Source organism: Pseudomonas sp. LH21 (genome assembly GCF_036549575.1).
In the GTDB taxonomy this organism is placed as follows: Bacteria; Pseudomonadota; Gammaproteobacteria; order Pseudomonadales; family Pseudomonadaceae; genus Aquipseudomonas; species Aquipseudomonas peradeniyensis.
Window position 1 is genome coordinate 222,480 of sequence record NZ_CP144367.1, and the last position, 225,839, is coordinate 448,318.

Consider the following 225,839-nt stretch of genomic DNA (forward strand, 5'->3'; position numbering starts at 1 on the left):
CTGGGTGGCCTTGAATACCCAATCGCCGCGGATCAGCAGCGACAGCATGATCAGGCCGACCAGGATGTCGAAGGGACGCAGGCTGCCGACCGCCCAGATCGACCGCCAGACCAGGTTGTCGGCCAGGGGCGCATTGAGGCTGTGGAACAGCCACTCGTCGAAAGTCAGGCACAGGATCTGGCCAACGGGCCACAACCAGAAACACAGTAATGCGATGGGTAGCAGGGTGCAGGCTGCCAAGGGGCCCCAGGACCACCTTGCTTGGAACAGTGGTCGATTGTCCATAAAATACCTCGATATCCAGCAGGATTTGAGCGTCTCGTTGAGCGCTCTACGACGGACCTTTCGGTCTCCTGTAATTATTTTGTAATCATTTTTAGAAAGCCAGACAACCATGAGCGACTTGCCAGATACCGATTTCACCCAACGCTTCCTGTTCGACGACCGCGACGCCCGCGGCGAGATGGTCGCGCTGGAACGCAGCTACGCCGAGGTGCTGGCCAAGCACGACTATCCGCAGCCGGTGCAGCACCTGCTGGGTGAGCTCATGGCCGCCGCCGCGCTGCTGGTCGGCACCCTGAAGTTCGACGGGTTGCTGGTGCTCCAGGCGCAGTCCTCGGGCCCGGTGCCGCTGCTGGCCATCGAGTACACCAGCGAGCACGACATCCGTGGCCTGGCCCGCTACGAGGCCGAGCAGATCAAGGCGGATGCCAGCCTTGCCGACCTGATGCCGGGCGGTCACCTGGTGCTGACCATCATTCCGGTCAACGGCCAGCGCTACCAGGGCACCGTAGAGCTGGACGGCAAGGACCTGTCGGAGTGCTTCACCAACTACTTCGTCATGTCGCAGCAGGTGAACACCTGCATCTCCCTGGCCGCCGATGGCGCCCGCGCCCGTGGCCTGCTGGTGCAGCAGCTGCCGGCCGAGATCCACAAGGACAGCGAGGAGCGCGAGGAAAGCTGGGCCCACGTCAAGGCCCTGGCCAACACCGTGAAGACCGAGGAACTGCTCGGCCTGGACAACGAAACCGTGTTGCACCGCCTGTACCACGAGGACGCGGTTCGCCTGTTCGATATCCAGCCGCTACGCTTCCGTTGCAGCTGCTCGCGCGAGCGTTCCGGCAACGCCCTGGTCAGCCTCGGCGAGCAGGATGCCAAGGCGCTGGTGGCCGAGTGCGGCGGCCAGGTCGAGATCGATTGCCAGTTCTGCAACGAGCGCTATCTCTTCGATGCAAGCGATGTGGCGCAATTGTTTGCCGGTGGCGGCACCGAGGCGCCGTCAGAAACTCAGCACTGAAACGGTTCACTACAGGATATTCTCCTGTCGAATTGCGCAAAAACGCAGTTCTGACAGGAGGGGCCTACTTTTTTTGGGCGTTTCTGGCATAATCCGGCCACTTTTTTCGCTGTAGTAGTTTTTTCGAGACGACTACAAAACGTTTGGAGCACTCGGCCTCGGGCCGGATGGGGTATCTCATGACGCAAGCCAACAACACCGTGTACACCGACCTGAGCGTCGATGAGCTGGTAAAAGAAGCGCTGTCCCGCGGTGAAGGCGTGCTGGCCGATACTGGCGCGCTGGTGGTGGAAACCGGTCACCGCACTGGCCGTTCGCCAGCTGACCGTTTCATCGTCGAAGAACCGTCCACCCAGGACCAGATTGGCTGGGGCCCGATCAACCGCAAGTTCCCGGCCGACAAGTTCGATGCCCTGTGGGACCGCGTCGAGGCGTTCAACAACGCCCAGGATCACTTCGTTTCCTACGTTCACGTAGGCGCTGCGGCCGAGCACTACCTGCCGGTCAAGATGACCACCCAGACCGCCTGGCAGAACCTGTTCGGTCGTTGCCTGTTCATCAACCCCGAGCAGTACAACCCGGCTGGCCGTGGTGAGTGGCAGATCCTCAACGTCGCCAACTTCGAGTGCGTGCCTGAGCGTGACGGCACCAACTCCGATGGTTGCGTGATCATCAACTTCGCCCAGAAGAAGGTGCTGATCGCCGGCATGCGTTACGCCGGTGAAATGAAGAAAGCCATGTTCTCGGTGCAGAACTTCCTGCTGCCGGCCGCCGACGTGCTGCCGATGCACTGCGCCGCCAACATCGGCGAAGCGGGTGATGTCACCCTGTTCTTCGGCCTGTCCGGCACCGGCAAGACCACCCTGTCGGCCGACGAAAGCCGTTACCTGATCGGTGACGACGAGCACGGCTGGGGTGAGGGCGTGGTCTTCAACATCGAAGGCGGTTGCTATGCCAAGTGCATCGACCTGTCCGAGAAGAACGAGCCGGTCATCTGGAAAGCCATCAAGCACGGCGCGGTGCTGGAAAACGTCGTGATCGACGCCAACAAGCACGCCGACTACGCCGACGTGAGCCTGACCCAGAACAGCCGTGCCGCCTATCCGCTGGCGCACGTCGAGAAGGTCTCGGCAGAGAACCTGGGCGGCGAGCCGAACGCGGTCATCTTCCTGACCTGCGACCTGACCGGCGTACTGCCTCCGGTGTCGATCCTGAACAACGAGCAGGCGGCCTACCACTTCCTGTCCGGCTACACCGCGCTGGTCGGTTCCACCGAAATGGGTTCGGGCGGCGGCATCAAGTCGACCTTCTCCACCTGCTTCGGCGCACCGTTCTTCCCGCGTCCGGCCGGCGTATACGCCGAACTGCTGATCAAGCGTATCAAGGCGTTCGGCTCCAAGGTCTACCTGGTCAACACCGGCTGGACCGGTGGTGGCTACGGCGTTGGCAAGCGCTTCAGCATCCCGACCACCCGTGGCGTGATCGCTGCCATCCAGAGCGGCGCTCTGGTCGGTGCCGAGACCGAGCACCTGGACATCATCAACCTGGACGTGCCGAAGGCTGTTCCGGGCGTCGAGACCGAGCTGCTCAACCCGCGCAACACCTGGGCTGACAAGGCTGCCTACGACGAAGCCGCCAAGGGCCTGGCCACGCTGTTCACCGAGAACTTCAAGAAGTTCGACGTTTCCGACGCCATCAAGGCTGCTGGTCCGCAGCTGTAAGCTGCAGCCGGTTCGGATGAAAAGCCGCCCTTCGGGGCGGCTTTTTCGTTTTTCAGATCAAGGCCATTGTTGCCGTGCATGCAGGATCCGGAGGATTTCGACTTCGTCCTCCTGTACCTGGTAGATCATCACGTAGTTGGGCGTTACCACGATTTCGTGTGTTTCGACGCATCTGCCGGGCTTGTACAGGCGCGGGTTGCGAGCGGCGCGTCTGGCCTTGTCCCTGAAGGCTTCATCCAGCGCCTCTGCCGCTGCCGGGTTGTCTTGTGCAACGACGGTCATGATGCGCAGACGATCGTTGCGAGCCATTGCCGACCAGACAAGGCGCATCAGCGGTTTTTGGCTCTCAGCTCGGCTCGGCGGGCGGCAAAGAACTTCTCGACTTCTTCGTCATCCAGCGTGGGGGATGGATCGCGACGGCTGGCGTCGACCTGTTCGCTGAACCAGGTGTCGTAGGCTGCCGCCTCATGGGCCCTTTTGAGTGCCTGGGCGCGATCCGGCCGCTGGTAGGTGGTGGTCTGTCGCGGATCCCAGATCGAGCTGTCGACCAAGAAATGGTCGATACCCAGATCATGCAGGTAGCTGACCAGTGTCTCGAGCTTCTTGAACAGCCGGACGTTGCCGCTACGCTGTGCGGTGAGTACGTGCTCCTGATCGTCGACATCCACCTGGACCGCCCAGCCTCCGGGTTGCCCAACGATGTGGGTGGCGTTGATTCGACGGCTTTCAGCCAGGCGGCTGAGGTGGGCATGATCCAGTTGCAGGGTCGGCACGGGTGTATGTCTCGGCTTCATGGGACGCGTACCATCTTATGCAATCTACTGTTGATTGCGACTATAGGCGTTCCCAAGTCTATGTGGGAAGCTTCGCTGACATGCAAAGGAAATCAGGTTGTCCTCATGACAGAATCCCCCCAACGCTCCGCCTTCTCCCATTTCCATCCCATCCTCACCCGCCCGCAGGACAACGACCACAACGGTCACCTCGCTGGCGCCACCGTGCATGCCTTCTTCGAAACAGCCATCCAGGCCTTCCTGGTCGAACAGGCCGAACTGGACCTGCGCGACGGTGAGCTGGCCGGCTTCGTCGTCAGCTCGGCGGCGGACTTCTTCGCTTTGCCGGGCTTTCCCGACGTGCTCGAGGTGGGCCTGGGCGTGACGCGCCTGGCGGGCAGCACCGTGGAGTTCCGCCTGGCGCTGTTCCGCCCGGGCGAGGCCGAGGCCTGCGCGGCGGGGAGTGTGGTGCAGGTGTTCATCGAGCGGGCCTCGGGCCGTCCGGTGGTGCTGCCGGAAACGCTGCAGCTGATCCTCGCCGGACTGTCGCTCAATCGTTGAGGCGAATGATCCCCTCGCGCACGGCGAACAGCACCAGGCCGGGCACGTCGTGGATCTGCAGGCGGTGCATGATCTGCGAGCGGTGAGCCTCGACGGTCTTGATGCTCAGGCCCAGGCCGTCGGCGATTGAGCGGGTGGTCTCGCCACGGGCGATCAGGCGCAGGATCTCCAGCTGGCGGTTGGTCAGCGGCGGTGTCTGCACCTGGCTGACGACGCGCTTGCGGCTGTGTTTCAGGGCCTGGCCGATGACCATCGGCAGCACCGCCGACGACAGGTACTGGCCGCCACCGCGCAGGGTCTGCAGGGCCTGCTCCAGTTCGCTGACCGTGGCGTTCTTGAGCAGGAAACCATGGGCACCCAGTTGCAGGCAGCTCATTACATGCTCGAGCTCTGAGCGTGGCGAAAACATCAGCACCCGGCTGGCGGGGGCGCGGATGAACAGCTCCTGCAGGGCCTGCTGGCTGTCCAGCTCGCCGCTCATGTCGAGCACCACGATGTCCGGCTTGAGTTTTTCCGCGAGGCTCACGGCCGTCATGGCATCGCCGGTGTCGCCCACCACGACGAAATCTTTCTTCTGTTCAAGCAGGGCACGCAGGCCGGCGCGGAAGAGCGGCGAGTGATCGGCAAGCAAGATTCGGCAGGGCATGGATAAGGGCCTGTTTCGCAAGGGAAGGGGGGCGGCAGGCCTGCTCGATCCGAAAGCGCACTGCCGCGCGGTTGCGCGATCAGTCCTTGTCTGCCGATGGTCGCGGCAGTGCCTCTTATCATAGGCGTTCGAACACCGACGGCAGTAGTGGACGCAGGGGCAGGCCCAGGGCGTGGACGCTCTCGCTGTGACCGATGATCATCAGGCCACCGGGGCGCAGATGTGCCAGCAGGCGCTGGAGTACCTCGTTCTTGTACCGTGGCGCCAGGTTCGACAACAGGTTGCGCAACAGGATGACGTCAAAGCTGCCGAGCTGTTCGGGCAGGGGCCGGATCAGGTTGAGCGCCTCGAAGCGCACCTGCTCGCGCAGGGCTGCGGTGACCCGCAGCCGGCCAGCCATCTCGTCGACGCCGCACAGGCAGTGGCGGGCCAGCCAGCCTTCGGGGAAGTAGCGTGCCTGGGCGATGTCGTAGATACCGGCAGCGGCGGTCTCCAGCAGTTTTGAGTCGAAGTCGCTTGCCAGCACCTGCCAGCCGGGATGGCGGGCATTTTCGGCGGCGACCATGGCCAGGCTCCAGGCTTCCTCCCCGGTGGCGCAGGCGGCGCTCCACAGGCGTGCGGGGTGGTCGAGGTCGGCCAGCCAGCGGGCCAGGCATTCGAAGTGGCGATGCTCGCGAAAGAAGTAGCTGTCACGGGCGACCAGCAGGCGCAGCAGGTGCTCGTGTTCGTTCACGCCCAGGGGGCTGTCGAGAAAGGCAAGGTAACGCTCGAAATCCGCCAGGCCCAAGGCCTTCAGGCGTTTGTGCAGGCGCGCTGCGACCACGGCGCGGCGGTCGTCGGCCAGTTGCACGCCGGTGGCCTGCACGACCCGCTGGCGAATCGACGCAAAGCTGGCTTCGCCGAGCAGTGGCGGGCGGCGGCCAGGCATCCTTCAGCCTCTCCTGGCCCGGGGCGGACAGATAGGGTAGGTGAAGATCGTGCGCATTCCCTGCGTCCTGTGCTTGATCGAAACAGCGATGATAACTAGTGGCTAGTGGCCTCCATATCGGGGCAGCCCCTAATCCTCTGGCGGGTATGCAAACGAAAAGGCCCTGCCGATGAGGGCAGGGCCTTAGGCCTCAGGCGTAAGCCAGACGATCAGTCATGGCGCCAGTGGCGCTTGTGCTTGCGATGGCCGTAGTGGTGGCCACGGTCGTATAGCGGCGATCGTCGTAGTCGCGACGGTAGCGACGCTCGTGGCGTTCGTCTTCGTCGGCCTTGTTGCCCATGTAGTTGCCCAGTGCACCACCGGCGCCACCACCGGCGGCCGCGCCGATGTAGCTGCCGGTGGTGCCGCCCACGGAGCGACCCACCACGTTGCCGCCCGCGGCGCCCAGCGCGCCACCGATGGCGGCTTCGCCACGCTGGCGCTTGTCGGCACCCAGCGCACCGCCGGCCGCGCCGCCCAAGCCGGCACCGATGGCGCCGCCGGTGCTACCGCCGATGGAGTTGCCCACCACGGAGCCCAGTACCCCACCCAATGCGCCGCCAATGCCGGCTTCGGTGGTGCCGCCTGCCATGGCAACGCCGCTGAGCAGACCAAAAGACAACAACAGAATCGAGGAGTACTTCTTCATCAAGAGAGCCTCAGAGGGATGACGAAGCGGAATTTGAGGCTCGCCGAGGCGCCTGGCAATCGGAATCCGACGAGTAGCACGAGTTGTACACAATTCTCTAAGTTATTGAATTATGTATGAAACTTTCGCGATTTTCGGTTGTCTGAGCTATTTATGACGAAGCCCTGAACCGTTGCGGAACAGGGCTTTTTTGTGGGCAGTTGCTCGGAATCTGCGCTCGCCCCTGTAGGAGCGGCCTTGTGCCGCGAAAGGGCTGCAAAGCAGCCCCAGGATCTTAGCGTGGATGCAGAAATTGCCGGGGCCGCTGCGCGGCCCTTTCCGGCCGGTCCGACGCCTCGGCAAGGCCGCTCCTACAGGGGGGGCGGCACAGGGCTCAGATGATGCGCCCGTCGTCCCGCGCCCGCTCCAGCTTGATGGCGATGAATTTCGACGTCGGCGTATGGCTGCCGTCGCCGATGCTCTCCAGCGGCACCAGCGGGTTCACCTCGGGGTAGTACGCCGCCGCCTGGCCGGCGGGAATGTCGAACGCCAGCAGGGTGAAGCCCTGCACCCGGCGCACATGCTCATCGCCCCACAGCGACACGATGTCGACCTTCTGCCCCGGTTGGAAGCCCAGGCGAACGATGTCGGCTTCGTTGACGAACAGCACGTCGCGCTGGCCGCGCACGCCGCGGTAGCGGTCGTCCATGCCATAGATGGTGGTGTTGTACTGATCGTGCGAACGCATCGACTGCATGATCAGGTCCGGCAACTGGCCGCTGGCGCGCACGCGCTCGTCGAGCAGGCTGTCGGGCAGCAGGTTAGCCTTGAAGTTGGCGCGGCCGCTGGCGGTCTTCCACTGGCGGCTGCCGGCGCTGTTGCCCAGGTAGAAGCCGCCGGGCAGGCGCAGGCGTTCATTGAAGTCGGCAAAGCCGGGGATGGTGTCGGCGATCAGGTCGCGGATGCGGTCGTAGTCGGCCACCAACCAGTGCCAGTCCACCGGTTGCTTGCCCAGGGTGGCGGCGGCGATACCGGCGACCACGGCCGGCTCCGAGCGCATCTGCCGCGACAGCGGCTTGAGCTGGCCGTTGGAGGCGTGGACCATGCTGAACGAGTCCTCCACCGTCACCGCCTGCGGGCCTTCGCCCTGCAGGTCGATATCGGTGCGGCCCAGACACGGCAGGATCAGCGCCTGCTTGCCGTGGACCAGGTGGCTGCGGTTGAGCTTGGTGCTGATGTGCACGGTCAGCTCGCAGTTGCGCAGCGCCTGCGCGGTGCGCTCGGTGTCTGGCGTGGCCTGGGCGAAGTTGCCGCCCAGGCCGATGAACACCTTGGCCCGGCCATCGAGCATGGCGTGGATCGCTTCGACGGTGTTGTGGCCGTTGTGGCGCGGCACCGGGAAGCCGAAGCGCTTTTCGAGGGCGTCGAGCAGGAACACCGGCGGGCGTTCGTTGATGCCCATGGTGCGGTCGCCCTGTACGTTGCTGTGGCCGCGCACCGGGCACAGGCCGGCGCCCGGCACGCCGAGATTGCCGCGCAGCAGCATCAGGTTGACGATTTCCTGGATGGTCGGCACCGAATGGCGGTGCTGGGTGATGCCCATCGCCCAGCACATGATCACCCGCTTGCCCTTGCAGTACATGCGCGCCGACAGTTCGATATCGGCCAGGGTCAGGCCCGACTGCGCCTGGATCTGCTCCCACGAGGTGGCATCGACCACCGCCAGGTACTCGTCCACGCCATGGCCGTGCTCGGCGATGAAGGCGTGGTCGAAGATCGCCGGCTCGCCCTTGGCCTGGGCTTCGTGTTCCCATTGCAGCAGGAACTTGGCCATGCCGCGCAGCAGCGCCATATCGCCGCCCAGAGCCGGTCGGAAGAACGCCGTGTTGGTCGGGCGGTCGGTGTTGGTCAGCATCTCCAGTGGGTTCTGCGGATGCTGGAAACGCTCCAGGCCACGTTCCTTGAGCGGGTTGACGCAGACCACCTGGGCGCCGCGCTTCACCGCGTCACGCAGCGGGTCGAGCATGCGCGGGTGGTTGGTGCCGGGGTTCTGGCCCCAGACGAAGATCGCGTCGGCGTGCTCGAAGTCGTCGTAGGTGACCGTGCCCTTGCCCACGCCGACGCTCTGCCCCAGGGCCACGCCGCTGGCCTCGTGACACATGTTCGAGCAGTCGGGGAAGTTGTTGGTGCCGTAGGCGCGCACGAACAGCTGGTACAGGTAGGCCGCCTCGTTGCTGGCCCGGCCGGAGGTGTAGAACTCTGCCTGGTCAGGGCTGGACAGGTTGTTCAGGTGGCGGGCGATCAGGGCGAAGGCCGCGTCCCAGTCGATCGGCCGGTAACGGTCGGTGACCGGGTCGTAGACCATCGGCTCGGTCAGGCGTCCCTGGTATTCGAGCCAGTAGTCGCTCTGCTCGAGCAGCGCGCTGACGCTGTAGCGGGCGAAGAACGCCGCATCGACGCGACGCTTGGTGGCCTCCCAGTTGACCGCCTTGGCGCCGTTCTCGCAGAACTTGACCATGCCGCTTTCGGGCGAGTCGCCCCAGGCGCAGCCGGGGCAGTCGAAACCGCCGTTCTGGTTGGTCTTGAGCAGGGCGCGGATGTTCTTCAGGGCGTTGTCGCTGCCCACCCAGGCCTTGGCCACGCTGCGCAGCGCCCCCCAACCGCCGGCGGGGCCGGGGTAGGGCTTGTAGCGAGGGGTGGAGGCGGGGGCGTTGTCTGGCAGTTTTTCGTAGGAGGTCACGGCTGTTGCTACTCCGCCGCTGGGCTGAACACCCGCGGTGCGCTGTGTTTGGGCAGATGGATAAGGTTGAGGTTGTGCTTGCGCGCCCATTGCAGGGCCAGGCCCGTGGGCGCGGAGAGGCTGACCAGGGTCTGGATGCCGGCGCGCAGGACTTTCTGGATCAGTTCCAGGCTGCAGCGGCTGGTGACGATGGCCAGGCCGCCTGCGGTGTCGATGCGCTGGCGCAGCAGGGCGCCGATCAGCTTGTCCAGGGCGTTGTGCCGGCCGATATCCTCGCGGCCCAGCAGCAACTGGCCGTCGCGGTCCATGAACAGCGCCGCGTGCACCGCGCCGCAATGCTGGCCGAGGGGCTGGAAGGCATCGATGCGCTGGCGCAGGTCCTTCAGCCAGTGCGCGGGCGGCAAGGGCGCGCCGGGCAGCACGTCCAGCTCGGGCAATGCCTGCTCCAGGGCCTCGACGCCGCACAGGCCGCAGCCGCTGGTGCCGGCCAGCTGGCGGCGCTGGTTCTTCAGGTTCCAGAAGGCACGGCTGGAGATCTCCAGGTCGGCATACAGCGCCGAGCCACTGCCGGAGAGCTTCACGTCGTAGATTTCCTCGGTACCGGCGACGATGCCGCTGCCCACGCTGAAGCCGACGGCGAAGTCTTCCAGGTCGGTCGGGCTGACCAGCATCACCGCCTGGTTCAGGCCGTTGTAGACGATGGCCAGTGCTACTTCCTCGGCCAGCGGCGTGCTGTCGGGGGCCGTGTCGGTGAGCTGGACGTAGTCGTAGGTGTTGCTGGCGGCGGGCAGGGCAAAAGGCGTGGACGCCGCGCAGACCGGTGGCTTGCTGTTCATCGGGGCGAATACCGGCTGGCAGTTTGACCCCACAAGCCTAGGCCCCTGTGCCGATGGCGTCTAATCGCTAGCGTCTATGTCGTGATAGAGCGCGTCGATTGGTCGCAGCGGGGCGGGATGGGTGATCCTGGCCTAGACTCCTGCTTCCATGGATTCACCATCAAAGGAGCGCCACATGAGCCTGTTCAGTTTCGTGAAGGAAGCCGGCGAGAAGTTGATCGACCTGCTGACGCCGGGCAATGCCAATGCCGAGGAACAGTTGAAGAAACACGTCCAGGACGTTGGTCTGGGCAACCCGAACATCTCGGCCACTGTAGAGGGTGACAAGGTCATTCTCAAGGGCGAGGTTGCCAGCCAGGAGGAGAAGGAGAAGATCATCCTGGCCGCCGGCAATATCGCAGGGGTGGCTTCGGTGGATGACCAGATCACCGTCACTGGGCCCATCGCCCAGGCGGCGCGGTTCGTTACGGTCAAGAAGGGCGATACGCTGAGTGCCATCGCCAAGGCCGAGTATGGCGACGCCAACAAGTACAACAAGATCTTCGAGGCGAACAAGCCGATGCTCAAGCATCCGGACAAGATCTATCCGGGGCAGGTGCTGCGTATTCCGGATTAATCTTCATCGTCTGATCCGGCTCTTTCGCGGGTAAACCCGCTCCCACAGGTACTGCACCACATTCAAGGACTGTGCAACTCCTGTGGGAGCGGGTTTACCCGCGAAGAGGCCCTCACAGGCCAACCAGTAACTCCCGGTAATCCTCGACCGCCGCAAACTCCTGGGTATCCCGAGGTTCAGCCCGGCTGTCCGGCTGGCGCACCGCCAGCAGATGCCCCACCCCGAACCGCCGGGCACTGCGCAGAATCGCCAGGGTGTCATCGATGAACAGGCTGCGCGCCGGTTCGAAGCCGATATCCGCCTGCAGCGCGTCCCAGAACTGCGGGCTCTCTTTCGGATACCCATAGTCATGCGAGCTGATCAGCCGTTCGAAGTACGGCGCCAGTTCCACCCGCTCCAGTTTCAGCGACAGCGAATCGCGGTGCGCATTGGTGATCATCACCACCCGCTTGCCCGCCTTGCGCACGGCCGCGAGAAAGGTGTCGGCATCCGGCTTGAGGGCGATGAGGTCGGCAATCTCCTGTTTCAGCTCGCGGATCGGCAGGCGCAGTTCGCGGCTCCAGAAATCCAGGCAGTACCAGTTGAGCGTGCCGGCGTGCTGCTCGAACAGCGGGCGCAGCTCGAGCTCGGCCATGGCCCGGCTCACACCATGCAGCTCGGCGTAGCGCTGGGGCAGGTGGTCCAGCCAGAAGCGGTTGTCGTAATGCAGGTCGAGCAGGGTGCCGTCCATGTCCAGCAGGACGGTATCGATGGCGGACCAGGGAAGAACGGGCATGGGAAATTCTCGATCAGTCGGCTAGCCACGGTATAGTAACCCGTTCACGCCAAGGAGCCGCCCCATGCGCCAGAAACCCACCGTCCTCAGCCGCGAGATCGTCGCCAGCAGCCGCCTGTTCCGGGTCGAAGCCGTGCAGTTGCGCTTTTCCAACGGCACCGAGCGCACCTACGAGCGATTGGTCGGTCGTGGCAACGGTTATGGCGCGGTGATGATCGTGGCCATGCTCGATGCCGAGCACGCGGTGCTGGTCGAGGAGTACTGCGGCGGCACCGATGAGTACGAGCTGTCCTTGCCCAAGGGGCTTATCGAGCCGGGCGAGGACGTGCTGGCTGCCGCCGACCGGGAGCTCAAGGAAGAGGCCGGGTTCGGCGCACGCCAACTGGAGCACCTGACCGAGCTGTCGCTGTCGCCCGGCTACATGAGCCAGAAGATCCAGGTGGTGCTGGCCTCGGACCTGTACGAAGAACGCCTGGAGGGCGACGAGCCCGAGCCGATGCGGGTCGACAAGGTCAACCTGCGTGAGCTTTCGGCGCTGGCCATGCACCCACAGTTCACCGAAGGTCGGGCGCTGGCGGCGTTGTACCTGGCCCGTGACCTGTTGATCCAGCGTGGAGTGCTGAGCGTATGAGCGATCGGCTATTGATGCAGGACGTGGTGGCGCTCGCCCGCTCGGCCGGCGAGGCGATCCTGCCGTTCTGGCGCGCCGATGTGGCGGTGACCAGCAAGGCCGACGATTCACCGGTGACCGCTGCCGACCTGGCGGCTCATCGAGTGATCGCGGATGGGTTGCAGGCGCTGGCACCGCAGATCCCGGTGCTGTCCGAGGAAGACTGCGAGATTCCGCTGGCCACCCGCGCAGGCTGGCAGCGCTGGTGGCTGGTCGATCCGCTGGATGGCACCAAGGAATTCATTGCCGGTAGCGAAGAGTTCACCGTCAATATCGCGCTGGTCGAGAACGGCGAGGTGGTGTTCGGGGTGGTGGCGATGCCGACCAATGGCCGCTGTTATTTCGGCGGGCGCAACCTGGGTGCCTGGCGTGTGGAGCGTGATGGCGGCGCGCAGCCGATCCAGGTACGCAACGCGCCACCGCAGGGGGCGAAGTTTACCGTCGTCGCCAGCCGTCGGCATTCCAGTCCGCAGCAGGAAGCGCTACTGGCTGGCCTGACAAGCGCCGTTGGTGAGCTGGAACTGGCCAATATCGGCAGCTCGTTGAAGTTCTGCCTGCTGGCCGAAGGCAGTGCCGACTGTTATCCGCGGTTGGCGCCGACTTCGCAGTGGGATACGGCGGCTGCCCAGGGCGTGCTGGAAGGGGCCGGGGGCGAGGTGATCGGGCTGGATGGATTGCCGTTCCGGTACCCGGCGCGGGAGTCGTTGCTCAATCCGTTTTTCCTGGCGTTGCCCAAGGCTGCCGGTTGGCGGCAGGCGTTGGTCGAGCTGGCGGGTGCGATCTGAGCTTGAGATAGCCAGGGCTGCTTTGCAGCCCTTTCGCGGCACAAGGCCGCTCCTACAGGGAAACGTGCCCCCTGTAGGAGCGGCCTTGTGCCGCGAAAGGGGCGCGAAGCGCCCCCAGCTTTCAGCGATGCAACACGTACTGCCCGCTGAACCTCACCGCAGGCTGGTCGCTGCCCTCGTTGCTCACCACCGTCTCCAGCGTCAGCCGCGCCCGCCCGCGACGCTGGTACATCGTCAGGAACCGCTCCCAGGTCTTCTCGTCCGGCGCCGGGCACTGTGCCACTGCCGTACCGGTGACCGGCAGCGGGTAGCTGATCTGCCCTTCCTGGATGACGATATGTCCGTCATCGATCCCCAGCTCGCGCAGGCGCAGATGCAGCCAGCCCCAGCCCACCAGCACCGCGCCGCAGTACAGGCTGCCGCCGAACATGGTGCTCTTGTGGTTGACGTTGGGTGCCAGCGGCAGCTTCAGGCGCAGGCAGTGCTGTTGCCAATCGAGGACTTCCATCCCCATCTCGCGGGTCAGCGGAATATCACTGTGCAATACCGATTGCAGGTACTGGCTGTCGGTGCTCATGGACGGTTGTCCTCCTGGTCGTCGTGCCCGCCACCGCCGTCGAAGCTCAGGCCGTGCTTGCGCAGTTTGTCGTGCAGGGTCTTGCGCGGGATGCCGAGGGCCTCGGCGAGGCTGCGCATCGAGTTGTGCGGTTGGCCCAGTTCGGCGGCGATCAACGAGCGCTCGAACTGCTCGACCTGCTCGCTGAGGTTGCCGGTCGGCACGGGCACCTGGATGTCATGGGCCGCCGCAGGCACCTGGCCATCGAGGGCCAGCTCCAGGCCCAGGGCGAAGCGTTCGGCGGCGTTCTGCAGCTCGCGCACGTTGCCCGGCCAGTCGTGGCGCAGGAGCACGGCGCGCTGCGCCGGTTGCAGGCTGTGGGGCGGCAGGCCGTGGCGCTCGCTGGCGGCATCGGCGAAGTGCTGGAACAGCACGAGGATGTCGTCGCCGCGCTCGCGCAACGCGGGGATACGCAGTGGCGCGACGTTCAGGCGGTAGTACAGGTCGGCGCGGAAACGGCCCTGGTCGGCGGCCTGGCGCAGGTCTTCCTTGGTCGCGGCGATGATGCGGATATCCAGCGGGATCAGCTGGTTGCCGCCCAGGCGTTCGACCACCCGCTCCTGCAGCAGGCGCAGCAGCTTGACCTGCACGTCCAGGCTCATGCTTTCGATCTCGTCGAGGAACAACGTGCCGCCGTTGGCGAACTCGAACTTGCCGATCCGGCGTTTCTGCGCCCCGGTGAAGGCCCCGGGCTCGTGGCCGAACAGCTCGCTCTCTACCACAGACTCGGCCAGGGCGCCGGCGTTGATCGCCACGAACGGGCCGTCGCGGCGGCTCGACAAGTCGTGCAGGGCGCGGGCCACCACCTCCTTGCCGGCGCCGGTCTCACCGAGGATCAGTACGTCGGCGCGAGTCCCGGCGAGGGCGCCGATCTGCTCGCGCAGGCGCTGCATGCCCGGCGACTGGCCGACCAGGCGCGTGGCCAACTGCTGGCGGTCGCTCAGGGCCAGGCGCAGGCTGCGGTTATCCAGCACCAAGCGGCGCAGGGCCAGGGCGCGGCGCACGCTGTCGAGCAGGGCATCACTGGCGAAAGGCTTTTCGAGGAAGTCGTAGGCCCCGGCGCGCATGGCCTGCACCGCCAGGGGCACATCACCGTGACCGGTGATCAGCAGCACCGGCAGCTCACTGTCGCGGGCATGCAGTTGTTCCAGCAGTTGCAGACCATCGATGCCGGGCATGCGGATATCGCTGACCACCACCCCCGGCCAGTCTTCCTCGATGCGCCCGGCCAGGCCCTGGGCGTCGGCCAGGGCCACCACCTTGAGCCCGGCCAGGTCCAGGGTCTGGCTCAGGGCCTGGCGCAGGTGCGGGTCGTCGTCGACCAGGAGCACCTGGGCGCGGCTGTCGATCAGTGTCTCGGTCATGCCGAGGTGTCCTCCGAAGATTGCAGGTTGGCGCCGGGCTTGGCCACGCGCAGTTTCAGCGTCAGCAGGGCACCGCCTTCCGGGTGGTTGCCCAGCAGCAGCTCGCCGCCCAGCGCATGCATCAGGCTTTCGCAGATGGCCAGCCCCAGTCCCAGGCCCTGGGTGCGGGTCTTGGTGGTGAAGAACGGCTCCTTGGCGTGCTCCAGGGCCTGGCGGCTGAAGCCGGGGCCATTGTCGCGGATGTACAGGTAGACGCAGTCATCCTGGCGTTCGGCACTCAGCCACAGCCGGCGTGGGTTGGCCTTCTCGGTGAGGGCATCGAGGGCGTTGGCCAGCAGGTTGCCCAGCACCTGGCGCAGGCGGGTCTCGCCAGCCTGTACCCACAGGGTGGCCTCGGGCAGGTCGCGCACCAGCTCCACGGCCATGGCCCGGCGGCGCTTGGCCAGCAGCGCCAGGGCGTCGTCCAGGGCCGGTTGCAGGGCCACGCTTTCCGGGGCGTGTTGGTCGCGGCGGGCGAAGGCACGCAGGTGGGCGATGATCGAGGCCATGCGCCCGGTCAGCTCGCCGATCAGTTTGAGGTTGCCGCGCACGTCCTCGGTGCGCTGATGATCGAGCAGGATCTCGGCGTTCTCGGCGTAGCTGCGGATGGCCGCCAGCGGCTGGTTGAGTTCGTGGCTGATGCTCGCCGACATGGTGCCGAGCACCGACAGCTTGCCGGCCTGGACCAGCTCGTCCTGGGCGCGCACCAGCTCCTGCTGGGCGCTTTCGCGCTCGAGCACGGCGCTCTTGAGCCGGGTGTTGAGGCCTTCGAGGTCGGCGGTGCGCTCGACCACGCGCTTTTCCAGCTCCTGGCGGGCACGGGCCTCGAAGTCGATGCGGTCGATGTAGTGGCGTCGGCGTTGCATCACCAGGCCGGCCAGGAGCATGGTCACCAGCAGCGCGCCGCCGCCGATGGCCATGACCGTCTGCACCGAGCGGTCGACCAGCAGGCGCGGAGCGAGGATGCTCACCTGCCAGCCGGTTTCCTTGATGTCGCGGGTCTGGATCAGCCAGGCGGCCTGGTCGAGGGTCAGCGGCTGCGGCGCCTGGGTCGGGTAGGGCTGGATGGCGACGATGGCCTGGCGCTCGGCCGCGGTCAGCTCGCGGGTGGCGCGGAACCGCCAGTCCGGGCGCGAGGTCAGCACCACCACGCCGTTCTGGTCGGTCAGCAGCAGTTGTTCCGGGGTGCGGCCCCAGAGGGTCTCGGTGTGGTCGAGGTCGACCTTGACCACCAGCACGCCGATCACCTTGTCGCGGTCGTGCACGGCGGCGGCGAAGAAGTAACCGCGCTTGGCCGAGGTGGTGCCCTGGCCGAAGAAGCGCCCCAGGTGGCCTTCCATCGCTTCGATGAAGTAGGGGCGGAACGAGAAGTTGCGGCCGACGAAACTGTCCTGCTTGTCCCAGTTGGAGGCGGCCAGGGTGTTGCCGCTGACATCCATCAGGTACATCACCTCGGCGCCGGTCTGCTGGGTGATGTGCTTGAGCAGGCGGTTGGCGTTGGTCACCGCCTCGAGACGAAACGGGTCGGCCAGCACGCCACGCAGCGCCGGCAGGTCACCGAGGATTTGCGGCAGGGTTTCGTAGCGGTGCAGGGTGCCCAGCAGGTTGGCGACGTAGAGGTCGAGGGTCTGGCGGTTCTGCGAAGCCAGCTCGTCCTGGTAGTAACGCTCGGCCAGGTGCTGCAGCGGCCACAGCAGCGGGGCCAGGCACAGCGCCAGCAGGGCCAGGCTGCGCCAGCGGGGGCGGCGGGGAGGCGTGGGTCTTGGGATCATCGCGATAAGGGCGCCAGTAGGATCTGGCGCAATTATGCGCTACTTGAGGCAGTCGATGAGTGCATCGTGCCAGTGCGGCTGGCTGACCTGCCATTCGCGGGCAAGGCGGGAACAATCCAGGCGTGAGTTGAGCGGTCGTTGCGCTGGCGTCGGGTACTCGCTCGAGGGGATCGGCAGCAGTTCGGCGCAGGGCAGCCCGCGCGCCTTCAGCTGTTCACCGATGGCCTGGGCGAAGCCGAACCAGGAGGTTTCACCCTGGGCGGTCAGGTGGTAGGTGCCCCAGGCGCCGGCCTGACCGTTCTGCCAGCGCTCGATCAATGCACGCGTACTGGCGGCAATTGTGGCTGCCCAGGTCGGGGCGCCGATCTGGTCGTTCACGACGTTACTGAGGACGTTCCTGAAGCAGGCGCTGCATGGTCAACAGGAAGTTGCGTCCATACAGCGAATAGACCCAGCTGGTGCGCAGGATCAGGTGCTCGCCGTCCACAGCCCTGATAGCTTGTTCGCCCGCCAATTTGCTTTTGCCATAAACGCCGAGTGGATGGGTCGTATCATCTTCGTTATAGGGTTCGGACTTGCAGCCGTCGAAGACATAGTCCGTGGAGTAGTGGATCAGCGGCACGCCAAGGCGCGCCGCTTCCTCGGCAAGCACTCGTGGCGCCTCGGCATTGATCGCGAAGGCCAGTTCCGGCTCGCTTTCGGCCTGATCCACTGCGGTATGGGCGGCGGCATTGATGATCAAGTCAGGCGCCAGCTGGCGTAGCGGTTCGCGCAATAGTTCTGGTTGCGCCTGATCGAGCTTGTCTCGGCCGACCAGATGTACTTCGCCTAAACCGGCCAAGGCGCCTTGCAGCGCCTGGGCAACTTGGCCATTGCGGCCGCAGACGAGAATTTTCAGGGGTTTCATGGTGGCAACTCGATTTCAGTCAGGTTAGGTCCTGCCAGGCGTCTGGTGGGCGCAGAAGCATCCTCACCAGGCTCCCGTGGACAAATCAGCTTCTGGTCATCCCGCACTGTTGGCGGTGAAAATCATCATGCTTCGGCGGCCAGAATACTCAAATACTGGCCGTAACCTGTCTTCTTCAGTTCTTCGGCTTTCGCCTTCAGCTTTTCACGGCAGATCCAGCCTTTCTGGAAGGCGATCTCTTCAAGGCAGGCTACTTTCAGCCCCTGGCGGTGTTCGATGGTCTGCACATACTGGGAGGCCTCGAGGAGGCTGTCGTGCGTACCTGTGTCGAGCCAGGCAAAACCTCGACCAAAGCGCTCGACACGCAGGTCGCCTCGTTCCAGATAGACATTGTTGACGTCTGTGATCTCCAGTTCGCCGCGTGGAGAGGGTTTGATGCCCTTGGCAATTTGCACTACATCGTTATCGTAGAAGTAGAGGCCGGTCACGGCATAACTGGATTTGGGCTTGGTGGGCTTTTCTTCGATCGACAGGGCGCGGCCTTCAGCGTCGAACTCGACAACACCAAAGCGCTCCGGATCCTTGACCCAGTAACCGAAAACGGTGGCGCCGGTCGGTTGCTTGACCGCACGCTGCAGTTGTTCGCTGAACCCCTGACCGTGGAAAATGTTGTCGCCGAGGATCAGGCACACCGGGTCTTCGCCGATGAATTCCTCGCCAATCAGGAAAGCCTGGGCCAGACCGTCAGGCGAAGGTTGCTCGGCATAGCTGATGTTGATGCCGAACTGACTGCCGTCACCAAACAACTGACGGTACTGAGGCAGATCATGTGGCGTGGAAATCAGCAGGATATCGCGGATGCCCGCCAACATCAGCACCGAGACCGGGTAGTAGATCATCGGCTTGTCATAGATCGGCAGCAGTTGCTTGGAAACGCCAAGCGTGATGGGGTGTAGGCGAGTACCGGAACCCCCGGCGAGGATGATGCCCTTGGTCATGCGATCAGGTCCTTGGAGTCATTGTTGCCCAGGCGTTCGCGTTGGTAGCTGCCGTCCTGGACATGCTTGCACCATTCGAGGTTATCCAGGTACCACTGAACGGTCTTGCGCAGACCGGTCTCGAAGGTTTCCTCCGGTACCCAGCCAAGTTCGCGTTCGATCTTGCTTGCATCGATCGCATAGCGCTGATCGTGACCAGGCCGGTCCTTGACGAAGGTAATCAGGTCGGCGTAGTGGCCGACGCCCGCGGGGTGTTGTGGCGCCAGCTCTTCAAGCAGGGCGCAGATGCCACGTACCACATCGATGTTCTTTTGCTCATTATGGCCACCGATATTGTAGGTTTCGCCTACCTTGCCTTCGGTAACCACTTTGAAGAGGGCGCGTGCGTGGTCTTCGACGAACAGCCAGTCGCGAACCTGCAAACCGTCACCGTAAACAGGCAACTGCTTGCCCTCGAGGGCATTGAGGATGACCAGCGGGATAAGTTTTTCCGGGAAGTGGAATGGCCCATAGTTGTTCGAGCAGTTGGTCAGCAGCACCGGCAGCCCATAGGTACGGTGCCAGGCGCGTACCAGGTGGTCCGACGCCGCCTTGCTCGCCGAATAGGGCGAACTGGGGGCGTAGGGCGTAGTTTCGGTGAACAGGTCATCGACGCCATGAAGGTCGCCATAGACCTCGTCGGTGGAAATATGGTGGAAGCGGAATGCCTTGCGCTCGTTCTCATCCAGCGTGTTCCAATAACCACGCGCAGCCTCCAGCAGGCTGTAGGTGCCAACGATGTTGGTCTGGATGAAGTCCGACGGACCGTCGATGGATCGGTCTACATGCGACTCGGCCGCCAGGTGCATGATGGCATGCGGTTGGAAACGGGTGAGCACGGCACTGACTGCGGCCTGGTCGACGATGTCGGCCTGGACAAACTCATAGCGTGTGTTGCTGGCAATGCTGGCTAGGGATTCCAGATTACCTGCGTAGGTCAGCTTGTCGAGATTGAGGACTTCATGCTCGGTATTGCTGATGAGGTGACGTACCAGTGCCGAGCCGATGAAACCGGCTCCCCCGGTAATGAGAATACGCATGTCGGATTCCCTTTCCTTCCATTAATGACGGTAGCTTGCGGGGCCATAGCTTGTCGGCTGACAAGGCTGTAGGCAAGTTGAATACGCTGGTTTGCGTATCCCACGCGACGAGGTGCGATTGTACGCTGCCGTCTTGCCAATTTGCCTATCTGATGGCGATATACAGGAAAAATACGAGGTTTCCTGTAATGCCCCTCTCCACCTTGATCCAGCGCTCCAGCCTGCCAGCCCCTCTGCTTGGCGGCGCTCAGGCCCATGCCTTGTTGCGGGCGTATTACGATCTGGAGGGAACTGCGTATGTTTTAGGCAGCCAGCAGGATCTGAATTTTCGCGTCGACAGTGACCAGGGCCGGTTTGTGCTCAAGGTCTGCCATGGCAGTTATGCGGCGATCGAACTGCAGGCGCAGCATGCGGCACTGGCTTTTCTGCACGGGCAAGGCGTGCCGGTGCCCGCGGTGCGTCCTGCGAACACAGGCGAGCCGCTGCTGGAATTGGAGATCGATGGCCAGCCGTTGCGAGCCCGCCTGCTCGACTACATTGACGGGCGGCTGCTGACCCGCCTGGGGCATTTGCCGGCGCGGGTGATGGCCGAGCTCGGCACGCTTTGCGCCGAGGTCGATAAGGCACTGGCCGGTTTCGACCACCCGGGTCTCGAGCGTACCTTGCAGTGGGATCCACGGCACGCCTCGGTGCTGATCGAGCACCTGTTGCCGGTGTTGCAGGATGCCCAGCGTCGCGAGCAGGTGGCACAGGTCGCACGGTTGGCGGCCGCTCGCCTGCAACCGTTGGTCGAGCAGTTGCCGGTCCAGGCCGTGCACCTGGACATCACCGACGACAACGTGGTCTGGGCCCGCGACGATCAGCGGCAGTGGCAGGTGCAGGGCGTCATCGACTTCGGCGACCTGCTGCGCACCTGGCGTATCGCCGACCTGTCGGTGACCTGCGCGGCCCTGCTGCACCACGCCGAGGGCGACCCGTTGCGCATCCTGCCAGCGGTCAGCGCCTATCACGCGGCGAACCCGTTGCAGGAGGTCGAGCTGCGCGCCTTGTGGCCGCTGGTGCTGAATCGCGCCGCAGTGCTGGTGCTCAGCAGCGAGCAGCAGCTGGCGATCGACCCGGGCAACCAGTACACCCGTGACAACATTGCCCATGAATGGGAGATCTTCGACACTGCCTGCTCCGTACCCGCCGCGTTGATGGAGGCGGCGATCCTGCAGGCGGCGGGCCAGGTGCCCGTGATGCCGGACATCAGCGGTTGCGCCGCGTTGCTGCCGAGTCTTGCCGGGCAGCCGGTCGCCCGGGTCGACCTGGGCGTGCTCAGCCCCCTCTGCGAGGCAGGCAACTGGGAGCAGCCGGGCTTCGACCAGCGCTTGCTCGCCGCCCAGCAGGGGCCGGCGTGCAGCCTCCATGGGCAGTACCGTCTGTCGCAAACCCATATCGATCGGCCAGAAGAGCCGGCCACCTGTGCCTTGGGCGTGGAGCTGAACCTGTTGCCAGGCAGCGCGCTGCAAGCCCCCGAGGCTGGTGTCTGGCAGCGCACCGGAGAGGGTCGCGGCTGCCTGCGAACCGCACACTGGAGCCTGTGGCTCGCTGGCCTGGAAGAGACGCCGGCCGATGGCCAGGCGCTGCTCAAGGGTCAGGCGCTGGGGGCGACCTGTGGCTTCCTCAGCGTGCAGCTGTGCCTGGATGCCGATACCCGCCCACCGTTCTTCGCCACCCCGTCCCACGCCGCCGCCTGGCTGGCCCTGTGCCCGTCACCGCGCACCCTGCTGGGCTTTGACTGCGATGCCGATCCGCTGGCCGACCCGCAAGCCCTGCTGGCCCGTCGCGATGCCAGCTTCGCCCGCTCGCAGAAGCATTACTACGCCCAGCCGCCACACATCGAGCGCGGCTGGCGCAACTACCTGATCGACATGCAGGGCCGTTCGTACCTGGACATGCTCAACAACGTCGCGGTACTTGGCCATGGCCATCCACGCATGGTCGCCGAGTCGGCGCGCCAGTGGTCGCTGCTCAACACCAACTCGCGCTTCCACTACGCGGCCATTGCCGAGTTCTCCGAGCGACTGCTGGAGGTAGCCCCGGAAGGCTTCGACCGGGTGTTCCTGGTCAACAGCGGCACCGAGGCCAACGACCTGGCGATCCGCCTGGCCTGGGCCTACAGCGGCGGGCGCGACCTGCTCAGTGTGCTGGAGGCCTACCACGGCTGGTCGGTGGCCACCGACGCGATCTCCACCTCCATCGCCGACAACCCCCAGGCCCTGGAGACCCGCCCGGACTGGGTGCACCCGGTGGAGGCACCGAACACCTTCCGCGGGCGCTACCGGGGCGCCGACAGCGCCGCCGACTACCTGCGCGATGTCGATGCCAAGCTGGCTGACCTCGACGCCCGTGGCCGCCAGCTGGCCGGCATGATCTGCGAGCCGGTGTACGGCAACGCCGGGGGCATCTCGTTGCCGCCGGGCTACCTGCGCGAGGCCTATGCCAAGGTGCGCCAGCGCGGCGGGGTGTGCATCGCCGACGAGGTGCAGGTCGGCTACGGGCGACTGGGCGAGTATTTCTGGGGCTTCGAGGAGCAGGGCGTGGTGCCGGACATCATCACCATGGCCAAGGGCATGGGCAACGGCCAGCCGTTGGGCGCGGTGATCACCCGGCGCGAGATCGCCGAGGCGCTGGAGGCCGAGGGCTATTTCTTCTCCTCGGCCGGGGGCAGCCCGGTCAGTTGCCGCATCGGCATGGCGGTGCTGGATGTGATGCGCGACGAAGGGCTGTGGGACAACGCCCGTGACGTTGGCCGCCACTTCAAGGCGCGCCTGCAGGCGTTGGTCGATAAACATCCGCTAGCCGGCGCCGCCCACGGTTCCGGGTTCTACCTGGGGCTGGAACTGGTGCGCGATCGCCAGACCCTGGAGCCGGCGACCGAGGAGACCATGATCCTGTGCGATCGCCTGCGCGACCTGGGGATCTTCATGCAGCCTACCGGCGACTACCTGAACATCCTCAAGATCAAGCCGCCGATGTGCACCACGCGGGCCAGCGTGGACTACTTTGTCGACAGCGTGGAGCGGATTCTGGGTGAGGGCTTGTAAAATCGATTCTTATCGATTTTCAGTGGCGCCTTATGCAGAAAAGGTCTCGTCGCTTGCTTTAAAAGTCGATATTTATCGGATATAAGTGTTCGTCATAAAGCAGTCGGGACCGCTTTGCGGTCCTTTCGCGACGCAAGGCCGCTCCTACAGGGATAGCGTTCGACCTGTAGGAGCGGCCTTGTGCCGCGAAAGGCGCGCGCAGCGGGCCCCGGACCACCGACAGTTGCCAATTAGAGGTCATCGATGAAAACGCTCAACTCGACCCCCCGCGCCGACGGTTTCCATATGCCCGCCGAGTGGGCCCCGCAAACCCAGGTGTGGATGGTCTGGCCGGAGCGCCCAGACAACTGGCGCCTGGGTGGCAAGCCGGCGCAGGCCGCGCACGTGACCCTGGCCAAGGCCATCGCCCGTTTCGAGCCGGTCACCGTGGCGGTGTCCGCCGGCCAGTACGAGAACGCCCGTCGCCAGCTCGACCTGCCCAACATCCGTGTGGTCGAGATCAGCAACGACGACGCCTGGGTGCGTGATACCGGGCCGACCTTCGTCATCAACGATCACGGCGAGGTGCGTGGCGTGGACTGGGGCTTCAACGCCTGGGGCGGCTTCGACGGTGGCCTGTACGCACCCTGGAACCGCGACGAGGAGCTGGCCGCCAAGGTCATGGAGATGGAGCGCGTGCAGCGCTACCACACCGAAGGCTTCGTGCTCGAGGGCGGCTCGATCCACGTCGACGGCGAAGGCACCCTGATCACCACCGAGGAATGCCTGCTCAACCGCAACCGCAACCCGCACCTGAACCGCGAGCAGATCGAGGAGATCCTGCGCGAGCACCTGGCGGTCGAGACCATCGTCTGGCTGCCGGACGGCCTGTACAACGACGAGACCGATGGCCACGTCGACAACTTCTGCTGTTACGTCAGCCCCGGTGAAGTGTTACTGGCCTGGACCGATGATTCCAATGACCCCAACTACGCGCGCTGCCACGCCGCCTACGAGGTGCTGAAAAACACCCGTGACGCCAAAGGGCGCGAGTTCGTGGTGCACAAGATGCCGATCCCGGGGCCGCTGTATGCCACCCAGGCGGAATGCGACGGCGTCGACCATGTGGTGGGCAGCCAGGAGCGCGACCCTTCTGTGCGCCTGGCCGGTTCCTACGTGAACTTCCTGATCGTCAACGGCGGCATCATCGCCCCGAGCTTCGACGACCCGGCCGATGCGCAGGCCAGAGCGATCCTGGCCAAGGTCTTCCCGGACCACGAAGTAGTGATGATCCCGGGACGTGAGCTGCTGCTTGGTGGTGGCAACATCCACTGCCTGACCCAGCAGCAGCCGGCACCGGTAAAACGTTGATCGGCCAATGAATGAAAAACCCGTCGGATGACGGGTTTTTTTATGTTCGCGATACTCGGTCGGGTGGCATGGCACAGCAATTGTATTGATTTTTCCTCGTACTTCAGACGAATGGACCTACGCCATTCTGTAACGCGTCTGAAGTAACTTAGCCGCTCACTCGGCCCAGGGAGTACGTGAGGAAATGAACGCAGCAAGTGAGTCGGCTTTGCCCGCAACGGCAGCCTGTCACCAATCGCTCAGAATCCTGGCTCAGTGGTTGAAACGTCATGGAGACAATCGGGTCAGGACGACCGATCCACGCCGCCTGCTGGATGGGCGATACCCTCAAGGTCTGATCAGCGAGGAAGAGCTCGAAGCTCTGCTGGCTGTCTGGCATTGACCGGGAAGGAACCCGTCGCAGAAAAAAACGCCACCGCATCCGCGGTGGCGTTTTCGTTTGTGAGGCGTGCAGCAGAAGTACGCATCCCCTGTGTGTAGGAGCGGCCTTGTGCCGCGAAAGGGCCGCAAGGCGGCCCCGGCGATCTTGCATGAACGCTGAAATCCTGGGGCCGCTTCGCAGCCCTTTCGCGACACAAGGCCGCTCCTACAGGGATCGTGTATGGCCTTTGACGATCAGAAGCTGTAGGTCCCGGTCACCACCAGGCTACGCGGATCACCCACCTGGATCTGCGCCGCACTGGTGGCCGAGCTGTAGTAGGTCTTGTCGGTGATGTTGCTCAGCGCCGCGCGTACATCCCAGTCATGGGTGCGGTAGCCCGCCAGCGCGTCCCAGCGGCCATAGCCCGGAAGGATCACGGTGTTCTGGTTATCGGCGTAGCGGTCGCCGACCAGGGTCAGGCCGGTTTCGGCGTACCAGCCCAGCTCCGGTTTCCAGGTGACGAACAGGCTGGCGTTGCGCTTGGCGACATCGTTGATGCGGTTGCCCTGCTGGCCGTTGTTGTCCTTGACGATGGTCGCGTCCTGCAGGCCGATGCCGCCGCGCACATACCAGTTGCCCACCACGTTGCCGGTAGCGGTCAGCTCGATGCCGCGCGAGCGTTGCAGGCCGCTGAGCTGGATCAGCTCGGGGTTGATCGGGTCGCGGGTACGGCGGTTGTAAAGTTCCAGTTCGTAGATCGCGAGGGTGGTGCTCAGACGCTCGTCGAACCACTCGCTCTTGACCCCGATCTCCTTCTGCCGGGTCTGTTCCGGGTCGGTCTGGTTGGTGTTGCCGGCAGCGCCTGGGGTGATGCCGATCAGGCCACCACCGACCGGAGAGTAGGTCTTGCTCCAGGACGCATAGAAGGAGTGGTCCTGCCAAGGCGTGTACACCACGCCGATGCGCGGGCTGAAACTGTTGTCCTTCTGTTTTTCCGAGATGTCGCGCAGCTTGTTGGTGGTGTCCACCTCGAACTGGTCGAAGCGCACGCCGGCCAGCAGCTGCCACTGGTCGTTGAGGCGGATCTGGTCCTGCAGGTAGATACCGGTGCTCTCGACGTCGGTGTGGTTGTTGCTGGACACCCGCATCGTGCCGTTGTGCTGCTGGCTGGCCGTCGAGCCCTGCACGGGTACCGATGGCACGCCGACGCCCTGGTGCAGTAGCGAGTTGCGGCGCTGCTCGCCCATTTCCAGGCCTACCAGCAGGGTGTGCTCGAGACCGAAGGTCTCTACATGGCCTTCCAGTTCGATGGTGTTGTAGAGGTTGCGGGTGCTCAGGTCCTGCTGCCAGCGTTGGCGGTCCACCAATCCCGCGGCGGGGCGGTAGGCGGTCAGGTAGGTGTTGTCGAAGTCGCTCTCCAGGGTGAACAGGCTGAAGGTATGGCGCAGTTGCCACTGGTCGTTCAGCTCGTAGTTCAGGCGCGAGCGCAGCGACTCGGCGCGGTCGTTGATGTAGTCGCGCTGGGTGTCGCCGTAGGTGGTCTTGCGGCTGACGTCGGCCGGGCGCCCGGTGAGCGGGTTGCCGGGGATGCCGCGATCGGGGGTACGGTCGTAGCGGCTGTACTCGTACTGCACCAGCCAGTTCAGCTCGGGGGTGATCTGCCAGCTCATGGACGGGGCGAACAGTTGGCGGTGGTTGCCGTCGATGCCGTCGCGGAAGCTGTTCTTGTCCTCGTTGCCCAGGTTCAGGCGCAGGCTGAGGGTGTCGCTGGGGTCGGCGCTGAGATCGGCGTACAGGCTGCGCAGGTCCTGGCTGCCGCCCTGGGCTTCGACGGTCGAGCGGCGGCCGTGCTCCGGCGCCTTGCTTACCCTGTTGACGATGCCGCCCTGGCTGCCACGGCCATAGAGCACCGCCGCCGGGCCCTTGAGCACCTCGACCCGCTCGATGTTGTGCAGGTCGCGGGTGTACTGGCTGTCGTCGCGGATGCCGTCCAGGTAGAAGTCGTTGCTGGCGTCGAAGCCGCGGATGCGCAGGCTGTCGAAGCGCGTGTCGGCGCCGCTGCTGACGTTGGGGATGCCTTCCAGCGCCTTGCCCAGGTTGCTGCTGCCGTAGTCCAGCACGTTGCGAGTCTTCACCGAATCGATGGCCTGCGGCACATAGCGCGCCGGGGTCGAGGTACGGGTCGCGGTGGTCACGTCCTTGACCCGCGGGTTGTCCTCTTCGCGGGTGCTGTCGGCGGTCACCGAGGTTTCCGGCAGGGTCGTGGTGGCGGCACTGGCCAGGCCGGCGCTGAACAGCAGTGACAGGCCCAGGGTCAGGGGGGAAAGGCGGCAGGGGGCAGGCATCGAAGGCGTCCAAGGAATGGAGTGAGAAATTGGGCGCGAATGGTAATGCTTGCTATTTACTGTTGCATCGACATTTGTAAAGGGTTGTCTTTACATATGTTTCAAAATGTTGCTATCTATTCGGATTGATTTTGAATTGTCTTGATATTCATACAGATGCGCACGGGGATGACCTGTAGGAGCGGGCTTGTCCCGCGATGGCGCCCTGGCTGGACGGTGATGGGGGCATTGCCGACCTTATCGCGGGGCAAGTCGCACCGCCGCTCTCACGCTGCTCAGGGCAATTTCCGACAGGGTATCGAGAGGCCTGCGGGAGCACGGTCGTATGACGGTTTTATGGATTTCGCCCGCTTTCCACAAAAGAGACAAATTTGCGCTGACCCACGGCAGATATGCATGGAAATGCACCAGCACTGACCTAGTTTTTGGTTATATCAACCTGCATTTCACGTTTTTTTGACATGTATAAGCAGGCAGGGCTAGGATTCGGGCTCTACGCCTGCTGGCCATGATCTGGCCATGCGGCTGCAAGGCCCGTTGCAGACCATTGGCGGGCCTTTCGGCTTGGATCCGCATAGCGTCGAACCTACGAAGGGGCGTTGGTTCCTGGCGTTCTAATGCAGAGCGTTTTTGAATACGAAATAAGGAAAACAACATGTTGAAAACCAGGATCAGCCTGGTCGCCCTGGCGATGATCGCCGCGACCCAGGCACAGGCCAATGAGCAGGCCGAAAGCAAGGGCTTCATCGAGGACAGCCACGCCAACGTCCTGCTGCGCAACGCCTTCATCAACCGTGACAAGAAGCACCACACCAACGACCAGTCCCAGTGGGGCCAGGGTGTGATCGCCAACTTCTCCTCCGGTTTCACCCAGGGCACCGTCGGTGTCGGCGTCGACGCCTTCGGTCTGTACGCCCTGCGCCTGGATGGCGGCAAAGGCCGTAACGGCGGTGGCGGTATCGATTTCTTCAAGCGTGAAAACACGGTCAACGAGCGTGAGCGCAGCGATGCTGCCAATGACCTCGCCCGCGCCGGTGCGGCGATCAAATTCCGCGTCTCCAACACCGTGCTCAAGTACGGTGACCAGATGCCGGCCCTGCCGGTCCTGCAGTACGACGATTCGCGCCTGTTGCCAGAAAGCTTCAGCGGTACTTCGATCACCTCCAAAGAGATCAAAGGCCTGGAGCTGAACGCTGGGCGTTTCACCAGCGAAGTGCAAAAGAGCGCCCAAGGTCACGACAGTGGTCGTTTGAAGGCAATCAACGTACTGGGCGGTAGCTACAAGTTCACTGACAACTTCACCGCGTCGCTGTACACCGCCGACAACGAAGACGTGATGAAAAAGCACTACCTGGGCATGAACTACGTTTACCCGATCGCGGCAGACCAGTCCCTGACCTTGGACTTCAATGGCTATAAGTCCAAGCTCGACAAGAAGTTCATCGAAAAATGGGGCATGCGTGAGGGCGATCAGGACAACACTATCTGGAGCCTGGCGGCTACCTATGCGTACGGTCCTCACTCGGTAACCATCGCGCACCAACGCAGTACTGGCGATACCGGCTACAACTACGGCGGTTACCAGCGTGATGGCGGCTTCGGCGATGGTGGTTCGACCATTTACCTGGCCAACTCCTACTGGTCCGACTTCAACGCAGAAGACGAGCGCTCCTGGCAGATCGGCTACGGCCTGGACTTTGGCGCATTCGGCGTCCCTGGCCTGACCTACAAAGTTGCCTACGTGCGTGGTGACAACATCAACACCCACGGCAATGGTGAAGGTAAAGAGCGCGAAATCTTCAACCAGCTGCGTTACGTCGTACAAGAAGGCCCGGCCAAGGATCTCTCGGTCAAACTGCGTAGTTCCTTCCTGCGTACTTCGCGCAACGTCGCCGACTTCTACATGGACGACGGCAACGAAGTCCGCGTATTCGTCGAGTACCCGATCAGCATCTTCTGATCCTGATCCCGCGTCACCCGCAGCCCCGGCCTATGCCGGGGCTGTTTCTTTCCGGCGCACGTTGACCGCCGCCGCCACCTCGATTTCACTCGTCTCCGGCGCGAAGCTGTCGCTGCGTGCCATCCGCCACATCCGCGCATAGAACTCGCTGTCGATCGCGCCGCTGAGCAGCTCGCCCGGCTTGAGGAAGGTGTGCAGCTGGGAAAACAGGCTGATCTCGCTGGCGCTGATACGCCGCGCCAGGTGCTTGGGCTTGAGTTCGCTGGGATGGTCCAGGCCGGCGGCGGCAAGCATCTCGGCCAAGGCATGCAAGGTATTGCGGTGGAAGCTGGCGACCCGCTCGGCCTTCTCCGGCACCACCAGCGCGCGTTGGCGCAGCGGGTCCTGGGTCGCCACCCCGGTGGGGCACTTGTTGGTGTGGCAGCTCTGCGACTGGATGCAGCCGATGGCGAACATGAAGCCCCGCGCCGAGTTCACCCAGTCCGCGCCGATGGCCAGCACGCTGGCGATGTCGAAGGCGCTGACCAGTTTGCCCGCCGCACCGATGCGGATGCGCTCGCGCAGGTTCAGCCCCACCAGGGTGTTGTGCACGAACATCAGGCCCTCGCGCAGCGGCACGCCCATGTTGTCGGAGAACTCCCGGGGCGCCGCGCCAGTGCCGCCTTCCTTGCCGTCGACGACGATGAAGTCCGGGGTGATGCCGGTGGCCAGCATGGCCTTGGCGATGCCCATGAACTCCCACGGATGGCCCAGGCAGAACTTGAAACCCACCGGCTTGCCGCCGGACAGCTCGCGCAGGCGGGCGACGAACTGCAGCAGCTCCCGCGGTGTGCTGAAGGCACTGTGGGCGGCCGGCGAGATGCAGTCCTCGCCTTCGCGCACGCCCCGGGTGGCGGCGATCTCGGCGCTGACCTTGTGCCCCGGCAAAATCCCGCCATGGCCCGGCTTGGCGCCCTGGCTGAGCTTGATCTCGATCATCTTCACTTGTGGCGCGCGGGCCTGTTCGGCGAAGCGATCGGGGTCGAAGTGGCCGTCCTCGGTACGGCAGCCAAAATAGCCGCTGCCGATTTCCCAGATCAGGTCGCCGCCGTGTTCGCGGTGGTAGGGGCTGATGCTGCCCTCGCCGGTATCATGGGCGAAGCGGCCCAGGCGCGCGCCCTTGTTCAGCGCGGCGATGGCGTTGGCGCTGAGGGCGCCGAAGCTCATGGCCGAGATATTGAAGATCGACGCCGAGTACGGCTGGCGGCACTGCGGGCCGCCGATGCGGATGCGGAACGATGCCGGGTCGGGCATCGGCACCGGCAGCATCGAATGGCTGATGAACTCGAAGCCCGGCTTGTAGGCATCGTTCAGGGTGCCGAAGGCTTTCTCGGCGCTCTCGTTCTTGGCCCGGGCGTAGACCAGCGAACGCTGGGCGCGGGAGAACGGCAGCTTGTCGTCGTCGCCCTCGATCAGGTACTGGCGGATCTCCGGGCGGATGGTTTCGATCAGGTAGCGGATGTTGCCCAGGATCGGATAGTTGCGGCGCACGGCGTGGTGGCGTTGGCGCAGGTCGTTGAGGCCGACCAGGCTGAGCAGGGCGCTGATGACGGTGAAGGGCCAGAGCCAGGTGTGCGCAGGCAGGAACGGGACGCTGGTGATCGTGAAGGCCAGGCACAGGAACAGGCAGGCATAGCGGCTGGGGAGCGAGTCTTTCATGGGTCCATCGCAGGCGGGATGACCCGGCCTAGGATAGGCAAAGGCTGCGGGGGGAAAACCTGGGGTTTCGGTAAAAGACTGTTACTCGACGCGGAATTGCCTGGAGAGCACATGGCCAGGTTTGACTGTAGCCAGGGCCCCGGTCTCCAATCAGGTGAACTGGATGAAGAAGAAGCCGGCTTCATCGCCTTGCTTGCCGCGCCGTGCCTGCCTGTCGACATACAGGTAGCCGATACCGTCCGAGAACAATCCCACGTGCTGCCGGCTGGCGGCGGCCACATCACTGTCGAGCAGTTGCATCAGGAACAGGAAGCGCTGGGGTTCGTAGATCGGGTCCTGCAGCCAGCACGGCCTGCCGACGGGCTTGCTCAGGTCGATACCGCTGTCCTCGTCCTCCAGTTCCTGTTCTTCTTCCTCATCGCTGAAGGGTTCGAACTGAATGTAGGCACGGTCCAGCAGTAAGGCCGCGGCGGGCGGGGCGATCGACTGGTCGGCCAGCTCGTGCAGGATGACCCGGGCAAAACGATTGGCGCGCTTTTCGTCGAGCTCGCTCTGCTGATTGACGGTGTAGTGGCGCTGGGTGGACCGGTTGAAGGCGCCGTCTTGCTGACGCGCGGTGATGAACACCGTGATCGCCATGCCGGGTGGAATGAAGGTGACGGGCAGGAAGCGGTCGCTCAATGTCAGCAGCGGGGTCATCGGCTCATCAGTGTCCGGGCTTCGTGGCCATAGCGAGGCATCCTTGAGACGGGCGCCGCCGCCGATCTGGCCCAGACCGTGATCCTGGCCGGAAAGCACGATTTTTTGCGAGGTCATGGTCAATAGCATCCTTTGCGTCTTACGGGTTGTTCCACTTCAGATCGGCGTCTCCAGCGCCAGGACCTTCCAGCTCGCCTTGCGTTTACGCTCGATGAGCGCGGCCAGGGCCTTGGCGGTCGGAGCACCCTTGTCGGTGAACTTCACCGGTGCCAGGGTCAGCAGGGTGACCTTCTCACTTTCGGGAATCCGCTCGCCATCACCATGCTTGTTCCAGGGCTTGTCCACCGCCAACAGCGCATCCACCGCGCAAGGCCAGTGCAGGTCGGCAAACTGTGGATCGTCACGCTGGAACAGCATGCCCTCGGCCACCGGGCCCTGCTCGAAGGTTCTGGCGGCGAGGCGTGCCAGCATTCCTACTGGAAAACACCAGGCGTCTGGCACCGGCAATCCGGCCTGGGGCAGTGCCCAGTCCCCTGGCAGGCAGAGGAGCAACTCGGTCATCGGGGCAACCTGGTACAGGCCGGTGGTGAACAGCAGCTTGTAGTCGGTCTTGCTATCGATCAGGCTGACATGCAGCGTGCTGCGAGGGTCTTCACTGGGAGGGCAGAACGCGGTGGGCAGGACCCACCCAGCGGTATTGTGCACGAAGGTGACAATGGCCTGTCCGGCGCCTTCGGCATCGGCGCCCTCGACATCGTTGATGCTGCGTGCGCCGTGTTCGAGCAGCAGATCGACCGTGCGCTGATGCCCCCATTCGCGCGCAGCGTCCAGTGCGCTGTCATTGGCGCGTCGGTGCAGGCGATTGACCTGTGCGCCTTGTGTCAGCAGCAGTGCAACGACCTCGATGTGGCCCGACTGGGCCGCTGCGTATAGCGGTGGGCAGACGCTGAGTGGCAGGCCGTCGACCCAGGCACCGGCATCGAGCAGGCAAACGCAGGTTTCAAGGTGCCCTTCGCTGGCTGCCAGTTCAAGAGCACTGGCATGACCCTCGTCTACATACGGCTGGTTCGGCGCCAGGCCCAGCTCCAGGAGCAGGCCACAGCTCGCCGCCTGTCCGGCTCGGGCGGCCATGTGCAGCAGCCCCTCCTCGTCGGCCTCGCCATAGCGGGGCAGCACCAGCAGTTCGGGGTATTTCTGTGCGAACGCACGTAGCCGCTCCAGCTTGCCTTCTTCTACATCGTCGTAGAGGCGGTCGAGCTTGGTCTCATGCTTTTCGTAGAGTTGTTGCCAACCGATCATCAAATAGCGGTTCCCCGTCCGAGGGTCTGGTTCAGTTAAGTAAGACCCTTGTCAGCCACACGGAAATATCACTTGCGCGGGAGGGGTATCAAGGCGAACTGGAATGCTTCCGGGCAGTGCTGCTCGAGCCAGTTCTTTGCCCGTTCGCTGACGAAATAGCCGCCGTGCACATCGGCCTTGAAGAAGTCGACGCGCTCATCAGCACGGACTACCTGCAGGTAATGAGAGGGATCGTTGCTCTTCACACTCTCGTCCATGCGCAAGGCGAGCTTGCCAGCGACGTAGGCGCACCAGAACGCCGGCATGCGTGCTGACAGTTGAGGGTCATGGGGGCGTGACTCGATGATCGATTCGGGCTCGCCTTCCAGCTCCAGGTAGACGCTGATGTCCTTGGCTGCGTCCCATTGCTGCCAGTCGAGTTCGACAATATGGGTCTTTTCCAGATGCTCGAAGCGGCTGATACCTTTCAGGCCAGATTTCTCCAACGCCTCCTTTGTCGGCTCGGTCAGTACCAGCAGGCCAGAGCGGATGTAGGCGGGCGGTGTGTAGGGGCCGGTACGCTCGATGCTGTCAATGTCGGTGTCTTCGTCCCAGGCGATCATGCCGTAGGCTAGCACCTCACCCCAATCGCCCCAGGGTGCTTGTGCGTTGCAGACAAAATAGATGTTCATATCAGGCTTCACGGCTCTTGCTGTTCTGGTCGCAACGTCTTTCATAGAGCCATTGCCATGAGGGGGGCGCGCAACAGTTGTATTGCCCATGCGGCGCCCAGCGAGCAGATTGGCCGCCAAGGACTTAAACCTTGAGCAGCTCGGGATAGTCACTGAACCAATAGTCCAGGGCATCCTGATTGAGACCATGCTCACCGCGCCAGAAGTCCATCGGGTAGCTCCAATCTGACGAGCGCGCGCTACGTGGCGCCAGGCCGAGGTTGGTGTAGCGGTACAGCAGGCCTGGATGCTCTGGCGTCTGCAGTATTCCGCAGTGTCCCAGCAGGTCGAGGAACCCCCGGCCCTCTTCTTCGCTCATCTTGATACCGGGTAGTTTACGCAGCAGCTTGAGCAGGTCCTTGGGTTTGGTCACGGCAGGCACGTTACGGATCAGGTCCAGGATCGACACCATCAGCTCCAGGTTGCCCGGCTGTTCTTTCGGCCCGGCGTTATGCTCCTGCAACTGGAACGCGATATTGGAGGGGCTGCCGAAAAGCGCTGCGCCGATCAGAAAACGCACCCTGTTGAGGGCAATGAAGTTGACTTCGCGCTCCTTGAAGAAACTGCAGACCTGACAGTTCAGTTGGTCCTGCGCCGTGAAGGCGTGTTGCGGCAGGTGTGTCGCGCAAGCATAGGCCGACAGGGCGGCGCGCAGGTAGGCCTGGTTGCGCTCGACACCGGTGAGAAAGTTGGCGACCACCTCTTTCTTCACCACGGTCTCTCGCGCCTTGAACAGCCAGGTAAGCACCTGGTCATGGCTCATTCTGCGGGTCTCGGTCGCCAGGCCTGTGGCTACCAGCGCCGAGCTTGGTGGCTCGCTGGGATGCTGCGCCTTGAGGATCTTGCAAAGTTGTTCAGGAGTTGCAGTCATGTTCATTTCCCGCAGGAGCTTTTGTTGGCCTTGGGGGGCAGGGCGCCACGGCTGTCGAGCACGGGCAGTTGCGTGACTTTGCTGACACCGCGTGCCTTCAGGAAGTCGTTGGCGAGCGCTATCCGCTCGAGGCCAGGGTCTTTTTTCGCCTTGGCGTCGGAGATGCCATAGATCTTGTTGCCTCGCACGTTCGGGTTCTTCCTGCCGAGCACTTCTCGCTCGCGGATCCCTGAGTCCTCGATGCCGCGTATAGTGTCGTAGTCGGTACCAATCGGTGTCACGCGGTTGATGCGGTCACCTTCCTTGAAGCGTGGGCCGTCTGCGCCCTTGGTTTCCATATGTCGGCGTACCACGCCTTCGAGCGTATCGTTGTCCGAGGCTCGCCCGTTGTAATACGGGTTGCCTTTCTCGTCTGAAAGGAAATAGCTCCAGTCCAACCCGTGCGGATCTATCCCGCCGACAGGGTTCGGCGCATAGCGGTACAGGTTGATGCCGCCTTCCAGGCCAATAGGGTCGGGCTGAGTGAAGCGGCCGCTCTGTGGGTCATAGTAGCGGAACAGGTTGTAGTGCAAGCCAGTCTCACGGTCCAGGTACTGACCTTGAAAGCGCAGGTTCTGCTGTTCGATGAAGTCCTCAGTCCTCCACTCGCGCAAGGTCATGCCCCAGGCGGAGCATTCGCCCTCCCAAGCCAGCGTGCCGTCACTGTCGGTCAGTTGCTCGGGCAGACCGTTGAGGGCGTTGTGGTAATGGAGCGTGCGTTGATGCGCACCTTGACCGTCGACACGTGCCAGGACTCTATAGCCCGGTTCATGGACATACAAAGTGAGGTGGCCGTTGCAGCGCTCTTGCAGCAATTTGAGACCGTCCCAGCCAAAGTCGGTGCTGCCCAGCAGATTGCCCTGATCGTCTTGCTCGGTCTTGCCGATGCGGCGCCCGAGAGGGTCATAGTGCAATTTGACGATGCGCTCGCGCCCGCCGCGTACAGAGCGCACCTGAACAAGGCGATGATGCTGGTTGTAGCTCATATGCTGTTCGCCATACAGCGTGCTGCGTTTTTCCGACAGGCGTCCGAAACCGTCATAGCGGTAGTGGCGATCTTCCAGTTGGAGCAACTGGTCATGGCGGGCGACTTGCCCAGCACCGGGCACACGGTTTGCCGCAGCGTCATAGAGGTATTGTTCGTTTTGGCCTGGCAACGGTCCCTGGTTGGCAAGCAGGCGATCCGTTGCGTCGTATTGCATCAGCAGCTGATGTTGATGATCGGGTTGCTGGCGCAGGTAGAGCACCAGATTGTCGCGATCATCGAAGTCGAAGCGCTGCTGCCAGGGCGCAGGCAGGTGTTCGTTGTGGTCGGCGCCCCAGCGCAGACGGGCGCTCGGCCGGCCACTGAGGTCATATTGGCTACGGGTAAGCAGCCGTCCCTGGGTTCGCGAGACCTCACGGTGCAGGCGATCGCGCTCGAAATCGCAGATCACCTGCCCGTCGATGTTGATCTGATGGAGGTGTCCCGAGCCATACACCAGGCGGTTCAGTTGGCGGCCATCGGGCAGCCGCGTCTGCAAGCGATTGTCCAGTGCGTCGTAGGTGTGCTCCAGCCTTCCGGCACTGTTGCTTTCGGCAGTGCGGCGTCCGCAGGCATCATGCTCGAACGCGACGCGTTGCACATTCCCCTGACGATCCTCGCTGATCACCTCCATCAACCGGTCCATCGGATCGAGACTGTAGGTAGTGCTGTCATCCTCGGTAAGCAACGCAACCAGCCTGCCGGCGGCGTCACGTCGAAGGCGGTGATGGATCGGCGCCTCTCTGGCGCCCGGCGCCGGAATGAAGTCCATGGCGATGATCTGGCCGAGTCCATCGTACTGGTAGGCCTTGCGACTGCCATCCAGATTTTCATGCTCGGCCAGGCGGTTCGCCTCATCCCAGGTGAAACGATAGGACTCACCGTTGCTGTTGGTCAGTGCCACCAGTCGTGTGCAACGGTCATAGGTAAACAGCGTCGGCCGGCCGAGGTTGTCCCGCTGCTCGATGAGCTGGCCATTCAGGTCATAGCGAAAATGCTCGGCGTTGCCGAGCGGATCGATGAAGCATTCGAGCAGGCCCGAGGCGGTGTACCGGTACTGGACAATGCGCCCATCCGCCAGCTCCTGGCGTATCCGATGTCCCAAGGCATTGTGTTGGAAGTGGCTGGTCTGGCCGAGGGCGTTGGTCAGACTCTGCAAATGGCCACGCCGGTCGTAGCGCAACCGTGTGGCGTAGCCTGAGCAGTCCACCTGCTCGATCAGCAGACCTTGTTCGTTCCAGCGCTGACGTTGGCGCTTGCCCGTGGCGTCGATGGTTTCCAGCGGTAGGCCATGTTCGTCATGGCGGTAGCGCGTCACCTCGCCCAAGGGGTCGGTTTCGCGAATACAGTTGCCGTGCTGGTCGTAGCGATAGGTCCAGGTTGCCCCGGCGGCATTGGTTTCACTGCGAGGCAACGCCCAATGCTCGAGCCACTGGGTCGATTCACTGCGTCCCAACGGATCGATGGTTTCGCACAGGTTGCCGGATTCGTCGTAGCTGAAGCGCCATTCACCGCCTTCAGGATCGGTAGCGGCAAGCAGCTGACGTTCATCGTTCCAGTGGAAGCGCCAGGTTTGGCCCAGCGCGTTGCTCGACTCGATGATCTGGAACTGCGCGTTCCAGCGCCGCACACTGGTGCGTAGCAGCGGGTCGGTGATGCAGGTGATGCCAGCCTCGATATCGTATTCGAAGTGATACTCGTCGCCGGCGTTGGTCCAGTGCCGGATCACCCGCCAGTCGTCCAGTTTCTGCCACTGGTAATGGCAAAGCAGGCCATTGGCTGTTTGATGCCCGACCATGCGCCGACCTTCGTCATACATGAATCGACGCTGCAATTGCCCCAGTGCATCGTGGACCTCGGCCAGATCGCCAGCGGCGTCGTAGCGATAGCTGGCGAGCGTTTCAGTATCGTCATCGACGAACACCCGTTCGATATGGCTGACTCGACGTGGCCAAGCGCCGCTGTAGTGCAGCTTGATCCGCACGCGGTCAAAGGTGTCGCGCAGCCACATCAGGCGCCCGAGATCGTCATAGTCCAGGTGGATGCGGTTGTCGTTGCGATCTCCCAGTTTCGCCAGACGGAGGTGGTTGGCGTCCTGTGGACTGGGTTCGAACAAACGATAGAGGCCGCTGCTGATGTCTTCGATCAGCAGCTCGCCATCAAGGGCGCGTCGCACGCTGATGCCTTCGCCAGCGCTGAAGACGGCGTCGCCGAGGGCGATCATGCCCATGTCGATGACGCGAGCTTGCTCGTCTGTATACAGCAGGCGGTCGTGCTCGACCCTCACAGACACTTCATAGGGGACGCTCCAGCCGGCACCGAACAGACCCTCGCGACGTTCGTCGCGACTGTTGTAGTAGCGCTGCCAGTCCAGTGGGATCATGGCCTGGAGGGTGAAGTCGAGGTCGTGTTCGTCGCTCAGGATCTTCGCGCCAGTAGGCGCGTGTACAGGGTTTGGCGAGCCGACGATGGCCGAAGTCAGGGCGGCGGTCACTTGGCTGCTGGCAAAACTGACCACGCCTCCGACGAGCATGCACCCAAACTTGCTATAAAACTTCCCCCCCCGCCCCCGCAACATCATCAACGCCGTAATCGCCAGGCCGATCCCCGGCGTCTTGCCGCTGCGGATCTCGCGCACCACGATCGGCCCGCCGCCGATGCGCACGTTGTTCGACACCAGTCCGCCATCGACGATCACCGCCTCGCAGGTGCTGCGATCGCCGCTGCGACAGGCCGGGTGGCCGTTGATCAGCACCTTGCTCGAGCCTTCGGCCAGGTACTGCGGCGGCATCGGCGGGTGCTTGGTGCACAGCACCTTGTCGTCGGGGGCTTCCTGGGTGTTGGGCGCGGGGCTGGCGACGGTCGGCCGCCACATCTGCGAGAAGAAGCCCTTGGCCATGTCGAGGAAAGTCTCTTCCTGTTCCTCGGCCTGCGCGTCACCGCCCCCGCCACTGACCGGGGCCGAGGGGGCGGTCACCACGCCAGCCGCGCGCGCGGCGCGCATGCCGTTGGTCCTGGTGTTGGGCGAGCCACTGACGATGGTGGCCTGCACGGTCGGCGGGAACAGGGCGTTGCCGATGCCCTCGCATAATCGACTGAGCCCGGTGTCCGCGCCGGTCTTGGCCATGACCACGCCGACCACCAGGCCCACCACCGCGCCGAGCACGAAGCAGCCCAGGCCGCCAGTGACCACGGTAATGCCCAGTGCCGCGGCCACCGCGGCGGTGGCCAGGGCGCCGATGGCGACGTTGGCGGCCACTTCCAGCACGCCGCCGATGATGTCGGCCATCACCGAGGTGTGCAGCAGCGCGTCGCCCTCGCGGGCAGCCCAGAGTGCGTCGGACATCCGCTACGTCAGCCCAGGTTGTCGAAGGCGAGGGACTGCTTGAGCGCCGCCCAGTGCGTCGCCTCGGCCTCGCCCAGCGGGGTCGGCTTGACGTAGCTCAGGGCGAACATCTTGCGCGTGCCCGGCAGCACCAGCGCCAGCTGGTACTGGTAGACCTTCTCCTGGCCCTTGCTGAACTGGCTGCTCAGCTCGATCGCCTCGATCGGCTGGGCCGCGCCCACCTGGGTGGCGCGGGCCGGCTGGAACTGCAGGTCCTTGACCTGCTGCTGCAGGCGCTGCAGCTGGCCGTCGAAGTTGCTCTGCAGGGTCTCGCCCTCTTCGAGCAGGCTGCGGCTGACGATCAGCGAGGTGCCCAGCGCCTCGAAGCGCAGGATGTTGATGCTGGTGTCGCGTACCTGCGCGTCGGGCAGGGCGAAGCGGAATTCGTTGAGGCGGTAGCTCATGGTTCGGTCTCGTTACTTGCTGGCGGCGGGGAAGAGGGCCTTCACCGCGCCGTCGATGGCCGTTTTCACGCCCTGGTTGTTCGGCGCGGTCTGCGCGCCGCTGCCCACGTTCAGGTCAAGGGTGCCGCCGGTGTTGATCTCGGCGTCGGCGTTGGCGTGGAAGCTGAACTGCTCGCAGCTGATGTTGATCTGCCCGCTGGCGTTGAGCTCGATCACGCTCTTGCCGCAGACCAGGCGCAGGTTCTCGCCGACTTCGATCAGGTAGCTGGTGCTGACGCTGTCGGTCTTGCTGGCGCCGACCAGCAGCATGTCGTCGCGGCGCACGGCGCGGATGCGGTCCTGGCCGATGGTGATGGTCTCGAGCATGCCGACGGTCTGGGTGCGGTTGATGCCCACCGACAGGGTCTCGCTCTGCTCGACCACGGTGTCCATGTTGCGTTCGGCATGCATGTACAGCTGCTCGGCGCCCTTCTTGTCCTCCATGCGGATTTCATTGAAGTTGGCCGGGCTGCCGCCCTTGCTCGAACGGCTCTTCATGCCGCTCTGGGTGGCGCCGCCGGGGAGGTCGTAGGGCACCGTCTGTTCGGCGTTGTACACCCGCCCGGTGATGATCGGCCGGTCGGGGTCGCCTTCGAGGAAGCTGACGATGACTTCCTGGCCGATCCGCGGCACCTGGATCGAGCCCCAGTTCTTGCCCGCCGTGGCTTGCGATACGCGGATCCAGCACGAGCTGTTCTCGTTGGACTGGTCGTGGCGGTCCCAGTGGAAGTGCACCTTGACCCGGCCGTACTGGTCGGTCCAGATCTCCTCGCCGGATGGGCCGACCACCACGGCGGTCTGCGGCCCCTTGACGATCGGCCGTAGGGTGCTGCCCACCGGGCGGTAGCTCTGCTGCGCGTCGATGCAGCTGAGGTTGCTCTCGAACTGCGCCGCGCCGCTGCCGCCACCGCTTTCCAGGCGCTCCTGGTGTACGTAGTAGCGGGCGGCGACGATCAGGTACTCGCGGTTCTGATCCTGGCGGCTGAAGTTGCTCAGGCTGAACAGGTGACCGCTGCCCAGGCCCCGGGCATTGCCGCGCAGCTCGACCCGCTCGTGCAGGCTCTGCAGCGACTCCAGGCGGGTGCGGGCGTAGTGCTCGCCGTCCTGGGTCTGCTCGTAGGCGCCGGGGTAGTCGTACAGCGGGTAGTCGCCGGCCTGGTGCGGGCGCGGCATGGCCGAGCGAACGTCGATGCGCGCGCTGGGGCGCTGGAAGTCATAGTCGTTGAGCTCCAGGGAGCCTGGCTGGACTTCCTGGGCCAGGTGCCAGTCGTTGATATGGTCGCGCTCGCGGTGCTGGCCGTCCGGCGGGTAGTAGGGCACGGTCTCGTAGCCCGGGGCCTTCTGGTGCGCGCCGTAGGCGTCGGCCAGTACCAGCACGTGGCGTTCCTGCTCGTGGCGGAAGAAGTAGTAGATGCCTTCTTCTTCCATCAGGCGGCTGACGAAGTCGAAGCTGGTCTCGCGGTACTGCACGCAGTACTCGCGCTCGCGGTAGTTGCGGCTGAGCAGGTCCTCGAAATCCGAGAAGCCCAGGTCGCGGAACACCTGCTTGATGATCTGCGGCGCGCTCAGGTGCTGGAAGATCCGGCAGTCGCTGGTGCGCGTCAGCAGCCACAGCCACGGGCGCAGGGTGACCCGGTAGGCGGCGAACTGGCCCTGGTCCACCGACTGGCTGCAGCGGGCGACGATGCCGTGGAAATGCCGCGAGCTGCCGACGCTCTGCTGCACGCTCAGGCTCATGGGCTTGCCCAGCAGCTGGTTGAGGTCGATGGCCGGGTCGTCGCTGGTCAGCTGTAGCTCGTAGTCGAACAGGCGGCCGAGCTCCTCGCTGCCGCCCATCTCGGCAAGGATCAGCTTGTCCGGCCCCAGTGGGCTGTTGATCTGCGCCAGGCGCGTGAACTGCTTGAACAGCATGGTCGGTCCTGTCAGTCGGCGGCGCCGAAGTCATAGTGCAGGTCGTTGTCGCGGCGGCTGATGCTGACGCTGGCCAGCGGCTTGCCCTCGAGCAGGCGGGTCAGGAACTCGCGGCTCATGTCCGGCAGCAGGCCATTGGTGAGGATGGCGTCGATCATGCGGCCCCCGCTTTCGGTCTCGGTGCAGCGCGAGACGATCAGCTCGACGACGCCTTCGTCGTAGGCGAAGCCGACCTTGTGGGTGCCTTCCACGCGCTTGCGGATGCGCTCCAGCTGCAGGCGGGTGATGGCCTTGAGCATCGCGTCGCTGAGCGGGTAGTAGGGGATGGTCACCAGGCGGCCGAGCAGCGCCGGCGGGAAGATCTCCAGCAGCGGCTTGCGCAGCGAGGTGGCCACGGCCTCAGGGTCGGGCAGGGCCTGCGGGTCCTTGCAGATGTTGGCGATCAGCTCGGTGCCGGCGTTGGTGGTGAGCAGGATCAGGGTGTTGCGAAAATCGATCTGACGGCCTTCGCCGTCTTCCATCACGCCCTTGTCGAACACCTGGAAGAAGATCTCGTGCACGTCGGGGTGGGCTTTTTCCACCTCGTCCAGCAGCACCACGCTGTACGGGCGACGGCGCACCGCTTCGGTCAGCACGCCGCCCTCGCCGTAGCCGACGTAGCCGGGTGGCGCGCCCTTGAGGGTGGAGACGGTGTGGGCTTCCTGGAACTCGCTCATGTTGATGGTGATCAGGTTCTGCTCGCCGCCGTACATGGCCTCGGCCAGGGCCAGCGCGGTCTCGGTCTTGCCCACCCCGGAGGTGCCGGCGAGCATGAACACGCCGATCGGCTTGTTCGGGTTGTCGAGGCCGGCGCGGGAGGTCTGGATGCGCTTGGCGATCATCTTCAGCGCGTGGTCCTGGCCGATGATGCGCTTGGCCAGGTGGCTGTCGAGGTTGAGCACGGTCTCGATCTCGTTGCGCGCCATGCGGCCCACCGGGATGCCGGTCCAGTCGGCGACCACCGAGGCCACCGCCTGGTAGTCCACGGTCGGCAGGATCAGCGGGCTTTCGCCCTGCAGCAGGCTCAGGCGTTGCTGCAGATCGATGAGTGTTTCACGCAGCTCATGGCTGCCCTGTGCGTCCACTTCCCGGTCGACCACGCCGACCTGCTCGCGCAATTGCGCGCGGGTGGCCAGCAGTTCATCGACCAGGGCCTTCTCTTCGGCCCAACGGTTTTCCAGGTTGGCCAGGCGCTCGCGCTCCTCGGCCAGCAGGCTGTCGGCCTGGATCTGGCGCTGCCCGGTGCTGACGCCGATGGCGGCTTCGCGGGCAATGATCTGCAGTTCCACCTCCAGCGCCTCGATGCGCCGACGGCTGTCGTCCACCTCGGCCGGCACCGCGTGCAGGCTGATGGCGACGCGGGCGCAGGCGGTGTCGAGCAGGCTCACCGACTTGTCCGGCAGCTGGCGCGCCGGGATGTAGCGGTGCGACAGCTTCACGGCGGCTTCCAGCGCTTCGTCGAGGATCTGCACCTGGTGGTGCTTCTCCATGGTCGAGGCCACGCCGCGCATCATCAACAGCGCCTTGGCCTCGCTCGGCTCGTCCACCTGGACCACCTGGAAGCGGCGGGTCAGGGCCGGGTCCTTCTCGATGTGCTTCTTGTACTCGGCCCAGGTGGTCGCGGCGACGGTGCGCAGGCTGCCGCGGGCCAGGGCCGGCTTGAGCAGGTTGGCGGCGTCACCGGTGCCGGCCGCGCCGCCGGCGCCGACCAGGGTGTGGGCTTCGTCGATGAACAGGATGATCGGCTTGGGCGAGGCCTGCACGTCCTCGATCACCTGGCGCAGGCGCTGTTCGAACTCGCCCTTCATGCTGGCGCCGGCCTGCAGCAGGCCGACGTCCAGGCTGCGCAGCTCGACGTCCTTCAGTGCCGGCGGCACGTCGCCGGCGACGATGCGCAGGGCGAAGCCTTCGACCACGGCGGTCTTGCCGACGCCGGCCTCGCCGGTGAGGATCGGGTTGTTCTGGCGGCGACGCATGAGGATGTCGACCAGCTGGCGGATCTCCTCGTCACGGCCGACGATGGGGTCGAGCTTGCCGCTGCGGGCCTGCTCGGTGAGGTCGACGGTGAAGCGCTTGAGCGCCTCCTGCTTGCCCATCGCCGCCGGGGCCACGGCGCCGCTGGCCTCGCCCGGTGCGGCGGCGCTGAAGCCGTCGCTGGCGGCCAGGTTGTTTTCCGGCGAGTCGCCAACGTACTCGTCGAAGCGCTCGCTCAGGGCTTCGATCTTCAGCTTGGCGAACTCGCTGGACAGCCCCAGCAGCGCATTGCGCAGGCTCGGGGTCTTGAGGATGCCGACCAGCAGGTAGCCGGTGCGCACCTGGCTTTCGCCGAACATCAGGCTGCCGTAGACCCAGCCGCGCTCGACGGCCTCTTCTACCTGGGAGGACAGGTCGGTGATCGAGGTCGAGCCCCGTGGCAGGCGGTCCAGGGCGTCGGTCAGGTCGCGGGCCAGGCGTGCCGGCTCGACGTTGAACTGGCGGATGATGCGGTGCAGGTCGCTGTCCTGCAGCTGCAGCAACTGGTGCAGCCAGTGCGCCAGCTCGACATAGGGGTTGCCCCGCAGCTTGCAGAACACCGTGGCGGCCTCGATGGCCTTGTAGGCAACGCTGTTGAGTTTGCCGAACAGCGCGGCGCGGCTGATTTCACCCATGGTCCTGACTCCTTGTGAGGGGTGCGGCGACCGGCTGGTCGGCGTAGTACCGGGCCAGCTTCAGGTCGCGTGCATCGTGCGAAGGGCGGCCGAGCCAGGTGTCGAACCCCAGGCGCTGACCGGCATCGAGTTGCAGCGCGGGCACCTGGCCCTGCGCGAGGATGAGGTTGAGGTCCCAGTCCAGTTCCTGGCCCAGGTACTCGGCGACCCAGGCCGCCAGCTCGACGAACGCCTGTCCGCCGGGGAGCAGGGCGTGGTACTGGTCGAGGGTCAGCGGGCCCAGGCACAGGCGGAACTTGTGCTGGCGGTCCCAGACGTAGCGGCCCAGGCACAGGTCGACGCCCAGGCGGTTGGCGCGCACGCCGAGCTGGCTGCGCTCGGGCAGCTCCAGCCACTGGCCGACGTATTCCTCGAGCCGCACCGACACGCCGAAATAGCTCGACAGGATGCTGCACAGGCCGTCCGGGTAGCGGGTCTGCGCCGCCAGGTGGCCGGACCAGTGCAGCTTGGCGCTGTCGGCCAGCGGCCCCTGGCCTTGCAGTTCCGGCTGGCCGCGACCGCTGAGGGCGGCCAGGCGCGCGGCCCAGTAGTCGTCGCCGGGGCGGTCGTGGCTGACGGTCGGCCGGGCCTCGGCCCAGGCGCGGTAGAACAGGCTCAGCAGGCGGTGGTGGAAGATGTCGAGGAAGCGCTTGCTGGTCGGGTCGGCGTGGTTGCGCTGGCGCTCGCGCATGTACTCGGTCAGGTGCAGCGGCAGCGGACCGTTGGGGCCGCCGAGGCCGAAGAAGAACTGCTCCAGGCGCGCCGGCTGATCGTCGTTGGCCGTGACCGAGGCCAGCGTCGCCGGGGCGAAGCTGCAATCCAGGCGCTGGCCCAGGCGCACCGGCTCGTCGGCCAGGCGCAGCGAATGGCCGAAGCGCGGCAGCTCGGGGTTTTCCGCCTCGAGGCGGCGCAAGGCCTGGAAGAAGTCGTACTCCCAGGGCTGCGCCTGCATGGCCTGTAGCGTGTTCACAGGGTCGGCCTGCGCCCGGGCTTGGCGTTCCAGCGCATGATCTCGCCACGTTCGCTGGTGCGCAGCACGGTTTCGGTGAAGCTGTTGATCGACACGTAGCGGGTCAGGAAACGCTCGAACACCGCGCCCAGGAGGAACACGCCGGTGCCGCGGAAGGCGTTTTCGTCGAACGTCAGGGTGATCTCTAGGCCGCGGCCGAAGACGATCGGCCCGGGCATCGGCAGGCGCCGGGTGCAGGGCTTGCAGCTGACTTCGCGCAGGCCGTCGATCTGCAGTTGCAGGGCACTGTCCTGCTGGTCGCCGTACAGGCGCAGCAGTTCGCGCAGGGCGGCGGCGCCTTGGCCCTGTTCGGCCAGGGACAGGTAGTTCAGCGACAGTTGGCTGATCAGGCGCCAGGCCCGGTTGTCGTGGGCATGGCTGGCCTTCGGTCGACTGGGGCCGGCCAGGCAGCGCACGGCGGACACCGGCGCGCTGTCGGCCAGGCTGAAGTCGCTGCGCCCGTCGCCGACGTTCATGAACAGCGGCAGGTCGCGGTTGCTGCACAGCGCGCTGATGCCCAGCTGGCGCAGGTCGTGGCGGTACGGCGCCTGGTGGCCGTCGACCAGGCTGACGAAGGTCTCGCTGCCCATGTAGCTGGAGCGCGTGCCGTTGCGTCGCTGCTCGCTGGACAGCACCCGTGGCTCGCGACGGACGATGTAGTAGGCCTGGTCGCGGCCGTAGCGTGACGGGTCGCGCACGGCGTAGAACGGCAGGAACGCCTGGTCCGGCCCGGTGCCGTGGCCGCTGACCTGCTGCAATGAGTGGATCTCGAAATCGGTGGGCCGGGTGCGGTCGGCGATCACATGGTGCTCGTGGACCCGGTCGGTCAGGTGGATACGGTCGACACGGCGCGGGAACAGGTTGATCGCCGGGGTGCAGAACGGCACGAACTGCGCGCTGCCCACGCTGCTCTCCAGCGTGGGGTCGAAGCGCTCGAACAGGACCAGCAGCTCCAGCTCCTGGCCGTTGCAACGTTTGACCGCGCGCTCCAGCCCGGCGAAATCGACGAACAGGAAACGCTGCGGCAGGGCGAAGTATTCCTGCAACAGGCGATAGCCCTGGAACGCCTGGGGCACCACCGGCAACGCCGCTTCGCGATCGTCGAAGCCGCACGGCAGCAAGGCCTGCTCGACCGGGATGCGCTCGACCCAGTCGGCCCCCGGCTGGCGCACGAACACCGCGCAGGCGCTGCCCAGCAGTTGCTCGTAAAGGCGGAAGGGTGTTTCGTCGGCGCCATTGAGGTACAGCGGCAGGTGCGTCAGCGGCAGGCTGCTGAAGGGGATTTCCGCGCCGCTGCGCAAGCTCAGGCGCAGGCCGGCGCGGGCCTTCGGTTCGCTGGCGGCCAGGCGCCCGAGCACGGCGCCGGGGTTGCCGAAGTATTCGGCGCGGGCCACCTGCAGCGGCCACAGGGTGACGTCCTGGGTGCTGCGGAATTCGCATGGCGTCTGCGAGTTGCGGCCAAGGTTGGCGCGCAGCACGCTGTCGCGGGGCAGCTGGAAGCCGGCGGCCAGCGAGCCCTCGTCGGGGTCGGTCTGCAGTTGCACCACGGTCATCGACGGGGTCGGCGCCAGGTAGTGCGGGTAGGCGATTTCCAGCAGGTTGTGGGTGAAGGTCGGGTACTCGGCGTCGAGTTTCAGCTGCACCCGCGCGGTGAGGTAGGCGAAGCCTTCCAGCAGGCGCTCGACATAGGGGTCGGCGCATTCGATCCCGGACAGCGTCAGGCGCCCGGCGATCTTCGGGTATTCCTTGGCGAACTCGGCGGCACCCTCGCGGATGTGCTGCAGCTCCTGGTTGTACAGTTCGAGCAGGCGCGGGTTCATGCGCGTCTCCGGCGGTCGGCGGGGGCCACGCGCACGTGTCCGGACTCCAGGTCCACGTCGGTCTGCAGCAGCAGCGGCAGGGCCGCCGGCTGGGCCCACAGGTCGCCTTCGATCTCGAAGCTCAGGGCGTTGGCGTTCATCTCGCCGGGCGCGGCCTGGGCGCGCACCTTCAGGGTATGGGCGAGGATACGCGGCTCGTAGGTGGCGATGGCCTGGTGGATGATGCGCTCGAGCGCGTTGAGGTCGATGTTCGACGCGCTGTTGCCGGCCAGGGCCGGCAGGCCGTAGTTGATCACCGAGGCGCCGGCCGGGGAATTCAGCGTGGCGCCGGTGTCGAGCAGCGAGGTGGTGTTGAGCAGCCAGGCCAGGTCGCGCAGCACCGAGGCCTTGAGCTGCTGCAGGCTGAGCACGCGCTTGTCGGGGGCTTCCTGCGGGTTGCCCGGGTCGTCATCGGTCAGGCGATCCAGCAGCGAGGGCTGCAGGCGGTCGCGGGTGGCGATCTCGGCTACCACTGGAACATCCCTGTGAACATTTTCTGGTCTTCGAAACCGGTGTCGCAGGACGCGCTCGGTGCCGGCGTGGAGGCTTCCAGGCCGGCCGGGGTCAGGCGCACGGCGCGCGAGGTCTTCAGGCATTCGCCCTTGAGCGTCGGGTGTGGCTGTACATGGGTCACCAGCACGATCGGCACACCGTCGAACTGCTCGACCCGGGCCTTGCCGGCGCGATCGGGGCTCAGGCCGCAGGGCCATGGCATGTCCAGCGCCAGGCGCTGTTCGCCACGGTCGAGCACGCACTGGCCGGCGTTCTCGGTCAGCTTCACGGCCTGCCCGCCCAGGTTCGCCTGGTCCAGCAGTTCGGCGTCGGCGCAGGCGCTCAGGGCCTGCAGCAGGGCGCCGGCCAAGGCCACGCGCTTCATGTCAGCTCCCAGAACCAGACCTGTTTCGACTGGTAGTTCTGATCGGAGAAGCCTTTGGTCAGGCCGCGGTTCCACAGGTCGATATGGTCGCCCGTGCGGTTTTCCTGGCTTTGCCCGGTGCGGGCGAAGCAGTCCTTGTAGAAGATGATCCCGGTCTTGGCCTTGAGCTTGTCGCGCTCCTGGGCGCTGCCGCCGATGCGCTGCGGGCGTCCCAGCTGGCGCTCCAGCCAGTTGGCCAGGGATTCGGCGCCACGGGCATGGCCATGGGCGCACTTGGGTTCGGTATAGGTCGATTTGTTGACCTTGAGGCTCATCTCGCCGTTGAGCGCGATGCTCATGCGGATGGCGCACTGGTTGTCCCACGGACCATCGCAGGGCGAGGACACTTTCGGATAGGCATTCCACAGGTTGATGAAAGAAGGCTTGGCCATGATGTTCACCGTGGGCGGGTGAGGCGTGGAGAGGGGCGCCCGCGCCGCCTGGGGCGGCACGGGCGCGGTCGGTCACATCTTGACGTTGGAGCGGATGTTCCAGCCGTACTTGATCGGGCCGCCTTCCTTGGTGCCGTCGGCCTTCTGCGGCTGGTAGTCGACGGTGACCTTGGCGAAGTTCAGGGTCACGTTCTCGGTCAGGCGGTCGTCGCTGCCCGAGCCGCCGGTGCTCAGCGAGCTGACGATCACCTCTTCGAGGTTGATGATCAGGTACTCGACCTGGCTTTCACCGCCGGCCTTGCGCACGGTCAGCTTGACCTTGTCGATGTGCTTGCCGCTGGAGCAGTGGGCCATCAGGTTGGGGCTGGACTTGTCGATGTACTTGGTGATCGACAGGTCCTGGATGTTGACCTTGCCCGAACCGCCGCCACTGCCCATGTGCATGTTGCCGGACTGGGACATGCCCCAGCTCCAGTTGAGCACGTCGATTTCGTCTTTGTGAGCCTTGTCGTGGGACTCGCCCTTGATGTCGCCGATCTTGATGAAAATATCTACAGCCATGATGTCCTCGGGATTTCCAGTCGGTTGGCGGTGCTAGTGGGGCTGCTGTGCAGCCCATCGCGGGACAAGCCCGCTCCTACAGGGTTTGTGCAGCCTTTGTAGGAGCGGGCTTGTCCCGCGATGGGGCGCGCAGCGGCCCCGTTCAGGCTTAGGCCCCTTTGGCCGAAGGCAGCTTCGACACCAGGCGCAGCGACACGGTCAGCCCTTCGAGCTGGTAGTGCGGGCGCAGGTAGAAGCGCGAGTTGTAGTAACCCGGGTTGCCTTCGACTTCCTCGACCACCACTTCGGCGGCCGCCAGTGGGTGCTGGGCCTTGGTAGTCTCGGTGGAGTGCGCCGGGTCGCCGTCGACGTAGTTGAGGATCCAGTCCTGCAGCCAGCGCTGCATCTCGTCCTTTTCCTTGAACGAGCCGATCTTGTCGCGAACGATGCACTTCAGGTAATGGGCGAAGCGGCAGGTGGCGAACAGGTACGGCAGGCGCGCGGCCAGGTTGGCGTTGGCGGTGGCGTCCGGGTCGTCGTACTCGGCCGGCTTCTGCAGCGACTGCGCGCCGATGAAGGCGGCGAAGTCGGTGTTCTTCTTGTGCAGCAGCGGCATGAAGCCGTTCTTGGCCAGCTCCGCCTCGCGGCGATCCGAGATGGCGATCTCGGTCGGGCACTTCATGTCCACGCCACCGTCGTCGGTGGGGAAGGTGTGCGCCGGCAGTCCCTCGACTTCACCGCCGGATTCCACGCCGCGGATGCGCGAGCACCAGCCGTAGTGCTTGAACGAACGGTTGATGTTCACCGCCATGGCGTAGGCGGCGTTGGCCCAGGTGTACTTGCTGCTGTCGGCGCCGTCGGTGTCTTCCTCGAAGGCGAAGGCCTCCACCGGGTCGGTCTTGGCGCCGTAGGGCAGGCGCGCCAAAAAGCGCGGCATGGTCAGGCCGATGTAGCGCGAGTCTTCCGATTCACGCAGCGAGCGCCAGCCGGCGTATTCCGGGGTGGTGAAGATCTTGGTCAGGTCGCGCGGGTTGGACAGCTCCTGCCACGAGCCCATGCCCATCACCGTCGGCGAGGCGGCGGAGATGAACGGCGCGTGCATCGAGGCGCAGACCTTGGACACTTCGCCCAGCAGCTCGACATCGGGTGGCGACTGGTCGAAGTAGTAGTCGCCCACCAGGCAGCCGTAGGGCTCGCCACCGAACTGGCCGTATTCCTCTTCGTAGAGCTTCTTGAAGATCGGGCTCTGGTCCCAGGCGGTGCCCTTGAACTTCTTCAGGGTCTTGTGCAGGTCGTTCTTCGAGATGTTGAGCACGCGGATCTTCAGCTGCTCGTCGCTCTCGGTGTTGTTGACCAGGTAGTGCAGGCCGCGCCAGGCGCTTTCCAGCTTCTGGAAGTCATCGTGGTGGATGATCTGGTTGACCTGGGCGGTGAGCTTGGCGTCGATGGCGGCGATGATCTGCTCGATCGAGCCGATGGCATCGTTGGAGACCAGGCTGGTCTGTGCCAGGGCCTGCTCGGCGAGGGTGCGCACGGCGCTCTCGACGGCTTCCTTGGCCCGCTCGGTCTTGGGCTTGAATTCCTGCAGCAGGAGGCTGGCGAACTCGCTCGGGTCCTGGGTGGCCGCCTGCGGGGCCTGGCTGTCGCGCAACGGATCGTTCATGGTCGGTCTCCTCAGGCCTTCGGCTCGTTGTCGGCAGGTTTCGGCGCGCTGGCCAGGGCCTGGAGCAGGGCCGGGTCCTTGATGGCCTTGAGGATGATGTCCTCGGCGCCGGTCTTGCCGTCCATGTAGGTCAGCAGGTTGGCCAGCTGGGTGCGGGCCTCGAGCAGCTGGTTCAGGGCATCGACCTTGCGCGCCACGGCGGCGGGGCTGAAGTCGTCCATGCTCTCGAAGGTGATGTCCAGGCTCAGGTTGCCTTCACCGGTCAGCTCATTGGGCACGTTGAACGCCACGCGGGGCTTCATGGCCTTCAGGCGCGAGTCGAAGTTGTCGACGTCGATCTCCAGGAACTTGCGGTCGGCCACGGCCGGCAGCGGCTCGGCGGGCTTGCCGGCGAGGTCCGAGAGCACGCCCATGACGAAGGGCAGCTGGACCTTCTTCTCGGCGCCGTACAGCTCGACGTCATATTCGATCTGTACCCGCGGCGCACGGTTGCGCGCGATGAATTTCTGGGAGCTGTCTTTCGCCACGTTGTTCCTCCTGGTCGCCGGTACGGCGGCTCTGCTTGTTGCGGGCGTCGGTGTTTAGGCGGCCGGAACGACGTCAGTCGTGTTCCGGGCCACGCAGGTTCTCGAATTGCGACATGCCATCGGGGATCAGGTCGCGGACGATGGTCGCGAAGTCGGCGTCGACCAGCTTCTTCGCCCGGCGCAGCAGCACCGGCAGCGGGCTGGAGGGCTCGTGGCGGGCGTAGTACTGGAGCACCCGCTCGAGACTCTGCAGCACGTCATCGCGGCTGTTCACCTCGCCGGGGCGCACGGCGACACGTGGCGCGGCGACGGCGACGGGCTGCGGGTCGTCAGGGGCGCCATGCGCCGTCACTTCGTCCATGCTCGCGCTGACCGGCGCCGAGCCTTCCGGGCTGTAGTCGGCCAGCACCTGCTGGACCTGGCGCAGCGGCTGGCGCAGGGCGGACAGGTCGACGCCGCTGGCCGAACCGACCTGGTCGTTGACCCGGCTCTCGATGGTGTCCAGGGCTTCGCGGGCCAGTTGCAGGGCTTGGCGGCATTGCGCGAGCTGCTCGGGGTCGGCGTCGCGCAGGGCGGCGGCCAGTTCCTCGGCGCTCAGCTGCTCGCTGGCGAAGTGCTGCACGCCCGCCGCATGCAGGGCGGCGCGCAGGGTGACCGGGCCAAAGGTGCGCGAACGCACCAGCACGGCGTCGCGCAGCAGGGCGATGTTGGTGTCGCAGGTGAGCCCGGCCAGGGCATTGACCCGCACGGTGGGGTCGTTGTCGTCGGCGGCGTCCAGCTGCGGGTGCAGGTGCAGCCAGTATTCGCCCAGCAGGTCGCGGATCAGCTCGAGGCTCGCGGCCAGGCCCGGCAGGCCGTGCAGGGCCAGGTTGGCCTGGACCAGGAAATGGGTGATGCGCAGGTCCTTGCTGCGTTGCAGCAGGCTGGTGCAGGACTGCTCGATGGCACGCCACTGCGGCGGCTCGGCCGCTTGCACGGCGTCGCCCATCACGCGCTCGGGGCGGCCCTGGGCGTCACGTTCCAGTTGCAGGAAATCGGCATCGTATTCGAGGTCGTCGCCGCACGGAAAGTCTGCGGAAACAGCGGCGAGCAGCTGCGGTGAGTTCACCAGAAATCGATCTCCCTATCGGCCCTTGGTGAGGGCGTCGTTTGCGCCAAGTTGCAAATGTGAAATGGCGCACAAACTTGTCAAAGAATGCGAAGTTGATATCACCGTGATATCACTTTGGCATTCTTAAGTTGCGCATTTATGGTTTATTTCCAAATTGCTGTCAAGGTAAGCTACGCGCCGCGAAGGGTGACTGTGAACCAGTTGGCAGGTATTCGTGTCCATTGGTCAGGTGCCATCAAAGTGCCTTGCCGATAGGGTTTAATACGACCTTTCCGGGAAGCGAATTTCGGTGTGAGGCCCAGTACTTACAAGGGTTTAGCCGGAAAGTGAGGTCGGGCTCGCGAATCCACTCAAATGGATGTGTGAGTGTTTCATATATATGCAAGGAGGCGTGATGGCACTTTGCCTGACCATTACCAGTTATCACAAGATCACCCCTGGGCAATGCCCGGAGAAGTTGCTGGAAAACGGTGCCATCAGCGTAGGTCGTGCGGCGGATAATGACTGGGTACTTCCCGATCCGGAACGCCTTGTTTCTTCGAAACATTGTGTGATCCAGTTCAAGGATGGCCGCTATTACTTGACCGATAACAGCACAAACGGCGTGGAACTGGTACACGCCGGTATTCGCCTGCGTCGCGGTAACAGCGAACCGTTGATGGACGGCGAAGTTATTCGAATCGGCGATTACGAGATCCAGGCACGCATCGATGCCGGCCTGTCGATCCCGGTTGCCGGGCAGCCGCAGGCCCATAGTTTCGAAGCATTGATGGCCAACCAGGCGGCCGCCCAGAGCGCGCCCATCGTCGGCGCGCCGGCCGCATTCCTGCAGGGTGCATCGAGCCACGATACCCTGCCGGACCTGTTCGATTTTCTTGGCCCATCCACTGTGCCTCCGGTCAGCCTGCCGGATCATGTCCCCGCCCAGCAGCATGACTTCCGTCCGCCCACGCCAGTGGCGCCGCCGCCCCCGCCAGTGCAGGCCGCCATACCCGCCGCGCCGGGCATGATCCCCGACGACTGGAACCTGCTCGATGAAACGCCGGTGGTTGCTCCCCAGCCTGCGCCTGTGATCGCGCCGCCCCTGCCAGAGCCGGTAGCGCCGGTGGCACCGGTCGTCACGCCTGCGCCGCCACCTACCGCCGTGTCGGCACCTGCGCCCGACCCGACTGGTGCCGGCGATGCGTTGCTGCAGGCCTTCCTGCGTGGCGCGGGCATCGAGCACCTGCGCATCGACGCGGCCGATGCCGCCGCGCAGATGGAGGCGGTCGGGCGCAGCTACCGCCTGATGGTCGAAGGCCTGATCGATGTGCTGCGCGCGCGCAGCAGCCTGAAGGGCGAGTTCCGCATGCAGCAGACCACCATCGCCCCGGTGCGTAACAACCCGCTGAAGTTCGCCCCCAACGCCGACGAAGCGTTGCTGTTGCTGCTGCGCGAGGGCAATCAGGCGTTCATGGCCCCGGACCAGGCGGTGCGCGACAGTTTCGACGACCTGCGCGCCCACCAGCTGGCGGTGATGGCGGGTGTCGAGGCGGCCATCAAGCACTTGCTCAAACGCTTCGAACCCGCTCGCCTGGAGCAGCGCCTGGCGCCCGCCGCCGGGCTGGCCAAGCTGTTCGGTGGTTCGCGCCAGGCCCACTGCTGGCAGCAGTTCACCGAGCTTTACAGCCAAATTTCCCAGGAAGCCGAAGACAACTTCCAGGACCTGTTCGGCCGCGAGTTCAGCCGCGCCTACGAGGCCCATAGCCAACGCATTCAACGCTCCTGAGGCCAACGCCCGGAGCACAGGAAGAACACAGGACGTCATGAGGACGAGGATGAGTGCAACGAGACTGATCGCAGCCCTGGCCATGGTGCTGCTCAGTGCCTGCAGCAAGGACAGCCCGGTCGAGCCCGCCGTTACCGACGCGGCGCCGGCGGCCACGGGCATCACCCTGTATTTCAGCGCCGCGGCCGGGCTCAACCCCGGCGCCGGCGGCACGCCCGCGCCGGTGCGCGTACGCATCTACGAGTTGAAGAACAGCGCCGCCTTCGCCCGCGCCGACTATTTCGCCCTGGCCGAGCGCGCCCAGGCCACCCTGGCCGCCGACCTGATCGACCAGGACGAAGTCCTGCTCCAGCCCGGCGAGCAACTGCGCCTGGAGCGTCCGCTCGACCCGTCCACGCGCCTGGTCGGCCTGGTGGTCGGCTACCGCGAGGTCGACCAGGCCCAGTGGCGCAGCGTGCTGCCGGTGCCGCCCCGCGACTATCAGATCAGCCTCGATGTGCGCGCCGTGCGCAGCGCCGTGGCCACCCCACAACCTGAGCCTGCCCGCTAGGCAATCGGAGAACCCATGTCCTGGAACAATCGCGTGGTCTGGTCGGAAGGGATGTTCATCACCACCCAGCACTTCCAGCAACACGACCGCTACCTGGAGAACTTCGTCGATGCTCGCAGCCGGCCGCTCCACGCCGCCGCCTGGGGCTTTTCCGAGCTGTTGGTCGACCAAGGCCTGCTGGCCCAGGGCAAGCTGGCGATCCTCAGTGCCCGTGGCCTGCTGCCGGACGGTACTCCGTTCGACATCCCGCGTGACGACCTGCCGCCCGCGCCGCTGGAGATACCCGATGACCTGCGCAACGGCGTGATCTACCTGGGCCTGCCGCTCAAGCGCGCCGGTGCCCGCGATACCGTCGATGACGGTGAAATACCTGATGGTGCGCGCTATGTCAGCCGTATCAGCGAAGTCCGCGACGACAACGCCCCGTTCGAGAACCGGGCCCCACTGGCCCTGGGCAGCCGCGCCCTGCGCCTGCTGCGCGCCGAGGACGGCCTGAGCGACTATGCCGCGTTGGGCGTGGTGCGCATCCGGGAAAAACGCGCCGATCGCGCCCTGGTGCTGGATGACAGCTACATCCCGCCGCTGCTCGACGTGACCGCCAGCAACCTGCTGTCAGGTTTCCGTGGCGAGCTGCTCGGCCTGCTGCACCAGCGCGGCGAGGCCCTGGCCGGGCGCGTGGTGGCCTCGGCCAACGGCGGTGCCTCGGAGATCGCCGATTTCATGCTGCTGCAACTGGTCAACCGCGCCCAGCCGCTGGTCGAGCACCTCAACCAGCTGACGCCGCTGCACCCCGAGCGGCTGTACAGCGAGCTGGTGGCCCTGGCCGGCGAGTTCGCCACCTTCACCCGCGAAGGTCGCCGCCCCGAGGCATATCCGGTGTACCAGCACGACGACCTGGCGGCGACCTTCGCACCAGTGCTGGCCGCCCTGCGCGAGGCCCTGTCGATGCTGATCGACAGCAAGGCCGTGGCCATCCCGCTGGTCGAAAAGGCCTACGGCATTCATGTCGGCATGCTGGCCGACCGCAGCTTGCTCGACAGCGCCAGCTTCGTCCTGGTGGTGCGCGCCGACGTGCCCAGCGAGACCCTGCGCAGCCGTTTCGGCCAGCAGAGCAAGATCGGCGCGGTGGAGCACATCCGCGACCTGGTCAACCTGCAGTTGCCGGGCATCGGCCTGCTGCCGCTGCCGGTGGCGCCACGGCAGATTCCGTTCCATGCCGGCTCCACCTACTTCGAACTCGACCGGGGCAGCGAACACTGGAAGCAGCTGCAGCATTCCGGTGGTTTCGCCTTCTACGTCGCCGGCGAGTTCCCCGGCCTGAACCTGGCCTTCTGGGCCATCCGAGGATAACGCGATGGCGGTCGATCATGTCGCAACCTCGTGGGAGCGGGCTTGCCCCGCGATGCAGGCGACGCGTTGCCTGGCACCGGCTGCGCCGGTGATCGCGAGGCAAGCTCGCTCTTACGCTGAACCTACCCGCTATCCAAGGACCGGAGACTAAGCCGCGATGCAATCGGACGATCCGTTAGCCAATGACCGCACCCAGTTCATGCCGCGCCCCGGTGGCCGAGGCCCGCAGCCGGCCGCGCCGGGGCCTGCGCAGGCGGCGCCGCCACCGCCACTGAACGTGCCGGCCGAACCGCTGGCGCCGGGCCAGGCGGCGGGTTTGAACCCGCTGGAGCAGGCGGCCGGCCCGCTGCTGGCGTTGCTCACCCGCCTGCGCAACACCATCGCCCACCCGGCGCCGGCCAGCCTGCGAGCGCAACTGCTGGCCTACCTGCGCCAGTTCGAGGAGCGCGCCGAGGCCGCCGGGGTCGCGCGCAACGAAGTGCTGCTGGCGCGCTACGCACTGTGCACCGCGCTCGACGAGGCCGTGCTCAGCACGCCGTGGGGCAGCGCCAGCGACTGGGGCAAGCAGAGCCTGCTGATCACCGTGCACAACGAGGCCTGGGGCGGCGAGAAGGTGTTCCAGCTGATGGAGCACTGCCTGCAGAGTCCGCGTGAACGCCTGCACCTGCTGGAGCTGTTGTACCTGTGCACCAGCCTCGGTTTCGAAGGCCGCTACCGGGTGATGAACGGTGGCCGAGCCCAGCTCGAGGCCCTGCGCGAGCGCACCGCCGCGACCATCCGCAGCGCCCGTGGCGATATCGAGCGCGAGCTGTCGCCGCACTGGCGCGGCGTCACCGTGACCCGTGACCGCCTGGCGCAGTTCGTGCCGCCCTGGGTCGGCCTGGCCCTGGCCCTGGCGCTGCTGTTGCTGGTGCTGTTCGGCCTGCGCCTGAAACTGGCCGCCGACGCCGAGCCGGTGTTCCGTGGCATCCATGCCCTGGGCGAGATCCCGGTGCAGGCCATGGACCGCCCGGTGGTGCAGCCAAAGCCGGTGGAACGTCCACGCCTGGCCGGTTTCCTGGCCGAAGACATCAAGGCCGGCCGGGTCGCGGTGGAGGACGCGGTGGACCGCTCGGTGGTGACCATCCGCGGCGACGAGCTGTTCGCCTCGGCCAGCGCCAGCATCAAGGGTGACTTCGAGCCGCTGATGCTGCGCATTGCCGAAGCCGTCGCCAAGGTCAAGGGCAACGTGAAGGTCACCGGCCACAGCGACAACCAGCGCATCGCCACGCTGCGCTTCCCGTCCAACTGGGCGTTGTCCCAGGCCCGTGCCGAGGAGGTGAAGAACCTGCTCGCCGCCCGCACCGGCCAGCCCGGGCGTTTCAGCGCCCAGGGCCTGAGCGACACCGAGCCGCTGGCGTCGAACGACAGCGCGCAGGGCCGGGCGAAGAATCGCCGGGTTGAAATCACCGTTCTGGCGGAGGGCGTCGAGTGAAGGCGTTTTTCAGTTTTGTCATTCGCTGGGTGGTCCCGGTGCTGGGCCTGCTCGCCCTCAGCCTGATCATCTGGTTCCTCGGTCCGCTGCTCGATGCGCTGGTGCCGGTCGCGCCACGTCTGGTGCTGATCGTCCTGCTGTTCGCGGTGTGGATCGCCTACCGCGTATGGCGCATCGTCCAGGCCCGGCGCCAGGCGGCCAAGGTGATGCAAAGCCTGGCCGCCGAGACCGCGCCGGACCCTGCCGGCGTTGCCACCGCCGAAGAGCTGGCGACCCTGCGCCAGCGCATGGACGAGGCCCTGGTGCTGCTGAAGAAGGCGCGCCTGGGCGGTGACGAGCGACGCAACCTGTACGAGCTGCCGTGGTACGTGATCATCGGCCCGCCCGGTTCGGGCAAGACCACCGCGCTGGTCAATTCCGGCCTGCACTTCCCGTTGGCGGCGCAGCTGGGCGAGGGCGCCATTCGTGGCGTGGGCGGCACGCGCAACTGCGACTGGTGGTTCACCGACCAGGCCGTGCTGCTGGACACCGCCGGCCGCTACACCACCCAGGACAGCCATGCCCAGGTGGACAAGGCGGCCTGGCTGGGCTTCCTCGACCTGCTCAAGACCCAGCGTTCGCGCCGGCCCATCGACGGCGCCTTCATCGCCATCAGCCTGTCCGACCTGCTGCTGGGCAGCGACGCCGAGCGCGCCGCCCACGCGGCGGCGATCCGCACCCGCATCCAGGAGCTGTACAGCCAGCTGGGCGTGCGTTTCCCGATCTACCTGATGCTGACCAAGCTCGACCTGGTGCCGGGCTTCATGGAGTTCTTCGACAACCTGAGCAAGGAAGAGCGGGCCCAGGTGTGGGGCATGACCTTCCCCCTGGATGACGGCCAGCACGGCGATGGCCCGCTGGCCCAGTTCGGCAGCGAGTTCGCCTTGCTCGAGCAGCGCCTCAACCAGCGTCTGGTCGAACGCCTGCAGCAGGAACGCGACCCGGCGCGGCGCGACCTGGTCTACGGTTTCGTCCAGCAGTTCGCCGCCTTGCGCGGCAACCTCAAGACCTTCCTTGATGGCATCTTCAAGCCCAACGCCTTCGAAGCGCGCGCCCTGCTGCGCGGCGTGTACTTCACCAGCGGCACCCAGGAAGGCAGCCCCATCGACCGCCTGATCGGCAGCATGGCCCAGAGCATGGGCCTGGACCGTGCCCATTTGGCGCGGCAGAACGGCACCGGGCGCAGCTACTTCATCGAGAAGCTGTTCAGCGCCGTGGCCTTCGCCGAGCGCGGCCTGGTCGGCAGCAACCCCAAGGTCGAGCAGCGGCGCAAGTGGATCGCCCGCGGCGCCCTGGCGCTGAGCGTGGCCCTGGTGCTGGTGGTCGGCACCTTGTGGACCTTGAGCTACCGCGCCAACCAGCAATACATCGCCGAGGTCGACGGCCGCCTCAAGCCGCTGGGCAAGAGCGTGCAGGAGCTGAGCCCGGCCCAGCGCAACGTGGTCGACGTGCTGCCGTTGCTCAACGGCGTGCGCCGCCTGGCCGAGGATCCGCCCGGCTGGGCCGAAGGCCTCGGGCTGTACCAGGGCGACATGCTCGAAGGTGAGTCGGACAGCGTCTACCGCAAGTTGCTGATCGCCATCTTCGCCCCGCGCCTGGTCACCCGCATCGAAGAGCAGCTGTACGCCGGCGGCCCGTCCGACTACCTCTACGAGGGGCTCAAGGCCTACCTGATGCTGGCCGACGGTGAACACTACGACGCCGAGTTCATCAAGGCCTGGGTCACCCTCGACTGGGAGCGCAGCCTGCCCCGCGACCTGGCGCCGGACCTGCGCCAGGCCCTGGAGCAGCACCTGGCGGCGCTGTTCGACAAGCGCCCGCCCAATGCCCGTCTCGACCAGCGCCTGATCGACGACACCCGCCGCCAACTGCAACAGCTGCCGGTGGCCCAGCGTGTCTACGACCGGGTCAAGCGCCAGAAACTGCCGGCCGGGGTCGGCGACTTCCGGGTCAGCGACGCCGCCGGCCGCGACGCTGCGCTGGTGTTCCGCTTCAAGAACGGCAAGCCGCTGAGCGAGCCGCTGCCGGGCATCTTCACCGTCGAGGGCTACCGCAAGGCGTTCCTCGCCGCCAGCCTGGCCCACAGCGAGACCCTGGCCGAGGAGCGCTGGGTGCTGGGCCGCGAGGCCAGCGAGTCGGGCGATGCCAAGCGCCTGGCCGACGATGTGCTGCAGCTGTACTACCAGGACTACATCCGCCATTGGGATGCGCTGCTGGCGGACCTGGACTTCGTGCCGATCACCAGCGTCGGCCAGGCCGCCGATGTGCTGCGGGTGCTGTCCGGGCCGACCTCGCCGATGAAGAAACTGCTGCAGGCGGCCGCCAAGGAGACCAACCTGGCGCAGCCGACCACCCTCGACAAGGTCCAGGCCAAGGCCGAACAGGCCGGTGTCGACCAGCTGCGCCAGCGCCTCGGCGGCCTGCTCGGCGATGCGCCGCTGCCGAGCGACAACCCGGCTGCTCGTGAGGTGGACCCGGTGACCGCGCACTTCGCCGAGCTGGCCGCGCTGGTGGAAACCGGCGAAGGACAGCCTGCGGCCATCGACGGCCTGCTCACCGACCTCAATGCCCTGTACGTGCAGGTCAGCGCCATGGTCGGCGCCAGCGGCGACGCGCTGCTGGGCGAGGCCAAGAACCAGGCCCAGGCCGCCGCGCAGCGTGTCGCCCTGGGCGCCGCGCGCCAGCCCAAGGTGGTGCAGAACCTGGTGGGTTCGGTGCTCGGCTCGACCCACAACATCGTCATGGGCGGCGTGCGCAACCAGCTCAACGCCGCCTGGACCAGCGAGGTGGTGAATGTCTACCGCCAGTCCCTCAGCGGCCGCTACCCGCTGGTGGCCGGCAGCTCGCGGGACGCCACCCTGGAGGACTTCGGCCTGTTCTTCGGCGTCGGCGGGGTGATGGACAACTACTTCCGCAAGTACCTGCAACCCTACGTCAATACCTCGAGCACGCCGTGGAGCTGGCAGCCGGGCGCGGCGCAGAAGCTGGGGATCAACAGCAACGTGCTGTACACCTTCCAGCGCGCGGCGAGCATTCGTGATGCGTTCTTCCGCAACAGCAACGGCGTGCAGCCGGGCGTGCGCTTCGAACTCAAGCCGGTGGCGATGGACGCGACCATCACCCAGTTCCTGCTCGACCTCGATGGCCAGCAGGTCAGCTACGACCACGGTCCGAGCCGGCCGGTGGCGTTGCAGTGGCCGAACCCCAACAGCATCGGCGTGGTGCGCCTGTCGATCTCGCCGCCCTCGGCCACCGGCCGTTCCGGCCTGACCGTGGAAGGCCCCTGGGCCTGGTTCCGCCTGCTCGACCAGTCCGACCTGGTGGCCGGCAGCTCGCCGGAACGCTTCAACCTGCGCCTGCGCGTCGATGGCGCCAGCGTGTCCTACGAGCTGCGTGCCAGCAGCGCTTTCAACCCGTTCCGCAGCCGAGTGCTCAGCGGTTTCAGCCTGCCGGAGCACCTGTGAACGACGTGGGTTTCTACGGAAAACTGGCCAGCCGCGGCGACTTCGTCAGCCGCGGCCTTCCAAACAGCTTCATCCAGCCCTGGGATCAGTGGCTGGCGGCGGGGATGCAGGCCAGCCAGCAGGCGCTGGGCGAGCGTTGGCTCGAGGCCTACCTGGTCAGCCCCTTGTGGCGATTCGCCCTGGCGCCGGGGCTGTGCGGGCCCGAGGCGGTCATCGGCGTGCTGATGCCGAGCATCGACCGGGTCGGGCGGTATTTTCCGCTGACCGTGGCCCAGGTGCTGGAGCCGGGGCAGCCGTTGGCGCCTGTGGTGGCGGGGGCCGAGGAATGGTTCGAGGCGGTCGAGGAGGCATTGCTGGCGACGCTTGAGCCGGGTGCTGCCTTTGAGGATTTCGAGGCTGCTTTGCAGCCTTTTCGCGGCTCGACGCTGCTCCTGCAGGGACCGCGTGTGACGGTGGGTGGGTTGCAGCGGTTGGATGCGACCACGCCGCAGGGGCGCGCACTGGCCTTGGCCGAATGCGCCTGTGAGGGCATGAGCCTGTGGTGGGGCAGGGGTTCCGAACGTATCGCCCCGGGGTTGATGCGCTGCGCGGGCCTGCCGCGCAGCGAGGATTTCGCCGGGTTTCTTTTGGGTAGCGAGGCGCGCAGCGAATGACCGACATGCAGTACACAGCGGCCAGCTACAGCCATGTCGGCATGGTGCGCAAGATCAACGAGGACGCCTGCCTGGAGTTGACCTGGGCAGGCCTGTGGGCAGTGGCCGACGGCATGGGCGGGCATGCGGCGGGCGACTATGTCAGCAGCCTGGCCATGGACAGCCTGCGCAGCCTGCCGATGCTCGACTCGCTCGACGACTTCAGCGGCGAGGTGCGCGACGGCCTGGCCTGGGTCAACGGCATCGTGCGCGAGGAAACCGTGCGCCGTGGCGTGGCGATGATGGGCAGCACCGTGGTGGTGCTGGCGGCGCGTGGCGACCAGGCCATCGGCCTGTGGGCCGGCGATAGTCGCCTGTACCGCCTGCGCGATGGTCGCATCGAGCGCCTCAGCCACGACCACAGCTACGTCCAGGAGCTGCAGGACAGCGGCCTGCTCAACGAGGCCGAGGCGCGGGTGCATCCGCGCGGCAACATCGTCACCCGCGCCATCGGCGTCGAGGATGACCTCGACCTGCAGGCCGTGGCCCTGCAGGTGCGGCCCGGCGACACCTACCTGCTGTGCAGCGATGGCCTTAACAAGACCGCCGAGGACCACGAGATCGCCGAAGTGCTCGGCCACGCCGACCCCTACGAGGTGGTCCGCAGCCTGGTGCACCTGGGGCTGACCCGTGGCGCGCCGGACAACATCACCGCAGTGGTCGTCAAGGTGAACTGAAGACATCATGGACATGCAGATCCCCGGATTCGATATCGATCGCGAGCTTGGCCAAGGCGCCATGGCCAGCGTGTACCTCGCCACCCAGCGTTCCCTGGAACGCAAGGTGGCGCTGAAAATCATGGCGGCGAGCCTGGCCGCCGACCCGACCTTCTGCGAGCGCTTCCTGCGCGAAGGGCGCACCCTGGCGCGGCTGGCGCACCCGAACATCGCCACCATCCACGACATCGGCAATGTCGGCGAGCTGTACTACATGGCCATGGAGTACCTGCCCAGCGGCACCCTCAAGGAGCGCATCGCCGATGGGCTGACGCCCGAGCAGGGCCTCGCCTACGTGCGCCAGATCGCCCAGGCGCTGGGTTATGCCCATGCCCAGGGCCTGGTGCACCGCGACGTCAAGCCGGCCAACATCCTGTTCCGTGCCGACGGCACTGCAGTGCTGTCGGACTTCGGCATCGCCAAGTCGCTGGATGACCGCACCCAGTTCACCCAGGCCGGCTTCGCCGTCGGCACGCCGAGCTACATGAGCCCGGAACAAGCGCGGGGCATGGAGATCGACGGCCGCGCCGACCTGTATGCGCTGGGCGTGGTGCTCTACGAGATCCTGGTCGGCAAGCTGCCGTACAGCGGCACCGATGCGCTGTCCACGGCGCTGGCGCACCTGACCGAGCCGCTGCCGGAACTGCCCATCGAGCACGGCCGCTACCAGGACATCCTGCGTGGCCTGCTGGCCAAGGATCCCAACGAGCGCTTCGCCGACGCGGTGGCGTTGCTGGCCGCGCTGGACCGCCTGACGGTCCAGGCGCCGGTCGAGGACAACGACAGCACATTGGTGCGTCCGCTGCCGATCCCGCCGCCGACCACCCCGCAACCGGTGTCCATCGACATTCCGCAGGCCGTTGCCGCTCCCGTGAGCGAGCCCGCCCGGCGGCCCGAACCCAAGCCCGCTCCCGCCGTGAAGTCCGGATCGAACAAACCGGCCAAGGCCGTGCTGGCGGTGGCGATCGCGGCGGCGCTGGGATTGGGTGGCGCGTTCTTCTGGCTGCTCGGCGGCAGTGACGCGCCCGCGCCAGAAACACCGGTGGCGCAGACGCCCGCCGACAGCGTGGCCCCCGCCGAACCCAAGATCACACCCGTTGCCGCCTCGGACGATGGCCGCCCACTGCTGATGCCCGGCAAGAAGACCCTGTTCCAGCGTGTGCTGACCAAGCCCGACGCCCAGCTGGTGGCCCAGCCCGGCGATGCCTCGGGCGAGAAACTGCCGGCCTTCTCCGTGCTCTACGTCTACCAGCGCAAGGACGTCGGCGGCCAGGCCTGGGTCCAGGTCGGCGCAGCCAGCGACGGCCAGCGCGATGGCTGGCTGCCGGCCGCGCAGACCAGTGACTGGAAACAGAGCCTGGTGCTCAAGTTCACCGAGCGCTCGGGCCGCTCGCCGGTGATGTTCATGCGTCAGGTGGACGATGTGCAGCACTTGCTCGACGACACCGCCCAGGCCCGCGACAGCCTGCTCAAGGCACAGAACCACCCCGACCAGGTACCGCAGGTGATGGCCCTGGAGCCGGCGGCCAGCGCCGTGCCGCAGAACCAGTTCTACCTGATGCCGATCTTCGACTACCGCGAAAGCTTCGACGCCGGCGGCCAGCCGGTGCAACTGCTCAACATCGCCTCCATCGACCCCGGCGCCAGTGCCCGCGACAGCGCGCCCAAGGCAGCCGGCGTGACGGCGGTCGGCGACAACAGCTTCCGCACCGGCATCGTCCTGGTGGTGGACACCTCGGTGTCCATGCAGCCGTATATCGACCGTGTACGCCAGGTGGTCAGCGAGCTTCAGCAGCAACTGGCGGCCCGGGGCGAGCTGGACAGCGTCAGCTTCGGGCTGGTGGGTTTCCGCAACAACGTCAAGCGCACCCCGGGCCTCGAGTACTTGAGCAAGACCCTGGTCAGCCTGGAGGAGGGCCGGGATCCTGCGCGCTTCCTCAAGGCCGCCTCGCAGGTCAGGGCCACCAGCGTTTCCAGCCATTCGTTCAACGAGGATGCCTTCGCCGGGGTGATGCAGGCGGTCGAGGGCATGGACTGGTCCGGCTATGGTGGACGCCTCATCTTGCTGGTCAGCGATGCCGGCGCACTGCGCAAGAATGACCCATTCAGCAGCACCCAGATGAACGAGGCCGAAGTGCGCCAGGCGGCGCTGAGCAAACAGATCAAGATCTACGCCCTGCACCTGCGCACCCCGGCCGGGGTGAAGAACCACGGTGCGGCCGAGAGCCAGTATCGCGTGCTCACCGCCGACAGCAACCCGCAGATCGGTGACCTCTACGTCGGCGTGCCGGGGGGCGAGGTCGGCGCGTTCGGCGAGCGCGTTCGCGAGATCGGCTCGACCTTCGCCGAGCTGGTGCACCAGGTGCGCAACCAGCAACCACAGCCGGTGCCGCTGCTGACCTCGGCCTCGGGGCTGGCGGCCAAGTCCCAGGCCATCGGCTATGCCATGCACATGGACTTCCTCGGCCGCCATGGCGCCAGCCAGGCGCCGCAGCTGGTCAGCGCCTGGACCGCCGACCGCGACCTGACCAACCCGACGCTGCCCACCCTGCAGGTGTGCGTGATGCTCACCAAGCTGCAGCTCAACGACCTGCAGCAGTCGCTCAAGCTGATCGTCGATGCCGCGCGCAAGACCCGCAGCTCGCCGGGCGACTTCTTCAACGAGATTGCCAGCGCCAGCGCCTACATGAGCCGCGACCCCGGCGCCCTGCGCAAGGGCGCCAACCTGGCCCAGGGCGGGGTGCTCGGCGAGTACCTCGATGGCCTGCCGTACCGCAGCAAGTCCCTGAGCATGACCCAGGACCTGTGGCTGTCGCTGTCGGTGGCCGAGCAGGAGGACTTCATCGACGAGCTGGACTCGAAGATCCGCCTGTACGAGACCTTCCACAACGACATGGCCAACTGGGTGCGCTTCGGCAACGCCGAGCCGGGTGACGCCCTGTACCGTGTCCCGCTGTCGACGCTGCCGTGATGATTCGCCTGGACGGGGTGCGCAAGACGCGCGGGCAGGGTGCCCAGCGCTACAGCCTGCAGGTCGACCGGCTGCACCTGGCCGTGGGCGAGCGGGTGGCGCTGGTCGGCCCCAGCGGCTGCGGCAAGAGCACCTTGCTCGACCTGCTGGCGCTGGTGCTGGCGCCGGATGCGGCAGAGGGCTTCGTCCTCGGCGGCGAGGATGTCGCCGGGCTGTGGCACGGCCGGCAGCTTGATCGCCTGGCCAGCTGGCGCAGCCGCCACCTTGGTTACGTGCTGCAGGCGGGTGGGTTGCTGGGTTTTCTCGATGTGCGCGGCAACATCCGTCTGCCGCGCCAGCTGCTGGGGCTCGGCGATGATGGCAGCGTCGAACGCCTGGCCGAAGCGCTGGATGTGCACGACCAGCTGGGCAAGAAACCCGCCGCCTTGTCCCTCGGCCAGCGCCAGCGGGTCAGCTGCGCCCGTGCCCTGGCCCATGCCCCGACGCTGCTGCTGGCCGACGAGCCGACCGCCGCGCTGGATCCGGTCAACGCCGAGCGGGTGATGCAGCTGTTGCTGCGCGAGGCCGAGGCGCGCCAGGTGACTTGCGTGGTCGCCACCCACGACGAAGCCTTGGCCCGCCAGGCCGGGCTGACGGTGCTGCGCATGGCCTGTCGGCGTGAGGCCGACGGCGGCGTCACGGCAACGCTGGAGCGGGCCGCCTGATGCGCCCGCTGCTGATCGCCGGGTTGGCCTGGCAGGACTACCGCAACGATGCGCGGCTGTCGGCGTGCGGCGTGCTGGCGCTGGTGGCGGTGATCGCGCCACTGCTGGTGCTGTTCGGCCTGAAGTTCGGCCTGGTCGGCAGCCTGACCGAGCGCCTGCAGCGTGACCCGGGGGTGCGCGAGATCATTCCCCTGGGCGGTGGACGCTTTCGCGCCGAGTTCATCGAGGAACTGGGGCAACGCCCGGGGGTGGCCTTCGCCATCCCCCGGACCCGGCAGATCGCCGCCACCGCCGAACTGCTGTTGCCCGCCCACGGGCGTGGCCTGACGGTTGAAATGCTGCCGACCGCCAAGGGTGATCCCTTGCTGGCGCAAGTCGTTCCCCCGACGGGGCTGCAGCAGGTGGTGCTGAGCTTTACCGCTGCGGAAAAGCTCGGCGCCAGGGCCGGAGACGAGCTGCAGGCCAGCTTCAGCCGCCGACAGGCCGGGCAGATGCAATGGCGGCAGACGCGCCTGCAGGTCATCAGCGTGTTGCCCCTGGCGGCGTTCGAGCGCGATGGCCTGTTCGCGTCGTTGCAGTTGCTCGAAGCCGTCGAGGATTACCGCGATGGCCGCGCGGTGCCGACACTGGGTTGGCAGGGCGAGGAGCAGGGAAGTGCACAGCAGCGGGTGTACCCGGCATTTCGCCTGTATGCCCGCGAACTGACCGATGTCGAGCCGCTGCGCCAGTTCTTCGCCGAGCGCAAGCTGCTGGTCTCGACCCAGGCCGCACAGATCGCCCAGGTGCAATCGCTCAGCCGCAACCTCGACCTGGTGTTCTGGATCATCGCCAGCCTGGCCGTGGCCGGCGCCGTGGCGGCCATCGCCGCGGGCGCGGTGGCGGCGGTGGAGCGCAAGCAGCGCGAGCTGGCGGTGCTGCGTTTGCTGGGCTTCGGCACCGCTGCGCTGCTGTTGTTCGTGGTGCTCCAGGCGCTCTACAGCGGAATTTTGGCCGCCGTTGTGGCGGGGTTGTTGTACCTGCTGGCCGAGCACGGCCTGAACCGACTTTTCATGCAGGTGCCCGGCGAGTTCGCCAGCCACCTGCTGCCCATGCACTACCTCGTTGCGTTGTGTGCCGTGCTGCTGGCCAGCACCGCCGCCGCCGCCCTGGGCGGCTGGCGGGTGGCGCGCATCGAGGCCTGCCAAGGAATACGTGATGTCTGATCGCCGTCTCGGGGCTGCCGCCCTGATCCTCACCGCGCTGAGCCTGGTGGCCTGTTCCCCGGCCGATGGCGACGACAAGGCCAAGCCGGCCGTGCAGTCCCAGGCCGGGGCCGACAGCAAGTTCGACAACCCCAAGCCGTTGCCAGGCGATGTCAGCCTGCCGCTGCCCTGTGGTGGCGAGCTGGTGCTGCGCAGCGTCTACGTATTGGCCCAGGGCAGCCTCGACGACCGTGAGGTCAACCTCGGCTACCCGTTCAGCGAAGGCGAGGCCGGCTACAAGCAGTCGTTCATCTCCGGCTACCGACGCGACTTCATCAACGGCCAGTTCAGCCTGCAGGACCTGGCGCCGCAGTGGCAGAAGGCCGTCGGCCCTAGCCTGCCGAAGGTCGAGAAAGGCAGCCCGCTCACGCCGATGATGTACTTCATCGGCAAGTACGAAGTGACCGCCCGCCAGTACGCCCAGGTGATGGCCCAGGCGCCGTCGCTGGCCGGCGGCGACGCGGCGCCGGCCTGCGAGGCGAGCAACGACGCGGCGGGCCGCCTGCCCAAGGTCAAGCTGTCGCGCTTCGAGGCCGAACGTTTCGCCGCCGTCTACAGCGCCTGGCTGATGAAGCACCATCGCGACCTGCTGCCGGTCAGTGGCCGTGGCAGCAAGGCCGAGGACGGTGGCACCGGTTTCGTGCGCCTGCCCACCGAAGTCGAGTGGGAATTCGCCGCCCGTGGCGGTTCGGCAGTCAGCCGCCAGGAACTGGAAGGGCGACTGTTCCCGCGCAAGGTCGAAGGCGCCGACAGTGAAGGGCCGCTGGCCGACTTCGCGGTGTTCAACCAGGTCGCCGGCGGCACCGGGCAGGCGGCGCGGCTGATGCCGATCGGCACCAGGCAGCCCAACCCGCTGGGCCTGTTCGACGTGATCGGCAACGCCGCCGAGATGGTCCAGGAGTCGTTCCAGCTGGTCAACGCCGGGCGCCTGCAGGGCGCCTACGGTGGCTTCGTGGTCAAGGGCGGCAACTACCTCGAGGGCGAGGGCACCCTGTTCACCGGCATGCGCCGCGAGTACCCGCTGTTCGGCGCCGACGGCACCGAGCAGCGCAACGAGACCACTGGCTTTCGCGTAGCCATCGGCGCCCTGTCGGCCCCGCGTTCGCGCTACCAGGAACTGTTCGAGCAGTGGCAGAAGGAAGGCCGTCTGGCCGGCCTGACCGACGACATCGACGCCGCCCAGGACCCGACCAAGCGCCTGGACAGCATCATCGCCGCCGCCACCGACCCGCGCCAGCAGGCCGAGCTCGGCCTGGTCAACGAAGAGCTCAAGCGCAACGTCTCGCTGATCGCCCGTCAGCGTGAAGAGGCCGCCGGCAACCTGATCCAGTCCGCCGCCCTGGTGGCCGAGACGGTCAACAACTACAACATCCGCCTGACCAACCTGCAGAACACCCAGGCCAAGGCCGAGGCTTCGGGCGACCAGACCAGCGCGCGCATGTACGGCGCCGCCATCGCCAATGGCCGCGCCGCCCTCGATGGCGCCGTGGCGATCTACATCGACAACCTGTCCAGCGGCACGCGCTACACCGACGCGGTGATCCAGGCGCAGTTCCAGCGGGTCAAGGAAGAACTCAATCGCAAGCCGGTCCTGGGCAACAGCCTGGTGACCCGCGCCACCCTGTTCGTCCGCCACGTCGGGGAGTACCGCCAGAACCGGCGGGCCGATCCGGCGACGATCCTCAAGGAGCTGCTGGCATCGGCCGCCCCGCGACCCTAAGGACAGCTTCGACAGAAAGGACTCCCGGGTGGCACGAAGCCCCCGGATACCGAGAAACCCAAGAAGAGAAACCAGACCATGTTCACCCGCAAACCCCTGATCACTGCATCCCAGGCCCGTACCGCGCTGCTGCTGGCAGCCGGTTTCAGCACCGTGCTGTTGAGCGGTTGCGCCAGCTCGCCCGTGTCCAAGGTCGGCGCCACGACCAAGGTCGAGTACTACCCCAACTGCTACGAGCCGGTGCAGCACCTGCGTTCCACCGACGGTGACATGACCCGCTCGGTCGCCACCGGTGCGCTGCTCGGCGCGGTCGGCGGTGCCCTGACCGGCGCCCTGGTCGACAAGGAAAACCGCGGCCGCAATGCCGCCATCGGCGCCGCCGGTGGCGCCCTGGTCGGTGGCGCGGCCGGTTACTACACCGAGCGCCAGAAGCAGATCAGCGACGACAAGCAGCGCATCGCCTCGTACGCCACTGACATCGACAAGAGCGCCGCCGACCTGGACCGCACCACGGCCTACGCCAAGTCGTCGCAGTCCTGCTACCAGCGCGAGTTCGCCAGCCTGATCCAGAACCGCAAGTCTGGCCGCATCAACGACACCGAGGGGCGCAAGCGCCTGGCCGAGATCGTCGCCGGCCTGCAGGAGTCGAACAACCTGCTGACCACTGTGAACGGGCGTCTGGGTGAAAACCTGAACAACTACACCCAGGCCTACGAGCAGGACCTCAAGCAGGTCGGCGTCGCGCGCACCGACGTGGTCGCCGTGGCCGAGCCGCCGAAAGTGGCGACCACCGGCAAGAAGAAAGATGTGAAGAAGGTCCAGCCGGCCAAGAAGGTGACCAAGGACGTGCCGCCGGAAGCCGTGGCCACCGAGAAGACCCTGCAGAATGCCAACGGCAAGAAAGCCGAGGCCCAGCAGGTGGCCAAGGCCGGTACCGACCAGGTCAACGCCATGTGCCGCAACCCGGACATGGGTGACTGGGCGCCGGTGCCGTGCCCGAACGTGTGATCCCTTAAGGCCGCTCGCCGACCTGTGGGAGCGGGCTTGCCCCGCGAATGCGATGGTGAATCTACCGGCGCAATCGCGGACAAGCCCGCTCTCATGGAACTGCACAACCTTGTTGATTTAGCAGGGGCCTGTGGGGGCGCGCTGGCCGGGTAATCACAGTTGCCCGTGCGATACGGTCGCTCATTGTAATAGGAAACCGATTTGTGACAGACCTGCTCTCCAACTCCCTGGGCAGCACCTCTCAGTTCATGGCGCGTCAGCGCATGCAAGGCCGCATCGACCAGCAGAAGCTGTTCAAGGCCATCGACGCCGACCCAGGCATCGTCGGCGCGGGTGTCGTCTACATCGATGCCGACTACAACGTCATCACGCTGCGCGAGTTCCAGCCGATCTGTAGCATCAAGCCCAAGCGCATCATCCTGCGCGAGGCGCCTCGCTACACCTCGCCCGAGCAGTTCATGAACCAGCTGCAGAGCAACCCGCGTGAAGCCCGGGTGGTCAAGGAGGCGGTTAACACCACTTTGTCCTGTGCAGGCGCGGTGCTGGGCTGGATCGTCATGTTCAGCGGTACCATCGCCGTGCCGTTCTCCGGGGGCGCCAGCCTGGCGCTGACGGTCGCGGGCTATGCCGCGGCAACCGCCAGTACCGCGCAGTGCGGTATCGGCCTGGTGCGAACCGCCTTCGAGGCAACCGACCCTTCGCTCAATGATGCCCTCGATCAGGAGGCGTGGTACCAGGCCGCCACTCCTGTGCTCGATGCAGTGTCGCTGATGGGTGTGGGCGCTTCAGGTCTCACGACGTTGAAGTTCCTCCAGGTGCGCAAGGCCGCGACCGGCAACAGCTGGTATCAGCTGACCCGCTCGCTGAGTCGACAGCAACGCAAGGCGCTGACCAAGGAGCTGCTGCTGATCAAGCATCCGGCCCTGACGGCCAAGCAGTTGAAGCTAAGGCAAAGTGCGGGCGAGCTGGTCAAGCGCTTCACGCCTACGCAGATCAACCATTCCACACAGACGTTGATCAAGGACTCGCTGGGTGGCTTCATTGGCCTGGCCGGCAGCGGTACGGTGCAGGGCATGGCTGTCGGGCTTTACGAGGAAATTTCCGAATGATCCGGCATCCTGAGTTGAAGGGCTTTCTTCAGCGGTACTTCGGCGTGTTCATCGGCGCGTATTTTTCGTCGATCATCGCCGTGGCCTGGACATTCGCATTGGTGTGGAGCACCTACTGCCGACAGTGCTCGAAGGACGGGCTCTTTCCCTGGAGCCTTTCCATCACGCTGGCGGTCTTCATGCTGGGGCATGGCGCGGTGGTCCGGGGACGTGCCTGGGGTGCGTGGCTTGTGGCGGGGCTGTGCGTGGCTAGCATGGTGATCACGCTGACGACCTACGGGCATCGCCCCAACCTGTTCATCTTCACCAGCAGCCTGGTCGCTGGGCTGGTGACATTGCTGTTGCTCAATAGCCGCAGATACCGGGAGATGCGTGTTCGCCTGGTCGAGTATCGGGAGCATCGACGCCAGGGGCGTCGATGAGTCCAGATCCCTCTGCGCGGTTCATGGCCCGCTACTTCCCGGTCTTTGTGCTGGGCATCATCACTTCGATTCTCTCGGTGGCATTGGCGGTGACGCTGTGGGTCGACAGCCACTGGCGCAACCATCCGGGCAATCCGCTCTTCTCTGTGCTGGCCATTGGCGGGCTGGTAGTGCTGTTGTGCCTGGGTCACATCGCGATGATTCGCGGGCTGAGGGCGATGTGGGTGGTATTGCTGGTGCCAGTGGTTGCACTGCTGATGGCGTTGAGCCTGATCGGGAGCGGTTTGAATAGCGGGCTGTTGGTCGCGGCGCTGGTGCTGCCGTTAGTGGCAATGCTGGTGTTCAATAGCCAGCGCCATCGGGAGATGCGGCGGCAACTGGTGGCGCTGCGCAAGGCGCGGGGCTAGCCATCGCGGGGCAAGCCCGCTCCCACGCTGGTGATGCTTACAACGTTGTTTCCTGCGCGGCAGCACAGCCTGACGGGCTGGGCGATCTCCTACAAGGGTGCCCTGCGTTGATCTGTGGGAGCGGGCTGGCCCCGCGATCGGATTACAAGTCCGCCACCAAGGTTTCCAGCTGCTCCTGCCGCTCGGCCTGGCTGACCCGCGCCCCGGCATTGAGCGTGGACCACTGCGGATGCGCCCGTGCCCTGCGCAGTGCCTCGGGCAGCTTGTCCTCGCGCCAGCCCTTGTCGTCCGCAGGGGCCAGGCGAATGCTGTCCTGCGCCGCGTGGCCTCGCCCTTCCAGCGCCGTGATCAACTGCTGCTGACGCAACGCCAGCAGGCGCAGCACGGCGTCATCCACCGTCAATTCACGCTGGCCCTTGAGCTTGCCCATCAGCCGCGAACCGTAGTTGCGCGCGGTCTGCAAGGCGCCGCCGGCGATGGCGCCGGCGAGCGCGGCGGCGCCCAGGGTCAGGCCGCCCACCAGCAGGTCCACGCCCGCGCCCGCTGCGGCACCGGCCGCCACGCCGCTGCCCAGGCGCACACCGAGCAGCTTCAGGGTCTCCGGGTTGAACAGGTCGTCGCCCCAGCGGCCGTCGAGCAGCGGCAGGTCACCGGCATTGGCGTCCTCGCGGCGGAACGCATACAGCTTGAGCAGCGCCTCGACACAGCGCTGTTCGCGCTGGCGCACATCCTGGCGCAGGGCTTCGATGGCCCGCGCCTCGGCGGCAGGCTCCGCCTCGACGCTGCGTCGGCAGGCGGCGCAATCGAGCAGCAGCTCGGCGACCAGGCGCTTGGCGCTGTGGCGGCGGGTCAGGCGCTGGGCCTGCTGGTCGTCGATCAGCCGTTGCAGCGCCGGGCGGGCATCTTCCAGCAGCAGCGCCAGGCTTTCGTAGAGGCGGCGCTCGCCGTCTTCGGGTGGGGCCACGCTGTCGAAACGTACCAGCGCATGCAGGCCCAGGCGCGCCAGGGCCTCGCGCCATTCCGGTTCGCGGTGCTGGCTGCTGGCGACGAAGTTGAGCACCGGTAGCAGTGGCTTGCCGCAACCGGCCAATACCTCCAGTTCGTCGCGGTACTTGGCCAGCACCGGTTCGCGGGCGTCGATCACGTACAGGCCGGCGTTGCTCGCCAGCAGCTGGCGCAGCACTTTGGCTTCCTGTTCGAAACGCTGGCGCGCCTCGCTGCCCTGGAGGAAACGCTCAAGGCGGGCGGGGCCGTCCAGGCGCTCGCCCGGGCGTTCGAGGCGCTCCAGGTAGTCGAGCAGGGCGATGGCGTCTTCCAGGCCAGGGGTGTCGTACAGCTCCAGCAGCGGGTCGCCGTCCACCGACAGGCGTGCGCCTTCCACATGGCGGGTGGTGCTGGGGCGATGCGAGACCTCGCCGAAGCCGACGTCGCGGGTCAGGGTGCGCAGCAGCGAGGTCTTGCCGACGTTGGTGTGGCCGACCACGGCCAGTTTCAGCGGCTCAGTCATGGCCATGCTCCAGCCAGGTCACGGGCGAAGTGTCGGCGTGGGCCAGGCCCAGGCGGTCGAGGGCTTCGTGCCAGTCGCCCAGGCGTGCCGCGTCCAGGGCCTGGCCCGGTTGCGCCTGCAGCAGCCAGATCCGGGTGGCGCCGGCATTGCGCGCCAGCTCGGCGAGCAACGCCAGGCTGCCGCGGTCGGGCGAGCGGCGTGGGTCGCAGGCGATGGCCAGGCGCGCCGGGGGGAAGCGGCTCAGTTGCTCGAGCAGCTTGTTGCGCGATTCGCGGCTGTCGAGCACGCCGGCGTGGGTGACCGACCGGGGCAGGGCGGGTGGCCATGGGCGCTGGTCGTCCAGCTCCAGGCCAACCAGCAAGGCGCCGCTACTGCCGCTCTCCAGCTGGCCGGCTTCGAAGCGCGGCAGGGTGTCGGGGGCTGGATCCTGCACGCCGATGCGTTCGCTGCGCGGCATCAGCGCGTCGCGCAGTTGGGTGTAGCCGGGCAGGTCGAGGTCCAGCGCCAGCCGCTCGCGGCCCTGGCGCCAGCGCCACAGGCACAGCGCGGCCAGCGTCAGGCGCGGCAGCAGGCCGTAGACCAGCACCACCCCGAGCAGCCAGCTGGCCCAGGCCTGGCGGGCCAGGTCGAGTGCCGGCAGGGTGTCGCCGCTGGCGCGGATCATCGCCTCGTCCGGCACGGCGAAACCGAGCAGCGAGGGCAGGGCGCCAAGGGCCTGGGTCAGGGTGATGAAGGGTTCGGCGGCGAGCAGCGTGGTTTCCCAGACGAACCCGTAGCGCCGGGTCGCCAGCAGGGCCAGAAGCATCGCCAAGGCGGCGAGCATCGCCAGCAGCCACAGGCCATGCACCAGCAGGCCGAGCAACCAGCGATTCAGGCGCTGGCGCTGCAGCAGCACCAGCAGCGCCGGGGCCAGTTGCGCGGCCTTGGCGTCGCGGGCCAGGCGCTCGCTCAGCCACAGCCACAGGCGGCCCAGCGTCGCGCCTTGCTCACCGGCGAAGAAGAAGCCCACTGCCCAGCCGAAGAGCAGTATGAGGTTAAGCCCAAGCAAGCTGCCCAGGGCCCAGAATACGTTCACCGGGCGCTGCCCGTCGCCCAGGGCAGCCAGGCCCAGGCCGGCGCCGCTGAGCACGGCCAGGAGCATCAGCGCCAGCAATGCCAGGCGCGCGCCCTGCTTCCAGTGGCGCAGTGCCGTGTCCATGCCGTCGCGTTCGGCCAGCCACAGGGCGCGGGCCTCGATGCGCGTGGCCAGGTCGCCACCTTGCTGGCGGGCGCGACGGTTGGCTTCCTGGTCCTCAAGGGGCCCGGCGTGTTCCTCGCGCAGGCGTACCGCTTCGGTTAGCCAGCGCTTGTCGAGTGGAGTCGGTGCCGTCACAAGCTCTTCCATTGCACAGGTCAGGGCGCAAGCATAACCCACGTGCCCGATGCTATCCTCGCCGGCATGAACACATCACTCCCCCTCAGCCTGATCGCGGCGCTCGCCGAGAACCGTGTGATCGGCATCGACAACTCCATGCCCTGGCACCTGCCGGGGGATTTCAAGTACTTCAAGGCCACCACCTTGGGCAAGCCGATCATCATGGGCCGCAAGACCTGGGATTCGCTGGGCCGACCGCTGCCGGGGCGGTTGAATATCGTCGTCAGCCGTCAGCCGGGCCTGCAACTGGCCGGGGCCGAGGTGTTCGCTTCGCTGGAAGAGGCACTGGTGCGCGCCGAGCAGTGGGCGCGGGAGCAGGGTGTCGGCGAGCTGATGCTGATCGGTGGCGCGCAGCTGTATGGGCAGGCGCTGGACAAAGGGCTGGTGAGCCGGATGTACCTGACCCGAGTGGAGCTGTCGCCCGAGGGTGATGCCTGGTTCCCAGAGTTCGATCGCGGACAGTGGCAACTGAGCGCGAGTGAGCCGCAACCTGCCGAAGGACACGGGCCGGTTTTTCACTTCGAAGTCTGGGACAAGGTCTGAGAACCTGGGGCTGCTACGCAGCCCTTTCGCGGTACAAGGCCGCTCCCACAGGGCCTAGATAAATTAATAAGTTACGGTTTGTTCCATGAGAGCGGCCTTGTGTCGCGAAAGGGGCGCAAAGCACCCCCAGCGATCTATCAGGAATGACTCAACTCAGCATGCTCATCCCCGCTCAGCACCTGCTGATCAGTCTGCTTGAGCAACTGGCTGGTAACCACCCCCGCCATCATCGAACCATTCACGTTCAGCGCCGTACGGCCCATGTCGATCAGCGGCTCCACCGAGATCAGCAAGGCCACCAGCTCCACTGGCAGGCCCATGGCCGGCAGCACGATCAGCGCGGCGAAGGTCGCGCCGCCACCCACGCCGGCCACACCGGCCGAGCTCAGGGTGACGATGGCCACCAGGGTGGCGATCCACAGCGGGTCGAAGGTATTGATGCCCACGGCCGGGGCGACCATCACCGCAAGCATCGCCGGGTACAGCCCGGCGCAGCCGTTCTGGCCGATGGTCGCGCCGAACGAGGCGCTGAAGCTGGCGATCGACTGCGGCACGCCCAGGCGTTGCGTCTGCGCCTCGATGTTCAGCGGAATGCTGGCGGCGCTGGAGCGGCTGGTGAAGGCGAAGGTCAGCACCGGCCACACCTTGCGCAGGAAGCGCAGCGGGCTGACGCCGGTCAGCGCCAGGATCACCCCGTGGACCACGAACATCAGGCCCAGGCCGATGTACGACACCACCACGAAGCTGCCCAGCTTGAGGATATCCTCGAGGTTGGAGCTGGCCACCACCTTGGTCATCAAGGCCAGCACGCCATAAGGGGTGAGTTTCATCACCAGGCGCACCAGGCGCATCACCCAGGCCTGCAGCACGTCGATGGCCGACAGGGCGCGCTCGCCCTTTTCCTTGTCGTCCTTGATCAGCTGCAGCGCGGCCAGGCCCAGGAACACGGCGAAGATCACCACGCTGATGATCGAGGTCGGCTTGGCCCGGGCCAGGTCGCCCACCGGGTTGGTCGGGATGAACGACAACAGCAGCTGCGGGATGTTGAGGTCGGCGACCTTGCCCGCGTAGTCGTTGTGGATCGCCTGCAGGCGGGCGTTTTCCTGGGCACCGGCCACCAGCCCCTCGGCGTTGAGGTCGAACAGGTTGGTCAGGACAATGCCGATCAGCGCGGCGATGGCGGTGGTCAGCAGCAGGGTGCCGATGCTCAGCACACTGATCCGGCCCAGGCTCGAGGCGTTGTGCAGGCGCGCCACGGCGCTGAGGATCGAGGCGAAGATCAGCGGCATGACGATCATCTGCAGCAGGCCGACATAGCCGTTGCCGACCAGGTCGAGCCAGCCGAGGGTGGCCTTGAGCACCGGGTGGCCGGCGCCATAGATCGTGTGCAGGACCAGGCCGAACACCACGCCCAGCACCAGGCCCAGCAGCACTTTCTTGGCCAGGCTCCAGTCGGTGCGGCGGGTTTGCGCCAGGCCCAGCAGCAGGGCCAGGAACGCCAGCAGGTTGAGTGACAGCGGCAGGTTCATTGAAGCTCCAGAAAAAGGCGGAAGAGGCATCGCCTCTGTGAGCGATTACGAACGGAAATGCTAACAGCCTGAAAACAAACGAATTTATACCTAAAAGTAATTTGCATAGTCGTTTATGGAATAACGCCTGGTCGTTTTTGGCAATGAACATGGCGTTTGCGGTTGTCTCGGGGTCGCTCACGCATGCCTGTTTGTCACAATTCAGGTCTAGGGTTGAGCGGCCACGTCTTTTGGAGAACCGCACATGATGTCTGCTCCGAGAATCCTTGCCGGCGGCCTGGCCCTGTTGCTGAGCGCCAGCAGCTGGGCGGCCACCGAGCTCAAGCATTGGCCGGCCGAGGCCGCGCAGAAGCTCGACGCGATGATTGCCGCCAATGCCAACAAGGGTAACTACGCGGTATTCGACATGGACAACACCAGCTACCGCTTCGATCTCGAGGAAGCGCTGCTGCCGTTCATGGAGAACAAGGGCCTGCTGAGCCGCGACAAGCTCGACCCCTCGCTCAAGCTGATCCCGTTCAAGGACACCGCCGAGCACAAGGAGAGCCTGTTCAGCTACTACTACCGTCTGTGCGAACTCGACGACATGGTCTGCTACCCCTGGGTAGCCCAGGTGTTCTCGGGCTTCACCCTCAAGGAACTGAAGCAGCAGGTCGACGAGCTGATGGCCTCGGGCAAGCCGATCCCCAGTACCTATTTCGAGGGGGATCAGGTCAAGACCATCGAGGTGCAACCGCCGAAAGTGTTCACCGGCCAGGCCGAGCTGTACAACAAGCTGATGGAGAACGGCATCGAGGTCTACGTGATTTCCGCGGCCTCCGAAGAGCTGGTGCGCATGGTCGCCTCCGACCCCAAGTACGGCTACAACGTCAAACCGCAGAACGTGATCGGCGTGAGCCTGCTGCTCAAGGACCGCGCGAGTGGCCAGCTGACCACGGCGCGCAAGCAGATCACTGCCGGGCAGTACGATCCCAAGGCCAATGAAGGCCTGGAACTGACCCCGTACCTGTGGACCCCGGCCACCTGGATGGCTGGCAAGCAGGCGGCCATCCTCACTTACATCGATGAGTGGAAGAAACCGGTGCTGGTGGGCGGCGATACCCCGACCAGCGATGGCTACATGCAGTTCCATGGCGTGGATGTGGGCAAGGGCGGCATCCACCTGTGGATCAACCGCAAGGCCAAGTACATGGACCAGCTCAACGGCATGATCGCGAAGAACGCGGCGGCCCAGGCCAGGGAAGGGTTGCCGGTTACCGCAGACAAGAACTGGGTGATCGTGACCCCGGAGCAGATTCAGTAACACGTCGTCATGGCCCTGTCGCGGGGTCTTGCCCCGCGATAGCGACAGACCAGGTCAGTCAGGATTAGGCACAATGCCCACGCCCACCCAGATCATCAGCGACACCTTCGCCCTCTACGAGCGCCATGGTAGTGCCGACTACATCGGCGAAGCCATCACCCAGATCGAGCACATGTCCCAGGCCGCCCAGTTGGCGATGGAGGAGGGCTACGACGATGAAGTGATCCTCGCCGCCTTCTTCCACGACATCGGCCACCTGTGCGAGGGCGAGGACATGGGCGGCTATGGCATCGTCAGCCATGAACGTATCGGTGCCGAGTACCTGCGCCGCTGCGGCTTCAGCGAGCGCCTGGCGCGGCTGGTGCAGTATCACGTCGAGGCCAAGCGCTACCTGACCTTGCGCCAGCCCGGTTACTACGATCGCCTGAGCGAGGCCAGCCGGCGCACGCTGGCGTACCAGGGCGGGGTGATGAGCGACAGCGAAGCCGATGCGTTCGAGGCCGATCCTCTATTCCGGGTGAGTCTGCGCCTGCGGGAATGGGACGAGATGGCGAAGCTGACCGGGGTGCCGGTGATGGACCTGGAGGTACTGAAGAAAAAGGCGCTGGCGGTACTTTGATCGATTCATTATCCCTCATCGCAAGATCCCGCATCACTTCTCCAAGTACTCATGCTGTGCCTCTTACCATACTTCCCTTCCTGGCAGCCCACTCGTCGCAATAGTGGGTATGGTGTTGATAAATGCCGCTTGGTGGTTATACTAACCACCAAGCGGCCGGCCCAAGGAATGGGTTCATGAACAGCCGTGAAATGATTTCAGTGATCGAAGCGGATGGTTGGTACCTGGTGCGTTCGAAAGGCAGCCACCATCACTTCAAGCATCCCGAAAAGCCAGGCCTGGTCACCATCCCGCACCCGAAGAAAGACCTGCTGCCGGCCACTGCGGCCAGCATCCTGCGCCAGGCGCGGATCGGCTATGCCAGCTGACGAGGAGACCCATCACCATGTTGTTCCCCATTGCGATTCTCCCCGGTGACGATCAACACGCCTGGGGTGTGGAAGTCCCTGACATCCCGGGCTGTTTCTCGGCCGGCGAAGACCTCGACAACGCCATCGCCATGGCCCGCGAAGCCATCGAAGGCCACCTCGAACTGCTGGCCCAGGACCAGCAGGAGATTCCCAAGGCCAGCCTGGTCAGCGTGCACGCGGCCAATCCATCTTATGCCGGTTGTACCTGGGCGCTGATCGATATCGACATCACCCGTTACCTGGGCAAGGCCGAGAAGCTCAACATCACACTGCCGGCGTACCTGCTCACCCGCATCGACTCGTACGTGCAGAACCACCCGGAGCACAAGAGTCGCTCGGGTTTCCTGGCCGAGGCGGCGCTCAGGATCCTGCAGGGTGATTGCAAGTGACCAGGCAATCGTGTCCAGCGTGCTGTGGGAGAGGAATCCGTGGAGACTTGTTTGATTTTTGATCATGTCCCGTATACGTTACAAATAATATGAATTGTCTCGTATACGGAACATGACTCCTTCATTAATTATCGAGCGTCTAGGTGAGCAGATCCGCACGCGAAGGCTCAATCGTGGATTGACCCAGCAGGCGCTTGCAACCCTGTCTGGACTGACCAGGCAGAAGGTCATTGCCATGGAAAAGGGAAGCCTGTCAGTGGCCATTGGCGCCTATGCAAGGGCATTGGCTGCGGTCGATTGCGAATTGCAGGTCGTCCCGGCGGTGATGCCGACGCTGGACGAGATCGAGGGAATGTTCGAATGATGCCGTTGAGCGTCATGACCCCTGAGGGTGACAGTGGAACAATACTGAGCAATGCAGGCGACTACCTGTTCCGCTATGCCCCACACGCCGACCCACGTACGGCGATCAGCCTGTTGATGCCGGTACGCGTCGAGGAGTACAGGCATCGGGACCTGCATCCAGTGTTCCAGATGAACCTGCCCGAAGGCTATGTCCTGGAGCAACTGCGCAACCGCCTGGCGAAGGTCGTTCAGGTGGATCCCATGCTTTTGCTGGCGTTGTCCGGTAGCAGCTCGCCCATTGGTCGTGTGCATGTCAGTTCGCCTGCTGTGGATGCGCTGTTGCTGCGGCAGAAGTTCCCGGGCGAGCGATTGGCGGACATCCTTTCATGGGACGGGTCGCAGGACATCTTTGCCGATCTGGTTGATCGCTACATTCTGCGTGCCGGCATATCCGGCGTGCAGCCCAAGGTACTGGTCCCGGAGCAGTTCGACCCTCTGTCCCAGCGCTTCACCTCGAAAACCTCCGAACTGATCATCAAGAGTGGGCGTGACGAGTACCCGGGCCTGGCGATCAACGAATACCTGTGCATGTCGGTCGCGCAGGCTGCAGGTCTGGCGGTGCCACAGTTCTTCTTGTCCGATAACGGCAAATTGTTCGTCATGCGGCGTTTTGACCGTGACGAACAGAACAAGGCCATCGGCTTCGAAGACATGGCTGCCTTGATGGGGCTTGCGGCCGACCAGAAGTACAGCAAGAGCTACGCGGCCATTGCCAAGGCCATTCGCTTGTTTTGTGCCCCCGAGCATCTGCGTCAGTCGCTTCGACAGCTGTTCGAGATGGTCGCGCTCAGTTGTATCGTCGGCAACGGGGATGCCCATCTGAAGAATTTCGGCCTGCTCTACTCCGAGCCGCTTCGACGTGATGCGCGCCTGGCCCCGGCTTACGATATCGTCAACACCACGGCATACATACCCGAGGACGTGCTGGCGCTATCGCTGTGCGGCAACAAATCCTTGTTCGCGTCACGGCAAGGATTGCTGGATTTCGCTCCGCTGTGCGAAGTGAACAACCCTGCCGAGGTCATTCGTAACCAGCTCGAGGCCCTGGAAAAGACGCTGGCCCGAGAGTCTGCGTTGTGCGAACAGGCGCCTCAGGTAGTTGCCGCCATCAAGGCGAGTGCGGCTCCCTTCATTCAGACGTTCGGTTGACCTGGTCTTTGGCTGCGGGCGTCTCCAGGAAATTGTCGAAGCGCTGCCAATCCTCCCCGAACAACTCCACCGGATGCATGGTCCGGTCCGCGCCGTTGCCGCATGCCAGTGCCTTGGCCGGGCAGTACAGGTCGCAGCCCCAGCAGATCCGCTCGGGATGGCTGGGGTTGCTGGGAAATCGCTTGGCCATGTCTCCCTCCATGAAGTGAATGCCTGCGCTCAGGCTATGCCGCGCATGGCCAAGGGGCTTGATCGGGGTCAATGCCGCTAGCTGATCGGCCCGGGCGCCTGCACCTGTTTCATCAGGTCGTCGTTCCAGCGGCCCTCGACCTGTACATGCGCGGCGGCGCCGAGCATCACCGCTTCGATCAGGTTGTGGTTGAGGTAGGTGTACAGCCCGGGCTGGCGGAAGGTGTACAGCGCCGCGCCCGCCGCGCCGCCGGGGATGAACCAGGTTTCCAGGTTGCGTTGCGGCGGGTTGGCGAACTTGCCCGAGGCCCAGACATAGTCGCCGTGGCCGCCGATCAGGTGCGGGCGAGTGTCGCGGTTGGCCTGGGAGTGAACGATCAGCACGGTCTCGCCGACCTTGGCGGTGAGTGCCTGCTTGCCGGTCAGGGCGCCGACGCTGCCGTTGAACACCACGTGGCTGGGTACCAGCCCTTTCATCAGTTGGCTCATGTCGCCGAAGCTGGCCATGGGGTTGGCGTAGCGCTTGTACTTGCCGTCCTTGTCACGGGGGATGTAGTAGTCCTGCTCGCCGATGTACCAGACCTTGTCGTAGCGTAACGGCCGGCCCTCGGGGTCCTTCAGGCCATCGCGGGGCAGGACCATGATCGCGCCGTTCATGCCGCACACCACATGCCAGGGAATCATTGCCCCACCCGGTGCGCAGTGATACACGAACACCCCGGCCCGGTCGGCCTTGAAGCGCAGCTTCACCTGCTCGCCGGGCTTCACGTGGGTCAGCTCGCCGCCGCCGAGGGCGCCGGTGGAGGCATGGAAATCGATGTTGTGCATCATGCTGTTGCTGGCCGGGTTGACCAGCGTGAGTTCCACGTAATCACCCTCGTGCACCACCATCAGCGGGCCGGGAACCGAGCCGTTGAAGGTCATGGCGTGGATGTAGGCGCCGGCGGTGTCGATGGCCAGTTCTTTCTCTTCGATGACCATGCGGAACTCGACGATCCGCGGCTTGCCCTCGACGCGCTGGGTGTGAGCGTGTACATGCGGCGGCGCCACCAGCTCGACACTGACGCGCTGCAGTTTTGCCAGGTCAACCGCCGGGTCCTGGCCCGGCACGGCGGTCGTGGCCTTTGCCAGGCCACTGCCCAGCGCCGAGGCGCCGACGCCCAGCATCACGGTACCGGCCAGCATGCCACGCCGGGTCAGGGACACGCCTTCTTGCTCATTCATGGGACTTCTCCTTAAGTCGACGAAAGCCGTCGGGCACAGGAATAGCCGCTTTGAATGTAGGGTTTATTGAGGGAGAACAAGAAGTGGAGAGGGTGGGCAATGTGTCGCAGGGGCTGAAACGAAAAAGCCCCGACATTCGTCGAGGCTTTTGAGGATGGTGCCGGCACCAGGAATCGAACCCGGGACCTACTGATTACAAGTCCACCCTATCGGCCAGCGTTCATTGATAAAAGCCGTCTATCTGTTGGTTTTCTTGGTTATTCACGGATATTTGGGTCAGGTATCCGGGAGCGAGGTGGACACTTTGTGGACACTCTCAGTAGCTCAACCCTGCACGACCCTTCAATCCTTTGCACAGCGTGCAATGCCCCTGGGCCGCCCGTGGCCCGCACCGTGCCTGTCGTAGCTGCTCATTGCACAGCCCATGCCCTTTGCACTTTTTTCCCAGGCAAAGCGCGTCGGCGGGAGGGGGATAAGTGATTTTTTAGTCCGATTTTTTGTTTCTATGCATTTCGCATAATGCGGCGCAGAGAAGGAGATTTACGTATACTGTATGAATGTACAGTGCCGATTGCAGCCCGTTCTCCATAGGGGACCTTCTTGCAGGCCTGTTGCGTGGTGGCATAAGGCCACCTTTCGAGTGGTTGCGAGATATAAAAATCTCGGCTAGCCGCCATTTTTCTGATAGATTCAAGAAAATCGCCCACTGGAGCGGATGGATTTATGATTATTGATTTTACTTTTGAAAACTTTAGATCTTTTAAAGATCAGACAGTTTTTAGTATGTTTACAGAGCATCCGAAGAATCATCTTACGGATAATATTGGTTTTCCATTAAAAAATAGTATAGGGGTGGCTAAAACCGCCGTTATTTACGGGCCGAATGCGTCCGGCAAATCAAATATTTTCCTGGCGTTAAAGGCTCTTAAATATCTTGTTTGCGAGTCGCATTCGTTTCGAGAAAACAAGAAAATTGGGTGCTATGAGCCATTCCTATTTTCGGATAAAAAGGAAGATCCCGTAAATATGGAGATCGAATTTGCCATACCTGGTGATCATAGGTATGTTTATTCGATTAGTTATGGTGCGAAAGAGATTCTGTCAGAGTCTCTGGATTTCTATCCGGGTAGGGCTAAGGCCAATATATTTGAACGAAGGGTGGGGGATACTTGGAGTGACATCCAGTTTGGTAGTCATTATAAAGGTGGGAACAAAAGAATCCCCTTCTTTGCTAACAACAGCTATCTGTCAAAAGCTGGAAATAGCCCTGCATCTCCCAAAATAATTCGTAGGGTTCATAAGTACTTCCAGGAGCTTATGATTCTTGGGACGGATTTTCAACTTCCAGTAGGTGAGTTTTTCTCACATGATGGCGTATTGAAGCTTACGAGTGATATCCTGCAGAGAGTTGATGTAGGGATTTCAGATGTCACAAGAGAAGAACAAGATCTGTCGGCGTTTGCAGTATTTCCTCCTGACATGCCTTCTAGGGTAAAAGAAGAGCTTATTAGTCTCAATAAGTATAAGTTCTTTGCTCACCACATAGACGAGAACGGTGAGAGTGTGCCGTTTGAGTTGGACGAAGAGTCCGATGGTACGCAAAAGCTATTCAGGATGCTCCCGGTAATCACTACCTCTTTGTTTATGGGGGCCGTATTGATGATTGATGAGTTAGAGAATAGCTTCCATCCGCATGTTGCGGAGCTAATTATAAAGCTGTTTAACGACCCTTTGATCAATACAAAAAATGCTCAGCTTGTATTTTCGACGCATAATGTTGAGTTGATGTCTCCACGTTTGTTTAGACGAGACCAAATATGGTTCACTCAAAAGAACTCCGGAAGCTCAGTTCTGTACTCGCTTGACGAGTTCGATAAAACTACTGTTACACCTAAATCCCCTTATGGGGATTGGTACGCAGATGGTCGTTTTGGTGCCATCCCTCATATAAGATATGAAGAGGTTAGGAACTTCCTTGTGCACTCATTCGACTTAGATCACGGTGAGGTCGATAGCAGTGGTGAGGAAGAATAATCATGCCAAAACCACGCAGCAAGAATAATAAACCCGTTGCGCGTAAAATGCATATTTATTGTGAAGGTAAAAAAACCGAACCAAACTATATTGGCTCATATATAAGTGATCGATTTGGCGGTCGTCTGAGGGACGTTATAGTTGTTGAAAACGCGAAAACTAATACCCCCGTACAATTAGTCAAAGAAGCATTGGCAGGAAAAAAAGGAGGCGGCCACCCTAAGGGGGATAGTTATTGGGTGGTTTTTGACAGGGAATCTAAAGCTAAATATAAGGATAGCCTGCACGACACGGCCTTTGATTTGGCCAAAGCTAATGATATAAATATTGCCCTGACTAATGTTTGTTTTGAGTATTGGTTGTTGCTGCATTTTGTTACTACAAATGCTCCTTATGATTGTTTTGATGATCTCATGGCGCAAAGTGGACTTAGGGCTGAGTTTAAAAAGCTAACCGGCCAGTCTTATGAGAAAGGTGCTGCTAACATTTATTCTGTGATTTCTAGTCGAGTGGATGATGCTAGGCGCCGTGCCTTAAAGATCAATCTTGAAACACTAAAGTCAGCGCCTGCTAACGTAACAAGGCCACATCTTCTGAATCCCTATACTGATATGCCCCGACTTCTTGATGCTATTGATAGCTTCCAGTAGTAATTGACTGTACGGAAATTAATGCTTTTGCGTGAGTCAAAGAGTGAGGTTTACTTGCTTAAGCGAGTTGTCTCACTCTTCAGTAATAGATCTAAGTAGTAACGCAAGGGTGGACGCCATCACGGCCGATTTCTGAAATGTTGACGCATTGTTCGGCCCCGGCGTCGGCCCGTGAACATGCCCAGCCAGCTGGGTGTTCATCTCCTGGACCAGATCCAACAGGTCACACAGTACCTGCAGCACGTTCACTACTTCTGACCCCAGCCAAGTTTTCGGCGCCTGCATGCGCTGACTGACGCCCACAACGCTTTTCCGCAAGCCCTCGATGCGTTCCTGGACATCGCCGCCGACCGTCGTGTTGAGCTTCTGCCCCACCATCAGGTTGAGGTCGCGTCCAGTGGCCTGGTGCAGGTCATCGACAGCGGCCAGACTGGCGGATCCGCCGGACAGCAGCTTGAGCGCGCCCAGGGCCTCAATCTTCTTCACCCCGCCCACCGTCTCGGTCGAGTGATCGTCCACGTTCCTGGTGTGGCTCTGGAACTGCTCGCGGTTGGCCAGCGACTCCACTTCGCGCTCGATCGCCTTGTCCCGGATCTTGCCGTCCGTCTGGCGCAGCCAGTTGCCGTCCGCGTCGACGCGCTGCTGGCAGGCCTCGCTGTGCTGCCAGACCTGATCCCCTTTCGGTACCCGTGGCAGGCTCAGCCCGTGCGGCAGGATCTGCTGGATGAAGGGCTTGTGTGGCAGGCCATAGGCGAACGACACGACCACGGTGGTGCCTTCCTCGGGGAAGCCGAACATCCCGGCCTCCTGGCCGCCCATCGGCGCCGGCAGCGGCAGGCTGGTGAACACCGGCAGCGCCGGATCTGGCTCGCCATCCGGCAGCAGCACCTGGATGTCGACGCCGAAGCGCGGGCGGAAGTCGTCGCACAGCCCGGGCGCCGCCGGCGCATCCGGTACCGCGACCACACGACCGAAGCGAGGCAGGTGATAGCCCCCAGTGATTTCAGGGAATTGGCGCTCTACTGCGCGGCGGATTGCGTCTTCCATCGTATACCCATCTGATTGCCGGCGAGCGCGACATGGGTCACCCGCTCGCCCTGATTGATCGTTGCACCAGGACGCAGCCCGGGCAGGGCTGCAATCGTGGCGCTCTGGTTGCCCTGGTAGTGATCGAACAGCTCGACCGGCAGCTGCAGCGCCGGGCGCACGCCGAAGTAGCTATCGGCCCAGCTGCCTACGAACACCTCGCCGTCGCCCTGCTGCTGCCAGATGAAGTCGGGGATGTTGAACACCTGGGCCAGGCTTTCCATCGCCTGGAAGCCGGCGGCGAGGCTGTAGAAGAACGGCGCCCTGGTGGTGGCGTAGGGCTGATCGGGTACGCGAAAGCGCAGGCCAATTTGCTGGTTCACATGCTCGAGCACGCTGCGCAGGTCCACATGGCGCAGGTTCATGGGCAGCGGCTTGGCCAAAATGGCCGCCAGCTCGCGGCAAAACAGCACCTGCTGCTTCGCATTCGCCGCGGTGCTGCGCTCCACGTAGCCGATGAAGTGACGCTGCAGGGGCTTGTCGTTGTAGCCCAGGTCGAACGTGACCAAGCCCTTCACCGGCGCGCTGGCCTGGACGGTGAACGTCGCCCGCCCCGGGTTGCGCAGTTCAAGCCGCACGTCAGCCTTCACCAGGTCGTAGCCAACGCCGCCGACGGTGAGCACCTGGTGCAGCTTCATGCGCCACTCCCCAGCCAGTCATCCACCTTTTTCAAGGTGGTTTCGAAGCCGCTCAGTCCCGGCTGGCCTCCAGCCTCGTCCGTGCCGGCACTGGCCCCACCGACTGCCGAGCCGGTACCCGACTGCGCCGTGACGCCGTTCTTCGCCCGTCGCGTCTCGACCTTTTCGGGGTTGGACTTCTTCTCCGTCAGGCCGAACTGGACCCGCCAGCAGGCCAGGGTGTCGTCCTCGCGGGCACTCACGCCCTCGGCAAACTGCACCTGGCGCATGCCGAAGGCCTCCGCCGTGCTGTTCACAACGCGGTAGGTCTTGAGCTGGCCGCCGCCCTCCGTGGCCTCGGCGAGGCGCATCAGCGTGCGCAGCCAGGCGCTGTTCACGTAGGGAATCGTCAAGGTGACGGTGAGCGTCTTGGGCTTGAAGCCTTTGTGGGCCGTCTCGGTGTTGCTGGTCTGCCCGGACATGTCCTCTGCCTCGATCCGCAGGTTGCCGGTGACCTTGAGGCTCTTGCCTTCGACGGCCTCGCCGTCCAGGAGCAGCAGCGTCATAAGCCCACCATCTCGCGCACAAAGCTCAGGCCTTTCTCGGAACCGACCAGAAGTACGCCGGCGCACATCACCCATTCATGGCCAGGGGCGTCGCCCTCCAGCAATGTCCGGCGCAGCTCTGCGTTGTTCCCTGGGCCGAGCATGCGAGCGCGAATCGAGTTGTCGGCCTGGCCGCCAGACAGCAGCTGCTTCAGCTCGGTCAAACGCTGGTCTCGGTCACGCTGCTGGGCTGCCTTGCGGCCTGCCAGCGCTGCCAGGTCGGCCATGGGGGCGGTGTCAGCCGCATAACCTTCGAGCACCGCGATCTGACCGCCAAGGGACTGTTGCGCCGCCTTCAGCACCGTGCAGCGCTCCAGTGGCAGCGCAGTCCAACGCGGGAGCGCGGCGGCCTGGGGAATCAGCCACTTCTCGGTTTCGAGCTTGTCCAGGTGCTCCGCGCGGCGCTGGGCGCGCACCAGCTCCGGTATCGGCATCAACCCATTGAATCGGGCCAGGCTGGCGGCGAGCTGGTCGTACCGAGTGCCCAGGAACAGCAGGCATAGCGCATGTTGGCCCTGCAGTGGGCGATCAGCAGCAGTGGTGTCGGTCAGCTTGTTGGCTAAGGCCTGCAGGAGATTCGGTGCTGACAGGAAGCGCTGGTAGCCGCGCCCTTGTCCGATGCCGCTCTGGAACGGCGTGATGGCCAGGCAGGCCGGTGCTTCCTCCAGTTGCTCGGCCAACGCCTGGCGCCCCGTCGCGATAGCGCTTTGCGCTGCAGCGCCAACGGGGCCGGGGTTGGTGGTGGCCATTCCTTCCAAGGCGGCCACCCGTTCACCGGTGCTGGCCAGTTCGCTGCCGGCCAAAGCCTTGGCCGCATCGAGTTGACCCATCCACTGCGTAGCCTCGTCGGGCCAACGCATCGCCACCGCAGACCAGGGCATCACAGATCCACCGCAGCGGTGAAGGTCAACCCGAAGTGCTTCACCGTGGTATGCGCCACGGCATGGGCATTGTCGATACGTTCCTGATCGACCAGCTGGCGAACTTCCTCCTTTGCCGCCAGGCGCTGGGCGCGAATGGCGTAGAGCGCTTCGTGGAACCGGTCAGCCTCGCGCAAGATGTCCTCAGCCGCTTCTTTCGCGGATCGATCACCGATCGCCCAGGCAGCGACCGCCCGAGGAACGGCGTCGTCGGGGAATCCCGCGTCCCTGAAGGTCGCCGCTTCTGTGGCCGTGCGCTCGTACTCGGCGGCCCGCAGCGGATCACCCACGACGGACTGGCGAGCAGCGTCCGCAGCAGCATCGATGTCCGCGCATAGGCGCTGGACATACTTTGCGCGGTAGCCCGTGAAAGCCCTGGCCAGCTGTTCAGCGCTCGGCTCCTTCCCGAAGAGAAGTTCCCCCGGCCCGGCTTCGAAGAGGGTATCCACGGACCAGACGGCCCCGGTTTCATTGGCAGCGTACATTGCAGCTCCTTAGATCTCGTAGCCGCATACATGCATGCGGCCTTCAGGGTTAATGCCGTCTGGGCCGTACCAGAAAATGGTTTGCGCAGTGACCAGCGGCACCTCCCAGTAGCCAGCGGAGGTATACCCCTCAGCGGGCACATCGACCTTCGCCGGGATCACGACCATGCAAGCCCCCATACCGTTTGCATCGCCGGCGATGACCCGCTCGGTCGCGAAAGCCCCTCCTGCGTTGCAGCCGACTACGCCCCGGGCGGTCTTGGCAATGGGCGGCACGATCGCTGCGAGCGACACCGCCGTGTAGTTGGGTGGTGGATAGATACCGGTGAACACCAGCTGGGGCCTCAGGGACACCTTGCGCCCGGTCTGGTGGAACTGGACCAGGTTGCCCGCCGCATCGTTGCGCACGGCGCCGACCAGGGCGCGATAATCCCCTGGGCTAATGCCACTGGGCGCCACGCTACTGGTCGAGAGCATGGCGTGTTTAGTCCCCGCGATCTCGACTACCCACACGTAGTACCAGGTGTTGCCGGCACCCGTTCCGATATCGAGACCGCCCGGGCCGGAAAACATGAGATTTGCCGCGACGTCGACACCGGTCACCAATTTCGGTGTCCCGATCGTGTCCTTCAGCAGCAGTTCGCGGGCAGCGACTTCAACGTAGTTGTTGACCGTCCGCACCGTAAGCTCCTGGTTCAGCTGGGGCGCGGCGATGCTCTGGGGATGAAGGTTCTCGGTGTGGTAGACCCGAGCGCTTCCCCAATACAGATCGCCCTGGTTATCCATGGCCAGTTTTCGAGCCGCCACTTTGGCCCAGTGGAATGCGATCGACGGGGCATGCTCGAAACCGCGTTGGGTGTCCTCCACCAGGTTGGCCTCCCGGATCTCCATCGCACTGTCGTAATAGAAACTGCTTGCCGCCGCCGCAGCCAAAACCGGGTGTTGCTTGCTGGGTATGTCGACTCTCAGCGCGTTGCTGATGCCGTACCCGGCCAACGTGGTGGGTTTGTCGCTGGTGATCTTGTTCCAAGACAGATCCGGGATATCCAAGGCTTCCAACTGCTCGCCGGAGAGCACCAGGCCTTTGTTGCTGACCCGAACCTTGGGATAGGAGCCAGCTGCAACGCCGGTATCCGCCAGGACCAGGTCAATTCGGGCATTGGCGCTTCCGTCAAAGCTTGCGCCGCCGGTGCCGGCACCGGTGATCTCCAGGCGCCGCGCTGTTTCCAGTTGCCTGGCTTTGCCGACGGAGGAAACCCCGGAAATGATCTTGTCGATCGCCTCGGCCGCGACCTGAAAGGCTCGGTACACGGCCTTCGTCGTGGCCAGGATTGCACTGTCGTTGACGTTGGCATCATCACTGATGGCATTCGGTATGTTGGAAAGGTCTACGTCATCCTTTGTCGTCGCCCGGGCACGCAGTTGCGGGTAGTCGCCGGTACGCGAGGCGAAGTGCTTCACCAGGGCCGTGTCGATATTTTCTACGTCTCGCAAATCGCTGATTGTGGTGGCATCGACCACCTGTGCGATCGGTATCCGGTAGTGGGCAATACCGTTGGCATCTACTGAGTCAGCACCTGGGCCGAACACCACTCGCCAGCGTGCGTTCACGGTATTGAGCTCACGTTCCAGGGTGACCTCCAGCGCGACCAGCGTCGGCACTTGGGGAAGCGTCACGGCCTGGACGGCGGGCAGGTGCACGCGAACCCCCTCGATGTACGCCAGCCCGGGTTTGAGCTGATACGCGGCGCCTGCTTTCACCAGCTGCAGGGCAGTCCCAAGGAAGCATGCGCGCCCGTAAATGTCCCGGTTGCTCAAGCGCTCGCGTTCATCAATGTCACGAAGACGGACAGTGAAGTCGTGCTGCCAGGTGCTGGCATCGACGGTGATGCCCGTCAGCGCCTGGGCGCCGTCGAACACCACCAGGAAGTTGCGAGTGATGTTGTTGCCGATCTGCAGCGGTGAATTGTTCCGGCGCTTTTGCTGAAGGGGTACATGCGAAACAGCGAACAGCACGCCCTCGCTGGTTTCCAGCCCCACCCAGTTGAAATCCCAATCACCCACGTCTGACCCGACCTGAAGGCTGTAGACGATCTGGTTGGGATTCACGTAGCCGCGGTTCTCTGGCGCGATCTGCGCGCTGTGCATGATTTGCTCGGCAGGCGGCTTGCCTGCAGCGCGATCGAGCGGCGCGTTTGGGTCGAGCCCGGGAACGTTCGCGAAGATGAAGCGCGACACTTCCATGATCTGTTGTTCGCCCAGCTTTTGGGCAATCAGCCGTTCGCCGGCGAGGGTGATACTGGCCCCCATGGGGATTCTCCTAAAGCAGGGTGGCGACCAGCGTCTGCTGGTCATCGTTGAAATCGAGCAAGGCGCAGCCCAGGTCCAGAGGCGTGATGGTCACGAAGTCATAGCGGCGGCAGGTCCTTCCGTATTGCTGGACCAGGACCCGCAGCAGCTCGGGGTTTTGCGAGAGTTGGGAGTCGGAGAGGCTCAGCAGCACAACGTCCCAATCGCGGTCGGGAAGGCGCTCCTCGATCTCGACATAGCCGACGCCCAAACGGAGCAGGATCCGTTTCAGCCCTGCCGTACTGCCGGCATCCACCGAGTTGACGAAGGCATGCTTCACCCGCAGGCGATATAGGGATTCGGGCTCTCCTTTGAAGCGGGTGATATCCCGCTGCCAGGCGAGCAGGTCCAGGATGGTGAGGTGGCAGGTTTGCGCATCCATCTGCAGGAGCGGCCAGCGCAGCCACTCGGTCACTTTGTTCCACCAGGATTGCGCAGCGTCCTTGAGCTTGGTCAGCTCGGTACCGGCGAGCCAGAACGGCAGTTTCAGCGGCTTCATACCAGGTGGACCTGCAGGCTGCTGATGCGCGGGATGGCCAGCTCAGACACGATGTCTTCGTTGTCGAAACGCAGCGACTCGATATCAGCGAAGGTCTGGTGCAGCTCTTCCCCCAGGCGGCTGAAGGAGAACCGCGACTGCGGGAACGTCAGCGTCGGTTGATAGTCGGTCAGCGTGCTTTCGCGAAAGGCGGCACGAACGAACTGGGCCACCCCCTCGCGCAACGTCTCACGCCGGTGGTCCGTCAGGTTCGCCCTAGGCCACACGGTCAGGCCAATGTCGTGCTGCGTCTCGGGCATGACCATCACCAGCAGGTCGTCACCGTGGCCGTGGTTGCCTCCATCGCGGACATGGCTATTGATTTGCCCCAGGAATGTGTCTGCCGGAACGCCGGCATCGAAAAGGACGTAGGCATTGGCACTACCTGGCCCACGCGGAGCGCCATGCAGGAAGTACACACCATCAGGCCGCACGCCAGGAAAGGCGGCGATCATGGCTCTGTACACGGCATCGGTGTGCCACTGGTTGACGGCGCTGAACTGGTTACGGGTGCGCAGGCGCAATTGGTCGTCGGGCTCGGGATCGGCTCCCGGGAGGCTCATCCAACCGTCGGCATTGACGACCTGGACGATCCCCGGCACCGGTTCGGGCAGGATGGCGTAGTACCCGGGCGCCAGGTTGTAGCCGCTGCCGGCTTCCTGGGCTCGGACTTTTACTGACTGCTGCAGCAGGCCGTCAGGGAATACCGCGTCCTCGATCGTCACCAGTTGGTAGACATGCCCATTGATCGCGGCGGACTGAACCACTACCCCGGCGCGCATCAGCAGCTCGCCGGCGCTGTTCTCACGGGTAAACAGCAGTTGACCCTGGACCTTGGTCGCGCCTTTGCGCTCGACGTTCACCGCCCAGGCCAGGCTGTCCAGCCAGGCGCCGCCGGCGGTCTTGACGAAGAAATTGGGCAGCACGGTGTCGCTGACAAAGCCGATGAGCCACAGCACCGGCTTGGTCACCAACGCCGTCACGACACGCCAGAACGGCGAGTAGGCGCTGGTGTTGCTGAGTTTGCTGCCCTGGGCGGCCACTTCGGCCTCCCAGGCCTTGTGCAGGGCGGCTTCGGTCGTTGGAATGCCGGCGTCGGCCAGCGCCTGGCGGAAGTCTATGTCGCTCACAGGTACACCTCGATGTCACCGAATTTCAGGGTTTTGGCCGTCACCAGGTACACACCTGGGCTGTCCTGCAGGATGCGCGCGGTACCGGGCACCAGGCGCTCGTCGTTCTCCACCAGCAGCTCCAGCTGCAGGATGCAGTCGGCTTGGCGCTGGCGGCTTCGCTCAGCCACCAGCGTCACCAGCAAGCCGCTGTCGCGGATCATGTGAGCGATGTCCTGGGCGATGCTGCCCCGGTCCTCGATCAGCAGGGGCTGGCGGGAGGGGTCCAGCACCAGGTCGTTGTTCTGGATCAGAAGGTCGATGTAATCGCTCATCAGCCCACCGCCATTTCCATCATTTGCTCCAGCTCCAGCGGGTTCATGGCCTTGCCGGTGTGAATCTCCACCTTCTCGACGTGCGTGCGGCGGTCCTGGGCCTGGGTGGTGTTCTGGATCCGCGTCATCAGGCCGCCCTGGGGAACGCTTGCGGGACGGTCAGGCGAGAGGCTGGGCGCGGCCTGGGCCAAGCGCTGGCGAGACTGCTCAGCCTGCGCGATTGGCGCTGTGGCCGCCGGCGAGATGGCTGCAGGCATCGGCATCATCAGGGGGCGCGGCTGCTGCACCTGCTGCAGGGCCTTGGCGTCGGGTAGCGATAGCGAGCTGGCCACCGGGGCGATGCCTACCGGCAGCACCTGGCCAGGCACCTGCGGCACGTCCGGCACTGCCGGCAGATCACCGAAACGGGTCTCGATGTTCACCCCCGGGATCTTATTCAGCAGCTCGATCACCCCGTTGATCGCGTTGCGGAAGATCGCAACGATCCCGTCCCAGGCCGCGCTGGCCATACCGGTCCAGCCGCCCATGGAGTCAAACCAGGCGCTGAGCTGCTGCAGCTGCTCGCTGACCCATTTGAAGGCCGCGCTATCCAGGAGCGCGGCTTTCAGCTCGTCCCAATACGCGACCACCAGTACGACGGCCGCGACCAGGGCGACGATGCCGGCGATGATCAGGCCGACCGGGTTGGCCATCAGCGCGGCATTCACCAGCCAGATCGCGCCCTGCCAGGCGAGCATGGCGACCTTCACGATCCCCATCCAGGCGAACATGGCGATCAAGCGCACCATGAAGACCGTCAGCACGAAAGTGTGCTTGAAGAACATGGCGATGCTCTTCCAGCCGGTCCAGGTGAGGACCTGCCAGACGGCTACCGCGCCGGTCCAGACCATCTTGCTGATGCCGACCACGATAGTCAGGGTGCTGAGCGCGGCGGTGATACCCAGTACAGACAGGGTCGCGATGCCGAGCACGCGGGTGATGTTCGGGAACAGCTTGGTCCAGCGGGTCAGGGTCTTGCCGATGTCGACCAGGCGGGTCATCAGCGGCTGCAGCATCGGGATCAGCACCTGGCCAAACGAGATACGCAGGGCGTTAACCGCCGCGCTCAGCTGTTGCCAGGGATCGACCATCGCCTGGGCCATCTTCTCGGCCTGCTCCAGCCCCCTGACTTTGGCCAGCTGGTCCATGCCGTTCTTAAGCCGACCGGTGTCCTGGGCGAGGGCGCCGATCACCTGCGCGCCTTCACCCCCAAAGGCCTCCATCAGCTTGGCGTTAGCCGCGGCGCCGCGTAGATCCCCGAACTTGCCCTGCAGCTTGGCCAGGATGTCGAGCATCGGCAGGACCTTGCCGTTGGTGTCGGTGAATTTCATCCCGAGCTTATCCGAGGCGTTCTCGATGTTCTCGAAGAACGCCTTGTACCGTCCGCCGGCGTCGCCGCCTTCCATGGTGCTGGACAGACTGCCGATCACCGCCATCTGCTCGGCAATGTCGATGCCGGCGGCCGTGGCGATCGCGCCGGCCTCCTTGAAGCCGTCCTTCATCTGCTCGCCACTGGTGCGGAACAGCTGCACCGCCAGGGCGGTCTGGCCGCCCAGCTTCTCGACCCACTGGCTCTTGCCCATGGCGTCGGCCTGCTGCTTCTGCAGGTTGTACAGCGTGCCGACGTACTCACTCATCACGTCCTGGTCGGACTTGGTGGCCTTGGCCAGCACGCTGCTGGTGTTAGTGAAGGTGGCCAGCTGGGAGCCGGCCAGGCCCTTGATCGCGCCTTCGATCTTGTACGCCGAGGCGACGAAGTCGCGGGCGTTCTCGCCGTAGGCCACGGAGAAATCCAGGGCCTTGGTGTTGAGCGCGTCCAGGGCATCCTCGGCCACGCCGAGCGAGCGCACATCGCCCAGGGCACGGTTCACCTCCAGCGCAGGCTCCAGCGAGGCCTCGATGCCGGTCAGCGAACCCCACAGGCCCGCCACGCCGGTACCGATCTGTTTGATGTTGGCTTCGCTCTTTTCCGCAAGGTCGTTGAAACCTTGGGTCACCTTGGCCAGGGGCGCGGTGACCTTGTCGGTCAGGGCCAGGATGAACTCCAGGCGGCTGGATGCGTTGTTCGCGCTCATGGGGTGGTCAGCTTCCGTTGAATGCTCGGGCGATGCCGTTGGCTATGGCGATTTCCATGCGCCGCCAGTGCTCGTCCTCCAGCCACTTGGCTGTGCCTAGGTTCTCGGGCGTGGGAGCGGCGCCGGGCAGCCAGCGATCGGCCAGGGCCAGCAGCTGGCCCAGGCCGTCCTCAGTCAGTCGTTCGGCGTGGCCGAGCGCTTTTTTACGGTGACCTCAACGGTCGGGGCGTACTCCTCGACCAGGGCGCCGGCGAGCTGCAGGACGGTCATCGGGTTGGCCAGCAGCGGTTTCAGCTGCTCCTTGTGCTCGGGCTTCACGGCGTTGACCAACAGGTTGTTGGCCGGGGCGACCTTGTTGGACGGGGTCAGGGCGTTGATGTACTTGGTCATCAGCGCCGCATCGATGGCGAAGTCCAGGGACAGGTCGCCGACTTCCAGGGTGATCTCGGTGCGTTGGGTCATGGTGCTGCTACTCCGTTGGGGGTGGGGGCGCACAAAGTGCGTTCGCGTTCCTGCAGGCCCAGGATCATTTGCCGACTGAGGACGAGCTGATCCCTGAGGGTGAAATAAGCCGATCGAGCGTCTGCTGTGAGTTCGGCGGTGGCTGCATCAGCCACGCCGGCGCCGCCGGGATGGGCGGGCACTGCGGGGCAGGTGGCGTTGACGAGCAGCCGCTGATCGCCGCGATCAACAGCGCGCTGCAGATCCTGGTTGCGTTGCTGTGCATGGTTCAGTTCCTGGGTGTGTTTGAGGTCAAGAGCGGCGGCTTGGCCCAGGCGCTCGCCGGTGATCCGGGCGGCCTCGCGCAGGCCCTTGGCCTCGTCCTGGGCCAGGTCGCGCTCCGATCGGGCGTTGTCGCGCTGCTGCAGGACCAGGTCGAAGGCGAGCCAGGCCGCCCCGGCGAGCAGGACCAGAGTCAGCAACGGGATCAGGCCGCGCACAGTGCTGCCTCCTCAAGGCGTCGGGCGTGCAGACCTGGTACGAAAACCTTGCGCCCCTTGGCGTCGGTGACATAAGCCCACACGGGACGCCCATCGGCGCCCCAGGCCAGCGCCCGGCAGCCTTCCGCGATGTGGCCGGCGTTGATGAGCCCCACGGCCCGGCTCGCGCAAGTCGAGGGCGTGCCGACGTTGTGCCCGTGACTGGACAGCGCGTCGAAGGTGTTCTGGCTGATCTTGTCGTTGGTCAGGCAATCAGCCAGGCCCAGCTGTCCCTTCTCGACCACCAGCTGCTCCACCTCGGCGCAGCGCTCCGGCGACCAGTAGTCACCGACAATCACGGGGTAAGGGCTGGTATGGCGAGTGATGCCCTTGCACACGGTCGGCAGGCCCCGGGCCAGCTTGTCGGCGTAGGCCACGTTCTGGCCTTCACCTTCCCACTTGCCCAGGAAGGCCATCAGGGTGCTGCTGCCCAGGGCCAGGGTGATTGCGCCGGTGATGATCTTGTTGCGCAGGCTCATCCCTTGGTCCTCCAGTTGCTGAGCATCTGGCGGTACTTGGGGGCCAGCAGAACGATCTGTAGCACCATGTAAAGCGCGGTCAGCATGTACGCGACCGCCGACCAATCGACGGTGCCTGTGGCCCCCGTAGCGGCCACGCCGATGGCGGGCGCCGCCTTGGCCACGGCAATCGCGGTGTCCTGGGCCGCTTGATTCGCGCTCATCGCTGAACCCCTTTCTCGAAAGTGGACTGGCACGGGACGCAACGGGTCTTGCCGCCCAGGGCGCGGCGCGCCTCGGGGATCTCGCCGTCGCAGTCTTCGCAGTGGGTGAGGCTTGGCCCAGTCGCCGCGCCTTTGCCTCGGGCTGCGGTGATCGCCAGGTCACGTTGACGCTGCTCCAAGGCCTGGGCGCGGTCGAACGGGCAGACCATCAGCTCAAGCCCTCGATCTCTTCGGCAGACAGGTACGGCACGCCGTTGATGTGGATAAAGTCCGGGCTGGTGACATCGAACGGCAGCTTGTGCTTGGTCTTCTCGCCGCCCTTGGGGTCGATGTTCAGCAGGCTGGAGATCTTCAGCCGGCAGCCGAAGGCCTCCACGCGGATCTCGTCGGTCGGCGTTTTGGCGTAGAACAGCTGGTCGAAGGTCTCCAGCTGACGGAAGCTGCCGGCCTTGCCGGCGGCCTCGATCAGCAGGTTGAAGTTGGTGGTGTCCACCTCCAGCTCGCCGCTGGCGGATACGTCGCCGGCAACCCAGCCGTCCGGCACGCCCTTGGTCTGTGCCACGGCGCTGTTGTCGGTGATGTCGAGGGTGGCGGTTTCAACGTGAATCTTCAGGTCGCCCACGCTGATGTCGAAGTTCATGCCGCTGATCTTGGCCATGGGTTACTCCTGGTTGTCCTGGGAAAGGTCGAGCGCGATGTTCGCGGTGATGTCCTTGGGGCAGTTGTGGGGGCGGATCTTCAGGAACACCTCGACCTGGTTGCGGCTCTTCCAGGCAATGACCAGGTCGCCGTCCTTGGGTGACTGAATCTCGCCCGGGAACACCTCGCCGGCGAACTTCACGGCCTTGGCCATCTTGCGCAGGGGCGCCATCAGGGCGCTGGTGTTGGCGGCCATGCTCGCGGCGCTGTTGTTCAGGCGGCGGTCACCGATGCGGCGGATCAGCAGCGGGCGGACCTGGCGGGCGGCCTTGTCGGCCAGGCGCAGGTATTCCAGAACCTGGAAGTCACTGGCGGCGGTGTCCAGCATGTTGGCGTCGCCCCAGTACACGCCCTCGTAGTCCGGGTAGGTCTGCGATACGGAGAACCGCGCCTTGTCCAGCTCGCTGCGGATCGCGGACGGCAGGGGCACACCTTCCTTGTCCTGTGGCACGACGCCCAGTCCCTGGACTGCGCCGCTCGCCACGCGCATCGGGCTGTCGGCAATACTCCAGGCGGCATTAGCCAGGCGCCCGGCGAGCACGCCCAGGTCGTTGCCGTGCAGCTGCGGCACCACGACGACGCGCGGGGCGGCAATGCCGGCGGTGATCGCCTTCTGTTCCACCAGGTACTCGGCCCAGGTAGCGGTCGGCAGGATGCCGGCGGATGCGGCCAGGACGAAGGCGCGTCGCCCGTATTTGGCATTGAGCTGGTCGGCGGCGGTATGCATCGCTTCCAGTTCGGCGCCGGCGGTGACCGGCTTGGTGATTACCACGCCCTCGACGGAGAAGCCCTGTTGCTGGGCGTATTCCAGAGCTGAAGACCAATCACCGTCAGCGCCGATCGGCGCAGCCAGGCAGGCCCAGCGGTCCCCACCGTTGGCCCGGGCGGCGATGATCTGGGTTTTCAGGTCGCTGACCGCCACGCCCAGGTCGTTGTCCAGGTCGCTGTCGGTGTTCAACGGCAGCAGCTTGCCGACGTTCTTGCCGGCGGCGCCGATGAAAAGGAAATAGCGCTCGATCTCGGTCACGGCACCCTGGCCGAGGTTGAGATTGTTCACGCTGACTTTGCCGAGTGCCATGTGATGCCTCGTTAGCGGGGTGAGTGAAGGATTTGGTCCAGCACCTGGTTCACCAGGTCGCTGGCTTCTTGAGCGCTCGCGCCCAAAAACTGGCGTTTCGGCAGCTTGATTTCCCAGCTGTCGGCGCCGGTGGTCTCGCCGCGCTCCTCGTCCAGGACGCGAATCAGGACGCCGGCCTGCATGTAGCTGACGTGCTCAAGGATCCAGGCGACGCTGGGGCGGCTCAGGCGCTTCTTGCCAGGCTGGCGGACCTTGAACCCCAGCCGGAGCAGGCGTTTCGCCTGCTTGGCGGTGGACACGGCACCTTCAGGCACGCGGTTCCACCGGCGCATTTGCTGCGCGGTACGTCGCTCCGATGCGCCGTTGTGCTGTTGCCCTGCAACCCAGCGGGTCAGGCCGTTCTTCCAACCCAGCACGGCCTGGTCGGGGGTCAGGCTGGTGACCTGCAGCAGCTTGCCCAGACCGGCCTCCATCTTCTTCTGGCCAGGCTGGGAGCGTTTGCGCGGGGCAAAGGGCGTACCGTCCAGGTTCTCCTGGGAGCGGATCCGCCGGCGGCTCATCGAGCGAGTGCGCTTCGAAACGTTGTTGAGCAGGCGCCGGCGCAGGCGTGGGGGCAGCTCCAGCAGGGCGAGCTGCTTCTGGGCGTCCAACATGCCCCGAATGTCCTGCTGCAGGACCCTACTGGCCATGGCTGGCCACCTCGCCGCGCTCGGCCACCCAGAGGTCGAACGGCACAAACGACCAGGTCCTGCCGAAAGCTTCGATCTCGCCGGCGTCGTCTTCGGCCAGGTACTGCGGTTCGACAAAGTCCAGGACCAGCTCCACGTCGAACAGGTCGTTGTCCAGGTCCAGCGGCTCGACGTTGAACGCCGGCGCCGGCAGTTCGAAGCGGTGGCGGTCGCGGTCGTGTGTCTCCAGCCAGCTGCCCACCAGGGCCATGAGGCGCCCGGGATGGCCGGTGAAGCGCTCGAAGTCGAACACGGCGCGATAGCGCATGTTGCCCATCTGCACGCCGTGTTCGGTTTCGGCCCACACCAGCTGCAGGTCGACCTGCTCGGACCAGGCGTCGAGCTGCTCAGGCGGCACCAGCTCACGTTCGAGCAGGTAGGCGGTCAGCGCCTTCAACTGGTTCACAGCAACGCCGCCGTGATGCGGCTGCGGCCCTGCAGGGCGCGCACAGCACCTTGGCTGTAGGCCAGGTAGGTCTCGGCGCGCTCCGGGGCTTCCTTGCCGGTGTTCTCGGCTACGTCGCGGCGGGTCACCGTGGCGTAGTCAGCCAAGCCGGCGGCCTTGGCACGGCAGTACACGGCACGCTTGTACAGATCGGTCTTCAGCTTGCGCTCTGGCAGCAGCATCGGATCGGCGGTGGCTACGGCGGTCATGCCCAGGCTCTGCCAGCTGGTCATCAGTTTCTGCAGGTCCTGGTTGACCTCGGCCATGGCCACGGTCAGGTGAGTGACCAGCGTTTCGCCCAGGTACTCGCCCGGCAGACGGTAAGCCTTCTGGTACTCAGCCAGGGAGAGGTTCGGCCAGAAACCGTTGTTCTCGATGGTCTGGTCCAAGACCGTGGTGGGTTTGCCTGAAAAGCTCATCGCTGGCCACTCGAAAAGGGCGGGAGACACCGTTGCCACGGGGCGGGCCATAAATGGCCGACACGTTTCACGGGTTCCCGCTGGGGGGGGTAGTCGGTTATTCAGTGCCGCTGGCGGCGGCTTGCTGCTTGTTCAAAGCTTTGCGGGCGTTCTCAATGCGGGTGCCTACGCCGACCTTGGGATAGAGCGCCTGGGCACGTTCCAGATGCTCGATCGCCTTGGTCCACTCCTGGGCCTCCAGTGCACGGATGCCGATCAGCTTGTGGAACTTGGCCGGGATCTGCTCCGTCAGCTCCCACTCGCCATCGACACGCGGCAGCAAGCTGGACAGGTACGGCTCTGGGCTGCGCTTCGCCTGATACTCGCCATAGGCCCACTCGCAGACGGCATCAGCGACAAAGGTCTGGATGTCACGACGCTTGAAGCGCTCGGGCATTTCCTGCCCCTGCTCGATCGCGATGTCTGCCAGCTCCAGGGCGTCCTCGAACTGAGCGGTATCGAACAGCCAGACCATGACCTGGACGAGCACACGGTTTGGAAAGACCAGGCCGGACTCGACGTAGCGCTGGACGTAATCCTGGTACTTGGGCAGCAGCTCGTTGCGCTTGAGGTCCTGGCGAGTGGAAAGGCCCTTGATATCGCTCAGGCGGGCCAGGTCCTCGGCCAGGCCGACCTCCATCAGGGCCAGATGCTTGGCGGCATTCGCCGGACTGCTCAAGGCCTCGCTGGGGGAGTAGGGCAGCGAGGCAGCGGCCAGGCTGCTGGCCAACACCGCTACGCCTTCCTCCAGGACCCGCCGTTTGTGGGCCAGGGCCAGGCTCATCACACAAGCTCCACAGAGCTGGCTTCGAGGCCGGCGAACTTACCCAACTGCTCGATCACGTAACCTTCGTTGCGCCCGTTGTAGTCCTCGGTACGTGAGCGTTTCGGGTTCTCGATCAGGTGGCGCCGCCAGCTGGTGTCCTGGAAGTAGATCGACAGGTTGTCCCAGGAGGTAATGACGATGCCCTTGCTCGGGAAGAACGGGATCAGGAAGGACGGCAGACCGCCATAGGTGGCGATCACCTGGGCATCCTCGATGCGCTCTTTCTCGGTCGGCGTCTGGCCTTGGGCTGCGTACAGGCGGCCCTTGTCGTGGGCCAGCAGATCCGAGCCGACGATGGCCACCAGGTCGCCCTCGTCGCGGAATACCGGGTCGATCATTTGCTTGACGTCATGCACCGCGGAATCGAGGTTTTCGTAGTCGCCGCCTTTGCCCAGGGTGATCTTCTTGGCTGGGTCCGATTTCAGGATCTGCTCGGGGATCTGCTCGCGGGCGATCTGCAGCCAGCCCTTGTTCACGTCCTGGAGCATCGGGAAGTTGGCCAGGTCGGTCTGCTTCGCGGCGCTGAGGCCATGCCAGCCGATCATGATCCGGTCCAAGGCGATACGCTTCTGCACCGCCGCCAGGTAGCGCTGGGCGAAGTCCGGGAACTTGGCCCAGGCGTCGATGGTGGCGAACTTCAGCGCTACGTCAGTCTCGGTGTGGAACAACTCGTAGGTGTTGTTCTTCAGATCGAGCAGGTGGCGCGGCTCGCGGTCGTTCTTGTCAGTGTCGGTGCGGCTGGTAGCCGGGCCGTTCAGGCCCAGTAGTACCTTCTCGCCCTTGATCTCGCTGACCGGCACGACGTTAATACGGCCCAGGAAGTCCACTCGCTCGGTGATCTGGTCGTTCAGCTCTTGGGCATGGGTTGGCTCCACGGCAAAGGTGCGAGCGGCGTCACCAGTGTTGTAGGCCTCGGCCAGATCTTCCTGGAGCTGCAGGTATTGCGCTGCAGCGCGCTGCGACAGGGCGGCCATTAGCGCAGGCCCTTGCCGCGTTTGGTGTTGGCCGGGCCAGTGATGCGCGGTACCTGACGGCGGTTCGATGTCTGGTTGAACATCTGGGTCATGGTTTCCTGCAGTTCATCCATACGGGCGCTCAGCTCCTTGACCTGCTTGTTGCCGCCCTTACCGCCCTTGCGGGTGTACTCGCGGTTTTCGTCGGCTTCATCCACCACGTCCTGGACAGCGGCGCCCACGGCATCGACAGCTTCTTTGTTCTCGCTGTCGTCCACTTCTTCCACGACCGGCTCAAGCACGGCCTGCATGCCGGCCAGCAGGATCACGAATTGGTCATACAGCGCTTTCAGCGCCTTGGCGGTTGCTTCATCCATTGGTTGGTTCTCGTCGGGTGAGGGGGTGTCAGTGGTGGTGATGTCGGCGAAGCGCTTGCACAGGCCGGCCAGGCCGGAAAAGAAGCGGCGCAGCTCGCCCTGTTGCTGGCCGCCTTCGCGCAGCGAATCCAGGGGCACGGCGGCGCAGTAGTAGGAGGTTTTGGCGTAGCGGTGCCCCTTGCGGGCGCCACGGGAGAAATACAGCTCTTGGGTGCCCAGGCTGGCGGGCGAGTCGGTGACGGCCAGACCGGTGAGGTAGAAGCGACCGGTGTTGGCGAAATTCGGCGTGATCTCCACGCTGGTGAACAGTTTTTCGCCCTGGTCGTTCAGGTGCAGCAGCTTGTCGTTGGGCTTGAGCTGCGCTTCCAGGGCCACCTGGCCGGGCTCCAGCTCGGGGTCGTCGCTCTCGGTGATCAGGCGCAGGGCGAACACGGTGCCGTGTGAGCCTGGCCAGCGTTCATGCTCGCTCCAGATCACGGCGGTGTAGGTGGTGAGCTTGTAGGTCTCGGCACAATCGACCAGTTCCTGCACGGTGATCTCGCGGTTGTCGGCGGTGAAGCCGCTGAGCGCGACACGCTTCCAGTAGGAGACGAGAGAACGGGGCATTGTGGGTGGCTCGGTGGTGGTCGATGAGCGCCACGATAGGGAGCCGATCGGCACCGGCCAAACGCTTTGCTTGAGCGAAATTCCTATTTCCACGATCTAGGAATTTCACGCAGTTTTACCCCGCGTTTTCACGGTTTTCGCCGCATAGACTGCGGCCCATGAACTACTCCATCGAAGTCAAAGAGGCCGCGAAACGCCTCTACCTGCGCCGAGCATCGGTGAAGGAAATCCAGGCTCAGCTGAAGCTGCCCAACGTGCGGATCATTTACTACTGGATCCGCCAGGGCGGCTGGGACGACATGCTGACGGATGAAGAGCCGGTGACCGCTGTGAGCCGGCGCATCACCCTCATCCTGGAAAAGCAGGACACGCTGACCAAGGCGGAACTGGACGAGCTGGACCGTCTGACCTCGATTCGCGACAAGTTGCTGAAGCAGTCGAGCCGGCCACCCGCACCGGCGGATGGTGATGCCCCGCGCAAGCGCCAGGAGCGCGACCAGGCGCCGAACCAGGAGCGTCGCGAGCGTGGCAGCAAGAAGCGGGAAAAGGCGCTGAAAAACGACATCAGCCAACTGACCGAAGTGGACTTCTTGGATAAGTTCACATCCAGGATGTTCAACTACCAGCTGGAGCTGTTCGAAGCCAAGAAGAACCCGCTTACGGCGCGGATCCGCAACATCCTCAAGTCGCGGCAGATCGGCCTGACCTACTACTTCGCCGCCGAGGCCTTCATGGACGCGGTGTTGACGGGGGATAACCAGATCTTCCTGTCGGCCAGCCGTGCCCAGTCCGAAGTGTTCCGCAGCTACATCGTGGAGTTCGCCAGCAAGTGGTTCGACATCGAGCTGACCGGCAACCCGATCAAGCTCAGCAAGGACGGCAAGCCCTGGGCCGAACTGCGCTTCCTGTCCACCAACGCCAACACCGCGCAGAGCTATCACGGGCACTTGTACGTGGACGAAATCTTCTGGATTCCGCGCTTCGACAAGATCCAGGGCGTGGCCAGCGGCATGGCCGCTCATGCAAAGTGGCGCCAGACGTACTTCTCGACCCCCAGCGCGGTCACCCATGAGGCCTATCCGTTCTGGACGGGCGAGACCTTCCGTAACAGCAAGCGAGCCAAGAAGGCCGGAGCCTGGCCCAGCGATGCCGAGATCCACGCCGGCACGCTCTGCCCGGATGGGCAATGGCGCAAGGTCATCACCTTGGAAGACGCCATTGCCGGCGGCTGCAATCTGTTCGATATCGATCGGCTGCGGCTGGAGAACGACGAAGAGCGCTTCGAACAGCTGTTCATGTGCAAGTTCATCGACAGCACGCAGTCAGCGTTTGCGCTGGCCGATCTGGAGCGCTGCTACTCCGACCTCGGCCTATGGGAGGACTACAAGCCCCACGAAGACCGACCGTTTGGCGATGCCCCTGTGTGGCTGGGGTACGACCCCAGCCGAACCCGGGACGATGCGACCTGTGTGGTCGTGGCGCCGCCAGCGGAGCAGGGCGGCAAGTTCAGGATCCTGGAGAAGCACAGCTGGCGGGGCCAGTCGTTCACCTACCAGGCCAACCAGGTGAAGTTGCTGACCGAGCGTTTCAACGTCCAGCACATTGGCATCGACACCACCGGCGTGGGCATCGGCGTGTTCGACCTGGTGCACGACTTCTACCCACGGGCCACACAGATCCACTACAGCCTGGAGACCAAAACCACGCTGGTGCTCAAAGCCCAGGACGTGGTTCGTGCGGCGCGGATCGAGTGGGACGCCGGCTGGACCGACATCGCCCAGGCGTTCCTGACCATCAAGCGCGGCACCACCGGCGGCGGGCAGATCACCTTCAGTGCGTCCAGGACGGATGCCACCGGCCACGCCGACATCGCTTGGGCGGTGATGCACGCCCTGCACAACGAACCCCTGAACACCAACCGGCGGCGCCGTAGCCGCTACCTGATGAGCGCAACCCATGCCCAATCGACGCAGAAAAACCCGGCCCACCCAGCAGAACGCGGAACAGCGAACGCGGGTGTTCACGTTCGGCGAGCCGGAGCAGGTGCTTACCGCGAACATGGGCGAGTACCTGGGCGTGTTTCCCACCGACGACGGGCGCCTGTACAAGCCCCCTGTGTCGCGGATTGGCCTGGCCAGGCTGCTGCGTGCCAACGCGCACCACGGCGCCATCCCCAAGTTCAAGCGCAACCTGCTGCTGCGTGAGTTCATCCCCTCGGCGGGCTGTAGCACCCATACCATGGGCTGCGCGGCGATGGACTACATGGTGTTCGGGGAAGCGTTCTTCCTGGTGCACTTCAACTTCGCGGACCACGCCCTGGAGCTGGAGCACCTGCCGGCGCTCAACATGCGGGTAAAGGTGGATGGCGGCTTCACCATGTTGCTACCGCACAGCAAGGAAGAGGAGTTCGACCAGGACGAGGTTATCCACATCAAGGATTACGATGTGGAGCAGAACATTTACGGTGTGCCCGACTACCTGGGCGGCCTGCAGGCGCTGCTGCTCAACGAGGCCGCGACCTTGTTCCGCCGGCGCTACTACAGCAACGGCGCCCACGCGGGTTACATCTTCTACACCAACGATCCCAACCTCTCGGAGGAGGACGAAGAGAACCTGCAGGCGCAGATCAGCGCGAGCAAGGGTGTAGGTAACTTCCGCTCGATGTTCGTCAATATTCCCGGCGGCCAGGAAAATGCGATCAAGATCATTCCAGTGGGTGACTTCCAGGCGCGGGACGAATTGGAAAAGGTGAAGAACATCACCAGGAACGACATCATCGCGGCTTGGCGTATGAACCCCGCGTTGGCGGGAATCATTCCAGAAAACTCCGGGGGATTTGGTGACATCGAGAAGATCGACCGTGTTTACACCAATAATGAAATCAGACCGATCTGTCAGTTGTTCGACCAGGTCAATGAGCTGCTGCGAGAAGATCGCCGTATAAGTTGGCGTGAGCCTGCGCCAGTTGCGCAATGAATCCATGGCCTAAGCGGCAGCGGGCACTTTCCTGTGGCAGAATAGTGCCCAATTTGGAACCGGGGTGGGTTATGCGAGTGTACTGCAGGGAATGTGGCGGAAAGTGCCGGATCTCTTCCAGGAACGATATCTCCAAGGAGTTCGTTTCCCTCTACTGCGACTGCCAGGACTGTGGCCATCGCTTCGTGTCGCATCTGACGTTTTCCCACACGCTGCGGCCGTCAGAGCAGATGATGGACCGCTTGGTATTCGACCGCCTCAGCAGCATGAGCCGGACCCGGCAGCAGGAGATATTTCAGCAACTCGGCGTCAACGATGCACGATAGCGCTTGAATCGAACTTCGATGTCTGTGTACTCCCGCATCAACTCCGACGACAACTGAATCAGGCCAATTCTGCCCCGTGGGGAAAGTTCAGAAACATGCACGTCGGTCAGCAGCGCCAACATGTTTCCGTGGCTTTCAATGTCGTCGGCCAGCTCAGTGAGGCAAGGGGCTGGGTGTGTCATGGCGTAACTCCGTTTGCATGATGGCACATGGCTAATATTTTGTGATCCAAAGTTTCAATTCGTCAAGAGTTTTAAGCGTGTTGAATTTCTCTCGTAAGTGTGGGATTTGGTTTCTTGATGGCGAGCTCAATCAATACTTGTGGATAACTTTGCATGAAATAACAAAAATGAGCGCCGTAGCGCTCATTTTGATATCTAATGGATACCTAATAGATATCTAATAAGTGTCCTTTTGGTATCCCTCTAGTTTGTATTTAAGTGAGTTGATGCGGACAACACCAAATTTCCTGTCCCCTGTGTTGTTCTCGAAGTTGACCACCAGCATGTCAGCCGGCAGCGGAATCATCACGGTGCCGTCGCCAGGGTCGTGATAAAGCCGTTGGGTGGCTTGCATCAGAAAGAAGTCTTCAGGCAGGGCCAGCTGACGCCGCGCCTCGTCAATCTCGATGTCTGTCACCGCGACCAGGTTGCCGTCGATCAGCATCACGCGGCCCCCTTCAACTGCAGCCGCGATTCCAGCTCCTCAATCCTGCGCAGCAAGATGCCGATCATGCGGGCCTGCTCGTCGTTGAGCTGATCCACGACGGCGGAGCGCTTGAGCCGGTGGGTAATTTCGCCGTTCACTGACCGCTCGTTGAGCTGGGCCAGGCCGCTGATTTCCTGGGTGACAACCTCGGGCAAAAACACCGTGATCGCCCCCACCTGGTGCGTTTCGTCATCAGCGTCGATCGACTGCGTCAGGCGAGCGACGATTTCCGAATTCATGCTGCGATGCGCGGCGCTCGCCACTGCGGCGATGCGGCCTCGCAAGCCATCAGGCAGGCGGATCACGAACTTGTCAGCGTTGCGGGAGTTGGTGTGTGTGGTTGTCATCGATGCATGCTCCTTCAAATCAGGTTGGCGCGTGGCGATGTCGCCAGCAGTTGGTGGACCAGGGCGGCGTCCTGGGCGGACAGGTCGCCCTGCAGGCACGCCGTGTGGGTCACGTTCTCCAGCTGGCTCCTGGCTTCCCGCGTCTTCATGACCAGGAAGCCAATGAGGGCGCCGCCGACAATGGCGGTCGCCTGCAGGTGGCGCGGCGTTGTGGTAGCCTTCGAACCGCTGCTGCTTGGGGTGGATGCTTTCAAGGGTGTTTCTCCTTCTCGTAGTGGCTGGTGCCTGGAGTTGCTGCTCCTAGGCACCGTCTATTCCCAACTAGCCCTGCAGGGCTGGATCAAGCTGCGCGCTCTCGCCATAGATGCGCTCGTAGATCTCCTGGCGGTGAACCTCGACCGCCTCTGGCGCGGTTACCCCAATGCGCACCTGGTTGCCCTTGATGCCCAATACCGTGACTTCAATGTCGTCATCGATGCGGATGGTTTCGCCAATACGGCGGGTCAGAATCAGCATTTCGGTTTCCTTCTGAGTGGGTGCTGTTGAACGGAAAGCGCGACAGCGGTGAACACGGGGCGCAGCTCGCTACGCACTTCGAAAACCCCCAGATCCGCGCCGTCCACCTCCAGCAGGTGGACCAGGCTGAGGACGGGGGGCATTGCGTCTTGCCGTTGTCGCCAGAAGTCGCTGGCGGCCAGTTCTGCCAGATCCTCCGGTCGTGCTCTCTCCAGGTAGATCGAGGGCAGCGGCAGTTCGCTCGGGGTGCCGTTGACCAGGTAGCGCACGATCATTCCCCGACGACCTCCGGCGCCCAGCGCTCCATCAGCTGCTGCCAGATCTGGCTACCTCCCTGGATGCGTTCGTGGACCTCCAGGTCCGGGGTGTAGTCCATCATCAGCACCTTTAGGCAATCCTCGAACAGCGGCAGGTCCAGGCCGCGCAGAGCGCTGAGTTCAAAGGGGAAGTCCTCGCCGTTGTAGACCCCCAACAGGAACCGGCCGAGGACGCGGCTCTGGCCGGTGTCGCGCAGGGCGAGGGGTACAAGGCGGTGTAAAGCCTGGGTGCCGGCGGTGACGATTGCGGGCCGACGCTGCTGGTGGGCCTGGGCTTCGGCCATGACGGTGGCCAGGGTGCGGTTGTTGGTTTGCATTGAGTTTCTCCTTGGGTTGCCTTGCGGCGGTTGGGGCGGTTTTCCGCCCAAAAATCCTTTGCGGCGCGTATGCCCCTTCCACGTCTGGAATATCCGGAAGGTGTCCAGACTGTGGGGCCTCAAGCCCGCGTGGTTGCTGGGCTGAAGATTTTTTCTGTCCTTCCACCTTAGGTGGAAGGAGGTGGAAGGTTTACATCGGCCGATAGGCCTGCAGGCCGCGTGGTACCTGGTCTACAGCGGACTCCATGAAAAGCCTTAAAAGTGGAAGGTTGGTGGAAGGAAGTGGAAGGAACGACCGACCAAAACCTTCCAGCGCCTTCCAGTGGTATGGGGTTTGCTGATGCCTCGTAACTCTCTGTATTCATTGGTGTATTCCTATTCCTTCTAGATATTCCAGACGCTCTAAGGGACTACTCATAAATCCCCGAGCCGCCGCACGGCCCCCTCACTCGGAGAGTTCATCCCGCACGGACGGGTCATCCGTTCTTCTTGAAGATCCAGCAGTTCAGGGATCGCTGCTCGATGCGGGAGTGGCATTTCCGCGCCTCAAGGAAGGTGTGGGTACGGCTCTGTTTCAGTCCTTTCTGCAGAAGGACGGTCGGCAGTGCTTCAAGGCCGGCGGCGCGACACGCTGACTGGAAGTGCTGGATGTTGATGGCGATCAGGCCTTTGTCCGAGCTGTGGTTCAGGGTTTCGCGGGTTTCTTGGCGACGGCCGTCAGCGTCCTCAACCGTCACGACCTGTTCGTTGAGGTAGTGGTAGGCCTGCCAGAACTGCGCGGCAGTCTTGTTTTCTGCTGTCCTGGTTTGCTCACGATCCAGGGCGCGGGCTTCCAGATGTTTGGCCAGCGCTTCAACCTCTCGATCGGACCAGCCTGGAAAGAGCGCCTGGGTGGCTTTGGCAGCAGCAAGCACCTGGGCGTGGGTTTGGATGATTCGCGCATGATTCACTCCACCCAGTGCCATGAAGCGGCGTTCGCAATCCGGGTACGCGCCGAAATAGCGCTCCAGCCAGGCGCTCTCCTGACAAAGCACCGCGTGCAGGTAGCCACTCAGTTGGTCGACCGGCATCGCCTTGAGCCGATCGGCCACGACCTTGAGAGCATCGGTGTGGTGGTCGCACGTCATGTGCAGGTAGACAATCCGGGTGATGATCGCGTCGGAGCCTTCCACCATGGTGTTCTGCGAAATGCAGATCGAGCCACGGAAAATCAGGGCATCCGTGTCGCTGTTCCCCGTCTTCACGCCAGTGACACGGAGCTTGGCGTTCTGGTCGAACAGCGACTTAATCTCGTCCCAGTTGTACTGGACGATCACGGTCCGCCCCATTGCGTCGGTGGTTTCTTTGTCCGACTCGAGCAGTACGACAGGCAGGTTGCTGACCGCTGACAGCGATCGCAGCAGGCCGATGGCCGATGCACCCGAACCGCTTGGCTTGATGCCTTCTTCGTTCTTGCGGCCCACCAGCCGCCAGAGGAAGCGCAGCAGCGTGGACTTACCTGCGCCGGCGGCTCCGGTCAGTTCCAAAAAAGCCCAGCCTTGCTGTACTGCGCGGATCTGCTCAGCGAAAAGCGAGCCGGTCCACCAGGCCAGGCTGGCCAGGCCGTTGTGGCCGAACACAGACTTGAAGTCAGCGAACCAGGACGAATCGAACGATTCCCCGCGGTGCATTGGATAGCTACGGGCTGAGGTCTTGAGTCCGTGGCCTTTGATGTCCAGAAAGCCATGTTCGTTGACCTGGATTGCCTTGCCTTTGTAGAAGCCGAAGGTTGGGTAGCAGTAGGCCCCGGTCGCTTCGTCGTAGCCAACGAAGGGCAATGTGCGGACCACGTTAGGGTCGCGCAGCCATTCGCTCTTGAGCATTCCCAGCACCTTTTCACCGCCCTCGAACATGCCTCCTGGCGTTCGCTCCAGGAGTGCCTTCGCGAAGCCGCGTGGCTCGGTGATTGCGCTGGGCGGCAAAGGCTCCTTGCAGTTCAGCCGGCGATTCGGGAATTCGAACTGGAAGAAGTAGCGCTGTTCGCCGCTGATCGCGTCGCGCTCCAGGTACTCGAAGCGCGGCACGCAGTTGGCTACCTGGTTGAGCTTGGTGTGCTTTGAAAACTGCGTGAAGTATCCGGTTGGCTCCTCGCCGGGCTTGCGGGGAATGTCGTCCAGATCCTTCTGCAGCTCAGGCGTGCTCACGCGGGCCGAGAACAGGCACCGTCCGAACTCGACCAGGAAGAAGGAAAGCTGACGCCGGGTATACAGCAGGTAGGCCTTCTTCATCGCCGTGCTGGCACAGAACAACTGGCCTTGGTAGAGCGCTTCCTGGATGAACAGATCATCCAGCTGGCCATCGCGATAAACGTCGTCCCAGTCCCGAGTGCCGGCGAGCGCGACCTGGCAGAATTCCTTCATTTTGACCAAGCGATCCCGGTACTTAGGGATTACGTCATGGCCTGCCGTATCGTCATCCAGGGCAATTACCCAGCGTACGCCCTTGCCCTGGTTTGCCTCGATAATCTGCCAGGGGAAGTTGTTGCAACTGATGGCGGCGATCGCCTTGTATCCAGCGAGCCACAGAGCGATTGCGTGGAAGATGCCCTCCACGACGAAGACCTGGTCGTCCTTCTCGTAGGCCTGGCCTTTGGGCTCCCAGCCTTGGCCCTTGTATTTCATCCCTTTGCGGATGCCTGCCTTGTCGCCTTTGTTGGCGGCTACAGCGGCCGCATCGATGATGCGTTCCCAGTAACCGTCGCACAGCGGGAATCGAACGGTCGCTGCATACGAGCCATCGGCCATCAGGCGCCGCTCTTGGTCGTACCAACCGGAAATCCGAGCGATATCGAAGCCACGACTACGCTGCAGGTAGGCATCGGCGGTCGCGTTGGGGTTCTCTGGCGTCGAGGGGAAGCGGTCGCTCAGGTTCTCGAACAGGTGGCGGTATCGATCACGGGTCTTCTCTTCGTAGCCGCACTGGTTCAGGCGGTTGCACTTGAGCTGGTAGGGCTTGAGCTTGCTGATGTAGACCGTGCGCTCGCCACAACCCGGGCACGCGCCCTTGTTGAAGTACTCCTGGCTCTCATCCTTCGGCTGGAAGCCCAGCTCCGGGTCGTACTGCAGCTCGGGGATCACCTCGTCCAGGTAGATTCGGTCGAACTGCTCGGGGGAGATTCGTGCGCTCATAACAGGCCCTTACCGCTTTCCAACCACACGGACACGCTCGGCCTGGTCTGCAGCTTCCATGGTCATGTGCACCATGTTGATCAGCACTGCAGCCTTAGACCCTTCACGCTTGGGGCGAATGATGTAATTGCCTGATTTGATTTCATTTTCGACCGCGCTTGCGGACTGCCCAGAGCGGCGAGTGAACTCCGCGATGGTCATGTACGGCGTGTCGATCTGGATCTGCATTCTGTTAACCTCTGCATCAGATATTTGGGGATATTTGGGCCAAAAGTACCCATATGGAACCTAGATTAAGTACCCATATGGAACCATGTCAAGAGGGAGATGCAGTTGATGGAGCTCGCGGAGAAGCTGAAGGCGATCAGGATCAAGGAAGGCCTGACACAGTCTGAGCTGTGTGAAGCCACGGGCATCAGCCTGAGCAGCTACAAAAAATACGAGCTGGCATTGCGCATTGAGGTCAGTTCGGTCGCGCTCCTGAAAATCACTAATCACGAGCGTTTCAAGAAGTACACGCTGTGGTTGATGACCGGCGATGAGGCCCCGGCTTGCGGTCAGGTGAGCCCGGTGTGACCTATGTCGATAAAGAAACTGCCATCCGGTGAGTGGCTCCTGGACTGCCGGCCTGAAGGTCGTGATGGGCCGCGTGTCCGTCGCAAGCTGAAGTCCAAGAACGAGGCGATGCATGCCGAACGGCTGCTGATGGGGGATGGTGCTCGAGGCGAGTTCGAGAAGAAGCCCAAGCGCGACGATCGCCGCCTAAGCGACCTGGTGGATCTTTGGTTCAAGCTGCACGGCCAGACGCTTAAGCGAGGAGAAGAACGTCAGCGCGCCCTGCAGGCTATGGCTGAGAGGATGGGTGATCCGCGCGCCACGGACTTCACTGCTTCCAACTTCACCCAGTACCGCGCCGAGCGCCTGGCCGGTGACCATGGGCGAAGCACGCCGGGCAACGGCATGAAGAAGGGACAGAAGGCCAAGCCCGTCAGCGCGAACACGCTGAACCATGAGCTGGCCTACCTGAGTGCTGTGTTCAACGAGCTGGACCGCCTCGGCGAGTGGAAGGGGGAGAACCCGCTGGGCAAGGTCCGGCGCCTGAAGTTCGATGAGCCGGAAATGGCGTACCTGGAGAAGGACCAGATTCAGCCCTTGCTGAATGCCCTGGACAAGATCTCCGCGAGCGCCGGCGTCGTTGCCCGTGTATGCCTGGCCACCGGTGCGCGCTGGTCTGAAGCTGAGGGCCTGACAGCGCGCCAGGTGAAGGATCGCCGCATTCACTACCACCGGACGAAGAGCTCCAAGAGCCGCGCCGTACCGATCAGCAAGGAACTGCAGGAGCTCGTGAAGGCCAGCCTGCCGTTCGGCGATTGCTACAAGAAGTTTGGGGAGGCCGTCGAGGCCGTCAGCCTCGATCTGCCAGATGGGCAGATGACCCACGTACTCCGTCACACCTTTGCCAGCCACTACATGGCCAACGGTGGAGACATACTCACGCTGCAGCGAGTCCTGGGACATTCCTCGTTGGTAATGACAATGCGCTATGCCCATTTCAGTCCTGGACATCTCGCTGAGGTGGTGACGCTCAACCCCCTAACAAGTCTCGAATCCAAGGAAGTAGGTAATGGGTGAAACGTTGGATTGGTTTGTAGTCGTTTGGAACTTGGCGGCACCGGCAACCCCTACCGTGCCAAATAAGGCGACGGACTGGAGTACGGTGGGTGTGGCCCTGATTACCGCCTTTGCAGGTATTGGCGGCACCTATTTGACTGCGGCACGGCAATCCAAGGCTGAGAGCCGGAGCGTCCGGGCAGCAATCATTGCTGAGGTACTGGCTCTGGTCGAATTGTTCCAGCGAAGGTCTTACTTGAAAACGCTAAGAAGCGAAGCAGAGGCCTTGAAAACACCGCGCCCAATCAATTTTAAGGTGACCTGCAAAATAAACCTTCCAGAGCATTACAACCGAATCTATCAAGAAAACGCCAAGCGATTGGGCTCCTTGAGCAGTATTGAAGCTGCGCAGGTGGTCCGCTTCTATCAATTGATTGATAGCTTGCGGTCTGACGTAACGGAGGGAGGTGTCCTGTTTAATGGGACCGTTGATGCCCAACACTTTGAGTCGGCAGCCGAAGTGCTCTCGGCAGCTTTGGAGGTTGGTAACGCTATGACTCTGGACAGGAAATCGTGGTGGCGGGGATAGCGGCAGTGTGGACACATTGTGGACGTTGGAAGTGTACGCAGTGGGCGTTTTTCCATCTCCAGAATGACGAAAGCCCCGCATTGCGGGGCTTCTAAGGTGGTGCCGGCACCAGGAATCGAACCCGGGACCTACTGATTACAAGTCAGTTGCTCTACCATCTGAGCTATACCGGCACAGGGGCGTCATTATAGCGATGGATTTGCCGCTGTAAACCACTTCGTTGCATCCATCGCACATTCCCCTAAGTCACCGCGCACAAAGGAGAAATTTCCTACCAGCCGCGGTGGATCGAGTTGACGCTCGGCTCGGGCTGGCCTGGGTTGAAGAACAGCTTGCCGTTGTCGCAGCCGCGCTTGCGGCAGGTGCCGTCGGCGTTGTGCAGGGGCAGGCCGCGGTCGCCGCCCAGTTGCATGCCGGGCATGTTCCAGTTCAGCGGGGCGGGCTTGCTCGAGGGCATGCTGCTGGCGCAGCCGGTCATGGCCAGGGCGAGGGTCAGCAGGGCGAAAGGCTTGGTGTGTTTCACGATGTTCGAGTCCGTTCCGGGATCAGTCTTTGTTCAGGATGCGCTGGATGGTGCCGCCGCAGGCCATGTAGCAGGAGTCGTAGTCATTGCCGCAACTGTAGCTGCTCCCCGTGTAGGAGGGGTAGCTCGGGTAGTAGCAACTGTGACGCGCTTCCTTCTTGCTCTTGCCGTTCTGACAGTACTGGTAGGCCCTCATTTCGGCCTGGTGCAGCGCACGTTCGCTGTTCTCCTGCAGGCGCGCCATCTGCTGGCAGTGGTTGCGCTGCGTCGAACAACTGTTGATGCAATTCATGCCATGCGCACTGGGCGGTGGCGAGTATCTATAGGTGTAGCTCGGGCCGCAGCCGGCCAGGGCCAAGGCCAGGCAGGCCAGCACGAGGGCGGCCAAACTGTTGTGGAAAAGTGCCATGGGTGTTGCAGTCCTTGATCATTCGTCGCTGAACTCCAGCAGATCGCCGGGCTGGCAGTTCAGGGCGCGACACAGCTTCTCCAGGGTCTCGATCTTGAAACCCTTGATCTTGCCGTTCTTCAGCAGCGACAGGTTCGCTTCCGTGATACCGATGATTTCCGCCAGGTCCTTGGAACGCATCTTGTTCCGGGCCATGACGACGTCGAGGCGGATGATTATCGGCATAGGAAGCAGTCAGACATAACAGTTGTGTTCATCGCTGATGGTCTTGGCGTCACGCATGAGCAGCGAGAAGGCACACAGCAGGATGCCTTTCATGATCTCGTAGACAGCCTGCGATGATACACCGATCGAGAAGCTGAAGCTTCTTTCGCCGGCCGGCAGGTCGATGGCCAGGGCCAGGCCCTGCAAGGTGTAGGTCACCGGCCATAGCAACGGGGTGAAGATGCACAGCAGGCCGACCCACCACAGCAGCTTGATGTTGTCCGAGGTCCAGGTCTGGCCACGGGACAGCCGATGGAAGAACAGGCCGGTCAGGCAGAGGGCGATGACGGAAATCATCGTCGGGATCATGTCCACGGCCAGTACCAGGGCGATGGCCAGGGGAGATGGCATGTAGCCGGGTTCCAGCAGCAGGGGCATCTGGTCGCCATAGGCCTGCAGGTAGCCGTTGAGCATTTCAGGGAAGTCGAAGATGCAGAGCAACGGGATGGCCGCCAACTCGACGATCGCGGTCGTCCAGGCCAGGTAGGCGGCAAATGTGCCGATGGTGCGTAGGCGCGAACGCGCATAGGCCACGGATCTACTGTTCATGGGGTGCCTCCGTACAGTGATGAACGGGGCGGATTATTCTTGAATAATTATCGTAAAACAATAATTAATTTTGTGTTTTGGACGGTGGCGACGCTTTGTCGCAGGAGGATGGAGTAGGAATGGCACCGGCCTTGCTGGTGATCGCGGGGCCAGCCCGCTCCCACGTTGAAGATACCTGCCTACGCTTTAGGGCAGTCGTAGGGTCATCTCCATAGGAACGAGTGTGGGGAATATAATTTACGAAGCTTTCAGCAGGCTTTAAGGGGATAAATCTGGAGGCGCGCAATTTTTCGCGAGAAATATTTAGTCTCAGCCTATCGTTTTGACTTAATCGATCACCTCAGTTAATCTTGTGTTCATTATGTTGAACAGTAAAGCTTTCAAGCTCCTCTCTTCCTCCCGCTTGGTTTCCCGTGAACGTCACTGGACCGGCGACCTCTAGCGCCACCCTCCCTCTACAGCCGTAAACGTCTCTGTCTGGCGCCGAAGCCTGTGCGCTCGGCTGCTGTCGCCCATGGGAGGGCATCATGCGTTCCTGGATCTACCTGATCGTCGCCATCACCTTCGAGGTGATCGGCACGGCGTCGATGAAACTCGCCGCCACCCATTTCCCCGTACTGGGGCATGCCGTCATGTACGTCATGATCTGTCTGTCGTATTTCTTCCTGGCCCTGGCGGTCAAGCGTGTGCCGGTGGGTGTCGCCTACGCGCTGTGGGAAGGGTTCGGTATCGTGCTGATTACTTTGATCAGCGTGCTCTGGCTCGGCGAAAGCCTGGGCTGGACCAAGGCCCTGGGCCTGGCGGTGATGATCGCCGGCATCCTGCTGGTCAAGGCCGGTACCCGGGCCAAGGCCGCCGAGCGTGAAGGGGAGGCGGTGCCATGCTGATGCCATTTGCCTGGCTGGGCCTGGCCATCGTGCTGGAAGTCCTGGCCAACCTGCTGCTCAAGTATTCCGACGGTTTCCGTCGCAAGGGCCTGGGCGTGGCCTCGATCCTCTGCGTGCTGGCGGCGTTCACCGCGCTGGCCCAGGCGGTCAAGGACATCGACCTGTCGCTGGCCTACGCGATCTGGGGTGGCTTCGGCATTCTCGCCACCGTGGCCATGGGCTGGGCCCTGTTCGGCCAGCGCCTGGCCGGGCGCGGCTGGCTCGGCCTGGTGCTGCTGCTGGTAGGCATGAGCTTGCTCAAACTGGCTTGACAACACCCCTGCCAAAGCGCTTGGCCGAATGGTTTATGCACAATGGGCATTGATCGCTTGCGCGAAAGGCATGCCGGCCGGCGCTACCATCGGTCTTTGCGCAAAGGCTTGTATTTACTGGCTTTGACGCTCGCCATGGAATAAGCAAAGCAGCGCAAATAGCCTCTGGATCCAAGATTTGGTGATTTTCATCACAAGCTTGTTCACAGAGTTATCCACAGGCTGTCAACCGCGCTGCGGCGCTGTGTCGCGCTCGCCCAGCAGTAGCAGGTTGCGGGGGGTCAGCGGGTAATCGCAGAACACTCCGAGCCGAACCGCATAGCCTTGTTCCTGAAGGAACAGAGCGCGGTCGAGCACCAGCCACATTTCCAGGGGGCGACGGAAGAGATTGCGAACTAGCTCGAGGTTGCGCACCTCGGCCAGGCGTCGCTGGCCGGCGGCTTCCAGGGCGGCCCAGTCGGGGTTGTCGTTGATCGTGACCTGCTTGAGTTCGGCCAAGTCGCGGCAGTACTGCTCGAAAGGCTTTGCCAGCCAGCTGACCGGCAGCGATGGCGTGGGCAGGTAGTCGTCGATGCCGCGTTGCTGGCGTTGCAGCATGTCGAAACCCAGGCGACGGGCCATTGAGGTGTCGCGCTGGCGCCGGGTACGCAGGCTGGAGGTGACCGCCTCGCTCAGCGGCAGGCCCAGGTCTTCCTGGGTCAACGCCAGCGCCGAGGCCCGGGCGGCGCTGGAAAGCGGCTGATAGGCCTTGCCCTGGATGCGGTTGTAGCAGCAGGGCGCAACGGCGATCTGCCGGCAACCCTGCTGGCTCGCCAGCTGCATGAGCCGAACATGCAGGTCGCCGCAGGCGTGCAGGGCGACCGCGCTCTTGTCGCCGTCCAGGTGGCGGGCGCTGTCGGCGGCCATGACGTCCTGGTGCACGTGGGTGGCGGGCAGGTGATGGTGCTCGCTCAGGGCCTTGCCGGCGCTGACCAGTTCGGCGTCGTACTCCAGGCAGGTCAGTTGCTGGCCGGGCTGCAACAGGCGACGACCCAGATGGCCTTTGCCGGAACACCAGTCGAGCCAGTGTCGGGCGGGTTGACTGAACGTCAGGCGACGGCTGAAGGCCTCGATCTGCTGCCACTTGCGGCCGGCGACACCGACATCAAGGCGGTGGCCGGCGGGATGCAGGCCGGCATCGGGCAGTTCGCCGACGGCGGACAGCTGCTCGGCTTCGGCGGCCAGTTGTGGGAAGGGGGCCGGGGCCTCAGGTGTGTCGTCGGGGGATTCGGCTTGCTCGAGCGTGCGCTGGCGCAGCCAATGGGACAGTGCCGGGTGCTGGTCTTCCCACGCCAGGCGCAGGTGGGTGAACGGGCGTGGGTGCCACAGGAACTGGTGCTGTGCGAGGAAGCGGTCGAGGGCGTGGAAGCGCTCGAGGAGCTGGTCGGTTTGCAGGATGGGGGGTGTGGTCATTCGAGCACCGGGGCGCTAGCGAGAGGGGCTGCTGTGCAGCCCATCGCGGCACAAGGCCGCTCCTACAGAGAGGGGCCGCGTGCGGCCCCGCTGTCTTCATGGGGTCAACGCCCCTGGCAGGCATCCACGCGCAGCCAGCGCTCCAGTACCTTGAAGCCCTGCACCAGCACGAACGAGATCACCAGGTAGAACACCCCGGCGGCAAAGAAGATCTCCACCGGCAGGTAGGTCCGGGCAATGATGGTCCGCGCCATGCCGGTCAGCTCCAGCAGCGTCACGGTGCTGGCCAGGGCGCTGGCCTTGAGCATCAGGATCACTTCGTTGCTGTAGGCCGGCAGGCCGATGCGCGTGGCGCGCGGCAGCATGATGTAGAACAGCGTCTTGCCCCGCGACATGCCCAGTGCCCGGGCCGCCTCGATCTCGCCCTTGGGGATCGCCTGCAGGGCGCCGCGCAGGATCTCGGCGATGTAGGCGGCGGTGTGCAGGGTCATGGTCAGCACCGTGCACCAGAACGGATCGCGCAGGTACGGCCACAGCGAGCTGTTGCGCACCACTTCGAACTGGGCCAGGCCGTAGTAGACCAGGAACAGCTGCACCAGCAGCGGCGTGCCGCGGAAGAAGAAGATGTAGCCGTAGGGCAGGGCGCGCACGTACCAGTGCCGCGAGGAGCGCGCCACCCCCAGCGGAATGGCCAGGATCAGGCCGGCGATGACGGCGATGGCCACCAGCTCCAGGGTCAGGGTCGCGCCCTGGGCCAGGCGTGGCAGCCACTTGATGATGACTTCCCAGTTCATTTACTCGGCCCTCATGAAGCCGCGAGCGGCGCGCTTTTCCAGGAAGTGCATGCCGATCATCGCGATGATGGTCAGGCCCAGGTAGATGCAGGCGGCAACCGCGTAGAAGGTGAACGGCTCCTTGGTCACGGTCACGCCGATCTGCGCGTGGCGCATGATTTCTTCAAGGCCGATCACCGACACCAGCGCGGTGTCCTTCATCAGGATCATGAACAGGTTGCCCAGGCCCGGCAGGGCGATGCGCCACATCTGCGGGAGGATGATCCGCGAGAGGATGCGCCCCTTGGACAGGCCCAGCGCGAGGCCCGCTTCACGGTGCCCCTTGGGAATGGCCAGGATCGCGCCGCGGAACACTTCCGTGGCGTAGGCGCCGAAGCATAGGCCGAGGGCGATGACGCCAGCCGCGAAGGCGCTGAGCTCCAGGCCCGGTATGTTCAGGGCGGCGCCAAGGCTGTTCATCAGCCCGACGGTGCCGAAGTAGATGAGCAGCACCCAAAGCAATTCAGGTACGCCGCGCACCAACGTGGAATAGGTGCCGCCAAGCCATTGCAGCGGCTTGACCGACGAAGTCTTGGCCAAGGCGCCGAGCAGGCCCAGGGCCAGCCCCAGCAGCAAGGCGCAGAGCGCCAGTTTTACGGTCATCAGGGTACCGGCCATCATGGCCGGGCCGAATCCGTGCAGGTCGATAGTCATGGGTAAGTTTGTTCAAGGGACAGGCACCGCCATGGCGGCGATGCCTGTCGGGGCGAATCAATAGATGCTGAACGGGAAGTACTTGTCGTTGATCTTCTTGTAGGTGCCGTCGGCGACGATTTCCTTCAGCGCGGCATTGAGCTTGTTACGCAGTTCGTTGTCGCCCTTGCGTACGGCGATGCCGACCTTGTCGCTTTCGTTGACCGGATCGCCCTTGAACTCGTAGTTCTTGCCGGCATCGGATTTCAGCCAGTCGTAGTTGGCGTACTTGTCGGCGAGGATGGCGTCGACACGGCCGGAGGTCAGGTCCAGGTAGGCGTTTTCCTGGCCGTCGTAGAGGTTGACCTTGAACTCGCCGTCCATGCCGCCGTTGTCATCCAGCCAGGTTGCCGCCTGTGTGGCGCGCTGGGTACCGATGGTCTTGCCCTTGAGCGAGGCGCGGTCGGTCTTGAAGTCGACGTTCTTCGGCGCGATGAACTGCTGCTTGTTCGAGTAGTAGGGATCGGTGAAGTCGACGGCTTGCTTGCGCTCATCGGTGATCGACAACGACGAGACGATGAAGTCGAACTTCTTGGCGTTCAACGCCGGGATGATGCCGTCCCAGTCGGAAGTGACCACTTCGCACTCGACCTTCATCTTGGCGCACAGGGCGTCGCCGATGTCCTTGTCGAAGCCGACGACCTGGCCGCTGGCATCCTTGTTGTTGAACGGTGGGTAGGCGGCTTCGATACCCATGCGCAGTTTCTCGGCGGCCATGGCGTTGGCCGACATCACCAGCGTGGCAGCAGCTGCCAGGAGGAACTTCTTGTAGGTCTGCATGTAGTGCTCCGTTAGCGGTGGCTGGACATGAATTGCTTGCAACGCGCCGAGGTCGGGTTCTCGAAGACCTGCTGCGGCGATCCTTGCTCTTCGACCAGGCCCTGGTGCAGGAAGACCACTTCACTGGACACCTGGCGGGCAAAGTTCATCTCGTGCGTCACCAGCAGCATGGTACGGCCTTCTTCGGCCAATGCGCGGATGACGTTAAGCACTTCCTGGACCATTTCCGGATCGAGCGCCGAGGTCGGCTCGTCGAACAGGATGACCTTGGGCTTCATGGCCAGGGTACGGGCGATGGCGGCACGCTGTTGCTGGCCACCGGAAAGCTGGGCGGGGTAGCTGTGGCGTTTGTCGAAGATGCCGACCTTGTTCAGCAGCGCCTCGGCGTGCTCGGTGGCCTCGGCCTTGCTCTGGCCGAGCACGCGGCGCGGCGCCTCGATGATGTTGTCGAGGATCGACATGTGCGGCCACAGGTTGAAATTCTGGAAGACGAAGCCGATTTCGCTGCGCAGGCGGTTGATCTGGCGGTTGTCGGCGGCGATCAGGTCGCCGTTTTTCTGTGCCTTGAGCTTGAGGGTCTCGCCGGCGACGATGATTTCGCCCTGGTGCGGGTTCTCCAGCAGGTTGATGCAGCGCAGCAGGGTGGACTTGCCAGAGCCGGACGAGCCGAGGATGGAGATCACGTCACCGTCGCGCGCGGTCAGCGAAATGCCCTTGAGAATTTCCTGCTCGCCATAGCGTTTGTGCAGGTTGCGGATTTCCAGCGCGGGCGTGGCCTGGGCCATGTGCGGTCCTCATGTGTTCGGGTGCGTTCCCAGCTGTTGGCGGCCTTCCTGGCGTGCGCCACGCTAGCATAGCGGCGCAACGGCGGCCAACCGGGTCGCGGGGAGCTCGGGTCGCTGGTGGGACAGTTTGTCGCATCGCTGCAGTGGACTGTCGCCAGGATATCCGCAATGGCGTTTTGCCCAGCACCGGAGCTTTGATGAAAAAAGGCGCGATGGTGCCAGCTTTGTTCCGGTCTGGGAAGCCGTTTTTGGCCGGGTGGCACTGTGTCGTGGGTTACACGAGTGCGTGGTTGCGCCTTGGGGTTGCGCTTTGCCTTGCCCTGAATTTGTGCCCAGGTGTTACCGAGGGGCACCTTTGGTGCGTTTGTAAGTGGGTATTTCAGTAATCCAAACTTGGCATGGGGATTTGACGACCTTTCGGTCAAAGCTTGGCGCAATGCCCTGCAAGCCGCGTCGTTATTGGTTACAGAAACATTTCAGACGAAAGCCATTCTCAGCTGGCCCGCTTATTGCCATCTCGAAACCACTGAATGCAGCGTCGTCCACTCACACCCCGGCGCGCTGGCCAGTCATTCGTGTAGTCCACCTCCTTACAAAGGTAGTTTTATGAGCGGTAACAATTCCAATGACCTCGCTCAGGGGCTCAAGCAACGGCATGTGACCATGCTGTCGATTGCCGGCGTGATCGGCGCCGGCCTGTTCGTCGGCTCCGGCCATGCCATCGCTGCCGCCGGCCCTGCCGTGCTGCTGGCCTACGCCGCTGCCGGTACCCTGGTGGTGCTGGTGATGCGCATGCTCGGCGAAATGGCGGTCGCCTCGCCTGACACCGGTTCCTTCTCCACCTACGCCGACCGCGCCATCGGGCGCTGGGCCGGTTTCACCATCGGTTGGCTGTACTGGTGGTTCTGGGTCCTGGTGATCCCGCTGGAGGCCAACGCCGCCGCCGCCATCCTGCATGCCTGGTTCCCGTCGGTGGACCTGTGGGCGTTCTCCCTGATCATCACCCTGGCGCTGACCGTCACCAACCTGTTCAGCGTGAAGAACTACGGCGAGTTCGAGTTCTGGTTCGCCCTGCTCAAGGTGCTGGCGATCATCGGCTTCATCGTCGTCGGTTGCGCGGCCATGTTCGGCATGGTGCCTAGCAGCCAGGTGAGCGGTATCAGCCACCTGTTCGATACCCAGGGCTTCATGCCCAACGGTCTGGGTGCGGTGCTGGCCGCCATGCTGACCACCATGTTCTCGTTCATGGGTACCGAGATCGTCACCATCGCCGCTGCCGAATCGAAAGACCCGGGCCGTCAGATCAGCAAGGCCACCAACTCGGTGATCTGGCGTATCTGCCTGTTCTACCTGGTGTCGATTTTCCTGGTCGTGGCCATGGTGCCGTGGAACGATCCGGCCCTGGCCGAGAAAGGTTCCTACCAGACCGTCCTCAGCCTGATCGGCGTGCCGAATGCCAAGCTGATCGTCGATATCGTCGTGCTGATCGCCGTGACCAGCTGCCTGAACTCGGCGCTGTACACCTCCTCGCGCATGCTGTTCTCCCTGAGCAAGCGTGGCGACGCCCCGGCCATCGCCCAGCGCACCACCAAGGCGGGCACCCCGCACTGGGCCGTGCTGCTCTCCACTGCCGCCGCTTTCCTGTGCGTGTTCGCCAACTTCCTGGCCCCGGCCGCGGTGTTCGAGTTTCTGCTGGCCAGCTCCGGCGCCATCGCCCTGCTGGTGTACCTGGTGATCGCCGTGTCGCAACTGCGCATGCGTGCCCAGCGTGAAGCCAAGGGCGAGAAGATCTCGTTCAAGATGTGGATGTTCCCGGGCCTGACCTGGGCGACCATCGCTTTCATCATCGCCATTCTGGTAGTGATGGGCCTGCGTGAAGACCACCGAGCCGAGATCATCGCCACGGCCATCCTGAGCATTGGCGTGGTGGCGGCTGGCCTGCTGGTGCATCGCAAGCGTGGCGCTGCTGCGCGAGTGGCGCTGGATAGCTGATCCGCATGTGAAACGAAAAGGCCGCGTCCTGTGAGGGGCGCGGCCTTTTTGTTTGTGCGGGTGGCGGGAGCGACTCAGCCGAACTGTTTCTGCTGTTGCTGCTGCCTGGCCACGACTTCCGAGGCAGTGACATAGGCATCCTGGAACTCGTCGCTCTCCAGCCAGGCCATGGTTGCGTCTTCGTCGGCGCCGTCGAGCCATTTGCGGTAGGCGGTGAACACCAGGACGATGTAGTCGGTGGCGTGTTCTTCCTTGTGGCCCTTGAGCACCAGTGCCAGCAGCGGGTCGACCAGGAATACCGAGATCATCGGCACCAGGCCGTTTTCCTGGGCCTCCTTCATCTTTTCGAACAGGCTGTTGTAGCTGCCCGACTCCATGGCCTTGTTGAACACCTGCTCGACGCTGGCGCTGTCACCGGCGCTGGCCTTGACCGCCTGGCCGCTGCGCACCATGCGGTTCTGCTTGGCCTTGGTGGCGGCGCGTTTGGCGCGTTTCTGTTGTTTGGTGTTGGTGGCCATGGAGGATCCTTGGGGTAGCGGGTAAAGGCGCGTATTGAAGCTTAGTTGCCCGGGAAACCCAAGTAGGTATTCGAGATTGTCGGGGGCGCTTTGCGCCCCTTTCGCGACACAAGGCCGCTCCTACAGGCGATCGCGTAACCTCTGTAGGAGCGGCCTTGCGCCGCGAAAGGGCTGCGCGGCAGCCCCAGCGATTCAGCCGGCCAGCACCGCCGGCTCATCCTCCTCGAACCCCCGCGAAGCCCGGCCGACCAGCAACGGATCCGGCGCATGCGCCACGCTGTGGTCCTTGCCCGGATAATCCAGCGAATGCAGGAAGTGGCGAATGCAGTTGATCCGTGCCCGCTTCTTGTCGTCCGACTTGATTACCGTCCATGGCGCATCGGCGGTGTCGGTATGGAAGAACATCGCTTCCTTGGCCGCGGTGTAGTCCTCCCACTTGTCCAGCGACTTGATGTCGATGGGCGACAGCTTCCAGTGCTTGAGTGGATCGTCACGGCGAGAGATGAAGCGGCGCAACTGCTCCTCGCGGTTTACCGAAAACCAGAACTTGAACAGCAGGATGCCGCTGTTGCACAGCATGCGCTCCAGCTCCGGCGCCTGGCGCATGAACTCCAGGTATTGCAGGGGCGAGCAGAAGTCCATGACCTTCTCGACCCCGGCGCGGTTGTACCAGGAGCGGTCGAAGAACACCATTTCGCCGGCTGTGGGCAGGTGCTGGACATAGCGCTGGAAGTACCACTGGCCCTTCTCCTGCTCGGAGGGCTTCTCCAGCGCGACGATGCGCGCGCCGCGCGGGTTCAGGTGCTCCATGAAGCGCTTGATGGTGCCGCCCTTGCCGGCGGCGTCGCGGCCCTCGAACAGCACGACGATGCGCTGGCCGGTTTCCTTCACCCAGTTCTGCACCTTCAGCAGTTCGATCTGCAGGTCATGCTTGGCCTTCTCATAGTCCTGGCGGCGCATGCGCGTGCGGTAGGGGTAGTTGGCCGGCAGGCGCGCCGAAGTGCTGTCTTCGTTGCTACCTTTGCGGGCGTTGGCCACTTCCAGGGCGGCGGGCTGCTGGCTGACCTGGGTGATGGTCTCTTGCGTGGCGGTGCTGGTGGCCGGTTTGCGCTGGCGTGGGCGACGGGGACGAGGGGCTGGCTTGGGGCTGCTGTCGGCCTCGGCGGGCGCTGGCAGGAGGAGGGTGGCGGATTCTTCGCTCATGGAGGTCCTTGCGGGGGTCGGTCGAATGTCCACCTTCCATCCTATTGGTCTGTGGAGGGTGGCTTTTTGATATCGATCAATCGGGAAGGGGGCCGCAGGTCTGTTGAATGGTTTGAAACAGTTGCCGTTTGATGTAGTGTGAACTGCGGTTTACATTTTTCTCATGCACACGCTCATACAGACCGACATGTACAGGAAGTGGTTTGCCGCCTTGCGGGATGCGCGTGCGCAAGCTCGCATCAACGTGCGGCTGCGGCGGGTCGAGCTTGGAGTGCTGGGTGATTGTAAGCCGGTGGGTGAGGGTGTCTTCGAGTTGAGGATCGACTACGGTCCGGGCTATCGGGTCTATCTGGCTCGGCGGGGTTACGAAGTGATCATCCTCCTGGCAGGAGGAGACAAAGCCACCCAGGCCAGGGACATCAAATCTGCACTCAGGCTGGCGCGCAATCTTTAGGAGACCACCATGACAGATCTCAAGCTGACCAAGTGGGACGCTGCGGACCATTTGCAGACCGAGGAAGATATCGTCCTCTATCTTGAGGCGTGCCTGGAGGAGAACGATCCGACGCTGCTTGCCGCCGCGTTGGGGGATATCGCCCGTGCCCGCGGCATGGCCCAGTTGGCTCGTGATACCGGCTTGACCCGGGAGGGTCTGTACAAGGCGCTGTCTGCGGATGGAAACCCCAGCCTGGCAACCATCATGAAAGTCATGGCGGCGCTCGGGGTCCGGCTGCACGCAGAGATCGTAACTCCGCGGGCGGCGGGGTAGGTCTTGATAACACGGCGCCGACCAAATCGCAGACAACAAAAAACCCGCACTAGGCGGGTTTCTTGTGTCGCTTCGGGTAACTTTGCAACCACCAGAAGCTGAAGGTGGTGCCCAGAGACGGAGTCGAACCGCCGACACGAGGATTTTCAATCCTCTGCTCTACCGACTGAGCTATCTGGGCGACGAGGTGCATTAAATAGATTTCCGAATCGACCGTCAACGACTTTTTTGAAAAAATTTAAATTAATTCCGTCGCTTACGGTTTTCGGGGTCAATTCGAGGGTGGCACGTAGCCTTCGGCCTGGGCGTAATCCTCACCGGCGAAGAACTTGTCCATCTCGGCCTGGATGAATTTGCGGTCCTCGGCATTCATCATGTTCAAGCGCTTCTCGTTGATCAGCATGGTCTGGTGGTCCTGCCACTCCTTCCAGGCTTTCTGCGAGATGTGCTCGAAGATGTCCTGGCCCTTGGCGCCTGGGTAGGGCGGGCGGTCCAGGCCGGGGAGTTCTTCGTTGTACTTGCGGCACTTCACGGTGCGGGTCATGGCTTGTCTCCTGCAATCAGTTCGTCGGCCGCGCGTTGCAGCAGCTTCTTGACCGGGGCGGCGAGGCCCAGGCGCGGCGGGGTGGCGAGGTTATACCAGAGCCAGTCGGGCTCGGCCACGTGCGAGCCGACGGGCTCGACACGCACCAGCCAGGGCTCGATGGCCAGCTGGAAATGGCTGAAGGTGTGGGTCAGGCCGTCCAGGGCCTGGCTGCCGTTCAGGCGCAGGCCGTGCTGGTAGGCGAGGTCGTCGAGCTGTTCCAGGCTGTCCAGCTCCGGCAGGCTCCACAGTCCGCCCCACAGGCCGGTGGAAGGCCGGCGATAGAGCAGGATCGCGCCTTCGTGGTTGGTCAGCAGCGGCATCAGGGTCTTGCGCTGGGGCAGGGCCTTGCGCGGCTTGGGCTCGGGGTAGCGGGTCTCCTCGCCATGCAGGTGCGCCTCACAACCCCTTTGCAGCGGGCAGATCAGGCAACTGGGCTTGCTGCGGGTGCACAGCGTGGCGCCCATGTCCATCATCGCCTGGGTGAAGTGGTTGACCCGGGTCATCGGCGTGAAGCGCTCGGCGGTGGCCCAGAGCTGGTTGGCCACTTTGGGTTCGCCGGGGTAGCCGGCCTGTGCGGTGAAACGGGCCAGCACGCGCTTTACGTTACCGTCGAGGATCGGCGCGCGGATGCCCATGCTGATGCTGGCGATGGCGCCCGCCGTGGAGCGCCCGATGCCGGGCAATTCGGTGAGTTGCTCGACGCTGCGCGGGAACTCGCCGCCATGCTGCTCGACAACGATCTTCGCGGCCTTTTGCAAGTTACGGGCGCGGGTGTAGTAGCCAAGGCCCGTCCACAGGTGCAGCACCTCGTCCTCCGGCGCCTCGGCCAGGGCCTGCACGGTCGGCAGGGCCTGCATGAAGCGGTCGAAGTAGTTGAGCACGGTGCTGACTTGCGTCTGCTGCAGCATGATTTCGGAGACCCACACCCGATACGGGTTGATGCCCTGTTGCCAGGGCAGGTCGTGGCGGCCGTGCTGGTCGTACCAGTCCAGCACGGCGCTGGAGAACTGCTGGGGGCTCATCGTTTGAACAGCCCCTTGAGCGCATCTTTGAGTTCCGGGCTCACCTTGTCTCCGAGTTTCTCTTCGAGTTTTTCATCGATCTTGTCCTTCAGGCGGTTGCCGGCCAGCTTCGCGGCGACCTTGCCCAGGCCGTCCTGATCCAGGCGGCAGGCCTTGGCGCCCAGCTCCAGCGGGCCGCGGCAGCGCAGCGGCACTTCGACGCCGGCAAAGCGCTCGTTGACCTGGCAGGCCGGGTCGGGCATGGCGCGCTGGTCGCCCTCGACGATCACGCCGACGTTGTAGTCCATGCCCAGCACGCGCAGGTCGAGGTCGCCATGGCCGTTGACGGTCAGGCCCGGGATGCGTGCCTTGAGGTCCGGGTTGCTGGCCACGCCGTTACGTACCACCAGGCTGCCGCGCAGTTCCTGGAACGGCGTGTCCTTGCCCCGCTGTTCGCCGCTGAGCTGCTTGCGGTTGAGGGTGGCGATGGCCTGGCACAGCTGCTGTTCCAGGTTGGCGTTGACCAGCACACCGTCGTTGATGGTGAAGCTGGCGTTGCCGTTGAGGGTATCGACCAGGGCTTTCTGGCTGTTGCCGGTGGCGGTCAGGTCGCTGTTCAGGGTCAGCAGGCCCTTCACTGGCGGCGTCTGGTCCGGGCTTTCGCGCTTGATGAAGTGCTCCACCGGCACGCGATTGATCTTGGTGTTCACGCCGATCTGCGGCACGGCGGGGCGTACGTCGACAGTGCCCTTGGCCTCGAAGGTGCCGTTGTACAGGCCGCCGCGCAGGGTCTGCAGGGTGACCAGGCCGGCCTGGCCGCTGGCGGTCAGCTGTGCGTCGCTGATCGGCAGCTTGTCCAGGGTCAGCGCGCCGAACGACAGGTCGGCCTGCAGGTCCAGGGCGCGCAGGCGGTCGACCGGCAACAGCTTGTCGTTGCTCCAGGCCACCTGGGTCGGTGCGTCGGGCAGTGGTGTGGTGCCCGCGCCGGCGACGGCGGTGGCTTCCTGCTGCTTGACCTCGGCCTGGCGCGCGGCGCTGGCGCCCTTGGCCTCTTCGCTTTTGGCCGGCAGGTAGCGATCGGCGTCGAACGTGTCGGCTTTGAGGCGTACGCGCAATGCTTGCTTGGCGAAATCGTCCACGGCGACACGGCCGGTGAAGGTGCTGTCGTCCAGCTTCACCGCCAGGTCTTCCAGGGCCAGGCTGTTCTGCGTGCTCTGCAGGCGGGTGACCAGCTCCAGCTTCTTGAACGCCCCCGGGTCGGCGGTGGCCGGCAGCGGGTGGCCGATGCCGTCGAGGAAGGTGCGCAGGTCGAACTGGGCGATGGACAGGCCGCCGCTGACCTGCGGGGCCTTGTCCAGATCACGCACGTTCAGTTCGCCCAGGGCGCGCAGCTGGTTGGCTGAGACCTTCAGGCCGCTCCAGGACGCGACATTGGCCGCCAGGTCGACCAGCACCTGCCCTTGGGCAACGAAGGTCAGGGTCTTGCCGGCCAGCGGCTCGCCCGAGGTCTCGCCTGACAGGCGCATGTCCTCGAGGTTGTAGCGCTTGAGCTTGCGGTCGAAGCGCAGCTCGCCGGTCAGCTCGGTGCGCGCCTTGATGTTCGGCTGGCTGGCGCTGAGGAAGGCACTGGCCTTGAGCGCGATGTTCGCGCCTTCGTGCACGGGGCCGGTGCTCAGCTGGATGCTTTCGGCGCCGTAGGTCTGTCCGGCTTTCTCGTCGGTGTAGAGCACGCGGGCGTTATTGACGGTCAGGCTGTCGATGTCGAGCTTGACCGAGCGTTCGCTGGCTTCAGCGTTGGCTGGCGCGGCGGCTGGCGCTTCAGCCGGCGTGCTGGCCGGCGCGCCGGCGACGGTCGGCTGCGGCAGTGGCTTGCCGATGTCTTCCCAGTTGCCGTGGCCATTGGCGTCGCGGGTCAGGGTCAGGTTGAGGCCCTCGACCCGCACATCGCTCATCTGCACCTCGCGGCGCAGCAGCGGCAGCACGCGCACCGACAGGCCGAGCATCTGCAGGTCGGCGAACGGCACCTTGGGGTTGTTCAGCGTGGCGATGCTCGCCTCGTGCAGCTCCAGGCCCAGCCAGGGGAACAGGCTCCAGCCGATGTCGCCGTTGAGGGTCAGTTCCACATGGGCCTTGTCGCGGGCCAGCTTGCGGATTTCGTCTTTGTAGTCGTTGGGATCGAAGAGGTGGGTCAGGGCGAAGCCCAGCGCCACGATGATCAGCAACAACCCGAGAAGCCCCAGCCCCAGGATTTTGCCGAACGCTTTCATGGGCGAGTCCTTGTAGTCCGATTTAGAAATTCAGCGGCGAGTATAGCGCCGTGGCACTTGGCTCTGCGTATCCGACATTTCGACAGTGGGAATGATGACAGTTCATTTATCACCTGCTTGGACCTAATCGCAGGGCCGAGACCAGCGTGGTACCTGCGTGGGAGCGGGCTAGCCCCGCGATGAGGCCCGAACAGGCGACACACCCTCACCTGAATACGCGAAATACCGATTCAGCTGACGAAAAAAACACGATATCAGATTGCTTTCATGTCACCCCCTGCTGGTAATCTTGCGCCCGCCCGTGGAGCCCCCGCGACCCATTGTCGCGGGGTGCCAGCCCAAGCGGCCGGGCTGCCTTGCGTGCAGCCAAAGCAGAGCCGTCCACGCGCACAGCCCACCTACAAAAGGAACAATCCATGAACAGCAGTATCACGGCGGGGGCGGTGGCGAGCGCGCCGGGCTTCCTGTCGAAGGAGCGCATCATCGCCCGCCCGGGCTTCAACCGTTGGCTGGTGCCGCCGGCGGCCCTGGCGATTCACCTGTGCATCGGCATGGCCTATGGCTTCTCGGTGTTCTGGTTGCCGCTGTCCCAGGCCCTGGGCGTCAGCGCGCCGGTGGCCTGCGTCGCCGACATGGGCTTCGTCGCCCGCCTGTTCAGCGCCGAGTGCGACTGGCCGATCTCCATGCTCAGCTGGATCTACACCCTGTTCTTCGTGTTCCTCGGCTGCTCGGCCGCGGTGCTCGGCGGCTGGCTGGAGCACGCCGGCCCGCGCAAGGCCGGCCTGGTATCGGCGCTGTGCTGGTGCGGTGGCCTGCTGATCTCGGCGATCGGCGTGAAGACCCACCAGCTGTGGCTGATGTGGCTGGGCTCGGGGGTGATCGGCGGGATCGGCCTGGGTCTGGGCTATATCTCGCCGGTGTCGACGCTGATCAAATGGTTCCCGGACAAGCGCGGTATGGCCACCGGCATGGCGATCATGGGCTTTGGCGGGGGTGCCATGGTGGGCGCGCCGCTGGCCACCGCGCTGATGGGCCATTTCTCCAGCCCGACCGAAGTGGGCGTATGGCAGAGCTTCGTCGCCATGGCCGCGATCTACTTCGTGTTCATGACCGCCGGCGCCCTGGCCTACCGCGTGCCGCCGACCGGCTGGAAGCCTGAAGGCTGGACGCCGCCGGCGAAGAAGGCCAACGCCATGGTCACCGACCGTCACGTGCACGTCAGCGTGGCCTGGAAGACCCCACAGTTCGCCCTGGTGTGGCTGGTGCTGTGCCTGAACGTGTCGGCCGGCATCGGCATCCTCGGGATGGCCTCGCCGCTGCTGCAGGAAGTGTTCGCCGGCAAGCTGCTGGGCAACGAGCTGACGTTCAGTGAGCTGAATGCCGCGCAGCTGGCGCAGATTGCCGCCATCGCCGCTGGTTTCACTGGCCTGCTGAGCCTGTTCAACATCGGCGGACGCTTCTTCTGGGCGTCGTTCTCCGACTACATCGGTCGCAAGAACACCTACTTCGCCTTCTTCGCCCTGGGCGTGGGCCTCTACAGCCTGGTGCCGAACATGGGCCACATTGGCAACGTGGCGCTGTTCGTGGCGGCGTTCTGCATCATCCTGTCGATGTACGGCGGCGGCTTCGCCACCGTGCCGGCGTACCTGGCCGACCTGTTCGGCACGCAGATGGTCGGCGCCATCCATGGTCGCCTGCTGACTGCCTGGGCGGCGGCCGGCGTGCTCGGCCCGGTGCTGATCACCTACCTGCGCGAGGCGCAGCTGGCGGCAGGGGTGGAGCGGGCCGCGGCCTACGACATGACCCTGTACATCCTCGCCGGCCTGCTGGTGCTGGGCTTCATCTGCAACATGCTGGTGCGGCCGGTGGCGGACAAGTACTTCATGACCGATGCCGAACTGGCTGCCGAGCGGGCGCTGAGCCATGACAAGGGTGTCGATTCGGCACGCTCGCTGGAGTGGCATGCGGCGCCGGGCAGCCTGCCGTTGGTGTTGCTGGCCTGGGCGGTGGTGGTGATTCCGCTGGCCTGGGGGGTGTGGATCACCTTGCAGAAGACGGCGGTGCTGTTTCATTGATGGATGATCCGGCCGGTTGATTGGCTGGTTTCAAGGGCCCCATCGCGGGGCAAGTCGCATCGGCGCACCGCCGCTCCCACGCCAGATCGTGGGAGCGGGCTGGCCCCGCGATGGGTTCAACAGAAAAATCTGCTTGTATAGACCTGTAGGCCCATTCCACCCCCGTAATTACTAGCTCTGCCATATGTCATCCGCGTTTCAAGCCGGCGCGTTCTGGGCCTATAATGGAGCCCTTTTCGCCCAATGATTTTGCGGAGCTGGTGATGGTCGAACGTAAGGCTTCCGTCGAGCGCAATACCCTGGAAACCCAGGTCAAGTGCTCGATCAACCTCGATGGCAGCGGCAAGGCCCGATTTGAAATCGGCGTGCCTTTCCTTGAACACATGCTCGACCAGATCGCCCGACATGGGCTGATCGACCTGGATATCGAGTGCAAGGGCGACCTGCATATCGACGATCACCATACCGTCGAGGACGTCGGCATCACCCTCGGCATGGCGTTCGCCCAGGCCATCGGCGACAAGAAAGGCATCTTCCGCTACGGCCATGCCTATGTGCCGCTGGACGAAGCGTTGTCGCGCGTGGTCATCGATTTCTCGGGGCGCCCAGGCCTGCAGATGCATGTGCCCTACACCCGCGCCACCGTCGGCGGCTTCGATGTCGACCTGTTCCAGGAGTTCTTCCAGGGCTTCGTCAACCACGCCCTGGTGACCCTGCACATCGACAACCTGCGTGGCCACAACACCCACCATCAGATCGAGACCGTGTTCAAGGCCTTCGGCCGCGCCCTGCGCATGGCCGTTACCCTCGACGAGCGCATGGCCGGGCAGATGCCGTCCACCAAAGGGTGCCTGTAAATGCAGACGGTAGCCGTAATCGACTATGGCATGGGCAACCTGCACTCGGTGGCCAAGGCCCTCGAGCACGTGGGCGCCGGCAAGGTGTTGGTGACCAGTGACGCCGCGGTGATTCGTGAGGCTGATCGCGTGGTGTTCCCCGGCGTCGGCGCGATCCGCGACTGCATGGCCGAGATCCGCCGCCTGGGCTTCGACAGCCTGGTGCGCGAAGTCAGCCAGGATCGCCCGTTCCTCGGTATCTGCGTGGGCATGCAGGCATTGCTCGACCACAGTGAGGAAAACGACGGTGTCGACTGCATCGGCCTGTTCCCCGGCCAGGTGCGCTTCTTCGGTAAAGACCTGAAGGAAGACGGTGAGCACCTGAAGGTGCCGCACATGGGCTGGAACGAAGTGAGCCAGACCATCGACCACCCGCTGTGGCACGACATCCCTGACCGGGCGCGCTTCTACTTCGTGCACAGCTATTACATCAACGCCGGCAAGCCGGGCCAGGTGGTCGGTCGCGGCCACTATGGCGTCGACTTCGCCGCCGCGCTGGCCGATGGCTCGCGCTTTGCCGTGCAGTTCCACCCGGAGAAGAGCCATACCCATGGCCTGCAACTGCTGCAGAACTTCGTCGCCTGGGACGGGCGCTGGTAAATGAGCCGATCGAAGACCAAGGCTCCCGTCATCACCCTGGCCCCGGAGCAGGAGCGCGACGCGCTTGACACGCTCAAGCGCTTCCTCGAAGACCGCTTCGAGCTGGAGCTGGGGTCGTTCGAGGTGGCCGAGGTCCTCGAGCTGTTCAGCAAGGAAATTGCACCCCACTACTACAACAGGGCGATTGCCGATGTTCAGCTGCACCTCAAGGAGCGGTTCGAGAGCATCGAAAGCGACCTGTGGGCGCTAGAGAAGCCCTGAACCCAACGAACAAGACAGGTTGCCAAGATGCTGATTATCCCCGCTATCGATCTCAAGGACGGTGCCTGCGTACGCCTGCGCCAAGGCCGCATGGAAGACTCCACCGTATTCTCCGACGACCCGGTGAGCATGGCCGCCAAATGGGTCGAGGGTGGCTGCCGCCGCCTGCACCTGGTCGACCTGAACGGCGCCTTTGAAGGCCAGCCGGTCAACGGTGAAGTGGTCACTGCCATCGCCAAGCGCTACCCGAACCTGCCGATCCAGATCGGCGGCGGCATCCGCTCGCTGGAAACCATCGAACACTACGTCAAGGCCGGCGTCAGCTACGTGATCATCGGCACCAAGGCGGTCAAGCAGCCTGAGTTCGTCGCCGAAGCGTGCAAGGCCTTCCCCGGCAAGGTCATTGTCGGCCTGGATGCGAAAGACGGCTTCGTCGCCACTGACGGCTGGGCCGAAGTGAGCAGCGTGCAGGTCATCGACCTGGCCAAGCGTTTCGAGGCTGACGGCGTCTCGGCGATCGTCTACACCGACATCGCCAAGGACGGCATGATGCAGGGCTGCAACGTGCCGTTCACCAAGGCCCTGGCCGAAGCCACCTCGATTCCGGTGATCGCCTCGGGCGGCATCCACAACCTGGGCGACATCAAGGCCCTGCTGGACGCCAAGGCCCCCGGCATCATTGGCGCCATCACTGGCCGTGCCATCTACGAAGGCACCCTCGACGTCGCCGAGGCCCAGGCCTTCTGCGACAACTACCAAGGCTGAGGAACGACCATGGCACTGGCCAAGCGCATCATCCCTTGCCTGGACGTGGACAACGGCCGGGTGGTCAAGGGCGTCAAGTTCGAGAACATCCGCGATGCCGGCGACCCGGTGGAGATCGCCCGCCGCTACAACGAGCAGGGCGCCGACGAGATCACCTTCCTGGATATCACCGCCAGCGTCGATGGCCGTGACACCACCCTGCATACCGTCGAGCGCATGGCCAGCCAGGTGTTCATCCCGCTGACCGTTGGCGGCGGCGTGCGTACCGTGCAGGACATCCGCAACCTGCTCAATGCCGGTGCCGACAAGGTGTCGATCAACACCGCCGCGGTGTTCAACCCGGAGTTCGTGGGTGAGGCTGCGGACCGTTTCGGTTCGCAGTGCATCGTGGTTGCCATCGACGCCAAGAAAGTCTCCGGCCCAGGTGAGACGCCGCGCTGGGAGATCTTCACCCACGGCGGTCGCAAGCCGACCGGGCTGGACGCAGTGGAGTGGGCGAAGAAGATGGAAGGCCTGGGGGCCGGCGAGATCCTGCTGACCAGCATGGACCAGGATGGCATGAAGAACGGCTTCGACCTGGGGGTTACCCGGGCGATCAGCGATGCGCTGGGGATTCCGGTGATTGCCTCGGGTGGCGTGGGCAACCTGCAGCACCTGGCCGACGGGATTCTGGAAGGGCATGCCAGTGCGGTGCTGGCGGCGAGCATCTTCCACTTTGGCGAGTACACGGTGCCGGAGGCGAAGGCATACATGGCTGCGTGTGGGATCGTGATCAGATAACGGTTTGGGGCCGCGTTGCGGCCCCAAAAGCATGTAGTACGCCGCGTTAGCTATTTATACATGTATCGAATAAGAGCAGGAGTTCCTGAACCAGTTTTTTTGAATGTTATTCCTGAAGGTATTCCTTCACCTGTGAAAATATTACTGATTTTGAAGTCGCCGTTGTAAGTTCCTGAGTAGCAAAATTTTGTGCTCATGAGCAGATTGCTGAAGCATAAGGTTCCATTGCCTGACCACTTGGAGATTGATGCGCTTTTGGGCTGGATTGCCTCTTCTTTGCACTCAGGGGTCCAGTTTACCATGGCCCAGTCTTCGCTTCGTCTGGCGACAACTAAACAATAATTAGAGTCGTCACTCAAAGTAAGTACTATATTAGGATAGACGGGGCTAGGGTAAAAATTTTCAACAATCTCCCGGCGCTCATCGAACCGGCGGGCAGCGTCATTGTATTTTTCGGTGCCGAGTGAAGCGCCTTGATACCGTAGGCGCGGATTTGAGAAGTAAGGTATGACGTCATGGGACGTAGTCATCAGTGTACGGAAGCTGGGTATACTACTTTCGTAACCGTATGCATATCGTGGAATCACCCCCTCGCTGTCTGGAAACTCGTGGTCAGCTCCGAGATTATGGCCAATCTCATGCGCCAGCGTAGAGTCAGTACAGCTGAACACAGAGTAAGCGAACGGTTTGTCAGCCTCGAGCCATCCTAGGCCGCAGTATTCCATGGAGGTCGAAAATAAAGTAACTAAGCTAGATTTAGTTCTATCTCGTTTGGGGTTTACGTATTTCCAAAGGGCTCTTTCCTCAAAGGTAAGATCATCAAGTTGGTCATCATACGTTTTTCCCGATTCGCTATAGGGGGCATCTAAGATCTCGGACAGCTCAAGCGTCAGGTTGGTGTCACTTTGGTTGTAATAAATATTGGTCTCCGTCAGTATTTGTTGTAGTGTTTGCCGAACGTTCGGGTACTTGGCTCTTGATTGTTCGGTGGTGACGATGAGCAGTCTGATAAGGCTTTTTTCGGAGCTTGGCGATGTGTTTATATTCGCAGCGGGCTTGTTGTTTCGTGGGGTTAATCTTGGTTTTGACTTTGGCGGGAGCTTGGTCTTATCAAGTTTGACCAGAACATGCTGGTCTCCGCCAATACTCTCGAGACGATAATGGTTTCCGTTGACATGGATGCTGCCAATCAACTGTTTGTCATGACGTACTATGGAAATCCAATTAAAAGGATCGAGATCGACTTCAGCGGCTGAAGACTTGTGCTGTTTGGCGTCTGATGAGATATCACCGTACCAGCTGATCATGCCATCTGGCACCGTGTCTGCTCCTTTTCTCCGAAATTTTATTGTTTTTCCATCAGGCAGTGGAACAGAGAATGTATCAGTATTACGGCTGATTAGGTCGGGGTTCACGCTAACCGGATGCAGCTCGAGGGTTGCAGGGTCGTTGAACAGGGTTGTCAGATAGGGGTGAACGCCCTGATGCGCCTGCAACGTCTGCAGTGCTGGTTTGTCCAGTTTGGGTTGCAGTTGGAACAGCGCGGCAGAACGCTCAGTGGAATGGCTGGTTGTTTGGCTTGGTGTCGTCGAATTGCAGGCTGAAATAAGTGTGATGCCAGCAATAAAAAACAGTTTCTTCCAGTCGGAATATTCCATGAGCTCGTTCCCGTAGAGGTGAGCTCATAATGAAACGCATTGAGAGAATGGCCACAACTGGCAAAAATTATAGGTAAAGACTTAACGGTTGGTGTTAGTATGCCCCCCTTTCGCGACACAAGGCCGCTCCTACAGGGGAACGCGTATCCATCCGGCAAACGCATATCCCTGTAGGAGCGGCCTTGTGTTGCGATGGGCCGCAAAGCGGCCCCCATTGCATTACCCGTGATTCTTGCCGAGCAACGCGTGATACAGCTCGGTATCCCCAAGAATCCCCACCACCTTGTCGTTATCCTGCAACACCAGCTTGTTGCCGGTCTGGTAACGAATCCGCAGCGCCTCGCGCATGCCGATATCGGCGTGCACCACGGTCGGCCTGCGCTCCAGCAGCTCCACATCCTGCCCCGGTGCCCAGTTCTGCATGTCCAGCCCGTTCTGGCCCTGGCGCGCGCGCTTGAGCGAGCCCCCTTCGCCGAGGTCCAGCCATGAGTCGATTCCCGGGTCCAGGCACACCGAGCCGTTGACCCGCTTGCACTGGTCCAGGCTGCGCATCAGGCTGCGGCCGCACAGCACGTTGAGCGGGTTGGTGTGGGCGACGAAGGTGCGCACATACTCGTCGGCCGGGTTGAGCACGATGTCTTCCGGCTTGCTGTACTGGATGATCCGCCCGTCCTTCATGATCGCGATGCGGCTACCCAGCTTCAGGGCCTCGTCGAGGTCGTGGCTGACGAACACGATGGTCTTGCTCAGCTTGCTCTGCAGGGCCAGCAGTTCGTCCTGCAGGCCTTGGCGGATCAGCGGGTCGAGGGCCGAGAACGGCTCGTCCATCAACAGGATGTCGGCGTCCATCGCCAGCGCCCGGGCCAGGCCCACGCGCTGCTGCATGCCGCCGGAGAGTTCGTCCGGCTTCTTGTTGCGCCACTGGGTCAGGCCCACCAGCTCGAGCTTCTCGTCGACCAGCTTGCGCCGTTCCTTCTCGGGGCGGCCCTGCATTTCCAGGCCGAAACTGATGTTCTCGCGCACCGTCAGCCAGGGCATCAGGGCGAACTTCTGGAACACCATGGCGATGCGCTTGGTGCGCATCATCTTAAGCTCCGCCGGGGTGCAGTGGGCGATGTCGATGTGCTTGCCTTCGTGCTCGACGAACAGCTTGCCACGGCTCACGGTGTTGAGGCCGTTGATGCAGCGCAGCAGGCTGGATTTGCCCGAGCCGGACAGGCCCATCAGCACGCAGATCTCGCCCTTGTTGATGTCCAGGTTGGCCTTCTCGACGCCGACCACCAGGCCCGTCTGCTTGAGAATCTGCTCGCGGGTCTTGCCCTGGTCGAGCAGGGAAAGCGCCTCGCGCGGCTTGTTGGAGAAGATGACGTCGACGTCTTCGAATCGAATGATGCTCATGCCTCACCCCTTACCGGCAGCTCCGGTTGCTTGCAGATACGGTCGAGCATGATTGCCAGCAGCACGATCGCCAGGCCCGCTTCGAAGCCCAGGGAGATATCGGCGGTGTTCAGTGCGTTGACCACGGGTTTGCCCAGGCCGTCGGCGCCCACCAGGGCGGCGATCACCACCATCGACAGCGACAGCATGATGCACTGGGTCACGCCGGCGGCGATGCTCGGCATGGCGTGCGGCAGTTCGATACGGGTCAGCAGCTGGCGGCGCGAGCAACCGAAGGCCTTGCCGGCGTCCATCAGTTCCTGCGGCACGTCGCAGATGCCCAGATAAGTGAGGCGGATGGGCGCGGCGATGGCGAACACCACGGTGGAGATCAGCCCCGGTACCACGCCCAGGCCGAACAGGGTCAGGGTCGGGATCAGGTAGACGAAGGTGGGCACGGTCTGCATCAGGTCCAGCACCGGGCGCATGGCGGTATAGAACATCGGTTTGTGCGCGGCGGCAATGCCCAGCGGCACGCCGATGACCACGCAGACCACCGTGGCGAAGGTGACCTGCGCCAGGGTTTCCATGGTTTCCTGCCAGTAGCCCAGGTTGAAAATCAACAGGAACGACAGGGCGACGAAGACGGTAAGGGCCCACTTGCGCTGGATCAGGTGCGCGAGGGCGGCGAACAGGGCGATGAGCACGAACGGGTTGAACCAGGTCAGGGCACTGGTGACCCCATGGATCATGAATTCCAGGCCTGCGGCGATGGCGTCGAAGTAGCTGGCGCCGTTCTGGGTCAACCATTCGACGAATGAGGCGATGTACTGCCCCAGGGGTATTTTCTGATCGATAAGCATGATAGCGAGCTTCCACCTGCAAAGATTGAAATCAGTCCGGGGCGGGCACGGTCCCGCCCCGAGGTGTTGCCATTGCGTCTTGCGTTATTGCGTCAGTTTGGCCTTGGCCGCCTCGAGGCCGGGCTTGCCGTCCACGGTGGTCACGCCGGCGAGCCAGGCATCCAGCTTGCCGGGGTTGTCCTTGAGCCACTTCTTGGCCGCAGCCTCGGGTTTCATCTTGTCGTCCAGGACATAGCCCATCATGGTGCTTTCATCCTTGAGCTCGAACGACAGGTTCTTCAGCAGCTGGCCGACGTTGGCGCATTCCTGCGCATAGCCCTTGCGGGTGTTGGTGAGCACGGTGGCCTTGCCGAAGTCGGGACCGAAATAGGCGTCCCCGCCGGTCAGGTACTGCATCTTGAAGCGGGTGTTCATCGGGTGTGGTTCCCAACCGAGGAACACGATCGCCTCGTCGCGCTTCTGCGCCCGGTCGACCTGGGCGAGCATGCCGGCCTCGCTGGACTGCACGATCTGGAAGCCGGCGTCCTTCAGGCCGAAGGCGTTGTCGTCGATCATCTTCTGGATGGTGCGGTTGCCGTCGTTGCCGGGTTCGATGCCGTAGATCTTGCCCTTGAGCTCCTGCTTGAACTTGGGCAGGTCGGCGAAATCCTTCAGGCCCTTGTCATACAGTGCCTGGGGCACGGCCAGGGTGTACTTGGCGTTCTCCAGGTTGGCGCGCACGGTCTCGACGGTGCCGGCGTCGCGGTACTGCTTGATGTCGTTCTCCATGGTCGGCATCCAGTTGCCGAGAAACACGTCCAGGTCCTTGCCGGTGGCCAGCGACTTGTAGGTCACCGGTACCGAGATCATGGTGGTGTGGGTCTTGTAGCCCAGGGCTTCGAGCACGACGCTGGTGGTCGCGGTGGTGACCGTGATGTCGGTCCAGCCGACATCCGAGAAACGCACCGTCTTACACTGCTCGGGTTCGGCGGCCTGGGCCAGCAGCGGAGCGGACAGCAACGCGACCAGCAACAGCTTGGGTGAACCTTTCATGGATGGACTCCTGTGATTTTATCTTCGGGTTCGCGTGGGTCGCCGGGCGTTCTCAGGGCTCCGGTCGACCAGGCCTGCAGAGGGCAGGATGCGAGGCCGTGCAATACGAGTCGCTTTCGATAATCCTCCAGCGTTCGGCAATCGCCTACTGGTGGCGTCGTATCCAGTACAGGACGGGTCGCATCCAGTACGGACGATGTCGCAACTGGATTTTTCCACCCCCCGGCCTCGGTTTTTACGGCGTCCCGGCGCTGGAAAACGGCGCACGCAGGGCCGGTGCAGTGGCGGCGCTGCTGGACAAAAGTACGTCGGTTGCAGACGGCGAGGGGGTGGGCAAAAGCCCGATGATGCGAGCATTCCGAGGCGGCTCGAGCTTTCAGCCTAGCAGTTGCGCAAGGCGGTGTTCGGCGCTGCGAGACAAGCCCATCAAGAGGTGATGCGACAATGGCCATCAGCGTGTTCGACCTGTTCAAGATCGGTGTCGGGCCTTCCAGCTCACACACCGTCGGCCCCATGCGCGCCGGCGCGCTGTTCGTCCAGGGGCTGCGCGAACGCGGCGAGCTGGAGCGGGTACGGCGCATCGAGGTACGGCTGTATGGCTCGCTGTCGGCCACCGGTGTCGGCCACGGCACTGACAACGCCACGATCATGGGCCTGATGGGCGAATGGCCCGACGCCATCGACCCCAGCCAGATCACCCCGCGCATCGCCGACCTGCGTGAAACCAACGTGCTCAAACTCGACAACCGCTTGCCCATCGAATTCGTCTGGGCCCGCGACATGCTGCTGCTGGACGAGAACCTGCCGTATCACCCCAACGCCATGACCCTGATCGCCGAAGGCGAGGGTGGCGAGCTGCATCGCGACACGTACTACTCGGTGGGCGGCGGCTTCGTGGTCGATGCCGCCCAGGCCGCCAGTGGCGTGCTGGACGCCGACCAGACCGTGCTGCCCTACGACTTCAACAGCGCCGCCGAGCTGCTGCAGCTATGCAGGCAAAACGACCTGAGCGTGTCGCAATTGATGCTGGCCAACGAGAAGGTCTGGCGCAATGAAGAAGAGATTCGTGCCGGCCTGCTCAAGCTCTGGCAGGCCATGCAGGAGTGCGTGGACAACGGCCTCAAGCACGAAGGGATTCTGCCCGGCGGGCTCAATGTGCGCCGCCGCGCCGCCAAGCTGCACCGCAGCCTGCAGGAGCTGGGCAAGCCCAATGTGATCGGCTCGACCATGAGCGCCATGGAGTGGGTCAACCTCTACGCCCTGGCGGTCAACGAGGAAAATGCCGCCGGCGGGCGCATGGTCACCGCGCCCACCAACGGCGCGGCCGGGATCATTCCGGCGGTGCTGCACTACTACATGCGTTTCTCCGATGTGGTGGACGAATCCAACGTGGTGGATTTCTTCCTCGGCGCGGCCGCGGTGGGCATCCTGTGCAAGAAGAACGCCTCGATCTCCGGCGCCGAGGTCGGTTGCCAGGGCGAGGTCGGTTCGGCCTGCGCCATGGCTGCGGCGGGTCTGGCCGAAGTGCTGGGCGCGACGCCCGCGCAGCTGGAGAACGCCGCCGAGATCGCCCTTGAGCACAACCTCGGGCTCACCTGCGATCCGGTCGGCGGCCTGGTCCAGGTACCGTGCATCGAGCGCAACGCCATCGCCGCGGTGAAGGCGATCAACGCCGTGCAGATGGCCCTGCGCGGCGACGGCGAGCACTTCATCTCTCTGGACCAGGTGATCCGCACCATGCGCGACACCGGCGCCGACATGCACGACAAGTACAAGGAAACCTCGCGCGGGGGTCTTGCGGTCAGCGTCATCGAGTGCTGATGCGCCGTTCTGGCCCACGCCTGACCGATGCGCCACATTCTGGCGCATCGGTTGTCATCTACCGGCCGTCGCCTGTCGTTACCAGCAGGGTCGTTGTCGGTGACACTCAAGTCTGTCGCATCTGGGCAACCTTCCCACAAGTGCTACCGAATTGCTCAGCGGTGACGCGCAGGGGCGCTGGCGCGCCCGTTTGCGTTTGACCTGACGCTCATCACCCGGCCCGCTGGAAGGCGCATGCCGACGTCGTTTTTGGGTTTTATTGGATGAGCGTTCAATTTCAGGCATGCCATTTGCGTTGAGATTGGCAAAGCCCCTGCATACGAAACGGGGCCATTACAAGAACAGTGCTCGCCTGAGGCACACCCTGCATTGTGTGAGGAGAAATCGCGATGACGTCGTACACCTCCGGGAACCCAACCCAGAACCGCACAGCACCCCAGTCCATCGGCTTTCTCCTGCTGGACAACTTCACCCTCATCTCGCTGGCCTCGGCCGTCGAACCCCTGCGCATGGCCAACCAGCTGTCCGGCCGCGAGCTGTACCGCTGGCACACGTTGACCGTCGACGGTGGCCAGGTATGGGCCAGTGATGGCCTGCAGATCACCCCGGACGCGGCGATGCACAACGCACCGCCCATGGACACGGTGATCGTCTGCGGCGGCGTGGGCATCCAGCGCACCGTCACCCGCGAGCACGTCACCTGGCTGCAGGCCCAGGCCCGCCAGTCGCGTCGCCTGGGCGCGGTGTGCACCGGCAGCTGGGCGCTGGCCTGCGCTGGGCTGCTCGACGGTTTCGACTGCAGCGTGCACTGGGAATGCCTGGCGGCGATGCAGGAAGCCTACCCGCGGGTCAACATGAGCACCCGCCTGTTCACCCTCGACCGCAACCGCTTCACCAGCTCCGGCGGCACCGCGCCGCTGGACATGATGCTGCACCTGATCAGCCGCGATCATGGCCGCGAGCTGTCGGCGGCGATCTCCGAGATGTTCGTCTACGAGCGCATCCGCAACGAGCAGGACCACCAGCGCGTGCCGCTCAAGCACATGCTCGGCACCAACCAGCCGAAGCTGCAGGAGATCGTCGCGCTGATGGAGGCCAACCTCGAGGAGCCGATCGACCTGGACGAGCTGGCGGTGTACGTGGCGGTATCGCGGCGTCAGCTCGAGCGATTGTTTCAGAAGTACCTGCACTGCTCGCCGTCGCGCTACTACCTCAAGCTGCGCCTGATCCGTGCCCGGCAACTGCTCAAGCAGACGCCGATGTCGATCATCGAGGTGGCGTCGGTGTGCGGGTTCGTGTCCACGCCGCACTTCTCCAAGTGCTACCGCGAGTACTTCGGCATTCCGCCGCGTGACGAGCGCGTGGGTTCGAACACCACCCAGCAGGTGGCGATGATGCCGATCCCGCAGGCCATGGCCCTGTCGCCGCACAGCGGGCCGATGGCGGCGCTGAGCCAGGCGCGTAATGAATCGACCTTTGCCAGCGTGCGCCTGTAGCCGAAAACTGGCCCCCTGTAGGAGCGGCCTTGTGCCGCGAAAGGGCCGCGTAGCGGCCCCAGCAATCTAGGCATGAACGCTAAGATCCTGGGGCTGCTTCGCAGCCCTTTCGCGGCACAAGGCCGCTCCTACACACAAGCCCAGTCAATGCTTCAGGCGCGCCTGTTGAACTGCGCCAACGCCGGCAGCAACTGCTTGTCGATGGCCTGGCGCACGGCCGGGAGGATGGTCGCGCTACCCGTGTACATCTGCTCCACCATACCCTTCAGGGCCCGCGCATTGGGCTCGGTCAGCCCGCGTATCACCACCTCGCAGGCCTGCTCGGCGCTGGCGCCGGCCGGAATGTCGAAACCCCGCGAGCGCAGCTGGCCCAGCAGGTCGTCCTGGTCGATCAAGTCCGCATGCATCATGACTAATGTCCTTCGCCGCTGTTGTTTGCCATCGATTCTGTGTCCGACGCGCCAGGGCGGCAAGGGCGGATTGTCGCGATGGCCGCTTTGGCTAAGAACAGGTCGTTTACGGCTAAATCGTCGGGGAAGGAAGGCCGCACACTGAAGTCATTCACGGCACCGAGGGTTTGGTCACCCTCACTTCATGCACAGTGGATGTTGCTCGCTCTTGACCCCGGATGCTCACGGCTTTCCGGGGTTGTTTTTTATGTGGGCGAACATCTCGTGGGAGCGGGCTTGCCGCGTGATTGCGGTGATGAGCCTGTCATCGCTATCGCGGGGCAAGCCCGCTCCCACGAGATCATGCGTCAGGCCGGTAATCGTATGGTGCGGCCGATAAGTTCAGGAGGTGGTTGGTCCTGCTGCTGATTGGCCAGCGCTTGCAACTGTTCTCTGCACCGCTCACTGAACGGCGCCGACCTCGGCCCCGCCAGGTCCACATGCAGCAGCATCTGCTCACTGGCCGCCAACGCCTCGTCAAACCCTTCCCGGTGCAGGCTGTGGTACAGGTGCAGGCGCTTCCTGTCGAAGTCGATGACCTGCGTCCGCACCCACACCTCGGTATCGAGCTTCACCTCATGCAGGTAGTTGATGTGTGCCTCCAGGGTGAACAGCGAATGTCCGCTCTGGCCACGAGCATCGGCGTCCAGGCCGATGCGCTCCATCAGCGCATCGGTGGCGTAGCTGAAGATCAGCAGGTAGTAGGCATCGCGCAGGTGGCCGTTGTAGTCGACCCATTCCGGCAACACTCGGGTACGGTAGGTGATCAGGGCGGGCATCGTTTTCTCCTCAGTCGCCGAAGGCCATGTCGTGGCTGGCTTTGCTCGATCTGACCGCCTCCAGTACCGCCAGCAGGGTGTCATCACGATAGCGCTCCAGCGCGGCGATGCTGCGCTCGCCCAACTGCTCCGAGGTACCTTCCACCACATCGTCGATCAGCTTGTCGGTCAGCTCCGGTGCTGGCAGGTAAGTCCAGGGCAGCTTCAGCGCCGGGCCGAACTGGGCCATGAAGTGGCGCATGCCGGCGTCGCCACCGGCCAGGGTGTAGGTAAGGAAGGTGCCCATGAACGACCAGCGCAGGCCCGCGCCGAAGCGGATCGCGTCGTCGATCTCGCCAGTGCTGGCGACACCGTCGTTGACCAGGTGCAGGGCCTCGCGCCAGAGCGCTTCGAGCAGGCGGTCGGCGATAAACCCGGGGACTTCCTTGCGTACATGCAATGGGCGCATGCCCAGCGCGGTGTAGATGGTTTTCGCCGCTGCGATGGCGTCGGGGCTGGTATTGCGGCCACCGACGATCTCCACCAGCGGCAGCAGGTACACCGGGTTGAACGGGTGGCCGACCACGCAGCGCTCGGGGTGGGTGGCCGACTCGTAGAACTCGCTGGGCAGCAGGCCCGAAGTGCTGGAGCCGATGATCGCGTTGGGCTTGGCGGCGGCGCTGATCTTCGCGTGCAGGTCGAGCTTGAGGTCCAGGCGTTCGGGCGCGCTCTCCTGGATGAAGTCGGCGTCGCGCACGCATTCCTCGATGGTGGCGACGAAGGTCAGGCGATCCTGCGATGCGCCGGGCGCCAGGCCCTGCTTCTGCAGGGCTGGCCAGGCGTTGGCGATGCGCTTGCGCAGCGCGGCCTCGGCGCCGGGGGCCGGGTCCCAGGCAATCACGTCCAGGCCATGGGCCAGGGCGCGGGCGACCCAGCCGCTGCCGATCACGCCGCTACCCAGGGCGGCGAAGGTCTTGATCTCGGTGATAAAGGGCATATCTGGCTCCTGCGGAACGTTGTTCAATGATGTGTCGCGCATGCGTGGGAGCGGGCTTGTCCCGCGATCACCGGCCAAGCCGGTGCCATCCAGCACGGCGCCTGCTTCGCGGGGCAAGCCCGCTCCCACAAGATCCCCATGATTTCCGGGGGCTCAACGACGCTTGAGGTTCATCTTTTCCCGGCCTTCGGCCGGGGTGAGCACGCGAGCACCCATGCGGGTGATGATTTCCGCCGCCCGTTCCACCAACTGGCCGTTGCTGGCCAGCACGCCACGGTCCAGGTACAGGTTGTCTTCCAGCCCCACCCGCACGTTGCCGCCGAGCAGCACGGCCTGGGCGGCCATGGGCATCTGCATGCGACCGATACCGAAACCGGCCCAGGTGACGTCGGCGGGCAGGTTGTCGACCATCGCCTTCATGGTGGTGGTGTCGGCCGGGGCGCCCCAGGGGATGCCCAGGCACAGCTGGAACAGCGGGTCGTCCAGCAGGCCTTCCTTGATCATCTGCTTGGCGAACCACAGGTGGCCGGTGTCGAAGATCTCGAGCTCGGCCTTCACGCCCAGCTCGGTGATGCGCTTGGCGCCCGCGCGCAGCTGGGCCGGGGTGGAGACGTAGATGGCATTGCCGTCGCCGAAATTGAGGGTGCCGCAGTCGAGGGTGCAGATTTCCGGCAGCAGTGCCTCGACGTGGGCCAGACGTTCCAGCGGGCCGATCAGGTCGGTGCCTGGGCCGAACTCCATGGGCGACTCGCCCGGGCCGATCTCCAGGTCGCCGCCCATGCCGGCGGTGAGGTTGACGATGATGTCCACGTCAGCCTCGCGGATGCGCTCCATCACTTCGCGGTACAGGTTGACGTCGCGGCTGAAGCGGCCGGTTTGTGGATCGCGAACGTGGCAGTGGACCACGGTGGCGCCGGCCTTGGCGGCTTCGACGGCGGATTCGGCGATCTGTTTCGGGGTGACCGGGACCAGGTGGCTCTTGGCGACCGTGTCGCCGGCGCCGGTGAGGGCGCAGGTGATGATGACGTCGTGGTTCATGGTGGATTCCTTTTTGTGGCTGTGGGCCGGACCTCTGTAGGAGCGGCCTTGTGCCGCGAAAGGGCCGCAACGCGGCCCCATCAACATCTGCCTGATGCATGAATCCTGGGGGCGCTTCGCACCCCTTTCGCGACACAAGGCCGCTCCTACACCGACCGGGTAGACCTGTCAGTGGACGAGTAGGCGATGAGGTTCTGTCAGTTGGCAGTGAGCTTGAGGTTGTCCGCGGCGGGCTTGCCATCGAAGGTCGTTACCCCCTCGAGCCAGCGGGCCTTGTCCTCGGGGTGGTCCTTGAGCCACTGGCGGGCGGACTCCAGCGCGTCCTTGTGATCGAGCAGCGGCTGCATCATCCGGCTCTCGTCCTCGGCGCTGAAGCTGAGGTTGGCCAGCAGGCGGTGAGCGTTGGGGCAACGTTCGGCATAGTCCGGCGCGGTCACCGTCCACACCGTGGCGCGGCCTTCGTCCGGGCCCAGGGCATCTTGGCTGTCGCCGAGGTAGACCATGTCGATGTTCACGTTCATCGGGTGCGGCGCCCAGCCGAAGAACACCACCGCCTCCTTGCGCCGTACCGCGCGATCCACCGCGGCGAGCATGCCGGCCTCGCTCGACTCGACCAGCTGGAACTTGCCCAGGTCGAACTGGTTCTTGCTGATCATCGCCTTGATCTGGGTATTGGCGCCCGAGCCCGGCTCGATGCCGTAGATCTTGCCGCCCAGTTCCTTCTGGAACTTGTGGATGTCGGCGAACGTCTTCAGGCCCTTGTCGGCCAGGTACTTGGGCACGGCCAGGGTGGCGCGGGCGTCTTCCAGGCTGGGCTTGTCGAGCACCTTGACCTGGTTGGCCTGGATGAACGGGGTGATGGTCTGGGTCATGATCGGGTTCCAGTACCCGAGGAACATGTCCAGGCGCTTGTCGCGGATACCGGCGAAGATGATCTGCTGCGAGGCGCTGGTCTGCTTGGTCTGGTAGCCCAGGCCATCGAGCAGCACCTGGGCCATGGCGCTGGTGGCGATCACATCGGTCCAGTTGACCACGCCCAGGCGCACGTCCTTGCAGACGGCGGGTTCGGCGGCGAACAGGGGAGCGGCTACGGTGGTGCTGAGCGCGAGGGACAACAGGCTGCGGCGGATAAAGCGTTGCATGGTGGCTCTCCATCGGCAGTGCATATTGTTATGGGTCCGGCCTCTGCGGGCCGTGAGAACACGCTACGCTGGCGGCAGGGTGGAAAATCGCACCCTGGCGACCAACACTTGCACGGAGGCGACCACCTTTGCGCGGAGCATGCGATGCCGGAAACCATAGACTTCCTGTTGCTACCCGGCTTTTCCGCCATGGGTTTCATCAGTGCCATCGAGCCGCTGCGCGTGGCCAATCGCTTCCGTGGCCCGTTGTACCGCTGGCGCGTGCTGAGTCTGGACGGTGGCGCGGTAGAAGCCAGCAACGGCATGTCGGTGAATGCCGACGGCGCGCTGGGGGAGGGCGGGCAGGGGCGACTGTTGCTGCTGGTGGCCGGCTTCGAGCCACTGGCGTGCTACGGGTCGGCGCTTCAACAGACGCTGCGCCGTCTTGACCGTGAAGGCGTGGTGCTCGGCGGTATCGACACGGGTGCGATGGTGCTGGCCGAGGCCGGTCTGCTCGACGGTCACCGGGCGACCCTGCACTGGGAGGCGCTGGAGGCGTTCAAGGAGCGCTATCCACGCCTGCAGGCGACCCAGGAGCTGTTCGAGATCGACCGCCGGCGCATCACCTGCGCTGGCGGCACGGCCTCCATCGACCTGATGCTCGACCTGATCGCCCAGGCCCACGGCAGCGAACTGGCGGTGCAGGTTTCCGAGCAGTTCGTGCTCGGGCGAATACGCCCGCGCCAGGACCACCAGCGCATGGAGATCGCCACGCGCTACGGGCTGCGCAACAAGAAGCTGGTGAAGGTGATCGGCGAGATGGAGCGCAATACCGAGCTGCCGCTCAACACCCAGGTGCTGGCCGATGGCGTGCAGGTGACCCGGCGCCAGTTGGAGCGACTGTTTCGCCTGTACCTGGACGACACGCCCAGCGGTTTCTACCTGCGGCTGCGGCTGGACAAGGCCCGCCAGCTGCTGCGCCAGACCGACATGAGCGTGCTGGAGGTGGCGGTGGCGTGCGGGTTCGAGTCGGCGTCGTATTTCACCCGCTGCTATCGGGCGCGGTTCGAGCGGTGTCCGCGGGAGGACAGACGATTGGTCGTGTCATGAAGTGAGCATTCGCGGGGCAAGCCCGCTCCCACGTTATGGACTGGTATCCAGCACTTCATGGCGTGGGAGCGGGCTTGCCCCGCGATAGGGCCGGTCCAGCCGGTCACTGCTGCCCGATCGACTGCAGATACTCCGACCGCTCGTCGCTACGCTGCGCCACGCAGGTGTTCCAGGCCGCCTCGAAGGCCTTGCTCCCAGGCTTTTCGGCCCAGGTCTCGACCTTGCAGTCGGCGTCGCGCAACTGCGCCCACAGCTTTTCGGCGGCCTCCATCTTGCCGCTCAGCGCCGCGGCCTTGTCGCTTTCATCCGCGTACTGGTCGCGGATGCGTTGCATCAGGTCGTCATAGGCCGCCTTCAGCTCGCGCTCGGCGGTCTGCTTGTTGTAGGCCGCACAGGCGTACCCCTGCTGGTCGGTCTCGACGTTGTCGCAGGGCGTGCTTTCTTCCTCGGCGGCGTGCGCGGTGCCCGCGACCGCCAGCAGGACCAGCCATGCCATTGATTTCATCCGATTTCTCCTGAACAGGCTGACGAATCGCTGGATTCTCGCTCAGCGCAGGTTCGGGCGATAGCACCCTGACGAAATGTTCATCAAATGGCGTTATCGAGACTCGCTCTCATTGCCGAGGGCCGTGCCAGAGCGTGCAAGGTCGGCCATTGACGCTTTCGGCAAACCCCCTGTCGTTTTTGCATCGGGGCGCCTCGGGCGGCAGGCATATGCTGGCCCCAAAGCGCCGGCACAAGGTTCGGCGCATGCAGACTTCAATAAAAGGGGACAGCCTGATGAGCCCAGCCGAACTTCACGCCGACAGCATCGTCATCGACGGCCTGATCATTGCCAAGTGGAACCGCGAGCTGTTCGAGGACATGCGCAAGGGCGGGCTGACCGCGGCCAACTGCACGGTCTCGGTGTGGGAGGGCTTCAAGGCCACCGTCGATAACATCGCGTCCAGCCAGAAGCTGATCCGCGACAACAGCGACCTGGTGATGCCGGTGCGCACCACCGCCGACATCCGCAAGGCCAAGGAGCTGGGCAAGACCGGCATCCTCTTCGGCTTCCAGAACGCCCATGCGTTCGAGGACCAGATTGCCTATGTCGACGTGTTCAAACAGCTCGGCGTGGGCATCGTGCAGATGTGCTACAACACCCAGAACCTGGTGGGCACCGGTTGCTACGAGCGTGATGGCGGTCTGTCGGGCTTCGGCCGCGAGATCGTCGCCGAGATGAACCGCGTCGGCATCATGTGTGACCTGTCCCACGTCGGCTCCAAGACCTCCGAAGAAGTCATCCTCGAATCTAAGAAGCCGGTCTGCTATTCCCACTGTCTGCCCTCGGGCCTCAAAGAACACCCGCGCAACAAGTCCGACGCAGAGCTGAAATTCATCGCCGACCACGGCGGCTTCGTCGGCGTGACCATGTTCGCGCCGTTCCTGGCCAAGGGCATCGACTCGACCATCGACGACTACGCCGAGGCCATCGAGTACACCATGAACATCGTCGGCGAGGATGCCATCGGTATCGGTACCGACTTCACCCAGGGCCACGGCCAGGACTTCTTCGAGTACCTGACCCACGACAAGGGCTACGCCCGGCGCCTGACCAACTTCGGCAAGATCATCAACCCGCTGGGCATCCGTACCGTCGGCGAGTTCCCCAACCTGACCGAAACCCTGCTCAAGCGCGGCCACTCCGAACGGGTGGTGCGCAAGATCATGGGCGAAAACTGGGTCAGCATCCTCAAGGATGTGTGGGGCGAATAAAGCCGCTCTCCAAGCCTGAAAGCCCCTGCCAGCAACGCCGGGGCATCCAAACAAAAAATTTTATGGAGTTGAGTTTCCATGGCCAAGATCGCCCCGCAATTGCCAATCGAAGTCGACAGCGAGACCGGTGTCTGGACCAGCGACGCCCTGCCGATGCTCTACGTGCCACGGCATTTCTTCGTCAACAACCACATGGGCATCGAGGAGGTGCTGGGCGCCGACAAGTACGCCGAGATCCTCTACAAGGCCGGCTACAAGTCTGCCTGGCACTGGTGCGAGAAAGAGGCCGAATGCCATGGCCTGGAAGGCGTGGCGGTGTTCGAGCACTACATGAAACGCCTGTCCCAGCGTGGCTGGGGCCTGTTCCAGATCCAGGACATCGACCTGGATAAAGGCACCTGCAGCGTCAAGCTCAAGCACTCTGCGTTCGTGTACGTGTATGGCAAGTGCGGCCGCAAGGTCGACTACATGTTCACCGGCTGGTTCGCCGGGGCCATGGACCAGATTCTCGCTGCCCGCGGCAGCTCGATCCGCACCGTGGCCGAACAGGTCTACGGCGGGTCGGAAGAAGGCCACGAAGATGGCCTGTTCGTTACGAAGCCGTTGTAAGCCGGAGATAGCGTCATGGCCTTCGAAGCAATGTTCCAGCCGATCCAGATCGGCAAGCTGACCGTCCGCAACCGTGTGCTCAGCACCGCGCACGCCGAGGTCTACGCCACCGACGGCGGCATGACCACCGACCGCTACGTGAAGTACTACGAAGAGAAGGCCAAGGGCGGCATCGGCCTGGCCATCTGCGGCGGCTCGTCGGTGGTGGCCATCGACAGCCCGCAGGAGTGGTGGTCGTCGGTCAACCTGTCCACCGACCGCATCATCCCGCACTTCCAGAACCTCGCCGACGCCATGCACAAGCATGGCGCCAAGATCATGATCCAGATTACCCACATGGGCCGTCGCTCGCGCTGGGACGGCTTCAACTGGCCGACCCTGATGTCGCCGTCGGGCATTCGCGAACCCGTGCACCGCGCCACCTGCAAGACCATCGAGGTGGAAGAGATCTGGCGGGTGATCGGCAACTACGCGCAAGCGGCGCGTCGTGCCAAGGAGGGCGGCCTGGACGGCGTCGAGCTGTCGGCCGTGCACCAGCACATGATCGACCAGTTCTGGAGCCCACGGGTCAACAAGCGTACCGACGAGTGGGGCGGCACCTTCGAAGGCCGCATGAAGTTTGGCCTGGAAGTGCTCAAGGCCGTACGCGCCGAGGTCGGTGACGACTTCTGCGTGGGCATGCGCATCTGCGGCGACGAGTTCCATCCCGATGGCCTGAGCCACGAGGACATGAAACAGATCGCCGCCTACTACGACGCCACCGGCATGCTCGATTTCATCGGCGTGGTCGGCTCGGGCTGTGACACCCACAACACCCTGGCCAACGTCATCCCCAACATGAGCTACCCGCCGGAGCCGTTCCTGCACCTGGCGGCCGGCATCAAGGAAGTGGTCAAGGTCCCGGTACTGCACGCGCAGAACATCAAGGACCCGAACCAGGCCACGCGCATCCTCGAAGGCGGCTATGTCGACATGGTCGGCATGACCCGCGCGCACATCGCCGACCCGCACCTGATCGCCAAGATCAAGATGGGCCAGATCGACCAGATCAAGCAGTGCGTCGGCGCCAACTACTGCATCGACCGCCAGTACCAGGGCCTGGACGTGCTGTGCATCCAGAATGCCGCGACTTCCCGTGAATACATGGGCGTGCCGCACATCATCGAGAAGACCACCGGCGCCAAACGCAAGGTGGTGGTAGTGGGCGCCGGCCCGGCCGGCATGGAAGCGGCCCGCGTGGCTGCCGAGCGTGGCCACGACGTGACCCTGTTCGAGAAGAAGGACCAGATCGGCGGGCAGATCACCATCGCCGCCAAGGCGCCGCAACGCGACCAGATTGCCGGTATCACCCGCTGGTACCAGCTGGAGCTGGCGCGCCTGAAGGTCGACCTGCGCCTTGGCACCGCGGCCGACGTGGCGACCATCCAGGACCTGCGCCCGGAAATCATCGTGCTGGCGGTGGGTGGGCATTCGTTCCTTGAGCAGAACGAGCACTGGGGCGCCGCCGAAGGGCTGGTGGTCAGCAGCTGGGACGTGCTCGATGGCAAGGTGGCACCGGGCAAGAACGTGCTGGTGTACGACACCATCTGTGAATTCACCGGTATGTCGGTGGCGGACTTCATCGCCGACAAGGGCAGTCAGGTCGAGATCGTCACCGACGACATCAAGCCGGGCGTGGCCATGGGCGGTACCAGCTTCCCGACCTACTACCGCAGCATCTACCCGAAAGAAGTGATCATGACCGGCGACATGATGCTGGAAAAGGTCTACCGCGAGGGTGACAAGCTGGTGGCGGTGCTGGAGAACGAATACACCGGCGCCAAGGAAGAGCGCGTGGTCGACCAGGTGGTGGTGGAGAACGGCGTGCGCCCTGACGAGCAGCTGTACTACGCGCTCAAGGAAGGCTCGCGCAACAAGGGCCAGATCGACGTGGAGGCGTTGTTCGCCATCAAGCCGCAGCCGATCCTCAGCCAGCCGGGCGAGGGCTACTTGCTATACCGCATCGGCGACTGCGTGGCCCAGCGCAACGTACATGCGGCGATCTATGACGCCTTGCGCTTGTGCAAGGACTTCTGATCGCACCGCCTCTCTAGGGGCGGGATTGGCCCCCTGTAGGAGCGGCCTTGCGTCGCGAAAGGGGCGCGAAGCGACCCCGGGATCTGTGCATCACTGCTGAGCCCCTGGGGCTGCTGCGCAGCCCTTTCGCGACACAAGGCCGCTCCTACAGGGGTCGGTGCCGCCCATGAGAGCGGCGCAAGAATCCAGCTGTTGTGGGAGCCTCCCATGTTGAACACCCTCTTACCCATCCTGCTGTTCACCGCCCTCGGCCTGGCGGTGCTCGGCGCCCTGCGCCGGGTGCGCATGTGGCGGCGCGGGCGGCCGAGCAAGGTCGACCTGATCAAAGGTCTGCTGGCCATGCCACGGCGCTACCTGGTGGACCTGCACCATGTGGTCGAGCGCGACAAGTACATGTCCAAGACCCACGTGGCCACCGCTGGCGGCTTCGTACTGTCGGCCGTCCTGGCGATCCTGGTGCACGGCTTCGGCCTGCACAGCAAGATCCTCGGCTACGCCCTGTTGGTGGCCACGGTGATCATGTTCACTGGCGCGCTCTTCGTCTTCAAACGCCGGCTCAATCCGCCCTCGCGGCTGTCCAAGGGCCCATGGATGCGCCTGCCGAAAAGTCTGCTGATGTTCGCGGCGAGCTTCTTCATCGCCACGCTGCCGGTTGCTGGCATCCTGCCGGAAGGTACTGGCGGCTGGGTGCTGGTCGCCTTGCTGGGTGTCGGTGTGCTGTGGGGCGTGTCCGAGCTGTTCTTCGGCATGACCTGGGGCGGCCCGATGAAGCACGCCTTCGCCGGCGCCCTGCACCTGGCCTGGCACCGCCGCGCCGAGCGCTTCGGCGGTGGCCGTTCCACCGGCCTCAAGCCGCTGGACCTCGAAGACCCCAACGCGCCGCTGGGCGTGGAGAAACCGGTCGATTTCACTTGGAACCAGCTGCTTGGCTTCGACGCCTGCGTGCAGTGCGGCAAGTGCGAGGCCATGTGCCCGGCGTTCGCCGCCGGCCAGCCGCTGAACCCGAAAAAGCTGATCCAGGACATGGTCATCGGCCTGGCCGGTGGCACCGACGCGCAGTTCGCCGGCAGCCCTTACCCGGGCAAGCCGGTCGGCGAGCATGGCGGCCATCCGCACCAGCCGATCGTCAACGGCCTGGTGGATGCCGAGACGCTGTGGTCGTGCACCACCTGCCGCGCCTGCGTCGAGGAGTGCCCGATGATGATCGAGCATGTCGATGCCATCGTCGACATGCGTCGCCACCTGACCCTGGAAAAGGGCGCCACGCCGAACAAGGGCGCCGAGGTGCTGGACAATCTGATCGCCACCGACAACCCTGGCGGTTTCGCCCCGGGCGGGCGGATGAACTGGGCGGCCGACCTCAACCTGAAACTGCTGTCCGAGGTGAAGCGCACCGAGGTGCTGTTCTGGGTCGGCGACGGCGCCTTCGACATGCGCAACCAACGCACCCTGCGCGCGTTCGTCAAAGTGCTCAAGGCCTCGGGCGTGGACTTCGCCGTGCTCGGCCTTGAGGAGCGAGACAGCGGTGACGTGGCCCGGCGCCTGGGCGACGAGGCGACCTTCCAGCAACTGGCCAAGCGCAATATCCAGACCCTGGGCAAATACGGCTTCCAGCGCATCGTCACCTGCGATCCGCACAGCTTCCATGTGCTGAAGAACGAATACGGCGCCCTGGGCGGCGAGTACCAGGTGCAACACCACAGCACCTACATTGCCGAGCTGATCGCCGCGAACAAGCTCAACCTCGGCCAGCACAAGGGCGGCAGCGTCACCTACCACGACCCGTGCTACCTGGGCCGTTACAACGGTGAATACGAAGCCCCGCGCGAAGTGCTCAAGGCGCTGGGTATCGAAGTGCGCGAGATGCAGCGCTCGGGCTTCCGTTCCCGTTGCTGCGGCGGTGGTGGCGGTGCGCCGATCACCGACATCCCCGGCAAGCAGCGTATTCCCGATATGCGCATGGACGATATCCGCGAGACCGAGGCCGAGCTGGTGGCGGTGGGTTGTCCACAGTGCACGGCAATGCTCGAAGGCGTGGTCGAGCCGCGTCCGCAGATCAAGGACCTGGCCGAGCTGGTCGCCGATGTGCTGATCGAAGACGAAGCCCCTGCAACCCCGAAGTCGCAGGCTGCCAAACGTGAACCTGCGGAGGTGCACTGATGAGCGAGATCATCCGCCGCGACCCACGCGCCGAGTGGATCGCCCGTAACCGCCTGCATCCGCTGCACGCTGCGATGCAGACGCAACAGACGAGCTGGATGGGCCCCCACGGCATCATCCGCAAGAACCCGCACGCGATCGCCGCCGGCTTCATCGGCCCCAGCGGCCTCAAGCGCATCGACCGCAGCGGCGCCCAGCAGGGCACCGGTGTCGGCGGGCGGCGCAGCGCGGCGGCCGAAGTGCAGTTGCCGCTGCATCAAGTGGTTGAGCCTGCCTTCTACATCGCCGTGGTGCCCGACATGGTCGGTGGCCGCCTGGGCAGCCACGACCGCGACCTGCTGGGCCTTGCCCACAGCCTTGCCGGCAGCGACGGCGCGGTGCTGGCCATCGTCTTTGGCGAGCACAAGGAAAGCAACTTTTCCACAGCCGGCGTCGACCGGCTGCTGGTCATCGAGGGCGAGGCCTTCGCTGGTTATGCACCGGAGCAACTGGTGCAGGGCTTGCGGGCTGTGGATAACCAGTTCGCGCCGCGCCACTGGCTGTTGCCCGACAGCCGTACTGGCGGCGGCGAACTGGGCCGCCGCCTGGCCGCCGCACTGGGCGAGCGCCCGGCGACGCGGGTGTGGCAGATCAAGGATGGCCAGTGCATCGGCCGTGCCGGTGCCGGCCAGCAGGATATCCAGCGTAGCGTGCCGCGGTTGATCCTGGCCGCCGCCGAATGCGCCGAACCGGTCAGCGAAACCCGTCACGAAGCGCTGCCGGTGGAGTTGTCCACAGGCGTGGCGCGCAGCCTGTCGCGTATCGAAGACCTGGGCTCGGTGGCCGTGGACCCGGCCGCCATCGCCATGGCCGAGGCCGAGTTCATCGTCTCCGGCGGCAACGGCGTCAAGGACTGGGACCTGTACCACCGGGCCACGGCGGCCCTCGGCGCCACCGAGGGCGCCTCGCGGGTGGCGGTGGACGACGGCTTCATGCCGCGCAACCGCCAGGTCGGCGCCACCGGCACCTGGGTCACGGCGCGGGTCTACGTGGCTGTGGGTATCTCCGGCGCCATCCAGCACCTGCAGGGCATCGGCGCCTGCGACAAGGTGGTGGCGATCAACATGGACCCAGGCTGCGACATGATCAAGCGGGCCGACCTGTCGGTGATTGGCGACAGCTCGGCGATTCTCAAGGCACTGATCGAGGCTGTGGACAACTTCCGCAGCGGCGGCCAGCGCGACGCGGCATAGGGGCAGCGAGCATGAGTATTAAAGTCATCAGCCTGGTCTCGATCGGCGCTCACCCCAGCTCCGGCCGCGCCCGCCGCGCCGAGCAGGATGCCCGCGCCGTGGAACTGGGCCTGCAGCTGGCTGGGGATAACTTGCAGGTGGTTCATGCCGGCGATCCTCGCGAAGAGGCGCTGCGTGCCTATCTGGGCATGGGGCTGGATCACTTGGATGTGCTGGAACAGCCTGTTGGCGCCGATGTGTTGGGTGTGCTCGGCGACTATCTGCGTGACGCGGGCGCCCAGCTGGTGCTGACCGGCAGCCAGGCGGAAACCGGCGAAGGCTCGGGGATGCTGCCATTCCTGCTGGCCGAGAAGCTGGGCTGGCCGCTGGTGGTGGGGCTGGCCGAGGTCGAATCCATCGACAACGGCACCGCCCAGGTGCTGCAAGCCTTGCCAAGGGGCCAACGGCGTCGCCTGAAAGTGCGCCTGCCGTTGCTGGCGACTGTGGATAACGCTGCGCCCAAGCCTCGGCAGTCGGCGTTCGGCCCGGCCCGGCGTGGTGTGCTGGCGGCGCGCAACGTGGCGCTGATCGAGGATCCGCTGCTGGCCGACGATGCCCTGCAACCGGCCAGGCCAAGGCCCAAGCGCCTCAAAGTGATCAAGGCCAAGAGCGGCGCCGACCGCATGAAGGCCGCCACGGCCAAGGCCAGTGGCGGGGGCGGCAAGGTGCTCAAGGATGTGTCGCCACAGGAGGGCGCCGAGGCGATTCTGAAGTTGCTGGTGGAGGAGGGTGTCCTGCGCTGACAGGCGGTAACCACGATCCACAAGCTCATAACGTCTAATGAAGGTGTCCAAAATCATTGGGCCAGTTCACACCTTTCCGTGTGGGAGCAACTGCCCCACAGTTACAGCGCTTGGTGTCAAAGCGGCGCGTATCCTGTGGGAGCAACTGTCTTGCTCAGTTTTTATAATCTGGCGCGATCCCTGTGGGAGATCGCCCAGCCCTCCGGGCTACGCTGTCGCGCAGGGAACAGAATTCCAGCGTGGGAGCGGGCTTGCCCCGCGATCACCGGCGTAGCCGGTGCCATCCACCACGCCGCCGGCTTCGCGGGTAAACCCGCTCCCACAGGGGGCCACTGTTTGCGCTCCGCCATAGCCGTGCTGATCCCTGTGCATAACTATCCTCGGAATCCAGCACGACCGACATCGACTCGAACCCGCTCCATCACTTGCCCACTGAATCTGTTTGCCAGGCTGTGTATAAAATGTTCGTGAATTGCCAGAGCCATTGAAATTAAAGGCCTACAGAGGATAGATCAAAAAATGCTCAGTTCGGTGAAAGGCACAACCCAACCGTAGTGCCAGTTACCTGCGAAGTTGCTCACAATCGCTGTTGGTGGCCCTGTGGACAACATGTTTGGATTTGTCTACAGGCGCTGATTTCATTGGGCTAGAACATAGTGCCTGTTTTTTGATCAATCCTTCGTGAGTGTGGCGAAGGTCTGGCAATAAAAGAGCTTTATGACGCTATCCACAGGCCTGCAAGATTTTGGGTCACCCTTATCAACATCCTCTGTTGGTCCATCTGTGGAAAACGTGTTCGGTGTTGTCTCAATCCCTTGCACTCAAAGGCTTGCAGGTTGTTGGTTGTTTTTTGACCAATACAGATATCTCCGTCACTCGAACTACGCCTTCCAATCAACTTGAGGGGCTGTGGATAAAAGCACCTCGGCCAGGCGCTGCCCGCCATGGAGACCTGGCATTTTTGTCAGTTATCACAGCACAACGGCAATGCTAGCTTGATGCCAATCAGCCCATAGAGCACAAGCACATGGCCAGGAACAGTTTGCTCGCCGCAGACAGGCTGCAAAGCCCACAGTCAACAATGACTTCGACTGGCCGGACACCGGTCGCCTACACACCCTATGGCTTGCGCCCCGCGCCGAAAGGGGCATCGATAACGGGGTTCACTGGCCAACTGCGAGAGGTCGAGTTGGGCTGTTACTTGCTGGGTAATGGCCATCGTGCTTTTAGCCCGTCATTGATGCGGTTCTTTTCTGCTGATGTGTTGAGTCCGTTTGGGCTCGGTGGTGTGAATTGCTATGCCTACTGTCACGGTGACCCTATCAATAGGGTAGACCCTACGGGCCAATATGAGGGCTGGTTTGCGCACCAGGTCACAATGACTGCAAATGGATTAGTTTTAGGACAGGTAGGGCTGGCAATTGCTAATCAATATATGGAGACAGGAACAATTAGTTATGGTACAGGTGCGCGGTGGGGTATAGCGGGAGCTACTGCAGCGTGGGGTTTCGCCGCTGGAGTTCATCAGCGCAATAATGGCGATGAAGGAAGTGTCGTGGCGGACGTGACGACAGTTTTAGCCCCGGCAATAGCTTTCGGTGATGAACTCTATCGATTTGGGAGGAATGTTTATCGCCGGGTGAGGGATCGTGTAGCGGCTCGCTTTAATACGCCACCTGGATCCCCAAATACGGTAATAACCAGTGAGGTGAATAGACGGGATCCAAATAACGCAGAGCACAGGGCGAATACGGTTCAAGAGGCTGTGGAGCTTAATAGGCAGTTACTTGCACAACAAGATGGAGAGGAAGTTAATTACTTCCAGTTTCCTGAGGTAGGAGGTGGTGGGCAATTAAATGCTAGCGCCCCTCAAGAGGTACAGGCTTCAATCAGGGGATAGGCGTTTGTTAGTCTGCTAAATATGTAGGTGGCCTGTTGTTCTGAGTATGGAGGTATAGCATGCGGGCATCGATTATCTTGGGGGGCGACCATCAGTTGAGTAAAGTGATAGCCCTCACTCAAGGAGCGTTGCAATGTATACCTTATACGCCCTATGGCTTTAGCCGCCCACAGGGTGGGGCGATGGTAATTGGCTTTACAGGGCAATACTTTGATAGTTGCTTGGAAGGATATTTGCTGGGTAATGGTTATCGCGTGTATAGCCCATGGCTGATGCGCTTCAAGTCCCCGGATCGAGTAAGTCCATTCGGACGAGGGGGGATCAACGCCTATGCATACTGTGGGGGGGATCCTGTTAACTGGCAAGACCATTCTGGGAATCAAAAAAGCAGGGCGGTGTCTATGATTGACCTGAGTTTGTCTGGGGACTTATCAGGTAATTTTGTTGATGCGCTTCGAAAAGTTATTTCGTATGCCGAGTCCTTCCTGGATTCATTAGCCTACCGTCAGCGTAATTTGGAGGGTAGGGCTGGGGATGCAGAATATTTTCTTGATCGGGCTAGGAAGGATAAAAAGCCATATACAGCTGAGCATCTTGAACTTTTACAGCAGCTTCCGCAATTGTTGATGGGTAGTGTGAAAATTGAGCGCAAAAAATCCAGGGTTGAAGGTGGTATAAAAAAGCTTACTGGTTTGGTTAGCAGTATTGAGGTTGGGAGGTTCGAAGAGCCTCTGCAAGATAGTGGTATGATTCCAATCGTAATAGGGGATGAGCACGATGATTCAAATCATTTAATGCCTGATGAGCGTCGTCGATTAGGCACTTGGCCTTCATCTGAGATGGGCCGTTTTAGGCAGTAATTTTCGAATGGGTATCTTGATTGATTTTAGGCTGCATGAGCGAAGACGGTTTACTGAAGATAATGGTAAGGGAGTGCGAATGAACTCCTCCTAGACATTATGGCTTAAATACCTGTGCTTTCGTACTTACCTTCTTGGCAGATGCGAGCAATCAGGTAACCTAAGATAGTATCAGGGCCACTCTCCACACCCTATTGATACATTGCGCACAACCACCACAGGACATGGTGCATCAAATGGCTCTATTGGCAAGCGATAGACTGCAGAGCCCTCTCCTAGTTCAGCGGTCCACCGACAGGATAGCAGCAGCCTACACACCTTATGGACAACGAGCGCCAGCCTCGTTCCCCACGGCATTGGGCTTCACCGGCCAGCCTTTCGAGCAAGCCCTGGATGGCTACGTGCTGGGCAGTTATCGCGTCTACAGCACCAGGCTCATGCGCTTTCTCAGTGCGGATTCGTGGAGCCCCTTTGGCGGAGGGGGGCTCAATGCTTATTGCTACTGTAGGGGCAATCCGGTCGACCGGCGTGATCCGACAGGTCATATTGTCGTTGAACCTTACACTGCGGCCAAAGCCGGCTTCTTTATCACCACCAATGCAGTTTCACTTGGCGCGACGCTCATGAGCCCGCCCCCGCAAGACAGGTTGGGTGGCGCGCTGAACAGGGTGGCGATCACCGCTCCGCTCCTGGCATTCGTAGCGCAGGTGGGGAATGCGCTTGGAGTACATGGCGCAGACTTGATGGTTGCGGCGTCAACTGCCACTGGCGCCACAGCTACCGCTGGGAAGGCAATAGTGAGTGCTCTTGCACCCGGTGCTGAGCCAGCAAAAAATGTAAATGCAAACGTGAGGGCTTACTTCCGTGGAGTCAATGAACCATCTGTGGATGTAGAGTCTGGAGGTGCAGCTTTGATTAACCCTCCACCCTCCACCAGAGAACAAGGGCCTCAAACTATTGACCCCGAAGGTGGTGTTCGACCGCGAGCCAATACTGGGTCTGGTCTTCGGCGAAGAAGGTTCGGGGTTGTCGCACAACCTAATCTAGGCCATGTGTTTGGAGGAGGCCTGGATGGTGCTTCCCCACCTAGAAGCCCCCAAAACAAAATGCATGAAACACGCGACCTGAGCGATTGATATGAGTGACCAGGTGTAAACCCGCTCCACTCAAAGGGCCGCAATGCGGCCCTTTGAGACAAGTAGTCGACTGTACCCTTCTACTACCTCATTGAGCCTGCACTTCCTTCAAATAAGCCGCCGGCGCGGCCCCCAGATTGTTCAACAACCGCTGGCTATACCAGTCGATGAAGTTCACCACCCCAAACTCATAGGTTTTCGAGTAAGGCCCCGGCTGATACGCCGTGGAGTTGATGCCGCGCTGGTTCTCCTCCGCCAGCCGCCGATCCTGGTCGTTGGTGGCGTCCCACACCTTGCGCATGTCCTCGGGGTTGTAATCGACGCCTTCCACCGCATCCTTGTGCACCAGCCATTTGGTGGTGACCATGGTCTCCTGGGCGCTGATCGGCCACACGGTGAACACGATCATGTGGTCGCCCATGCAGTGGTTCCACGAATGCGGCAGGTGCAGGATGCGCATCGAGCCGAGGTCCGGGTTCTTGATGCGGCCCATCAGCTTCTGGCAGGCCTGCTTGCCGTCCATGGTCATCGACACGGTGCCCTTGAGCAGCGGCATGCGCACGATGCGGTTACGCAGGCCGTGGCTCTTGTGCAGGTATGGAATCTTCTCGGCTTCCCAGGCGGCGGCCGAGGCGGCGACGTGGTCCTTGAATTCCTGGCTGGCGCGGGGGTCGTTGGTGTCGTCCCACTCCAGCAGCGTCTTCAAAAGCTCCGGGTGCGAACCGCTGCAGTGGTAGCACTCGCGGTTGTTCTCCAGCACCAGTTTCCAGTTGGCCTTCTCCATCAAGGTGGTCTGCACCGCCACCTTGGTGTTCTCCATGTCGTAGGGTTCCATGTAGTGGTCCAGCGTTGCCAGGAACTCGTCGATGGCCGGCGGGTTCTCGGCCAGGCTGATGAAGATGTAGCCGCCGGCCACTTTCACGTTCACAGGCTTGAGGCCGTACTGGTTCATGTCGAAGTCGGCGCCCATCTCGGTGCCGGCGAACAGCAGACGGCCGTCGAGTTCGTAGGTCCACTGGTGGTAGTGGCAGACCAGCTTGGCCACCTTGCCTTTGTCGCTGACGCACAGGCGCGAACCGCGGTGGCGGCAGACGTTGTGGAAGGCATGCACCTTACCTTCGGCACCGCGAATCACGATGATCGGGTTCTTGCCGATCTGCAGGGTGATGTAGTTGCCCTTGGTCGGGATCTCGCAAACCATGCCGGCGATCAGCCACTCCTTGTGGAAGATCTCCTGCATGTCGATCTGGAACAGGCGCTCGTCGCAGTAGAACGGTTGCGGCAGCGAGTAGGTGCGCTCGCGGGTCTGCAGCATCTCGGCGGTAGCCTTGCGTGCAGGTTCCAGTGGATCGCCCAGGCTCAGGGTTGCGGTGACGTCCATCGTGTGGTCCTCGGGGCCGCGTGCGGCCGGCTGAAGTGGCTAATCGTTGTTGTAGTGCCGCAAGGCTGTTGTTCGCGATAAACAGCGTGTTGTTTTGCCGAGGAGTGTGCGTCCGGGCCGGGAAAGGACCATATCCACGGGCGACATGGCCGCATCGAATTCCGACGCGCCAGCCCTTGTAGCGCGGGGCTGGTCGCGATAAGCACGCCGATGTCGCGGATGGGAATGTACGGCGCGGTGCGCTTGCGCATTATCGGAGCCATGAGAATGGCCGACAGTCGGCTGCTGGAGATGAACATGTCCGATACCTTCCTCAATCCGGTTACCACCCAGACCTGGGCCAATGGCCGCCACATCGTGCGTTGCGTCAAGGTCATCCAGGAAACCTGGGACGTGCGCACCTTCTGCTTCATGGCCGACCAGCCGATCATGTTCTTCTTCAAGCCCGGGCAGTTCGTCACCCTGGAGCTGGAGATCGAAGGCAAGCCGGTTATGCGCTCGTACACCATCTCCAGTTCGCCGTCGGTGCCCTACAGTTTCTCCATCACCGTCAAGCGCGTGCCGGGCGGGCTGGTGTCGAACTTCCTCCACGACACCATGCACGAAGGTGCCGAGCTGCCGGTGCACGGGCCGGTGGGGCTGTTCAACGCCATTGATTTCCCGGCGGGCAAGGTGCTGTACCTCTCGGGCGGCGTCGGTATCACGCCGGTAATGTCCATGGCCCGCTGGTTCTACGACACCAACGCCAACGTCGACATGGTGTTCGTGCACAGCGCCCGCTCGCCGAAGGACATCATCTACCACCGCGAGCTGGAGCAGATGGCCTCTCGCATCCCCAACTTCAGCCTGCATATCATCTGTGAGAAGCACGGCCTGGGCGAGCCGTGGGCGGGCTATCGCGGCTACCTGAACCAGCGGCTGATGGAGCTGATCGCCCCGGACTACCTGGAGCGCGTGATCTTCTGCTGCGGTCCGACGCCGTACATGAGCGCGGTCAAGCGCATGCTCGAGGCGGTCGGCTTCGACATGAAGAACTACCACGAGGAATCGTTCGGCGCGACGCCGCCTGAGGCCAAGGCCGACGCGGTGGAGCATGCCGAGGCGGCTGCCGATGCGCCGGAAGTGGATGTGGCCGACCTCAACCTGGTGGAGTTCGTCGGCAGCGACAAGAGCATCCGCGTGGCCCCGGGCGAGACCGTGCATGCGGCGGCGGCCAAGGTCGGGCTGATGATCCCCAAGGCCTGCGGCATGGGTATCTGCGGCACCTGCAAGGTGCTCAAGCTCGGCGGCGAGGTGGAGATGGAGCACAACGGCGGGATTACCGAGGAGGATGAAGCCGAGGGCTACATCCTGTCGTGCTGCAGCGTGCCGAAGGGGGATGTGCGGATCGAGTACTGATCTGCATGCGTACGGGGCTGCTTCGCAGCCCTTTCGCCGGCAAGCCGGCTCCCACAGGTATAGCGTGGGAGCCGGCTTGCCGGCGATGGACTGCAACGCGGTCCTGCTGACATGGGCACCTGATACTTTTACCAGTTTCACTCTTGCTACATCGCTGCCAAGCTTCGGAGGAATTCTCGACGAAGGGCAATGGACAGTGCCTACCTACCTGCTTGCCTGTGACAGACAGAACAGCCCCATCGACGGTGTTGGGTATCCCGGCCGCAGCTACACGGCCTATGGTGCGGTACCGTCACGGATCGGCCCGATAACAGGTTTCTGTGGCCAGCCACGCGATGCGCGACTGGATCGCTATCCACTGGGTAATGGGCACCGTCGGTATAACCCTATTTTGATGCGTTTCCATGAGCCTGATGCGCTGAGCCCGTTCGGAGAGGGAGGTATCAATGCCTATGCATACTGCTGTGCGGACCCGATAAACCGCAATGACCCAACGGGTAGGATCCCAGGAGCAGTTATGGCTGGCGCTTCAGTGATACAACACATGCTTGGCGTGGCATGGACATGGAGAACCTGGCCACAGGGTGGTGGGTTGGCTGTAACTTCTGCGCTGTCCAAGAAAGCTGGTCATGCCTTTCTAGTGACCGCAATCGCTCTGAAGGCTACCGATACTCCGGGCGCCCAAGTGTTCACTTTGGTGGGTGTCGGTGCCTTGGGGACAGCATCAGCCTTGAAGCATCTCGAGCTTACCTTGAAAAACAGGGCAAGTGGGATGGTAGGGGTTCAATCCCAAGGTTCGGATAGTGGGGTTCCGCTAATGGCTACGCTTCCCGTCAATGGGCCGCCAGGAGGATTGGAGCAGGTCGTCACGGAACGCCCTCCAGACCCGTTGAACATCCCTAGTGACACGAGCCAGCGTGCCTACAACACGAGACAGACGGATGTAGTAGATGTCTAGTGTAACTGACCATGGCCGCCACTATTTGGCAGGCATGGTCAGCCTCACGAGGGATGCCGCTCCAGTCTCAGCTCAATCAAGTTGAGGTAACCCCCACCTTCGACCATCAGGTCCTAAACCGCGCCACCAACCCATTCAGGTCCACCGCCAGCCGCGACAGCTCGGCACTCGCCGCGCTGGTCTGATGCGCCCCGGTGGCGCTCTGCACCGACAGGTCGTTGATGTTTACCAGGTTGCGGTCCACTTCACGGGCGACCTGGGCCTGCTCCTCGGCGGCGCTGGCGATCACCAGGTTGCGCTCGTTGATCTGCGCCACCGCGCCGGCGATGGTGTCCAGCGCCAGGCCCGCGCCACGGGCGATGTTCAGGGTCGACTCGGCGCGCTCGGTGCTGGTGCGCATCGAATCCACGGCCTGCTCGGTGCCGCCCTGGATGCTGCCGATCATCCGCTCGATCTCGCTGGTGGACTGCTGGGTGCGATGCGCCAGGGCGCGGACCTCGTCGGCGACCACGGCGAAGCCGCGGCCGGCCTCGCCGGCGCGGGCGGCCTCGATGGCGGCGTTGAGCGCCAGCAGGTTGGTCTGGTCGGCCAGGCCGCGGATCACATCCAGTACCTTGCCGATATCGCGGGACTGCTCGGCCAGGTGGGTGATCAGCTTGGCGGTGGACTGCACGTCGCCGCTCATGCGCTCGATGGCGCCCACGGTCTCCATCACCAGGTCACGACCATCGCCGGCCGAACGGCTGGCTTCGCTGGAGGCCTCGGAGGTGCTTACCGCGTTGCGCGCCACTTCCTCGACCGCGCTGGTCATCTCGGTGACGGCGGTGGCGGCCTGCTCGATCTCGTTGTTCTGCTGCTGCAGGCCACGGGCGCTTTCGTCGGTGACGCTGTTCAGCTCTTCGGCGGCGGAGGCCAGCTGGGTGGCGGAACCGGCGATCAGCTGCAGGGTGTCGCGCAGCTTGTCCTGCATCTTGGCCATGGCCTTGAGCAGGCGCGCTGCTTCGTCGGTGCCCTCGGCATCGATGTGGTGGGTGAGGTCGCCTTCGGCGATCTGCTCGGCGGACTTCAGCGCCTCATCGATGGGCTTGACGATACTGCGGGTGAGCAGGAAGGCGAATAGCAGGGTCAGCACCGTGGCGGCCACCAGCAGGCCGATCACCAGGCCGAAGGCGCCGCTGTACTGGTCGGCGGCCTGGGCGTTGGTGGCGCTGGTCTGGTCGGTGTTGATGCGCACCAGGGTGTCCATGATCTTGTTGATCTGCTCGGAGTTGTCCAGCAGGTCGCGGTTGAGCAGGTCGCGCAGGGCGTCGAGGTCGCCGGCCTGGCTCAGTGTGCGCATGCGCGCCTCGAGCTGGCGGTACTGGTTGAGCAGCAGGCCGTACTGGTCGAAGGCGGCCTTCTCGTCGGCGGCGGTCACCAGCGGCTCGTAGGCGCGGCGGGCCTTGTCGATCTGCGCGTTGCGCTCGTCGAGCAGGCGCAGGGTGTCCTGTTGGGTGGCCGGCTCGCGGTTGAGCAGCAGGCGGTAGGACAGGGTGCGCAGGCGCAGGTTGAGCGCGGTCAGTTCGTCGAGGGTCTTGATGCTGGGTACGCTGATCTCCTCAATGGTCACGCCGGCCTGGCGGATATTGCCCATCTGGATCAGCGAGAACACGCCGAGGCCCAGCATCAGCAGGCCGATCACGGCGAACCCGAGCAGTGCGCGCGGCGCGATATTCATATTGCGTAAGGACATGGAGGCAGTTCCCAAGGCAGAAGAGGTGCCGCGATCCATGCGACGGAAGAAGACCTGCCTGCCTATCGGTCGTGACCGGCCAGTCTTGAGTCCGTCATGCAAAAATTGTGAGGCAGCTAACTATTTTCCTGACCAGCGGTTGATCCAGGTCGGAACAAGGGGGCCGATCCTGGGTCAACCTGAACCTGGCAAACACCTTTTGAATCCGATATTTAATGGCGGGGGCGGCGGTTTTTCCTTATCGTGTGCGCCCTTTGCAACAACCCGAGATAGACGCATGTTGGAAACTTCCCTGAATCAACTCGAGCAACTGGTCAGCGACCTGATGCACAAGAACGCGCAACTGGCCGAGCAGAACGCCAGCCTCGGCCAGGAACTGGCCCAGGCCAAGGAAGAGAACGACAGCCTGCAGTTGTCGCTGATGGAGCAGGAAGAGAAGCACGGCGCCACCGCCGCCCGCATCCAGGCCCTGGTCGAGCGCGCCAGCGCAGGTGTCGTGAACGCATGAGACTGCAAGCGCAGCCGGTCAATGTCGTGTCGATCCTGGGCAACGACTATTCGCTCAAGGCGCCCGAAGGCCAGGAAGAAACCCTCTCCCAGGCCGTGCGCATGCTCAACGTCGCGCTGGCCGAAACCAAGCGCAACTATCCGACCCTGATCGGCGACAAGCTGCTGGTGCTGGCCGCGCTGAACCTGTGTTCCAAGCAGATCGAGCTGCAGCGCGAACACGACCGCACCCTCGAGCGCACCCAGGCGCAGATCGACGCCACGGTCGATGCCATCAGCCGGACCATCGGCGACCAGTAAAGCGCTCAAGCATCCTCTGTGGGAGCGGGTTTACCCGCGAATACGTCGGTGAAACCACCATCGTCTTCGCGGGTAAACCCGCTCCCACAGTTGTTTTGTGCTGTCTCGGATCACTGGAACAACTGGATACTTAAGTGTATACACTTCCCGAAAAACAATAATTATCGGGGAGTGGAACATGCACATCTGGCGGCGGAGCATCCAGTGGCAACTGATCGCAAGCATGGGCGCCGCCCTGCTGGCGAGCATCCTGGTGGTGGTGGCGATCTACACGATGGCGCTCAACCGCCTGACCGAGCGTTACCTGGTGGACACGGCGTTGCCGGCCAGCGTCGAGGCCATCCGCAACGATATCGAGCGCATGCTCGGCCAGCCGCTGGTGGCGGCGGCGGACATCGCCGGCAACACCCTCCTGCGCGACTGGCTGGCCGCCGGTGAAGCCCCGGCCGAGCTGCAGCGCTTCATCGAATACCTGGACGCGGCCAAGCAGCGCAACCACGCTTTCACCACCCTGTTCGCCTCCACCGTTACCGGCCACTACTACAACGAGAAGGGCCTGGACCGCACCCTCAGCCGCAGCAACCCCAAGGACAAGTGGTTCTACGGCTACATCGACAGTGGCGCCGAGCGCTTCATCAATATCGATATCGACGGCTCCACCGGCGAGCTGGCGCTGTTCATCGACTACCGGGTCGAGAAGGACGGCCAGCTGGTCGGTGTGGCCGGCATGGGCCTGCGCATGACCGAGCTGTCGAAGCTGATTCACGACTTCAGTTTCGGCGAGCACGGCAAAGTGTTCCTGGTGCGCAACGACGGCCTGATCCAGGTCCACCCCGACCAGCAGTTCAGTGGCAAGCGCCAGCTTGCCGAGCAGTTGGACGTCGAGGCGGCCAAGGCCGTGCTGGTGGGCGGTGAAGGCCTGCGCAGCAGCCGTTTCCAGCGTGATGGCGAGGATTACCTGGCCCTCGGCCTGCCCCTGCGAGACCTGAACTGGACCCTGGTGGCCGAGGTGCCGGAGGCTGAGATCTATGCTCAGGCCCGCCAGGCCATCTGGCAGACCTGCCTGATCGGTGGCGGTGTGGCGCTGCTGTCGTTATTGCTGGTGGTGCTGTTGGCGCGCGGGCTGGTCCGGCCCATTCGCCAGGTCACCGCCGCATTGGTGCAGATCGGCGGTGGCGCGGGGGATCTCAGTCATCGCCTGGACGACTCGCGCCAGGACGAGCTGGGCGATCTGGCCCGTGGCTTCAACCGCTTCCTCGACAGCCAGCGCGGCCTGATCGGTGAAGTGCTGCGCACCACCGAGCGCCTGCACCTGTCGGTGGAGCAGGTGACCCAGGTGGTGGACAACACCGCCGAGCGCTCGGGCCGCCAGCAGGAGATGACCGAGATGGTCGCCACCGCCGTGCACGAGATGGGCCTGACCGTGCAGGACATCGCCCAGAACGCCGGCTCCGCCGCCCATGCCTCGCAGTCGGCGCGCGACGAGGCGTTGCAGGCGCGGGAGGTGGTGCGCCGCTCCATCCACAACATCGAAGGCATGTCCGGGGAGATCGGTCGCGCCGCCGAGGCGGTGACGCAACTGGCCGACGAGGTTGCCTCGATCGACGAAGTGCTGGCGGTGATCCGCAGTATTTCCGAGCAGACCAACCTGCTGGCGCTCAACGCCGCCATCGAAGCGGCGCGGGCCGGCGAGATGGGCCGGGGCTTCGCCGTGGTGGCCGATGAGGTACGGACCCTGGCGCGGCGCACCCAGGTGTCCACCGACGAGGTGCAGCAGATGATCCACCGTCTCAAGCAGGGCGCGGGCACCGCCGTGGCGTCGATGCAGGCGGGGCAGCAGGCGACCGGCAACGGGGTCGAGTCGAGCCAGCGTACAGGGGCTTCGCTGGGGGCGATCACCGATCAGGTCGAGCGCATCAGCGGCATGAACGAGCAGGTGGCCACGGCGACCGAGGAGCAGTCGGCGGTGACCGAGGAGATCAACCGGACGGTGCAGGGGATTTCCGACCTGGCGCGGCAGACGGCCAGCGAAGTGCAGGGGTGTCGCGAGGAGTGCCAGGCGTTGCGTGGGTTGGCTGATGACCTGGCGCGGCAGATGGGTGGGTTCAGGCTTTAGATCGATGTTGGATTCTTCGCGGGTAAACCCGCTCCCACAGGTTGATCACGGTCCTTGAAGACAGTGCCGTACCTGTGGGAGCGGGTTTACCCGCGAATGCGATCTGTCAGGCACCAAAGATGGCGCGGATGTCCGCCGCCAGCTCACGCACCCGGGCTTCCTGGGTATCCCACGAACACATGAACCGCGCCCCACCGCTGCCAATGAAGGTGTAGAAGCGCCACCCCTTGTTGCGCAGCACTTCCAACGCATGCTCCGGCATCTGCAGGAACACCCCGTTGGCCTCCACCGGGAACATCAGCTCGACTTCCGGCAGATCGCTCACCAGCGACGCCAGCAGCTGCGCGCAGTGGTTGGCATGCTTGCCATGGCGCATCCACGCACCGTCCTCAAGCAGACCAACCCAAGGCGCCGACAGGAAACGCATCTTCGACGCCAATTGCCCGGCCTGCTTGCAGCGGTAGTCGAAGTCCTCGGCCAGGTCGCGGTTGAAGAACAGGATCGCCTCACCGACCGCCATGCCGTTCTTGGTGCCGCCAAAGCACAGCACATCGACCCCGGCCTTCCAGGTCAGCTCGGCCGGCGAGCAGCCGAGGAACGCGCAGGCATTGGTGAACCGTGCGCCGTCCATGTGCAGGTTCAGGCCCAACTCCTTGCAGGTGGCACTGATCGCCTTGAGCTCGTCGGGGCGATACACGGTACCCACTTCGGTGGCCTGGGTGATGGTCACCACGCGCGGCTTGGGGTAGTGGATGTCCTGGCGCTTGAGCGCCACTTCGCGGATCGACTCAGGCGTCAGCTTGCCGTTGACGCTGGCGGCGGTCAGCAGCTTGGAGCCGTTGGAGAAGAACTCCGGGGCGCCGCATTCGTCGGTCTCGACGTGGGCGGTCTCGGAGCAGATCACGCTGTGGTAGCTCTGGCACAGCGAGGCCAGGGCCAGGGAGTTGGCAGCGGTGCCGTTGAAGGCGAAGAACACCTCGCAGTCGGTCTCGAACAGCTTGCGGAAATATTCCGAGGCGCGTTCGGTCCACTGGTCGTCGCCGTAGGCGCGCTCGTGGCCCTGGTTGGCCTTTTCCATCGCGGCCCAGGCTTCGGGGCAGATCCCGGAATAGTTGTCGCTGGCGAATTGTTGGTTGTTGTCGGTCATGACGCCTGTCCTTTTGTACGACGCAGGAACGCACTCTAAACCATCAATTTGGCGGTTGCCTATGTAGGAGCGGCCTTGTGCCGCGAAAGGGGCGCGAAGCGGCCCCAGGATGTATGGCATGGCACAAATCGTCGGGGGCTGCCGCGCAGCCCTTTTCGCGGCACAAGGCCGCTCCTACAGGGATTGGTGTTGTCAGCAGATGAATGTCGTAAACGCGCCATTGCAAGGCGCGCGCAGGCATCTGTAGGGCCGTGCCCGGTCATACCATCGCTGCAAAGGGTGGGAAAACCCTCACCAGACAAGAAACGATCGCTGCCGGGAGATACACGATGTTCAGCAAGCAAGACCAGATCCAGGGTTATGACGACGCACTGCTGGCGGCGATGAATGCCGAGGAGCAGCGCCAGGAAGATCACATCGAGCTGATCGCCTCGGAGAACTACACCAGCAAGCGCGTGATGCAGGCCCAGGGCAGCGGCCTGACCAACAAGTACGCCGAGGGCTACCCGGGCAAGCGCTACTACGGTGGCTGCGAGCATGTGGACAAGGTCGAAGCACTGGCCATCGAACGCGCCAAGCAGCTGTTCGGCGCCGACTACGCCAACGTCCAGCCGCACTCCGGCTCCTCGGCCAACGGCGCCGTGTACCTCGCCCTGCTGCAGGCCGGCGACACCATCCTGGGCATGAGCCTGGCCCATGGCGGCCACCTGACCCACGGCGCCAAGGTGTCGTCCTCGGGCAAGCTGTACAACGCCGTGCAGTACGGCATCGACACCACCACCGGGCTGATCGACTACGACGAAGTCGAGCGCCTGGCCGTCGAGCACAAGCCGAAGATGATCGTCGCCGGCTTCTCGGCCTACTCGAAGACCCTCGACTTCCCACGTTTCCGCCAGATCGCCGATAAAGTCGGCGCGCTGCTGTTCGTCGACATGGCCCACGTCGCCGGCCTGGTCGCCGCCGGCCTGTACCCGAACCCGATCCCCTTCGCCGACGTGGTCACCACCACCACCCACAAGACCCTGCGCGGTCCGCGTGGCGGCCTGATCCTGGCCAAGAGCAACGAAGAGATCGAGAAGAAGCTCAACGCCGCAGTGTTCCCCGGCGCCCAGGGCGGCCCGCTGATGCACGTGATCGCCGCCAAGGCGGTGTGCTTCAAGGAAGCGTTGGAGCCTGAATTCAAGAGCTACCAGAAACAGGTCATCGAAAACGCCCAGGCCATGGCCCAGGTGTTCATCGAGCGCGGCTACGACGTGGTCTCCGGCGGCACCGACAACCACCTGTTCCTGGTCAGCCTGATCCGCCAGGGCCTGACCGGCAAGGACGCCGACGCCGCCCTCGGCCGCGCCCATATCACCGTCAACAAGAACGCCGTGCCCAACGACCCGCAGTCGCCGTTCGTCACCTCGGGCCTGCGCATCGGCACCCCGGCCGTCACCACCCGCGGCTTCAAGGTCGCCCAGTGCGTGGCGCTGGCCGGCTGGATCTGCGATGTGCTGGACAACCTGGGCGACGCCGATGTCGAGGCCGATGTGGCCAAGAACGTCGCCGCCCTGTGCGCCGACTTCCCGGTCTACCGCTGAGTGGAGCAGAACACCATGCAACGTTATTCGGGCTTCGGCCTCTTCAAGCACTCCCTCAGCCACCACGAGAACTGGCAGCGCATGTGGCGCACGCCGACCCCGAAAAAGGTCTACGACGTGGTCATCGTCGGCGGTGGCGGCCATGGCCTGGCCACGGCCTACTACCTGGCCAAGGAGCACGGCATCACCAACGTGGCGGTGGTCGAGAAGGGCTACCTGGGCGGCGGCAACACCGCCCGCAACACCACCATCGTGCGTTCCAACTACCTGTGGGACGAGTCGGCGCATCTGTACGAGCACGCCATGAAACTGTGGGAGGGGCTGTCCCAGGACATCAACTACAACGTGATGTTCTCCCAGCGCGGCGTCTACAACCTGTGTCACACCCTGCAGGACATCCGCGACTCCGAGCGCCGGGTTAACGCCAACCGCCTCAATGGCGTGGACGGCGAGCTGATCCGCACCGAGCAGGTCGCGGCCGAGATCCCGTACCTGGACTGCTCGAAGAACACCCGCTATCCGATCCTCGGCGCCACTGTGCAGCGCCGTGGTGGCGTGGCCCGTCACGACGCCGTGGCCTGGGGCTTCGCCCGTGCCGCCGACGCCCTGGGCGTGGACCTGATCCAGCAGACCGAGGTGATCGGCTTCCGTAAAGAGAATGGCGCCGTGATCGGCGTCGAAACCAACAAGGGCTTCATCGGCGCCAAGCGCGTCGGCGTGGTCACCGCCGGCAACTCCGGCCACATGGCCAAGCTGGCGGGCTTTCGCCTGCCGCTGGAATCGCACCCGTTGCAGGCACTGGTCTCCGAGCCGATCAAGCCGATCATCGACAGCGTGATCATGTCCAACGCCGTGCACGGCTACATCAGCCAGTCCGACAAGGGCGACCTGGTGATCGGTGCCGGTATCGACGGCTGGGTCGGCTACGGCCAGCGCGGCTCCTACCCGATCATCGAGCACACCCTGCAGGCGATCGTCGAGATGTTCCCGATCCTCTCCCGCGTGCGCATGAACCGCCAGTGGGGCGGCATCGTCGACACCACCCCCGACGCCTGCCCGATCATCTCCAAGACCCCGGTGAAGAACATGTTCTTCAACTGCGGCTGGGGCACCGGCGGCTTCAAGGCCACCCCGGGCTCGGGCAACGTGTTCGCCGCGAGCCTGGCCAAGGGCGAGATGCACCCATTGGCCGCGCCTTTCTCCATCGACCGTTTCTACAACGGCGCGCTGATCGACGAACACGGCGCCGCTGCCGTCGCCCACTGACCCGGAGACAACCGTCATGTTGCAAATCTTCTGTCCCCACTGCGGCGAGCTGCGCTCCGAGGAAGAATTCCACGCATCAGGCCAGGCGCATATCGCCCGCCCGCTGGACCCGAACGCCTGCTCCGACGAGGAGTGGGGCACCTACATGTTCTTCCGCGACAACCCGCGTGGCATCCACCATGAACTGTGGGACCACGTCGCCGGCTGTCGCCAGTACTTCAACGTCACCCGCGACACCGTGACCTACGAGATCCTGGAAACCTACAAGATCGGCGAGAGGCCTCAGGTCACCGCCGCCTCGAAACAGAGCACCGCGCCAGCGACCGCCAAGGGCCAAGGGGAAAAAGTATGAGCCAGACCTATCGCCTCGCCAGCGGCGGCCGTATCGACCGCAGCAAGGTGCTGAACTTCAGCTTCAACGGCAAGACCTACCAGGGCTATGCCGGCGACACCCTGGCCGCCGCGCTGCTGGCCAACGGCGTCGACATCGTCGGGCGCAGCTTCAAGTACTCGCGCCCCCGCGGGATCATCGCCGCCGGTACCGAAGAGCCGAACGCGATCCTGCAGATCGGCTCCAGCGAAGCCACCCAGATCCCCAACGTGCGCGCCACCCAGCAGGCCCTGTATGCAGGCCTGGTGGCCACCAGCACCAACGGCTGGCCGAACGTCAACAACGACATGATGGGCATCATCGGCAAGGTCGGCGGCAACATGATGCCGCCCGGGTTCTACTACAAGACCTTCATGTACCCCAAGTCGTTCTGGATGACCTACGAGAAGTACATCCGCAAGGCGGCGGGCCTCGGCCGTGCGCCGCTGCAGAACGATCCGGACAGCTACGACTACATGAACCAGCACTGCGACGTGCTGATCGTCGGCGCCGGCCCTGCCGGCCTGGCCGCCGCGCTGGCTGCCGCCCGCAGCGGTGCTCGGGTCATCCTGGCGGATGAGCAGGAAGAGTTCGGCGGCACCTTGCTCGACAGCCGCGAGACACTCGACGGCAAACCGGCTGCCGATTGGGTAAGCGCCGTCGTCGCCGAGCTGGAAAGCCTGCCGGAAGTCACCCTGCTGCCACGCAGCACGGTCAACGGCTATCACGACCACAACTTCCTCACCATCCACGAGCGCCTCACCGACCACCTCGGCGACCGTGCGCCGATCGGCCAGGTGCGCCAGCGCGTGCACCGTGTTCGTGCCAATCGCGTCGTGCTGGCTGCGGGCGCCCACGAGCGTCCGCTGGTGTACGGCAACAACGACCTGCCGGGCAACATGCTGGCCGGCGCCGTGTCCACCTACGTGCGCCGCTATGGCGTGGCGCCGGGCCGCAAGCTGGTGCTGTCGACCAACAACGACCACGCCTACCGCTGCGCGCTGGACTGGCACGACGCGGGTCTGCAGGTGGTCGCCATCGCCGACGCTCGCCACAATCCGCGTGGCTCGCTGGTCGAAGAGGCTCGTGCCAAAGGTATCCGTATCCTCACCTCCAGCGCCGTGATCGAGGCCAAGGGCAGCAAACACGTCACCGGCGCCCGCGTGGCCGCCATCGATGTGCAGGCGCACAAGGTCACCAGCCCAGGTGAAACCCTCGACTGCGACCTGATCGCGACTTCCGGTGGTTACAGCCCAGTGGTCCACCTGGCCTCGCACCTGGGCGGTCGCCCGGTCTGGCGTGAAGACATCCTCGGCTTCGTGCCGGGCGACGCACCGCAGAAGCGCGTGTGCGTCGGTGGCGTGAACGGCGTCTATGCCCTGGGCGATGTGATCGCTGACGGCTTCGAGGGCGGTGTTCGCGCCGCCACCGAAGCCGGCTTCAAGGCCAGCGTCGGCACCCTGCCGAAAACCCTGGCGCGCAAGGAAGAAGCCACCGTGGCGCTGTTCCAGGTGCCCCACGACAAGGGCACCGCCCGTGCGCCGAAGCAATTCGTCGACCAGCAGAACGATGTCACCGCCGCCGCCATCGAGCTGGCCACCCGCGAAGGCTTCGAGTCGGTCGAGCACGTCAAGCGCTACACCGCCCTGGGCTTCGGCACCGACCAGGGCAAGCTGGGCAACATCAACGGCCTGGCCATCGCCGCCCGCTCGCTCGGGATCGGCATCCCGGAAATGGGCACCACCATGTTCCGCCCCAACTACACGCCGGTGACCTTCGGCGCGGTGGCGGGCCGGCACTGCGGCCACTTGTTCGAGCCGGTGCGCTTCACCGCCCTGCATGCCTGGCACATCAAGAACGGCGCCGAGTTCGAGGACGTCGGCCAGTGGAAGCGCCCGTGGTACTTCCCCAAGCCCGGCGAAGATATCCACACCGCCGTGGCCCGCGAATGCAAGGCCGTGCGTGACAGCGTCGGCCTGCTGGACGCCTCGACCCTGGGCAAGATCGATATCCAGGGCCCGGACGCGCGCGAATTCCTCAACCGCATCTACACCAACGCCTGGACCAAGCTCGACGTGGGCAAGGCCCGCTACGGCCTGATGTGCAAGGAAGACGGCATGGTCTTCGACGACGGCGTGACCGCCTGCGTCGGCGACAACCACTTCATCATGACCACCACCACCGGCGGCGCCGCCCGCGTGCTGCAGTGGCTGGAGCTGTACCATCAGACCGAATGGCCGGAGATGAAGGTGTACTTCACCTCGGTCACCGACCACTGGGCGACCATGACCCTGTCCGGCCCCAACAGCCGCAAGCTGCTGGCCGAGGTCAGCGACATCGACCTGGACAAGGAAGGCTTCCCGTTCATGAGCTGGAAGGAAGGCCTGGTCGGCGGCGTGCCGGCACGGGTGTTCCGTATCTCTTTCACCGGCGAGCTGTCGTACGAGATCAACGTCCAGGCCAACTACGCCATGGGTGTGCTGGAGCAGATCGTCGAGGCGGGCAAGAAATACAACCTGACCCCGTACGGCACCGAGACCATGCACGTGCTGCGCGCCGAGAAGGGCTTCATCATCGTCGGCCAGGACACCGACGGCTCGATGACCCCGGACGACCTCAACATGAGCTGGTGCGTGGGCCGCAACAAGGCCTTCTCGTGGATCGGCCTGCGCGGCATGAACCGCGAGGACACCGTGCGCGAGAACCGCAAGCAGCTGGTGGGCCTGAAGCCGGTCGACCCCAACGTGTGGCTGCCGGAAGGAGCCCAGCTGGTGTTCGATCCGAAGCAGCCGATCCCGATGGACATGGTCGGCCACGTCACCTCCAGCTACGCGGCCAACTCCCTGGGCTATTCGTTCGCCATGGGCGTGGTCAAGGGCGGTCTCAAGCGCATGGGCGAGCGGGTGTATTCGCCCCAGGCCGACGGCAGCGTGATCGAGGCCGAGATCGTGTCTTCGGTGTTCTTCGATCCGAAGGGCGAGCGGCAGAACGTTTGATATCAGGATGACGCGATCTTTGTGGGAGCGGGCTGGCCCCGCGATGCGATGGTGGCCTTAGATGCCGCTATCGCGGGGCAAGCCCGCTCCCACGAGGTCAGTGGTTCCTCGCACAAGAATTCAAGGCAGGTAAGAAATGAGCGCTATCAACGTCTTCCAGCAAAACCCCGGCGCCGACGCCAAGGCCCAGTCGCCGCTGCACCATGCCGACCTGGCCAGCCTGGTCGGCAAGGGCCGCAAGAACGCAGGCGTGACCCTGCGCGAGAAGAAACTCCTCGGCCACCTCACCCTCCGTGGCAATGGCCACGACCAGGCCTTCGCCGGCGGCGTGCACAAGGCCCTGGGCCTGGAGCTACCGGTGGCCCTGACCGTGGTCGCCAACAACGAGATGTCGCTGCAATGGGTGGGCCCGGACGAGTGGCTGCTGATCGTTCCCGGCGGCCAGGAGTTCGCCGTCGAGCAGAAACTGCGCGACGCCCTCGACGGCCAGCACATCCAGGTGGTCAACGTCAGTGGCGGGCAGACCCTGCTCGAACTGCGCGGCCCCAACGTGCGCGACGTGCTGATGAAATCCACCAGCTATGATGTACACCCGAACAACTTCCCGGTCGGCAAGGCCGTCGGCACTGTGTTCGCCAAGTCGCAGCTGGTGATCCGCCGCACCGCCGAGGACACCTGGGAGCTGGTGATCCGCCGCAGTTTCTCCGACTACTGGTGGCTGTGGCTGCAGGACGCGTCGGCCGAATACGGCCTGGCCATCGAAGCGTAAGGAGCATTACCCATGAGTCGGGCACCGGACACCTGGATTCTCACTGCCGACTGCCCGAGCATGCTCGGCACGGTCGATGTGGTGACGCGTCACCTCTACGAGCAGCGCTGCTACGTCACCGAGCACCATTCCTTCGATGACCGGCTATCGGGGCGGTTCTTCATCCGCGTGGAGTTCCGCGTCCCGGATGGCTTCGACGAGGATGCCTTCCGTGCGGGGCTGGCCGAGCGCAGCGGGGCTTTCGGCATGGCCTTCGAGCTGGTCGCGCCGAATCACCGGCCCAAGGTGGTGATCATGGTGTCCAAGGCCGACCATTGCCTGAACGACCTGCTGTACCGCCAGCGCATCGGCCAGCTGGCCATGGACGTGGTCGCGGTGGTGTCCAACCATCCTGACCTGGAGCCGCTGGCGCACTGGCACAAGATTCCCTACTACCATTTCGCCCTCGACCCGAACGACAAGCCGGCGCAGGAGCGCAAGGTATTGCAGGTGATCGAGGAGAGCGGTGCCGAGCTGGTCATTCTTGCCCGCTACATGCAGGTGCTGTCGCCGGAGCTGTGCCGGCGGCTGGATGGCTGGGCGATCAACATCCACCACTCGTTGCTGCCGGGGTTCAAGGGCGCCAAGCCGTATCATCAGGCCTACAACAAGGGCGTGAAGATGGTTGGCGCCACGGCGCACTACATCAACAACGACCTGGACGAAGGGCCGATCATCGCCCAGGGCGTCGAGGTGGTGGACCATGCGCATTATCCCGAGGACCTGATTGCCAAGGGGCGCGATATCGAGTGCCTGACACTGGCGCGGGCTGTTGGTTATCACATTGAGCGGCGGGTGTTTCTTAACGCCAATCGGACTGTGGTGCTTTGACGATAGCCGGGGCTGCTGCGCAGCCCTTTCGCGGCACAAGGCCGCTCCTACAGGGATCGCATTCCCTCTGTAGGAGCGGCCTTGTGCCGCGAAAGGGGCGCGCAGCGGCCCCAGCTTTTCCCCTGCCGCAAAAAGACATCCCCCTGTCGCATCCAGTCACCGCCCCACCTCCCATCCAGCCCACAATCCCCTTCATCCAGTAACACAGGCCGCCCACGGAAAGGCGGCGCTTTCCACCACCGCTGCATAAATACAAATCAAGCGAGGTAAGAAGCATGTCTGGTAACCGTGGAGTGGTGTATCTCGGCGCGGGCAAGGTCGAGGTGCAGAAGATCGACTACCCCAAGATGCAGGACCCGCGCGGCAAGAAGATCGAGCACGGCGTCATCCTCAAGGTGGTCTCCACCAACATCTGCGGCTCCGACCAGCACATGGTCCGCGGCCGCACCACCGCCCAGGTCGGCCTGGTCCTGGGCCACGAAATCACCGGTGAAATCGTCGAAATGGGCCGTGACGTCGAGCGCCTGAAAATCGGTGATCTGGTGTCGGTACCCTTCAACGTCGCCTGCGGCCGCTGCCGCTCGTGCAAAGAGATGCACACCGGCGTCTGCCTCACCGTCAACCCGGCCCGCGCCGGTGGCGCCTACGGCTATGTCGACATGGGCGACTGGACCGGCGGCCAGGCCGAGTATGTGCTGGTGCCCTACGCCGACTTCAACCTGCTGAAACTGCCGGACCGCGACAAGGCCATGGAGAAGATCCGCGACCTGACCTGCCTGTCCGATATCCTTCCCACCGGTTACCACGGCGCCGTCACCGCCGGTGTTGGCCCGGGCAGCACCGTCTACGTCGCGGGCGCCGGCCCGGTCGGCCTGGCCGCCGCTGCGTCCGCCCGCCTGCTGGGCGCCGCCTGCGTCATTGTCGGCGACCTCAACCCGGCCCGGCTGGCTCACGCCAAGTCGCAAGGTTTCGAAGTGGTCGACCTGTCCAAGGACACTCCGCTGCACGAACAGATCATCGATATCCTCGGTGAGCCGGAAGTGGACTGCGCCGTCGATGCCGTTGGCTTCGAGGCGCGCGGTCATGGGCATGAAGGTGCCAAGCATGAAGCTCCTGCCACCGTGCTCAACTCGCTGATGCAGGTGACTCGCGTGGCCGGCAAGATCGGTATTCCGGGCCTGTACGTGACCGAAGACCCGGGCGCGGTGGATGCCGCCGCCAAGATCGGTGCCCTGAGCATCCGCTTCGGCCTGGGCTGGGCCAAGTCCCACAGCTTCCACACCGGGCAGACCCCGACCATGAAGTACAACCGCCAGCTGATGCAGGCGATCATGTGGGACCGCATCAATATCGCCGAAGTGGTGGGGGTACAGGTGATCAACCTCGACCAGGCGCCGGAAGGCTATGGCGAGTTTGATGCAGGGGTTCCCAAGAAGTTTGTGATCGACCCTCACAAGATGTGGGGTGCGGCCTGATTCGCTAAGCGATGCCCCTCCCAGTGAGGGGCATTTTTTTACTCGTCAATCACGCCTGATTGTAGAGCCCGCCCGCACCACAGCACTGGAGTCGTTCGGATCGACGGCCCTTCTGGCCAACTGTTGTCCCCAAAGAGTCAGGCCGTTACGACGATTCTGCAGGTTGTTCAGATGAGTAGGACTGAAAGGGCTGGTCGGGCCATACATTGCGTTGGCTGCCTCCACGGTGAAAATTTCATTGCTCAATTCAAGGAAGCTATCCAGGTTGGTTCTTGTGACATGCACCGTGGCTGGGCCTTTGTGCGGATCGGCGATCACCTCGAAAAGCTCAGTGGTCTGTTTTCTTGTACGGGTAGAGTTAACAGCTCGGTGTTGCGCAGTTTCGCCTTGTCCAATAATCTCGATGGTCGTTGTGGTCAGCGTTTCCTGATGGTCTACCGTGAAGCGCTGTTTGATGGGAGTGCGCTTGCTCCTGAGAAACCTGGGGGCTTTGGGCACGACTTCGGCGATTGGTGGCGCAGCCTTGATAAGTGTCTGCACATGCCCGCTCGGGTCGGAATAATTGATCGGGTCGGCGCTGCAGTACACATAAGCGTTTAGCCCTCCCCTCCCAAACGGACTCCAGCTGTCGGGTGAGTGAAACCGCATCAATACCGGGGAGTATGCGCGGTAGCCGTTGCCAAGCAGATAGCACGCCGTTACGGGCTCAACACACTCGCCATTGAATCCGAGCAGTGTCCCGAAGGCCTGTATTTCCAGGGCGTGACCATAAGCGGTATAGGCATGGTTTTGCTCAGACGTTTCATTGAGCCTGGCCAACACCGAACCTTTGCTGTCGGTTGCAAGCAGGCCAGCACCGCAGGCTGGGTTGTTTGCCAGCGGCCTGTCGGTATTGCGCAGAATGCTGTGCAGTTGGCCATCTTTGTCGAGGTGCTTCATGCAGGGCTCCTGTTTGTAACCAGGGACTGATTGGCGTTGCAGCAGACTATTGACCAAGTGTTGGGTGTGCGGCTACTGGCAGAAATGACAGGCACATGCAGCCCCGGGCCTGTACGTGACCGAAGACCCGGGCGCGGTGGATGCCGCCGCCAAGATCGGTGCCCTGAGCATCCGCTTTGGCCTGGGCTGGGCCAAGTCCCACAGCTTCCACACCGGGCAGACGCCGACCATGAAGTACAACCGCCAGCTGATGCAGGCGATCATGTGGGATCGCATCAATATCGCAGAGGTGGTGGGAGTGCAGGTGATCAGCCTGGATCAGGCGCCGGAGGGGTATGGCGAGTTTGATGCGGGGGTGCCGAAGAAGTTTGTGATTGATCCGCATAGGACGTTTAGTGCGGCGTGATTGGCTGTTGAAATTCTATTTATAAGATAAGCAAAGCCCCTTGTAGGGGCTTTGTGACTTTCTAAGCTTTAATGGCTTGAAAGGTAAGCAGGTGTGGTGTTGTATTTATTGACGCTATGAGCGCACTTTTCCGGTATCATCGACCAAACTGGATTCAGCGGCGGAGAATGACCGGTTATAAACTTCCGTCCCCAGCTCTTTTTGGTAGCCAGCTAAGGTGGTGTTGAGGTCTTTTATCTGTTGGATCAGATTTTTCCTAGTGGCGAGCATTAGGTTGTAATCGGCTTTCTTCTTTAGGTTTTCTTCGGCTAATTTCATTTTTTTATTATTTGCGCTTTCAAGATCTCTCTCGCTAATTTTTACTTTTTGTCCAGCGCTGTCGCGTGAGCCAATGCCGTAATTTGCATCTACGTGACTTAGTCGTGTAGGTGCGTTGTCAATATATTGTTTTGTTTTTGTTAGGTCGGCATCAATCTGTTTTATGGATGATTGAAGTTTTTCATTCTGCTGTAGGATGGATTTTATTTCTGTTTCTCTCGGTAACTGTCGTCTGTTGGCTCTCATCATATGCCCCGAGGGATCGACATAGTTAATTGGGTCGCCAGCGCAATAGCTATATGCATTGATTCCGCCTGATCCAAATGGACTCATGTCGTCTGGAGAGCTGAAGCGCATCAACGCAGGGCTGTAGATTCGGTAGCCATTCCCGAGTGAATAGCACCCCGTTGCTGAACGAGGCTCGCCGTTGAATCCAAGCAGTGATGCCGATGTTGGGTTGGATGGCTCGTACCCATAGGCTGAGTATGAGTAATTGATGTCATTTGAACTTCCAGTAATGCGTTGGACCGAATTTTTCGAATCCGTGACCAAAAGCATCGATTCTGGGTGGTCTTTACGTCTTTGTGTCATAGGACCTCCGATACCGTTAGCCTGCTGACTTGTGACTTTGCGGCGGCGGTGAACAATCAGCAACTAGCAAAAATACCAGGTATCTGGACGTTTCCTACTTGTTCGCAAGGTGTTTCTTACAGATTGTGCATGGTCGAGAGAATTACCTTACGTAGTCTGTCGGTTTGCGTCTGATTGTCCGGAGAATCTCTACCCAATAGGCTTTCTCGGTCGCTGTCGGTTCAGCGATCGGGTGTGGAAACCCGGCAGTCACGACCCACTGTCGTCATGGCAGTTGTGCACGGGAGGCCTTATGGCCTACCGGGTTACTCGTGACCGGTTTTCCACCCCGTGTACAACTGCCGCCCTACGTGTGGAAACGGACGGGAGCAGTTCAACCACACGAGTGACTGCCATGAAAAAAATCGTTCCCGACCCGCCCCACCAATTCGCCTTACCCCCCGACAAATCCCTCGCCCGCGCCATCCACGACGGTGTCGTGCCCATGGAATACGTGCTGGCCAACGTCTCCCACTACCTGATGTTCGCCTTCAGCGACAGCCACCGGGCGCTGGACCGCATCGAGGACGAGGAGACGCGGCAATTGCTCAAGCTTGGGCTGCGGGCCATGCAGATCGCCTGGGGGCAGGCGGATGCGCTGGCCAGTGCGGTGGAAAACAGAGCTGGCCAGTAAATGTCCATCGCGGGGCAAGCCCGCTCCCACGAATGACCCAGCGCTGCGTGGGAGCGGGCTTGCCCCGCGATAAGGCCCTTGCAATGAACACCGATGGCCGGCCCGGAACAAACCCCTGGCATTCCAGTCCAACCCCTCGTTTCCCGGCCATTCCGGCCGCCGAGGTCCCTCCCGATGAAAGCATTCACCCTGGTAACCCTGATGACCCTGGCCGCAAGCCCGGTGTTCGCCTTCAATCTCAGCGACGCGGCCAATGCCGTCTCGGCCATGCAGAACCAGAATCAACAGGGCCAGGTGCAGGCCCCGGCTGGCCAGGCCAACTTGCTCAACACCTTGGGCAGCGAATTGAAGATCACCCCCGAACAGGCCATTGGTGGCGCCGGGGCGATGTTGGGGCTGGCGCGCAACAACCTCAGCGGTGACGACTATGGCCAACTGACCAAGGCTGTGCCGGGGCTGGACCTGCTGTCCGGCACCAATGCGCTGGGTGGGTTGAGCGGGCTGGGGCAGTTGCTGGGCAGTGACAAGAACAGCTCTGCACTGAGCAATGCGCTGGGCGGAGAGGTGCAGAACCGCAACGACCTGGACACCGCGTTCAAGGCACTGGGCATGGATACCGGGATGATCGGGCAGTTCGCGCCGTTGATCCTGCAGTACCTGGGGCAGCAGGGGATTGCCGGGTCGTTGTTGCAGAACCTGGGGAGCCTGTGGAACACCCCTGCGCCGTTGAGCCAGCCATCGGTTTGAGTGCCAGACGCGGGTCCTGTAGGAGCGGCCTTGTGCCGCGAAAGGGCTGCGTAGCAGCCCCGGGATTGATGCATCAACGCTGAAACCCTGGGGCCGCTGTGCGGCCCTTTCGCGGCACAAGGCCGCTCCTACAAGGGACAGCGAAATGCTGTAGGCGCGGGCTTCAGCGCATCTCGGCGCGCAACTGCTCGATCCGCTGGTCCTTCTCCAACCACAGCTGGTTCACCCAGGCCTGCACGGTCTGGCGGAAGGCCGGGTCGTTCTCATAGTCGCCCTCGCTCAGCGCCGGGTCCAGCTCGCGCACGCGGATGTCGATGATCACCCGGCTGATGCTGCCGTTGAGCAGGTCCCAGAACCCCGGCGCCTTGTCGCCCGGGTAGACGATGGTCACATCGAGCAGCGCATCCAGCTGCTCGCCCAGCGCCGCCAGCACGAAGGCCACGCCGCCGGCCTTGGGCTTGAGCAGGTGGCGGTAGGGCGACTGCTGCTGTTGGCGCTTGGCCTCGGTGAAGCGGGTGCCTTCGAGGTAGTTGACCACGGTCACCGGCTGGCGCTTGAACAGCTCGCAGGCGGCCTTGGTGATCTCCAGGTCCTTGCCCTTGAGTTCGGGATGCTTGTCGAGGAAGGCCTTGCTGTAGCGCTTCATGAACGGGTAATCCAGGCCCCACCAGGCCAGGCCCAGCAGCGGCACCCAGATCAGCTCCTTCTTGAGGAAGAACTTGAAGAACGGCACGCGGCGGTTGAGGCTCTCGATCAGCGCCGGGATATCGACCCAGGTCTGGTGGTTGCTCACGCACAGGTACGAGGTGTCCTGGCGCAGGGTGTCGACACCGCGGATATCCCACTGGGTGGGGATGCACAGGGCGAAGATGGCCTTGTCGACTTCCGACCAGGTTTCGGCGATCCACATCACCGCGGCCGACGCGTAGTCGCGGCCACGGCCGGGCAGTACCAGCTTGAGCAGGGCGAAGACCAGCAACGGGCCGATCAGCACCAGGGTGTTGAGCAGCAGCAGGGTGAGGGTGAGGATGCCGGTCAGCAGGCGACGCATAAAGGGACTCTTGTTGTGTAAGGTGAACGGTTGGCAATGATAAGCAGGGTCTGGCCCTTAGCCAAACGTCGTACGTCCATTAACTGGGACAAATGTTTCACATTGTGTTGTTTAACCTTTGCCGACGAACCTATCCTGCCTGCGCAGTCTAAGCACTGACCCCTCTCAAGGAAGCCTGCCCCGTGAAACCCCTGCTTGCCCTGCTGTCCCTTCTGGCGCTGCCGGTGATGGCCGCCGAGCCCACCCTGTACGGCCGCTACGAGAACATCGCCCTGCCGGAGATCGGTGAAACCCTGAAGGCCAAGATGGACACCGGTGCCTACACCGCGTCGCTGTCGGCCAAGGATATCGAATTGTTCACCCGCGACGGCGAGGACTGGGTGCGTTTCCGCCTGGCCACCAAGGATGCCAATGGCAAGGTCTACGAACACAAGCTGGCGCGCATCAGCAAGATCAAGAACCGCGCCGACGAGGAAGAAGAAGGCGATGCGCCCGAGCTGTCGCGCCGCCCGGTGGTCGACCTGGAACTGTGCCTGGGCGACGTGAAGCGTACCGTGGAGGTCAACCTGGTCGACCGCAGCAGCTTCAACTACCCGCTGCTGGTGGGCGCCAAGGCCCTGCGCGAGTTCAAGGCGGCGGTGAACCCGGCGAAGAAGTTCACGGCGGGCAAGCCGGACTGCTGATTTCGCATTGGGGGCGCTTCGCGCCCCTTTCGCGGCGCAAGGCCGCTCCTACAGGTATTCGCGTTTCCCTGTAGGAGCGGCCTTGTGCCGCGAAAGGGCCCGCAAAGGCAACAAGGATTGCGTGACCATCGCGGTTTGCCTCAAAGTCCAGCCTTTGCCCCAGCAAGGCCGGACGCCATGCCCCACATCCTCATCGTCGAAGACGAATCCGCCATCGCCGACACCCTGGTCTACGCCCTGCAGGCCGACGGCCACAGCACCGAGTGGGTGAGCCTCGGCAGCGCCGCCGTCGAGCAGCAGCGCCTGCGCCCGGCCGACCTGGTGATCCTCGACATTGGCCTGCCCGACATCAGCGGCTTCGAGACCTGCCGCCAACTGCGCCGCTTCAGCGAGGTGCCGGTGATGTTCCTCAGCGCCCGCGACGCCGAGATCGACCGGGTGCTGGGCCTGGAGATCGGCGCCGACGACTATGTGGTCAAGCCCTTCAGCCCCCGTGAGGTGGCCGCGCGGGTGCGGGCCATCCTCAAGCGCATGACGCCCAGGTTGGAGGTGGCCAGCGAAAGCGCGCCGTTCCAGCTCGACACCCTGGCCATGCGCATCAGCTACCGTGGCCAGGCGCTGACGCTGACCCGCCACGAGTTCCGCCTGCTGCAGAGCCTGCTCGAGCAACCGCGCCGGGTATTCAGCCGCGAACAGCTGCTCGACGGCCTGGGCGTGGCCTCGGACGTCGGCTACGAGCGCACCATCGACAGCCATATCAAGAGCCTGCGCGCCAAGCTGCGCCAGGTCGCGCCCGACGCCGAGGCGATTCAGACCCACCGCGGCCTGGGCTACAGCTACAGCCCGGAACACGCCTGATGCGCCTGGGAATTCGCATCTTCCTGGTGTACTTCCTGTTCGTCGGCCTGGGCGGGCTACTTTTTGCTCAACACGGTGCGCGAGCAGATCCGCCCGGTGGTGCGGCAATCCTCGGAAGAAACCCTGGTGGACACCGCCAACCTGCTGGCCGAGATCCTTCACGACGATGTGAAGAACGCCACCCTGACCCAGAGCCGCCTGTCGCAGGTGCTCGCCTCCTATGGCGAGCGGCGCCCCAGCGCGCAGATCTGGGGGCTGGCGAAGAACCAGGTCAGCCACCGCATCTACGTGACCGACGCCAAGGGCATCGTCCTGCTCGATTCCAGCGGCCAGGACCTGGGCAAGGACTACTCGCGGTGGAACGATGTCTACCTGACCCTGCGCGGGCAGTACGGCGCCCGCTCGACCCGCAGCGACCCGGACGACGAAAGCACCTCGGTGATGCATGTGGCGGCGCCGATTCTCGACCAGGGCCAGATCATCGGCGTGGTCACGGTGGCCAAGCCCAACAGCTCGTTGCAGCCCTACATCGACCGCTCCGAGCGGCGTCTGCTCACCCTCGGGCTGGGGTTGATCGTGCTGGGACTGCTGGTCGGCGCGGCGTTGTCGTGGTGGCTGACCCGCTCGCTGCGCCGGCTCACCCATTACGCTCAGGCGGTCAGCGAGGGCGAGCGCGCCGCGCTGCCGCACTACAAGGGCGGCGAGCTGTTGCAGCTGGCCACGGCGGTGGAGCGCATGCGCACCCAGCTGGAGGGCAAGGCCTATGTCGAGCGCTACGTGCATACGCTCACCCATGAGCTCAAGAGCCCGTTGGCGGCGATCCGCGGTGCCTCGGAGCTGCTGCAGGGCGACATGCCGCAAGAGCAGCGGGCGCGCTTCGCCGGCAATATCGAGCGTGAGAGCGAGCGCCTGCAGCAGATGATCGAGCGCCTGCTCAACCTGGCGCGGGTCGAGCAGATGCAGGCACTGGAAGATGAACAGCAGGTGGCGGTGGCGGCGCTGATCGACGAGCTGCTGCTGGCCCATGGCGCGCGGATCGACGGCGCCGGCCTGCAGGTGCGCCAGCGCATCCCGGCGGGTATCAGGTTGCTGTGCGATCCGTTCCTGATGCGCCAGGCGTTGGCCAACCTGCTGGACAACGCGCTGGATTTCACCCCCGAGCGAGGCGCGCTGGCCTTTGAGCTGGAGCGTGACGGCGAGCGGGTGGCCCTGAGCCTGTTCAACCAGGGGCAGGCGATTCCCGAGTACGCCCTGGGGCGGGTCAGCGAACGGTTCTATTCGTTGCCAAGGCCCGGGACCGGACGCAAGAGCACCGGGCTGGGGCTGAACTTCGTGGCCGAGGTGATGCAGCTGCACGGCGGGGCGCTGGCGGTGGATAACGTCGAGGGTGGGGTGCGGGTGCGACTCTGGCTGCCTGCGCGACGATACAGCTGACGGCCACGTCCCTGTAGGAGCGGGCTTGTCCCGCGATGAGGCCAGCCCAGGCAACATCACTGCCTGATCGGTCAAATCGCGGGACAAGCCCGCTCCCACAGGTTTTCTGCTGATTACGCCAATCTCCACACAATCTCCACATTCCCTCCCCGAGGGCTCCACGCGGCGGGCAGACACTGCCCCCATCGCAAACGGAGCCCAACCCCATGAACAAGACCCTAGGTTTCAAGCTTGGCCTGATCGCCGTGCTGATCCTGCTGCTGCTGATTCCCCTGCTGATGATCGGCGGCCTGATCGACGAGCGCCAGCAACTGCGCAACAACGTGCTGGGCGAGATCGCCGCGAGCTCCAGCTTCGACCAGCTGGTCAGCGGCCCGATACTGGTGGTGCCCTATCGCAAGTACGAGCGGCGCTGGATCGACAAGGACGGCACGAGCGTCCAGGAGACCACCACGATGCACGGCAATCTTTACTTCCTGCCGGAAACCTTCGCGATGGATGTGGGCGTCGATACCGAGCTGCGCGCCCGCGGCATCTACCAGGCGCGGCTGTTCCATGCCAAAAGCCAGATCAGTGGTCGTTTCAAGCTGCCAGAGCGCTGGGGGATCGAGAAGGACTACGACGACTACCGCTTCGACAAGCCGTTCCTGATGGTCGGCATCAGCGACATTCGTGGTATCGAGAACAGCCTGGAGCTCACCCTGGATGACCAGCGCCTGCCGTTCGAGGCCGGCAGCGGCGTCGACTGGTTACCCGGTGGCGTGCATGTGGCCCTGCCCCAGTTGAGCGACCAGAAGGCCCGCGAGTTCGACTACGCCTTCGACCTGGCGCTGCTGGGCACTGGCCAACTGGCGGTGCTGCCGGTCGGCCGCAGCACCACGGTGGACATGCGCGCCAACTGGCCGCACCCGAGCTTCGTCGGCAGCTACCTGCCCAGCCGCCGTGCCATCGATGAGAAGGGCTTCAGCGCCCACTGGCAGACCTCGTTCTTCGCCACCAACCTGGAAGAGTCCATGCGCCTTTGCGCGACCGTCGGCAAGTGTGGCGAATTCAACGAGCGTGCTTTTGGCGTCAGCTTCGTCGACCCGGTGGACCAGTACCTCAAGAGCGAACGGGCGATCAAGTATGCGCTGCTGTTCATCGCCCTGACCTTTGCCGGCTTCTTCCTGTTCGAGGTGCTCAAGAACCTCAGCGTGCACCCGGTGCAGTACATCCTGGTGGGCGTGGCCCTGGCGTTTTTCTACCTGTTGTTGCTGTCGCTGTCCGAGCACCTGGGGTTTGGCCTGGCCTATGGGCTGTCGGCGTCAGGGTGCGTGCTGCTGATTGGCTTCTACCTGGTTCATGTGCTGCGCAGCCTGGGGCGTGGGATTGGCTTTGCGGCGGGGCTGGCGGCGTTGTACGCGATGCTCTATGGGCTGCTTAGCGCCGAGGATTACGCGTTGCTGATGGGCTCGCTGCTGTGCTTTGGCCTGCTGGGCGTGTTCATGGTGCTGACCCGGCGGCTGGACTGGTCGCGGGTGGGGAGGGGGGTATGAGGGAGGATAGAGAGATCGGGCGGTGGTTGGCCCTTAAGATTGGAATGCTGTTTCCTGTAACACCGAGGTGAGACCTTCGCGGGTAAACCCGCTCCCACAGGATCTGTACTGTACCTGTGGGAGCGGGTTTACCCGCGAAGAGGCCCTTCAGCCTTGCGGCGCAGTGGCTAGCATCGACGCCCGCTGGCTGACCTCGGCATACCATGCCGCCAACCCAGGCTGCTGCTCACGCCAGCCAAACGCCGGCTGGCGCAGGTCCAGATACCCCAACGCACAAGCCACGCCAATCGCCGCCAGGTCGAACCCCGAGGCCAGCTCCGCTAGGTGCTCCTGTTCAAGATTGGCCAAGCTGCGGCGGATCTTCTCGCCCTGCGCCTGCACCCAACCGTCCCACTGCTTGTCCGTCGGGCGCAGGAAGGTCTCGTAGCGGGTGGCCACCGCCGCGTCCATGATCGCGTCGGCCTGGGAGGCCAGGGTCAGCCGGCGCCAGCGTGCCGAGCCCTCGCGGGGGATCAGCGGCAGGCCGACGTGCTGGCTGTCGAGGTATTCACAGATCACCCGGCTGTCGTGCAGCACGCTGCCGTCGTCCAGGCGCAGGGCCGGGATCTTGCCGATCGGGTTGCCCTGGTTGAGCTGCGCATCGCCGTTCACCGGGCTGATGTTCACGCCCTGCACGGTGACGCGGTCCAGCTGGCCGGTCTCGTGCAGCACGATCATCACCTTGCGCACGAACGGCGACAGCGGCGAATGGAACAGGATCATGGCTCAGTTGCCCTGCAGGCTGGGTGGCAGGCACACGCCGGTGCCGCCGATACCGCAGTAGCCTTGCGGGTTCTTGGCCAAGTACTGCTGGTGGTAGGCCTCGGCGAAGTACACGGTCGGCGCCTGGGCGATCTCGGTGGTGATCTCGCCGAAGCCGGCCTTGCCCAGCTCGGCCTGGAAGGCGGCCTTGCTCGCGTTGGCTTCATCGAGCTGCTGCGGCGAGGTGCAGTAGATCGCCGAGCGGTACTGGGTACCGACATCGTTGCCCTGGCGCATGCCCTGGGTCGGGTTGTGCAGCTCCCAGAACATCGCCAGCAGCTCGCGGTAGCTGACCCGGTTCTTGTCGAACACCACCAGCACCACCTCGGTGTGGCCGGTCAGGCCCGAGCAGACTTCCTCGTAGGTGGGGTTGGGGGTGAAACCGCCGGCATAGCCGACCACGGTGCTGACCACGCCTTCGCGCTGCCAGAAACGGCGCTCGGCGCCCCAGAAACAGCCCAGGCCGAAGATGGCGAAGTCGATGTCGCCTTCGAAGAACGGGCCGAGCAGCGGCGTGCCTTCGAACACGTAGTGGAACTCGGGCAGGGTCATCGGGGTTTCGCGGCCAGGCAGGGCCTGTTCTGCGGTGGGCAGGACGTTTTTGTTCACCAGGATTTCCGAACGCAGGGTCATGGCCGTTCCTCTATTTGATATTCAACAACCTGGGGCCGCTTTGCGGCCCTTTCGCGGCACAAGGCCGCTCCTACAGGGGGACACATGATCCCTGTAGGAGCGGCCTTGTGCCGCGAAAGGGCTGCAAAGCAGCCCCGGCAGGCAAGTGATGTCTATAGTGCCCGAGCTTTACGCCGCTGTCAGTCCACCGGACCACGGGGATAGCGGCGCAGTTTCTCGTTCAGCTCGCGCCCCGGGATCGGCCGGTCGAACAGGTAGCCCTGGCCGACGTCGCAGCGGTGCCGGCGCAGGAACGCCAGCTGCTCGGGCGTCTCGATTCCTTCGGCGACCACCTTGAGCTTGAGGTTATGGGCCATGGCCACCACCGCCGAGGTGATCTCCATGTCGTCCTGGTTGTCGGGGATCTCGTTGATGAAGCTGCGGTCGATCTTGATGATGTCGATCGGGAACTTCTTCAGGTAGCTCAGCGACGAGTAGCCGGTGCCGAAGTCGTCCATGGCCAGGGTCAGGCCCAGGGCCTTGAGCTCGTCGAGCTGGCGGTGGGTGTCCTCGGTGGCTTCCAGCAGCAGGCCTTCGGTCAGTTCCAGCTCCAGCAGGTGCGGCGGCAGGGCTTCTTCCTTGAGGATGCTGCCGATCGAACTGACCAGCTCGGGGTCGGAGAACTGCTTGGGCGACAGGTTGATGGCCACGTGCAGGTTGCCGAAGCCGGCTTCGCGCAGCTGCTGGCTCATGCGGCAGGACTGGCGCACCACCCACTTGCCGATGGGGATGATCAGGCCGGTTTCCTCGGCCACGCTGATGAACTGGTCGGGGCGGATCATGCCGCGCTCGGGGTGGTTCCAGCGCAGCAGCGCCTCCAGGCCGAGCAGGCGGCCGCTGCGCAGGCACAGCTTGGGCTGGTAGAACACTTCCAGTTCGTTCTGGGTCAGGGCGCGGCGCAGGTTGTTCTCGACGAACAGCTTGTAGCTGGCCTCGGCGTTGAGCACTTCGGTGAACACCTGGACCTGGTGCTTGCCGTTGGCCTTGGCCTTGTGCAGGGCCAGGCCCGCGTTCTTCATCAGGGTGGCCGGGTCGCTGCCGTGCAGCGGCGCGCAGGCCAGGCCCACGGAGGCGGTGACGTTGATCAGCTGGTTGTCGACGAACATTGGTTTGTCGAGGGTGCGCAGCAGCTGGTGGGCGACGCCCTGGCCGTCTTCCAGGTTGGTGTCGTCCAGCAGCACGGCGAACTCGTTGCTGGCGAAGCGCGCCAGGCTGCCGCCGTTGGCCAGGCTGTTGCGCAGGCGCCGGGCCAGGCTGATCAGCAGCTTGTCGCCGGTCTGGTGGCCGAGGCTGTCGTTGATCCGCTTGAAGTTGTCGATGTCCACCAGCAGCAGGCAGATGGGGCTGGCGCTGTCGCGGGCGAAGCGCTCGTCGAGGTTGCGGATGAACGCCGGGCGGTTGCCCAGGTTGGTCAGGTTGTCGGTGTAGGCCAGGCGCTCGATGCGCTGCTGGGCCAGCTTGGTCTGGGTGACATCCTCGTAGATGCCGATGTAGTGGGTCAGCTCGCGGTTGTCGCCGTACACCTTGGAGATCGACAGCTGGCCCCAGTAAGGCTCGAGGTTCTTGCGCCGGCTCTTGAACTCGCCCTGCCAGCTGTTGCCCATGGCCAGGCTCGACGGCGAGTCGAACAGCAGCTCGCTCAGGTTTTCCAGCGCCGGCAGTTCGGCCAGGTGATGGCCCTGGACCTCCTCGGTGCTGTACTGGGTGATCGCGGTGAAGCTGGGGTTGACGTATTCCACCACGCCGTCGCGATTGACCAGCAGGAAGGCGCTGGCGCTCTGTTCCACGGCGCGCTGGAACAGGTGCAGGGCGCTGGCGGCGGTACGCCGGTTGTGGTTGTTGATGACCTGGGCGAACTGGTCGGCCAACTCGCCGGCGAAGGCGATCTCGTCCGACTGCCAGGCCCGTGGCTGGCCGGTCTGCTCCAGGCACAGCACGCCGACCACCTGGCCGTCGATGCGGATACTGGCATCGAGCATGGCGTTGTCGTCGGTGCTGTACAGCGATTCGGCCATCTCGCGGGTGCGCGGGTCGTGGCTGGCGTTGTGGGCGTCGATGGCGCGGCTGGCGTGCAGGGCTTCCAGGTAGTCCGGGAAGCGGCTGGCGTCGATCGCCTCGGGCATGCGGTGCTGCTGTTCGCGGCGGTACCAGGCGCTGATCGGCTCCAGGCGCTGGTCGTTCAAGTACCAGATGCTGGCGCAGTCGACCTTGTAGATCTCGCAGGCGCTGCGGGTGATCAGCTCGGCGGCCTCGAGCAGCGAGTTGCCGATGCTGTAGCGCTGGCGGGCCAGGCGCAGGATCAGGTCCTGCTGGGCGCGGACCCGGTCCAGGTGTTCGAGCTGCTCCTGCTGGGCGCGCTGGTTCAGTTGCAGGGCCAGTTGCAGGCGGTTGTTGCGCGACTCCAGGTCATTGGCGTCGAGGTCCGGGGTGTCCTGGCGGTGGTCGTCGAACACTGTCAGGTAGCCGCGCAGCAGCTGGCGGTTGTGCTGCTTGTAGCTCTCCCCGACCTCCAGCAGGCGCAGTGGCGCCGGGCAGGCGTGCAGGGTATAGCGCACCCGGTAGTAGCCGCGCTGGGCCAGCTGCAGCTGGATCTCGTCGTGCAGCTTGTAGCGTGCTTCCGGCTCCATGAGGCTGGCGTAGGGCGAGCCGATCAGGGCGCAGAGTTCGGCGGCGGGCAGGCCGAACTGGCGGTCGCAGGCCGGGTCGAGGTAAAGCATGGCCCAGCTGGCTTCGTTCAGCCGCTCGAAACGCAGCATGCCGAGCCGCGAGGGCACGGGTAGCTGCGTCACGACCTCGGCCGCCACACGGCTGGCGGCATCGGGTTGGCTTTTCATCGAAGACTCGCTTGAACTGGGGCGCGGCCTGGAGCACGGCGCATCGGGCAAGGTTGCATCATGTCCCGTGGGCTGGCAAGCGGCCATGGGGGATGCTGTGAACAGGTTGTCGGCTGCTCTCGCAGAATCTGTAGGACCGGCGGGCGGCAGACTATCGCATCCCCCTGTAGGAGCGGCCTTGCGCCGCGAAAAGGAGGGCGCAGCGTTCCCGGCAATCCCAAGGCAAAAAAAGCCCCGCCAATTGGCGGGGTTGAGGTACGAGCGTGGCAGCTCGAAAACGGGGCTGCCCCTCCGGGGAGGGGCAGCGTGCAGCGTTACAGCAGCATGGTGCGGATATCGCCCAGCACGTCGCCCAGGCGCTTGGTGAAGCGCGCGGCGGCGGCGCCGTTGATCACACGGTGATCGTAGGACAGCGACAGCGGCAGCATCAGCTTCGGCTGGAAGGCCTTGCCGTCCCAGACCGGCTGCATGGTGGCCTTGGACACGCCGAGGATCGCCACCTCAGGCGCGTTGACGATCGGCGTGAAGCCGGTGCCGCCAATGTGGCCGAGGCTGGAGATGGTGAAGCAGGCGCCCTGCATCTCGTCGGCCGAAAGCTTCTTGGTGCGGGCTTTCTCGGCCAGCGCGGCAGCTTCGGCAGCCAGTTGCAGCAGGCTCTTCTGGTCGACGTTCTTGATCACCGGGACCAGCAGACCGTCCGGGGTGTCCACGGCGAAGCCGATGTGCACGTACTTCTTGCGGATGATCGCCTTGCCGCTTGGCGCCAGCGAGCTGTTGAAGTCCGGCAGTTCCTTGAGCAGGAAGGCGCAGGCCTTGAGCAGCAGCGGCAGCACGGTCAGCTTGACGCCCGCTTTCTCGGCCACGGCCTTCTGCGCGACGCGGAAGGCTTCCAGCTCGGTGATGTCGGCGGAGTCGAACTGGGTCACGTGCGGCACGTTCAGCCAGCTGCGGTGCAGGTTGGCGGCACCGACCTGCATCAGGCGGGTCAGGGCCACTTCTTCCACTTCACCGAACTTGCTGAAGTCCACGGCAGGGATCGGCGGGATGCCGGCGCCGCCGGTCGCACCGGCGGCTGCCGGCGCTTCCTTGGCCTTCTGCATCATGGCCTTGACGTAGACCTGCACGTCTTCCTTGAGGATACGGCCGTGCGGACCGGTGGCGGCAACTGCGCCCAGGTCGACGCCGAATTCACGGGCCAGCTGACGAACGGCCGGGCCTGCGTGGACCTTGGCGTTGCTGCCGGCGGCCGGCGCGGTGGCGACCGGAGCTGGAGCAGGCGCAGCAGCAGCCGGCGCGGCGGCGGCAGGTGCAGCGGCTGGGGCAGGAGCGGCAGCCGGAGCAGCAGCGGCCGGAGCCGGCGCTGCAGCAGGGGCGGCGCCTGCGGCCTTGATCTTGAAGATCAGGTCGCCGGTGCCCACTTCGTCTTCCAGCTTGCACAGCACGGCTTCGATCACACCGGCGCTAGGCGACGGGATTTCCATGGAGGCCTTGTCGGACTCCAGGGTGATCAGCGACTGGTCGGCTTCGACGGTGTCGCCGACCTTGACCATGACTTCGATGATCTTGGCCTTGCCCGACGAACCGATGTCCGGCACGTGGATGTCCTGCACGCTGGCGGCAGCCGGGGCTGCTGCAGGCGCAGGTGCGGCTTCAGCGGCCGGCGCTGGAGCGGCAGCAGCTGGTGCCGGAGCGGCGGCGGCCGGAGCCTCAGGCGCCGCAGCGGCGCCCTCGACTTCCAGGACCAGCAGCTCGTCGCCTTCTTTCAGGCGGTCGCCCAGCTTGACCTTCAGTTCCTTGACCACACCGGCCTTCGGCGCGGGGATCTCCATGGAGGCCTTGTCGGACTCCAGGGTCAACAGGCTCTGGTCAGCCTCGATACGGTCACCGACCTTGACGAACAGCTCGATGATTTCACCTTCACCGCTGCCGATGTCAGGTACGCGAATGAGTTCGCTCACTTAAAAATACTCCTCAGCAGTCCAGTGGGTTGCGCTTGTCCGGATCGATACCGAACTTGACGATGGCGTCAGCCACAACCTTGGGTTCGATCTCGCCACGGTCAGCCAGGGCTTCCAGGGCAGCCAGCACCACGAAGTGGCGGTCGACTTCGAAGAAGTGACGCAGCTTCTTGCGGCTGTCGCTGCGACCGTAGCCGTCGGTACCCAGGACCTTGAACTCTTTGCTCGGCACCCACTGGCGAATCTGCTCGGCGAACAGCTTCATGTAGTCGGTGGAGGCGATGACCGGGCCCTTGCGACCGGCCAGGCACTCTTCGACGTAGGTCTTCTGAGGCTTCTGGCCAGGCTTGAGGCGGTTGGCGCGTTCCACGGCCAGGCCGTCGCGACGCAGTTCGTTGAAGCTGGTGACGCTCCACACGTCGGCGCCGACGTTGAACTCTTCACGCAGGATCTTCGCGGCCTCGCGGACTTCGCGCAGGATGGTGCCGGAGCCCATCAGCTGTACGTGGTGCGCGGCTTCGCGGGTGTCTTCCTCGAGCAGGTACATGCCCTTGATGATGCCGTCCTCGACACCGGCCGGCATGGCTGGCTGCTGGTACGACTCGTTCATCACGGTGATGTAGTAGAAGATGTCCTGTTGCTCTTCGGTCATCTTCTTCATGCCGTCCTGGATGATCACCGCCAGCTCGTAGCCGTAGGTCGGATCGTAGGTGCGGCAGTTCGGGATGGTGCCCGCCATCATGTGGCTGTGACCGTCTTCGTGCTGCAGGCCTTCACCGTTGAGGGTGGTACGGCCGGCGGTACCGCCGATCAGGAAGCCACGGGTGCGGCTGTCGCCAGCGGCCCAGGCCAGGTCGCCGATACGCTGGAAGCCGAACATCGAATAGAAGATGTAGAACGGCAGCATCGGCTGGTTGTGGCAGCTGTACGAGGTACCGGCAGCGATGAACGACGACATGGCGCCGGCTTCGTTGATGCCCTCTTCGAGGATCTGGCCCTTCTTGTCTTCGCGGTAGAACATCACCTGGTCTTTATCGACTGGCTCGTAGAGCTGGCCGACCGACGAGTAGATGCCCAGCTGGCGGAACATGCCTTCCATACCGAAGGTACGGGCTTCGTCCGGGATGATCGGAACGATGCGCTGGCCGATGTCCTTGTCCTTGACCAGCTGCGCCAGGATGCGCACGAAGGCCATGGTAGTGGAGATTTCGCGGTCGCCCGAGCCGTCCAGGATCGCTTTCAGCGTTTCCAGTGGCGGGGTCGGCACGCTGAAGCTCTTGGCGCGGCGCTGTGGCACGAAACCGCCCAGGGCAGCACGGCGCTCGGCCAGGTACTTGGCTTCGGCAGACCCTTCTTCCGGCTTGAAGAACGGCAGGTTCTCCAGATCCGCATCCTTGACCGGGATGTCGAAGCGGTCACGGAAGTGACGCAGGCTGTCGACGTCGACCTTCTTGGTGTTGTGCGCGGTGTTCTTGGCTTCGCCGGCACCGGTACCGTAACCCTTGATGGTCTTGGCCAGGATGACGGTCGGCTGCTCTTTGTGGTTAACAGCCTGGTGGTACGCCGCGTAGACCTTGTACGGGTCGTGGCCGCCACGGTTGAGCTTCCAGATCTCGTCGTCGGACAGGTCTTCGACCATGGCCTTGAGCTCTGGGGTATTGAAGAAGTTCTCACGAACGTACGCGCCATCTTTGGCTTTGTAGTTCTGGTACTCGCCGTCGATGACTTCGTCCATGCGGCGCTGCAGGGCGCCATTGGTGTCCTTGGCCAACAGTGGGTCCCAGAAGCGGCCCCAGACCACCTTGTTGACGTTCCAGCCACCGCCACGGAACACGCCTTCGAGTTCCTGGATGATCTTGCCGTTGCCGCGAACCGGGCCGTCGAGGCGCTGCAGGTTGCAGTTGATGACGAAGATCAGGTTGTCCAGCTTCTCGCGGCCGGCCAGGGCGATTGCGCCCAGGGATTCCGGCTCGTCGCACTCGCCGTCGCCCATGAAGCACCAGACCTTCTGCTTGCCGGCCGGGATGAAGCCGCGCGCTTCCAGGTACTTCATGAAGCGAGCCTGGTAGATGGCCTGGATCGGACCCAGGCCCATCGATACGGTCGGGAACTGCCAGAAGTCAGGCATCAGCCATGGGTGCGGGTACGAAGACAGGCCGTTGCCGTCCACTTCCTGACGGAAGTTGTTCATCTGGTCTTCGCTGATGCGGCCTTCCATGAAGGCACGGGCGTAGACGCCTGGCGAGGCGTGGCCCTGGAAGAAGATCAGGTCGCCGCCGTGTTCGTCGGTCGGGGCCTGGAAGAAGTAGTTGAAGCCGATGTCGTACAGGGTGGCGCTGGAGGCGAAGCTGGAGATGTGTCCGCCCAGGTCCGAGTCTTTCAGGTTGGTGCGCATGACCATGGCCAGGGCGTTCCAACGCACCATCGAGCGGATGCGGCGTTCCATGAACAGGTCGCCAGGCATGCGTGCTTCGTGGGTGACAGGGATGGTGTTGCGGTACGGCGTGGTGATGGCATACGGCAGCTGGGAGCCACTACGGGTGGCCAGCTCGCCCATACGGGTCATCAGGTAATGAGCGCGGTCTTCGCCTTCTTTGTCGAGGACCGACTCCAGGGCATCCAGCCATTCCTGGGTTTCGATTGGATCGAGGTCTTGCATGGCTTGCTCCAGGGCGGAAAGGCCACCAGAATCGATGGCCTGAGTTTGCGACTGGCCTTATGGGCAGACGTCGTGAATTCTTGGATTACCGGACAGTCATCCGGCGCGGTGTAGTTTTACTACAAATGCTTTCTCATTTCATGCTTTGGCAGGTCATGAGTAGTAGTAAAACTACACAAATGCGACGTTTGGTCGCATCCCGGGTTGTGGGGAAAAACGTTCATGTTGGTTGGCGGTGTGTCGATAGCAGGTGAATCTTGATGGGTTTTGCCAAATTTTTGATTGTTTCAGCTATTTCCAACTTTTGTACGACAGTCCAACCGTGGTCCAACCCCCGTTTGACCTCTGCAACCGCTCTCTTTCACGCCGATCAAGGATAGACCATGCGCCTGCCTTTGCCGCTCGATCTGCCTGCCGCCCTCCAACCGCTGGTCGCTCGCAACCAGCAATTCCTGCGCGATGCCCTGGCAGGTCACCCTGACCTGGATCTGGATAGCCTGAGTGCCGAGCACCGAAACCAGTTCGACCAGGTCGCCGCCGCCAGCGACTTCGTCCTGGCCCAGGCCCAGCGTGAGCCGGCGATGCTGTTCGAGCTGCTGATCAGCGGCGTGATGGACCAGGCGTTCGCGCCTGGCCAGCTGCGCGCGCAGATCAACGCCGTGGCCCAGGCTGCCCAGAATGAGGACGAGCTGGCGCGCAACCTGCGCCGCGAGCGCAACCGCCAGCAACTGCGCATCATCTGGCGCGACATTACCCGCCAGGCCGCGTTGCCCGAAACCTGCCGCGACCTGTCCGACCTGGCCGATGCCAGCATCGACGAAGCCTATCAATGGCTGTACCCGCGCCACTGCCAGCAGTTCGGCACGCCCATCGGCAACCGCAGCGGCCAGCCGCAGCACCTGGTGGTGCTGGGCATGGGCAAGTTGGGCGCGGTGGAACTGAACCTGTCGTCCGACATCGACCTGATCTTCGCCTTCCCCGAGGGCGGCGAAACCGAAGGGGTCAAGCGCTCGCTGGACAATCAGGAGTTCTTCACCCGCCTGGGCCAGCGTCTGATCAAGGCGCTCGACCCGGTCACCGTGGACGGTTTCGTGTTCCGCGTCGACATGCGCCTGCGCCCCTATGGCTCGGCCGGCGCGCTGGTGCTCAGCTTCAATGCCCTGGAGCAGTACTACCAGGACCAGGGGCGCGACTGGGAGCGCTACGCCATGATCAAGGCGCGGGTGGTCGCCGGTGACCAGGTGGCCGGCGCGCAGCTGCAGGAGATGCTGCGGCCGTTCGTCTACCGGCGCTACCTGGACTTCTCCGCCATCGAGGCGCTGCGCACCATGAAGCAGCTGATCCAGCAGGAAGTGCGGCGCAAGGGCATGGCCGACAACATCAAGCTCGGTGCCGGCGGCATTCGCGAGGTGGAGTTCATCGCCCAGGCGTTCCAGCTGATTCACGGCGGGCGCGACCTGAGCCTGCAACAGCGGCCGTTGCTCAAGGTGCTGACCACCCTGGAAGGGCAGGGCTACCTGCCGCCGGCCGTGGTCGCCGAGCTGCGCGACGGCTATGAATTCCTGCGCTACACCGAGCACGCGATCCAGGCCATCGCCGACCGCCAGACCCAGATGCTGCCGGACGATCCGACCGACCGCGAGCGCATCGCCTACATGCTTGGCTTTGCCGACTGGGACAGCTTCCACGGGCAATTAGTGCACTGGCGTGGGCGCATCGACTGGCACTTTCGTCAGGTCATCGCCGACCCGGATGAAGACGAAGCCGAAGGCGAGCTGGTGGTCGGCGGCGAGTGGTCGCCCCTGTGGGAGCAGGCCCAGGATGAAGACGCCGCTTCCCGCCAACTGGAGGAAGCCGGCTTCCGGCAGCCGGCCGAGGCCCTGCGCCGCCTGGCCGCGCTGCGCGCCAGCCCGACCCTGCGCTCGATGCAGCGCATCGGTCGCGAGCGCTTGGACGCCTTCATTCCGCGGCTGCTGGCCCAGGCGGTCGAGCACGACAACCCCGACCTGGTGCTGGAGCGGGTGCTGCCATTGGTCGAGGCCGTGGCGCGGCGCTCTGCCTACCTGGTGCTGCTTACCGAGAACCCTGGCGCCCTGCGCCGCCTGCTGACCCTGTGCGCCGCCAGCCCGTGGATCGCCGAGCAGATGGCCCGCTACCCGCTGCTGCTCGACGAACTGCTCAACGAGGGCCGGTTGTTCAGCCCGCCGTTGGCGCCAGAGCTGGCCGCGGAGCTGCGCGAGCGCCTGACACGCATCCCCGAGGACGACCTGGAACAGCAGATGGAGGCCCTGCGTCACTTCAAGCTGGCCCACAGCCTGCGCGTGGCCGCCTCGGAGATCAGCGGCAACCTGCCGTTGATGAAGGTCAGCGATTATCTGACCTGGCTGGCCGAGGCGATTCTCGACCAGGTGCTGGCCCTGGCCTGGCGCCAGACCGTGGCGCGCCATGGCCAGCCAAAACGCAGCGACGGCAGCCTGTGCGACCCGGGCTTCATCATTGTCGGCTATGGCAAGGTCGGTGGCCTGGAGCTGGGTCACGGTTCGGACCTGGACCTGGTGTTCATCCACGATGGCGACCCGAATGCCGAAACCGACGGCGCGAAACCCATCGACAGCGCGCAGTTCTACACCCGCCTGGGCCAGCGCATCATCCACCTGCTGACCACCCAGACCAACTCCGGCCAGCTTTACGACGTGGACATGCGCCTGCGTCCGTCCGGCGCCTCGGGGCTGCTGGTCAGCTCGCTGGGCGCCTTCGAGCGCTATCAGCAGAACGAGGCCTGGACCTGGGAGCACCAGGCCTTGGTGCGGGCCCGCGTATTGGTGGGTTGCAAGCAGGTGGCGACGGCTTTCGAGGCAGTGCGGGCGCAGGTCCTCGGCCAGCCCCGCGACCTCGACAAGCTGCGCGTCGAAGTCAGCGAGATGCGCGCCAAGATGCGCGACAACCTGGGCACCAAGGCCACTGCCGCCGGCACCGCGGGCAACGCCTTCGAGGCCGGCCAGCCGTTCGATATCAAGCAGGATGCCGGCGGTATCGTGGATATCGAATTTATGGTGCAATACGCCGCTTTGGCCTGGTCCCACGACCACCCGGCCATACTGCGCTGGACCGACAACATCCGCATCCTCGAAGAGCTGGAGCAGGCCGGGCTGATGCCCGCCGCCGACGCCGTGCTGCTGCGCGAGGTGTACAAGGCGTTCCGCTCGGCGTCGCACCGCCAGGCCTTGCAGAAGCAGGCCGGGGTGATCGATGCGGCGCAGTTTGTCGATGAGCGTCGTGAGGTAAGGCGGATCTGGGGGCAGTTGGGCCTGGCCTGAGGTTGGTGCCGTCCCTGTGGGAGCGGGTTTACCCGCGAAGAAAGCGCCGCGGTGGCTGGCACGGGCTACGCCCGTGTTCGCGGGTAAACCCGCTCCCACAGGGGCCTCGATCACGAGCGAGTGCCACCGGTGGTACACTGTCCGCCACATAGCCTGAATATAAAGAGGGGAGGCCAGGTTGTAGCGCAGCCTGCAGCCTCCCCGAATGTTTCTGGATAAAGCATGAGAATACTGATCATTGGCCCCAGCTGGGTCGGCGACATGGTGATGGCGCAGACCCTGTTCCAGTGCCTCAAACAGCAGCACCCCGACTGCGTGATCGACGTCCTGGCCCCCGAGTGGAGCCGGCCGATCCTCGAGCGCATGCCCGAGGTGCGCCAGGCCTTGAGCTTCCCGCTCGGCCACGGCGCGCTGGAGCTGGCCACGCGCCGGCGCATCGGCAAGTCGCTGGCCGGTCAGTACGACCAGGCGATCCTGCTGCCCAACTCGCTCAAGTCGGCGCTGGTGCCGTATTTCGCCGGTATCCCCAAACGCACCGGCTGGCGCGGCGAGATGCGCTACCTGCTGCTCAACGACGTGCGCAAGCTGGACAAGGCCCGCTATCCGCTGATGATCGAGCGCTTCATGGCCCTGGCCTACGCAGCGGATGCCGAGCTGCCCAAGCCTTACCCGCGTCCGAGCCTGCAGATCGAAGCCGCCAGCCGCGAAGCCGCCCTGGCCAAGTTCGGCCTGGCGCTGGACCGTCCGGTGCTGGCGCTGTGTCCGGGCGCCGAGTTCGGCGAGGCCAAGCGCTGGCCGGCCGAGCATTACGCCGAGGTGGCCGACGCGATGATCCGCCAGGGCTGGCAGGTGTGGCTGTTCGGCTCGAAGAACGACCACCCGGTGGGCGAGCAGATTCGCGACCGGCTGATCCCGGGGCTGCGCGAGGAATCCTGCAACCTGGCGGGTGAAACCTCACTGGCCGAGGCCATCGACCTGATGTCCTGCGCCGATGCGGTGGTGTCCAACGACTCCGGCCTTATGCATGTGGCCGCCGCCCTCAACCGCCCCCTGGTGGCGGTGTACGGCTCGACCTCGCCGGGCTTCACCCCGCCGCTGGCCGACCAGGTGGAGGTGGTGCGCACCGGTATCGAGTGCAGCCCGTGCTTCGAGCGCACCTGCCGCTTCGGCCACTACAACTGCCTGCGCCTGCTGGAGCCGGCCAAGGTCATCGCCGCGCTGCAGGGCCTGGGCGGGCCGAACCTGATCGATACCGTGGTCGAGGTCGACTGAGTGCGGGTACTGATCATCAAGACCTCGTCGCTGGGCGATGTCATCCACACCCTGCCGGCGCTTACCGACGCCGCCCACGCCATCCCCGGCATCCGTTTCGACTGGGTGGTGGAAGAAGGCTTCGCCGAGATTCCCAGCTGGCATCCGGCAGTTGACCGGGTGATCCCGGTGGCGATCCGCCGCTGGCGCAAGAATCTCTGGCAGACGCTCAAGAGCGGCGAGTGGAAGGCGTTCAAGCAACGCCTGCGCGAACACAAGTACGACCTGGTGATCGACGCCCAGGGCCTGGTCAAGTCGGCCTGGCTGACGCGCTACGTGAAAGCGCCGGTGGCCGGCCTGGACCGTTACTCGGCCCGCGAGGGCTGGGCCAGCCGCTTCTACGACCGGCGTCTGTCGGTCGCTGTCGGCCAGCACGCCGTGGAGCGCGTGCGCCAGCTGTTCGCCCTGGCCCTGGCCTACGACCTGCCGGAAGGGCTGGGCGACTATGGCCTGGACCTCAACCGCCTGCAACTGCCGCCGGCCGCACCCTACGTGGTGTTCCTGCACGGCACCACCTGGGCCACCAAGCACTGGCCGGAGGCCTACTGGCGCGAGCTGGCCGAGCGCATGGGCCGGCGCAAGCTGCAGGTGATGCTGCCGTGGGGCAACCCGGCGGAAAAGGCCCGCGCCGAGCGCATTGCCCAAGGCTTGAACAACTGCCAGGTGCTCCCCAAGTTGAACCTGGCCGGCGTTGCCCGCGTGCTGGCGGCGGCCAAGGCCTGCGTGGCGGTGGACACCGGCCTCGGTCACCTGGCCGCTGCCCTGGATGTGCCGACCATCTCGCTGTTCGGCCCGACCAACCCTGGTCTGACTGGCGCCTACGGACGCGCCCAGATCCACCAGGCGAGCGACTTCCCCTGCGCCCCGTGCCTGCAGAAGAAGTGCACCTACAAACCGAGCGCCGAGGACCTGCGTCGGTTCGATCTCAAACGCGAGTGGCCGCTGTGCTTCACTCGCCTGAATCCCGAGCATGTGGCGGGCCGCTTGAGCGCGCTGCTGCTGGCTGAGGATGTTCGTTGATGCAACTGGCTTTTGTGCTCTACAAGTATTTCCCCTTTGGCGGGCTGCAGCGCGATTTCATGCGCATCGCCCTCGAGTGCCAGAAACGGGGCCATCAGATCCGCGTGTACACGCTGATCTGGGAAGGTGATATTCCACCGGGCTTCGAGGTGCTGGTGGCGCCGGTCAAGGCGCTGTTCAACCACCGCCGCAACGAGAAGCTCAGCGCCTGGATGGAAGCCGACCTGGCCAAGCGCCCGGTCGATCGCCTGATCGGCTTCAACAAGATGCCCGGCCTGGACGTCTACTACGCCGCCGACGGCTGTTTCGAGGACAAGGCCCAGACCCTGCGCGGCGGCCTGTACCGCCGCTGGGGTCGCTACCGCCATTTCGCCGAATACGAGCGGGCGGTGTTCGCCAGGGACGCGCGCACCGAGATCCTGATGATCTCCGAGGTGCAGCAGCCGCTGTTCATCAAGCACTACGGTACCCCCGAGGCGCGCTTCCACCTGCTGCCGCCGGGCATTTCCCAGGACCGCCGCCGCCCGGCCGACGCCGCGGCCATCCGCGCCGATTTCCGTCAGGAGTTCGGCGTGGCCGACGACGAACTGCTGCTGGTGCAGATCGGCTCGGGCTTCAAGACCAAGGGCGTGGACCGCAGCCTCAAGGCCCTGGCGGCGTTGCCGTCGGCCCTGCGCAAGCGTACCAGGCTGATGGTCATCGGCCAGGACGACCCCAAGCTGTTCCAGGTGCAGAGCACGGCGCTCGGCCTGGGCGAGCAGGTGCAGTTCCTCAAGGGCCGCAGCGACATTCCGCGTTTCCTGCTCGGTGCCGACCTGCTGATCCACCCGGCCTACAACGAGAACACCGGCACCGTGCTGCTTGAAGCGCTGGTCGCCGGCCTGCCGGTGCTGGTGTCCAAGGTCTGCGGCTATGCCCACTACATCGCCGAGGCCGACAGCGGCCTGGTGCTGGACGAGCCGTTCGAGCAGGAGCAGTTGAACCGTTACCTGCAACGCATGCTCGAAGACGCCGGGGCCCGTGCGGCCTGGTCGGACAACGGTGTGGCCTTCGCCGAGACCGCCGACCTGTACAGCATGCCGCAGCATGCCGCCGACGTGATCCTCGGTCAGGAGACCGCATGAAGCTGATACTGGCCGAACCGTTCAAGCGCCTGTGGGCCGGGCGCGACCCCTTCGAGGCCGTCGAGGCCCTGCAGGGCGAGGTGTACCGCGAGCTGGAAGGCCGCCGCACCCTGCGCACCGAGGTCGATGGCGCGGGCTTCTTCGTCAAGATCCACCGCGGCATCGGCTGGGGCGAGATCTTCAAGAACCTGTTCAGCGCCAAACTGCCAGTGCTCGGCGCCGGCCAGGAATGGCGGGCCATCCAGCGCCTGCATGAAGCCGGTGTGCCGACCATGACCGCAGTGGCCTACGGCGAGCGTGGCAGCAACCCGGCCACCCAGCACTCGTTCATCGTCACCGAGGAACTGGCGCCCACTGTCAGCCTGGAAGACTTCAGCATCGACTGGGTGAAGCAGCCGCCAGCGCCGCGCCTGAAGCGCGCGCTGATCGCCGAAGTGGCGAAGATGACCGGTGGCATGCATCGCGCCGGAGTCAACCACCGCGACTGCTATATCTGCCACTTCCTGCTGCACACCGACCGCCCGGTGACGCCGGAAGACTTCAAACTGTCGGTGATCGACCTGCACCGCGCCCAGACCCGGGCGAAGATCACCCGTCGCTGGCGTGACAAGGACCTGGCCGCCCTGTACTTCTCGGCGCTGGACATCGGCCTGACCCGCCGCGACAAGCTGCGCTTCCTGCGCGGCTACTTCCAGCGTCCGTTGCGCCAGGTGCTCAAGGACGAAGCCGCACTGCTCGCCTGGCTGGAGCGCAAGGCGCAGAAACTCTACGACCGCAAGCAACGTTACGGGGACGCACTCTGATGGCGAGCTGGAACCTGGCGCCCGAGTATGCGCACCTGGCGGCCGATTTCGGCAGTATCGACGCGGTGTTCGCCATTCAGGGCGAGCGCCTGACCCGCGACCCGCTGAGCGAGGTCATCCGCATCGAGCGCGATGGCGTCAACTACTACGTCAAGCGCTACACCGGCGCCGGCAAGCACATGCGCCGCTACCTGGGCCGGCCGCGGGTCAAGGCCGAGTGGCAGAACCTCAAGCAGTTCGCCAAGTGGGGCATCCCCACCGCCGATGTGGTCGCCTGGGGGCTCGAGCGGCAGGGCCTGGCCTTTGGCCGCGGGGCGATGATTACCCGCGAGCTGCCGCGCACCGAAGACCTCTCGGCGCTGGCCGAACGCAATGATCCGCGCCTGCGCGACGCCGCCTGGGTCGATCACGTCAGCCGCCAGCTGGCACGCCACACCCGGGTGATGCACGATCACCACTTCGCCCACAACGACCTTAAGTGGCGCAACCTGCTGGTCGACGACCAGGGCACGCTATTCTTCATCGATTGCCCGACCGGCGACTTCTGGCGTGGTTTCATGCTGCGCCACAGGCTGATCAAGGACCTGGCGTGCCTGGACAAGGTGGCCAAGTACCACCTGTCGGCGACCCAGCGCCTGCGCTTCTACCTGCAATACCGCGGACACGCGCGTCTGAACGCCCGTGACAAGAAGCGCATTCGCCAGGTGCTGAGCTTTTTCGAGGGAAGGGAATGACCGATTACCTGGCCAGTGCCGACCAGGCGCTGCTGCAACGGCACGGGCTGAGCGACTTCGACGCGCTGTGGGCCCTGCAGCTGGACGCCGTGGACGAACCCAACACCGGCCGTGGCGGCTGGAGCAGCGTGTTCCGCCTGGAGCTCGAGGGCAAGGGGTTCTACCTCAAGCGCCAGAGCGACTACTTCACCCGCAGCCTGCAGCGGCCCTTCGGCGAGCCGACCTTCGCCCGCGAGTTTCGCAACATCAGCCGCTACCAGAAGCTCGACATCCCCGCCCTGCAGGCGGTGTTCTATGGCGAGCGCAAGCAGGGTGGCGAGCACCGGGCGATTCTCATGACCCGGGCGCTGGACGAGTGGACCGACCTCGAACAACTGCTCGGCCGCTGGCCGCAGATGGATGCAGCGCAGCGCCAGGCGATCCTCCAGGCCTGTGGGCGGCTGGCCCGCACCCTGCACGGCGCCGGGCAGATGCACGGCTGCTTCTACCCCAAGCACATCTTCCTGCGCGAGCGGCGCGAGGGCTGGCAGGCCCAGCTGATCGACCTGGAAAAGACCCGTCCGCTGCTGTTCGGCATGCGTGACCGGGTCAAGGACCTGGAGCCGCTGCTGCGCCGCGCCCGGGCCTGGGACGAAGCGGACGTGCGCGTGCTGCTGGCGGCCTACCTGGAGCAGCCGGCGGACAGCGCCCTGGTATCCACTTGGCTGCAACGCCTGACCCAACGCCGTCGCCACAAAGAGGCCCGCTGATGCGCCTGTCCGAATTGAAGGAGGCCGGGCGCAGCCCGAGCCTGCCGCTGACCGTCACCCTCGCCGACGCCGCGGGCAGCGCCGACCTGCAGCTGCTCAGCCTGTTGCGAGTGCTGCCGGGCCAGCGTTATGTCGGCGCGGGTATCTGGCGTGGCACCAAGGTGCTGGCCAAGCTGCTGGTCGGCGGCAATGCCGCCCGGCACTTCCAGCGCGAGCGCGATGGCGCCCTGCTGATGGCCGAGCAAGGCCTGACCACCCCGCGTCTGCTGGCCGATGGCCTCAAGGAAGGCGAGGGCGGCTGGGTATTGTTCGAATACCTCGACCATGCCGAAAGCCTGGGCGAGGCCTGGGCCCGGGTGGAGCCGCTGCCGATGCTGGCCGACGAGCAGCACCTGGTGCTGGGCGAAGCCCTCACCGCCGTGGCGCAGATGCACGCCAAGGGCCTGTGGCAGGAAGACCTGCACCTGGACAACCTGCTGCGCCAGGACGGCCGGCTGTACCTGATCGACGGTGCCGGCATCAAGGCCGAGACCCCCGGCCAGCAGCTGTCGCGTCAGCGCGTGCTGGAAAACCTCGGGGTGTTCTTCGCCCAGTTGCCCAAGCGCCTGGAGCCGTTCATCGAGGAGGCGCTGGTGCACTATGTGCTGGCCAACGCCGAGCACGCGCTGCCGCTGGAAGCGCTGCACAAGCAGGTGGACAAGGTGCGCGCCTGGCGCCTGAAGGACTATCTGGACAAGGCCGGTCGCGAATGCACGCTGTTCAGCGTCGAGCGCAACCTGTCCGGGCTGCGGGCCATCCGCCGCAACGAGGTCGAAGCGATGCGCCCGGTGCTGGAGCAGGCCGATGCGCTGATCGACCAGGGGCACCTGTACAAGACCGGTGGCGCGGCCAGCGTGGCGCGTATCGAGGTGGCCGGGCGCAAGTTGGTGCTCAAGCGCTACAACATCAAGAACACCGCCCACTGGTTCAAGCGCTTCTGGCGCCCGAGCCGGGCCTGGCATTCGTGGATCGAGGGCCACCGCCTGGCGTTTCTCGACATCGCCACGCCTCGGCCCCTGGCGGTGCTGGAGCAGCGGGTGATGGGACTGCGCAGCACGGCCTACCTGGTGACCGAGTACGCCGACGGGCCGGACCTGATCGAATGCTTCGCGCCCTTCGTGGAGAGCGGCGAGGCGCCCGACGAGCAGGTCGAGGCCCTGGCGCGGGTGATGCAGCAGCTGATCCGCGAGCGCATCAGCCATGGCGACTTCAAGGGCCACAACCTGTTCTGGCAGGACGGCCAATGGTCGCTGATCGACCTCGATGCCATGTGCCAGCATGCCACCCAGCTCAGCTTCGCCCCGGCCTTCGCCCGGGACCGCGCGCGGCTGCTGCGCAACTGGCCGAGGGACAGCGCGCTGCACCAGCGGCTGGACCAGGTGTTGCCGCGGTTGGCTGATTGAATGATCAACTGACTGCGCGGTAGCCCAACCTTTCGGGCTGCGCTGACGCGCAGGGAAAAGAGATCTGATCATCACCTGCGTGGGAGCGGGCTTGTCCCGCGATCACCGGCGAAGCCGGTGCCATACGATTCATCGCGGGGCAAGCCCTCTCCCACGCTGGTCTAGTTAAATCTGCTAGTTACGTTATTTTCCATGAGGGCGGCTTACCGCCGCCAGAACCCACTCAGGCCCAGCCCGGCTGAAAGGCCCAGCCCCACCCAGGCCAGCACATCCCACATCCCATCCCCGAGCAGTGCGGCAAACAACCCGGCCGCACTGAGCACGGCGATCAGCGCCGGCCAGGCGAAGATCCTGCGGGTGCTTTGCGACTTGTGGCTCATGCCTTCGCCTCCCGTGGTTTGCGTTGCTTGCCCCACCACAGGTACAGGCCGCTGCCCAGCACGATGATGGTCAGCACATCGAGCACGGCCCAGAGGATCTGCATCGGCCGGCCACCGTAGTCGCCGAAGTGCAGGGGCTGCGACAGGCCCATGGCGTCCATGTACCAAGGGCGTTCACCCACGGCCGTCACCTCCAGGGTGCGCGCGTCGATCAGGATCGGTGTGAACAAGTGCGAGGTCAGGTTCGTGGCGCCATTCATGAACACCGCGTAGTGGTGCTCGCTGGAGAAACGCGTGCCGGGGAAGGCGATGAAGTCCGGGCGCATGCCGGGCGCGGCCTGTTCGGCGATCTTCAGCAACTGCGTGGCCGGGGCGCGCTCGGTGAGCGGCGGGGCGTCACGGTAGGGCGCGACCATCGCCGCCAGGCTGTCGTTGCGCCAGGCGGCGATCACCAGGTCGGACAGGGCGCTGATCACCCCGGTGACGCCGACCACCAGGGCCCAGGTCAGGGTGACCACGCCGATCAGGTTGTGCAGGTCCAGCCAGCGCAGGCGCCGCGACTTGTCGTGGCGGACCGTGGCGAAGCTCAGGCGACGCATGAACGGCGCGTAGAGCACGGTGCCGGAGACGATGGCGACAATGAACAGCACCCCCATGAACGCCAACAGCAGCTTTCCGGGCAACCCGGCGAACATGTCCACGTGCAGGCGCAGCATCAGCATCATGAAACCGCCGTTGGCCGCCGGCATGGCCACGGCCTCGCCGGTGCGGGCGTCGAGCATGAAGGTGTGCGAATCGTCGGGGTGGGTGCCGGCGGTGGCGGCCATGATCGCCACCACGCCGTTGGGCTCGTCTTCTTCATAGCCGAAGTACTGCATCACCTCGCCGGGGCGGTGCTGTTCGGCCTTGAGCACCAGCTGCTGCAGATCCAGGTGCGGGGTGTCGGCGGGCATCTCGCGCAGCTCTGGCGCATCGCCGAGCAGGTGCTCCAGCTCGTGGTGGAAGATCAGCGGCAGGCCGGTGAGGGCGAGCAGCAGCAGGAACAGCGTACAGACGAGGCTGCTCCAGGTGTGGATCGCTGACCAGCGGCGGATGGTTTGGCTTTTCATCACGGCTCCTTACGCCATCGCGGGGCAAGCCCGCTCCCACGCCGTTCTGTCTCGGCGTGGGAGCGGGCTTGCCCCGCGATGGGTGTTTACCACTTGTAGGTGGCGCTGGCGACGACGCTGCGCTGGTCGCCGTAGTAGCAGTAGTAGCCGTCGCAGGTGGACAGGTAGTCCTTGTTCAGCAGATTGCTGGCGTTGATCGCCACCGATGCGCCCTTGAGGCTGTTGTCCAGGCGGCCCAGGTCGTAGTGCACGGCGGCGTCGAACACCGTGTAGGCCTTGCTCTTGCCGAGCCAGGTGTTGGCTTCGTCACCGTAGCGGTTGCCGGTGTAGCGTGCGCCCAGGCCAATGCCGAAGCCGTCAAGCACACCGGTATGCCAGGTGTAGTCGGTCCACAGGGAGGCCTGCTGGTTGGGCATCTGTTGCAGGCGGTTGCCTTTGTACGGCCCTTTCTGGACTTCGGACTTGGCCAGGGTATAGGCGGCGATCACCTTCAGGTTGTCGGTGACGTCGGAGACAGCCTCAAGCTCCAGGCCATGGACTTTCACTTCACCGGTCTGGCTGGTGACCGGCGTGCCACCGATGTTGTTGGTGACCTGGACGTTCTTCTGGGTCAGGTCGTACACCGCGGCAGAGAGCAGGGTGTTGGAGCCCGGTGGCTGGTACTTGATGCCCAGCTCCCATTGCTCGCCTTCGGTCGGCTTGAACGTCTTTTCCGGGTCCGCGTCCGCGCTGCTGGCCGGCTGGAAGGATTCTGCATAGGACAGGTAGGGCACCAGGCCGGAGTCGAAGACGTAGCTGATCGCCGCGTTGCCACTGAACTTGCTGTCGCGCTGGGTGTTGGTGGCATCACCCTTGTTGAAGAACTTGGTGCCGGTGTGGACCCAGTCCTGTCGCCCGCCCAGGGTCAGGCGCCAGTTGTCGAGTGCCATCTGGTCCTGGATATAGAGGCCGGTCTGCACCGTCTTCTGGTTGTAATCGTAATAGGCCGATGAGCGAGGGGGGCGGGTGATCGGCAGACCATGGGCCGGGTTGTTGACGTCGATCGGCGGCACGTCGAAACCATAGATCGCCAGGTAGTCGTGATTGGTGCGCTGGTGATCCAGGCCAATCAACACGGTATGGCTGACGGCACCGGTGGCGAAGTCGGCCTGGAAGTTGTTGTCGACCGCGAACTGGCCGATGTTTTCCTCGGTGTTGGTGGACATGCGGTTGGCAATGCCGTCATCGGTGACCGGGGGGAAGTCTTTGTTGTAGCTGCTTACCGTAATGGTCTGGAACGAAAGCTCCGACTTGGTGTAGCGCACGTTCTGGCGGAACTGCCAGACATCGTTGAAACGATGTTCGAAGGCATAGCCCAGCGCGTAATAGGTGCGGTCGTAGTAGTCGTAATCCGGGTCACCCAGGTTCTTGTGGCGGGAGACCTTGCCGAACGGCATGTCGATCTTGGTGCCTTGGATCGGGTAGAACTGGCTGGTGGCACCGGTGTCGTCGCGGGTGAACTGGCTGAGGAAGGTCAGCGAGGTGTCTTCGTCGATGTTCCAGGTCAGGCTCGGGGCGATGTTGTAGCGCTTGTTATCGATATGGTCGATCTGCGTGCCGCTGTCGCGCACCACGCCGCTGACGCCATAGAGGAACTGGCCCTGCTCATCGAGCTTGCCGGTGCTGGCGAAATTGATCTGGCGGTGGTTGTCGCTGCCGTACTGCAGTTGGATCTCGTGGCTGCTCTCGGCCTGGGGGCGGCGGCTGACCATGTCCAGCAGACCGCCGGGCGGGGTTTGGCCATATACCGACGAGGCTGGGCCACGCAGCAGCGCAAGGCGGTCGAGGTTCCAGGTTTCGGCTTTCGGGTTGGCATACACGCCGCGGGGCAGGGGCAGGCCGTCGAGGAACTGGGTCGGCTCGAAGCCGCGCACGCGCATCCAGTCATAGCGGGTGTCGCTGCCGAAACTGGCCGAGACGATGCCCGGCATGTACTTCACCGCGTCGTCCAGGCTTTGCACGCCGCGGTCGCTCATCTGCTGGCGGGTGGCGACGGAAATGGAGCGAGGGACCTCGACCAGCGCGGTGTCGGTCTTGGTGCCGGCGGCGGTGCGCTTGGCGGTGTAGCCTTCCACCGGGCCCCAGGCACTTTCGTAGCTGCTGTTGGCATTGATGTTGGTTTCCGGCAGCGCCAGGGTGCCTTCGCTCACCGCCACCAGGCTGTAGCTGCCGGCGCTGCTCTGCTGCAGCTGCAGGCCGGTACCGCGCAGGGCGGCCTGCAGGGCGCCGACCGCATCGTACTGGCCACTGACCGGCGCCGAGTTGCGCCCGCTGACCAGTGCCGGATCCAGCGCCAGGGCGATCCCGGCCTGGCTGGCGATCTGGTTCAGGGTGCTGGCCAGCGGCGCGCTGGGCAGGTCGTAGGCACGCGGGGCGGCCTGTTCGGCGGCGAACAGGGTGGTGCTGACCAACGGGGCGGCCAGGCCGATGGCCAGGGCCATCAGGCTGGGGCGAAGCAAAGCATCAACGGCACGGGACATGCAGCGGCTCCTCGACGAAATAGTGCTGACTGCTTCCTTGCCGAGCGAGATTGGGAAAGTGACAGGGTCTTTTGAAAAAAATCTGACAGGGTTGGCACGAGCGGCGCTCAGGGCTGAATCGCCTTGGCTTCTTCGCGGGTAAACCCGCTCCCACAGGGAATGCACCAAACCTGTGGGAGCGGGTTTACCCGCGAAGGGCGGCACGCGACGCTTATCTGGCGGTAACGGTGACCCACCACGGCGTATGCCGCTCGATCTTCACCGGCAGCGCCGGCTGCAGCGAGGCCAGGGCCAGGTCGGTGTCGGTCAGCGGGAAGCTGCCGCTCACGCGCAGGTCGGCGACTTCGTCGCTGACACCCAGGTGGCCGCTGCGGTACTGTCCGAGCGCTGCCACCAGGTCGGCCAGGCGCACGTTGTCCACCACCAGCATGCCGCGGGTCCAGGCATCGCTGCCGACCGCCACGGAGCCGACCCGGCCCAGGCCGTCGGCGCTCATCAGCACCTGCTGGCCTTCGCGCAGCACCTGTTCGTCGCCACTGTTCTGCGGCTTGGCGGCCACCGAGGCCTGCAGCACCTCCAGGCGCGTGCCGGCCTCCTCACGCTTGACCAGGAAGCGCGTGCCCAGCGGGCGCAGGCGGCCATCCTCGGTGCGCACCAGCAGCGGACGGCTGTCCTTGTGGCCGGTCTCCACCGAGATCTCGCCACGATGCAGCACGATCAGCCGCTGCTCGCCGCGGAAGTCGATATCCACCGCGCTCTGGCTGTTCAGGCTCAGCAAGGTGCCGTCCTCAAGGCGCAGGGTGCGCAGCTCGCCGGTGCCGGTGCGCTGGTCGGCCAGCCAGTAGGTTGGTGACAGGGTCGGCGCTGCGGCCCAGGCGAGCAGCCCGCCGAGCAGCAGCATGCCGGCCAGGCCGCCAAGGCGCTGGCGCAGCCCGGCCCGTGACTGCAGCAGGGTGTGGCGTACCGGGCCGGCGGCGGCGCCGACGCGCTGGTCGAGCATGCCCAGTTGCAGCCAGGCGCGGGCGTGCTCCTCGTGGGCGGCGTGCCAGCGCATGAATTCGTTGCGTTCGTCCGGGGTACCGCTACCTTCGTCCAGGCACAGCTTCCAGGCAATGGCCGCCTCCAGTACCTGGCTGGAGACCGGGGCGTGGTTCATGTCGGCTCTCCGTAAAGGGCGACATAGCACTGGCGCAGGCCCTGGGCGAGGTATTGGCGCACGCGCGACACCGACACTCCGAGGCGCTCGGCGATTTCGGCGTGGCCCAGGCCGTCCAGGCGGTTGTACAGGAAGGCCGTACGGGCCTTGCTCGACAGCTTGCCCAGCAGCCGGTCGATGGCCTTGAGGTCCTCGAGGATCAGGTGCTGCTGCTCGGGCGACGGGTGTTCGGCCTCGGGCAGCAGGGCCAGTTCCGCGAGGTAGGCCTGCTCGAGGGCGGCGCGGCGGAAGTGGTCGAACAACAGGCCCTTGGCCACGGCGACCAGGAACGCGCGGGGTTCGCGGGGGGCGTCCAGGCGCTCGCGACCGAGCAGGCGCACGAAGGTGTCCTGGCTCAGGTCCTCGGCGCGCTGACGGCAGGCGGTGCTGCGCTGCAACCAGGCCAGCAGCCAGGTGCGATGGTCGCGATACAGCGCTCCGACCAGCTCGGCATGTGGACTGTGCGCAGGCGTCAAGAAGCGATCCCCGGGGAAGAATGCGTTAACTAACGATAATTATTCGCGATTGTGGCAGAGGCGGGGGTGGTGGCGCAATTGACGCTTATCGGATTGCCAGCATGATGATCTGGCTCGCACCTGCCACTGTAGGAGCGGCCTTGTGCCGCGAAAGGGTCGCAAAGCGGCCCCGGCGGTCTAAGCGCTCACCGGGAGAGGGGCTGCTGCGCAGCCCATTCGCGGCACGAGGCCGCTCCTACAGGGGCGATGTATGGGTCAGAGGCCGTGACTCTGGACTTTACGCCGTCGCCACTGGCGCACCCGCTGCTCCAGCTGCAACGGGCTGTCCAGTTGCTGGCGCCGGGCCTGGCTGAACAGGATCAGCGCCAGCTCCGCGGTCACCTGGGCATCGGCGCTGGCATGGTGGCGAGCCTGGACTTCGAGGCCGAAGCGGGCGATCCAGTCATCCAGGCCGGCTTCGCGCAACACGGTGTCGGGGTTGAGCATCGGCGCCAGTTCCGCCACATCGAGGAACGGATGCTGCAGGCGCAGGCCCAGGCTGTCCTTCACCGCCCGGGCCAGCATGCGCTGGTCGAACGGGGCGTGGAACGCCAGTACCGGGCTGTCGCCAATGAAGTCCATCAGGTCGAGCAGCGCCTCGGCCGGGTCGCAGCCTGCGGCCAGGGCGCTGGGGCCCAGGCCGTGGATCAGCACGCTGGCATTGGTCTTCTGCGAGGGCCGGTGCAGGGTGCGTTCGAACGGGCGACCCAGGGCGATGGCGCCGTCCTCGATGGCCACTGCGCCGATCGACAGCACCTGGTCGCGGTTGAGGTTCAGGCCGCTGGTTTCCAGGTCCAGCACCACCCAGCGCTGTTCACGCAACGAGCACACGCCCAGCGGCGCCGGCCCTGGCAGCATGGCCAGGCGCCGACGCAGCGGGGCGTCGAGTTCGGGGGCGGCGGGGCGCCACCAGGCGAACAGGTTCATAGCTGGTACCGCAGGGCCAGGCTGCTTTGCAGGCGCTGGGCCTGACGCAGGGACTCGCGCAGGATGCGCCGGTCCAGGTGGTTGAGGCTGTCCGGGTCGAGCCGGTTGGAGTAGGGCTGGTTCTCGCGGGTCTGGCGCTGGTGCTGCTGCATGCGGGTCTGCTGGATGAAGTGGTAGGCCTCTTCATAGGCGGCGCCGTCGAGCGGGTCGATGATGCCCTTGGCGATCAGCTGGCGCAGGCGCTCCAGGGTGTTGCAGGCGCTGATGCCGTGGGCCAGGGCCAGCAGCCTGGCGCCATCGACGAACGGAGTCAGGCCCTGCACCTTGAGGTCGAGGGTGGCGGCCTTGTCGTCCCCCTGGCGGGTCAGCACGAACTCGCGCAGGCGCCCGACCGGTGGCCGTTGGCGCAGCGCGTTGTCGGCCAGCATGCGCTGGAAGATGCGGTTGTCGGCGACCTGCTCCAGCAGTCCCTGGCGCAGCTGTTCGCAGCCTTGCTCGTCGCCCCAGACCACGCGCAGGTCGAAGTAGATGCTCGAACCCAGCAGGTTCTCTGGGCTCGCCTCGCGCACGAAGCCGGCGAAGCGTCGTGCCCATTCGCTGCGCGACAGGCACAGCTCGGGGTTGCCGGCCATCACATTGCCCTTGCACAGGGTGAAGCCGCACTGGGCCAGGTTGTGGTTGACCTGTTGGGCCAGCGGCAGCAGCCGGGCGCGGATGGCCTCGGCCTCGACGGCGTCGCGGGCCTCGAAGAGGATGCCGTTGTCCTGGTCGGTGTGCAGCGTCTGCTCGCGGCGGCCTTCGCTGCCGAAGCACAGCCAGCTGAATGGCACGCCCGGGTCGCCGCGTTCGGCGATGGCCAGCTCGATCACCCGGCACACGGTATGGTCGTTGAGCAGGGTGATGATCTGGGTGATCTGGGTCGAGGACGCGCCGTGGGCGAGCATGCGCTCGACCAGCTGGCCGATCTCGCCGCGCAGTGACACCAGGCTGTCCAGGCGTGGCGCATGGCGGATGGTGCGGGCCAGGTGCACCAGGTCGACGCGCTGCAGGGAGAACAGGTCGCGTTCGGAGATCACCCCGCACAGGCGCTGGTTGTCCACCAGGCAGACGTGGGCGATGTGCCGCTCGGTCATGGCCATGGCGGCATCGAAGGCGCTAGCCTGGGGGCTGAGGTGGAACGGCCGGGCGGTCATGTAGCGTTCGATCGGCGCGGTCAGCTCGGCACTGGCGTCGGCCACCACCTGGCGCAGGTCGCGCAGGGTGAAGATGCCGAGGGGATGGCGTTGGCCATCGACGATGATGATGCTGCCGACCTGCTGCTCGTGCATCAGCCCCACCGCCTCGCGCAGCGGCGTGTCCGGCGCGCACACCACCGGATGGCGCAGCGCCAGTTCGCCCAGCGGGGTGTTCAGCGAGTACTGGGTGCCCAGGGTTTCCACGGCGCGCTGGCGCACCTGCTGGTTGACCTGGTCGAGCAGGCTGCTGACCCCGCGCAGGGCGAAGTCGCGGAACACCTCGGACATGGAGAACACGCGAATGAACGCGGCCTTGTCCAGTTGCAGGCAGAAGGTGTCCTCGCCGGCCAGGTGCTCGGTGCGGGTGGCCCGCTCGCCGAGTAACGCGGCCAGCGGGAAGCATTCGCCGCTGGCGATCTCGAAGGTGGTCTCGGTGCCCGGCTTGGTGACATGGTGGCGCTCGCCGACCACGCGGCCCTGCTTGACGATGTAGAAGTGCTCGACCGGGCCGTCGGCAGGCTTGATGATGCTTTCGCCGGCCGCGTAGAAACGCAGCTGGCACTGCTCCACCAGGTAGGCCAGGTGGTTGTGTTCCATCTGGTTGAATGGCGGGAAACGCTGCAGGAATTGCAGGGTGCCCTGGATGTTTTGCAGCACTGCTGTTCTGCCCGCCTGGCTGTAGGCGTCCTTTTTGCTCATGGAACCGACCGCGATAAGTATGTCTGCATATGTAGCGCAGACCTTGTTGTTCTAGGGCTCCATGGTCGGACGACGGCTCTGCGGTGCCCATTGGACGTAAGTCTATAAGGCGAGACGAGCGTTTCGCTGCTTGTCCCGGGTGTCAAATAGCCGACGAAAGGCAGTTTGCATGCGGGGGCTTTGCGGTCTGAACTTGAATAACGGGGTTTTTTTGACGAGACGACCATGGCAGAGCATGACGACATCCTGAGCGACGCCGAGCGAGAGGCGTTGGCCGTGGTGAGTGCACCCGTCGCGCCCAAACCCGTGGTACTGGTGGTGGACGACAACCCGGTGAACAGCGAAGCGCTAAGCCTGTACCTGAAGAGCCGGGGCATCGCCTGCATGACGGCCGACGGTGCGCAGGAGGCGATGTTGAAGCTGCACTATGAGCCGCGTATCGCCCTGATGATCACCGACCTGCGCATGGAGCCCAAGGATGGCCTGGAACTGATCCGCCAGGTTCGTGAGTCGGAGCGGGCGGCGCTGTCGATCATCGTGGTGTCGGGCGACACCGATGTGAAAGAGGCGGTGGACGTGATGCACCTGGGGGTTGTGGATTTCCTGCTCAAGCCGGTGGACCTGGGGAAGCTTCTGGAGCTGGTGCGACGTGAGTTGAGAATGGATCAGGGCTGAAAACGATCGCGGGGCAAGCCCGCTCCCACGCCGGTTGGCATCTGGCGTGGGAGCGGGCTTGCCCCGCGATGCGTTGCTGGCGGCTTACAGCCCGTTGCGGGCCTTGAACTCGCGACGACGACGGTGCAGCACCGGCTCGGTGTAGCCGTTCGGCTGCTTGGCGCCTTCGACTACCAGCTCCACGGCGGCCTGGAACGCGATGTTGTCATCGAAGTTCGGCGCCATCGGGCGGTACAGGGCGTCACCGGCGTTCTGCTTGTCGACCACCGCGGCCATGCGCTTGAGGCTTTCCAGCACCTGCTCCTGGGTGACCACGCCATGGCGCAACCAGTTGGCCAGCAACTGGGCCGAGATGCGCAGGGTGGCGCGGTCTTCCATCAGACCGACATCGTTGATGTCCGGCACTTTCGAGCAACCCACGCCCTGGTCGATCCAACGCACCACGTAGCCGAGAATGCCCTGGGCATTGTTGTCCAGCTCGTTGCGGATCTCGTCGGCCGACCAGTTGGTGTCGGCGGCCAGCGGGATGGTCAGGATGTCATCGACCGAGGCCGGGGTGCGCGAAGCCAGCTCGCGCTGGCGCGCCTGCACATCGACCTTGTGGTAGTGCAGGGCATGCAGGGTGGCGGCGGTCGGTGACGGTACCCAGGCGGTGTTGGCGCCGGCCAGTGGGTGGGCGATCTTCTGCTCGAGCATGGCAGCCATCAGGTCGGGCATGGCCCACATGCCCTTGCCGATCTGCGCGCGGCCCTGCAGGCCGGTGGCCAGGCCGACGTCGACGTTGTTGTTCTCGTAGGCGCCGATCCATTTCTCGTTCTTCATGGCGCCCTTGCGCACCACGGCGCCGGCTTCCATGGAGGTGTGGATCTCGTCACCGGTGCGGTCGAGGAAGCCGGTGTTGATGAACACCACGCGCTCGGCGGCCGCCTTGATGCAGGACTTGAGGTTGACCGTGGTGCGGCGCTCCTCGTCCATGATGCCGACCTTGACGGTGTTGCGCTGCATGCCCAGCAGGTCTTCGACGCGGCTGAAGATCTCGGCGGCGAAGGCCACTTCCTCCGGGCCGTGCATCTTCGGCTTGACGATGTACACGCTGCCGCTGCGGGTGTTCTTGCGGCTGGTGTTGCCGTTGAGGTTGTGCAGGGCGATCAGGTTGGTGAACAGGCCGTCCTGGATGCCCTCGGGGATCTCGTTGCCCTGGGCGTCGAGGATCGCCGGGTTGGTCATCAGGTGACCGACGTTGCGCACGAACAGCAGCGAGCGACCGTGCAGGGTGACGCTGCCACCGTTGGGGGCGGCGTACTCGCGGTCCGGGTTCATGGTGCGGGTGAAGGTCTTGCCGCCCTTGCTGACGCTCTCGGCCAGGTCGCCTTTCATCAGGCCCAGCCAGTTGCGGTAGACGATCACCTTGTCGTCGGCGTCGACAGCGGCGACCGAGTCCTCGCAGTCCATGATGGTGGTCAGCGCCGATTCCATCAGGATGTCCTTCACGCCGGCGGCGTCGGTGCTGCCGACCGGGGTGCTGGCGTCGACCTGGATCTCGAAGTGCAGGCCGTTGTGCTTGAGCAGCACGGCGGTCGGCGCCTTGGCGTCGCCATGGAAGCCGATCAGCTGGGCGTCGTCGCGCAGGCCGCTGTTGCTGCCGCCCTTGAGGGCGACAACGAGCTTGCCGCCTTCGATGCGGTAGCCGGTGGAGTCGACGTGGGAGCCGGCGGCCAGTGGCGCGGCTTCGTCGAGGAAGGCGCGGGCGAAGGCGATGACCTTGTCGCCGCGCAGCTTGTTGTAACCCTGGCCTTTCTCGGCGCCGCCCTCATCGCTGATGACATCGGTGCCGTAGAGGGCGTCATACAGCGAACCCCAGCGAGCGTTGGCGGCGTTCAGGGCGAAGCGGGCGTTCATCACCGGCACCACCAGCTGCGGGCCGGCCATGACGGCGATTTCTTCATCGACGTTCTGGGTGGTGGCCTGGAAGTCCTCGGCCTGCGGCAGCAGGTAGCCGATTTCCCCGAGGAACGCCTTGTACGCCGCGGCGTCGTGGGGCTGGCCCTTGCGTGCCTGGTGCCAGGCGTCGATCTTCGCTTGGAGCTCGTCGCGCTTGGCGAGCAGGGCTTTGTTCTTGGGAGCGAGGTCGTTGATGATCTTCTCGGCACCGGCCCAGAACTGCTCGGCGTTGATGCCGGTCCCCGGAATGGCTTCGTTGTTGACGAAGTCGAACAGGACCTTGGCGACCTGAAGGCCACCGACTTGAACGTATCCAGTCATTGCTTGCCTCACCTCTGCTCAGCTATTTCGCTTTCGCTCTTCTGTATTAAGCCTGTAGCGCTTCTCTAAACACGGCACCAGTGCATGCCCGCGTGCTCCGGGGGCGGCTGGGTGCGGCTCGCCAGACGGGCCGGCGGGCGGTTGGCGTATTTTCACAGGCGCCTTGGCAGACATCGAAACGACGTTTTGTAGTCCGCGTCGACGCATACTACATGAAGCAGCAGGCAGGTGAACATCAGACTAAAAGCGTCGCTCTGCGACCGATTGGTCGCATGGGGTCACGCTGGGAGACGACATGTTCGCAAAAAACAGGTGGATTGTTCCAGATAAATCTTGAAACAGTACACGATTGATTGCCGTGACTGTCCTGCGGCAGGTTGCCGCGCCTTGCCTATACTGATTCGATCCCCGTATTTCGGTCGCCTGGGGCGGCCTTCGCAGACGAATGAAGGAGTGGCCCGTGGACCATCTCGTACTCACCGTGATCGCCCCGGACAAGGCCGGGCAGGTCGAGCGTATCGCCCAGTGCATCGCCGATCACAATGGCAACTGGCTGGAAAGCCGCATGTCGCGCATGGCCGGGCAGTTCGCCGGGATCCTGCGGGTGGCGGTGCCAGCGGAGAACTACGCCGAACTGGTCGAGTCGCTGCAGAAACTGGGTGACCACGGTATCCGTGTACTCATTGCCGAAAGCGGGATCGAGCCGTCCTGCACCTGGAAGCCGATCGCCATGGAACTGGTGGGCAACGACCGGCCGGGTATCGTCCGTGATATCACCCGCTTGCTGGCCGAGCAAGGGGTGAACGTCGAGCGCCTGAGCACCGAGGTGCGGCCGGCGCCGATGAGCAGCGAGCCGCTGTTCCATGCCGATGCGTTGCTGGCATTGCCGTTGACCTTGTCGTTGGACGATCTGCAGGCGCGGCTGGAGAGCCTGGCGGATGATCTGATGGTGGAGTTGCGGTTGCGGCCGGAGGAGTGATTTAGGAACGCCGGGGCTGCTTTGCAGCCCTTTCGCGGCACAAGGCCGCTCCTACAAGGGAACGCGATCAACTGTAGGAGCGGCCTTGTGCCGCGAACGGGGTGCGCAGCGCCCCTCGGTGGTTATCCCTATTTATCGGGGGAGACCCTGTGGATAACCTGGGGGCGCTCCCCGCCAGCCCAACAATCACGAGGCCTGGCGAGATTTGAGCAAAAAACGTCCACTATTCAGTAGCTTGTGCACAAACGCCGTGGACGAGGGTGTGGATAACCTTTGGAGCGCTTGCTGCAGCCCACGTCCCCCGTGGTCTGCAGCAATATGATCATTTTTTGATCAGGCGCGCTTGCGCAAACTCAGCCAGGCATCGACGCTGTAGACAGCCAGCCCTGCCCAGATAAAGGCGAACGCCATCAAGGTGCTCGACGACAGGTGTTCGTCGAACAGCAACACTGCCTGCAGCAGCACCAGGGTCGGTGCCAGGTATTGCAGGAAGCCCAGCGTGGTATAGGGCAGGTGGCGGGCAGCGGCGTTGAAGCACACCAGCGGCACCAGGGTCACCGGGCCGGCGGCGATCAGCCACAGCGCTTCGCTGCTGCTGAAGAACTCAGGGCTGGCGCTGCTGGCCGTCGGGTGCAGCAGCAACCAGCCGATGGCAATGGGCACCAGCATCCAGGTCTCGACCACCAGCCCCGGCAGCGCCGCCACCGGTGCCTGTTTGCGTATCAAGCCATAGAAGCCGAACGACAGCGCCAACGCCAGCGACACCCAGGGCAGGCTGCCGACCTGCCACACCTGCTGCGCTACGCCCAGGGCCGCGAGGGCCACCGCCAGCCATTGCAGGCGGCGCAGGCGTTCGCCGAGCAGCAGCATGCCCAGCAGCACGTTGATCAGCGGGTTGATGTAGTAGCCCAGGCTGGCCTCGAGCATGCGCCCATTGTTCACCGCCCATACGTAGGTCAGCCAGTTGCCGGCGATCAGCGCGCCGCTGAGCGCGAGGATCGCCAGGCGCCGCGGGTTGTCGCGCAGTTCGCGCCACCAGCCGGGGTGTTTCCACACCAGCAGCAGGAGCGAGCCGAACAGGGCCGACCAGAGCACGCGGTGGACGATGATCTCCACCGCCGGAACGCTCTGGATCGCTTTGAAGTACAGGGGGAACAGGCCCCAGATGATGTAGGCGCCGAGGCCCAGGAGGTACCCGCGGCGCGGGTTGGCGGCGTGCATGCAGAATCCTTGCTTAGGTAGCTAAATAAAGCGACGCCTATTGTAGACAGAGCGCGGCGTAGACCTAGAACAATTTCAACGGTTGTTCATCGAGCGCGGCGATCTGTTCGCGCAGGGCGAGTATCTGGTCGCCCCAGTAGCGCGGCTGGCCGAACCAGGGGAAGCTCGGCGGGAACGCCGGATCGTCCCAGCGCCGCGCCAGCCAGGCGCTGTAGTGCAACTGGCGCAGGGCGCGCAGTGGCTCGATCAGGGCCAGCTCACGCGGGTCGAAGTCGTGGAACTCGTTGTAGCCGTCGATCAGTTCGGCCAGTTGGCCGAGCCGCTCTTCGCGGCCGCCGGCGAGCATCATCCACAGGTCCTGGACGGCCGGGCCCATGCTGCAGTCGTCGAGGTCGACCACGTGGTAGACGTCGTCACGGTGCATCAGGTTGCCGGGGTGCAGGTCGCCGTGCAGGCGGATCAGCTGGTGCGGGGTGCGGGCGTAGATATCCTCGATCCGCTTGAGCAGGTCGCGGGCCACCGATTCATAGGCCGGCAGCAACTCGCGGGGCACGAAATTGCCGTCGAGCAAGGTCTTGAGCGAGGCGTGGCCAAAGTTGTCCACAGCCAGGGCTTCACGGTGCTCGAAGGGTTTGCTCGCACCTACCGCGTGCAGTCGCCCGAGCAGCTGCCCGAGGCGATAGAGCTGGTCGAGGTTGCCCGGCTCCGGGGCATGGCCGCCACGGCGCGGGAACAGGGTGAAGCGAAAACCCTGGTGCTCGAACAGGGAGCGGTCTTCGTGCAGCAGTGGCGCCACCACCGGCACTTCGCACTCGGCCAGCTCGCGGGTGAAGGCGTGTTCCTCGAGGATCGCCGCGTCGCTCCAGCGCCCAGGGCGATAGAACTTGGCGATCAGCGGCTGCGCGTCCTCGATGCCCACCTGGTAGACGCGGTTCTCGTAGCTGTTGAGCGCCAGCACCCGGGCGTCGCTGAGAAAACCGAGGCTTTCCACGGCGTCCAGCACGAGGTCGGGGGTGAGGGTGTCGAAGGGGTGGGACATGAAAGGCTCCGGTCGCTGGGACTGCGGCCTGCATGTTACCCCAATCCCAAGGCTGGCCCGCTCATGAGTCGATGCAGGCATGGGAGATCACCCAGCCCTTTTGGGCTGCGCGGTCGCACAGGGCGCCAGGTTGCGACCATCAACAGCGTGGGAGCGGGCTTGCCCCGCGATCCGGGCGCGTAGCGCACGGCCAGACTAGACCGGCACCCCCAGCAACACGAACGACGGATGAAACTGTACCCGCAGGGCGCTCCCCGGCTGGACCTGCTGCAGCTCCAGCCAGGCCGCCTCGGCGATGGCGCACAAGGTCTGGCCATTGCCCAGCGCCAGGCGCACTTCGCCCGGCCCGCCTTCTTCGATCAGCACCTCCTCGACCTTGGCCTTCAGGCAGTTGCTCCCAGGCTCCGGCGTCTCATCCGCGCCCAGCAACCGCACCCATCCGGCCTTGAGCAGCGCCACCACCGTCCCCCCCCACGCCAGTTCCAGCCGCTCGGTACTGCCCCGGGTGATCAAGGCCTCGATCTCCAGCCCGCCACCCAGGTCCAGGCTGACGCGGTCATGCCGGCCTTCGCGGCGCAGCCCGCTGATCCGTCCCTGCAACTGGTTGCGCGCACTGGTGCGCAGCATCAGGCGGCCGAGCAGGTCGAGGTCGCTGCTGTCCTCGGCGGATTCGAGAATCTCCGCCTGCAGCGCCTGCAGGCGCTGGTACAGGCGCAATACCCGCTCGCCTTCGGCGGACAGCCGTGCGCCACCGCCGCCGCGACCGCCGGTGCTGCGTTCCACCAGGGGCTGCGCCGCCAGGTTGTTGAGTTCGTCGATGGCGTCCCAGGCGGCTTTGTAGCTGATGCCCGCGGCCTTGGCGGCGCGGGTGATCGAGCCCTGTTCGGCGACATGCTGCAACAGGGCGATGCGCTGTGGACGACGGACGATGTGCTGGGTGAGCAGGGCAGGCAGGGACATGGGTGGGCATCGGGTGTGGTGTAGGTCCCGCGACGTTGCCGCCGTCACCGGGGCAAGTCAAGCCTGGCCCGGCCTGGGCGTGCGCGCCAGGCAGTAGATGTCGACCCGCCGGGCGCCGGCCTGGCGCAGCAGCCGGGCGATGGCCTGGGCGGTCGCCCCGGTGGTCAGCACGTCATCGACCATTGCCAGGTGCAGGCCGTCTAGCTCGCAGCCGGGGGCAAGGGCGAAGGCCTGACGCAGGTTGCGTTGCCGGGCCCGGGCGCCGAGGGCCTGCTGCGCCGGGGTATCGCGCACACGCTGGAGCAGGCCCTCGTCACAGGGCAGGCGCAGTTGCCCGGCGAGCCAGCGGGCGAGCATCGCCGCCTGGTTGAAGCCGCGCTGGCGCAGTCGACGCCTGGCCAGCGGCACCGGCAACAGGCGGTCCGGCCGTGGCAGACCTTCGTTGTAGCGGTGCGTCAGGCTGTGCCCGAGCAACTGCGCCAGCAACCGCCCCAGCGGCCACTGGCTGTTGTGCTTGAAACGGCTGACCAGGGTGTCGATGGGAAAACCGTAATGCCAGGGCGCGATCACTCGGCTGAATGCGGGAGGGCGGCGGCTGCAGCCACCGCAGAGAAGGCCGTCGATGGGTAGGGGCAACGCGCAGCGGCGGCACTGCTCGTCCAGCCATGGCAGTGCCTGTTCGCAGGCGCTGCACAAGGGATAGGGCTGCTCGGCAGGCTCGTCGCAGAGCAAACAGATCTGGTCGTTATTTGTACAGATGTAAACCAGCGGGTTCTTGATTGGTTGACAGTGCATGAGGCCTTCCGTAACTATGCGAGCTATCCGTGATGCGCTGGTGGGTTTTCCTGTCCCGGCGTCAGTCAGACCATAGATAAGGAAACGCCGATGAGCGCCAGCGCAATTGCAACCACACGTCACGACTGGTCCCTGGCCGAGGTCAAGGCCCTGTTCCAGCAGCCGTTCAACGACCTGCTGTTCCAGGCCCAGACCATGCACCGCGCGCACTTCGACCCCAATCGCGTGCAGGTTTCCACGCTGCTGTCGATCAAGACCGGCGCCTGCCCGGAAGATTGCAAATATTGTCCGCAGTCCGGCCACTACAACACCGGGCTGGAAAAACAGAAGCTGATGGAAGTGCAGAAAGTGCTGGAAGAGGCCGCCCGGGCCAAGGCCATCGGTTCGACCCGCTTCTGCATGGGCGCGGCGTGGAAGCACCCGTCGGCCAAGGACATGCCCTACGTGCTGGAGATGGTCAAAGGGGTCAAGGCCATGGGCCTGGAAACCTGCATGACCCTCGGCAAGCTCGACCAGGAGCAGACCCAGGCCCTGGCCCAGGCCGGCCTGGACTACTACAACCACAACCTCGACACCTCGCCGGAGTTCTACGGCAGCATCATCACCACCCGCACCTACAGCGAGCGCCTGCAGACCCTGGCCTATGTGCGCGATGCCGGCATGAAGATCTGCTCCGGCGGCATCCTCGGTATGGGCGAGTCTCTGGACGACCGCGCCGGCCTCTTGATCCAGCTGGCCAACCTGCCCGAGCACCCGGAATCGGTGCCGATCAACATGCTGGTCAAGGTC

At 64.1% G+C, this 225,839-nt stretch carries 206 protein-coding genes, 2 tRNA genes and 7 pseudogenes (2 of these 215 cut by a window edge); 93 read left to right on the top strand and 122 right to left on the bottom strand.

The features are described from left to right. A protein-coding gene (locus tag VUG52_RS01080; protein WP_050703329.1) for a phosphatase PAP2 family protein crosses the window boundary here: on the bottom strand, positions 1-285 show its start. 516 nt of this gene lie to the left of the window's left edge; the window shows 285 of its 801 coding nt (coding positions 1-285); it begins with the start codon at positions 283-285; the stop codon falls past the left edge of the window. Positions 286-394: 109 nt separating this feature from the next. Here VUG52_RS01080 and hslO point away from each other — a divergent pair, with 109 nt between their 5' ends. Together hslO and VUG52_RS01090 are read left to right on the top strand one after the other, a co-directional pair. Then, positions 395-1,297 (top strand): Hsp33 family molecular chaperone HslO, encoded by a 903-nt coding sequence (hslO, locus tag VUG52_RS01085; RefSeq protein ID WP_050703330.1) that lies wholly within the window; start codon positions 395-397, stop codon positions 1,295-1,297. A gap of 179 nt (positions 1,298-1,476) precedes the next feature. After that, positions 1,477-3,018: a phosphoenolpyruvate carboxykinase gene (locus VUG52_RS01090; protein ID WP_050703331.1), complete on the top strand. Its 1,542-nt coding sequence runs from the start codon at positions 1,477-1,479 to the stop codon at positions 3,016-3,018. Between the two features lie 57 nt (positions 3,019-3,075). Here the strand turns inward: VUG52_RS01090 and VUG52_RS01095 are convergent, their stop codons facing one another. Both VUG52_RS01095 and VUG52_RS01100 read right to left on the bottom strand, forming a co-directional pair. Next, a complete protein-coding gene (locus VUG52_RS01095; RefSeq protein ID WP_050703332.1) occupies positions 3,076-3,348 on the bottom strand; it encodes a type II toxin-antitoxin system RelE/ParE family toxin in 273 nt (90 codons plus the stop codon). Beyond that, positions 3,348-3,812 carry a hypothetical protein gene (locus tag VUG52_RS01100; protein ID WP_256205952.1) on the bottom strand — a complete coding sequence of 155 codons (465 nt, stop codon included), beginning with the start codon at positions 3,810-3,812 and terminating at the stop codon, positions 3,348-3,350. Before VUG52_RS01100 ends, VUG52_RS01095 begins: the two co-directional genes overlap by 1 nt. 105 nt (positions 3,813-3,917) lie before the next feature. On the opposite strand from VUG52_RS01100, the gene VUG52_RS01105 reads away from it, so the two are divergent. Further along, positions 3,918-4,352: an acyl-CoA thioesterase gene (locus VUG52_RS01105; RefSeq protein WP_050703334.1), complete on the top strand. Its 435-nt coding sequence runs from the start codon at positions 3,918-3,920 to the stop codon at positions 4,350-4,352. Here the strand turns inward: VUG52_RS01105 and VUG52_RS01110 are convergent. The 5 genes and pseudogenes from VUG52_RS01110 to fdhD all read right to left on the bottom strand — a co-directional run bounded on the left by VUG52_RS01110 (position 4,342) and on the right by fdhD (position 10,169). Continuing rightward, positions 4,342-4,998, bottom strand: coding sequence for a LuxR C-terminal-related transcriptional regulator (locus VUG52_RS01110; RefSeq protein ID WP_050703335.1), 657 nt, complete (start codon positions 4,996-4,998; stop codon positions 4,342-4,344). The two genes, VUG52_RS01105 and VUG52_RS01110, sit on opposite strands and share 11 nt — an antisense overlap. A gap of 118 nt (positions 4,999-5,116) precedes the next feature. Continuing rightward, entirely contained in the window at positions 5,117-5,926 is an 810-nt protein-coding gene (locus VUG52_RS01115) for a CheR family methyltransferase (protein ID WP_050703336.1), read from the bottom strand. A 209-nt stretch (positions 5,927-6,135) separates the two neighbouring features. After that, a pseudogene (locus tag VUG52_RS01120) lies at positions 6,136-6,614 on the bottom strand (glycine zipper domain-containing protein). A gap of 373 nt (positions 6,615-6,987) precedes the next feature. Beyond that, on the bottom strand, positions 6,988-9,333 hold the full coding sequence (locus VUG52_RS01125; protein ID WP_220689962.1) for an FdhF/YdeP family oxidoreductase: 2,346 nt from the start codon (positions 9,331-9,333) through the stop codon (positions 6,988-6,990). An 8-nt stretch (positions 9,334-9,341) separates the two neighbouring features. Next, entirely contained in the window at positions 9,342-10,169 is an 828-nt protein-coding gene (fdhD, locus tag VUG52_RS01130) for a formate dehydrogenase accessory sulfurtransferase FdhD (protein WP_050703341.1), read from the bottom strand. Between the two features lie 175 nt (positions 10,170-10,344). Between fdhD and lysM the strand changes: the two genes are divergently transcribed. Then, a complete protein-coding gene (lysM, locus tag VUG52_RS01135) occupies positions 10,345-10,785 on the top strand; it encodes a peptidoglycan-binding protein LysM (protein ID WP_050703342.1) in 441 nt (146 codons plus the stop codon). Between the two features lie 112 nt (positions 10,786-10,897). Here lysM and yrfG read toward each other — a convergent pair whose 3' ends face one another. Continuing rightward, on the bottom strand, positions 10,898-11,560 hold the full coding sequence (yrfG, locus tag VUG52_RS01140; protein ID WP_050703343.1) for a GMP/IMP nucleotidase: 663 nt from the start codon (positions 11,558-11,560) through the stop codon (positions 10,898-10,900). Positions 11,561-11,624: 64 nt separating this feature from the next. On the opposite strand from yrfG, the gene nudE reads away from it, so the two are divergent. Continuing rightward, positions 11,625-12,191: an ADP compounds hydrolase NudE gene (gene nudE / locus VUG52_RS01145; RefSeq protein ID WP_050703344.1), complete on the top strand. Its 567-nt coding sequence runs from the start codon at positions 11,625-11,627 to the stop codon at positions 12,189-12,191. Next, the gene (gene cysQ / locus VUG52_RS01150; protein ID WP_050703345.1) at positions 12,188-13,015 is read left to right on the top strand and encodes a 3'(2'),5'-bisphosphate nucleotidase CysQ; all 828 of its coding nucleotides are present in this window, start codon (positions 12,188-12,190) and stop codon (positions 13,013-13,015) included. Before nudE ends, cysQ begins: the two co-directional genes overlap by 4 nt. Before the next feature lie 121 nt (positions 13,016-13,136). On the opposite strand, the gene VUG52_RS01155 is transcribed toward cysQ, so the two are convergent. From VUG52_RS01155 to rfbB, 6 genes and pseudogenes are all read right to left on the bottom strand, one after another. Beyond that, a complete protein-coding gene (locus tag VUG52_RS01155) occupies positions 13,137-13,592 on the bottom strand; it encodes a thioesterase domain-containing protein (RefSeq protein WP_050703346.1) in 456 nt (151 codons plus the stop codon). Then, positions 13,589-14,995, bottom strand: coding sequence for a sigma-54-dependent transcriptional regulator (locus VUG52_RS01160; RefSeq protein ID WP_050703347.1), 1,407 nt, complete (start codon positions 14,993-14,995; stop codon positions 13,589-13,591). Before VUG52_RS01160 ends, VUG52_RS01155 begins: the two co-directional genes overlap by 4 nt. After that, positions 14,992-16,806, bottom strand: a complete 1,815-nt coding sequence (locus tag VUG52_RS01165; protein WP_050703348.1) for a sensor histidine kinase — start codon at positions 16,804-16,806, stop codon at positions 14,992-14,994. Before VUG52_RS01165 ends, VUG52_RS01160 begins: the two co-directional genes overlap by 4 nt. 39 nt (positions 16,807-16,845) lie before the next feature. Beyond that, a pseudogene (gene rfbD / locus VUG52_RS01170) lies at positions 16,846-17,704 on the bottom strand (dTDP-4-dehydrorhamnose reductase). A gap of 134 nt (positions 17,705-17,838) precedes the next feature. After that, positions 17,839-18,711 (bottom strand): glucose-1-phosphate thymidylyltransferase RfbA, encoded by an 873-nt coding sequence (rfbA, locus tag VUG52_RS01175; protein ID WP_050703349.1) that lies wholly within the window; start codon positions 18,709-18,711, stop codon positions 17,839-17,841. After that, complete coding sequence (rfbB, locus tag VUG52_RS01180; RefSeq protein WP_050703350.1) at positions 18,708-19,790, bottom strand: dTDP-glucose 4,6-dehydratase; 1,083 nt, start codon at positions 19,788-19,790, stop codon at positions 18,708-18,710. The genes rfbA and rfbB overlap by 4 nt, the downstream gene beginning before the upstream one ends. Positions 19,791-19,978: 188 nt before the next feature. Between rfbB and VUG52_RS01185 the strand changes: the two genes are divergently transcribed. Further along, positions 19,979-22,879: an aminotransferase gene (locus VUG52_RS01185; protein ID WP_050703351.1), complete on the top strand. Its 2,901-nt coding sequence runs from the start codon at positions 19,979-19,981 to the stop codon at positions 22,877-22,879. 243 nt (positions 22,880-23,122) lie between these two features. Further along, on the top strand, positions 23,123-24,229 hold the full coding sequence (aguA, locus tag VUG52_RS01190; RefSeq protein WP_050703352.1) for an agmatine deiminase: 1,107 nt from the start codon (positions 23,123-23,125) through the stop codon (positions 24,227-24,229). Between the two features lie 615 nt (positions 24,230-24,844). Here the strand turns inward: aguA and VUG52_RS01200 are convergent. Continuing rightward, positions 24,845-26,935 (bottom strand): TonB-dependent receptor, encoded by a 2,091-nt coding sequence (locus VUG52_RS01200; protein WP_050703353.1) that lies wholly within the window; start codon positions 26,933-26,935, stop codon positions 24,845-24,847. Positions 26,936-27,590: 655 nt separating this feature from the next. Between VUG52_RS01200 and VUG52_RS01205 the strand changes: the two genes are divergently transcribed. Continuing rightward, on the top strand, positions 27,591-28,895 hold the full coding sequence (locus VUG52_RS01205; protein ID WP_050703354.1) for an OprD family porin: 1,305 nt from the start codon (positions 27,591-27,593) through the stop codon (positions 28,893-28,895). A gap of 30 nt (positions 28,896-28,925) precedes the next feature. On the opposite strand, the gene VUG52_RS01210 is transcribed toward VUG52_RS01205, so the two are convergent. The 18 genes from VUG52_RS01210 to tssA all read right to left on the bottom strand — a co-directional run bounded on the left by VUG52_RS01210 (position 28,926) and on the right by tssA (position 51,714). After that, positions 28,926-30,593, bottom strand: a complete 1,668-nt coding sequence (locus VUG52_RS01210; protein WP_050703355.1) for an FMN-binding glutamate synthase family protein — start codon at positions 30,591-30,593, stop codon at positions 28,926-28,928. 150 nt (positions 30,594-30,743) lie between these two features. Next, the gene (locus tag VUG52_RS01215; RefSeq protein WP_050703356.1) at positions 30,744-31,409 is read right to left on the bottom strand and encodes a hypothetical protein; all 666 of its coding nucleotides are present in this window, start codon (positions 31,407-31,409) and stop codon (positions 30,744-30,746) included. Positions 31,410-31,448: 39 nt separating this feature from the next. Next, the gene (locus VUG52_RS01220; RefSeq protein ID WP_050703357.1) at positions 31,449-32,591 is read right to left on the bottom strand and encodes an ankyrin repeat domain-containing protein; all 1,143 of its coding nucleotides are present in this window, start codon (positions 32,589-32,591) and stop codon (positions 31,449-31,451) included. Between the two features lie 68 nt (positions 32,592-32,659). Further along, positions 32,660-33,382, bottom strand: a complete 723-nt coding sequence (locus tag VUG52_RS01225) for a hypothetical protein (RefSeq protein ID WP_177330812.1) — start codon at positions 33,380-33,382, stop codon at positions 32,660-32,662. A 4-nt stretch (positions 33,383-33,386) separates the two neighbouring features. Next, entirely contained in the window at positions 33,387-34,172 is a 786-nt protein-coding gene (locus VUG52_RS01230) for a hypothetical protein (RefSeq protein ID WP_156329570.1), read from the bottom strand. A gap of 2 nt (positions 34,173-34,174) precedes the next feature. After that, positions 34,175-38,581: an RHS repeat-associated core domain-containing protein gene (locus tag VUG52_RS01235; RefSeq protein ID WP_331832341.1), complete on the bottom strand. Its 4,407-nt coding sequence runs from the start codon at positions 38,579-38,581 to the stop codon at positions 34,175-34,177. Between the two features lie 8 nt (positions 38,582-38,589). Then, positions 38,590-39,024 (bottom strand): DcrB-related protein, encoded by a 435-nt coding sequence (locus VUG52_RS01240; protein WP_050703360.1) that lies wholly within the window; start codon positions 39,022-39,024, stop codon positions 38,590-38,592. Between the two features lie 12 nt (positions 39,025-39,036). After that, entirely contained in the window at positions 39,037-40,974 is a 1,938-nt protein-coding gene (locus VUG52_RS01245) for a type VI secretion system Vgr family protein (protein WP_050703361.1), read from the bottom strand. 11 nt (positions 40,975-40,985) lie between these two features. Then, on the bottom strand, positions 40,986-43,661 hold the full coding sequence (tssH, locus tag VUG52_RS01250; RefSeq protein WP_050703362.1) for a type VI secretion system ATPase TssH: 2,676 nt from the start codon (positions 43,659-43,661) through the stop codon (positions 40,986-40,988). Then, the gene (tssG, locus tag VUG52_RS01255; RefSeq protein ID WP_050703422.1) at positions 43,654-44,703 is read right to left on the bottom strand and encodes a type VI secretion system baseplate subunit TssG; all 1,050 of its coding nucleotides are present in this window, start codon (positions 44,701-44,703) and stop codon (positions 43,654-43,656) included. Before tssG ends, tssH begins: the two co-directional genes overlap by 8 nt. Continuing rightward, positions 44,667-46,529: a type VI secretion system baseplate subunit TssF gene (gene tssF, locus VUG52_RS01260; RefSeq protein WP_050703363.1), complete on the bottom strand. Its 1,863-nt coding sequence runs from the start codon at positions 46,527-46,529 to the stop codon at positions 44,667-44,669. The genes tssG and tssF overlap by 37 nt, the downstream gene beginning before the upstream one ends. Next, a complete protein-coding gene (gene tssE, locus VUG52_RS01265) occupies positions 46,526-47,041 on the bottom strand; it encodes a type VI secretion system baseplate subunit TssE (RefSeq protein ID WP_038707176.1) in 516 nt (171 codons plus the stop codon). Before tssE ends, tssF begins: the two co-directional genes overlap by 4 nt. Further along, positions 47,035-47,445, bottom strand: coding sequence for a hypothetical protein (locus VUG52_RS01270; protein ID WP_331832342.1), 411 nt, complete (start codon positions 47,443-47,445; stop codon positions 47,035-47,037). Before VUG52_RS01270 ends, tssE begins: the two co-directional genes overlap by 7 nt. Then, the gene (locus VUG52_RS01275; RefSeq protein WP_028689174.1) at positions 47,442-47,876 is read right to left on the bottom strand and encodes a type VI secretion system amidase effector protein Tae4; all 435 of its coding nucleotides are present in this window, start codon (positions 47,874-47,876) and stop codon (positions 47,442-47,444) included. The genes VUG52_RS01270 and VUG52_RS01275 overlap by 4 nt, the downstream gene beginning before the upstream one ends. 72 nt (positions 47,877-47,948) lie before the next feature. Next, positions 47,949-48,437, bottom strand: a complete 489-nt coding sequence (locus VUG52_RS01280; protein WP_050703365.1) for an Hcp family type VI secretion system effector — start codon at positions 48,435-48,437, stop codon at positions 47,949-47,951. Positions 48,438-48,585: 148 nt separating this feature from the next. Beyond that, positions 48,586-50,079, bottom strand: a complete 1,494-nt coding sequence (gene tssC, locus VUG52_RS01285; protein WP_050703366.1) for a type VI secretion system contractile sheath large subunit — start codon at positions 50,077-50,079, stop codon at positions 48,586-48,588. 11 nt (positions 50,080-50,090) lie between these two features. Continuing rightward, positions 50,091-50,606 carry a type VI secretion system contractile sheath small subunit gene (gene tssB, locus VUG52_RS01290; RefSeq protein WP_050703367.1) on the bottom strand — a complete coding sequence of 172 codons (516 nt, stop codon included), beginning with the start codon at positions 50,604-50,606 and terminating at the stop codon, positions 50,091-50,093. 73 nt (positions 50,607-50,679) lie between these two features. Then, positions 50,680-51,714 (bottom strand): type VI secretion system protein TssA, encoded by a 1,035-nt coding sequence (tssA, locus tag VUG52_RS01295; RefSeq protein WP_050703368.1) that lies wholly within the window; start codon positions 51,712-51,714, stop codon positions 50,680-50,682. A gap of 397 nt (positions 51,715-52,111) precedes the next feature. Between tssA and tagH the strand changes: the two genes are divergently transcribed. The 15 genes from tagH (at position 52,112) to VUG52_RS01370 (ending at position 71,352) form a co-directional block, all read left to right on the top strand. Beyond that, on the top strand, positions 52,112-53,485 hold the full coding sequence (gene tagH / locus VUG52_RS01300) for a type VI secretion system-associated FHA domain protein TagH (RefSeq protein WP_331832343.1): 1,374 nt from the start codon (positions 52,112-52,114) through the stop codon (positions 53,483-53,485). Positions 53,486-53,534: 49 nt separating this feature from the next. Then, a complete protein-coding gene (gene tssJ / locus VUG52_RS01305) occupies positions 53,535-54,035 on the top strand; it encodes a type VI secretion system lipoprotein TssJ (protein WP_050703370.1) in 501 nt (166 codons plus the stop codon). A gap of 15 nt (positions 54,036-54,050) precedes the next feature. Then, complete coding sequence (gene tssK / locus VUG52_RS01310; RefSeq protein ID WP_050703371.1) at positions 54,051-55,385, top strand: type VI secretion system baseplate subunit TssK; 1,335 nt, start codon at positions 54,051-54,053, stop codon at positions 55,383-55,385. A 157-nt stretch (positions 55,386-55,542) separates the two neighbouring features. Then, positions 55,543-56,859 (top strand): DotU family type VI secretion system protein, encoded by a 1,317-nt coding sequence (locus tag VUG52_RS01315; protein ID WP_050703372.1) that lies wholly within the window; start codon positions 55,543-55,545, stop codon positions 56,857-56,859. Further along, positions 56,856-60,362 (top strand): type VI secretion system membrane subunit TssM, encoded by a 3,507-nt coding sequence (gene tssM / locus VUG52_RS01320; RefSeq protein ID WP_050703373.1) that lies wholly within the window; start codon positions 56,856-56,858, stop codon positions 60,360-60,362. The genes VUG52_RS01315 and tssM overlap by 4 nt, the downstream gene beginning before the upstream one ends. Continuing rightward, positions 60,359-61,015 carry a type VI secretion system-associated protein TagF gene (gene tagF / locus VUG52_RS01325; protein ID WP_050703374.1) on the top strand — a complete coding sequence of 219 codons (657 nt, stop codon included), beginning with the start codon at positions 60,359-60,361 and terminating at the stop codon, positions 61,013-61,015. Before tssM ends, tagF begins: the two co-directional genes overlap by 4 nt. Then, complete coding sequence (locus tag VUG52_RS01330; RefSeq protein ID WP_050703375.1) at positions 61,012-61,731, top strand: PP2C family protein-serine/threonine phosphatase; 720 nt, start codon at positions 61,012-61,014, stop codon at positions 61,729-61,731. Before tagF ends, VUG52_RS01330 begins: the two co-directional genes overlap by 4 nt. 7 nt (positions 61,732-61,738) lie before the next feature. Then, complete coding sequence (locus VUG52_RS01335) at positions 61,739-64,741, top strand: serine/threonine-protein kinase (protein ID WP_050703376.1); 3,003 nt, start codon at positions 61,739-61,741, stop codon at positions 64,739-64,741. After that, positions 64,741-65,445: an ABC transporter ATP-binding protein gene (locus tag VUG52_RS01340; protein WP_050703377.1), complete on the top strand. Its 705-nt coding sequence runs from the start codon at positions 64,741-64,743 to the stop codon at positions 65,443-65,445. The genes VUG52_RS01335 and VUG52_RS01340 overlap by 1 nt, the downstream gene beginning before the upstream one ends. Further along, positions 65,445-66,647, top strand: a complete 1,203-nt coding sequence (locus VUG52_RS01345) for an FtsX-like permease family protein (RefSeq protein WP_050703378.1) — start codon at positions 65,445-65,447, stop codon at positions 66,645-66,647. The genes VUG52_RS01340 and VUG52_RS01345 overlap by 1 nt, the downstream gene beginning before the upstream one ends. Then, positions 66,640-68,406, top strand: coding sequence for a formylglycine-generating enzyme family protein (locus VUG52_RS01350; protein WP_052896378.1), 1,767 nt, complete (start codon positions 66,640-66,642; stop codon positions 68,404-68,406). Before VUG52_RS01345 ends, VUG52_RS01350 begins: the two co-directional genes overlap by 8 nt. A 78-nt stretch (positions 68,407-68,484) precedes the next feature. Then, complete coding sequence (gene tagQ / locus VUG52_RS01355) at positions 68,485-69,414, top strand: type VI secretion system-associated lipoprotein TagQ (protein ID WP_050703379.1); 930 nt, start codon at positions 68,485-68,487, stop codon at positions 69,412-69,414. Positions 69,415-69,662: 248 nt separating this feature from the next. Then, positions 69,663-70,523 carry an NAD synthetase gene (locus tag VUG52_RS01360; protein ID WP_331833110.1) on the top strand — a complete coding sequence of 287 codons (861 nt, stop codon included), beginning with the start codon at positions 69,663-69,665 and terminating at the stop codon, positions 70,521-70,523. Next, positions 70,520-70,945 carry a hypothetical protein gene (locus VUG52_RS01365; RefSeq protein WP_331832344.1) on the top strand — a complete coding sequence of 142 codons (426 nt, stop codon included), beginning with the start codon at positions 70,520-70,522 and terminating at the stop codon, positions 70,943-70,945. The genes VUG52_RS01360 and VUG52_RS01365 overlap by 4 nt, the downstream gene beginning before the upstream one ends. After that, the gene (locus tag VUG52_RS01370; RefSeq protein WP_331832345.1) at positions 70,942-71,352 is read left to right on the top strand and encodes a hypothetical protein; all 411 of its coding nucleotides are present in this window, start codon (positions 70,942-70,944) and stop codon (positions 71,350-71,352) included. The genes VUG52_RS01365 and VUG52_RS01370 overlap by 4 nt, the downstream gene beginning before the upstream one ends. A gap of 142 nt (positions 71,353-71,494) precedes the next feature. On the opposite strand, the gene VUG52_RS01375 is transcribed toward VUG52_RS01370, so the two are convergent. Both VUG52_RS01375 and VUG52_RS01380 read right to left on the bottom strand, forming a co-directional pair. Further along, the gene (locus tag VUG52_RS01375) at positions 71,495-72,859 is read right to left on the bottom strand and encodes a GTPase/DUF3482 domain-containing protein (RefSeq protein ID WP_331832346.1); all 1,365 of its coding nucleotides are present in this window, start codon (positions 72,857-72,859) and stop codon (positions 71,495-71,497) included. Then, positions 72,852-74,243, bottom strand: coding sequence for a DUF2868 domain-containing protein (locus VUG52_RS01380; RefSeq protein WP_050703383.1), 1,392 nt, complete (start codon positions 74,241-74,243; stop codon positions 72,852-72,854). The genes VUG52_RS01375 and VUG52_RS01380 overlap by 8 nt, the downstream gene beginning before the upstream one ends. A 54-nt stretch (positions 74,244-74,297) precedes the next feature. Between VUG52_RS01380 and VUG52_RS01385 the strand changes: the two genes are divergently transcribed. Then, positions 74,298-74,816: a dihydrofolate reductase gene (locus VUG52_RS01385; protein WP_050703384.1), complete on the top strand. Its 519-nt coding sequence runs from the start codon at positions 74,298-74,300 to the stop codon at positions 74,814-74,816. Between the two features lie 137 nt (positions 74,817-74,953). On the opposite strand, the gene VUG52_RS01390 is transcribed toward VUG52_RS01385, so the two are convergent. Continuing rightward, the gene (locus VUG52_RS01390) at positions 74,954-76,345 is read right to left on the bottom strand and encodes an L-cystine transporter (RefSeq protein ID WP_050703385.1); all 1,392 of its coding nucleotides are present in this window, start codon (positions 76,343-76,345) and stop codon (positions 74,954-74,956) included. A gap of 247 nt (positions 76,346-76,592) precedes the next feature. Between VUG52_RS01390 and VUG52_RS01395 the strand changes: the two genes are divergently transcribed. From VUG52_RS01395 to VUG52_RS01420, 6 genes are all read left to right on the top strand, one after another. After that, a complete protein-coding gene (locus VUG52_RS01395) occupies positions 76,593-77,648 on the top strand; it encodes a haloacid dehalogenase-like hydrolase (protein WP_198742370.1) in 1,056 nt (351 codons plus the stop codon). 73 nt (positions 77,649-77,721) lie between these two features. Next, positions 77,722-78,267: a phosphonate degradation HD-domain oxygenase gene (locus VUG52_RS01400; protein WP_050703387.1), complete on the top strand. Its 546-nt coding sequence runs from the start codon at positions 77,722-77,724 to the stop codon at positions 78,265-78,267. Positions 78,268-78,443: 176 nt separating this feature from the next. Then, positions 78,444-78,635, top strand: coding sequence for a type II toxin-antitoxin system HicA family toxin (locus tag VUG52_RS01405; RefSeq protein ID WP_050703388.1), 192 nt, complete (start codon positions 78,444-78,446; stop codon positions 78,633-78,635). Between the two features lie 17 nt (positions 78,636-78,652). Further along, on the top strand, positions 78,653-79,066 hold the full coding sequence (locus tag VUG52_RS01410) for a type II toxin-antitoxin system HicB family antitoxin (protein WP_050703389.1): 414 nt from the start codon (positions 78,653-78,655) through the stop codon (positions 79,064-79,066). A 112-nt stretch (positions 79,067-79,178) separates the two neighbouring features. Further along, complete coding sequence (locus VUG52_RS01415; RefSeq protein ID WP_050703390.1) at positions 79,179-79,430, top strand: helix-turn-helix transcriptional regulator; 252 nt, start codon at positions 79,179-79,181, stop codon at positions 79,428-79,430. After that, entirely contained in the window at positions 79,427-80,620 is a 1,194-nt protein-coding gene (locus VUG52_RS01420; protein WP_371263116.1) for a type II toxin-antitoxin system HipA family toxin, read from the top strand. The genes VUG52_RS01415 and VUG52_RS01420 overlap by 4 nt, the downstream gene beginning before the upstream one ends. Here VUG52_RS01420 and VUG52_RS01425 read toward each other — a convergent pair. Beyond that, positions 80,601-80,810 carry a DUF3079 domain-containing protein gene (locus VUG52_RS01425; protein ID WP_050703391.1) on the bottom strand — a complete coding sequence of 70 codons (210 nt, stop codon included), beginning with the start codon at positions 80,808-80,810 and terminating at the stop codon, positions 80,601-80,603. The two genes, VUG52_RS01420 and VUG52_RS01425, sit on opposite strands and share 20 nt — an antisense overlap. Positions 80,811-80,887: 77 nt before the next feature. Further along, entirely contained in the window at positions 80,888-82,033 is a 1,146-nt protein-coding gene (gene nirK, locus VUG52_RS01430; RefSeq protein WP_050703392.1) for a copper-containing nitrite reductase, read from the bottom strand. 723 nt (positions 82,034-82,756) lie between these two features. Between nirK and VUG52_RS01435 the strand changes: the two genes are divergently transcribed. Next, entirely contained in the window at positions 82,757-84,067 is a 1,311-nt protein-coding gene (locus VUG52_RS01435; protein WP_331832347.1) for an AAA family ATPase, read from the top strand. Positions 84,068-84,069: 2 nt separating this feature from the next. Continuing rightward, on the top strand, positions 84,070-84,717 hold the full coding sequence (locus VUG52_RS01440) for an RloB family protein (protein WP_331832348.1): 648 nt from the start codon (positions 84,070-84,072) through the stop codon (positions 84,715-84,717). 72 nt (positions 84,718-84,789) lie between these two features. On the opposite strand, the gene VUG52_RS01445 is transcribed toward VUG52_RS01440, so the two are convergent. The 24 genes from VUG52_RS01445 to VUG52_RS01555 form a co-directional block, all read right to left on the bottom strand. Beyond that, positions 84,790-85,764, bottom strand: coding sequence for a hypothetical protein (locus VUG52_RS01445; protein WP_331832349.1), 975 nt, complete (start codon positions 85,762-85,764; stop codon positions 84,790-84,792). Next, on the bottom strand, positions 85,737-86,441 hold the full coding sequence (locus tag VUG52_RS01450; RefSeq protein ID WP_331832350.1) for a hypothetical protein: 705 nt from the start codon (positions 86,439-86,441) through the stop codon (positions 85,737-85,739). Before VUG52_RS01450 ends, VUG52_RS01445 begins: the two co-directional genes overlap by 28 nt. Next, positions 86,438-86,986 (bottom strand): baseplate complex protein, encoded by a 549-nt coding sequence (locus VUG52_RS01455; protein ID WP_331832351.1) that lies wholly within the window; start codon positions 86,984-86,986, stop codon positions 86,438-86,440. The genes VUG52_RS01450 and VUG52_RS01455 overlap by 4 nt, the downstream gene beginning before the upstream one ends. Continuing rightward, positions 86,983-87,906: a hypothetical protein gene (locus VUG52_RS01460; RefSeq protein WP_331832352.1), complete on the bottom strand. Its 924-nt coding sequence runs from the start codon at positions 87,904-87,906 to the stop codon at positions 86,983-86,985. Before VUG52_RS01460 ends, VUG52_RS01455 begins: the two co-directional genes overlap by 4 nt. Next, positions 87,906-88,430 (bottom strand): hypothetical protein, encoded by a 525-nt coding sequence (locus VUG52_RS01465; RefSeq protein ID WP_331832353.1) that lies wholly within the window; start codon positions 88,428-88,430, stop codon positions 87,906-87,908. The genes VUG52_RS01460 and VUG52_RS01465 overlap by 1 nt, the downstream gene beginning before the upstream one ends. A gap of 9 nt (positions 88,431-88,439) precedes the next feature. After that, positions 88,440-90,740, bottom strand: a complete 2,301-nt coding sequence (locus tag VUG52_RS01470) for a phage tail-collar fiber domain-containing protein (protein ID WP_331832354.1) — start codon at positions 90,738-90,740, stop codon at positions 88,440-88,442. Positions 90,741-90,750: 10 nt separating this feature from the next. Further along, positions 90,751-91,278, bottom strand: a complete 528-nt coding sequence (locus VUG52_RS01475) for a phage tail protein (protein ID WP_331832355.1) — start codon at positions 91,276-91,278, stop codon at positions 90,751-90,753. After that, positions 91,275-92,447, bottom strand: coding sequence for a baseplate J/gp47 family protein (locus VUG52_RS01480; RefSeq protein ID WP_331832356.1), 1,173 nt, complete (start codon positions 92,445-92,447; stop codon positions 91,275-91,277). The genes VUG52_RS01475 and VUG52_RS01480 overlap by 4 nt, the downstream gene beginning before the upstream one ends. Continuing rightward, positions 92,444-92,761 (bottom strand): DUF2590 family protein, encoded by a 318-nt coding sequence (locus VUG52_RS01485; protein WP_331832357.1) that lies wholly within the window; start codon positions 92,759-92,761, stop codon positions 92,444-92,446. Before VUG52_RS01485 ends, VUG52_RS01480 begins: the two co-directional genes overlap by 4 nt. Beyond that, entirely contained in the window at positions 92,761-94,875 is a 2,115-nt protein-coding gene (locus VUG52_RS01490) for a phage tail tape measure protein (protein WP_331832358.1), read from the bottom strand. The genes VUG52_RS01485 and VUG52_RS01490 overlap by 1 nt, the downstream gene beginning before the upstream one ends. Positions 94,876-94,882: 7 nt before the next feature. Further along, the gene (locus VUG52_RS27160) at positions 94,883-95,029 is read right to left on the bottom strand and encodes a DUF6890 family protein (protein ID WP_371349832.1); all 147 of its coding nucleotides are present in this window, start codon (positions 95,027-95,029) and stop codon (positions 94,883-94,885) included. 20 nt (positions 95,030-95,049) lie between these two features. Next, on the bottom strand, positions 95,050-95,337 hold the full coding sequence (locus VUG52_RS01495; protein WP_331832359.1) for a putative phage tail assembly chaperone: 288 nt from the start codon (positions 95,335-95,337) through the stop codon (positions 95,050-95,052). Then, the gene (locus tag VUG52_RS01500) at positions 95,334-95,816 is read right to left on the bottom strand and encodes a lysis system i-spanin subunit Rz (RefSeq protein WP_331832360.1); all 483 of its coding nucleotides are present in this window, start codon (positions 95,814-95,816) and stop codon (positions 95,334-95,336) included. The genes VUG52_RS01495 and VUG52_RS01500 overlap by 4 nt, the downstream gene beginning before the upstream one ends. Further along, positions 95,804-96,334: a lysozyme gene (locus tag VUG52_RS01505; RefSeq protein WP_331832361.1), complete on the bottom strand. Its 531-nt coding sequence runs from the start codon at positions 96,332-96,334 to the stop codon at positions 95,804-95,806. The genes VUG52_RS01500 and VUG52_RS01505 overlap by 13 nt, the downstream gene beginning before the upstream one ends. Continuing rightward, positions 96,331-96,537 carry a hypothetical protein gene (locus tag VUG52_RS01510; RefSeq protein ID WP_280093422.1) on the bottom strand — a complete coding sequence of 69 codons (207 nt, stop codon included), beginning with the start codon at positions 96,535-96,537 and terminating at the stop codon, positions 96,331-96,333. Before VUG52_RS01510 ends, VUG52_RS01505 begins: the two co-directional genes overlap by 4 nt. Further along, the gene (locus VUG52_RS01515) at positions 96,534-96,746 is read right to left on the bottom strand and encodes a TraR/DksA C4-type zinc finger protein (RefSeq protein WP_331832362.1); all 213 of its coding nucleotides are present in this window, start codon (positions 96,744-96,746) and stop codon (positions 96,534-96,536) included. The genes VUG52_RS01510 and VUG52_RS01515 overlap by 4 nt, the downstream gene beginning before the upstream one ends. Next, positions 96,746-97,195 (bottom strand): phage protein, encoded by a 450-nt coding sequence (locus VUG52_RS01520; RefSeq protein WP_232853482.1) that lies wholly within the window; start codon positions 97,193-97,195, stop codon positions 96,746-96,748. Before VUG52_RS01520 ends, VUG52_RS01515 begins: the two co-directional genes overlap by 1 nt. Before the next feature lie 3 nt (positions 97,196-97,198). Then, complete coding sequence (locus tag VUG52_RS01525) at positions 97,199-98,314, bottom strand: DUF2586 domain-containing protein (protein WP_331832363.1); 1,116 nt, start codon at positions 98,312-98,314, stop codon at positions 97,199-97,201. Between the two features lie 11 nt (positions 98,315-98,325). Next, on the bottom strand, positions 98,326-99,003 hold the full coding sequence (locus tag VUG52_RS01530) for a phage virion morphogenesis protein (RefSeq protein WP_331832364.1): 678 nt from the start codon (positions 99,001-99,003) through the stop codon (positions 98,326-98,328). After that, positions 98,993-99,448 carry a phage tail protein gene (locus VUG52_RS01535; protein ID WP_331832365.1) on the bottom strand — a complete coding sequence of 152 codons (456 nt, stop codon included), beginning with the start codon at positions 99,446-99,448 and terminating at the stop codon, positions 98,993-98,995. Before VUG52_RS01535 ends, VUG52_RS01530 begins: the two co-directional genes overlap by 11 nt. Beyond that, on the bottom strand, positions 99,445-99,906 hold the full coding sequence (locus VUG52_RS01540) for a head completion/stabilization protein (RefSeq protein ID WP_331832366.1): 462 nt from the start codon (positions 99,904-99,906) through the stop codon (positions 99,445-99,447). Before VUG52_RS01540 ends, VUG52_RS01535 begins: the two co-directional genes overlap by 4 nt. A gap of 97 nt (positions 99,907-100,003) precedes the next feature. Continuing rightward, a complete protein-coding gene (gene gpM, locus VUG52_RS01545) occupies positions 100,004-100,729 on the bottom strand; it encodes a phage terminase small subunit (RefSeq protein ID WP_331832367.1) in 726 nt (241 codons plus the stop codon). Continuing rightward, positions 100,729-101,745: a phage major capsid protein, P2 family gene (locus VUG52_RS01550; protein ID WP_094011488.1), complete on the bottom strand. Its 1,017-nt coding sequence runs from the start codon at positions 101,743-101,745 to the stop codon at positions 100,729-100,731. Before VUG52_RS01550 ends, gpM begins: the two co-directional genes overlap by 1 nt. Then, positions 101,745-102,707: a GPO family capsid scaffolding protein gene (locus tag VUG52_RS01555; protein WP_331832368.1), complete on the bottom strand. Its 963-nt coding sequence runs from the start codon at positions 102,705-102,707 to the stop codon at positions 101,745-101,747. The genes VUG52_RS01550 and VUG52_RS01555 overlap by 1 nt, the downstream gene beginning before the upstream one ends. Before the next feature lie 158 nt (positions 102,708-102,865). On the opposite strand from VUG52_RS01555, the gene VUG52_RS01560 reads away from it, so the two are divergent. The 3 genes from VUG52_RS01560 to VUG52_RS01570 all read left to right on the top strand — a co-directional run bounded on the left by VUG52_RS01560 (position 102,866) and on the right by VUG52_RS01570 (position 106,009). Further along, entirely contained in the window at positions 102,866-104,911 is a 2,046-nt protein-coding gene (locus VUG52_RS01560) for a terminase large subunit domain-containing protein (protein ID WP_331832369.1), read from the top strand. Beyond that, positions 104,823-105,683 carry a phage portal protein gene (locus tag VUG52_RS01565; RefSeq protein ID WP_330873225.1) on the top strand — a complete coding sequence of 287 codons (861 nt, stop codon included), beginning with the start codon at positions 104,823-104,825 and terminating at the stop codon, positions 105,681-105,683. Before VUG52_RS01560 ends, VUG52_RS01565 begins: the two co-directional genes overlap by 89 nt. 71 nt (positions 105,684-105,754) lie before the next feature. Further along, positions 105,755-106,009 (top strand): ogr/Delta-like zinc finger family protein, encoded by a 255-nt coding sequence (locus tag VUG52_RS01570; RefSeq protein WP_094011485.1) that lies wholly within the window; start codon positions 105,755-105,757, stop codon positions 106,007-106,009. Here VUG52_RS01570 and VUG52_RS01575 read toward each other — a convergent pair. From VUG52_RS01575 to VUG52_RS01615, 9 genes and pseudogenes are all read right to left on the bottom strand, one after another. Next, positions 105,979-106,191: a hypothetical protein gene (locus tag VUG52_RS01575; protein ID WP_236661060.1), complete on the bottom strand. Its 213-nt coding sequence runs from the start codon at positions 106,189-106,191 to the stop codon at positions 105,979-105,981. The genes VUG52_RS01570 and VUG52_RS01575 overlap by 31 nt on opposite strands. A gap of 217 nt (positions 106,192-106,408) precedes the next feature. After that, complete coding sequence (locus VUG52_RS01580; RefSeq protein WP_160291053.1) at positions 106,409-106,678, bottom strand: hypothetical protein; 270 nt, start codon at positions 106,676-106,678, stop codon at positions 106,409-106,411. A gap of 241 nt (positions 106,679-106,919) precedes the next feature. Then, a pseudogene (locus VUG52_RS01585) lies at positions 106,920-107,064 on the bottom strand (Arc family DNA-binding protein); the annotation flags it as partial. A gap of 14 nt (positions 107,065-107,078) precedes the next feature. Continuing rightward, positions 107,079-107,318, bottom strand: coding sequence for a hypothetical protein (locus VUG52_RS01590; RefSeq protein WP_331832370.1), 240 nt, complete (start codon positions 107,316-107,318; stop codon positions 107,079-107,081). Between the two features lie 67 nt (positions 107,319-107,385). Beyond that, complete coding sequence (csrA, locus tag VUG52_RS01595) at positions 107,386-107,580, bottom strand: carbon storage regulator CsrA (RefSeq protein ID WP_331832371.1); 195 nt, start codon at positions 107,578-107,580, stop codon at positions 107,386-107,388. Continuing rightward, positions 107,574-107,855, bottom strand: coding sequence for a hypothetical protein (locus VUG52_RS01600; protein WP_331832372.1), 282 nt, complete (start codon positions 107,853-107,855; stop codon positions 107,574-107,576). The genes csrA and VUG52_RS01600 overlap by 7 nt, the downstream gene beginning before the upstream one ends. After that, positions 107,852-108,214, bottom strand: a complete 363-nt coding sequence (locus VUG52_RS01605) for a DUF7673 family protein (RefSeq protein ID WP_331832373.1) — start codon at positions 108,212-108,214, stop codon at positions 107,852-107,854. Before VUG52_RS01605 ends, VUG52_RS01600 begins: the two co-directional genes overlap by 4 nt. 476 nt (positions 108,215-108,690) lie before the next feature. Then, positions 108,691-111,381: a toprim domain-containing protein gene (locus VUG52_RS01610; RefSeq protein WP_331832374.1), complete on the bottom strand. Its 2,691-nt coding sequence runs from the start codon at positions 111,379-111,381 to the stop codon at positions 108,691-108,693. A 9-nt stretch (positions 111,382-111,390) separates the two neighbouring features. After that, a complete protein-coding gene (locus VUG52_RS01615; RefSeq protein WP_331832375.1) occupies positions 111,391-111,609 on the bottom strand; it encodes a hypothetical protein in 219 nt (72 codons plus the stop codon). A gap of 99 nt (positions 111,610-111,708) precedes the next feature. Between VUG52_RS01615 and VUG52_RS01620 the strand changes: the two genes are divergently transcribed. Genes VUG52_RS01620 through VUG52_RS01630 form a run of 3 tightly spaced genes read left to right on the top strand, consistent with a single transcriptional unit; the run spans position 111,709 to position 113,581 of the window. Beyond that, complete coding sequence (locus VUG52_RS01620; protein WP_442964601.1) at positions 111,709-111,957, top strand: helix-turn-helix domain-containing protein; 249 nt, start codon at positions 111,709-111,711, stop codon at positions 111,955-111,957. A 3-nt stretch (positions 111,958-111,960) separates the two neighbouring features. After that, entirely contained in the window at positions 111,961-113,013 is a 1,053-nt protein-coding gene (locus tag VUG52_RS01625) for a phage integrase (RefSeq protein ID WP_331832376.1), read from the top strand. Further along, entirely contained in the window at positions 113,006-113,581 is a 576-nt protein-coding gene (locus VUG52_RS01630; protein WP_331832377.1) for a hypothetical protein, read from the top strand. The genes VUG52_RS01625 and VUG52_RS01630 overlap by 8 nt, the downstream gene beginning before the upstream one ends. A gap of 97 nt (positions 113,582-113,678) precedes the next feature. On the opposite strand, the gene VUG52_RS01635 is transcribed toward VUG52_RS01630, so the two are convergent. From VUG52_RS01635 to VUG52_RS01655, 5 genes are all read right to left on the bottom strand, one after another. Continuing rightward, positions 113,679-113,754, bottom strand: a tRNA-Thr gene (locus VUG52_RS01635). A 98-nt stretch (positions 113,755-113,852) separates the two neighbouring features. Then, entirely contained in the window at positions 113,853-114,104 is a 252-nt protein-coding gene (locus tag VUG52_RS01640) for a hypothetical protein (RefSeq protein ID WP_052896382.1), read from the bottom strand. A 22-nt stretch (positions 114,105-114,126) separates the two neighbouring features. Then, positions 114,127-114,513: a hypothetical protein gene (locus VUG52_RS01645; protein WP_050703393.1), complete on the bottom strand. Its 387-nt coding sequence runs from the start codon at positions 114,511-114,513 to the stop codon at positions 114,127-114,129. An 18-nt stretch (positions 114,514-114,531) separates the two neighbouring features. Next, positions 114,532-114,738, bottom strand: coding sequence for a helix-turn-helix domain-containing protein (locus VUG52_RS01650; protein WP_023629980.1), 207 nt, complete (start codon positions 114,736-114,738; stop codon positions 114,532-114,534). 9 nt (positions 114,739-114,747) lie between these two features. Next, a complete protein-coding gene (locus VUG52_RS01655) occupies positions 114,748-115,326 on the bottom strand; it encodes a hypothetical protein (RefSeq protein WP_050703394.1) in 579 nt (192 codons plus the stop codon). Positions 115,327-115,853: 527 nt separating this feature from the next. Here VUG52_RS01655 and VUG52_RS01660 point away from each other — a divergent pair. Together VUG52_RS01660 and mdtI are read left to right on the top strand one after the other, a co-directional pair. Continuing rightward, positions 115,854-116,213 carry a multidrug/spermidine efflux SMR transporter subunit MdtJ gene (locus tag VUG52_RS01660; protein WP_050703395.1) on the top strand — a complete coding sequence of 120 codons (360 nt, stop codon included), beginning with the start codon at positions 115,854-115,856 and terminating at the stop codon, positions 116,211-116,213. After that, complete coding sequence (gene mdtI / locus VUG52_RS01665; RefSeq protein ID WP_050703396.1) at positions 116,207-116,524, top strand: multidrug/spermidine efflux SMR transporter subunit MdtI; 318 nt, start codon at positions 116,207-116,209, stop codon at positions 116,522-116,524. Before VUG52_RS01660 ends, mdtI begins: the two co-directional genes overlap by 7 nt. Before the next feature lie 225 nt (positions 116,525-116,749). On the opposite strand, the gene VUG52_RS01670 is transcribed toward mdtI, so the two are convergent. The 5 genes from VUG52_RS01670 to VUG52_RS01690 all read right to left on the bottom strand — a co-directional run bounded on the left by VUG52_RS01670 (position 116,750) and on the right by VUG52_RS01690 (position 121,067). Continuing rightward, a complete protein-coding gene (locus tag VUG52_RS01670; protein ID WP_050703397.1) occupies positions 116,750-117,976 on the bottom strand; it encodes a methyltransferase in 1,227 nt (408 codons plus the stop codon). Positions 117,977-118,080: 104 nt separating this feature from the next. Continuing rightward, positions 118,081-118,770: an ABC transporter permease gene (locus VUG52_RS01675; RefSeq protein WP_028688474.1), complete on the bottom strand. Its 690-nt coding sequence runs from the start codon at positions 118,768-118,770 to the stop codon at positions 118,081-118,083. After that, positions 118,771-119,463, bottom strand: coding sequence for an ABC transporter permease (locus VUG52_RS01680; protein ID WP_050703398.1), 693 nt, complete (start codon positions 119,461-119,463; stop codon positions 118,771-118,773). A gap of 57 nt (positions 119,464-119,520) precedes the next feature. Then, on the bottom strand, positions 119,521-120,282 hold the full coding sequence (locus VUG52_RS01685) for an ABC transporter substrate-binding protein (RefSeq protein WP_028688472.1): 762 nt from the start codon (positions 120,280-120,282) through the stop codon (positions 119,521-119,523). Positions 120,283-120,293: 11 nt separating this feature from the next. Beyond that, positions 120,294-121,067 (bottom strand): ABC transporter ATP-binding protein, encoded by a 774-nt coding sequence (locus tag VUG52_RS01690; protein ID WP_050703399.1) that lies wholly within the window; start codon positions 121,065-121,067, stop codon positions 120,294-120,296. 606 nt (positions 121,068-121,673) lie between these two features. Here VUG52_RS01690 and gabP point away from each other — a divergent pair. Next, positions 121,674-123,059, top strand: a complete 1,386-nt coding sequence (gene gabP, locus VUG52_RS01695; RefSeq protein ID WP_050703400.1) for a GABA permease — start codon at positions 121,674-121,676, stop codon at positions 123,057-123,059. 74 nt (positions 123,060-123,133) lie between these two features. Here the strand turns inward: gabP and VUG52_RS01700 are convergent, their stop codons facing one another. Together VUG52_RS01700 and ppk2 are read right to left on the bottom strand one after the other, a co-directional pair. Then, positions 123,134-123,577, bottom strand: a complete 444-nt coding sequence (locus tag VUG52_RS01700) for a hypothetical protein (protein ID WP_050703401.1) — start codon at positions 123,575-123,577, stop codon at positions 123,134-123,136. 192 nt (positions 123,578-123,769) lie between these two features. Further along, the gene (gene ppk2 / locus VUG52_RS01705; protein ID WP_050703402.1) at positions 123,770-124,780 is read right to left on the bottom strand and encodes a polyphosphate kinase 2; all 1,011 of its coding nucleotides are present in this window, start codon (positions 124,778-124,780) and stop codon (positions 123,770-123,772) included. A 163-nt stretch (positions 124,781-124,943) separates the two neighbouring features. Between ppk2 and VUG52_RS01710 the strand changes: the two genes are divergently transcribed. Both VUG52_RS01710 and VUG52_RS01715 read left to right on the top strand, forming a co-directional pair. Further along, positions 124,944-125,234, top strand: a complete 291-nt coding sequence (locus VUG52_RS01710; RefSeq protein ID WP_050703403.1) for a type II toxin-antitoxin system RelE/ParE family toxin — start codon at positions 124,944-124,946, stop codon at positions 125,232-125,234. Between the two features lie 9 nt (positions 125,235-125,243). Beyond that, the gene (locus tag VUG52_RS01715; RefSeq protein WP_050703404.1) at positions 125,244-125,549 is read left to right on the top strand and encodes an addiction module antidote protein; all 306 of its coding nucleotides are present in this window, start codon (positions 125,244-125,246) and stop codon (positions 125,547-125,549) included. Between the two features lie 105 nt (positions 125,550-125,654). On the opposite strand, the gene VUG52_RS01720 is transcribed toward VUG52_RS01715, so the two are convergent. The 4 genes from VUG52_RS01720 to VUG52_RS01735 form a co-directional block, all read right to left on the bottom strand. Further along, positions 125,655-125,730 (bottom strand) — tRNA-Phe (locus tag VUG52_RS01720). A gap of 90 nt (positions 125,731-125,820) precedes the next feature. Continuing rightward, entirely contained in the window at positions 125,821-126,093 is a 273-nt protein-coding gene (locus VUG52_RS01725) for an oxidative damage protection protein (protein ID WP_011536185.1), read from the bottom strand. Continuing rightward, complete coding sequence (gene mutY, locus VUG52_RS01730; protein ID WP_050703405.1) at positions 126,090-127,157, bottom strand: A/G-specific adenine glycosylase; 1,068 nt, start codon at positions 127,155-127,157, stop codon at positions 126,090-126,092. Before mutY ends, VUG52_RS01725 begins: the two co-directional genes overlap by 4 nt. Beyond that, the gene (locus VUG52_RS01735) at positions 127,154-129,403 is read right to left on the bottom strand and encodes an AsmA family protein (RefSeq protein ID WP_050703406.1); all 2,250 of its coding nucleotides are present in this window, start codon (positions 129,401-129,403) and stop codon (positions 127,154-127,156) included. Before VUG52_RS01735 ends, mutY begins: the two co-directional genes overlap by 4 nt. Positions 129,404-129,819: 416 nt before the next feature. Here VUG52_RS01735 and VUG52_RS01740 point away from each other — a divergent pair, with 416 nt between their 5' ends. The 6 genes from VUG52_RS01740 (at position 129,820) to hisF (ending at position 134,780) form a co-directional block, all read left to right on the top strand. Beyond that, on the top strand, positions 129,820-131,478 hold the full coding sequence (locus VUG52_RS01740) for an OFA family MFS transporter (protein WP_331832378.1): 1,659 nt from the start codon (positions 129,820-129,822) through the stop codon (positions 131,476-131,478). Between the two features lie 263 nt (positions 131,479-131,741). Further along, positions 131,742-132,335, top strand: a complete 594-nt coding sequence (hisB, locus tag VUG52_RS01745) for an imidazoleglycerol-phosphate dehydratase HisB (RefSeq protein ID WP_028688464.1) — start codon at positions 131,742-131,744, stop codon at positions 132,333-132,335. Then, the gene (gene hisH, locus VUG52_RS01750) at positions 132,336-132,974 is read left to right on the top strand and encodes an imidazole glycerol phosphate synthase subunit HisH (protein WP_028688463.1); all 639 of its coding nucleotides are present in this window, start codon (positions 132,336-132,338) and stop codon (positions 132,972-132,974) included. Further along, the gene (locus VUG52_RS01755) at positions 132,975-133,235 is read left to right on the top strand and encodes a DUF2164 domain-containing protein (protein WP_050703409.1); all 261 of its coding nucleotides are present in this window, start codon (positions 132,975-132,977) and stop codon (positions 133,233-133,235) included. A gap of 27 nt (positions 133,236-133,262) precedes the next feature. Continuing rightward, positions 133,263-134,000 (top strand): 1-(5-phosphoribosyl)-5-[(5-phosphoribosylamino)methylideneamino]imidazole-4-carboxamide isomerase, encoded by a 738-nt coding sequence (hisA, locus tag VUG52_RS01760; RefSeq protein ID WP_023382794.1) that lies wholly within the window; start codon positions 133,263-133,265, stop codon positions 133,998-134,000. A gap of 9 nt (positions 134,001-134,009) precedes the next feature. Continuing rightward, positions 134,010-134,780 carry an imidazole glycerol phosphate synthase subunit HisF gene (gene hisF, locus VUG52_RS01765; protein WP_331832379.1) on the top strand — a complete coding sequence of 257 codons (771 nt, stop codon included), beginning with the start codon at positions 134,010-134,012 and terminating at the stop codon, positions 134,778-134,780. Positions 134,781-134,830: 50 nt separating this feature from the next. On the opposite strand, the gene VUG52_RS01770 is transcribed toward hisF, so the two are convergent. From VUG52_RS01770 to VUG52_RS01785, 4 genes are all read right to left on the bottom strand, one after another. Next, entirely contained in the window at positions 134,831-136,438 is a 1,608-nt protein-coding gene (locus VUG52_RS01770; RefSeq protein ID WP_082337603.1) for a M12 family metallo-peptidase, read from the bottom strand. Between the two features lie 219 nt (positions 136,439-136,657). Then, complete coding sequence (choV, locus tag VUG52_RS01775) at positions 136,658-137,836, bottom strand: choline ABC transporter ATP-binding protein (protein WP_050703411.1); 1,179 nt, start codon at positions 137,834-137,836, stop codon at positions 136,658-136,660. Beyond that, complete coding sequence (gene choW, locus VUG52_RS01780) at positions 137,833-138,681, bottom strand: choline ABC transporter permease subunit (protein ID WP_177330813.1); 849 nt, start codon at positions 138,679-138,681, stop codon at positions 137,833-137,835. Before choW ends, choV begins: the two co-directional genes overlap by 4 nt. Positions 138,682-138,762: 81 nt before the next feature. Next, positions 138,763-139,710: a choline ABC transporter substrate-binding protein gene (locus VUG52_RS01785; protein ID WP_220689963.1), complete on the bottom strand. Its 948-nt coding sequence runs from the start codon at positions 139,708-139,710 to the stop codon at positions 138,763-138,765. Between the two features lie 444 nt (positions 139,711-140,154). Between VUG52_RS01785 and VUG52_RS01790 the strand changes: the two genes are divergently transcribed. Both VUG52_RS01790 and VUG52_RS01795 read left to right on the top strand, forming a co-directional pair. Continuing rightward, complete coding sequence (locus tag VUG52_RS01790; RefSeq protein ID WP_050703414.1) at positions 140,155-141,531, top strand: L-serine ammonia-lyase; 1,377 nt, start codon at positions 140,155-140,157, stop codon at positions 141,529-141,531. Between the two features lie 389 nt (positions 141,532-141,920). Beyond that, positions 141,921-143,027: a GlxA family transcriptional regulator gene (locus VUG52_RS01795; RefSeq protein WP_050703415.1), complete on the top strand. Its 1,107-nt coding sequence runs from the start codon at positions 141,921-141,923 to the stop codon at positions 143,025-143,027. A 152-nt stretch (positions 143,028-143,179) separates the two neighbouring features. Here VUG52_RS01795 and VUG52_RS01800 read toward each other — a convergent pair whose 3' ends face one another. The 5 genes from VUG52_RS01800 to choX form a co-directional block, all read right to left on the bottom strand. Beyond that, complete coding sequence (locus tag VUG52_RS01800; RefSeq protein ID WP_044488534.1) at positions 143,180-143,437, bottom strand: hypothetical protein; 258 nt, start codon at positions 143,435-143,437, stop codon at positions 143,180-143,182. A gap of 347 nt (positions 143,438-143,784) precedes the next feature. Next, positions 143,785-144,255: a thioesterase family protein gene (locus tag VUG52_RS01805; protein WP_331832380.1), complete on the bottom strand. Its 471-nt coding sequence runs from the start codon at positions 144,253-144,255 to the stop codon at positions 143,785-143,787. 10 nt (positions 144,256-144,265) lie between these two features. Then, entirely contained in the window at positions 144,266-145,231 is a 966-nt protein-coding gene (locus VUG52_RS01810; RefSeq protein ID WP_050703417.1) for an L-carnitine dehydrogenase, read from the bottom strand. A 153-nt stretch (positions 145,232-145,384) separates the two neighbouring features. Continuing rightward, a complete protein-coding gene (locus tag VUG52_RS01815) occupies positions 145,385-146,269 on the bottom strand; it encodes a 3-keto-5-aminohexanoate cleavage protein (protein ID WP_050703418.1) in 885 nt (294 codons plus the stop codon). A gap of 197 nt (positions 146,270-146,466) precedes the next feature. Continuing rightward, positions 146,467-147,411, bottom strand: coding sequence for a choline ABC transporter substrate-binding protein (choX, locus tag VUG52_RS01820; RefSeq protein ID WP_050703419.1), 945 nt, complete (start codon positions 147,409-147,411; stop codon positions 146,467-146,469). Positions 147,412-147,555: 144 nt separating this feature from the next. Between choX and VUG52_RS01825 the strand changes: the two genes are divergently transcribed. Then, complete coding sequence (locus VUG52_RS01825; protein ID WP_220689964.1) at positions 147,556-148,500, top strand: GlxA family transcriptional regulator; 945 nt, start codon at positions 147,556-147,558, stop codon at positions 148,498-148,500. Positions 148,501-148,603: 103 nt separating this feature from the next. Here the strand turns inward: VUG52_RS01825 and VUG52_RS01830 are convergent, their stop codons facing one another. Continuing rightward, a complete protein-coding gene (locus tag VUG52_RS01830; protein ID WP_050703427.1) occupies positions 148,604-149,005 on the bottom strand; it encodes a lysozyme inhibitor LprI family protein in 402 nt (133 codons plus the stop codon). 275 nt (positions 149,006-149,280) lie between these two features. On the opposite strand from VUG52_RS01830, the gene VUG52_RS01835 reads away from it, so the two are divergent. From VUG52_RS01835 to VUG52_RS01875, 9 genes are all read left to right on the top strand, one after another. Then, positions 149,281-150,258, top strand: coding sequence for a dipeptidase (locus VUG52_RS01835; protein ID WP_050703428.1), 978 nt, complete (start codon positions 149,281-149,283; stop codon positions 150,256-150,258). A 78-nt stretch (positions 150,259-150,336) separates the two neighbouring features. Then, the gene (locus tag VUG52_RS01840; RefSeq protein ID WP_028688448.1) at positions 150,337-150,867 is read left to right on the top strand and encodes a DUF5943 domain-containing protein; all 531 of its coding nucleotides are present in this window, start codon (positions 150,337-150,339) and stop codon (positions 150,865-150,867) included. Between the two features lie 15 nt (positions 150,868-150,882). Beyond that, positions 150,883-152,943, top strand: a complete 2,061-nt coding sequence (dgcA, locus tag VUG52_RS01845) for a dimethylglycine demethylation protein DgcA (protein ID WP_050703429.1) — start codon at positions 150,883-150,885, stop codon at positions 152,941-152,943. Positions 152,944-153,150: 207 nt separating this feature from the next. Further along, the gene (gene dgcB, locus VUG52_RS01850) at positions 153,151-155,103 is read left to right on the top strand and encodes a dimethylglycine demethylation protein DgcB (RefSeq protein ID WP_050703430.1); all 1,953 of its coding nucleotides are present in this window, start codon (positions 153,151-153,153) and stop codon (positions 155,101-155,103) included. Then, positions 155,103-156,335, top strand: coding sequence for an electron transfer flavoprotein subunit alpha (etfA, locus tag VUG52_RS01855; RefSeq protein ID WP_050703431.1), 1,233 nt, complete (start codon positions 155,103-155,105; stop codon positions 156,333-156,335). The genes dgcB and etfA overlap by 1 nt, the downstream gene beginning before the upstream one ends. Positions 156,336-156,346: 11 nt before the next feature. Then, the gene (gene etfB, locus VUG52_RS01860; protein WP_050703432.1) at positions 156,347-157,117 is read left to right on the top strand and encodes an electron transfer flavoprotein subunit beta; all 771 of its coding nucleotides are present in this window, start codon (positions 156,347-156,349) and stop codon (positions 157,115-157,117) included. Between the two features lie 1,081 nt (positions 157,118-158,198). After that, a complete protein-coding gene (locus VUG52_RS01865) occupies positions 158,199-159,017 on the top strand; it encodes an RHS repeat-associated core domain-containing protein (protein ID WP_256205954.1) in 819 nt (272 codons plus the stop codon). 59 nt (positions 159,018-159,076) lie between these two features. Continuing rightward, the gene (locus VUG52_RS01870; protein ID WP_082337605.1) at positions 159,077-159,877 is read left to right on the top strand and encodes an RHS repeat-associated core domain-containing protein; all 801 of its coding nucleotides are present in this window, start codon (positions 159,077-159,079) and stop codon (positions 159,875-159,877) included. Positions 159,878-160,113: 236 nt separating this feature from the next. Then, positions 160,114-161,013 (top strand): RHS repeat-associated core domain-containing protein, encoded by a 900-nt coding sequence (locus VUG52_RS01875; RefSeq protein WP_256205953.1) that lies wholly within the window; start codon positions 160,114-160,116, stop codon positions 161,011-161,013. Between the two features lie 88 nt (positions 161,014-161,101). Here the strand turns inward: VUG52_RS01875 and gbcA are convergent, their stop codons facing one another. After that, positions 161,102-162,394 carry a glycine-betaine demethylase subunit GbcA gene (gene gbcA, locus VUG52_RS01880; protein WP_050703433.1) on the bottom strand — a complete coding sequence of 431 codons (1,293 nt, stop codon included), beginning with the start codon at positions 162,392-162,394 and terminating at the stop codon, positions 161,102-161,104. 297 nt (positions 162,395-162,691) lie between these two features. Here gbcA and gbcB point away from each other — a divergent pair, with 297 nt between their 5' ends. Continuing rightward, positions 162,692-163,792: a glycine-betaine demethylase subunit GbcB gene (gbcB, locus tag VUG52_RS01885; protein WP_050703446.1), complete on the top strand. Its 1,101-nt coding sequence runs from the start codon at positions 162,692-162,694 to the stop codon at positions 163,790-163,792. An 85-nt stretch (positions 163,793-163,877) separates the two neighbouring features. After that, positions 163,878-164,750 carry an RHS repeat-associated core domain-containing protein gene (locus VUG52_RS01890; RefSeq protein ID WP_177330814.1) on the top strand — a complete coding sequence of 291 codons (873 nt, stop codon included), beginning with the start codon at positions 163,878-163,880 and terminating at the stop codon, positions 164,748-164,750. A gap of 106 nt (positions 164,751-164,856) precedes the next feature. Here the strand turns inward: VUG52_RS01890 and VUG52_RS27165 are convergent, their stop codons facing one another. Together VUG52_RS27165 and VUG52_RS27170 are read right to left on the bottom strand one after the other, a co-directional pair. Beyond that, positions 164,857-165,729: a methyl-accepting chemotaxis protein gene (locus tag VUG52_RS27165; RefSeq protein WP_371349951.1), complete on the bottom strand. Its 873-nt coding sequence runs from the start codon at positions 165,727-165,729 to the stop codon at positions 164,857-164,859. After that, positions 165,712-166,521, bottom strand: a pseudogene (locus VUG52_RS27170) (MCP four helix bundle domain-containing protein); the annotation flags it as partial. The pseudogene VUG52_RS27170 and the gene VUG52_RS27165, both read right to left, overlap by 18 nt. Positions 166,522-166,759: 238 nt before the next feature. Between VUG52_RS27170 and VUG52_RS01900 the strand changes: the two are divergent. The 4 genes and pseudogenes from VUG52_RS01900 to VUG52_RS27180 all read left to right on the top strand — a co-directional run bounded on the left by VUG52_RS01900 (position 166,760) and on the right by VUG52_RS27180 (position 169,405). Further along, positions 166,760-166,990 (top strand): hypothetical protein, encoded by a 231-nt coding sequence (locus VUG52_RS01900; RefSeq protein ID WP_028688440.1) that lies wholly within the window; start codon positions 166,760-166,762, stop codon positions 166,988-166,990. Further along, positions 166,987-167,289 carry a cell division protein ZapA gene (locus VUG52_RS01905; protein WP_050703435.1) on the top strand — a complete coding sequence of 101 codons (303 nt, stop codon included), beginning with the start codon at positions 166,987-166,989 and terminating at the stop codon, positions 167,287-167,289. Before VUG52_RS01900 ends, VUG52_RS01905 begins: the two co-directional genes overlap by 4 nt. Positions 167,290-167,563: 274 nt before the next feature. Next, a pseudogene (locus VUG52_RS27175) lies at positions 167,564-168,541 on the top strand (HAMP domain-containing protein); the annotation flags it as partial. Positions 168,542-168,676: 135 nt separating this feature from the next. Continuing rightward, entirely contained in the window at positions 168,677-169,405 is a 729-nt protein-coding gene (locus VUG52_RS27180; RefSeq protein WP_371263117.1) for a methyl-accepting chemotaxis protein, read from the top strand. Between the two features lie 106 nt (positions 169,406-169,511). Here VUG52_RS27180 and VUG52_RS01915 read toward each other — a convergent pair whose 3' ends face one another. Next, a complete protein-coding gene (locus tag VUG52_RS01915) occupies positions 169,512-170,552 on the bottom strand; it encodes a threonine aldolase family protein (protein ID WP_050703437.1) in 1,041 nt (346 codons plus the stop codon). Between the two features lie 329 nt (positions 170,553-170,881). Here VUG52_RS01915 and VUG52_RS01920 point away from each other — a divergent pair, with 329 nt between their 5' ends. The 7 genes from VUG52_RS01920 (at position 170,882) to fdhA (ending at position 179,881) form a co-directional block, all read left to right on the top strand. Then, positions 170,882-172,135, top strand: a complete 1,254-nt coding sequence (locus VUG52_RS01920; RefSeq protein WP_050703438.1) for a serine hydroxymethyltransferase — start codon at positions 170,882-170,884, stop codon at positions 172,133-172,135. A gap of 15 nt (positions 172,136-172,150) precedes the next feature. Then, positions 172,151-173,401 carry a sarcosine oxidase subunit beta family protein gene (locus VUG52_RS01925; RefSeq protein WP_011536148.1) on the top strand — a complete coding sequence of 417 codons (1,251 nt, stop codon included), beginning with the start codon at positions 172,151-172,153 and terminating at the stop codon, positions 173,399-173,401. Positions 173,402-173,417: 16 nt separating this feature from the next. Beyond that, positions 173,418-173,753, top strand: a complete 336-nt coding sequence (locus VUG52_RS01930) for a sarcosine oxidase subunit delta (protein ID WP_050703439.1) — start codon at positions 173,418-173,420, stop codon at positions 173,751-173,753. Next, positions 173,750-176,767 carry a sarcosine oxidase subunit alpha gene (locus tag VUG52_RS01935; RefSeq protein WP_050703440.1) on the top strand — a complete coding sequence of 1,006 codons (3,018 nt, stop codon included), beginning with the start codon at positions 173,750-173,752 and terminating at the stop codon, positions 176,765-176,767. Before VUG52_RS01930 ends, VUG52_RS01935 begins: the two co-directional genes overlap by 4 nt. A 136-nt stretch (positions 176,768-176,903) precedes the next feature. After that, positions 176,904-177,536 (top strand): sarcosine oxidase subunit gamma, encoded by a 633-nt coding sequence (locus VUG52_RS01940; protein ID WP_050703441.1) that lies wholly within the window; start codon positions 176,904-176,906, stop codon positions 177,534-177,536. Between the two features lie 12 nt (positions 177,537-177,548). After that, positions 177,549-178,406: a formyltetrahydrofolate deformylase gene (gene purU / locus VUG52_RS01945; protein WP_050703442.1), complete on the top strand. Its 858-nt coding sequence runs from the start codon at positions 177,549-177,551 to the stop codon at positions 178,404-178,406. 275 nt (positions 178,407-178,681) lie between these two features. Further along, positions 178,682-179,881, top strand: coding sequence for a formaldehyde dehydrogenase, glutathione-independent (fdhA, locus tag VUG52_RS01950; RefSeq protein ID WP_050703443.1), 1,200 nt, complete (start codon positions 178,682-178,684; stop codon positions 179,879-179,881). 45 nt (positions 179,882-179,926) lie between these two features. Here the strand turns inward: fdhA and VUG52_RS01955 are convergent, their stop codons facing one another. Further along, positions 179,927-180,820, bottom strand: a complete 894-nt coding sequence (locus VUG52_RS01955) for an RHS repeat-associated core domain-containing protein (RefSeq protein ID WP_050703444.1) — start codon at positions 180,818-180,820, stop codon at positions 179,927-179,929. A 103-nt stretch (positions 180,821-180,923) separates the two neighbouring features. On the opposite strand from VUG52_RS01955, the pseudogene VUG52_RS01960 reads away from it, so the two are divergent. Next, positions 180,924-181,226 (top strand): annotated as a pseudogene (locus tag VUG52_RS01960) (formaldehyde dehydrogenase, glutathione-independent); the annotation flags it as partial. 114 nt (positions 181,227-181,340) lie between these two features. On the opposite strand, the gene VUG52_RS01965 reads toward VUG52_RS01960, so the two are convergent. Further along, the gene (locus VUG52_RS01965) at positions 181,341-182,135 is read right to left on the bottom strand and encodes an RHS repeat-associated core domain-containing protein (RefSeq protein WP_082337610.1); all 795 of its coding nucleotides are present in this window, start codon (positions 182,133-182,135) and stop codon (positions 181,341-181,343) included. Positions 182,136-182,529: 394 nt separating this feature from the next. On the opposite strand from VUG52_RS01965, the gene VUG52_RS01970 reads away from it, so the two are divergent. Next, on the top strand, positions 182,530-182,808 hold the full coding sequence (locus VUG52_RS01970) for a hypothetical protein (protein WP_062572570.1): 279 nt from the start codon (positions 182,530-182,532) through the stop codon (positions 182,806-182,808). Positions 182,809-182,982: 174 nt separating this feature from the next. After that, entirely contained in the window at positions 182,983-183,555 is a 573-nt protein-coding gene (locus tag VUG52_RS01975) for a DUF2780 domain-containing protein (RefSeq protein ID WP_050703447.1), read from the top strand. A gap of 163 nt (positions 183,556-183,718) precedes the next feature. Here the strand turns inward: VUG52_RS01975 and VUG52_RS01980 are convergent, their stop codons facing one another. Continuing rightward, positions 183,719-184,606, bottom strand: a complete 888-nt coding sequence (locus VUG52_RS01980; RefSeq protein ID WP_050703448.1) for an acyltransferase — start codon at positions 184,604-184,606, stop codon at positions 183,719-183,721. 182 nt (positions 184,607-184,788) lie between these two features. On the opposite strand from VUG52_RS01980, the gene rloA2 reads away from it, so the two are divergent. The 4 genes and pseudogenes from rloA2 to creD all read left to right on the top strand — a co-directional run bounded on the left by rloA2 (position 184,789) and on the right by creD (position 189,116). Beyond that, positions 184,789-185,289, top strand: coding sequence for a retropepsin-like aspartic peptidase RloA2 (gene rloA2, locus VUG52_RS01985; RefSeq protein WP_050703449.1), 501 nt, complete (start codon positions 184,789-184,791; stop codon positions 185,287-185,289). Between the two features lie 177 nt (positions 185,290-185,466). Beyond that, positions 185,467-186,147 (top strand): two-component system response regulator CreB, encoded by a 681-nt coding sequence (gene creB / locus VUG52_RS01990; protein ID WP_050703450.1) that lies wholly within the window; start codon positions 185,467-185,469, stop codon positions 186,145-186,147. Continuing rightward, positions 186,147-187,581 (top strand): annotated as a pseudogene (gene creC, locus VUG52_RS01995) (two-component system sensor histidine kinase CreC). The gene creB and the pseudogene creC overlap by 1 nt, the downstream one beginning before the upstream one ends. 206 nt (positions 187,582-187,787) lie before the next feature. Then, positions 187,788-189,116, top strand: coding sequence for a cell envelope integrity protein CreD (gene creD / locus VUG52_RS02000; RefSeq protein WP_050703452.1), 1,329 nt, complete (start codon positions 187,788-187,790; stop codon positions 189,114-189,116). A 147-nt stretch (positions 189,117-189,263) separates the two neighbouring features. On the opposite strand, the gene VUG52_RS02005 is transcribed toward creD, so the two are convergent. The 5 genes from VUG52_RS02005 to aceE form a co-directional block, all read right to left on the bottom strand. Beyond that, positions 189,264-189,878, bottom strand: coding sequence for a glutathione S-transferase N-terminal domain-containing protein (locus VUG52_RS02005; protein WP_050703453.1), 615 nt, complete (start codon positions 189,876-189,878; stop codon positions 189,264-189,266). Positions 189,879-189,881: 3 nt separating this feature from the next. Beyond that, positions 189,882-190,550 carry a peptide-methionine (S)-S-oxide reductase MsrA gene (msrA, locus tag VUG52_RS02010; RefSeq protein WP_050703454.1) on the bottom strand — a complete coding sequence of 223 codons (669 nt, stop codon included), beginning with the start codon at positions 190,548-190,550 and terminating at the stop codon, positions 189,882-189,884. Between the two features lie 179 nt (positions 190,551-190,729). After that, positions 190,730-193,423, bottom strand: a complete 2,694-nt coding sequence (locus VUG52_RS02015; protein ID WP_050703455.1) for a putative bifunctional diguanylate cyclase/phosphodiesterase — start codon at positions 193,421-193,423, stop codon at positions 190,730-190,732. 314 nt (positions 193,424-193,737) lie between these two features. Continuing rightward, complete coding sequence (gene aceF, locus VUG52_RS02020) at positions 193,738-195,381, bottom strand: dihydrolipoyllysine-residue acetyltransferase (protein WP_050703456.1); 1,644 nt, start codon at positions 195,379-195,381, stop codon at positions 193,738-193,740. A 13-nt stretch (positions 195,382-195,394) separates the two neighbouring features. Then, entirely contained in the window at positions 195,395-198,040 is a 2,646-nt protein-coding gene (gene aceE / locus VUG52_RS02025) for a pyruvate dehydrogenase (acetyl-transferring), homodimeric type (RefSeq protein ID WP_050703457.1), read from the bottom strand. A gap of 383 nt (positions 198,041-198,423) precedes the next feature. Here aceE and glnE point away from each other — a divergent pair, with 383 nt between their 5' ends. The 8 genes from glnE (at position 198,424) to VUG52_RS02065 (ending at position 208,540) form a co-directional block, all read left to right on the top strand. After that, positions 198,424-201,357 (top strand): bifunctional [glutamate--ammonia ligase]-adenylyl-L-tyrosine phosphorylase/[glutamate--ammonia-ligase] adenylyltransferase, encoded by a 2,934-nt coding sequence (gene glnE, locus VUG52_RS02030; protein ID WP_050703458.1) that lies wholly within the window; start codon positions 198,424-198,426, stop codon positions 201,355-201,357. A gap of 222 nt (positions 201,358-201,579) precedes the next feature. Continuing rightward, positions 201,580-202,629: a lipopolysaccharide heptosyltransferase II gene (gene waaF / locus VUG52_RS02035; RefSeq protein ID WP_050703459.1), complete on the top strand. Its 1,050-nt coding sequence runs from the start codon at positions 201,580-201,582 to the stop codon at positions 202,627-202,629. Continuing rightward, complete coding sequence (gene waaC, locus VUG52_RS02040; protein ID WP_028689090.1) at positions 202,630-203,688, top strand: lipopolysaccharide heptosyltransferase I; 1,059 nt, start codon at positions 202,630-202,632, stop codon at positions 203,686-203,688. Then, a complete protein-coding gene (locus tag VUG52_RS02045; protein WP_050703460.1) occupies positions 203,688-204,812 on the top strand; it encodes a glycosyltransferase family 4 protein in 1,125 nt (374 codons plus the stop codon). The genes waaC and VUG52_RS02045 overlap by 1 nt, the downstream gene beginning before the upstream one ends. Then, positions 204,809-205,615 (top strand): lipopolysaccharide core heptose(I) kinase RfaP, encoded by an 807-nt coding sequence (gene rfaP / locus VUG52_RS02050; RefSeq protein ID WP_050703461.1) that lies wholly within the window; start codon positions 204,809-204,811, stop codon positions 205,613-205,615. The genes VUG52_RS02045 and rfaP overlap by 4 nt, the downstream gene beginning before the upstream one ends. Continuing rightward, positions 205,615-206,349 carry a lipopolysaccharide kinase InaA family protein gene (locus tag VUG52_RS02055; protein ID WP_050703462.1) on the top strand — a complete coding sequence of 245 codons (735 nt, stop codon included), beginning with the start codon at positions 205,615-205,617 and terminating at the stop codon, positions 206,347-206,349. The genes rfaP and VUG52_RS02055 overlap by 1 nt, the downstream gene beginning before the upstream one ends. Continuing rightward, the gene (locus VUG52_RS02060) at positions 206,346-207,098 is read left to right on the top strand and encodes a lipopolysaccharide kinase InaA family protein (RefSeq protein WP_050703463.1); all 753 of its coding nucleotides are present in this window, start codon (positions 206,346-206,348) and stop codon (positions 207,096-207,098) included. The genes VUG52_RS02055 and VUG52_RS02060 overlap by 4 nt, the downstream gene beginning before the upstream one ends. Further along, positions 207,098-208,540: a lipopolysaccharide kinase InaA family protein gene (locus VUG52_RS02065; protein WP_331832381.1), complete on the top strand. Its 1,443-nt coding sequence runs from the start codon at positions 207,098-207,100 to the stop codon at positions 208,538-208,540. The genes VUG52_RS02060 and VUG52_RS02065 overlap by 1 nt, the downstream gene beginning before the upstream one ends. A gap of 203 nt (positions 208,541-208,743) precedes the next feature. Here the strand turns inward: VUG52_RS02065 and VUG52_RS02070 are convergent, their stop codons facing one another. From VUG52_RS02070 to VUG52_RS02100, 7 genes are all read right to left on the bottom strand, one after another. Then, positions 208,744-208,920, bottom strand: coding sequence for a hypothetical protein (locus tag VUG52_RS02070; protein WP_262950007.1), 177 nt, complete (start codon positions 208,918-208,920; stop codon positions 208,744-208,746). Continuing rightward, entirely contained in the window at positions 208,917-210,029 is a 1,113-nt protein-coding gene (locus tag VUG52_RS02075; RefSeq protein ID WP_262950006.1) for a PepSY-associated TM helix domain-containing protein, read from the bottom strand. Before VUG52_RS02075 ends, VUG52_RS02070 begins: the two co-directional genes overlap by 4 nt. 86 nt (positions 210,030-210,115) lie before the next feature. After that, on the bottom strand, positions 210,116-212,548 hold the full coding sequence (locus VUG52_RS02080) for a TonB-dependent siderophore receptor (RefSeq protein WP_050703466.1): 2,433 nt from the start codon (positions 212,546-212,548) through the stop codon (positions 210,116-210,118). Positions 212,549-212,759: 211 nt separating this feature from the next. After that, positions 212,760-213,704 carry a FecR domain-containing protein gene (locus VUG52_RS02085; RefSeq protein WP_050703467.1) on the bottom strand — a complete coding sequence of 315 codons (945 nt, stop codon included), beginning with the start codon at positions 213,702-213,704 and terminating at the stop codon, positions 212,760-212,762. Further along, positions 213,701-214,219 (bottom strand): RNA polymerase sigma factor, encoded by a 519-nt coding sequence (locus tag VUG52_RS02090; protein WP_050703468.1) that lies wholly within the window; start codon positions 214,217-214,219, stop codon positions 213,701-213,703. The genes VUG52_RS02085 and VUG52_RS02090 overlap by 4 nt, the downstream gene beginning before the upstream one ends. Before the next feature lie 255 nt (positions 214,220-214,474). After that, positions 214,475-215,185, bottom strand: a complete 711-nt coding sequence (locus VUG52_RS02095) for a 3'-5' exonuclease (protein ID WP_050703469.1) — start codon at positions 215,183-215,185, stop codon at positions 214,475-214,477. Next, the gene (locus VUG52_RS02100) at positions 215,182-217,119 is read right to left on the bottom strand and encodes a putative nucleotidyltransferase substrate binding domain-containing protein (RefSeq protein WP_050703470.1); all 1,938 of its coding nucleotides are present in this window, start codon (positions 217,117-217,119) and stop codon (positions 215,182-215,184) included. Before VUG52_RS02100 ends, VUG52_RS02095 begins: the two co-directional genes overlap by 4 nt. Positions 217,120-217,344: 225 nt before the next feature. Between VUG52_RS02100 and VUG52_RS02105 the strand changes: the two genes are divergently transcribed. After that, positions 217,345-217,794 (top strand): response regulator, encoded by a 450-nt coding sequence (locus VUG52_RS02105; RefSeq protein ID WP_050703471.1) that lies wholly within the window; start codon positions 217,345-217,347, stop codon positions 217,792-217,794. A gap of 84 nt (positions 217,795-217,878) precedes the next feature. Here the strand turns inward: VUG52_RS02105 and VUG52_RS02110 are convergent, their stop codons facing one another. After that, positions 217,879-220,056: a malate synthase G gene (locus VUG52_RS02110; RefSeq protein ID WP_050703472.1), complete on the bottom strand. Its 2,178-nt coding sequence runs from the start codon at positions 220,054-220,056 to the stop codon at positions 217,879-217,881. A 460-nt stretch (positions 220,057-220,516) separates the two neighbouring features. Here VUG52_RS02110 and VUG52_RS02115 point away from each other — a divergent pair, with 460 nt between their 5' ends. Further along, the gene (locus VUG52_RS02115) at positions 220,517-221,035 is read left to right on the top strand and encodes a glycine cleavage system protein R (protein WP_050703473.1); all 519 of its coding nucleotides are present in this window, start codon (positions 220,517-220,519) and stop codon (positions 221,033-221,035) included. Between the two features lie 333 nt (positions 221,036-221,368). Here the strand turns inward: VUG52_RS02115 and rarD are convergent, their stop codons facing one another. The 4 genes from rarD to VUG52_RS02135 form a co-directional block, all read right to left on the bottom strand. Continuing rightward, positions 221,369-222,256, bottom strand: a complete 888-nt coding sequence (gene rarD, locus VUG52_RS02120) for an EamA family transporter RarD (protein ID WP_050703474.1) — start codon at positions 222,254-222,256, stop codon at positions 221,369-221,371. A gap of 64 nt (positions 222,257-222,320) precedes the next feature. Beyond that, positions 222,321-223,295 carry a serine/threonine protein kinase gene (locus tag VUG52_RS02125; RefSeq protein ID WP_050703475.1) on the bottom strand — a complete coding sequence of 325 codons (975 nt, stop codon included), beginning with the start codon at positions 223,293-223,295 and terminating at the stop codon, positions 222,321-222,323. Positions 223,296-223,490: 195 nt separating this feature from the next. After that, the gene (locus VUG52_RS02130; RefSeq protein ID WP_050703476.1) at positions 223,491-224,255 is read right to left on the bottom strand and encodes a TOBE domain-containing protein; all 765 of its coding nucleotides are present in this window, start codon (positions 224,253-224,255) and stop codon (positions 223,491-223,493) included. A gap of 57 nt (positions 224,256-224,312) precedes the next feature. Further along, entirely contained in the window at positions 224,313-225,050 is a 738-nt protein-coding gene (locus VUG52_RS02135; RefSeq protein WP_050703477.1) for a ComF family protein, read from the bottom strand. Positions 225,051-225,140: 90 nt separating this feature from the next. Here VUG52_RS02135 and bioB point away from each other — a divergent pair, with 90 nt between their 5' ends. After that, positions 225,141-225,839, top strand: partial view of a biotin synthase BioB gene (gene bioB, locus VUG52_RS02140; RefSeq protein WP_050703478.1) — the 5' portion only. 360 nt of this gene lie beyond the right edge of the window; only the first 699 of its 1,059 coding nucleotides appear in the window; the start codon lies at positions 225,141-225,143; its stop codon lies beyond the right edge, outside the window.

Excerpts from the sequence above, each read along its gene's own strand:
- VUG52_RS01740 (WP_331832378.1), top strand. The coding sequence starts at position 129,820 with ATGAACAGCAGTATCACGGCGGGGGCGGTGGCGAGCGCGCCGGGCTTC.
- VUG52_RS01785 (WP_220689963.1), bottom strand. The coding sequence starts at position 139,710 with ATGAAAGGTTCACCCAAGCTGTTGCTGGTCGCGTTGCTGTCCGCTCCG.
- lysM (WP_050703342.1), top strand. The coding sequence starts at position 10,345 with ATGAGCCTGTTCAGTTTCGTGAAGGAAGCCGGCGAGAAGTTGATCGAC.
- VUG52_RS01735 (WP_050703406.1), bottom strand. The coding sequence starts at position 129,403 with ATGAAAGCGTTCGGCAAAATCCTGGGGCTGGGGCTTCTCGGGTTGTTG.
- VUG52_RS02100 (WP_050703470.1), bottom strand. The coding sequence starts at position 217,119 with ATGAGCAAAAAGGACGCCTACAGCCAGGCGGGCAGAACAGCAGTGCTG.
- VUG52_RS01515 (WP_331832362.1), bottom strand. The coding sequence starts at position 96,746 with ATGGTCTGCCCGTTCGACCGCGCCCAGGCCTTGGAGCAGCGTCAACGT.
- tssJ (WP_050703370.1), top strand. The coding sequence starts at position 53,535 with ATGAGTGCAACGAGACTGATCGCAGCCCTGGCCATGGTGCTGCTCAGT.
- VUG52_RS01275 (WP_028689174.1), bottom strand. The coding sequence starts at position 47,876 with ATGGCCAAGCCTTCTTTCATCAACCTGTGGAATGCCTATCCGAAAGTG.
- VUG52_RS01575 (WP_236661060.1), bottom strand. The coding sequence starts at position 106,191 with ATGACACACCCAGCCCCTTGCCTCACTGAGCTGGCCGACGACATTGAA.
- mdtI (WP_050703396.1), top strand. The coding sequence starts at position 116,207 with ATGCTGATGCCATTTGCCTGGCTGGGCCTGGCCATCGTGCTGGAAGTC.
- VUG52_RS02125 (WP_050703475.1), bottom strand. The coding sequence starts at position 223,295 with ATGTCCCACCCCTTCGACACCCTCACCCCCGACCTCGTGCTGGACGCC.
- fdhA (WP_050703443.1), top strand. The coding sequence starts at position 178,682 with ATGTCTGGTAACCGTGGAGTGGTGTATCTCGGCGCGGGCAAGGTCGAG.
- hisB (WP_028688464.1), top strand. The coding sequence starts at position 131,742 with ATGGTCGAACGTAAGGCTTCCGTCGAGCGCAATACCCTGGAAACCCAG.
- VUG52_RS01110 (WP_050703335.1), bottom strand. The coding sequence starts at position 4,998 with ATGCCCTGCCGAATCTTGCTTGCCGATCACTCGCCGCTCTTCCGCGCC.
- VUG52_RS01090 (WP_050703331.1), top strand. The coding sequence starts at position 1,477 with ATGACGCAAGCCAACAACACCGTGTACACCGACCTGAGCGTCGATGAG.
- VUG52_RS01955 (WP_050703444.1), bottom strand. The coding sequence starts at position 180,820 with ATGAAGCACCTCGACAAAGATGGCCAACTGCACAGCATTCTGCGCAAT.
- VUG52_RS01160 (WP_050703347.1), bottom strand. The coding sequence starts at position 14,995 with ATGACCGAGACACTGATCGACAGCCGCGCCCAGGTGCTCCTGGTCGAC.
- VUG52_RS01905 (WP_050703435.1), top strand. The coding sequence starts at position 166,987 with ATGAGACTGCAAGCGCAGCCGGTCAATGTCGTGTCGATCCTGGGCAAC.
- waaF (WP_050703459.1), top strand. The coding sequence starts at position 201,580 with ATGAGAATACTGATCATTGGCCCCAGCTGGGTCGGCGACATGGTGATG.
- ppk2 (WP_050703402.1), bottom strand. The coding sequence starts at position 124,780 with ATGAGCGAAGAATCCGCCACCCTCCTCCTGCCAGCGCCCGCCGAGGCC.
- gpM (WP_331832367.1), bottom strand. The coding sequence starts at position 100,729 with ATGAGCCTGGCCCTGGCCCACAAACGGCGGGTCCTGGAGGAAGGCGTA.
- choV (WP_050703411.1), bottom strand. The coding sequence starts at position 137,836 with ATGAGCATCATTCGATTCGAAGACGTCGACGTCATCTTCTCCAACAAG.
- VUG52_RS01445 (WP_331832349.1), bottom strand. The coding sequence starts at position 85,764 with ATGGAAGACGCAATCCGCCGCGCAGTAGAGCGCCAATTCCCTGAAATC.
- msrA (WP_050703454.1), bottom strand. The coding sequence starts at position 190,550 with ATGACCCTGCGTTCGGAAATCCTGGTGAACAAAAACGTCCTGCCCACC.
- VUG52_RS01405 (WP_050703388.1), top strand. The coding sequence starts at position 78,444 with ATGAACAGCCGTGAAATGATTTCAGTGATCGAAGCGGATGGTTGGTAC.
- VUG52_RS01440 (WP_331832348.1), top strand. The coding sequence starts at position 84,070 with ATGCCAAAACCACGCAGCAAGAATAATAAACCCGTTGCGCGTAAAATG.
- rarD (WP_050703474.1), bottom strand. The coding sequence starts at position 222,256 with ATGCACGCCGCCAACCCGCGCCGCGGGTACCTCCTGGGCCTCGGCGCC.
- VUG52_RS01235 (WP_331832341.1), bottom strand. The coding sequence starts at position 38,581 with ATGTCCGACGCACTCTGGGCTGCCCGCGAGGGCGACGCGCTGCTGCAC.
- VUG52_RS01570 (WP_094011485.1), top strand. The coding sequence starts at position 105,755 with ATGCGAGTGTACTGCAGGGAATGTGGCGGAAAGTGCCGGATCTCTTCC.
- VUG52_RS01875 (WP_256205953.1), top strand. The coding sequence starts at position 160,114 with ATGGCTCTATTGGCAAGCGATAGACTGCAGAGCCCTCTCCTAGTTCAG.
- VUG52_RS01410 (WP_050703389.1), top strand. The coding sequence starts at position 78,653 with ATGTTGTTCCCCATTGCGATTCTCCCCGGTGACGATCAACACGCCTGG.
- VUG52_RS01100 (WP_256205952.1), bottom strand. The coding sequence starts at position 3,812 with ATGAAGCCGAGACATACACCCGTGCCGACCCTGCAACTGGATCATGCC.
- VUG52_RS01980 (WP_050703448.1), bottom strand. The coding sequence starts at position 184,606 with ATGCGTCGCCTGCTGACCGGCATCCTCACCCTCACCCTGCTGCTGCTC.
- VUG52_RS27165 (WP_371349951.1), bottom strand. The coding sequence starts at position 165,729 with ATGGCCAAGATGCAGGACAAGCTGCGCGACACCCTGCAGCTGATCGCC.
- VUG52_RS01655 (WP_050703394.1), bottom strand. The coding sequence starts at position 115,326 with ATGAACAGTAGATCCGTGGCCTATGCGCGTTCGCGCCTACGCACCATC.
- VUG52_RS01455 (WP_331832351.1), bottom strand. The coding sequence starts at position 86,986 with ATGACGCTGCTGCTCCTGGACGGCGAGGCCGTCGAAGGCAAGAGCCTC.
- VUG52_RS01475 (WP_331832355.1), bottom strand. The coding sequence starts at position 91,278 with ATGAAGCCGCTGAAACTGCCGTTCTGGCTCGCCGGTACCGAGCTGACC.
- choX (WP_050703419.1), bottom strand. The coding sequence starts at position 147,411 with ATGCAACGCTTTATCCGCCGCAGCCTGTTGTCCCTCGCGCTCAGCACC.
- creD (WP_050703452.1), top strand. The coding sequence starts at position 187,788 with ATGAACAAGACCCTAGGTTTCAAGCTTGGCCTGATCGCCGTGCTGATC.
- VUG52_RS01690 (WP_050703399.1), bottom strand. The coding sequence starts at position 121,067 with ATGGCCCAGGCCACGCCCGCGCTGGAAATCCGCAACCTGCACAAACGC.
- rfbA (WP_050703349.1), bottom strand. The coding sequence starts at position 18,711 with ATGACCAAGGGCATCATCCTCGCCGGGGGTTCCGGTACTCGCCTACAC.
- VUG52_RS01435 (WP_331832347.1), top strand. The coding sequence starts at position 82,757 with ATGATTATTGATTTTACTTTTGAAAACTTTAGATCTTTTAAAGATCAG.
- VUG52_RS01360 (WP_331833110.1), top strand. The coding sequence starts at position 69,663 with ATGGCGCGTCAGCGCATGCAAGGCCGCATCGACCAGCAGAAGCTGTTC.
- VUG52_RS02060 (WP_050703463.1), top strand. The coding sequence starts at position 206,346 with ATGACCGATTACCTGGCCAGTGCCGACCAGGCGCTGCTGCAACGGCAC.
- VUG52_RS01800 (WP_044488534.1), bottom strand. The coding sequence starts at position 143,437 with ATGATGCATGCGGACTTGATCGACCAGGACGACCTGCTGGGCCAGCTG.
- VUG52_RS01975 (WP_050703447.1), top strand. The coding sequence starts at position 182,983 with ATGAAAGCATTCACCCTGGTAACCCTGATGACCCTGGCCGCAAGCCCG.
- VUG52_RS02095 (WP_050703469.1), bottom strand. The coding sequence starts at position 215,185 with ATGAACCTGTTCGCCTGGTGGCGCCCCGCCGCCCCCGAACTCGACGCC.
- VUG52_RS01600 (WP_331832372.1), bottom strand. The coding sequence starts at position 107,855 with ATGATCGTGCGCTACCTGGTCAACGGCACCCCGAGCGAACTGCCGCTG.
- VUG52_RS01095 (WP_050703332.1), bottom strand. The coding sequence starts at position 3,348 with ATGCGCCTTGTCTGGTCGGCAATGGCTCGCAACGATCGTCTGCGCATC.
- cysQ (WP_050703345.1), top strand. The coding sequence starts at position 12,188 with ATGAGCGATCGGCTATTGATGCAGGACGTGGTGGCGCTCGCCCGCTCG.
- VUG52_RS01115 (WP_050703336.1), bottom strand. The coding sequence starts at position 5,926 with ATGCCTGGCCGCCGCCCGCCACTGCTCGGCGAAGCCAGCTTTGCGTCG.
- tssC (WP_050703366.1), bottom strand. The coding sequence starts at position 50,079 with ATGAACGATCCGTTGCGCGACAGCCAGGCCCCGCAGGCGGCCACCCAG.
- VUG52_RS01965 (WP_082337610.1), bottom strand. The coding sequence starts at position 182,135 with ATGACACAAAGACGTAAAGACCACCCAGAATCGATGCTTTTGGTCACG.
- VUG52_RS01505 (WP_331832361.1), bottom strand. The coding sequence starts at position 96,334 with ATGAGCCTGCGCAACAAGATCATCACCGGCGCAATCACCCTGGCCCTG.
- VUG52_RS01710 (WP_050703403.1), top strand. The coding sequence starts at position 124,944 with ATGCACACGCTCATACAGACCGACATGTACAGGAAGTGGTTTGCCGCC.
- VUG52_RS02105 (WP_050703471.1), top strand. The coding sequence starts at position 217,345 with ATGGCAGAGCATGACGACATCCTGAGCGACGCCGAGCGAGAGGCGTTG.
- VUG52_RS01795 (WP_050703415.1), top strand. The coding sequence starts at position 141,921 with ATGACGTCGTACACCTCCGGGAACCCAACCCAGAACCGCACAGCACCC.
- VUG52_RS02065 (WP_331832381.1), top strand. The coding sequence starts at position 207,098 with ATGCGCCTGTCCGAATTGAAGGAGGCCGGGCGCAGCCCGAGCCTGCCG.
- VUG52_RS01770 (WP_082337603.1), bottom strand. The coding sequence starts at position 136,438 with ATGGAATATTCCGACTGGAAGAAACTGTTTTTTATTGCTGGCATCACA.
- rfaP (WP_050703461.1), top strand. The coding sequence starts at position 204,809 with ATGAAGCTGATACTGGCCGAACCGTTCAAGCGCCTGTGGGCCGGGCGC.
- VUG52_RS01865 (WP_256205954.1), top strand. The coding sequence starts at position 158,199 with ATGACTTCGACTGGCCGGACACCGGTCGCCTACACACCCTATGGCTTG.
- VUG52_RS01645 (WP_050703393.1), bottom strand. The coding sequence starts at position 114,513 with ATGGCACTTTTCCACAACAGTTTGGCCGCCCTCGTGCTGGCCTGCCTG.
- VUG52_RS01485 (WP_331832357.1), bottom strand. The coding sequence starts at position 92,761 with ATGAGCGATTACATCGACCTTCTGATCCAGAACAACGACCTGGTGCTG.
- VUG52_RS01245 (WP_050703361.1), bottom strand. The coding sequence starts at position 40,974 with ATGCTGTTCAAGCAGTTCACGCGCCTGGCGCAGATCAACAGCCCACTG.
- VUG52_RS01205 (WP_050703354.1), top strand. The coding sequence starts at position 27,591 with ATGTTGAAAACCAGGATCAGCCTGGTCGCCCTGGCGATGATCGCCGCG.
- VUG52_RS01375 (WP_331832346.1), bottom strand. The coding sequence starts at position 72,859 with ATGACTGAGCCGCTGAAACTGGCCGTGGTCGGCCACACCAACGTCGGC.
- VUG52_RS01330 (WP_050703375.1), top strand. The coding sequence starts at position 61,012 with ATGACCGACATGCAGTACACAGCGGCCAGCTACAGCCATGTCGGCATG.
- VUG52_RS01830 (WP_050703427.1), bottom strand. The coding sequence starts at position 149,005 with ATGAAATCAATGGCATGGCTGGTCCTGCTGGCGGTCGCGGGCACCGCG.
- VUG52_RS01900 (WP_028688440.1), top strand. The coding sequence starts at position 166,760 with ATGTTGGAAACTTCCCTGAATCAACTCGAGCAACTGGTCAGCGACCTG.
- VUG52_RS01805 (WP_331832380.1), bottom strand. The coding sequence starts at position 144,255 with ATGCCCGCCCTGATCACCTACCGTACCCGAGTGTTGCCGGAATGGGTC.
- hisF (WP_331832379.1), top strand. The coding sequence starts at position 134,010 with ATGGCACTGGCCAAGCGCATCATCCCTTGCCTGGACGTGGACAACGGC.
- VUG52_RS02080 (WP_050703466.1), bottom strand. The coding sequence starts at position 212,548 with ATGTCCCGTGCCGTTGATGCTTTGCTTCGCCCCAGCCTGATGGCCCTG.
- VUG52_RS01270 (WP_331832342.1), bottom strand. The coding sequence starts at position 47,445 with ATGAAGCGCGTGGCCTTGGCCGGCGCCCTGCTGCAGGCCCTGAGCGCC.
- VUG52_RS01555 (WP_331832368.1), bottom strand. The coding sequence starts at position 102,707 with ATGCCCCGTTCTCTCGTCTCCTACTGGAAGCGTGTCGCGCTCAGCGGC.
- creB (WP_050703450.1), top strand. The coding sequence starts at position 185,467 with ATGCCCCACATCCTCATCGTCGAAGACGAATCCGCCATCGCCGACACC.
- VUG52_RS01890 (WP_177330814.1), top strand. The coding sequence starts at position 163,878 with ATGGACTGCAACGCGGTCCTGCTGACATGGGCACCTGATACTTTTACC.
- VUG52_RS01605 (WP_331832373.1), bottom strand. The coding sequence starts at position 108,214 with ATGCAAACCAACAACCGCACCCTGGCCACCGTCATGGCCGAAGCCCAG.
- hisH (WP_028688463.1), top strand. The coding sequence starts at position 132,336 with ATGCAGACGGTAGCCGTAATCGACTATGGCATGGGCAACCTGCACTCG.
- VUG52_RS01840 (WP_028688448.1), top strand. The coding sequence starts at position 150,337 with ATGGCCAAGATCGCCCCGCAATTGCCAATCGAAGTCGACAGCGAGACC.
- VUG52_RS01825 (WP_220689964.1), top strand. The coding sequence starts at position 147,556 with ATGCCGGAAACCATAGACTTCCTGTTGCTACCCGGCTTTTCCGCCATG.
- purU (WP_050703442.1), top strand. The coding sequence starts at position 177,549 with ATGAGTCGGGCACCGGACACCTGGATTCTCACTGCCGACTGCCCGAGC.
- nirK (WP_050703392.1), bottom strand. The coding sequence starts at position 82,033 with ATGAATGAGCAAGAAGGCGTGTCCCTGACCCGGCGTGGCATGCTGGCC.
- VUG52_RS01550 (WP_094011488.1), bottom strand. The coding sequence starts at position 101,745 with ATGGCCGCCCTGTCGCAGCGCGCTGCAGCGCAATACCTGCAGCTCCAG.
- VUG52_RS01715 (WP_050703404.1), top strand. The coding sequence starts at position 125,244 with ATGACAGATCTCAAGCTGACCAAGTGGGACGCTGCGGACCATTTGCAG.
- tagQ (WP_050703379.1), top strand. The coding sequence starts at position 68,485 with ATGTTCACCCGCAAACCCCTGATCACTGCATCCCAGGCCCGTACCGCG.
- glnE (WP_050703458.1), top strand. The coding sequence starts at position 198,424 with ATGCGCCTGCCTTTGCCGCTCGATCTGCCTGCCGCCCTCCAACCGCTG.
- VUG52_RS02070 (WP_262950007.1), bottom strand. The coding sequence starts at position 208,920 with ATGAGCCACAAGTCGCAAAGCACCCGCAGGATCTTCGCCTGGCCGGCG.
- VUG52_RS01335 (WP_050703376.1), top strand. The coding sequence starts at position 61,739 with ATGGACATGCAGATCCCCGGATTCGATATCGATCGCGAGCTTGGCCAA.
- VUG52_RS01630 (WP_331832377.1), top strand. The coding sequence starts at position 113,006 with ATGGGTGAAACGTTGGATTGGTTTGTAGTCGTTTGGAACTTGGCGGCA.
- VUG52_RS01660 (WP_050703395.1), top strand. The coding sequence starts at position 115,854 with ATGCGTTCCTGGATCTACCTGATCGTCGCCATCACCTTCGAGGTGATC.
- VUG52_RS01425 (WP_050703391.1), bottom strand. The coding sequence starts at position 80,810 with ATGGCCAAGCGATTTCCCAGCAACCCCAGCCATCCCGAGCGGATCTGC.
- VUG52_RS01345 (WP_050703378.1), top strand. The coding sequence starts at position 65,445 with ATGCGCCCGCTGCTGATCGCCGGGTTGGCCTGGCAGGACTACCGCAAC.
- tssH (WP_050703362.1), bottom strand. The coding sequence starts at position 43,661 with ATGGGTGAAATCAGCCGCGCCGCGCTGTTCGGCAAACTCAACAGCGTT.
- VUG52_RS01520 (WP_232853482.1), bottom strand. The coding sequence starts at position 97,195 with ATGGCCAAGATCAGCGGCATGAACTTCGACATCAGCGTGGGCGACCTG.
- VUG52_RS02015 (WP_050703455.1), bottom strand. The coding sequence starts at position 193,423 with ATGAAAAGCCAACCCGATGCCGCCAGCCGTGTGGCGGCCGAGGTCGTG.
- VUG52_RS02045 (WP_050703460.1), top strand. The coding sequence starts at position 203,688 with ATGCAACTGGCTTTTGTGCTCTACAAGTATTTCCCCTTTGGCGGGCTG.
- VUG52_RS01870 (WP_082337605.1), top strand. The coding sequence starts at position 159,077 with ATGCGGGCATCGATTATCTTGGGGGGCGACCATCAGTTGAGTAAAGTG.
- VUG52_RS01510 (WP_280093422.1), bottom strand. The coding sequence starts at position 96,537 with ATGAGCGCGAATCAAGCGGCCCAGGACACCGCGATTGCCGTGGCCAAG.
- VUG52_RS01560 (WP_331832369.1), top strand. The coding sequence starts at position 102,866 with ATGAACTACTCCATCGAAGTCAAAGAGGCCGCGAAACGCCTCTACCTG.
- rfbB (WP_050703350.1), bottom strand. The coding sequence starts at position 19,790 with ATGCGTATTCTCATTACCGGGGGAGCCGGTTTCATCGGCTCGGCACTG.
- VUG52_RS01525 (WP_331832363.1), bottom strand. The coding sequence starts at position 98,314 with ATGGCACTCGGCAAAGTCAGCGTGAACAATCTCAACCTCGGCCAGGGT.
- VUG52_RS01185 (WP_050703351.1), top strand. The coding sequence starts at position 19,979 with ATGCCCCTCTCCACCTTGATCCAGCGCTCCAGCCTGCCAGCCCCTCTG.
- gbcB (WP_050703446.1), top strand. The coding sequence starts at position 162,692 with ATGTCCGATACCTTCCTCAATCCGGTTACCACCCAGACCTGGGCCAAT.
- etfB (WP_050703432.1), top strand. The coding sequence starts at position 156,347 with ATGAGTATTAAAGTCATCAGCCTGGTCTCGATCGGCGCTCACCCCAGC.
- VUG52_RS01395 (WP_198742370.1), top strand. The coding sequence starts at position 76,593 with ATGTCTGCTCCGAGAATCCTTGCCGGCGGCCTGGCCCTGTTGCTGAGC.
- mutY (WP_050703405.1), bottom strand. The coding sequence starts at position 127,157 with ATGAGCCCCCAGCAGTTCTCCAGCGCCGTGCTGGACTGGTACGACCAG.
- VUG52_RS01920 (WP_050703438.1), top strand. The coding sequence starts at position 170,882 with ATGTTCAGCAAGCAAGACCAGATCCAGGGTTATGACGACGCACTGCTG.
- VUG52_RS01700 (WP_050703401.1), bottom strand. The coding sequence starts at position 123,577 with ATGGCCACCAACACCAAACAACAGAAACGCGCCAAACGCGCCGCCACC.
- fdhD (WP_050703341.1), bottom strand. The coding sequence starts at position 10,169 with ATGAACAGCAAGCCACCGGTCTGCGCGGCGTCCACGCCTTTTGCCCTG.
- VUG52_RS01810 (WP_050703417.1), bottom strand. The coding sequence starts at position 145,231 with ATGCCCTTTATCACCGAGATCAAGACCTTCGCCGCCCTGGGTAGCGGC.
- tssK (WP_050703371.1), top strand. The coding sequence starts at position 54,051 with ATGTCCTGGAACAATCGCGTGGTCTGGTCGGAAGGGATGTTCATCACC.
- VUG52_RS01365 (WP_331832344.1), top strand. The coding sequence starts at position 70,520 with ATGATCCGGCATCCTGAGTTGAAGGGCTTTCTTCAGCGGTACTTCGGC.
- hisA (WP_023382794.1), top strand. The coding sequence starts at position 133,263 with ATGCTGATTATCCCCGCTATCGATCTCAAGGACGGTGCCTGCGTACGC.
- VUG52_RS01680 (WP_050703398.1), bottom strand. The coding sequence starts at position 119,463 with ATGACTATCGACCTGCACGGATTCGGCCCGGCCATGATGGCCGGTACC.
- VUG52_RS01935 (WP_050703440.1), top strand. The coding sequence starts at position 173,750 with ATGAGCCAGACCTATCGCCTCGCCAGCGGCGGCCGTATCGACCGCAGC.
- VUG52_RS01725 (WP_011536185.1), bottom strand. The coding sequence starts at position 126,093 with ATGACCCGCACCGTGAAGTGCCGCAAGTACAACGAAGAACTCCCCGGC.
- VUG52_RS01105 (WP_050703334.1), top strand. The coding sequence starts at position 3,918 with ATGACAGAATCCCCCCAACGCTCCGCCTTCTCCCATTTCCATCCCATC.
- VUG52_RS01315 (WP_050703372.1), top strand. The coding sequence starts at position 55,543 with ATGCAATCGGACGATCCGTTAGCCAATGACCGCACCCAGTTCATGCCG.
- tssF (WP_050703363.1), bottom strand. The coding sequence starts at position 46,529 with ATGAACCCGCGCCTGCTCGAACTGTACAACCAGGAGCTGCAGCACATC.
- VUG52_RS01815 (WP_050703418.1), bottom strand. The coding sequence starts at position 146,269 with ATGAACCACGACGTCATCATCACCTGCGCCCTCACCGGCGCCGGCGAC.
- hslO (WP_050703330.1), top strand. The coding sequence starts at position 395 with ATGAGCGACTTGCCAGATACCGATTTCACCCAACGCTTCCTGTTCGAC.
- VUG52_RS01790 (WP_050703414.1), top strand. The coding sequence starts at position 140,155 with ATGGCCATCAGCGTGTTCGACCTGTTCAAGATCGGTGTCGGGCCTTCC.
- VUG52_RS01155 (WP_050703346.1), bottom strand. The coding sequence starts at position 13,592 with ATGAGCACCGACAGCCAGTACCTGCAATCGGTATTGCACAGTGATATT.
- VUG52_RS01420 (WP_371263116.1), top strand. The coding sequence starts at position 79,427 with ATGATGCCGTTGAGCGTCATGACCCCTGAGGGTGACAGTGGAACAATA.
- VUG52_RS01165 (WP_050703348.1), bottom strand. The coding sequence starts at position 16,806 with ATGATCCCAAGACCCACGCCTCCCCGCCGCCCCCGCTGGCGCAGCCTG.
- tagH (WP_331832343.1), top strand. The coding sequence starts at position 52,112 with ATGGCACTTTGCCTGACCATTACCAGTTATCACAAGATCACCCCTGGG.
- VUG52_RS01835 (WP_050703428.1), top strand. The coding sequence starts at position 149,281 with ATGAGCCCAGCCGAACTTCACGCCGACAGCATCGTCATCGACGGCCTG.
- VUG52_RS02085 (WP_050703467.1), bottom strand. The coding sequence starts at position 213,704 with ATGAACCACGCCCCGGTCTCCAGCCAGGTACTGGAGGCGGCCATTGCC.
- VUG52_RS01970 (WP_062572570.1), top strand. The coding sequence starts at position 182,530 with ATGAAAAAAATCGTTCCCGACCCGCCCCACCAATTCGCCTTACCCCCC.
- VUG52_RS02110 (WP_050703472.1), bottom strand. The coding sequence starts at position 220,056 with ATGACTGGATACGTTCAAGTCGGTGGCCTTCAGGTCGCCAAGGTCCTG.
- VUG52_RS02005 (WP_050703453.1), bottom strand. The coding sequence starts at position 189,878 with ATGATCCTGTTCCATTCGCCGCTGTCGCCGTTCGTGCGCAAGGTGATG.
- VUG52_RS01620 (WP_442964601.1), top strand. The coding sequence starts at position 111,709 with ATGCAGTTGATGGAGCTCGCGGAGAAGCTGAAGGCGATCAGGATCAAG.
- VUG52_RS01670 (WP_050703397.1), bottom strand. The coding sequence starts at position 117,976 with ATGACCACACCCCCCATCCTGCAAACCGACCAGCTCCTCGAGCGCTTC.
- VUG52_RS01530 (WP_331832364.1), bottom strand. The coding sequence starts at position 99,003 with ATGGCCAGTAGGGTCCTGCAGCAGGACATTCGGGGCATGTTGGACGCC.
- gbcA (WP_050703433.1), bottom strand. The coding sequence starts at position 162,394 with ATGGACGTCACCGCAACCCTGAGCCTGGGCGATCCACTGGAACCTGCA.
- VUG52_RS01350 (WP_052896378.1), top strand. The coding sequence starts at position 66,640 with ATGTCTGATCGCCGTCTCGGGGCTGCCGCCCTGATCCTCACCGCGCTG.
- VUG52_RS01930 (WP_050703439.1), top strand. The coding sequence starts at position 173,418 with ATGTTGCAAATCTTCTGTCCCCACTGCGGCGAGCTGCGCTCCGAGGAA.
- VUG52_RS02135 (WP_050703477.1), bottom strand. The coding sequence starts at position 225,050 with ATGCACTGTCAACCAATCAAGAACCCGCTGGTTTACATCTGTACAAAT.
- VUG52_RS01230 (WP_156329570.1), bottom strand. The coding sequence starts at position 34,172 with ATGACTGCAACTCCTGAACAACTTTGCAAGATCCTCAAGGCGCAGCAT.
- VUG52_RS01915 (WP_050703437.1), bottom strand. The coding sequence starts at position 170,552 with ATGACCGACAACAACCAACAATTCGCCAGCGACAACTATTCCGGGATC.
- VUG52_RS01340 (WP_050703377.1), top strand. The coding sequence starts at position 64,741 with ATGATTCGCCTGGACGGGGTGCGCAAGACGCGCGGGCAGGGTGCCCAG.
- VUG52_RS01460 (WP_331832352.1), bottom strand. The coding sequence starts at position 87,906 with ATGCCCTGGTCTGCGGTGGCGATGCGTTGGCCCGACGAGGCTACGCAG.
- VUG52_RS01370 (WP_331832345.1), top strand. The coding sequence starts at position 70,942 with ATGAGTCCAGATCCCTCTGCGCGGTTCATGGCCCGCTACTTCCCGGTC.
- VUG52_RS01495 (WP_331832359.1), bottom strand. The coding sequence starts at position 95,337 with ATGACCCAACGCACCGAGATCACCCTGGAAGTCGGCGACCTGTCCCTG.
- VUG52_RS01685 (WP_028688472.1), bottom strand. The coding sequence starts at position 120,282 with ATGCAGACCTACAAGAAGTTCCTCCTGGCAGCTGCTGCCACGCTGGTG.
- VUG52_RS01215 (WP_050703356.1), bottom strand. The coding sequence starts at position 31,409 with ATGACCTCGCAAAAAATCGTGCTTTCCGGCCAGGATCACGGTCTGGGC.
- VUG52_RS02075 (WP_262950006.1), bottom strand. The coding sequence starts at position 210,029 with ATGAAAAGCCAAACCATCCGCCGCTGGTCAGCGATCCACACCTGGAGC.
- VUG52_RS01925 (WP_011536148.1), top strand. The coding sequence starts at position 172,151 with ATGCAACGTTATTCGGGCTTCGGCCTCTTCAAGCACTCCCTCAGCCAC.
- VUG52_RS01210 (WP_050703355.1), bottom strand. The coding sequence starts at position 30,593 with ATGAAAGACTCGCTCCCCAGCCGCTATGCCTGCCTGTTCCTGTGCCTG.
- VUG52_RS01450 (WP_331832350.1), bottom strand. The coding sequence starts at position 86,441 with ATGAAGCTGCACCAGGTGCTCACCGTCGGCGGCGTTGGCTACGACCTG.
- VUG52_RS02055 (WP_050703462.1), top strand. The coding sequence starts at position 205,615 with ATGGCGAGCTGGAACCTGGCGCCCGAGTATGCGCACCTGGCGGCCGAT.
- VUG52_RS01400 (WP_050703387.1), top strand. The coding sequence starts at position 77,722 with ATGCCCACGCCCACCCAGATCATCAGCGACACCTTCGCCCTCTACGAG.
- VUG52_RS27180 (WP_371263117.1), top strand. The coding sequence starts at position 168,677 with ATGGTCGCCACCGCCGTGCACGAGATGGGCCTGACCGTGCAGGACATC.
- VUG52_RS01390 (WP_050703385.1), bottom strand. The coding sequence starts at position 76,345 with ATGAACCTGCCGCTGTCACTCAACCTGCTGGCGTTCCTGGCCCTGCTG.
- VUG52_RS02130 (WP_050703476.1), bottom strand. The coding sequence starts at position 224,255 with ATGTCCCTGCCTGCCCTGCTCACCCAGCACATCGTCCGTCGTCCACAG.
- csrA (WP_331832371.1), bottom strand. The coding sequence starts at position 107,580 with ATGCTGATTCTGACCCGCCGTATTGGCGAAACCATCCGCATCGATGAC.
- dgcA (WP_050703429.1), top strand. The coding sequence starts at position 150,883 with ATGGCCTTCGAAGCAATGTTCCAGCCGATCCAGATCGGCAAGCTGACC.
- VUG52_RS01625 (WP_331832376.1), top strand. The coding sequence starts at position 111,961 with ATGTCGATAAAGAAACTGCCATCCGGTGAGTGGCTCCTGGACTGCCGG.
- VUG52_RS01220 (WP_050703357.1), bottom strand. The coding sequence starts at position 32,591 with ATGATCGGTTGGCAACAACTCTACGAAAAGCATGAGACCAAGCTCGAC.
- VUG52_RS01650 (WP_023629980.1), bottom strand. The coding sequence starts at position 114,738 with ATGCCGATAATCATCCGCCTCGACGTCGTCATGGCCCGGAACAAGATG.
- yrfG (WP_050703343.1), bottom strand. The coding sequence starts at position 11,560 with ATGCCCGTTCTTCCCTGGTCCGCCATCGATACCGTCCTGCTGGACATG.
- VUG52_RS01610 (WP_331832374.1), bottom strand. The coding sequence starts at position 111,381 with ATGAGCGCACGAATCTCCCCCGAGCAGTTCGACCGAATCTACCTGGAC.
- VUG52_RS01240 (WP_050703360.1), bottom strand. The coding sequence starts at position 39,024 with ATGAGCTACCGCCTCAACGAATTCCGCTTCGCCCTGCCCGACGCGCAG.
- VUG52_RS01615 (WP_331832375.1), bottom strand. The coding sequence starts at position 111,609 with ATGCAGATCCAGATCGACACGCCGTACATGACCATCGCGGAGTTCACT.
- gabP (WP_050703400.1), top strand. The coding sequence starts at position 121,674 with ATGAGCGGTAACAATTCCAATGACCTCGCTCAGGGGCTCAAGCAACGG.
- VUG52_RS01380 (WP_050703383.1), bottom strand. The coding sequence starts at position 74,243 with ATGGAAGAGCTTGTGACGGCACCGACTCCACTCGACAAGCGCTGGCTA.
- VUG52_RS01675 (WP_028688474.1), bottom strand. The coding sequence starts at position 118,770 with ATGAACTGGGAAGTCATCATCAAGTGGCTGCCACGCCTGGCCCAGGGC.
- VUG52_RS01280 (WP_050703365.1), bottom strand. The coding sequence starts at position 48,437 with ATGGCTGTAGATATTTTCATCAAGATCGGCGACATCAAGGGCGAGTCC.
- dgcB (WP_050703430.1), top strand. The coding sequence starts at position 153,151 with ATGTTGAACACCCTCTTACCCATCCTGCTGTTCACCGCCCTCGGCCTG.
- nudE (WP_050703344.1), top strand. The coding sequence starts at position 11,625 with ATGCGCCAGAAACCCACCGTCCTCAGCCGCGAGATCGTCGCCAGCAGC.
- VUG52_RS01385 (WP_050703384.1), top strand. The coding sequence starts at position 74,298 with ATGAACACATCACTCCCCCTCAGCCTGATCGCGGCGCTCGCCGAGAAC.
- VUG52_RS01415 (WP_050703390.1), top strand. The coding sequence starts at position 79,179 with ATGACTCCTTCATTAATTATCGAGCGTCTAGGTGAGCAGATCCGCACG.
- VUG52_RS01465 (WP_331832353.1), bottom strand. The coding sequence starts at position 88,430 with ATGTACGCTGCCAATGAAACCGGGGCCGTCTGGTCCGTGGATACCCTC.
- aceE (WP_050703457.1), bottom strand. The coding sequence starts at position 198,040 with ATGCAAGACCTCGATCCAATCGAAACCCAGGAATGGCTGGATGCCCTG.
- VUG52_RS01755 (WP_050703409.1), top strand. The coding sequence starts at position 132,975 with ATGAGCCGATCGAAGACCAAGGCTCCCGTCATCACCCTGGCCCCGGAG.
- VUG52_RS01540 (WP_331832366.1), bottom strand. The coding sequence starts at position 99,906 with ATGAGCTTTTCAGGCAAACCCACCACGGTCTTGGACCAGACCATCGAG.
- VUG52_RS01490 (WP_331832358.1), bottom strand. The coding sequence starts at position 94,875 with ATGAGCGCGAACAACGCATCCAGCCGCCTGGAGTTCATCCTGGCCCTG.
- aguA (WP_050703352.1), top strand. The coding sequence starts at position 23,123 with ATGAAAACGCTCAACTCGACCCCCCGCGCCGACGGTTTCCATATGCCC.
- VUG52_RS01200 (WP_050703353.1), bottom strand. The coding sequence starts at position 26,935 with ATGCCTGCCCCCTGCCGCCTTTCCCCCCTGACCCTGGGCCTGTCACTG.
- VUG52_RS01470 (WP_331832354.1), bottom strand. The coding sequence starts at position 90,740 with ATGGGGGCCAGTATCACCCTCGCCGGCGAACGGCTGATTGCCCAAAAG.
- etfA (WP_050703431.1), top strand. The coding sequence starts at position 155,103 with ATGAGCGAGATCATCCGCCGCGACCCACGCGCCGAGTGGATCGCCCGT.
- VUG52_RS01940 (WP_050703441.1), top strand. The coding sequence starts at position 176,904 with ATGAGCGCTATCAACGTCTTCCAGCAAAACCCCGGCGCCGACGCCAAG.